The organism is Sphingomonas sp. PR090111-T3T-6A (genome assembly GCF_000383095.1).
Lineage (GTDB): Bacteria > Pseudomonadota > Alphaproteobacteria > Sphingomonadales > Sphingomonadaceae > Solisphingomonas.
Genome location: NZ_AORL01000010.1, coordinates 503807 through 676333, shown reverse-complemented (window position 1 = coordinate 676333; position 172527 = coordinate 503807). Strand labels below are relative to the sequence as shown.

The following is a 172527-nucleotide window of genomic DNA, read 5'->3' as shown; positions in this document are numbered from 1 at the left end:
GGCGCGACGCTTAACCCCTCCACCACCGCCTTCGGCGGCGGTCCCCCTCCCCAGCGCGCTGGGGAGGATGAGATTACCGCCCGATCATCGTCTCGGGCTTGACCACGCGATCGAAGGTCGCCTCGTCCACCAGCCCCAGCGCCAGCCCCGCTTCCTTGAGCGTCAGCCCTTCATGGTGCGCGTGCTTGGCGATCTTCGCAGCATTGTCGTAGCCGATCTCCGGCGCCAGCGCCGTCACCAGCATCAGCGAGCGGTCGCGAAGCTGCGCGATGCGCACCTCGTCCGCCTCCATCCCCTCGACACAGCGCTCGGCGAAGCTCTCCATCGCAGTGGCGAGCAGCTCGATCGAGCGGAGCACGTTCGAGCCGATCAGCGGCTTGAAGACGTTCAGCTCCATATGCCCCTGAAGCCCGCCGACGGTGATCGCGACATGGTTGCCCATCACCTGGGCTGCCACCATCGTCACCATCTCGCACTGCGTCGGGTTCACCTTACCCGGCATGATCGAGCTGCCCGGCTCATTCTCCGGCAGCTTCAGTTCACCCAGACCACAGCGCGGGCCCGAGCCCAGCAGGCGGATGTCGTTGGCGATCTTGCTGAGCGACACCGCCAGCGTGTTGAGCGTGCCCGACAGATGGACGATCGGATCGTTGGACGCGAGCGCCTCGAACTTGTTGTCGGCAGTGCGGAAGGGCAGCCCGGTGATGTCCGCGATCTCCTTCGCGATCGCCTCGCCGAAACCCTTGGGCGCGTTGAGCCCCGTGCCGACCGCCGTGCCGCCCTGCGCCAGCGCCATCATGCCGTGCATCACAGCGGGCTCGATCCGCTTGCGGTCGCGATAGAGCATGTGCGCGTAGCCGGAGAACTCGTCGCCCAGCGTCAGCGGCGTCGCGTCCTGGAGATGGGTGCGGCCGATCTTGACGATATGGTCCCACGCCTTCGCCTTGTGATCGAGCGCGGCGTGCAGGCGGTCGAGCGCCGGGAACAGCCGGTCCGTTACGGCGCGCGCGGCGGCGACGTGGAGCGCGGTCGGGAAGCTGTCGTTGGAGGACTGGCCCTTGTTCACATGGTCGTTCGGGTGGACGGGCGACTTGCCACCGCGCTGGCCCGTCAGCGCCTCGTTGGCGATGCCCGCAACCACCTCGTTGACGTTCATGTTGGACTGGGTGCCCGAGCCCGTCTGCCAGATGACCAGCGGGAAATGATCGTCATGCTCGCCTTTCGCGACCGCCGCCGCCGCCGCCTCGATCGCATCGGCGATTGTCGCGTCCAGCCCATGATGACGATTCACCCGCGCCGCCGCCTGCTTCACGATCGCCAGCGCGTGGACGATGCCGATCGGCATCCGCTCGCTCGCCCCGAACGGGAAGTTGTGGATCGAACGCTCGGTCTGCGCGCCCCAATAGGCGGAAGCGGGAACCTCGATCGGGCCGAAGCTGTCGGATTCGGTACGCGTGGCAGTCATGCAAGGGACTCCGTGATGGACGATCCCCAAACTGGCGCGCGATCGCGACAATTCAAGCTATGCCGCGGTATCGAAATCATTGTCTTTCGAGAGGCCATCCACGCTGGCGCGCACGGCCGACCTCTCCCGGATTACATCCGGACGAGGAAGGAAAACAGAAGCCCGTGAGCGAACCTCGCCGCTTACTTCTTCCGCGTGAAATCCACCGAGACGACGTTCGAGCCATCCTCGCGCGTCACGGCCGGCGCGTCATTCTCCGCCTCGGCCGTCTCGGGCTCGGGCTCGTCGGCCTGCGCCTGGAACTGGAGCGCGAAGTTCACCGCCGGATCGACGAAGCCCGTCACCGCCGCATAGGGCACGATCAGCTTGGCCGGCACCTGATTGAAGCTCAGGCCGACCTCGAACGCATCGGGGCGGACCTTCAGGTCCCAGAAGCGGTTCTGGATGACGATCGTCATCTCGTCGGGGAAGCGCTGGGTCAGGTGCGCGGGGATGTCCACGCCCGGCGCCTGCGTCTTGAAGGTGATGTAGAAATGATGCTCGCCCGGCAGCCCGCCGGCCTGCTCCACCTCGCCCAGCACCCGGCCGACGACGGCGCGCAACGCCTCCTGCACGATCTCGTCGTAGGGAATCAGGCTATCGGGGACGGCACCTTCAGTCATGCGCGCAGTCCTGAACGTGAGCGCCGCGACGGTCAAGCGCCCCGTTGCGATCACCCTCTTGCTTTCCGTTGCGTCGACGCCCAGCCACGCTATGAGGACCGCGCCCGACCGTTCGACCAGAAGGATAGGCCCATGCGCCAGGCCGCCGTGCGCCGCGAAACGACCGAAACCCAGATCGCCGTGGAGATCAATCTCGACGGCACCGGCCATTATGCGGTCGCCACCGGCATCGGTTTTCTCGACCATATGCTGGAGCAGCTTTCCCGCCATTCGCTGATCGACCTCAAGGTCGAAGCCAAGGGCGACCTGCATATCGACCAGCACCACACCACCGAGGATTCGGCGCTGGCGATCGGCGAGGCCTTCTCGAAGGCGCTGGGCGACCGCAAGGGCATCCAGCGCTTCGGCCACGCCTACGCCCCGATGGACGAGACGCTGACCCGCGTCGCGATCGACATTTCCGGCCGCCCCTATCTCGTGTGGCGCACCGAGTTCACGCAGGCCAAGCTCGGCGATTTCGACACCGAGCTGTTCGAGCACTGGTTCCAGAGCTTCGCGCAGGCGGCGGGCATCACGCTCCACGTCGAGACGCTCTACGGCCGCAACAACCACCACATCGTCGAGAGCGCGTTCAAGGCGCTGGCCCGCGCGCTGCGCGCGGCGATCGACACCGATCCGCGCAAGGCCGATCAGGTGCCCTCGACCAAGGGCACGCTGGGCGGGGCCTGATCCGATGCTCGCCCTGATCGACTATGGCGCCGGCAATCTCCGCTCCGTGGAGAATGCGCTCCGTGCCGCCGGTGCATCCGACGTGGAGGTCACCGCGAACCCCGACACGGTGCGCAAGGCGGATCGCATCGTGCTCCCCGGCGTCGGCGCGTTCGGCGCGGCGATGAACGCGCTCGCCAGCCTCGACGGCATGGTGGATGCCCTCAACGAGCGTGTCGTGACGGAGGCCGCGCCCTTCCTCGGCATCTGCGTGGGGATGCAGCTCATGGCCAATGCCGGCGAGGAGATGGGCATCTATCCCGGCCTCGGCTGGATCGGCGGCACGGTGCGCCTGATGCCCGACCGGCCGGGCCTCAAGGTGCCGCACATGGGCTGGAACGACGTGACGCCCACGGTCGGCCACCCGATGCTGGTGCCCGGCGAGGCCTATTTCCTGCACAGCTACGCCTTCGACGTGGACGACCCGGCCGAGCGGCTGGCCGAGACGGATCATGGCGGCCCCGTCACCGCCGCCGTCGGCCGCGCCAACATGCTGGGCGTCCAGTTCCACCCCGAGAAGAGCCAGGCTTACGGCCTCGCCCTCCTCGCCCGCTTCCTGGAGTGGCGGCCCTGATGTCCGAACCCCTGCCTAATCCCCTGATCGTCTTCCCCGCCATCGACCTCAAGGGCGGCAACGTCGTCCGTCTCGCCGAGGGCGATATGGACCGCGCCACCGTCTACGGCTCCGATCCGGCAGCCCAGGCCCGCGCCTTCGCCGAGGCCGGCGCGACGCATCTCCATGTCGTCGATCTGGACGGCGCCTTTGCGGGCCATGCGGTGAACGCGGCCGTGGTGGAGTCGATCGTGGCGGCCTTCCCCGGCAAGGTGCAGTTGGGCGGCGGCATTCGGAACCGCGCTTCGGTGGATCATTGGCTCTCGCTCGGCGTCGATCGCGTGGTGATCGGCACGGCCGCGCTCGACCATCCCGATTTCGTCCGCGAGGCAGCGCGCGACCTGCCCGGCCGCATCGTCGTGGCGGTGGACGCGCGCGACGGCTTCGTCGCCACGCAGGGCTGGGCCGACGTCTCCGAAGTCCGCGTCGTCGATCTCGCGGCGCAGTTCGCGGACGCGGGCGTCGCCGCCCTGCTCTTCACGGACGTGGGCCGCGACGGCCTGCTCAAGGGCTGCAATGTCGAGGCCACGCAGGCGCTGGCGCACGCCACCTGCATTCCGGTGATCGCGTCCGGCGGCGTCGCGGGCATCGAGGATATTGAGGCGCTGATGGTGGCCCGCTCGGGCATCGTCGAGGGTGGCATCGAAGGCGTCATCACCGGCCGCGCGCTCTATGACGGGCGGCTCGATCTCGCGCAGGCGCTGAAGGTCGCGCGCGGATGAGCGTCCGCGTTCGGGTCATCCCCTGCCTCGACGTCGCCAACGGGCGCGTCGTGAAGGGCGTCAATTTCGTCGATCTCGCCGATGCCGGCGATCCGGTCGAGCAGGCGCGCCTCTACGACGCGGCCGGCGCCGACGAACTCTGCTTCCTCGACATCACCGCCTCCCATGAAGAGCGCGGCACCATCCTCGACGTCGTGGCGCGGACCGCCTCGGTCTGCTTCATGCCGCTGACGGTCGGCGGCGGCGTGCGTTCGGTGGAGGATGCGCGCGCGCTGCTGCTCGCGGGGGCGGACAAGGTGGCGGTGAACTCGGCGGCGGTCGCGCGGCCGGCGCTGGTCGGCGACATGGCGGAGCGATTCGGCGCGCAATGCGTCGTCGGCGCGATCGACGCGCGGCAGGTCTCGCCCGGCCGCTGGGAGATCTTCACCCATGGCGGCCGCAAGCCCGCCGGCATCGACGCGGTCGCCCATGCGCAGGATCTCGCGGCGCGTGGTGCTGGCGAGCTGCTGGTCACCTCGATGGACCGCGACGGCACGCGCGACGGCTACGACCTCGCGCTCACCCGCGCCATTTCGGATGCGGTTCCCGTGCCCGTGATCGCGAGCGGAGGCGTCGGCAATCTCGACCATCTCGTCGACGGCGTGGTGGAGGGCCATGCCTCGGCCGTGCTCGCCGCCTCGATCTTCCATTTCGGCCAGCACAGCGTCGCGGAGGCCCATGCCGCGCTCGCCAAAGCGGGGCTGCCGGTCCGTCATTGACGTCCCGCTTCAGGACGGGCCGGGCGACATCGCCCTTCCCTCCGCCGCGTCAGCATCCATAGTTCCCTCTCTGTCGCACATGTTGCGTTGCCCTCGCGACACAGGGGAGATTCGACATGAAGGTTGCGCATTCGCTGTTCGCCGCCGGCGCCATCGCCGCCGCGACGCTGTTCGTGGCGCCCGCCAGCGCCGGCCACGGCCATGACGGCCCGCCGCCGTCGTCGAGCAGCGGTGGCTCGCACGATCCGGGCGGCCCGACCTCGGTTCCCGAGCCGGCCGACGCCGTGCTCCTGCTGATGGGCGTCACGGGCGTCGTGATCGGCCGGAAGCTTCACGCGCGCGCCCAGCGCAAGGGCTGAGACGCCCCGAGCGGTTGACCCGTCGGCCTGCCCGCCCCAAGAGAGCGGGCATGGCCGATACACTCGACAGGCTCGTCACCACCATCGCCGCCCGCCGCCAGGCGGAGCCCGGCTCCTCCTACGTCGCCTCGCTGTTCGCGAAGGGCTTGCCCAAGATCGCGCAGAAGGTGGGCGAGGAGGCCGTGGAAAGCGTCATCGCCGCGATGTCCGGGACGAAGAAGGATCTGACCGGCGAAGCGGCGGACCTGATCTTCCACCTGCTGGTGCTGCTCGAAGCGAGCGGCGTTCCCTTCTCCGACGTGCTCGCCGAGCTGGATCGCCGCGAAGGCGTCTCCGGCCTCGACGAGAAGGCCTCGCGCACGGCGACGCCTGCCTCCGAGCCTGCGCCACGCCCGCTCGGCGCGAAGCCCGCCTCGCCGGACGACGACGGCCCCAGCCTTTCCTTCGGGTCCAAGCCCGATACCCGCCCGCTGATCCGGAGGGGCTGATGCCCATCGACGCCACCCTGCCCTATGACGACGCCAACATCTTCGCCCGCATCCTGCGCGGCGAGATCCCGTCGAAGAAGGTCTATGAGGACGAGTTCGCCCTCGCCTTCCACGACATCAATCCGCAGGCGCCGACGCACATCCTGGTGATTCCCAAGGGGCGCTATGTCTCGTGGGACGATTTCTCCGCCCATGCGCCCGACGCGGAGATCGCGGGCTTCATCCGCGCCGTCGGCCATGTCGCGCGCGAACAGGGGCTGGTGGCGCCGGGCTATCGCCTGCTCGCCAATGTCGGGGCGCACGGGCATCAGGAAGTGCCGCATTTCCATGTGCATCTGTTCGGTGGGCGGCCGCTCGGCCCGATGCTGACGCGCCCCTGACGGACTGTCGCCAAAACGCCTCAAAACGTGCCTAAGGCCTTTCGGCTCCCGCATCGCCGCTTGCACACGACAGAATAGCGACTAGGCTCCCGGCCCCATAGTGCTCGGCCGCCCCAAGGCGGCCGACTGAGGGACCTGATTGCATGATCTTTGGCCGTGTGAAGCCGTTGGACGCGATCCTCGCGACGGCGGAAAAGAAATCGCTGCACCGATCGCTTGGTGCCTTCCAACTGACCATGCTGGGCATCGGCGCCGTGATCGGCACCGGCATTTTCGTGCTCACCTCCGAGGCCGCGCAAAAGGCCGGCCCGGGCATGCTGTTCAGCTTCATCATCGCGGGCTTCGTCTGCTGTGTGGCCGCGCTCTGCTATTCGGAGCTGGCCTCGATGGTGCCGGTGGCGGGCTCTGCCTACACCTACACCTATGCGGTCGTCGGCGAGGTGCTGGCGTGGATGGTCGGCTGGGCGCTGATCCTCGAATATGCGGTGGGCGCGAGCGCCGTCGCGGTCGGCTGGTCCAACCATGCGGTCGGATTGCTCGGGGCATCGGGATATCATTTCCCCGCCATTATCAGTAACGCCGACGCGCTCATGGCGCATGTGCAGCTGGCGTTCGGCGCCAAGCCGTCGGCGGACCTGATGACCGCGGCGCAGACCGGCGGCTGGATCAACGTGCCGGCGATCTTCATCTCGATCCTGGTGATGAGCCTGCTGGTGATCGGCACGACCGAGAGCGCGCGCGTCAATGCGCTGCTCGTCTGCATCAAGATCGCCGCGCTCTCGCTGTTCGTCGCGCTGACGCTGCCGGGCATGAACACCGCGCATTTCACGCCCTTCATGCCGACCGGCTCGGTGGGCGTGTTCGGCGCGGCCGCCTCGATCTTCTTCGCCTATGTGGGCTTCGACGCCGTCTCGACGGCGGCCGAGGAGACCAAGAACCCGCAGCGCAACGTGCCGATCGGCCTGATCGGTTCGCTCCTGATCTGCACCCTCTTCTACCTGCTCGTCGCCTCGGGCGCGATCGGCGCGATCGGCGCGCAGCCGGTCGTCGGCGCGGACGGCGCGGTGCTCCCGCCGGGCTCGGCCGAGATCGCCGGCCGCTGCGCCGCGATCGTCAGCGGCGGTTCGATCGAGCCGCTGGTCTGCTCGAAGGAAGCGCTCGTCCATGTGCTCCAGGTGATCGGCCATCCGATCTTCGGCTGGTTCGTGGGCCTCGCCGCCGTGCTGGCGCTGCCGTCGGTCGTGCTGATGATGATGTACGGCCAGACCCGCATCTTCTTCACCATGGCGCGCGACGGCCTGCTGCCCGCCAAGCTGGCGAGCGTGCACACCAAGTTCCGCACGCCGCACGTCGTCACCTTCGTGACCGGCGCCGGCGCCACGCTCGCGGCGGCCTTCCTGCCGGTGGGCAAGCTGGCCGACTATTCGAACTCGGGCACGCTCTTCGCCTTCTCGATGGTGGCGATCTCGGTGATGGTGTTGCGCAAGACTGATCCCGACCGCCCCCGCCCCTTCCGCACGCCGCTGGTGTGGATCGTGGCGCCGCTCGCGATCATCGGCTGCCTCGCCCTCTATGCCTCGCTGACGCTGTCGGCGATCCTCGTGCTTCCGGTGTGGGGCGCGGTGGGCCTGTGCGTCTATTTCTTCTACAGCCGCTCGCGCTCGCATGTCGGGCGCGGGACGGTCGAGGCCGACGGCGAGGCGGACATGACGGCCGTGAAGGCCTGATCCGCCGTCCGACGGACACGAAAAAGGGGCGGGAGGCTTGGGTAGCCTCCCGCCCCTTCTCTTTTGGGGTGAACCCGATCAGCCGAGGCGGGCGGCGATCAGCGCCTTGAGATCCTGCTCCGGGCGGGCACCGAAGTGCGAGATCACCTCGGCCGCCGCGATCGCGCCCATGGTGAGGCACTCCGCGACCGGACGACCCTGCACATGACCGACCAGATAGCCCGCCGAGAAGAGATCGCCCGCGCCGGTGGTGTCCACCACCCGCGCGACCGGCTCGGCGGCGACATGGAAGCGTTCGCCATTCTTGACCGCGGTCGCACCCTCGGCGCCGCGCGTCGCCACCAGCAGAGGCAGCTTCGGCGCCAGCGCGGCCACCGCCGCCTCGAAATCGCCCTCGCCGGTGAGCGCCAGCAGCTCTTCCTCGTTGGCGAACAGGATGTCGATGTCGCCGTCGTTCACCAGCGCGCGGAAATCCTCGAGGTGGTTCATGATGCAGAACACCGCCGAGACGCCCAGCGCCACCTCGCGGCCCGCCTTGCGCGCCATCCTGATCGCCGCCTTCATCGCCGCGCGCGGCTCGGCCGGGTCCCACAGATAGCCTTCGAGCAGCAACACCTTGGCCGACGCGACCTGCGCCTCGTCCACCGACGCCGGCGGCAGGAACTGCGCGGCGCCGAGATAGGTGTTCATCGTGCGCTCGCCGCCGGGCGAGACGAGGATGAGACAACGGCCGGTCGGGATGTCCGCCTCGCGCGCGGGCACGGTGAACTCGATGCCCTGCGATTCCAGATCGTGGACGAACACTTCGCCGAGCTGGTCCTTGGCGACCTGCCCGATGAAGGCGCAACGCGCGCCCATCATCGCCGCGCCTGCGACGGTGTTGCCGGCCGAGCCGCCCGAAATCTCGCGGCCCGGCCCCATGCGGCCGTAGAGCGCGGTCGCCTGGGTGGCATCGATGAGCTGCATCGCGCCGGCGGTGAGGCCCTCTTCGGCGAGGAAGGCGTCGGTGGTGGGCGAGAGCACGTCCACAAGGGCGTTGCCGATCGCGATGATGTCGAGCGTGGTGTCGGTCACGAAAATCTCCTGGAGAATTGGCGCGCGGTTAGCGGGCGACGAGCCGGCGCGCAATCTTTGCGACTCGCGGGCACCCGACAGCTCCCCGGTTTGCGCGCGCGATTTCCCGTGGCAGATCAGGCGCATGATTCGTCGCGGTCCTTTCCTGCTTCCGCTCGTGCCGGCGCTGTTGCTCGCCGGTTGCGCCACGCCCGCGCCCAAGCCGGCCACCGCGCCGCCGCCCGTCGCCCAGAAGCCCGCGAAGATCCACGAGGCCGGGCTGGAGCGCGTGATGGGCAAGACGAAGGCGCAACTGGTCGCCCTGTTCGGGGACGCCGACCTCGACGGACATGAAGGGCAGGCGCAGCGGCTCCAGTTCGTAGGCCCGGCCTGCGTGCTGGACGCCTATCTCTATCCGGCCAAGGCGGGGAGCGAGCCCGTCGTCACCTATGTCGATGCGCGCACGCCAGCGGGCGAAGACATGGACCGCGCCTCCTGCATCGCTTCGCTCAGCCGCCGCGCCGCGGCTCCCTGAGCGCCGCCGCCCACTCCTCGCGCACGCTCTCGTCGATCTCGGCGTCTGCGCGCGCCGCATGGGGCTCCAGCGCACCGAGCCGATCCAGCGCCCACACAGCCGCACCGCGCACCACAGGCGCCTCGTCGCCGAGCAACGCCGCGAGCGGAGCGGCAAGCGCCCTCTCCCCGCTGTTCCCCGCGACGATCGCGGCGTTCCTCACCATCCGGTCGCGCCCGATGCGCTTGATCGGCGAGCCGGAGAAAATCTGGCGGAAGCTCGCATCGTCGAGCGCCAGCAGGTCCGCGACATGCGGCGCCGCCAGCTCGGCGCGCGGCGCGAAGGCGAGATTCGCATGGGCCGAAGCCGCAAACTTGTTCCACGGGCAGACGGACAGGCAGTCGTCGCAGCCATAGACGTGGTTGCCGATGCCCGGCCGCAGATCGCGCGGGATGGGTCCGTGCAGCTCGATCGTGAGATAGGAGATGCAGCGCCGCGCATCGATCCGGTAGGGCGCGGGGAAAGCGCCGGTCGGGCAGACCTCCTGGCACGCGTTGCACGAACCGCAGGTGTCGCGCGAACGAGCGTCGGGCTCCAGCTCCAGCTCCGTGAAGAGCATCCCCAGCAGCAGCCAGCTCCCATGCTCCCGGCTGACGAGGTTGGTGTGCTTGCCCTGCCAGCCGAGCCCCGCCGCCATCGCCAGCGGCTTCTCCATCACGGGCGCGGTATCGACGAACACCTTGAGCTGCCCACCGCCTTCCGCCACCAGCCAGCGGGCGAGCGCCTTCAGCGCCTTCTTGACCGTGTCGTGATAGTCCTGCCCCTGCGCATAGACCGAGATGCGCGCCGTCTCGGGGCTGTCGGCCAGCCGAAGCGGATTCTCGGGCGGCGCGTAGCTCATGCCGAGCGCCACCACCGAGCGCACTTCCGGCCACAGCGCGGCGGGCGAACGCCGCCAGTCGGCGCGCGCCTCCATCCAGCCCATATCGCCATGCGCGCCCTCGCCCAGCCACTGGTGCAGCCGCTCGCCGGGCAGAGGGTCGTCCACCGTCCGCGTCACCCCGCACGCGACGAAGCCGAGGCGAGCGGCCTCCGCCTTCAGGCGTTCGGTGAGCGTGGAATCAGGCATCCCGCCCAGATAGCGTCACGAGCGCCGACGCCAAGGGGCGGCGATCAGCCCGCCGCCCCCGAGGCTCCCGTCATTCGCAGACGAGCTGGCCTTCGCGATTGCCCGCACGCCCGCTACGGCAGGAGCGCATGTCGAGGCGCGTATCCTGCCAGCGCTTCAGTCCCTTGCATTCGGCATACAGGGTGGAGCCGCGCATCCCGGAGTTCCGGCAGCTCCGCGCCCACGAGCCGCCCGGCTGCGAGACGTTGCCGCCCCAGCCATTGCCCGGCCGCCCGTCATTCCAGCCACCGCCATTGCCGGGGCGACCGTCGCCACCGCCCCAGCCGCCGCCATTGCCCGGACGTCCACCGGTGCAGACGAGCCGGCCGTCCTGATTGCTGATCTCGGCCTGGCAGTCGCGATAGCGCAGCGAACTGCTCCGATAGCGGCCGTCACGATCGCGGCACTGGGCGGTCAGCGTCCGGCCGTCATCGCGGACGTTCTGGCAACTCTGCATATAGCTGCCGCGCGGGGCGGCATTCGCCGGCATGGCAGGAAGCACGACCGCCATCGCAGCCGCGGCGAACCAGAGCGAAACACGCATTCGGACCCCTCCCCCTTGTCAGGTGCCGCACCGTCTCATGACGGGCGTGCAACGGCAAGGCCGGCGCTTGCCGACAGGCCTTCTCTGCTTCGGTGCCGAACGTCGCCTTCCCCGCCCTCGCTCAGGCGAATGGCAGCAACGCTTCATAGGCTTCCAGATCCGGCTTGCCCGCGATGCACGCGCCCTGCCGCATCAGGAAGGCGTGGCGGACGATCTCGGCCTGCTGCTCGATGCCATAGCGCCCGAACGATCGCCCCGGCACCAGCTCATAGCGATAGTGGCAGAAGGGATGGCGCGCGAGCGGCAGGAACCAGCGCCCACCCCGCTGCGCCTGCCAGACATGGGTCAGCTCGTGGATCAGCAGCCCTTGCGCGGAGAGCGCCGCATCCGCAAAATCCTCGCACCAGACGGGATCGGCGGGGTGGAACCAGATATCGCCGTCGGGCGCCATCACCACCCCGTTGGGCTGGAAAGGCCACCAGCAGGCGCGATGGAGCCGCACCGCCGAGCCGTCGATCGCATCCCCGAACATCGCGTCCGCCAGCGCCCTCTCGCCGGGGGTCAGCGGCCGTCCGGGATCGCGCGCCATCGGCTTAGTAAGGCGCGTCTTCGCCCGCGCCGACCACCTTGGCGTCGAGGGTGAGCGGCGGCCCCTTGGCGAAGCGAACCGTAAGGCCGACGCGACTGCCCGGCTTCACCTGCGGATTCACGCCGAACAGCATGACATGATAGCCGCCGGGCGCGAACTTCAGCTCTCCGCCCGCCGGCAGATCGACCCCGTCGAGCCGCTGCATCGACATCACGCCGCCTTTCATGGCCATGCTCTGGTGCAGCTCGCTGGAGCCGGCCTGCGCGCTCTCGACCGCGAGCAGCCGCGCCGGCTCCGCCCCGCCGTGGAGCGTCAGATAGGCCGCCGCCGGCCGCCCCGGCACGGCCGCCAGCCGCACCCAGCCATGATCCGCCCGCAGCGTCTCTCCCTTGCCGTGGCACGCCGCCAGCGCGAGCAGAAGGACGGGTGAAGCGCGAAGGACTTGGGAAAGGTGCATCGACAGATATGTCCCCAATCGTGGCAGTTTCGGGATTAGAACGGCCACCCGCTTGCAGCAAGCGCAGGCATTCTTATATCGCCGACCGGAGCATTCCGTCAGCCGCCTGCTTGACGAGGGGGGGCAGGCGGCTCGTCGAACGATTCGAGAGTTTGTGGGGATATTGAATGGCTAAAGTTATTGGTATCGATCTCGGCACCACCAACAGCTGCGTGGCTGTCATGGAGGGCGGCAAGCCCAAGGTGATCGAGAATGCGGAGGGCGCGCGCACGACCCCCTCCATCGTGGCGTTCACCAAGGATGGCGAGCGTCTCATCGGCCAGCCGGCCAAGCGCCAGGCGGTCACCAACCCGGCGAACACGGTCTTCGCGGTGAAGCGCCTCATCGGCCGCCGCTTCGACGACCCGATCACCCGGAAGGACACGGAGCTGGTCCCCTATCACATCGTGAAGGGCCCGAACGGCGACGCGTGGGTGCAGGCCGGCGGCGAGGATTATTCGCCCTCGCAGATCAGCGCCTTCACGCTTCAGAAGATGAAGGAAACCGCCGAGTCCTATCTGGGCGAGACGGTGACGCAGGCCGTCATCACGGTTCCGGCCTACTTCAACGACGCCCAGCGTCAGGCGACCAAGGACGCCGGCAAGATCGCGGGCCTCGAAGTCCTGCGCATCATCAACGAGCCGACCGCGGCCGCGCTCGCCTACGGCCTCGAGAAGGACAACAACAAGACGATCGCGGTCTATGACCTCGGCGGCGGCACCTTCGACATCTCCGTTCTGGAGATCGGCGACGGCGTCTTCGAGGTGAAGTCGACCAACGGCGACACCTTCCTCGGCGGCGAGGATTTCGACGCCAAGATCGTGTCCTACCTCGCGGAAGGCTTCCAGAAGGATGAGGGCATCGACCTCACCAAGGACCGCCTCGCGCTCCAGCGCCTGAAGGAAGCGGCCGAGAAGGCGAAGATCGAGCTGTCGTCGGCCCAGTCGACGGAAGTGAACCTTCCCTTCATCACCGCCGACCAGAACGGCCCGAAGCACCTCGTCAAGACGATCACCCGCGCCGATCTGGAAAAGCTCGTCGAGGATCTGATCCGTCGCACGATGGACCCGGTGAAGAAGGCGCTGGCCGACGCCGGCATGAAGGCCGACCAGATCGACGAGGTCGTCCTCGTCGGCGGCATGACCCGTATGCCGCGCGTCCGTCAGGCCGTGAAGGACTTCTTCGGCAAGGAGCCGCACACCGGCGTGAACCCCGATGAGGTGGTCGCGATCGGCGCCGCCGTGCAGGCGGGCGTGCTGCAGGGCGACGTGAAGGACGTTCTCCTCCTCGACGTCACCCCGCTGTCGCTGGGCATCGAGACGCTGGGTGGCGTGTTCACCCGCATGATCGATCGCAACACGACGATCCCGACGAAGAAGTCGCAGACCTACTCGACCGCCGAGGACAACCAGAACGCGGTGACGATCCGCGTTTTCCAGGGCGAGCGCGAGATGGCGGCCGACAACAAGATGCTCGGCCAGTTCGACCTGATCGGCATCCCGCCGGCCCCGCGCGGCGTGCCGCAGATCGAAGTCACCTTCGACATCGACGCCAACGGCATCGTCAATGTCCACGCCAAGGACAAGGGCACCGGCAAGGAGCAGCAGATCAAGATCCAGGCCTCGGGTGGCCTCTCGGATGCCGACATCGACACGATGGTGAAGGACGCCGAGAAGTTCGCCGAGGAGGACAAGAAGCGTCGCGAGGCGGCCGAGGCGAAGAACAACGCCGAAGGCCTGATCCACTCGACCGAGCGCCAGCTCGAAGAGCATGGCGACAAGGTCGATGCATCGCTCAAGTCCGAGATCGAGGCGGCCGTTGCCGAAGCCAAGGCGGCCGTCGAGGGTGGCGATGCCACCGCGATGTCGGAGAAGGCGCAGGCCCTCGCGCAGGTCGCGATGAAGCTCGGTCAGGCGATCTACGAGAAGGAGCAGCAGGCTCAGGCTTCGCCGGGTGCCGAGGCTCCGAAGGACGACGACGTCGTCGACGCCGAGTTCTCCGAAGTCGACGACAACAAGGCGTAAGAAGTTGGCGCGCCGCGTGCGCCCGGTTCCTCTCGGGGCCGGGCGCGCGCGGGCAGCCTCGGGGGCTTGAGCTTGGATATCGACTATTACGAACTGCTCGAATGCGAGCGTACTGCCGACGACAAGACGCTGAAGACGTCCTATCGCCGGCTCGCGATGCAGTTCCACCCGGATCGCAATCCGGGCGACCATGAGGCCGAGGCGAAGTTCAAGGCGATCAACGAAGCCTATGACTGCCTGAAGGACCCCCAGAAGCGCGCAGCCTATGACCGTTTCGGCAAGGCGGCCTTCCAGAGCGGCGGCGCCGGCGGCTTCGGCGGCGGACAGGGCTTCGAGGGTTTCTCGGATATCTTCGAGAGCGTCTTCGGCGAGTTCATGGGTGGCGGCGGTCGCCAGCGCAGCGGGCCGCGTCGCGGCGCCGATCTGCGCTACGATCTGGAAATCTCGCTCGAAGAGGCGTTCCACGGCAAGTCGGAGACGATCCGCTTCGACGTGGCCGCCAATTGCGAGCCGTGCGGCGGCTCCGGCGCCAAGCCCGGCACCGCAGCCCGCACCTGCCAGACCTGCGGCGGACGCGGACAGGTTCGCGCGCAGCAGGGCTTCTTCGTGGTCGAGCGCGCCTGCCCGTCCTGCCATGGCGCGGGCCAGGTGATCGCGGACCCCTGCCCCAATTGCCGGGGCGAGGGCCGAATCGACCGGGAGAAGTCGCTGGAGGTGAAGATTCCGGCCGGCGTTGACGAAGGCACGCGCATCCGCGTGACCGGCGAAGGCGAGGCCGGCGGGCGCGGCGCGCCTCCGGGCGACCTCTACATCTTCCTCCATGTGAAACGGCACGCCATCTTCGAGCGCGACGGCACGACGCTGGCGGCGCGCTGCCCGATCAGCTTCACGACGGCCGCGCTCGGCGGCGAGATCGAGGTGCCGGGGCTCGACGGCGAGATCATCCCGGTGAAGATTCCGGCGGGCATCCAGTCCGGCAAGCAGCTCCGCCATCGCGGCTCGGGCATGCCGGTGCTGAACAGCCGGGGCCGGGGCGATCTGGTGATCGAGATCGCGGTCGAAACGCCGACCCGGCTTTCCGCGCGCCAGAAGGAACTTCTCGCCGAGTTCCGCGAAACCGAGACCGGCGAGGAATGCCCCGCCTCCAGCGGCTTCTTCGCCAAGATCAAGGGCATGTTCGGGGAGTAGGCGACAAGCCGCTCCCCACCCATCAATCCCGCTTCTTCCCCACGTTCGTTGTCCCCCGGATCAACTCCGGGGCGATGATGACGATCAGCTCCGATCGTGCTCGCCGCGCGGGTAGAAGTCGAAGCGGATGCTCACCCATGCGCCGACCTGCGGCCTGCCCCCGATGCGGGGCGGGCGCACGAGGAACTGCCACGCCGCCTCCCGCAGTGCGCGGGCGAGGCCGGACCCCGGGCTCTCATCCAGTTCGTGGCAATTATCGACGTGATAATGCTCGATCGTGCGGCACGCGATGAGCGCCCAGCCCGTCCCCGTGCCATTCTTGGGCATGTAGAAAGCGAGCTCGGCGTCGGTCGGCCGGCGATACCATTCCGCCTTGTAGAGCTGTTCCCCGCCCGGCCCCGCGCCCGGCCCGTAGGCGGCGACGCTGTCTGGCCCGTTATCCCGGCCCTGCGCGCCCTGCGTCGCGGAGGCGTCGGCCGTCTGCTGGCGCATCGGCTTGTTGGAGATGTCGGCGGCGCTCATCTCCTCATGGCTGAGCGGGATGACGTTCCACGGCACCGGCGGCTTGGGCGTCTTGGCCTGCTCCTGCGGCTTGGGCTGCGGCGTCGGCGCGCGGGGCGAGGCACCGGCATGGGCATGGCTCGTCTTCGCCACCGAAGGCTTGGGCACGGTGGAGAAGGATTTGGGGAAGAGCGTCAGCGTGATCGCCTTGTGCGCATCCTTCAGCACAGGCGGCAGCGCGCCCATGGCGATCAGCATCCACACGATCAGCAGTGCAAAGCCGAACGACAGGATGAAGGAGATGGCCCGGCTCTGGACCGAGCCCCCGGGGCGGTACGACGAGGGCTGGTAGGACGCCGAACGCATGAGGCCCCCATCTACAGGCCGACATTACCGGCAGCAATCCGAATGGTGTCGCGCCGGTAATGTTCACGCCGTCCCGGCCGGAACCGGGGCGGCGGAGCGAAAAATCAGGCCTTGATGTCGATGCCGACGCCCTCGGGCGCCTTGGCGACGCCGACCATCGCGGGACGGAGCAAGCGATCCTTGATCATCCAGCCGGACTGCATCTCGTGGATCACGGTGCCCGGAGCGGCATCGGCCGATTCCATCTCCATGATCGCCTGATGCTTGTTGGGATCGAGCGCCTGCCCGATCGCCTCGATGCGGGTGATGCCGTTGCGCTGGAAGACGGTCTCCAGCTCCTTGCCGGTCATCTCGATGCCGGTGACGAGCGGCTTCAGCTTCTCGTCGGCGCGCAGATCGGACGGGATCGCCGCCAGCGCGCGGACGAGATTGTCCGCCACCGACAGCAGGTCGCGCGCGAAGCTGGTGGTGGCATAGGCCTTGGCGTCCGCCATCTCGCGCTCGGTGCGGCGGCGGAGATTCTGCATCTCGGCCTGCACATAGAGCACCTGGTTGCGGGTTTCCTCCAGCTCGGCCTTGAGCGCATCATGCTCGGCAAGTTCGGGTGCCTGGGCGGCCGTCTCGGCGCGGAGGGTTTCGTCGGTGTCGTTCGTCTTGTTTTCGTCAGTCATGCCATCAACCTGGAAAGCGCGTGCGCGGTGAAATCCACCATGGGAACCACGCGAGCATAGTTCAACCGGGTCGGGCCGATCACGCCGACCACGCCCACCACCCTGCCCTCGCGGGCCCTGTAGGGAGCGGCGATAATCGAGGAACCCGACAGCGAAAAGAGCTTGTTCTCCGATCCAATGAAGATCTTGGTGGCCGATCCGTTCCGCGCGCCGTCGAGCAGACGGGCGATTTCCTCCTTGCCCTCCAGCTCGTCGAGCAGCTGGCGGACGCGTTCCAGATCCTCGGCGGCGGCCGGATCGATCAGGTTCGCCTGGCCGCGCACGATCAGCACGGGCCGCTCCGCCCCATCGGTGGACCAGATGGCGAGGCCTCGTTCCACCAGATCGCGGCTCACCCGATCGAGCTGCGCGCGGCCGAGCCCGATCTCGGCGGAAAGCCGCGCCTGCGCCTCGCCCAGCGTCAGGCCGGTGAGCTCGGCGCTGATATAGTTGGCGGCCTCGACCAGCGCGGACGACGTCGTCCCCGGCGGCACCGCGACGACGCGGTTCTCGACCGATCCGTCCGCGCCGACCAGCACGGCGAGCGCCTGCGTCCGGCTCAAGGGCACGAAGGCGAACTGGCGCAGCACCGGCTCCTGCTTGGGCACCAGCACGAGGCCGGCGCATGCCGAGAGCCCGGAAAGCACCGCCGAGGCCGCCGCCAGCGCATCCTCGATCGGACCATTCGTGCCGATCCCGCGCTCGATCGCGGCGCGTTCCTCGTCGGAGGGCTCGTCCGCCTGCATCATGCCGTCGACGAACAGGCGCAGGCCTACCTCGGTCGGCATCCGCCCGGCGGAGATATGGGGGGCCGCGAGAAGGCCCGCCTCCTCCAGATCCTGCATCACGTTGCGAATCGAGGCGGGCGACAGGTTCAGGCCCGAAAGCTGCGAGATCGTCCGCGAGCCCACCGGCGCCCCCGATCGCAGATACGACTCGACCACCACACGGAACACGCTCCGCGCGCGGTCTGACAGTTCGGGGACGGCGGGGCCGGACATCACGGGGAATGTAGGGAGATCGGGCGCCATGCTCAACAAAATGGTGTCATTCCATCGCAATGGTGGCGCCGCGCGCCCTCTGCCGCTACAGCGCCACAACCGATTTCCATAGGCCATTCCACAGGAGCCTCCATGCGTCCCTCCGGCCGCGCGCCCGACCAGATGCGCACGATCACCATCGAGCCGAACGCCACCCGCCATGCGGAAGGGAGCTGCATCATCTCCTTCGGCGACACCAAGGTGCTCGTCACCGCCTCGGTCGAGGAGCGCGTGCCGCCCTTCCTGCGCGGCAAGGGCCAGGGCTGGGTGACGGCCGAATATGGCATGCTGCCGCGCGCCACCCACACCCGCGGCAGCCGCGAGGCGGCGAAGGGCAAGCAGTCCGGCCGCACGCAGGAGATCCAGCGCCTGATCGGCCGCTCGCTCCGCTCGATCATGGACCTGACGGCGCTCGGCGAGCGCCAGATCACCATCGACTGCGACGTCCTCCAGGCCGATGGCGGCACCCGCACCGCCTCGATCTCGGGCGCGTGGGTCGCGCTGCGCATCGCGGTCGACAAGCTGCTCGCCGAGGGCAAGCTCGCCGCCGACCCAATCAAGACGCAGGTCGCCGCCGTCTCCTGCGGCATCCACGAGGGCACGCCGGTGCTCGACCTCGATTATATCGAGGACTCGGCTGCCCATGTGGACGGCAATTTCGTGCTGCTCTCCAACGGCCACTTCGCCGAGGTGCAGGCAACCGCCGAGGGCGCGGCCTATGACGAGGAAGAGCTGCTCCGCATGCTCCGCCTTGCGCGCATCGGCTGCAACGAGATCTTCGCGCTCCAGTTGAAGGCCACCGAACGGTGAAGCGCAAGCTGGAGCCCGGCCGGCTGGTGATCGCCAGCCACAACAAGGGCAAGATCCGCGAGATCGCTGCCCTGCTCGGCCCTTATGGGATCGAGCCGGTCTCGGCGGGCGACCTCGACGTCCCCGAGCCCGAGGAGACGGGCACCAGCTTCGCCGCCAATGCGGAACTCAAGGCGCGCTTCTCCGCCGACATGACCGGCCTCCCCGCGCTCGCCGACGATAGCGGCCTGTGTGTGGAGGCCTTGGGCGGCGATCCGGGCATCTTCTCCGCCCGCTGGGCCGGGGAGACCAAGGATTTCGGCCTCGCCATGGAGCTGGTCGAGAAGAATATCGCCAAGCGGGGACCGAACGTCGGCCGCGACGCGCATTTCGTGTGCGCGCTGTCGCTGTGCTGGCCGGACGGGCATATCGTGACGGTCGAGGGCCGGGTCGACGGGCACCTTGTCTGGCCGCCGCGAGGCGACAAGGGCTTCGGCTATGACCCGATGTTCCGGCCCTGGCACCACGACATCACCTTCGGCGAGATGGACCCGGCGAAGAAGCACGAGATGAGCCACCGCGCGGATGCTTTCCGCAAGCTGGTGGCCTCCGTGTTCTGACCATGACCCCGAGCGGCCCGCTGGCGCTCTACGTCCACTGGCCGTTCTGCGTCTCCAAATGCCCCTATTGCGACTTCAACAGCCATGTCCGCGCCGAGATCGACGAGGCGGCGTGGCGGGATGCCTTGCTCGCCGATCTCGCGCATGAAGCGGCGCTGACACCGGGGCGGCCGCTCGGCTCGATCTTCTTCGGAGGCGGCACGCCCTCGCTGATGGCGCCCTCCACGGTCGCAGCAGTGCTCGACGCGGCCGAGCGCCACTGGGGCTTCACCGACGGCATCGAGATCACGCTGGAGGCCAACCCCTCCTCGGTCGAGGCGGCGAACTTCCATGCCCTCGCCAATGCCGGCGTGAACCGCGTCTCGCTGGGTTTACAGGCGCTCGACGACGAGGCGCTGCACTTCCTCGGCCGCGCGCACGGCGTGACGGAGAGCCTCGCCGCGCTCGATGTCGCGCAGGCGGCGTTCGGGCGGGTGAGCGTCGACCTGATCTATGCGCGGCCCTACCAGTCCGAGGCCGAGTGGCTGGCGGAACTGAACCGTGCCCTCTCCTTCGGCACCGAGCATCTGTCGCTCTACCAGCTCACCATCGAGCCCGGCACGCGCTTCGCGGCGCTGGCGGCCAAGGGCGAGCTGCCGACGCTCGACACCGACGAGGCGGCGCATCTCTTCGAGCTGACCCGGCAGGTGACGGCGGAAGCCGGCATCCCGGCCTACGAAATCTCCAACCACGCCCGGCCGGGTGCGGAGAGCCGGCACAACCTCGCTTACTGGCGCTATCAGGATTATCTCGGCGTCGGCCCCGGCGCGCATGGGCGGCGCGGGCAGCTCGCGAGCTTTCGGCGGAAGAAGCCGGAGAACTGGCTCTCGGCGGTCGCCCGCAACGGCCATGGCATCGAGAGCGAGGAACCGCTCGACGCCCCCACCCGCGCCGAAGAAGCGCTGCTGATGGGCCTGCGCCTCGACGCGGGGCTGGACCTCGCGGCCGTCTCCGCCGCCACCGGCATCGCCATCGACGCGATGGTCGACGCGGCGGCCATCGATCGCCTCGCCGGCCATGGCCTCGTCGCGCGCGAAGGGGATCGTCTCATCGTGAAGGAGGCGGGAATGCTCCTCCTCGACGGCATCCTCGCGGAGATCGTCCGCTAACGAGTCACCCTTCGTCGGTGTCGAAGATCGGCTCGAACCCGCCGAAGATCATGCGCTTGCCGTCGAAGGGGATCGGCCCTTTCGGCTCCATCCGGGGATCGGCGATCATTTTCGGATGAGCCGCTTCCTGAGTCGCCTTGTCGGGCCAGACGATCCACGAGAAGACGACCTCCTCGCCTTCCTGCGCCTGCACGGCCTTGCGGAAATCCGTCACCTTGCCGTCGGGCACCGCGTCGCCCCAGCATTCGACGATCCGCTCGGCGCCATAGTCCCGGAAGAGTGGCCAGACCTTGGCGCACATCTCCCGATACGCCTCCTTGTTCTCAGCGGGGACCGGGATCACGAAGCCCTGGATATAGCTCATCGCCTCACTCCTCTTGGCCCCCGCCCGGGATCAGTCGTCGAAGCCCCTCGCCGCCGGAGATACCACGGTGACGCCGCCCGTGCCGATCTGTTTCACCTCCAGCACGCGATCGGCGATGCCGTCGCGATCGAAGCGGAAGGCGCCGTCCACGCCCGAGAAGCCGCCCTTGTCGACCAGACGCCCCTCCGGGAAGGGCGTGCCCGGCTTCCAGTCCGCCGAGATGCGGACCGCCAGCAGCACCGAGTCGTAGCCGAGGCTCGACAGGCGGAACGGGCTCTTGCCGAAGCGGGCGCGGTATTTCGCCGCGAACTGCGTGTAGAGCCCGTCCGACACGGAGGCGAACCAGCTCCCGCCCAGCGCCTTGGCGGCGGCGAGCTGCGGTTCGGTGTTCCACAGCTCGGTGCCGAGCAGGCGCGCGCCGCTGCCCGACTTGCGCACCAGCGGCGCCGCCACCAGCGCGATGCGGCCGCTGTCCGCGATCAGCAGCGCGTCATAGCCCTTGGGATCGCCGAGCTTGCGGATCGCGGCCCCCAGCGAGGCGGCGCTGCGGTCATAGCCCTGCATCGAGACGACGGTGCCATGCGCCTCCTGCGCCGCCTTCAGCATCGCGGTGGAGGCGCGGCGGCCGTAAAGCCCGTTCGGCACCAGCGCCGCGAAGCGCGAGAGCCCGCGCGACTTGGCATATTCCACCACGCGCTCGATCGACTGGGTCGGCGTGAAGCCGAGCAGATAGACGCCATGCCCCGCCACATCGACATCGTTGGAGAAGGACAGCACCGGCACATGCGCCGCCTCGGCCACCGGCGCGACCTGCCGCACATCCTCGGACAGCAGCGGCCCGAGAATCAGCTTGTTGCCCTCCGCCAGCGCGGTGCGGGCGGCCTGCGCCGCGCCCGTGCCGGTGTCGTACATGGTGAGGCGCACGCCCGCGCCGCCAGAATCGATCAGCGCCATGTTGGCGGCATTGGCGATGGACTGGCCCACCGCCGCGTTCGGGCCGGAGAGCGGCACCAGCACGGCGACGCGGTCGCGCGCCTCTTCCGGCAGGCGGCCCTGCTGCGGCACGGGCTTCTGCGGCACAGGCTTGCCCGCCCCCGTATTGGGCTTGTGCGGCACCACGCCGGCGCAGCCCGCCAGCAGCATCGCCGCCATCAATCCACCAAAGCGCACCGTCTTCGAGGCGATCCCCGGTTGCGATGCGCGTAAGCCCTCTGCCATGAGATCCCCTATGACCGATCCTCTCCCTCCGGGGCTCTACATCGTCGCGACCCCGATCGGCAATCTTGGCGACCTGACGCCCCGTGCAGCGGACGTGTTGAGCCGTGCGAGCCTGATCGCCGCGGAAGATACGCGCGTGACCGCCAAATTGCTCCGTCATATCGGCACGGAAACGCCGATGACCCCCTATCATGACCATAATGCCGACCGGGTGCGCCCGGGCCTCGTCGCCCGACTCGGCGGCGAGGCGATCGCGCTGGTGTCGGACGCCGGCACGCCGATGATCTCGGACCCCGGCTTCAAGCTGGTGCGGGACGCGCGGGCGGCGGGGCATCGCATCGTCACGCTGCCCGGCCCAAGCGCCGCCATCGCCGCACTGACGCTTGCCGGGCTGCCGACCGACCGCTTCCTGTTCGCGGGCTTCCTGCCGCCCAAGGAGAAGGCGCGCGCCGATGCGCTGGCAGAACTCGCGAGGCTGCGCGCCAGCCTCGTCTTCTACGAGAGCGGCCCCCGCCTCGGCGCGACGCTCGCCTCCATGGCGGCGGTGCTGGGCCAGCGGGACGCGGCAGTGGCGCGCGAGATCAGCAAGGCGTTCGAGGAATGCGTGACGGGCACGCTCGACGAGCTGGCGGCCCGCTATGCCGAACATGCGCCGAAGGGCGAGATCGTGATCGTCGTCGGCCCGCCCGGCGAGGCGCCTCCGCCCGAGGCCGGGGACATCGATGCGATGCTCACCGACGCCCTCTCCCGCCTGCCCATCGCCAAGGCCGCGCGCGAAGTGGCCGACGCCACCGGCATCGCGCGCCACCAACTCTACGAGCGCGCGCTGGAACTCAAGGGGCAGGCGTGAAGCGTCAGGCGGCGGAAGCCCAAGGCCGGCAGGCCGAGGCGATCGCCGCCGCCTTCCTCCGCCAGAAGGGCTGGACCATCCTCGCCGAGCGCGTCCGTACGCCGCGTGGCGAGGTGGACCTCGTGGCGCGCCGGCCGGGCCTCGTCGCCTTTGTCGAGGTGAAAGCCCGGCGCGACGCGGCGGCGCTCGCCCTCGCGCTCGACCGGCAGAGGCTGGTCCGTGTCGCGGCGGCGGCCGAGATCCTCATCCCGCGCTATGCCGAACCCGGTGACGATATCCGCATCGACGCCGTGCTGATCGCGCCGGGTCGCCTGCCCGTTCATCTGGAGCATGTCTGGCAGGGGTGACGAACGCGCCTCCGCCCCCTATCTGCTGGCGGCACTTACTCAGGAGCGTAATGACATGGGCCTTCGCGTCGCCGTCCAGATGGACCCGATGGAGACGATCAACATCGCGGGGGACTCGACCTTCGCGCTGATGCTCTCGGCGCAGGCACGCGGGCACAAACTCTATCATTACGCGGCGGGCGACCTCAGCTATCGCGACGGGCGCGTCTATGCGCCGGTGCGGCCGGTGACGGTGCAGCGCGTGGCGGGCGCCCATTTCCAGTTCGGTGAGCCCGAAACCTTCGATCTCGGCGCCGACACCGACGTCGTGCTGATGCGGCAGGACCCGCCCTTCGACCTCGCCTACATCACCGCGACGCACCTACTAGAGCGCGTCCAGCACGAGACGCTGGTGGTGAACGACCCGGCCGCCGTCCGCAACGCGCCGGAAAAGCTGTTCGTGCTGGATTATGCCGAGTTCATGCCGCCGACGATGATCACCCGCCGGCTGGAGGACGCGCGCGCCTTCCATGCCGAGCATGGCGAGGTGGTGGTGAAGCCGCTCTACGGCAATGCCGGTTCGGCGGTGTTCCATGTCGGGCGCAAGGACGCCAACCTCGCCGCGCTGACCGAGCTGTTCGGGCAGGTCTGGCGCGAGCCGTTCATGGTGCAGGCCTTCCTCCCCGACGTGTCGAAGGGCGACAAGCGCATCGTGCTGGTCGACGGCAAGCCGGCAGGTGCGGTCAATCGCCTGCCCAAGGCGGGCGAAATCCGCTCCAACCTCGCGGTCGGCGGATCGGGCGCGCAGACCGAGCTGACGCCGCGCGAACTGGAGATCTGCGGCGCCCTAGGCCCAGAACTCGCCAAGCGGGGTCTGGTCTTCGTCGGGATCGACGTGATCGCCGGCTATCTGACCGAGATCAACGTCACCTCCCCCACGGGCATCGTCGCCATCGACAAGTTCAACGGCACCGACACCCCCACCCTGATATGGGAGGCGATTGAAGCGCGCGCGGCGGCGCGGGCCTGACGGCTTCGGTTTTCTGCGCCCCTCAGGCGTCGGCGTCTTCGCCGCGCCCGGGAAAGTCGAGGGCCAGCATCTTAGCCGCGATAGCGTGCTCGTCGATGGGATAGGCGCCCGACGCGATCAGCGAGCGGATGACCTCGACCTTCTTGGTGTCGATCGGCGGCGCGGAGCCGGCGAGGAGCGAGATGAGGTTCGCCACGTCGCTGGTCGTCACCGGCTTTTGCGGCGTGGCGGGCGCCACCGGGGTTGCCGGCGTCGTCGACGAAACAGGGCGAAGCCTGATCGGATCGACCCCTCCCGCCTTTTCGATGCCGTCCATAGTCTTGGCTCCAGTCCCGTGGGTGCTTCACGCCCGGTAACGGCAGCTTCCCGACAAACTTAAATCAGCTTCAGCAAATTTTTACGCTCGGGGGTGGGCGGCCCGGTAAACGTCCATCAGATGGGCCGCGTCGACGGCCGTGTAGATCTGCGTGGAGGAGAGGCTCGCATGGCCGAGCAGCTCCTGCAACTGGCGCAGATCCGCGCCTCTCGCCAGCAGATGCGTCGCGAAGCTGTGGCGAAGCGCGTGGGGCGTCGTCCGCTCCGGCAGGCCGAGGCGCACCCGCGCGGCGCGCACCGCCCGGCGGATAATCCCCGCATCGAGCCCGCCCCCCCGCGCGCCGCGGAACAGCGGTGTGCCGGCGCTCAAGGGATAGGGGCACTCCGCCGCATAATCCGCGATCGCCTGCCGCACGACGGGGAGCAGCGGAACGACGCGCTGCTTGGAGCCCTTGCCCGTCACCATGATCGTCTCGCCAAGCGGGAGCAGTCGCGCGTCGAGCGCCATCGCCTCGCCCACGCGCAGGCCGGCGCCATAGAGCAGCAGCAGCACCGCGAGGTCGCGCCTGGCGAGCCAGGGCTTGTCCTGCGCGTCGGCGGCGTCGTGCGCGAGGTCGGTGGCCTCGGCGGGCGCGACCGGGCGCGGCACGCCCTTCTTCACGCGCGGCGCGCGGATGCGGGGCGTGGCCGACGGGCCGCCATTGGCGAAATCGAGAAACGCCCGCACCGCCGATAGCTCGCGCGCGGCAGATGCGTTGGTGAGCCCGCCGGCATCGCGCCGCCGCGCGAGATAGGCGCGCAGGTCTGCCGCATCGAGCGCGGCGAGCATCCCCGCATCCACAGCCTCGCCGCGATGCTCGCCAAGGAAGGCGACCAACCGGTGCGCCGTCGCGACATAGGCGCGCACCGTATGCGCCGAGCGCAGCCGGGTGCGGGCGAGATGCTCTCCGAAGGAAGCGGCGATCAGGCGGGCCGGGTGGTCGGCAAGGGTCAGGGGAGGAGCCACCGCCCCACCATACGCGCCAGCGTCGCGCCGAGGAAGGCGAGCAGCTCGGACCCGTGGCGCGTCTCGAAACGCTGCTCCGCCCGCTGGCCGAGCGCGATCAGCCCGCAGGCGTGCGGCGCCGGATGATCGAGCCGCACCAGCGCCTCTGCGCGGATCAGCGGCGCGGCCGGGCCGAACAGCGGATGCCCCTGCTCGACGCCGCGCAGCACCACGCCCTCCAGCCCCCGCATGATCCGCCCGATCACGCGCCGGTCGACATAGTTGAGCCCGTTGGAATCGGCGCGCAGCCCCGTCTCGCCGACATGCAGCGCCAGCGCGACGGCATCGACGCCGAGGATGTCCGGCCAGTCCTGCGTGACGATGTGGACGAGATGCTCCAGGCTGTCCGCCTCGATCGCGGCGAGCACGGCCGCATGGATCGCCGCCACCGCGCCCGAATGGCCGCGCGCGAAGGCGATCAGGTCCTGATTGGCCTCCTCCACCTCCGCGACGCGCGCGCGAAGGGTCGCCACCGCCCGATCCTGGAAGTCGATAACCATGCCCATGGAACGGAGCTTACCGCAGGGGCATTAAAAGGAAATGGCGATGAGCCGGGCCGCGTTCGGGCGGAGCGAGCGCGCTACCATCCCTTCTGTTCGCGCATCTCGCGCCATTGCTTGATGGAACAGCCGGTCGCCCCGCTCGCGCCCACGCTGCTGCACGACCCGCGCGTGAGATCCGGCCCCGCGCCGTCCGCATCCAGCAATCGATGCCGTTCGCGCGAAACGCTGTCGACGGCGCCCAGCGGATCGAACCCGCGATCCGGATCGCGGGGCAGGCGATAGCGCCGCTGCTCCTGCTCCCTGTTGCGGCCGCACACCACGATGTCATTCGCCTGCCGGGCTGCCTTGCAGGGATCGATGCTCTGCCGGATCGCCTGCGGGAGGCTGGGCGCCGCCGCCATCAGCAGGAGCGCCGGCAACATCCGGTCAGCCTTCCACGAACAGGCGGCTTTCCCCGCCGTGCTGGGGCAGCGTCACCCGCCCCTCCTCGCGGAAGCCGAGCCGCAGGAGCAGCGCCGCCGACGCCGCGTTGTGGGGCGCCGTGATCGCCAGCAGCCGCCCGATGTGCAGCTCGCGCCGCGCCCACGCCATCAGCGCTACCGACGCCTCGCGGCCATAGCCCTTGCCGGTATGCGCGGCGAGGAAGGCGAAGCCGAGGTCCGGCCCGTCCAGCCCCTCGCGCCGCACGAAGCCGACCGTGCCGACCGGCTCGTCGTTCTCCTTCAGCGCGACGCGGAACATGCCGAAGCCATGCGCCTCGTAGGAGGCAAGCACCCGGACGCGGATATACTCCTCCGCCTCCTCTACGGTGCGGACGCCGCGATCGCCGATATTCGCGAGGAACCCCGGATCGTTCAGGATCGCGAGCATGAAAGGCGCATCCTCCAGCCCGATCCGCCTGATCGTCAACCGCTCCGTCTCGAACATTCGCCTCTCCCTGTCGCGCGGCAATGAAGCACCTCCGCGCGGGCGACGGAAGCCCTCCCCTGTTGCGCGGCCGCCTTCGATCCTAGATGGGAGGGAGCGATGTCCCGTGCCCGCGTCCTGCTCCTCAATTCGGCCCTCGGCCCGCTCGACTATCGCGTGCCGCACGGCATGGCGGTGGAGCCCGGCTCGATCGTGCTGGCCCCGCTCGGGCCGCGCCAGCTCGCCGGCGTGGTATGGGAGGCGGATCGGATGCCCTCCGATGCGGAGGTCGGCGACAACCGCCTGCGCAACCTCGTCGCCGTCTACGACCTGCCGCCGATCGCCGCGCCGCTCCGGCGGCTGATCGAGTGGACCGCGAGCTATTATCTCGCGCCGCCCGCGGCGGTGCTGCGCATGGCGCTGGCGTCGGCGAGCGCGCTGGAAGGCGGGCGCACCGTCGTCGAATATCGCGCGACCGGTGTGGTGCCGGACCGCCTCACCCCCCAGCGCGCGCAGGCGCTGGAGCGGATCGGCGAGCGTCAGGGGCTGATCCGCGAGCTGGCCGCCATCGCGGACGTGACCGACGCGGTGATCCGCGGCCTCGTGAAGACGGGCGCGATCGAGGCGGTGGAGGTGGCGATGGACGCCCCCTTCCTCGATCCCGACCCGAGCTTCGCCCCGCCCGAGCTTTCCGCCGATCAGTGCACAGTGGCGGACAGCATCGTCGAGGCGGTGGAGGCGCATCGCTTCGATCCGATGCTGCTCGACGGCGTGACCGGCTCCGGCAAGACCGAAGTCTATTTCGAGGCCGTCGCGGCGGCGATCCGGCAGGGGCGGCAATCGCTGATCCTGCTGCCCGAGATCGCGCTGACCGAACCCTTCCTCAAGCGTTTCGAGAAGCGCTTCGGCCATCTCCCCGTGGCGTGGCATTCGGACCTGCGCCAATCCCAGCGCCGCCGCGCATGGCGTGCGATCGCGACCGGCGAGGCGAAGGTGGTGATCGGCGCGCGCTCCTCGCTGTTCCTGCCCTATCGGAACCTCGGCCTGATCGTCGTCGACGAGGCGCATGAGACGAGCTTCAAGCAGGAAGAAGGCGTGATGTACCACGCCCGCGACGTCGCCGTGATGCGCGGGCATTTCGAGCAGATTCCCGTCCTGCTCGCTTCCGCCACCCCGGCGATCGAGACGCGGCAGATGGTCGCGGCGGGAAAGTATCGCGGGCTGAAGCTCCCCGGCCGCTACGGCCCGGCGCAGATGCCCGCCATCTCCATCATCAATCTCACGCAGGATGTGCCGCCCAAGCAGCGCTGGATCGCGCCCACGCTGGTCGCGGCGTTGCAGGAGACGATGGAGAAGGGCGAGCAGTCGCTCCTCTTCCTCAACCGGCGCGGCTATGCCCCGCTAACCTTGTGCCGGACCTGCGGACACCGCTTCCGCTGCCCGAACTGCACGGCATGGATGGTCGAGCACCGGCTGATGGCGCGGCTCGCCTGCCACCATTGCGGGCATGTGATGCCGCCGCCCGCCGCCTGCCCGGAATGCCATGAGGAGGACAGCCTCGTCGCCTGCGGCCCCGGCGTCGAGCGCATCGCCGATGAGGTGGCGGCCATCCTCCCTGACGCACGCACCGCCGTGGTAACGTCCGACACCATCTGGTCCCCCGCCAAGGCCGCCGAGTTCGTCAACCGCATGGAGGCGGGCGAGATCGACGTGGTGATCGGCACCCAGCTCATCACCAAGGGCTATCATTTCCCCAACCTCACGCTGGTCGGCGTGGTGGACGCGGACCTCGGCCTTTCGGGTGGAGACCTCCGCGCCGCCGAGCGGAGCTTCCAGCAGATCGCGCAGGTGGCGGGGCGCGCAGGCCGGGGCGCCAAGCCGGGCCGCGTCTTCCTCCAGACCCGCGAGCCGCAGGCGCCCGTCATCCAGGCGCTGGTGACGGGTGACGCCGACAGCTTCTACGAGGCCGAGACGGACAGCCGGCGCGAGGCGAACGCCCCGCCCTTCGGCCGCTACGCCGCGATCATCGTCTCGTCCGAGAAGCAGGACGAGGCCGTCGCCACCGCCCGCCTGATCGGCCGCTCGGCGCCAGAGGTGGAGGGGATGATGGTGTTCGGCCCCGCCCCCGCGCCGCTCGCCATGCTCCGGGGGCGGCATCGCCAGCGCCTGCTCGTCCATGCCCGCCGCGCGCTGGACGTGCAGGACGTGATCCGGGGATGGCTCGGCGCGCTGGAGTGGCCGCGCGGCGTGCGCGTCGCGGTGGATGTCGACCCCTACAGCTTCATGTGAGCCACCCAAGGCGCATTCCGCCTACCTCGCCGGGGCGGCATACCCCTTCGGCGACAAACCCATACGGTGAAATTCCACTGGCCTTGCAGGATTTCCCCTGCCAGCATCCGCCCCGATCCGTGGGGGAAAGCGACGATGGCGACGAAACACATTCACTCGTGTCAACTTCGTCAACGTCGCCGCTGGCGGATGCCGCTCGCCGCCGCACTGCTGCTCTCCACCGCGCCACTCTCGGCGGAACTTCCGATCGCCGAGACGCGCATGATCGTGACGCTCCCGGAGAGCTGGACGGGCGACGCCTCGGGCCGCCTGCTGGTCTTCGCCAAGCCGGTGAAGGCGGGCGAGCCCGATCAGGCGGATGTCGATACCTCCACCTTCGATCCGCAGGCCGTCTCGGTCGCCGCCCGCGACGTCACGACCTTCGGCGCGGCGCGCACCGTGCAGATCAACACGCAGGAGGTCGCGTTCCCCGCCGGTTTCGCGGCGCTCCCCGCCGGCGACTATCGCGTGCAGGCGGTACTCGATCGCAACGGGGATTATAATTATGGCGGGCGCGGCCCCGGCGATCTCGTCTCGAAGGTGGTGACGATCCACTGGCCCGAGCAGACCCCCGCCACGCTCCCCCTCGACCGAACGATCCCCGATCAGGCAATGTGGGATTTCTCAGACGCTCCCAAGGATGTGCAACAGGCCGTCACCGACGCCAAGCCGCACCTCCACGAGGAACTGTTCGAGAGCCCCGCACTCAGCGCCTTCTGGGGCCGCCCGATCACGATCAGGGCGTGGGTGCTGACCCCGCCCGGCTACAGCTCCGATGCGCGACAGACCTACCCCACCGTCTACGAGACCGGCGGCTTCGGATCGACCCACCGGCGCGACATCGCCATGGCCGGCCGCATCTGGGGGATGGAGGCGGCGAAGGACATCCCGCCGATGATCTGGGTGTTCCTCGATCACAGCTCGCTCGGCACGGGCACCACCGAGTTCGCGGACAGCGTCAACAACGGGCCGTGGGGCCATGCGCTCACCGCCGAGCTGATCCCCGCGCTGGAGAAGCAGTACCGGATGGACGCGAAGCCACAGGGTCGCTTCCTCACCGGACACAGCTCGGGCGGTTGGGCGACGCTGTGGTTGCAGGTGCGCTATCCCAAGATGTTCGGCGGCACATGGTCCACCTCACCCGATCCGAGCGACTTCCACGACTTCACCGGCGCCGACCTCTACGCCGCCAACACCAATTTCTACCGCGACGCCGCCGGCAAGCCGCGCCCGCTGATCCGCGATCACGACAAGCTGATCGCCACCATCCCCGATTTCGCGCGGCTGGAGGCGGTGCTGGGCCATGACGGCGGGCAGTTCCGCTCGTTCGAGTGGGTGTTCAGCCCGCGCGGCCCCGACGGCACGCCGATGGAGATGTATGACCGCACCACCGGCGCGGTGAACCCGGCGGTCGTCTCCTACTGGCGCGATCATTACGACATCGCCCACAGGATCGAGACGCGCTGGCCCGAGCTGAAGCCCGATCTCGACGGCAAGGTGCATCTGTTCGTGGGAACGGCAGACACCTTCTATCTCGACGGCGCGGCCCACCGGCTGGAGGCGGTGATGAAGAAGGCCGGCGCCCATGCGCAATTCACCTTCATCCCGAACAAGACGCATTTCGATCTCTACGAGCGCGACGGCGACAAGCGCGCGCTCACCAAGGATATCGCCAAGGCGATGTACGAAACGGCGCGGCCCGAAGCGGCGCCCGTGAAGAAGCGGCCGGCGCGGAAATCTTCCCGACGGCACTGATATAACCCCCGCTCCGGGGCTATATTCCCCGATCGTCGGTCTGGCGCTTCCGGGCGCGAGGATGAAAGATGCGCGATGCGAAAGCGTCGTGGGGGTCGACAATGCGCAAGTCGTTCATGGGGATGCTGCTGGGCGCGGCGGCCGCGCTCGGCACGCCGGCTCATGCCGCATGGTATGAAGCCAGCACCGATCATTTCATTATCGATGCGAACAGCAGCGAAGTCCGCATCCGGGATTTCGCGCGCAAGCTGGAACTCTTCGACGCGCAGTTGCGCGCGCTCTACGGCGTGCAGGACGATCCCAGCCGTCGCTCCAACCGCATCCGCCTGTTCGCGGCCGACACCGCCACCATCGTGCGGATGTGCGGCTCCAGCTGTTCCAGCGAGACGCGGGGCTTCTACAAACCCCGCGCGGGCGGCTCGGTGATCTTCACCTCCACCCTCACCACCGTGAGTAATCAGGACAGCTACGACCTCGATGCGCAGGAGGTGCTGCTGCACGAATATAGCCACCACTTCATGTTCTCGAACTTCCCGGCCGCCTATCCGATGTGGTTCACGGAAGGCTTTGCCGAGTTCAACGCCAACGTGCGCTTCTACCCGGACGGCTCGATGCTGATGGGGCGTCCGGCGAACTATCGGGCCTATGGGCTGTTCTCGCACAACCCCATCCCGATCCGCGAGCTGCTGGACCCGCCGCCGCGCGATCTCCGCGACAGCGCCACCGTGGACGGCATCTACGGCCGGGGCTGGCTGCTCGTGCACTATCTGATGACAAACAAGGATCGGCGCGGCCAGCTTGAGGCCTATTTGGCCGAGTTGGGCAAGGGGAAGTCCAGCATCGACGCCGCGACCATCGCGTTCGGCGATCTGCGCAAGCTGGACAAGGCGCTGAACGACTATCTCTCCAACAATCACTTCGTCGAGATACGGATGCCCCCGCCGGTTAAGGAGCCGGTGATCGACGTGAAGCCGCTCTCTCCGGGCGCGGCGGCGATGATGCCGGTCCATATGCGCTCGACCAACGGCATCAGCCCCCAGGAGGCCACGGCGCTTCTGCCGGATGCGGAGAAGCGCGCCGCGCCCTATCCGAACGATCCGCGCGTGCAGGTCGAGCTGGCGGAGGCCGAATATGACGCCGGCAATGACGACGCCGCCGATGCCGCGGCCGATCGCGCACTCGCCGCCGATCCGAACGAGCGGACGGCGATGCTCTACAAGGGCCGCGTGACGATCCGCCGGGCGTTGAAAGGCAACGTCACCGATGCGAAGGCCTGGTCGGAGGCGCGTGGCTGGTATGCCAGGGCCAACCATGCCGATCCCGAAGCCGCGCTGCCGCTGATGCTCTATTACGAGAGCTATCTGGCGCAGAAGGTCCGCGCGCCCGATCTCGCCGTGCAGGGGCTGCGAAAGGCGGTATCGCTCGCGCCGGAAGACCCGCGCCTCCATTTCCTGCTCGCCGGCCGGATGCTGGCCGACGGCGATGTCGCGACCGCGCGCAAGCTCCTCGCCCCCATCGCCTATTCGGCGCACAACCTTCCGGGCGCGGGGGCCGCGCGGACCGTGATCGACCTGATCGACAGCGGCAAGATCGGGGAAGCCAAGGCGGCGATGGCGAACGACAAGCCTGCCGAAAGCGACGCCGGGGACAAGAACGGCAAGGATCAGCCGAAAAGCTGAGTCTGCCGCCCCTCGCCCGCTTCGCGTTCCAGCAGCTCGGCCTTCATCGCCAGCCCCCAGGCATAGCCGCCGGGGCTGCCGTTGCCGCGCCGCGCCCGGTGGCAGGGGATCAGCACCGCGACCGGGTTGGCGCCACACGCCGTCCCCGCCGCACGCGCCGCGCCCGGCTTGCCGGCCCGCGCCGCCAGCGCGGCGTAGCTGACGCTCTCGCCGGCGGGAACGCGGGAAAGCTCGCGCCACACCGCCTCCTGGAAGGCCGTGCCGCGCACGTCGAGGGGGAGGTCGTGGGCACGGCCCGGCTCCTCCACCACGGCGACCGCGCTCGCCACCAGCACGGCCATCGCCTCGCCGCCGGGCTCGAGCGTCGCATGGGGGAAGTCGCGCGCCAGCACTTCGCGCGGATCGCCGAAGGTCAGCCGGCAGATGCCCCGCTCGGTCGCCGCGACGAGCATCCGGCCGAAGCTGGTCTGCGCGGTGGCCCAGCGAATCGTGGCGCCCCGGCCACCCTCCCGCCAGGCGGACGGCGCCATGCCGAGCCGCCCCTCCGCCTCCTCGTAGAAACGCCCCGGCCCCGAATAGCCCGCCTCGTAGATCGCGTCGGTCACCCTGTCCTCCTGTCGGAGCGCCTGCTCCATCCGCCGCGCACGGACGCCGCGGGCATAAGCGGCGGGTGTCACCCCGGTCCGCTTGCGGAACAGACGATGGAAGTGGTGCGGTGCATACCCCGCCTCGGCCGCCATCTCGTCGAGTGTCGGCGGCGCCTCGGCGCGCTCGATCAGCGCGACCGCGCGCGCCACGCCCTCGGCATCGCGGGCGACTTCGTCGGGCTTGCAGCGCAGGCAGGGGCGCAGGCCCGCCTCCCGTGCCGCCGCACCATCGGCGAAGAAACGCACATTCTCGCGCCTCGGATGCCGCGCCGCACAAGAGGGCCGGCAATAGATTCCGGTCGAGAGCACGCCCGTGACGAAGCGCCCGTCCATCGCCCGATCGCGGCGCAGCACGGCCGCCCAGCGTTCCTCGTCCCGTTCAGGCATCATCGCTCCGCTCCGCCCGCGCGAGGAAGCATCCCCAGGCGGCAGTATGGACATCAACATAGAGGATCTCCTCGTCATCCAGCAGCCCCCGAATGCCGGCATCCGCCCCGCCCGGCTCGGCCACCATCGCCGCGCGCATCATCCCCGCCGCATCGAAGCCGCGCAGGCTGAGCCGCCGCGTGTCGAGAAGCGGCGGCGGGGCATCGCGATGGGCTGGCGCCCGCGTGGCGCCCTCGCGCACGAAGATGGCGTGCGAGGCGCGAAACGGCGTCGCCACGTCGGCGGAGACATGGTTGAGAAGCAGCACGCTCTCGCCCGGCTCGGCATCTTCCAGCGTCACGCGGCACGGAAAGGCGCCCGGCTTGTCCGCCGTCATGCGAATCGCCCCGGCGGCCAGCAGCGCCTCCACGTCGGCGAAGCGGGCGGGGTCGAGGCCCTCTATGCGATAGGTCATGATCGTCGTTCCTCCGATGTCATGACTCCTTATTCCGCAGTTTCACGCTGCCCCGCGTCCCGCCGCTTGCTCTCAAACCCGCTTTCCGCTCGGAAGCCGGCGGCTGGCCGCGCTACCCTTGCATCATCCCCCCTCCCCTGCTAACCGGCCGGGCGACCCATGCGGGGACGCCTTTGGGCGCCCCCTTTTTTTACATGGGCTTTGCAGCTTCCGGGGGATTGAGCGCGCGTGGACATTTCCGGCGGTATTCAAGCCAGCCTCAGCGGCCGTTATGGAATGGCCCTGTTCGAGCTGGCGCGCGACGAGAAGGCGATCGACGCCGTCTCGGCGGATCTTGACCAGGTGAAGGCCGCTCTGGCCGAAAGCGCCGACTTCCGTGCCCTGACCCAGAGCCCCCTCATCGACCGCGTGGCCGCCGGCAAGGCGATCGCGGCGGTGGCCGAGGCGATGAAGCTCGGCAAGATCACCACCCATTTCCTCGGCGTGCTGGCGCACAATCGCCGCCTCGCCGAGCTGTCGGCCATGATCCGCGCCTTCAAGGCGCTGGTGGCCGCCCATCGCGGCGAGACGACCGCCGAAGTCACCTCCGCCCATCCGCTCGACGCCGAGCAGGTCGGCGCGCTGAAGGACAAGCTGCGCACCCGCTTCGGCCGCGATGTCGCGATCGAGGCGAAGGTCGACCCGGCCATCCTCGGCGGTCTGATCGTGAAGATGGGCTCGCAGCAGATCGACGGCTCGATCCGCACCAAATTGAACACTCTCGCGAACGCGATGAAAGGCTGAACATGGATATCCGCGCCGCAGAAATCTCGAAGGTCATCCGCGACCAGATCGCCAACTTCGGCACCGAGGCCGAGGTGTCCGAGGTCGGCCAGGTGCTGTCCGTCGGCGACGGCATCGCGCGCATCTTCGGCCTCGACAACGTCCAGGCGGGCGAGATGGTCGAGTTCGCCAACGGCACGCAGGGCATGGCGCTCAACCTCGAAGCCGATAACGTCGGCGTCGTGATCTTCGGCTCGGACGCCGAGATCAAGGAAGGCGACACCGTCAAGCGCACCGGCACCATCGTGGACGTGCCGGTCGGCAAGGGCCTGCTCGGCCGCGTGGTCGACGGCCTCGGCAACCCGATCGATGGCAAGGGCCCGATCCAGTACGAGACCCGTTCGCGCGTCGAAGTGAAGGCTCCGGGCATCATCCCGCGCAAGTCGGTGCATGAGCCGGTGCAGACCGGCCTCAAGGCGCTCGACGCGCTGGTGCCCGTCGGCCGTGGCCAGCGCGAGCTCATCATCGGCGATCGTCAGACCGGCAAGACCGCCGTCGCGATCGACACCTTCATCAACCAGAAGACCGCCAACGCCGGCACCGACGAGAAGCAGAAGCTCTACTGCATCTACGTCGCCGTCGGTCAGAAGCGTTCGACCGTCGCCCAGATCGTCCGCCAGCTCGAAGAGAATGGCGCGATGGAATATTCGATCGTGGTCGCCGCGACCGCGTCGGATCCGGCGCCGCTCCAGTTCCTCGCGCCCTACACCGGCTGCGCGATGGGCGAGTATTTCCGCGACAACGGCATGCACGCCGTGATCGTGTATGACGATCTCTCGAAGCAGGCCGTCGCCTATCGTCAGATGTCGCTCCTGCTGCGCCGTCCGCCGGGCCGCGAAGCCTATCCGGGCGACGTGTTCTACCTCCACTCGCGCCTTCTGGAGCGCGCCGCCAAGATGTCCGACGCCCACGGCGCCGGCTCGCTGACGGCTCTCCCGGTCATCGAGACGCAGGCGGGCGACGTGTCGGCCTACATCCCGACCAACGTGATCTCGATCACCGACGGCCAGATCTTCCTCGAGACGGACCTGTTCTATCAGGGCATCCGTCCGGCGATTAACGTCGGCCTGTCGGTGTCGCGCGTCGGCTCGGCCGCGCAGACCAAGGCGATGAAGAAGGTCGCGGGCTCGATCAAGCTCGAGCTGGCGCAGTACCGCGAAATGGCGGCGTTCGCGCAGTTCGGTTCGGACCTCGACGCCTCGACGCAGAAGCTGCTCAACCGCGGCGCTCGCCTCACCGAGCTGCTGAAGCAGGCGCAGTTCTCGCCGATGCCGTTCGAGGACCAGGTGGCGTCGATCTTCGCCGGCACCCAGGGCTATCTCGACAAGCTGCCCGTCAGCGACGTGACCCGCTTCGAGCAGGCCCTGCTGGCCGACCTCAAGGCGAACCACCCCGACGTGCTCAAGACCATCCGCGAGACCAAGGATCTCGGCGACGAGGTCAAGGGCAAGCTCAAGGCAGCGCTCGACGCGTTCGCCAAGACGTTCGGCTGATAGGTTCGAGCCCCCGCTTCGGCGGGGGCCAACGGGGAAGTAGATGGCCAACCTCAAGGCTCTCAAGATCCGCATCGGCTCGGTGAAGTCGACGCAGAAGATCACCAAGGCGATGAAGATGGTCGCCGCCGCCAAGCTGCGCCGCGCGCAGGACGCGGCCGAGGCCGGTCGCCCCTATGCCGAGGAGCTCACCAAGGTGATGGCCCGCCTCGCGTCGGGTGTCACCGTCGGCCCGGAAAGCCCGAAGCTGCTGGCCGGCACGGGCAAGGATCAGGTCCACTTCATGGTGGTCGCGACCTCCGAGCGTGGTCTGGCGGGTGCGTTCAACTCCAACATCGTGCGTGCGGCCGTCCGCAAGGCGCGCGAGCTGGAGGCCGAAGGCAAGACGCTGAAGTTCTACCTGATCGGCAAGAAGGGCCGCGCGGTCATCAACCGCCTGTTCCCGGGCAAGATCGTCCATCAGGTCGACCAGACCCACATCAAGACCGTGTCGTTCGACGACGCGCACGAAGTGGCCGAAGACATCATGGCGCGGTACGAGGCGGGCGAGTTCGATGTCGCGCACCTCTTCTTCGCCAAGTTCCAGTCGGCGCTGGTGCAGATCCCGACCGAGCTTCAGCTCATCCCGGTGCCGATCGCGGCCGCCGAGGAAGAGAAGCCGAACGGTCCGGTCGCCGCGTTCGAATATGAGCCCGACGAGGAGGAGATCCTCGCCGCGCTGCTGCCGCGCAACATTGCGGTCCAGCTCTTCCGCGCGTTCCAGGAGAATGCCGCGTCGGAGCAGGGCAGCCGCATGACCGCGATGGACAATGCGACGCGCAACGCCGGCGACATGATCAACCGGCTGACCATCCAGTATAACCGCAGCCGTCAGGCCGCGATCACCACCGAACTCGTCGAGATCATCTCGGGCGCTGAAGCGCTCTGATAGGCTAAGAAGGCAAGGAACCCGTCATGGCCACCGCCACCACCACCAACAATGTCGGCCGCATCAGCCAGGTGATCGGCGCCGTCGTCGACGTCACCTTCGAAGGCCCGCTGCCGGCGATCCTCTCGGCGCTCGAGACCGAGAACCAGGGCCACCGCCTCGTTCTCGAAGTCGCGCAGCACCTCGGCGAGAACACCGTCCGCACCATCGCGATGGACGCCACCGAAGGCCTCACCCGCGGCCAGGAAGTGCGTGACACCGGCGCGCAGATCCGCGTGCCCGTCGGCCCGAAGACGCTCGGCCGCATCATGAACGTCGTCGGCGAGCCGATCGACGAGCGCGGCCCGATCGGCGCCGACGTCACCGGCCCGATCCACGCCAAGGCCCCCGAGTTCGTCGATCAGGCGACCGAGACGAGCATCCTCGTCACCGGCATCAAGGTCATCGACCTTCTCGCTCCGTATGCGAAGGGCGGCAAGATCGGCCTGTTCGGCGGCGCGGGCGTCGGCAAGACCGTGCTCATCCAGGAGCTGATCAACAACATCGCCAAGGGCCATGGCGGCACCTCGGTGTTCGCCGGCGTCGGCGAGCGCACCCGTGAAGGCAACGACCTTTATCACGAGTTCCTCGACGCGGGCGTCATCGCCAAGGACGCCGATGGCAACGCCATCTCGGAAGGCTCCAAGGTCGCCCTTGTCTACGGCCAGATGAACGAGCCGCCGGGGGCCCGCGCCCGCGTCGCTCTCTCGGGCCTCGCGATCGCTGAATATTTCCGCGATCAGGAAGGGCAGGACGTGCTCTTCTTCGTCGACAACATCTTCCGCTTCACGCAGGCGGGCGCCGAGGTGTCGGCTCTGCTCGGCCGTATTCCGTCGGCCGTGGGCTATCAGCCGACGCTGTCGACCGACATGGGCGCCCTGCAGGAGCGCATCACGTCGACCAACAAGGGCTCGATCACCTCGGTGCAGGCGATCTACGTGCCCGCCGACGATCTTACCGATCCGGCGCCGGCCACGTCCTTCGCCCACCTCGACGCGACGACCGTGCTCAACCGCGCTATCTCGGAGCTGGGCATCTACCCGGCGGTCGATCCGCTCGACTCGACCTCGCGCGTGCTGACCCCGGCCGTCGTCGGCCAGGAGCATTACGAGACGGCCCGCGCCGTTCAGGAGACGCTCCAGAAGTACAAGTCGCTGCAGGACATCATCGCGATCCTCGGCATGGACGAGCTTTCCGAAGAGGATAAGCTCACCGTCAGCCGCGCCCGCAAGATCCAGCGCTTCCTGTCGCAGCCCTTCCACGTCGCCGAAGTGTTCACCGGCATCTCGGGCAAGTTCGTGCAGATCGAGGATACGGTCCGCTCGTTCAAGGCTGTGGTGAACGGCGAATATGACCACCTGCCGGAAGCAGCCTTCTACATGGTCGGCGGCATCGACGAGGCGGTCGAGAAGGCCCAGAAGCTGGCGGAAGCCGCCTAAGCCGTAACGACCCGGAACTTCCCCTCCCCCGCATCCCGTGCGGGGGAGGGTTCAGGACAAGACCATGGCCGATCTGAACTTCGAACTCGTCACCCCGGAAAAGCGCCTTCTGTCGGAGAGCGCGTACATGGTCGTGGTTCCCGGCTCCGAGGGCGACTTCGGCGTGCTGGCCGGCCACGCGCCCTTCATGACGACGGTGCGCGACGGCGAGATCCTCGTCTATTCCTCGGCGACCACCGTGACCCAGCGCGTCCGCGTGCAGGGTGGCTTCGCGGAAGTCACCGCCAAGGGGCTCACCGTGCTGGCGGAGCATGCATCGATCGTCGAGTGATCCCGATCATCGACTGACGTTGCCGGATCAAACGGCAGGCCCGAAGGCGTCGCTTCATCGCGGCGCCTTTATGCGTAACGGGCCATTAAGCAAAACCGCATAAGCCGAAGCCCTGTTCACCGGGGCGTCGATGACCTTTTTCTTCCAAGACATGGGCGGTCTTCTTCTGGGCACCCTGGCGACGCCGTTGCTCGGGGTGCTGCCGGGTTTCGCGCTGCTCGCCCTTCTGGAACGCTTCGGCGGCCTGCGGGCCGGGCAAGGCTGGGAGCGGGTCGGCTGGGCGCTGCTGCTCGCCTTTTCCGTGCTGCCGGCGATCGATGCGCTGGCCATTCGCTTCCTCGACGTCCCGGCGGCTTTCGCTTTCCGCATCGCGCTGGCGCTCGTCGCGCTCCGCCCGCTGACCGGAATCGTCCGGCGGCTCGATCGCATCCCGCGCCCGATGCTCCTGTTCGCCGGCCTGTGGTGGCTGGTCGTGGCGATCGCCTATGTCGATGTCGACTGGAACGGCCGGCTCTATCAGAGCCTCGTCGTCGTCGATCTCGTGAAGCATGCAGCGGTGGTGGAGTCCATCGCCGACTATGGCCTGCCGCTGCGCGACAGCTTCTTTGCCCGCGCCCAGCCGGCGGGTTATTATTACTATTTCTACTGCCTCCCCGCCGAAATCCGCTGGGTGGCCGGCAACCTCATCAGCGCCCGGATGGCCTTCGCGTCCACGCTGTTCTGGGCGGGCTTCGCGCTCCCCGCCATCCTCTGGCGCGTCGGCGCGGAGGCGGGGCTGATCGGCGAGGGACGCGAACGGCGCTTCCTGCTGGCAGCCATCTTCCTGTGCTTCATCGCGGGTGCGGACCTGCCGTTCATCCTGATCGAACATGCGCTCAATGGCTATACGTTGCCGCAGGTCGAACTCTGGAGCGAAGAGGTCCGCTTCGCGCTGACATCGATGCTCTGGGTGCCGCATCATATGGCCGCGCTGATCGCCTGCTGGACGGGCGCGGCGCTGCTCTGCCGCCGGGAGCCGGGATGGCGGCGCACGGACATCCTGCCGGTCGTCGCGACGGGACTGTGCTTCGGCTCGGCCTTCGGCATGTCGCTCTGGATGGCGCTGACCGCTGCGCCGATCCTCGCGATCTGGTGTCTTGCCCGCCTCTGGCGCGGGGATCGCGCGACGGCGACGGCGCTGATCCTCGCAGGTGTCGTGGCCGCTCTCGTCTGCCTGCCGCAGATCATCGACATCCTCCAGGGGCGGAGCGACCAGAGCTTCCCCATCGCGCCGACCGTGCGGAGCTTCGCCTTCTGGTGGCTCACGCCCGCCCACCCCGATGTGACGCTGGCGCTGATCCTGCTTCTGCTGCTGCCCGTCGGCTATGCCATCCAGTTCGGCGCCTTCACGATCGGGAGCCTCCTCTTCCTGCGCGCGCATCCGGGGGAGACCCGGCAGGCGAATGCCATGCGCTCGCTTCTCCTGATCGCAGCGATCGTCTCGCTGATCGTCGCCAGCTTCTTCCGCTCGACGATCATCAACAACGATCTCGGATGGCGATCGATCTGGTTCGCCCAGTTCCCGGCGATCGTCTGGACGGCGAGCCTCCTCCACACCCTGCCCGGCTTCTTCATGCGACGGGGCGGATTCCGCATCCTCCTGCTCCTCGGCATCGCCGGGAATCTGTGGGACATGGCCGGTTTCCGCTTCATCCGGCCGCCTCATTTCCGGACGCACGGCCCCATACCCGGAACCGAGCCCACCACGGATTTTAGCGAGCGCGAAGCCTATGAATGGGCCGGTCGCCACCTCGACGGCAATCTGGTGATCCAGCACAATGCCGGGCTGCATCCGCGCGTCTTCAATTTCGGCCTATATGGCCGGAACCGGCCCGGCATCGCCGACAAGGACGCCATCCTCTTCGGCGCATCGCGGCAACAGGTCGCCGACCGGCTCCGAGCCTTGCAGCCGATCTTCGACATCCCCATGCCGCTGACGGACATGCAGGCCCGGGCGAGGACGCAGGGGGTCGACTTCCTCCTGATGGCGGACAGCGACCCAAGCTGGAAACGGCAGGGCACGCCGCCCTTCCTCGGCAACTGCGTCTATCGGAACGCGCACGCCTGTCTGCTGCCCACGAAAGCGCCCACGCCATGAGCCCGCTCCTTCGCACCCTTGTGTTGCTGGTCGCCGCGCCCATCCTCGGCTTCGCGCTCTATCTGGGGCTCACTTGGACGCCATTGTTCGAGAATGTGCACATCCTCTTCTATCGTGGGCTGCTGTTGTGCGGATTGAGCGCGGTGTTGCTCGGCGTCTTCCTGGCGGTAGCCGGCCGATGGCGGCCGATCGAGCCCATCGCGATCATTGCGGCGGCTGCGCTCTCGCTCAGCGCCAACCTCATGTTCCTGATCGTGCTGCCGGTGACGATCGACCGGTCGATCAGCGTCTTCCTGCTGGCGGAGATCGATGCGCATCAGGCCTCCCCGCTCACCACGCGGCAGCTCGAAGCCGCCTTCGTCCAGCACTATGTCCACGACATGCGGCAGATCGACCGGCGCGTGGCCGAGCAGACGATCTCCGGCACCATCTCGGCCGAGGACGGGAAGATCCGCCTTACGCCGCGCGGGCAACGCTTCCTGCGGTTGGCGCGCTTCCTTGCGGAGCCGTTCCGCACGGACCCCCGCTTCGTCGGCCTCGCCCCGCCGGCGGATCAAGTGGTTAAGTAATTTTCAAGCCTTGCCGCCTAAGCCGGTCGACATCCGGCGACATCAAAAGAGCAGCCATCAGATGAACGCGTTCGGCAAGCGAAATGGTATCGGCGGCCCCGGCCAGCGGCCTGCCTTCGGCGTGGCCCGCCCGATGCAGAGCCCCGACGCCGCTGCCTCCGCATTCCCGGCCGAAGCGGCGCCGCCTCCGCCCGCTCCCGAGCCCGCCCCCACCGGCGATGCCATGGCGCGGCTCGCGAGCCGTCAGGCGGGCTCCGGCGAGGCCGCATCGCACAAGGCCGAGGGCTTCGACGCCTCGGTCCATAAGATCAAGGAGCAGGTGCTCCCCCGCCTGCTGGAGCGCGTCGACCCGGAAGCCGCCGCCACGCTCACCAAGGACGAGCTGGCCGAGGAATTCCGCCCGATCATCTCCGAGGTGCTCGCCGAGCTGAAGATCAACCTCAACCGCCGCGAGCAGTTCGCGCTGGAGAAGGTGCTGGTCGACGAGCTGCTCGGCTATGGCCCGCTCGAGGAGCTGCTGGCCGACCCGGACGTCAGCGACATCATGGTCAACGGCCCGGAGCAGACCTTCATCGAAAAGAAGGGCAAGCTCCAGATCGCGCCGATCCAGTTCCGCGACGAGCAACACCTGTTCCAGATCGCCCAGCGCATCGTGAACAAGGTCGGCCGCCGCGTCGACCAGACCACGCCGCTCGCCGACGCGCGCCTGCCCGACGGCTCTCGTGTGAACGTGATCGTGCCCCCGCTGTCGCTGCGCGGCACGGCCATCTCGATTCGTAAGTTTTCCGCCAAGCCGATCACGCTCGACATGATGGCGGGCTTCGGCTCGATGTCGGCCAAGATGGCGACGGCGCTCAAGATCGCGGGCGCGAGCCGCTTCAACATCGTCATCTCGGGCGGCACGGGCTCGGGCAAGACGACGATGCTGAACGCGCTCTCCAAGATGATCGACCCCGGCGAGCGCGTGCTGACGATCGAGGACGCGGCCGAACTCCGCCTCCAGCAGCCGCACTGGCTGCCGCTCGAAACCCGCCCGCCGAACCTCGAAGGCCAGGGCGAGGTCTCGATCCGCGATCTCGTCAAGAACGCGCTGCGTATGCGGCCTGATCGCATCATCCTCGGCGAGATTCGCGGCGCTGAATGTTTCGACATGCTCAGCGCCATGAACACCGGCCACGACGGCTCGATGTGCACGCTCCACTCCAACTCTCCGCGCGAGGCGCTGGCCCGCATGGAGAACATGGTGATGATGTCGGACATCAAGGTGCCCAAGGAAGCCATCAGCCGCCAGATCGCGGATTCGGTGGATCTCATCATCCAGGTGAAGCGCCTGCGCGACGGCTCGCGCCGCGTGACCAACATCACCGAGGTGATCGGCATGGAAGGCCCGGTGATCGTCACGCAGGAACTGTTCAAGTTCGAATATCTCGACGAGAGCGCGGACGGGAAGATCGTCGGCGAATATCGCTCGATGGGCCTGCGCCCCTACACGCTGGACAAGGCCAAGCAGTACGGCTTCGACCAGCCCTTCCTCGAAGCCTGCCTGTAACGCGAGACGGCTTGTCTTCGGATCATGGGCGCGCCAGCATCGGCGCATCCCGTTTCCGGAGACGAGCCACCATGCGTTCCGTCCTGATCCTATTCCCCGCCATCGCGCTCGCGACCTCACCCCTGCTGGCCGCCAAGGCGCCGGTGCGCCATGCCGCGCCGGTTGCGGCCACCCAGCACGCCACGGTCGATCCCGACATCGCCAAGGCCGTCGCCGACACCGGCCGCAAGGCGGAAAACCGCGCCCGCGACAAATATCGCCACCCCGCCCAGACGCTGAGCTTCTTCGGTTTGAAGCCCGACATGACGGTGGTGGAGATGCTGCCGGGCGGCGGCTGGTACAGCGAGATTCTCGCGCCCTACCTCGCGGCGAACGGCCATTTCGTCGCGGCGGTGCCGCCGGGCAAGTCGACCGACAAATATCAGGAACTGCTCGCCTCCGACGCCGCCCGCTACGGCAAGACGCAGGTGACGCCCTTTACCGAGGGCCAGCCCAACCAGCTCGTGCCGGACGGCACCGCCGACATGGTCGTGACCTTCCGCAACATCCACAACCTCCTCGGCTCGCCCGAGCAGGCCGGTGACGGCAACGCCCCGCAGGCCTTCGCGGACTGGTTCCGCGTGCTCAAGCCCGGCGGCGTGCTCGGCATCGAAGAGCATCGCCTTCCCGAGACGATGGACAGCGCGCGCGAGAAGACCACCGGCTATGTGAAGCGCTCCACCGTGATCCGGCTGGCGATGGCGGCGGGCTTCCAGTTCGCCGGAGCGAGCGACATCAACGCCAATCCCAAGGACGATCACGATCACCCCAAGGGCGTGTGGACGCTGCCGCCCACCTATGAGCTGGGCGATCAGGACAAGGCCAAATATGCGGCCATCGGCGAGAGCGACCGCATGACGCTCAAGTTCGTGAAGCCCGATCCCAACGCGCCCGCGCCGGCGCCAGCGGCCCCGGACGCGCACTGAGATGGCAACCGCCGTGGCCACCCCCGGCCACGGCGCCTCGTGCCGCAATGTTCGCGGCGCTTCTTCAGCCTGTAACAATCCGGCGTGATGAGAGGGGCCATGGCCCTCCCCTTCGACGATCGCGCTCAGTGGCTCGCTGACTGCATCTTGCCCCATGAGCGTGCGCTCCGGGATTGGCTGGCCCGATTCGCCTTCCTGAGCGGGGATCAGATCGACGATCTCGTGCAGGAAACCTACGCCGTCCTCGTCCAGCGCGCGGACGTGGCCTCGATCCGCAACCCGCGCAACTATGCCTTCCAGGTGGCCAAATCGATCCTGTTGCAGGATCTGCGCCGCTCGCGCGTGGTGGCGATCGGCTCGGTCACCGACCTGGAGACGCTGGACCAGCCCGCCGACATGCCGAGCCCCGAGCAGCAGGCCATCGGACGCGACGAACTGGCCCGCGTCGCCCACGCCATCGCCGCCATGCCGCGCCAGACGCGGCGGGCCTTCCAGCTCCGCCGCGTCGAGGGCCTTTCGCAGCGCGATGTCGCCGCCGCGCTCGGGCTTTCGGAAAGCACGGTGGAAAAACATATTGTGCGCGGCATAAAATTGCTGATGCAGCAGTTCGGCCGTGGCGGAAAAGCATCGTCCGATGCATCCATATCGAGTGATGAAGGACGAGCGTTTGCCGAAGACCGGGCGCGAAACCGCGCAGAGCATTGACGAGGCGGCCGCCGTCTGGACCGCGCGGCTCGATCGCGGCCTGACGGAAAGCGAACAGACCGAACTGCAAGAGTGGCTCGCCGGCGACAGCCGCCGCATGGGCTCGCTCGCCCGCGCCAAGGCGATCTGGGCCCATGCCGACCGTGCCCGGTCGCTCGGCGCTATCGCCATCGAGGCTCCGCCGCCCGAGCCGATCTGGCAACGGATCGACCGCCGCACCGTGATGATCGGCGGCGGGGCGCTGGCGGCGTCGATCGTCGCGGCCGTCTCGGTGCCTGCTTATCTGCACCGGCCGAAGCGTCTGGTGACGGCGATGGGCGAAATCCGCCGCGTGCCGCTCGGCGACGGTTCGGTGGTGACGCTCGACACGCATAGCGTCGTCGAGGCCGCGTTCAGCGAGCAAAGGCGCGCGATCCATCTCGTCTCGGGCGTCGCCTATTTCGAGGTGGCGCATGATCCCTCCCGCCCCTTCGTGGTGGAGGCGCGCGACGTCAGCGTGCGCGCGGTCGGCACCGCCTTCTCGGTCCGCAATATCGAGGGGTCGCCCGTGTCGGTGGTGGTGAGCGAGGGCAAGGTCGCGGTCGGCCGCCTCGCCGCACCCGGCGCGGACGAGGTGCAGCTCACCGCCAACATGCAGGCCGAGATGCCGGACATCGCGCCCATCGCGCCGGCCAATATCGCGCGGCCGCTCTCGCCGGACGATCTCAGCCGCGCGCTGTCGTGGCGCGACGGGATGCTGGCGTTCGAGGGCGATACGCTGGCTGAGGCCGCCCATCGCTTCGGCCGCTATGGCGGGCCGAAGATCGAGATCGACGGCGCGGCGCTGGCCCGCCAGCCCATCTCCGGCCTGTTCGCGGCAAGCGATCCGCGCGGCTTCGCGCGCGCCATCGCGGTCAGCCTCGACGCGACCGTGGACGACGAGGGCGACACCGTCCGCCTGCGCCCGGCCGGCCGCTCATAGAAAATTGATTAAAAAATTCACGGCGCGGGTGGAGGAGATCGTCCGCCGCCGCATCTACCCCATGAACGGCCCGGCAGCGGCGCCGCCAAAAAGAGTGGGAAAAAGACTCATGCGTTACAAGGGTTTGACTGCCGTTTCGGCGGTTGCGATCGCGTGCGCCGCGCAGGCGGCCTCCGCACAGGTGCGCAACTTCGATGTGCCGGCGCAATCCGCCGTCACCGCCATCCCCACCTTCGCGCGTCAGGCGGGTGTGCAGATCGTGGCGCCCGCCGCGCGCCTCAAGGGTCGCATGGCGCAAGCCGTGAAGGGCCAGATGGACGTCGACGCCGGCCTCGCCCAGCTCCTCGCCGGCACGGGCCTGAGCGTCGCGGCGCGCACCGGCCAGACGATCAGCCTTCGTGTTGCGGACGAGGCCCCAGCCACCACCGCCGATGCCAGTCCTGACAACAGCGAAGCCGGCTCGGCCGCGGACAACAGCATCATCGTCACCGGCCGCGCGGGCACGGGCGGGCGCACCAAGGCGCAGACCAGCTACGCCGTCTCCACGCTGAGCGCCGACTTCCTGCGCACCCGCGCGCCGTCGAGCGTCACCGAGGCGCTGAAGTCGGTCCCCGGCTTCTGGGTCGAGGCGTCGGGCGGCGAGGCTTCCGGCAACATCCGCGCGCGCGGCATCCCGGTGGACGGCTTCGGCTCGATCAACCTGCTCGAAGACGGCCTTCCCGTGCAGCATGATCCCGCGCTCGGCTATCTGAACGCCGACCAGACCTTCCGCGTCGACGAGTCCATCGATCGCGTCGAAGTGGTGCGCGGCGGCCCGTCGTCGATCTTCGCGTCGAACGCGCCGGGCGGCTCGGTCAACTTCATCATGCGCAAGCCGGGCGACGAGTTCTCGGGCCTTGCCAAGTACGAGTACGGCCCGACGGCCAACCTCAACCGCTTCGACGGCTGGTTCGGCGGCCCGATCGGCGACGGCTGGAAGTTCGACGTGGGCGGCTTCTACCGCACCGAGGACGGTGTGCGCGATCCGGGCTTCACCGGCAACCGCGGCGGCCAGATTCGCGCCGACCTCACCAAGGATTTCGCGCGCGGCCACGTGAGCCTGAGCTACAAGCGCCTCGACGACCACACCATCCTCTACACGGGCATCCCGCTCACCAAGGATGCCGATGGCGACATCGTGGCGGTCAACGGCTTCGGCGGCCATTACGGCACGCTCGCCAGCCCCGAGACGGCGCACCTGACGCTGCGCGACGGTCATGGCGGCTTCGTCAGCTACGACAACACCGACGGCACGCGGGTGAAGCTCAACCAATATTCGGCGATGGCCGATTATGAGATCTTCGACGGCTGGACGCTCTCGAACAAGGCGCGCTACCGGACCAGCGACACGGTGCGCAACGGCATCTATCCGTCGGCGCTCGCCAAGGCGACGGACTATGTGAGTTCGGTGCAGAACGCGCTGCTCGCCGCCTATCCCGGCGCCACCAGCGTGCAGCTCCGCTACACCGACACCGGCCAGGCGCTCGACATGGCCAACCAGAACGGCAACGGCCTGATCGTCCAGAACAGCGCCCGCCCGGTGACGATCAGCGAAAACGAGTTCGTCGACGACCTGCGCCTGACGCACGAGTTCGAGATGGGCTCGATGAAGCACAACTTCGCGATCGGCGGCTATTTCGCGCACATCAAGGAGCATTTCGGCCGCTACTCCGCCGCGACGCTCCAGGATGTCTCGGACAACTCCCGCCTGCTCGACCTCGTGGCGCTCAACGGCGCGGGCCAGGTGGTGGGCAGCCTCACCCAGAACGGCGTAACGCGCTATTCGTCCGAGTTCGCCAACGGCTCGGGCACCAGTGACACCTTCGCCTTCTACGCGTCGGACGAATGGCAGATCACCCGCCAGCTCCGCCTCGACGGCGGCCTGCGCTACGAGCATGTGAACCCCACCGGCGCGGCCGAGGGCTCCGCCACCGTCGATCTCGGCGATCCTTCCACGCTGGCCGACAACACCGCGCTGATCGGCAACGGCGTGTTCAGCCACTTCAACCGCAACTTCCACCATCTCGGCTGGACGGTGGGCCTCGATTATCAGTTCACCCCGCGCATGGGCGTGTTCGCGCGCTACACCTCGGCCTTCCGCCTGCCGGGCGTGGGCGACTTCATCACCAACGCCACCGCGACGCCCGTGGTGCAGAAGATCAAACTTTCGGAAGGCGGCTTCAAGCTCTCGTCGGACAAGATCAATCTCTACCTGACGGGCTTCAACACCGATTATTCGAGCTACGCGATCGGCAACTACACCTTCGATCCGGTCACCGGCATCATCACCCAGAGCACGCAGTACGCCGACACGCGCACCTACGGCGTCGAGGTGGAGACGGTGCTGCGCCCGGTCCATTGGTTCGACCTCGCGCTGGAGGGCACCTTCCAGCAGCCCAAGTTCCGCAACCTGAAATATTCGGAAGTCGTGAACGGCGCGCTCGTGGCGCGGGATTATGACGGACACCAGTTGCTTCGCGTACCCAAGGTCTCGCTCCGCGCGACGCCGGAAGTGAACCTGTTCAACGATCGCTTCCACGCGCAGATGGACGTCGAGCATTATGGCAGCCGCTATGCCGACGCCGCCAACACGCAGAAGCTGCCGGCCTACACGGTCATCAACGCGAGCGTCCGTTTCGCGCTGACGCCGAAGATCACGCTCTATGCCTATGGCGACAATCTCAACAACTCGCTGGGGCTGACCGAGGGCAATCCGCGCTCGGGCGAGCTGACGAGCGGGCAGGCGAGCGACCAGTTCTTCATCGGTCGCCCGATCCTCGGCCGGTCGTTCCGCTTCGCCGCCATGTACCAGTTCTAAGGATGGCGGCGGCATCCCCCCTGGCCGCCGCCCTGGTGGCGGCCACCGCCTTGGCCGCCACCCCGGCAGCCGCCACGCCCCAGGGCGTGGCGGCGCCGGATGTCGTCCTGACCGGCGACATCACCGGGCAGGATCATCAGACCTATCGGGAGGCGCCCTTCACGGTGCCGGCGGGCGTCACGCGCCTCACGCTGCGCTTCGACTATGACAAGGGCGCCCACACCGTCATCGACCTCGGCCTGCTCGATCCCGAGCGGTTCCGCGGCTGGAGCGGCGGGTCCAAGTCGCTGGTGACGATCGCGCCGAGCGACGCCACGCCCTCCTATCTCCCCGGCCCCGTCGTGGCCGGACGCTGGCGCCTCCTGATGGGCGTGCCCAACGCGCGGCCCGGCAGCAGCAGCCATTACACCGCGCGCATCTGGTTCGACCGGGGCGACGGCCATGCCGCCACCGATGCCGCCACTCCGCCGCCGCTCCGCACGGGGGAAGGTTGGTATCGCGGCGACCTCCACATGCACGGCGCGCACAGCGACGGGAGCTGCGCCAGCCAGTCCGGCGTCAAAGTCCCCTGCCCGACCTTCCGCACGGTCGAGGCTGCGGCGGCCGCCGGCCTCGATTTCATCGCGCTCAGCGATCACAACACCGCCTCGCAGATGGACGACATCCGCGAGCTTCAGCCGTGGTTCGACAAGCTGTTGCTGATGCCCGCGACTGAGATCACGACCTTCCACGGCCATATCCAGGCGATCGGCCTTCGTCGTTTCGTCGACTTCCGTCTCGGCACGCCGCATGTGCCGACGATGGGCGCCCTCGCCGACGATGCGGCCAAGGCCGGCGCGATCCTCTCGATCAACCATGCCGACCTGCCCTCGGGCGAGCTCTGCATGGGCTGCGGCTGGACGGCGCCCGGCACGCCCTATGATCGCTTGACCGCCATCGAGGTGGTGAACGCCAAGAATGCGGAAGGGCCGCTTTCCGGCTTCGCCTTCTGGTACGCGCGGCTGAACGAGGGCCATCACCTCACCGGCATAGGCGGCAGCGACAGCCACGATCCGGATGCGCCGGACGGCCGCGCACCCGTCGGCCGGCCGACGACGGTGGTCCACGCGCGCGAACTGTCGCAGGAGGCGATCCTCGACGGCATCCGCTCGGGCGACGTGTTCATCGATGTGGAGGGCAAGCCCGGCCGCCTGCTCGAAGTCGAGGCGGAGGCAGGCACGGCGCACGCCCCGATGGGTGGTACGCTCACGCTCAAGGAAGGCGCGCTGACGCTCGATATCCACGCAGCGGGCGTCGCGGGCGGCGTGGTGGAGGTGGTCCACAAGGGCCAGCCCCTCCCCGAAACCACCCCCATCGCCAGCGCCGACGCCCGCACCCGCGTGACGCTGCGCAGGGAGCAGGCTTGCGGGTGGGTCGCCGTGAACATCCGCGACGGCAAGGGCGCGCCGCTGCTGGTCGGCAATCCCGTCTATGTGGATTGCCGATAGGGTTCAGAGTTCCTGTGCGATGTGGCGGAGCTGGCGCTCGAACTCCTCGGGCGGCTGCCCGCCGGAGATGAGATAGCGGTTGTTGACGACGACCGCCGGCACGCTGTTGATGCCGCGTCCCTGCCAGAGGCTCTCCTCGGCGCGAACGGTGTCGGCATAGCGATCCGACTCCAGCACCGCGCGCGCCGCCTCGCCGTCGAGGCCCGCTTTCCCGGCCGCTGCGACCAGCACGGCATGGTCGCCCGGATCGTTCTGATCGGTGAAGTTGGCGGCGAACAGTGCCCGCTTCAGCTCGATCTGCCCGCCCTCTTCCGCCGCCCAGGCGAGCAGCCGGTGCGCGTCGAACGTGTTGTAGATGCGGCTGGCGTCCGACGTGTTCATCGCGAAGCCGACGGAAGCCGCCCGCGCCTTGATATTCTCGCGATTGGTGCGCGCCTGATCGGCGGAGATGCCGTATTTCTGGCCGACATGCTCGAGCATGTTCTGGCCGCCGGCCGGCATGTGCGGGTTCAGCTCGAAGGGATGGAAGCGGATGTCCGCCTCCACCGCATCCCGCGCATTATCAAGGGCCCGCTCCAGCCCGTTGAGCCCGATCACGCACCAGGGGCAGGCGATGTCGGAGACGAAATCGATCTTGATCTTCTTGGCATGAGGCGGCTCCTTCGCAGTCGATCATCCGTAAGGCCCCATTATGTAGGCCCGGCCAGCTCCCGCGCGAATAGCTGGCGACCGGCACCCACTCTTCCAGCCGGCGAAACGATCGGCAGGATGCAGCATAACCCCTTCCGATTTCATCGCATCCGATCTATATAGGACACCCCAGCCTATGAGGATGCCCATGGCCCCCACCGATCCCACCTCCCCCGCCAATTCGCGCAAGCTCGGCGATTTCCTGTGCTTCGCGACCTATTCCGCCAATCTCGCCTTCGGCCGCGCATACAAGCCGATCCTGGAGGAGCTGGGCATCACCTACACCCAGTGGATCACGATCGTGGCGCTGTGGGAGGAGGACGACATCACCGTCGGCGCTCTGGGGGAAAAGCTGTTTCTCGAATCCAACACGCTGACCCCGCTGCTGAAGAAGCTGGAATCGCTGGGCTATATCAGCCGCCGCCGCGATCCCGCCGACGAGCGGCAGGTTCGCATCCTGCTGACCGAGGCCGGCCGCCAGCTCCGCGAGAAGGGTGGGCAGACCTCGCTGGTCAAGCCCACCGGCCTCGCCCCCGACGAGTTCGCGCGGGTGCAGAAGGAGCTGGTGCGCGTGCGCGACAATCTGCTGAAGCACGTCAAGGAGACGAGCTGAGCCGCTTCATTCGTTCGCAAAGCGGAAGAGTATCTCCCGAATAGCGGATATTCGCACGACTCATGATCGAGCCTAGGTGAATCCCAAGCGGCGCACTCCGCGCCGATCTTGGAACATCGAGGACAGACATCATGGGTACCGAACAGAAGGTTGCCGTCATCACGGGCGCCTCGCAGGGCATCGGCGAGGCGCTGGTGAAGGCCTATCTCGACCGCAACTATCGCGTGGTCGCCACCTCGCGCTCGATCAAGCCGTCGACCAATCCCGACCTGCTCACCATCGCCGGCGACATCGGCGATCCCGAGACCGGCCCGCGCGTCATCAGGGAAGCGCTGGAGCGGTTCGGCCGCGTCGACACGCTGGTGAACAATGCCGGCATCTTCATCGCCAGCCCGTTCACCAAATACACCGCCGAGCAGTATCACCAGAAGCTCGCCACCAACCTCAACGGCTTCTTCTTCATCACGCAGGCAGCCATCGCGGCGATGGAGAGCCAGGGCCGCGGTCATGTCGTCAACATCACGACCAGCCTCGTCGATCAGGCGAACTCGAACGTGCCGTCGGTGCTGGCCTCGCTCACCAAGGGCGGGCTCAATGCGGCCACCAAGAGCCTCGCGATCGAATATGCCAAGCGCGGCATCCGCGTGAACGCGGTCTCGCCGGGCATCATCAAGACCCCGATGCACGCGCCCGAGACGCACGAGTTCCTCGCCGGCCTGCACCCGGTCGGCCGCATGGGCGAGCTGGCGGACATCGTCGGCGCCGTGCTCTATCTTGAGACCGCCTGCTTCGTGACGGGCGAAATCCTGCACGTCGACGGCGGCCAGAGCGCCGGCCACTGATCCTCCAGAGCCCCAGGAGACCCATCATGCCTATCGTCACCGTCCAACTCACCCGCGAGGGCACCGAGCCCGGCGTCGATCATGTCACGACCGAGCAGAAGGCCGCGATCTACAAGGGGATGAGCGAGGTTCTTCGCGACGTCCTCGGCAAGCCGCTCGACTGGACCTGGGTGATCTTCCAGGAAGTCGAGATGGAGAATTGGGGATGGGGCGGAATGCCCGTCGCGCAATACCGCGCGCAAATGGCGGAAAGGGCCGGCTGATCCCCTGAGCCCGCGAGGAGATATCCCATGACCACATCCCATCCCCTGCTCGACCGGCTCGGCATCCGCCTGCCGATCATCCAGGCGCCGATGGCGGGCATCTCCTCGCCGGCGATGGCGGCGGCGGTGAGCGAGGCCGGCGCGCTCGGCTCGCTCGGCGTCGGCGCCACCGACGCGGACGGCGCCCGCGCGATGATCCGGGCGGTGCGCGAGCGCTCGGCCGGGCCCCTCAACGTCAATCTCTTCACCCATCGCCCGGCGGTCGCGGATGTGGCCGTCGAGGCAGCGTGGATCGCGCGGCTGCGCCCCGCCTTCGAGGCGCTGGACGCTGCCCCGCCCACCGCGCTCCACGAGATCTACAGGAGCTTCGTCGAGGACGACGCCATGCTGGCGATGCTGCTCGAAGAGCGGCCGAGCGTGGTGAGCTTCCATTTCGGCCTCCCCCGGCCCCACGCGATCGCGGCATTGCGCGAGGCCGGCATCGCGCTGCTCGCCTCCGCGACCAGCCTCGCGGAGGCCCGGCAGGTCGCGGCGGCGGGCGTCGACGCGATCGTCGCGCAGGGCTGGGAAGCCGGCGGCCATCGCGGCAGCTTCGACCCCGACGCGCCCGACGACCGCCTCGGCACGCTGGCGCTCACCCGCCTCCTCTCCCGCGAGATCGACCTGCCTGTGATCGCGGCCGGCGGCATCATGGACGGCGCGGGCATCGCCGCCGCGCTGAAGCTCGGCGCATCGGCCGCGCAGATGGGCACCGCTTTCCTGCTCACCGACGAGAGCATGGCCGACACGGGCTACCGCGCCGCGCTCGGCAGCGAGGCCGCGCACCACACGAACATGACCCACGCTATCTCCGGTCGACCAGCACGCAGCCTTGCCAACCGCTTCACCGCCTTCGGGGCGGACATCGCGCCCGGCGACGTGCCCGCCTATCCGATCGCCTATGATCTCGGCAAAGCACTCCACGCCGCCGGCAAGGCGAAGGGCGAGTACGGCTATGGCGCGCAATGGGCGGGGCAAGGCGCTCCCCTTGTCCGCGCCATGCCCGCCGCCCGCCTGATCGAGACGCTGGCCGCCGAACTGGATGCGGCGTTGCGATAAACGGACCTCGCCAGCGCGGACCGCCCCGCGCTAGGAGGCCTTCTCCCTTCCCGCAGCCCGAGGTCTTCCGCATGACGCTCCCGCCGCTTCCCGAAGCGCTCCAGACGCTCCGCACCCGTCCGCTCTTCACGCTTCAGGTGGCGGTCGACCCGCCCTACACCCCCGGCGGCCCGGCCGGCGCGGAGACGCGGATCGGCGACATCCCCGGCGGCCGCTTCGAGGGCGAGCGCCTGTCCGGCACTGTGCTGCCCGGCGGCAGCGACTGGCAGACGCTGCGCAGCGACGGCTCGGTGCTGCTCGACGCGCGGATCGTGCTGCGCACCGTCGACGAGGCGCTGATCGCGATGAGCTACACCGGCTTCCGCCACGGCCCGGCCGAGGTGATGGCCAGCCTCGCTCGCGGCGAGGTGGTGGACCCCGCCGCTTATTATTTCCGCATCCTGCCCCGCTTCTCGACTTCGGCGCCGGGCTATGCCTGGCTGAACGGCATCGCGGCGGCCGGCATCGGGCATCGCCTGCCGTCGGGGCCGGTCTACAACGTCTTCGAGATTCTGTAACCGGCACGGCCCCCCGGCCGAGAACTTCCATCGGGGGTGCGCGTTCCGCCCCCACCCCTTCCTCGAGCAGTATGCTTGCCATCCGAAAGATCGCCGAATGAAAATCCTCGTCGCCGGCGCCGGCATCGCCGGCCTCGCCATGGCCCTCGCGCTGCGCGCCCGGAATATCGATTGCGACATCGTCGAGCGGGAAGCCGCCGTCACCGCGCGCGGCGCGGGCATGTATCTGCCCGGCAACGCCGTGCGCGCGCTGGGCCAGCTCGGCGCGCTCGACCATGTACGCGCCGTCGCCTCCCCGATCGACCGGCAGCGCATCTATGAGGGCAGCGGCCGCCTCCTCAACGAGATCGACCTCAAGGCCTTCTGGCAGGCGTGCGGCGGCTGCCTCTCGCTCTCGCGTGCGGGCTTGCAGGGCATTCTCAAGGACGCGCTGGGCGAGGCACCGATCCGCCATGGTCTCGCGGTCGCGGGCGTCCATTCGGATGGCGTGGGCGCGCACGCCACCTTCAGCGACGGCTCGACGCAGACCTATGATCTCGTGATCGGCGCGGACGGCATCCAGTCGACGATTCGCGATCTGGTCTTCGGGGCGGAGGCGCCGCGCGATCTCGGCATCGCCTGCTGGCGGACGATCGTGGACAACCGCTTCGGCCTCAGCGGCTGGACGGCGATGCTCGGCGCCAAGCGGACGTTGCTCGCGATCCCCGTCGAGGCGGGCAAGCTCTACGTCTATGGCGACGTAGCGGCGGCGGAAGGCGCGCATGATGGCGTGCCGCCGGCCCGCATCCTGCACGATCTCTTCTCCGGCTTTGCCGGGCCCCTGCGCCCGATCATCGAGAGCCTCGACGACGCCCAACCGATCCACGCCGCCCGCCTGCGCGAGATCCCGGCGCAGATCCGCCACCGGGGCCGCGTCGTGCTGATCGGCGACGCCGCCCACGCCACCTCGCCCAGCATGGCGCAGGGTGCGGGCATGGCGCTGGAGGACGCGCTGGTGCTGGCCGGGGCGCTGGCGGGCGCGGCATCGATCCCGGCCGCACTCGACGCCTTCTCCGCGCGCCGCATCGGCCGCGTCCAGTGGGTGCAGCAACAGAGCCGGAAGCGCGACAAGGTGCGCACCCTGCCGGGCTTCCTGCGCAACTTAGCGCTCTCGCGCGCCGGCACGCCGCTCTACGCCAAGGCCTTCTCGCCGCTGATCGAGGCGATCTAGAGCCCCTCGCCCTCGACCCAATGCGAATTGGCGAGGCGGCGGGCGATGCTCCAGGCCTGTCGGCGGATGTCCGGCACGGCCACGATCTCCCAGAAGGCGCCGCGCGTCATCGGCCCGATCACGAGCAGTTCGTCCGATGCCTTGCCGTCGCGGTCGATGGCGCGCGAGTCCTGATCGACGTCGAGGCCGATGCCGAGCGGGTCGGCACGCAGCCGCCCCCGGTCGCGCAGCGCGCGGAGCAGCGGCTCACGCGCACGGCCGAGATCGCCCTGCGGCCCGGTCGCGTTGACGAGCTTGGCGGCGACCAGCTCACGCACCTCCGTGCTTCCGCGCGGACGATAGCGGATGGTGAGCCCCGCCGCCCCCGGTTCCACCGAGACGAGGCGCCCGGCCTCGATGGCGAGCCGGTTCTCCTCTTCCATCCGCTCCAGCTTCTCGGCGACGGCCGGCGAGATGCGGTGGCGATGCACGTCCCACCACGGCCGGAGATGGCGCAGGAAGCGCGCGCGATCCGTCGTGGACATCGCCCGCCACAACCCCTGCGTATAGGGGCGCAGCTCGTCGACCGCGACGCGCCACGGCACCTCCCGCGCGCGCTGGCGGAGCGCCCGGAGCATCCCCACCGCGTCGGTCGGCGGCCGCTCGGTACGCGACGGCTCCACCACCTCGTGACGATGCGGCTGAGGCGTGAAGCCATGACGCGAGAGCGCCACCGCCCGCCCACGAAAGCCCTCGGCGTCGAGCAGCAGCGCCACGTCGACCATGGTGAGCCCCGTCCCGATCACCGCCACCGTGCCCTCCGGCGGCACGCCCTCCATCAGCGAGCCATGCCAGGGATCGGCGATATAGCGCTCGTCCGCCAGCGCCGCCTCGCCAATGCCGGGGGGCGTGGTGGGCGGCAGGTTGCCCACCGCCAGCGCCACCACATCGCCTTCGATCGACGAGCCGTCCGCCAGCAGCACGCGCTGGCCGTCGCCGGAGGGCTCGATATCCACCGCATCGCCATGGACCACCGCGAGACGCCCCGTGCTCCGCTCGATCGCCTCGCGAAGCATCTGCTCCAGATAATCGCCGTAGATCTGGCGCGGCACGAAATGGGAGCCGTCATAATCCGAGCAGCCCGCCAGCCAGCGCGTGAAATGATCGGGGTCGTCCGGGTAAGCGCTCATGTTCGCGGCGCGGACGTTGAGCAGGTGGCGGGGATGCGCCGTCGAGTAAGCGGTGCCGCGGCCCGGCACGGAGCGCCGCTCGATCAGCGTGGCGCACGGCCCATCATGGCGCACCAGATTGATGGCGAGCAACGCACCCGAGAAACCGCCACCGACAATCACGACATGAGACAAAACGCATCTCCCTTGCGGGCACCTGAGCGCCCCGGCCTGCCTGCATAGCGGCGGCGCGATGACAACGGAATGCGTGGCGGTTCCCGAGCGGGAACCGCCCTCTCAATCGGTCACTCGACCGTGACGCTCTTGGCGAGGTTGCGCGGCTGATCGACGTCGGTGCCCTTGGCCACCGCAACATGATAGGCGAGCAACTGCACCGGGATCGCGTAGACGATCGGCGCGATCAGCGGGTGGACCTTGGGCATGGTGATGGTGGCGATGCAGTTCTCGCCGGCCGCTTCCACGCCGTCATAGTCGGAGATCAGGATCACCTGACCGCCGCGCGCCTGCACCTCCTGCATGTTCGAGACGGTCTTCTCGAAGAGAGGGCCCGACGGCGCGATCACGATCACGGGGACATGCTCGTCGATGAGCGCGATCGGGCCGTGCTTCATCTCGCCGGCGGCATAGCCCTCGGCGTGGATGTAGCTGATCTCCTTGAGCTTCAGCGCGCCTTCCAGCGCCAGCGGATAGTCCGGGCCGCGGCCGAGATAGAGCACGTCGCGCGCCTTGGCGATGGCGCCGGCCATCGCCTCGATCGCCTCGTCATAGGCAAGCGCGCCGTTGATGGCGGCGGGGGCTTCGGAGAGGTGGCGGACGATGCGCTTCTCTTCCTCGCGGTCGATGCGGCCCTTGGCGCGCGCCAGATTGGCGGCGAAGGCGGCCAGCACCGCGAGCTGGCAGGTGAAGGCCTTGGTGGAGGCGACGCCGATCTCGGGGCCGGCGTGGGTCGGCAGCAGCAGGTCCGCCTCGCGCGCCATCGTCGAGGTGGGGACGTTCACCACCACCGCGATCTTCTGGCCACTGGCGCGCGCGTGGCGGAGCGCCGCCAGCGTGTCCGCCGTCTCACCCGACTGCGAGATGAAGAGCGCCAGGCCGCCTTCCTCCATCACCGGCTCGCGATAGCGGAACTCGCTCGCCACATCGATGTCGACGGGGACGCGGGCGAACTGCTCGAACCAGTATTTGGCCACCATGCCCGCATAGAAGCTGGTGCCGCACGCCACGATGGTGACGCGCTTGACGCCCGCGAGGTCGAAATCCTCGGTCGGCAGCGCCAGCTCGCCCTCGAAACGGCGCAGATAGGCGCGCAGCGTCTGGGCGACGACGGTCGGCTGCTCGTAGATCTCCTTGAGCATGAAGTGGCGGTAATTGCCTTTCGAGATCATCGCGCCGCTGGCGCCCGAGACGGTGACGGCGCGCTCGACCGGCTGGTCGTCGCGGTCGTAAACCTGCGTGCCCTCGCGCGTGATGACGACCCAGTCGCCTTCGTCGAGATAGGCGATCTGCTGGGTGAGCGGCGCCAGCGCCAGCGCGTCGGAGCCGAGATAGGCCTCGTGCTCGCCATAGCCCACCACCAGCGGCGAGCCGAGACGCGCGCCGATCAGCAGGTCCGGGTTCGAGCGGAACAGGATCGCCAGCGCGAAAGCGCCGTGGAGGCGCTTCAAGGTGAGGCGCACCGCCTCGACCGGATCGACGCCCGCCTCGATCTGCTCGGAGATCAGGTGGGCCACCACCTCGGTGTCGGTCTGCGACTTGAAGCTGCGGCCGCGGGCGATCAGCTCGTCGCGGAGCGGCTTGAAGTTCTCGATGATGCCGTTGTGGACGACGGCCACCTCGTCGGTGGCGTGCGGGTGGGCATTGTCCTCGGTCGGCGCGCCATGGGTCGCCCAGCGGGTGTGGGCGATGCCGACGACGCCGGGAAGCGGGTCCGCCTCCAGCACGTGGGCGAGATTGTCGAGCTTGCCGGCCGCGCGGCGGCGATCGATCGCGCCATCGTGGATGGTGGCGATGCCCGCCGAATCATAACCGCGATATTCGAGCCGCTTGAGCCCGTCGAGCAGACGCCCGCTGACCGCTTCGTTGCCCAGAATGCCGATGATGCCACACATGAACCGCAAACTCCCTGGCGCGTGGAAACCTCCTAACGCGCACCGCATCGCTCTCCTAGAGGCGTGACGCTGGCAGGAAAGTGAATGTTTCTCCACCCATAAGCGGGCGGTCAGCCGGCCTTGCGGATGATGATGCCGAAGCAGGTGGCGACGAAGCCGGAGATGCCGAGCTTCAGATGCATGGGCGTGCCGAGCCGGCGGGCATCGTCCTCCGGCATATCGTGATGCCAGGGCGGCAGATCGATGAACTGGTCCATCGGCTGCTGGCCCATGTCGAAATCGAACATGGCCACTTCATGGCCCTGCGCGCGCAAACGCTCGGCGACCGCTTCCAGATGCTTGCGCTGGAACAGCACCGTCATCCAATTGTCGACGGTCGGCCCTTCCGTCTCGATATTATACTCCATCGTGTGGACGGAGAGCCCGCCCGGCCGGAGCGGCTTCAGCGAATTTTCGAGGAAGTCGAGGCCTTGCCGAATGCTGCCGAGATGCTCCATCGCGCACATCGACCAGCAGAAATCATAATCCTGAAGCGTATCGGGAATGGCGTTCATGTCGGCCACGCGCTGGTCCACCAGCCGGTCGAACACCTCGCGATGGACGAGCCGGGGATGGAAGGCCTGCTCCAGCGAGTTGACATGCTGGTTCGTGTCGACCCAGCCCTTGGCCCGCGCCTCCTCATGATCGAGATCGGTGACGGTGACAGCCACGCCGTGCGACGCCAGATAGCTCGGCAGGGGCTCCACCCCGCACCCGAAGCCCAGCCCCCTCGCGCCGGGCACCATATGGCCATGCTCGTGGATAGCCTGGAGGACGTAAGCCAGTTCCCAGATCTTGCGGTGATAGACGACCGGAATCTTGAGCTGGGCCGCCCAGTGGGCAACCCAGTCGCTCTCGATATCCGCCTGCGTCGAGGCCTTGGAACAGAGACCGACATGGCGGGCGACACTATCCCGCGGCGGAGGTGGTAGCGCCTCGCCCAGTCGGCGGGCGAGATCATAGCCGAACGCCTTGATATTCAGCTCGATCAGCCGAACGTCATGGACGATATCATTCAGTGCATGGCGATTGGGGCGGCCCTTTTTGTCGATCAGCGCCAGAAGCCGCTTCATCTTCCAGCGGCGCCACTTCGACACACTCCACATACGCACCCCTTTTACTCGAACGGAGGGGTCTAGAGGCGTTTCATGACACTCGCCAGTCGCTTTCCCCTCCGCAGCGAGGGAATTCAGCCCGCCTTCTTCTCCGCCATGCGGGCGCGGAAGCGGGCGGCCCAGCCGGGCTTCTCCTCCTGTCCGGGGCGGACGAGGGCGAGCGCGTCGGCGGCGACATCCTTCGTCACCACCGAACCCGCCGCCACGATCGCGCCCTTGCCGATCGAGACCGGCGCCACCAGCGCGCTGTTCGAGCCGACAAACGCGCCCTCGCCCACCACGGTGCGATATTTGAAGAAGCCGTCATAATTGCAGAAGATCGTGCCTGCGCCGATGTTCGCGCCCGCGCCCACCTCGCCGTCGCCGATATAGGAGAGGTGGTTGGCCTTGGCGCCCGTCCCAAGCGTCGCCTTCTTCACCTCGACGAAATTGCCGACGCGCGCCTTCTCACCGATCACCGCGCCGGGGCGGAGGCGCGCGAAGGGGCCGATGTCGGCCCTGGTAGCGACGGTCGCGCCTTCGAGATGGCTGAAGGCGTGGATCACCGCGCCGTCCGCCACGCTCACGCCGGGGCCGAAAACGACATTGGGCTCGATCGTCACGTCGCGGCCGATCTGCGTGTCCCACGCGAACCACACCGTCTCGGGGGCGATCAGCGTGGCGCCGTCCGCCATCGCCTGCGCACGGCGGCGGGCCTGCCATGCGGCCTCCATGCCGGCCAGCTCGGCGCGGCTGTTGACGCCCGCCACTTCCCACGCCTCGGCCTCGATCACGGCGGAGGGGCGGCCATCCTCGGCCGCCAGCATCACGATGTCGGGGAGATAATATTCGGCGGCCGCATTGGCGTTGCCGACGCGCTTGAGCAGCGGCCACAGGTCCGCCCCGCGCACCGCCATCAGCCCCGAATTGCAGAGCGTCACCGCACGCTCAGCCTCGGTCGCATCCTTATATTCGACCATCTTGGCGATGGTGCCCGTCTCGTCGGCGATGACGCGGCCATAAGCGAGCGCGTCGTCCGGGCGGAAGCCGAGCACCACCACCGCAGGGCGATCCGCCTCGTGCAGGCGGGCGAGCATCCGCGCCATCGTCTCGGTGCGGACCATCGGCACGTCACCGTAGAGGATGAGGACATCGCCGTCGAAACCCTCCAGCGCCGCCTCGGCCTGCTGCACGGCATGGGCGGTGCCGAGCTGCGGCTCCTGAAGCGCCACGCGCGCGCCGCGCGGCTCGACCGCCTTCTCCACCTGCTCGCGGCCCGCGCCGACCACGACCACCTCGGCCACCGGCCCCAGCGCCTCGATCCCGGCGAGCAGGTGCATCAGCATCGGCCGCCCGGCGACCGGATGGAGCACCTTGTGCAGATCGGACTTCATGCGGGTGCCCTTGCCGGCGGCGAGGATCACGGCGGCGAACGGGCGGGGCGTGGCGGTCGGTTGGGTCATGGCCCGGCTGATGCCACGCCGCGCTTGCTTATTCCAGCACCCGCCGCCATTCGATCGACCCATGAGCGCCTTCCAAACCTCCCGCTTCCGCACCGTCGTGTTCGATCTCGACGGGACGCTGGCCGACACCGCGCCGGACCTCACCGCCTCGCTGAACCATACGCTGGGCAAGCTGGGTCGTCCGGCGGTGCCGGCCGAGGATGTCCGCCACATGGTCGGCCATGGCGTGCGGGCGCTGCTCCGCAACGGACTCACGGCCACGGGCGAGGTGTCGGAGGAGCTGATCGACGAAGGCTTCCCGATCTTCTTCAGCTATTACGAAGCGCACATCGCCGATCACACCCGCCCCTTTCCCGGCGTGGAGGAGGCGCTCGCCGCGCTGGAGGCGGACGGAGTGAAGATCGCCGTCTGCACCAATAAGCTGGAGGCGCTGACCTTCGACCTGCTGGCCGCGCTCGGCTGGAAGGATCGCTTCGCGGCGGTGGTCGGCGGCGACACGCTACCGGTGCGCAAGCCCGATCCGGCGCCGCTGTTCGAGGCGATCGCGCGGGCCGGCGGCGAAGGCCCGGCGGCGTTCGTCGGCGACTCGATCACCGACACCGACACCGCCAAGGCCGCCAACCTGCCCTGCGTCGCGCTGAGCTTCGGCTTCTCGGACCGGCCGCCGAGCGAACTCGGCGCCGACCGGCTCATCGATCACTGGGACGAGCTGATCCCGGCGCTCGCCAGCCTCTAATCCCGGCCCGCGACATGCTCCAGATCGAGCATGTCGGCCAGCGGACGGCCCGTCTCCAGCAGCGTCTTGAGGCCGGAGAGGATCACCGGCCAGCCTCTGGCGATGCCGGGCCGGATGACGCTGCCCTCGGGGAAACCGCTGTGCATGAGCGTCAGCCGCACGGTGCCATCCTCGACGGGCGTGATGTCGTAGGTGACGCGCGAACTGCCCTCGTCGCGCATCGGGCCGGGCGCGCCGTGCAGGAAGCCGTGGCTCAACCGATGGGGCGGATCGGATTCGGTGATCTCGCCGGTGAAGTCGATCTCGCCGCTCGGCGCGCGAAAGGTGACGATGTCGCCCTTCTTCCACGTCGATTCATTGGTGCGACCGTACCAGAAGGACGCGGTCGAGTGGCCGTCGGTCAGCGCATCCCACACCGCCTGCGCCGAGGCGCGGATGTAGATCACATAGACGAAATCGGGCTCGTTCATGGTCATTCCTCCGGCGGAGAGGGCGTGACGGGCGGCAGTGTGCGCCCGGTTTCGAGGATGGTCTTCAGCGAAGAGAGGATCAGCGACCAGCCTTCCCGGCCGGCCCGCTGCCACGCCTCGGGCACGGCGACATGGTGGAACTCGCAGACGCTGAGCTTCACCACGCCGGGCGCGGCATCCTCGATCCGATACTCGATCTCGTTGGCGCGGCCGGAGCCGAGCGGGTCGCCGGGCATGTCCCAGCGCACACGGAGCCGGCGCGGCGGATCGATCGCCAGCACGCCGCCGTCCACCACCGTTTCGCCACTCGCGCGGATGACGCGATAGGGCTCGCCCGGCGCCGAGCCCAGCTCGATCCGGTTGCCGAAGAACCATCCGGGGCTCTCCTCGGCGCTGGTCAGCAGCGACCAGAGCCGTTCGGCACTCGTCTCGATGAAGATCATGTAGACCAGGTCAGGCTTTTCCATCCTCGCCCTCCAGCTTGCTCTTCAGGTCGACCAGCGCCGCCACGCGCTCGCGCTCGAACGTGCCGATCCAGCGTGCCGCGATCTCCTGGATCGGCACGGGGTTCAGATAATGCAGCTTCTCCCGCCCCCGCCGCACCACCGCGACGAGGTTCGCCGCCTCCAACACCGCGAGATGCTTGGACACCGCCTGCCGCGACATCGGCACTCCCTCGACCAACGCACCGAGCGCCTGGCCGGGCTCGGCGCGAAGCCGGTCGAGCAACATGCGGCGGACGGGATCGGCCAGCGCGCGGAACAACAGGTCCTCATCCACGCTCCGACTCATAGGCAACCTTATGGTTGCATGTCAAGCCGGCTTGCGGGTGGCCTTGGTCCAGAGATGGCGGGCGAGCATCAGCGGCGGCATCCTGAGCCAGTGCGAGCGGATGTAGAAGCCGAAGCGCGTAAGGCTGTGCCCCTGCCGCCCCCAGCCGTCGCGGGCCAGCAGGCGTCTGACGAAGAGGAGATCCGCCACCGTCATATTCAGATCGATCCGGAGAGGCGTTCGATACGGAGGAACTGGAGTTCCATAGAGGTGATGCGTCAGGCGCAATGCCCGCATCAGATGAGGACCGAGCCGGTGGAAATAGGCCCGCTCGACAAGATGTAGGTAGAAGCCCTGACCGTCCTGCGAAAATTCTCGGCATAGCCGGTCGATATCCCACAGGTTGCGCAGCCCCCCCGCCAGATCACCATCCGCAAAGAGATGCGCCGCCGCGTGCACCACCATGTCCGCCGGAGACAGCACCGACAGCCCGTTGCCGAGCGGCACCGCGTCCGCCAGCAGCGCCCCGGCATCCGGCGTCGGGTGCGCCGTGGGCGGCAGGATGGTGTGGTGGACGTCGATCATCCGGTCCCGCTCGCGGTGGATCAGCGGGGGAAGCTCGTGCATCCAGCGGCGATAATAGGCGTCGTCATAGGCATCCTCCTTCACCGCCTCCCACCCTGCGGCACGGAGCGCCTGCTCCACGGCGTCGAGCGCGCCCTGCGGCACGAGGATGTCGAGATCGCCGATCGAGCGCCCTTGCCCCGCATCGAACCCCGCCGCCGCGAAGGCCGTGCCCTTGAGCAGCACCACCGGCACATCGAGCGACGCCAGCGCCCGGCGCGCCATCTCGGCCTCCCACAACGCGGCGCGGCGCTCCTGCTTTGCGCCCTCCCCGGCGTCGGCGAGGATACGGGCAACGCTCGCGGGTACGCTCCGCCGATCGAGCCGATGCGCCAGCGTGCCGATCAGACGCTCCGCCCGCGCGGCGGTGAGGAGCGCGGTCCACTCCGCCGCCGAGAGCCCCGCGACGCTCCCCGGATCGCGCAGCGCCGCGACCAGCAGGCGCGCCGCCGTCATGCCTCGCTCCACAGCCGCTCGACCAGTGCGAGGCCGGTCGCGCTGTCGGGATAGTCGATGGTCAGTGCCGGCACCGTCTGCACCAGCCGCGACAGGGCAGCGAAGCCCGCCTCCCCCAGCGCCACATAATTGGTCGAAGCCTGGGTGAGCCGCATGAAGGCCTCGCTCGGCGCCATCCGCTCGGCGGCTTGCGCGAAACCGAAGCGCGGGAAGAGCAGCAGCGCGGGCGGCGCCGTCTCCGCCATTCGCGCCAGTGCATCGGCAGGCGGCCGCCAATAGCCGATGCGTCCCTTGGGCGTATCCTCGATCACCGGGCCGACCGTGCCGCCCGCCTCGCGCACCGCCGCGATCGCCTGATTCTTCAGGCTGGCGGCGCGCGGGAAAGGATGGATGCGGCCGTCCTCCAGCGAGACGAAGGCGAACTCGTCACCGAGAAAGCGCCAGCCGTTCATCGCGAGCAAAGTCGCCAGCGTCGACTTGCCCGAGCCCGACGCGCCCGACATCAGCAGCACGCGCCCGTCCCGCTCCACCGCCGAGCAATGCAGCAGCAGATGCCGCCGCCAGCCCAACGCGACCTGGAGGTTCATCCCCATCTCGGCGGCCAGAAGCCCCTGCTCCAAAGGCAGCGGCGCCGCGTCGGGCAGCCAGTAATCCCCCGAGATCGCCACGGAAGGCCGCAGCCAGCGCCTCCACGGACGTTCGGGGTAGAGGCGGACGGTCAGGTCCGGGATCGCGCCCTCAGGCTCGGGATAGCCCTCGTAGAGCGCCGCCAGCGCCTCCACCGGCGCACGCCACGCGGCACCGACGCGGAAGCCCACCGGGCCGACCCTGACCGCGTGGACATGCCTCATGCCCGCCAGACGAGCCCGGCGGCGACCAGTTCCTCCATCCGCGCCTCGATGGCGTCGGTTTCCGAGCCGATCAGATCATATTGACGGGAGAGCCGCTCCAGCAGCGTCCGCACGTCGGCCGGCCCCTCAGCCAGCGCATCGAGCAGCTCCGGCGCAGGCGAGGCCAGCAGGTGCGTCGCACCCGAAGGACGATGGAGCACCGCCACCAGGGCGTCCAACACCGCCACCGCGCGAGCCGAAGGCGGATCGGCGGCATAGACGGGCATCGTCATCCCCGTATCAGGGGCGCGGCATCTGGAGCGAGGCGTAGCAGGTGAAGCCGCTCGTGCCATGCTGAAGCCGGCGGATATAGTTGACATAAGCCTGCCGCGCCGAGGGATCGAAGCCCGGCGGGGACATGCCGCTCATCATCTTCTTCGCCTCCTCGCCGGTCACCGCGCGGGGCGCGGGCGGAAAGGAGCCCTTCGTCTCCGGCGGCACGAGGCGGCCGTCCGACGCGACATATTCGCCGGCATGTCCCGGATCGGGAATGGGAATGCGGCAGTTCAGGACGGACGCCGCCGTCGACGCCAGAGCCGGCCGGATGGTGACGACCGACGATGCCGCCACCGCGCCGAGCATCAGCGCCGCGCGGCGCCCCGGCAACGCTGGAGAACCGTGGCTTTCCGCCTCCGGCAATTTCTCCGGCTTGTCATAATCCTCAGCCATCAAGCCCCCACATAGGTCGTCGGCCTTTCTTATCTGTAAACATCGGCCATCATAAGAGGGCCGACACGAAGGTGACAGGCAAAGCGACACAAAGCGGGACGAGGTGGAGTTGATGGAGCGTATCGGGCTGATTGCGATCATGGGAACGCTGGCCGTCATCTGCGGCCTGGCGCTGGCGATCGCGTCGGCCGGTGACGCCGTGGTGCTGCTGGCGGGCATCCTCGTCGGCGTGGGGCTCACCCTGCTGCTGACCGCCGCCCGCCGCTGGAGCCGCGGCGATCTGGAGCCCGAGGAAGAATCCGCGATCCAGCCCGCCCTCACGCCCACGCCGGGCGTCGAGGATCTGCTCGGCGCGCTCGACGAGCCGCTGCTGCTGGTCGAGGGGAAGATGGTGGTGCGCGCCAACGCCGCCGCCGTCGCCATGCTGGGCGATCATATGGTGGGCGAGGATGTCCGCGTCGCCGTCCGCTATCCCGCCGCGACCGAACTGCTCACCCGCGAGGGCAACACCGCCGGCAGCGTCGAGATCATCGGCATCGGCGATCCGGACCGGCACTGGACGCTCTCGGTCCAGCCGCTCGGCCCGGCCACGCGCGTCGTCCGCCTCACAGACCGCACCGCCACCCGCGCCACGGAGCGGATGCGTGTAGATTTCGTCGCCAACGCCAGCCACGAGCTGCGCACCCCGCTCGCCAGCCTGATCGGCTTCATCGAGACGCTGGAGGACGCGAACGGCCCCGACGACGCCCCCGTCCGCGAGCGTTTTCTCGGCATCATGGCGGGCGAGGCGCGGCGGATGCAGCGGCTGGTGGACGACCTGATCTCGCTTTCCCGCATCGAGGCGGACAAGCATCGCGCGCCTGCCGATGCCGTGTCGCTGGTCGCGCTGGCGCGGGAGACGGCGGACACGCTGCGCGGCGATCGCAGCGGCCGGTCGCGCGTCGAGCTTCAGGTTGAGGAAGGCCTGCCGCCGGTCGCGGGCGATCGCGCGCAGCTTTCGCAGCTTCTCCACAATCTGGTCAGCAACGCGCTGAAATATGGCGATCCGGTGCGCCCCGTGCGCGTCGTGGTGGCGCGCGGCGGGCCGACCATGCTCCGCCTCGCGGTGATCGACGAGGGCGAGGGCATCGCGCCGCAGCACCTCCCCCGCCTCACCGAGCGCTTCTATCGCGTCGACGCCGGGCGCAGCCGCGCGGTGGGCGGCACGGGGCTGGGCCTCGCTATCGTGAAGCATATCGTCGAGCGCCATCGCGGCCGGCTCGACATCGCCAGCACGCAGGGCGTGGGCACCACCATCACGGTGCTGCTGCCCATCCTGCTCGACAGCAAGGCGGCCGCCGCCGAATAGCTGGCGGGGCGATCGGCGGCGGGCTAGGCAAGGCGCATGTCGCGCACGCCGTCCCTGCTCGCCGCCGCCCTGCTTCTCCTTTCCGCCGGGTGCAGCCGCACGCCGAACGCCGGGCCTGCGCCGCACCAGATCCATGTCGTCGGATCGAGCGCGGCCTATCCCTTCTCCACCTACGCCGCCGAGCGGCTGATGCGCGAGGAGCCCGACGCCATCGCCCCGCTGGTCCGCGCGGGCGGCAGCGGCGAAGGCATCGCCCGCTTCTGCGACGGTCCGGGGCGGCTCCACCCCGACATCGTGGTCGCCACCCGCGATCTCACCTCCGAGGAGACGCGGCGCTGCGCCGCCAAGGGCGTGGTGCAGGTCGCGCGCGTGCCGCTGGGCTTCACCGCCTTCGTCATCGTGACATCCCGAAGCGCACCGGAATGGACGCCGACCCGCGCGCTCCTCACCCGCGCCATCACGGAAACCGCGCCACGGTGGAGCGATCTCGACCCCGCTCTGCCGGCTGCACCGATCAGGATCGAAGGCCCCGCCCCCGATCCGGCCATCGCGGATGGCTTGTTCGACCGCATCCTCCCGCCCAGGCACGGCGCGATCCGCCACGATGGCGGCTACAAGGGCCATGGCGCCGACGCCGAGCTGGTCGCGCAGGCCGTCGCCGCGACGCCAGGCGCGATCGGCATCCTCCCTTATGCGCAGGCCGTCGCCCATGCCGACACGCTGAAGATGCTCCCCCTCGACGGCATCATGCCGACGCCCGAGACCATCGTCTCCGGCCGCTACCCGGCGAGCGCGCCGCTGCTGCTGCTCGCCAAGGCCAGCGAGGCGCCCGCCGTGGCGCACCTGCCCCGCCTGCTCGGCTATTATGCGGATGCGCTGGCGCCCGGCGGCGCCTTCACCGCGCGCGGGCTGGTGCCGCTCCCCGCGCCGGCGGCGGAGGATGCGAAACATCGCCTGCTGTCACTGGAAGGTCACTGATTCGGGGCAGATCTTGTTGCAAATCCCGTGCTACTCGCAATTGTAACAATTGGCGTGCAGAGCGCTCGCGAAGCCATACGTCCAGCTTGACGCCCGCACCCTTTGCAGGCGGGCTGGGCGGTGCCGACTGGGGATATGAGATGGCGACCACCGGCCACACCGTCAAAGCGTTCGACAGCGATCTGGGTCAGATTCGCGGCCTCGTGTCCGAAATGGGCGGCCGCGCGGAAGCCGCGATCACCGAAAGCATCCAGGCGCTCTCGCGTCTCGATCTGGAAGCCTCGTCCGCCGTCGTGCAGGAAGATCGCAAGATCGACGAGCTGGAGGCCGAGATCGAGCGCCAGGTGATCCGCCTGATCGCGCTCCGCGCCCCGATGGCCGACGATTTGCGCGACGCGGTCGCCGCGCTCAAGATTTCCGGCGTGATCGAGCGCATCGGCGATTATGCGAAGAACATCGCCAAGCGCGTGCCGCTCCTCACCGACATGCGCAACAGCGAGCCGATGGCGATCCTGCCGGCGATGGCGCGCGCCGTTTCCGACATGGTGCGCGGCGCGCTCGACGCCTATGCGGCGCGCGACGCCGCCGCCGCGGTGGCGGTGCAGGAAGCCGATCGCCATGTCGACGATTTCTACAACAGCCTGTTCCGCACGCTGCTCACCTACATGATGGAGAACCCGACCAGCATCACGCAGTCGGCCCACCTCCTCTTCATCGCCAAGAATCTGGAGCGCATCGGCGATCACGCGACCAACATCTCCGAGATGGTGTTCTTCGCGGCGACCGGCGAGCAACTGATGGACCGCCCGCGCGGCCCCGATCCCTTCGCCGCCGCTGCCCAGCAGGGAGCCGAATAAGCGATGCCGGGCCGCGTTCTGCTCGTCGAGGACGATGCGGCGCTCGCCGAGCTGGTCTCCTGGCATCTCGAGCGCGAGGGTTTCGACGTCGAGCGCACGCCCGACGGCGAGGAGGCCCTGCTGCTCGCCACCGAGAACACGCCGGACCTTGTCCTGCTTGACTGGATGGTCGAGGGGCTGTCCGGTATCGAGGTGTGCCGCCGCCTGCGCCGCCGCGCCGAAACCGCCAACCTGCCGATCATCATGCTGACGGCGCGCGGCGAGGAGGAGGATCGCGTCCGCGGCCTCGAAACCGGCGCGGACGATTATATCACCAAGCCCTTCTCCCCGCGCGAGCTGCTTGCCCGGGTGTCGGCGGTGCTGCGCCGCGTGCGGCCGGCGCTGGCCGGCGAGCGGCTGGAATATGGCGGCATCGAGATGGACCTCGTCGGCCACAAGGTGCGCCGCGACGGCAGCCATATCGCGCTGGGGCCGACGGAATTCCGCCTGCTCCGCCATTTCCTGGAGCATCCGGGCCGCGTCTTCTCGCGCGAGCGGCTGCTCGACTCCGTGTGGGGCCGCGAGGCGGACATCGAGCCGCGCACCGTGGACGTCCACATCCGTCGTCTGCGCAAGGCGATCAACAATGACGGCGTGATGCCGGACATCATCCGCACCGTCCGCTCGGCCGGCTACGCGCTGGACGCCGACGGCCGCGCCTGACCGTCACGCGAGGGGCCTCGTGCCCCTCGCCTCTTCCCGCGCCGCGTCCTAGAAGACGGGCGGCAGGCCCTGGGGAGAGTGCGATGCGCTACGACATTTCCGGCACCGTCATGCAGACCGTCTCGATCGACCTCGATCGCGGCGAGCGCCTCTTCAGCCAGACGCACGCCATGGCCTGGATGTCGGACGGCATCGGCATGGACACGCACACCGGCGGCGGCCTCTTCGCCGGCCTGAAGCGCGCCATGGGCGGCGGCAGCCTGTTCATCACCGAATATAGCGCCGAGCAGGCCGGCCACATCGCCTTCGCCCCGCGCTTCCCCGGCAAGATCCTGCCCGTCCAGCTCGCGCCCGGCCAGTCGCTGATCTGCCGCAAGGAGACCTTCCTCTGCGCCGAAGCCTCGGTGACGCTCGACATCGCGCTCCAGCAGCGTCTCGGCGCGGGCGTGTTCGCGGGCGAGGGCTTCATCCTCCAGCGCGTCACCGGGCCGGGCACGGTGTTCCTCGATCTCTCGGGCGAGGTGGTGGAGAAGACCCTCGCGCCGGGCGAGCGGCTGCGCGTCCATGCCGGGCATATCGGCATCCAGGAGCCGAACGTCTCCACCGAAATCCAGATGGTGCGCGGCTTCCGCAACGTCCTGTTCGGCGGCGAGGGCCTGTTCCTCGCGACGCTGACGGGGCCGGGGCGCATCTGGCTCCAGTCGATGCCGATCCTCAATCTCGCCGAGGAGATCGCCCGCCACCTGCCCAACGGCGAAAGCGCGCGGGGCGGCGGCAATGTCGGCGCGGCGCTGGGCGGAGGCGCGGCGGGCGCCGCGATCGGTGGGCTGCTCGGGGGCATTTTCGGCAACGAATGACGGGCGCGCGCACGCGCCTCCGCAATATTTCTCCGGCATGTCCCGAAGGGGCTTGTCCCTGCAATCCCATGGAAGGAATGGGAGGCTAAGGGGCCGACAAGGCGTGTGCCTTTCGAGTGGGGGAAATTCGCGTGACGACGAGTGGGACGGCTTTCCGGCGCCGTCTATATGCTTCCGTGCCGCTGTTGCTCGGCATGGTTTCGGCCTTTCCCGCCCTCGCCTATCCGGCGGCACCCTCGACGGCCGGCAAGACCCCGCCCCCACCCGAAGCCTCCGCCGACGATGAGGAGATCGTCGTCAAGGGCCAGCGCCTGCCGGGTGCGGTGGTGGGCGACATCCCCGCCGAGCTGCAATACAGCCCCGCCGATATCCGTGCTTATGGCGTCAGCTCGGTCGCCGACCTGCTCAACGAACTCGGCCCCGAAGTCCGCAGCGATCGCGGCCGTGGCGGCGAGGCGCCGGCAGTGCTACTCAACGGCAAGCGCATCTCCAGCTTCAGCGAAATCCGCGACATCCCGACCGAGGCGATCCTGCGCGTCGACATCCTGCCCGAGGAGGTCGCGCTCAAATATGGCTATTCGGCCGACCAGCGGGTGGTGAACATCGTGCTGCGCCGCCGCTTCCGCGCGCTCACCGGCGAGGGCGGCGGCAGCACCACCACCGACGGCGGCGCGGAGAACGGCACGGCCAGCCTCGACCTGCTCCACATCCGGGGCGACAGCCGCGTCAACCTCGACTTCAAATATCAGGACACCGCCTCGCTGCTGGAAAGCGACCGGGGCCTGATGTCCGCCGCCACCGGCCGCCCCTATGACCTCACCGGCAACATCACCGGCCTCGGCGGCGCGGAGATCGATCCCGCGCTGAGCGCCGCCGTGGGGCATCCGGTCACGGTGGCGGGCGTCCCCGTCTCGGCGGCGAACGGCGCGCCGGGCCTCGATGATTTCGCCGGCACGGCGGGCACGCCCAACGTCACCGACATCTCGCCCTATCGCACGCTGGCACCGTCCAAGCGGGACTTCACCGTCAACTCGGTGCTGGCCCACCCGCTCACGCAGAAGATCAGCGCCACCGTCAACGGCACGTTCGACATCACCGACACTGACAGCCTCCGCGGGCTTCCGGGCAGCCAGTTCCTCGTGCCGTCGACCGATCCCTTCTCGCCGTTCGGGCAGGAGATCGCGCTCTATCGCTATCTCGACACCGATCCGCTCCGGCAGAGCACGCGGACGCTGACCGCACATGGCGGCTTCAGCCTCAACGGCGATTTCGCCAAGTGGCGCCTGTCCTTCACCGGCAATGTCGACCATGGCGACACGCGCACCATCACGCAGACGGGCGTGGACGTCTCCGCCGTGCAGGCCGCGCTCGATGCGGGCGACGCGAGCCTCAACCCCTTCGGCCCCATCCCGGCGAACCTGCTCGGCGCGATGCAGAAATCGCGGGCGCGGGCGATCTCCAACACCGGCAATATCCAGCTCGTCGCCAACGGGCCGCTGGTGCAGCTGCCGGCCGGGCCGCTCTCGTCCAGCGTGAAGGTCGGCTGGTCGGACAGCGGCTTCGATTCCACGTCGGTGCGCGGCGGGATCGTGCAGAGCGCCTCGCTGTCCCGGCGCGACGCCTCCGGCCAGCTCAACCTCGACTTGCCGCTCACCAGCCGCAAGAACCACATCCTCGGCGCGATCGGCGACCTCTCGGCCAATTTCAACGTCGCGGTCGATCATCTGTCGGACTTCGGCACGCTCACCACCTACGGCTACGGCGTGAACTGGAGCCCGCGCGACGGCATCAACCTGATCGCCTCCACCACGCATGACGAGGGCGCGCCGACGGTGCAGCAGCTCGGCAATCCGGTGATCGTCACGCCCGAGGTGCGCGTGTTCGACTATCGCACCGGGCAGACGGTGGACGTGTCGGAAACGGCGGGGGGCAACCCCGCGCTCCAGGCGGATCATCGCCATGTCGACAAGATCGGGCTGACGCTGAAGCCGATCAAGGGGACGGACTTCACCGTCACGGCCAACTATATCCACTCCAGCATCCGCAATGCGATCGCGGGCTTCCCCTCGCCGACGGCGGCGATCGAGGCGGCCTTCCCCGATCGCTTCACCCGCGATGAGGACGGCAATCTGGAGCGCATCGACGTCCGCCCGATCAACTTCGCGCGCGAAGATCGGCAGGAGCTGCGCTGGGGCTTCAACTTCACGAAGAAGCTCAAATCCTCGCAGAAGCTGATCGACGCCTATCGCGCGCTCAGGGCTGCGGGCGGCTTCGGCCGCTTTCCGGGCGGCGGCAATGCCAACGGCTCGACGACCAGCGAAGGCCCGCGCAGCGGCGGCGACGGCAATGGCTTCCGTGGAGGCGGCGGCGGCGGTCGCAGCGGCGGTTTCGGCGGCCGGGGCGGCGGCGGACAAGGGGGCGGCCGGCTCCAGGTCTCCTTCTACCACACCTGGTTCTTCCGCGATGACATCCTCATCAAGCAGGGCGGCCCGCGCCTCGACCTGCTCGACGGCGGCACCACCGGATCGGGCGGCGGCCAGCCCCGCCACGAGCTGGAGCTTCAGGTCGGCATGACCAACAACGGCATCGGCGCGCGCTTCAGCGGCCAGTGGGAGAGCGCGACCACCGTCACGGGCGGCGCCGGCACCGCGACGGGCGACCTGCACTTCTCCTCGCTCGCCACCGCGAACTTCCGCCTGTTCGCCGATCTCGGCCAGCAGCCCTCGCTGGTGAAGCATCGCTGGGCGCGCGGGATGCGCGTGACGCTCGCCGTCACCAACATCTTCGACAGCCGCCAGCACGTCCGCGACGCGAACGGGATGACGCCGCTCAGCTACCAGCCTGCCTATCTCGATCCGCTCGGCCGGACGGTGAAGATCAGCCTGCGCAAGCTGTTCTTCTAGCGACGGCGGCGCCCGAGCCGCCTCGCATTCGCAGTGGAGCGCCCATGCAGCGGCGCCCACCAGGCGAGCGAGGCGGCCAGCCCGCTCTCGAACAGCTCCAACATCCCGGCCCCCTCCATCGCGGCGAGATGACGCGCGGCGCCCCGCCCGGCCGCGTCGAACGCCGCCATCTTCTCGGGCACGAAGCGCGCCATCTCGGCGAAGGGGATGCGGCGCGGATCGCCGAGGCCCGCTCCCATCATCGCAATGCGCGTGGCGATCACGGATTGCGAGGCGAGCATCGTCTCCGCGACGCGCCATTGCAGTCGCCACAGGTCCAGCCCGGCGGTCATCATGCGGTTGAAGGGCATGGTGTCGGTCATCGCGCTCCCCCTTTGGGTCCGGCTGCAAAACGCTCCGTCGGGCGCTGCGTTGCGTTCGGCGCGCGGAGGGAACCAAGGCGGCCTCTCCCGCTTTGAATCAGCCTATGCTCCGCTACGGGACAGGGTCATGCGCCGGCTGCTCGGCCTATCGCTGCTGCTCTCAGCCAGTGCCGCTCAGGCGGCGCCGTGGGGCGGCGGCGGGCAGCCGGTCGCCAGTCACTTCGACCTGTCGCGCCTGTTCGGCGACCGCATCGCCTTCAACACCGCGCCTCGCGCGGCCAGCCTTACCGGGCGGTGGACCTTCCACGAGATCGAGGCTCCGCCCGGACCACCCCGCGATCCGCCGATGGTCCGCCTGCGCGGCAAGCATGTGAAGGTGCGGATTCCGCTCTAATCCTCGATCAGGCGGAGGAGCTTGCGCTCGACCGGCGCCAGCACCGGGCCCAGTTCGATACCGCGCTTCAGCACCACGCCATGCTCGCCGAGCAGCGCCCACATGCCCTGCCGATGACGGAGCGCCGGGCGCTTCTCGATGCGATATTCAGGCCGCTCGGCGGCGCGGCGGAAGGCGGAAAAGGTCGCGACGTCGCGCTCGAAATCGATCGCATAGTCCTTCCAGTGCCCCGCCGCGACCATCCGGCCATAGAGATCGAGGATGCGCATCAGCTCGATCCGCTCGAACCCGACCTGCCCGGCCGCGCGAACGGAGCCGCCCGGAAACGGCGTGACGATACCGCTCACGCGCTCTCCCGATCAGGATCGACGCGCCGAAGCGTCGCGCGGGCATCGTCGCGCTCGCGGATCACATCGTCGATGCGCTTGCGGAGCTGGTCGATCTCGCAGCGCATGATCTCCAGCTTCTGCGTCGCGGGGTCGAGTTGGTCCCCGCAGGGCGTGCCATAGGGCGTGAAGCGGTTGTAATCGGCGGCGTCGACCAGCGTCTGCTTGGCGGGGATGCCCACCATCGTGGCGCCTGCCGGCACATCGCGCGTGACGACGGCGTTGGCACCGACGCGCGCGCCCTCGCCCACCGTGATCGGCCCCAGCACCTGCGCGCCCGATCCGATCACCGCGCCGTCGAGCAACGTCGGATGGCGCTTGCCCGCCTTGCCGTTCACCGGATTGGTGCCGCCCAGCGTGACGCATTGGTAGATGGTGACGTTGTCGCCGATCACCGACGTCTCGCCGATCACGCTGAAGCCGTGATCGATGAAGAGATTGCGCCCGATGGTGGCGCCGGGATGGATGTCGATCGCCGTCCACATCCGCGACCAGTGATTGACCGCGCGGGCAAGAAAAAAGAAGCGCGCATTGAACAGCGCGTGCGCGATCCGGTGGAAACCGAGCGCCCATACGCCCGGATACAACAGAATTTCCCAACGCGATCGAGGCGCAGGATCGCGCGCCTTGATCGAATCCAGATAGGCGACCAGACGGCCGGGCATGGGCAGCTCCCCTTGACTTGCGGCCTATTTAGGACGCTCCTCCGGGGATTGCGAGAGGGCGGGCATGTCAGCCCTCGCCAGCCCCTCCCCGGGGCGCCCCGGTTTCAGAGCGTCGCGTGAACGGTGGCCACTGCCTTGACGATCGCGGCGATGCGCGCGCCGGCCTGCACCACATCGGCGCCGACGCCGTGCTGCTTCAGCACCTTTTCATGGGCATCGATACACAGGCCGCATCCGTTCATCACCGAGACGGCGAGGCTGAACAGCTCGAAATCCACCTTCGCGATGCCCGGATTGCCGACCACGTTCATGCGCAGCCTGGCGGGCAGCGTGCCATATTCCGGGTCCGACACGAGATGGACGAAGCGGAAATAGACGTTGTTCATCGCCATCACGGCGGCAGCGGCGCGGGCGGCATCGGCGGCTTCCGGCGAGAGCCTGCCCTCGCACTCGGCCTCGGCCGCCTCGACGATCGGCTTGTAGCCGGTGGCATGCGCGCAGGACAGCAGCAGGCCATATTTGCGCTGGTCGCCCAGCGTCTGATCCTTGAGCAGCACGCCGACGTTCAGCCGCAGATCCTTGGCATAGTCGGGCAGAGCATCGACAAAGGCTTCGAAGGACATGAGGGCTTCCTCTCTCGCAAAAAGGGGCGCGCAACGCTCCTCCTCGTGTGTGCGGATGCGAAAAGCCACCCCGCTGTGCAGCATTGCTATGCCGACGACAAATCGATTATTCCTAGCGTTATGATCGAAAAGTTCGCCGGATGAGCATCTACCTTCCGACGCTGAAGCAGCTCCAATATCTGGTGGCTTTGCAAGAGCATGGCCATTTCGGGAATGCCGCGGACGCCTGCTTCGTCACCCAGTCGACTCTGTCGGCGGGCTTACGCGAACTGGAGTCGCTGCTGGGCCTGACGCTGGTGGAGCGGACGCGGCGCGTGGTGCGCTTCACGCCCGTCGGCGAACGTATCGCGGCACAGGCGCGGCGCGTGCTGGCGGAAGCGGACACGCTCGCCGATCTGGCGCGCGCGGCGGGCAAGCCGCTCTCGGGCGAGCTGCGCATGGGCGTTATCCCCACCATCGCGCCTTTCCTGCTGCCGCGATTGCTGCCCCGGCTTCGTGCCGAATGGCCGGACCTCAAGCTCTATCTGCGCGAGGAAGTGACCTCGGCGGCGTGCGATTCGCTCCAGCGCGGGCGGCTCGACTGCGTGCTGCTCGCCCTTCCCTATCGCTGCGGCGAGGTGGAATCGCAGGACCTGTTCGAGGACCGGCTGCACTTCGCCTTCCCCGGCGGGCAGAGCGACACGGTTCCCGACCCGGTGCCGGCGGACGCGATCGACGAGCACAGCCTGCTGCTGCTCGAGGACGGGCATTGCCTGAAGGACCATGCGCTCGCCGCCTGCAACCGGCCGGAACTGGCCGCCGAGGCGTCGATGCTGGGCACCTCGCTCCACACGCTGGTGCAGATGGTGGACAACGGGCTGGGCGTGACCCTGCTGCCCGAGATGGCGATCGAGGCCGGCATCCTGAACGGCACGAGCGTCGTCACCCGCAAGCTGGATGCCGAGCGCCCTTCCCGCCGCATCGCGCTGGCCTGGCGCAAGGGGAGCCCCCGCGCCAAGGAATTCCGCCTGCTGGCCGATGCGCTGAAGAGCGCCGCCTAGGGGCGGCCATGCTCCGCGCTGGAGTCCCAGGCCGCGGCGGCGACATCGTCCTCCGGCCTGGGCTCCACCCAGCGCGTGGAGCCACCGGCGAACAGCTCCTGCTTCCACAAGGGCGCGCGCGTCTTGGTCCAGTCGATCAGGAAGGCGCAGGCCTCCAGCGCCGCCATGCGATGGCGCGAAGCCGCCCCCACCAGCACGATCCGCTCGCCGACGGGCAGCGTGCCATGACGATGGATTAGCGTGAGGCCGACGAGGGGCCAGCGCCGCTGCGCCTCCGCCGCGATCTCCTCCAGCGCGGCCTGCGTCATGCCGGGATAGGCCTCCAGCCGCAGCGCCTCCAGCCCGTCGCCGCCGCGCACCACGCCGGTGAAGCTCGCGACCCCGCCGCCGCCCAGCGCCTCCAGCCGGGCCAGTTCGGAGGCAACGTCGAAATCCGCCTCCTGCACGGATATGCGGGCGCTCATCCGCCCGTCACCGGCGGGAACAGCGCGATCTCCCGCGCCCCCGCGATCGGCGTAGCGAGCGAGGCGAAGCTCTGGTCCACCGCGCAGCGCAGCCGTGCCGGCTCGGCCAGCGCCTCGGCATAGCCGCCGCCGCGCGCCGCCAGCCAGCGGACCAGCGCCGCCACCGTATCCACCTTCCCCGGCAGGTCGATCGTCTCGCCGTCGCGTCCGATCGCCTCGCGCACCCAGGCGAAATAGAGCAGGTGGACGGCCATCGCTCAGTCCATGTGCCTCAGGCCGACGCGCAGATAGTCCCAACCCGTCACCAGCGTCAGCCCCGCCGCCAGCCACAGGCAGACGAGCCCGAGCGCGTGCACCCACGGCCATTCGGGCAGCGCGCCCGCGAGGATCAGCGCGCCGAGCGACACCATCTGGAAGGTCGTCTTCCACTTGGCGAGGCGGCTGACCGGCACCGACACCGAAAGCTGCGCCAGGAACTCGCGCAGGCCCGACACCGCGATCTCGCGCAGCAGGATCACCAGCGCCGCGATCACATGCCAGCCCGCGATCACCGGATGGCCGCCGATCGCCTGCTCGGTGGAAATCAGCATCACGATCACGGCGGCGACCATGATCTTGTCCGCGATGGGATCGAGGAAGATGCCGAGCTTCGACACGGTGCCCTGCGCGCGCGCCAGATAGCCGTCGAAATAATCGGTGATGCCGGCGAGGCAGTAGAGCAGGAAGGCCAGCACATAGCCGGCCCAGCCTGGGTGCCAGAGCAGCGCGACGAGGATCGGGACCGCGAAAATTCGCGACAGCGTCAGCAGGTTGGGAAGCGATAACATCGGGTGCGGCATATCCGATCGAGATGGCAGGCGCGAACAGCCTAGCCCATTGGAGGAACGGTTTGAACCACCTCGGCACAATGCTGTTAACGATGGGATTTGGTACTCGGGCCGTGCTGGGCTATGTGCTGCCCTCACCGTGGGGAAGGCGGGTCGTCGCGTTCATATATGCAAGCATCCTTGAAGCTCCTGACACGCAGGAAATTCCTGCCTCTGTTCTCCACTCAGTTCCTGGGTGCCTTTAACGACAACCTGTTCAAGACCGCGATGGTGATGCTCGTCACCTATCGGATCTTCTCGGACAATAGGCTCGAAGCGGCGTTCAACGCGGCCGCCAATGCGCTGTTCATCCTGCCTTTCTTCCTGTTCTCGGCGCTGGCCGGCCAGCTCGCCGATTGCCGGGACAAGGCGTGGATCATCCGCATCGTGAAGACGGTGGAGATCGGCATCATGCTGGTCGGCGCGGGCGGGCTGCTGCTGCAATCGGTGCCCCTGCTGCTGACCGCGCTGTTCGCGATGGGGGTGCATTCCACCTTCTTCGGCCCGATCAAATATGCGCTCCTGCCGCAGCATCTGGATTCGGACGAGGTGCTGGGCGGCACCGGCCTGATCGAGGCCGGCACCTATGGCGGCGTCCTGCTCGGCATCATCGTCGGCGGGATCATCCCGGCCGAGGCCGCCGCGGCGACCGTGCTGGCGGTGGCGCTCGTCGGCCGCATCGTCGGCCAGCAGGTGCCCCCCGCCCCGCCGGTCATCGAGGACGACAGCGTCGACCTCCACGTCGTGCGCGCGTCGATCCGGCTGGTGTCGGAGACGCTGCACGTGCCGCGCCTCTTCCTCGCCATCCTCGCGATCAGTTGCTTCTGGATGCAGGCGGCGATCCTCGGCACGCTGTTCGTGCCGCTGGTCAAGAATGTGCTGTACGCCGATCAGGAGGTGGCGACGCTGTTCCTCGCCGTCTTCTCGGTGGGCGTCGGCATCGGCTCGATCGCGATCAACCGGCTGCTCGGCGGCACCGTCTCGGCCCGTTACGCACCGGCCGCCGCGATCCTGATGGGCCTGTTCCTGCTCGATCTCCATCACGTCGCCGGGCATTGGGACGCGCCGGAGACGATGGTCGGCTGGAAGGCCTTCCTCGAACTGAGCGGCGCCAAGCATATCCTCGTGGACCTGTTCGGCGTGGCGGTATCCGGCGGCATGTTCGTGGTGCCGCTCTATGCCTTCCTGACGACGACGGTGGACAAGCTCCATACCGCGCGCACGGTGGCGGCGAACAACATCGTCAATTCGGGCGCGATGGTGATGGGCGCGTTGCTGTTCGCGGCGCTGATCCGCGTCGGTGTGCCGGTGACGGGAACGCTGCTGGTCGTGGTGGTGGGCAGCCTTCTGGCCGCGGCGATCGCCTGGCGGCTGCATCGCGCCGCCGACCGCGCGCTCAGCTCAGCATGATGAGGAAGAAGGCGAGCCCGGCCGCATAACAGGCGGCGAAGAAGACCATGTCCTCCCTCGCAAGGGTCCAGCGCACGCCTTTGGCGATGGCGGGGATGGAGGGCACGACTTCCGGCGGCACGAAGTAGCGCGCACGGGGGCGATGGGCGAACGCCGGACGAAGCGGCGTGGCGGACAAGGTGCGCGATGCCTGAATCATGGGCGCAGATTAATAATCTGTTTACTTTTGGCGCGAGTCCCTGGTGCGCTAATCCCAATGCGCCTGTGCCGAACCGAGACGATATGACCGGAACCCGGACATCAGGACATACGCTCCGCTCTGTCCATTCAGCGTCCGGCAAGCAGGGGGGAGCGGCAGGCGTCAGGAAGGCAGCCCGCGCTCCAGCGCCGCCAGCCACGGCGCGGCGGTGCCATCCGCAGGCGCGCGCCAGTCGCCGCGCGGGCTCAGCGCACCGCCGGTCGAGACCTTCGGGCCGTTCGGAATGGCCGTCCGCTTGAACTGGCTGATCTGGAAGAAGCGCCATAGGAAGCGCTCCAGCCAATGCCGGATGGTCGGCAGGTCATAGGCGACCCGCGCCGCCTCCGGCACACCGACCGGCCATTCGCCGGCCGCCGCGTCGCCCCACGCATGGAGCGCGAGAAAGGCGATCTTGGCCGGGTCCATCCCCCAGCGCACGATATGGTGCAGGAAGAAGTCGTTGAGCGCGTAGGGGCCGATCTTCGCCTCGGTCGACTGGATCGCGCCGTCCGCGCCCGCCGGCACCAGCTCCGGTGAGATCTCGGTGTTGAGGATCGCGTCCAGCACCCGATCGGTCGCGGGGTCGTACTGGTCCGTGCGGATGCACCAGCGGATCAGGAACTGGATCAGCGTCTTGGGCACGCCGGCGTTGACGGCGTAGTGGCTCATCTGGTCGCCGACGCCATAGGTGCACCAGCCCAGCGCCAGCTCCGACAGGTCGCCGGTGCCGACCACGATCCCCTCGCGCTGGTTGGCGAGGCGGAAGAGATAGTCGGTGCGCAGGCCCGCCTGCACATTCTCGAAGGTCACGTCATAGACCGGCTCGCCGCCCGCGAAGGGATGGGCCATGTCCTCCAGCATCCGCGTCGCGGCGGGGCGGATGTCGATCTCCGCGCCGGTGATGCCGAGCGCGTTCATCAGCGCCCAGGCGTTGGACTTGGTGCCGTCCCCCGTCGCGAAGCCGGGCATGGTGAAGCCGAGGATGTCCGAGCGCGGACGGCCCAGCCGGTCGAACGCCTTGGCCGCGACGATCAGCGCATGGGTCGAATCGAGGCCGCCCGACACGCCGATCACCAGCCGTTTCGCGCCCGACGCCGTGATCCGGCGCGACAGGCCCTCCACCTGGATGTTGAACGCCTCGTAGCAATCCTCGTCGAGCTGCGCAGGATTGGCGGGCACGAAGGGAAAGCGCGCGACCGGGCGCTTCAGGCCGATGTCCGCGGAATCGGGCCGATGCTCGAACGACACGCGGCGGGTGCGCGTCTCGGGATGGCCGGCGAAGGCCGCCGCATCGTTGAAGGTGCCGACCCGCATCCGCTCGGCACGCAGCCGCCCCACGTCGACGTCCGCCACCAGCAGCCCCGGCTCGGCCGCGAAGCGCTCCGAGGCGGCCAGCTCGAAGCCCAGCTCGTGGATCAGCGCCTGCCCGTCCCACGAGAGATCGGTGGTGCTCTCCCCCGGCCCGGAGGCGGCAAAGACATAGGCCGAGCATGTCCGCGCCGACTGGGCGGCGGCCAGCATCGAACGCTCGCGCGCCTTGCCGATGACGATGTTGGAGGCCGACAGGTTGCAGAGGATCAGCGCCCCCGCCAGCGCGGCCATGGTGGAAGGCGGCGTCGGCGCCCAGAAATCCTCGCAGACCTCGGCCGCGAAGGTGAGGTCCGGCAGATCGCGCGCGGTGAAGATCAGGTCCGCGCCGAAGGGCACCGTCTCGCCCGCCACATCGATGGTGAGGCCGGTGAGCCCCGCGCCGGAGGCGAACCAGCGCTTCTCATAATATTCGCGGTAATTGGGCAGGAACGTCTTGGGCACCACGCCCAGCACGCGCCCGCGCGCCACGATCACCGCGCAATTGTAGAGCCGCCCGTTACGCAGCAGCGGCGCGCCCAGCACCAGCACCGGGCGGAGCTTGCCCGTGCCGGCAACCACCGTGCCCAGTGCCCGCTCCACCGCATGGCGGAAGCCGTCCTGGAGGTGGAGGTCGTCCACCGCGTAGGAGGAAAGGTTCAGTTCGGGGAAGACGACCAGATCGACATGATCCTCGTGCGCGGCCCGCGCAAGCTGGAGCGCCGCCTCGGCATTGGCGGCGGGATCGCCCGCCGTCGCCGCCGGCGTCGCCGCCGCGACACGCACGAAGCCATGCGTGTGGATCGAGGAAAAATGCCTGGCCGCCTTGGTCACTCGCCGGTCCCCGGATGAATTGTCACATGCCTGCCTTAGCTCCTGTCAGGGGCCAGCACCACCGCTGGACAAGTCGCCCCCGATCGGGCGACCCTGCTTCGCCAGTGGGAGACTCGCGATGCCTGACGCCGACACGCATTCCCTCACCGAACGCCAGCGTGCCTGGTTCGCATCGCTCCGGGAGGGGCTGGAGCGGGACACAGGCCGCACGCTGGATCAATGGGTCGAGATCGCCCGCACCTGCCCGGAGACGAAGCACCGCGCCCGCCTCGCCTGGTTCAAGGCCGAGCATGGGCTGGCGCAGAACCGCGCCTCGCTGGTGCTCTCCACCGCCTTCCCGCCGGAGGTCGGCTGGAACGATCCCGAGGCGCTCGCCGACACGCTCTGGAAAAGCCCCGGAGCTCGCGCGCTGCTCGATGCGGTGAAGGAAGCCATGGCGACGCTCGACGATGTCGTGACGGGGCAGCGCAAGGCGTTCACCGCCTTCTCGCGCAATTATCAGTTCGCCGCCGCGCGGCCCGATGGCGACGCCCTGATCCTCGGCCTCGCCGTGCCGCCCGAGGCGGCCGCCCAGCTCGAACCGCCAACCCGCGCGAGCTGGTCCGAAAGGCTCAAGAGCCAGACCCGCATCACCACGCCCGACGAGATCGCGCCGCTGATCCCCGCCATCCGCCGCGCCTGGCAGGAGTCCTGACGCCGCTTTTTGTCGAGATGGTTCAATATTTCACGACATTCTTGGTGCTTTTTCCCGGCGCGTCAAACGCAGACAAGGCGCCATCCCCATTGAAAAGGACCGATCGATGTCGCAGCGCATGGACTACAACAAGGCTACCCCCGCCGGCATGAAGGCGCTGGGCGGCGTCTATGGCCATATCCTGCACAGCGGCCTGCCGGGCGCGCTCATCGATCTCGTCTATCTGCGCGTGAGCCAGATCAACGGCTGCGCCTTCTGCATCGACATGCACAGCCGCGACCTCCTCAAGGGCGGCATGGCGGTCGAGAAGATGGTGCTCGTCCCGGCATGGCGCGAGGGCGGCAAGCTGTTCGACGAGAAGGAGTGCGCCGCGCTCGCCTGGGCCGAGAGCGTCACCAACGTCTCGACCACCGGCGTGCCGGATGCCGACTATCAGGCGGCCGCCGCGGTGTTCAGCGAGACCGAGCTTGCCGACCTCACCATCGCGATCGGCCTGATGAATGCCTATAACCGCATGGCGATCAGCTTCCGTGCGACCCCGGCTGCTGCCGCCTGAGAAGATCGGCGCGGCGATTGTTGCGGCTCGCGCAACACTGATGTGTTCGCAATGACGCTAGTTGATCGCCGCGCTCTTCTTTAAGGGAGGCCGCACGCACCCGCCCGGCCCTGCCCCCCTCCCCGCCGGGCGGGTGCAACGCTTCCCGATCTCAGGCCTTCCAGCCGTTCAGCTTGAGCGGCAGACGCAGGATGCGATCCGACGACGCCATATAGAGCGTCGAGCCGTCGTCCCCGAACGCGCAGTTGGCGATGGGCATCCCGTCCTCGATCACGCCCAGTCGCTCGCCCTCGGGGGTGAGCACCCACATGCCGCCCGGTGACGAGCAGAAGAGCGTCCCGTCGGCCGCCACCTTCATCCCGTCCGGATTGCCCGGCCCCGGCATCGCGGACGCGTCGAGGAAGACGCGTGAACCAGTCGGCATTCCCCTGGCGTCGAGATCATAGACCATGATCCGGCGCGCCTTCTCGTCTGACACCGAGACGTAGAGCCTCTTTTCGTCCGGCGACATGGCGATGCCGTTGGGGCGCGTCAGGCTGCCGTCGAGCAGCACAGCCTCGCCGCCTTCGGTCCAGCGATAGACGCCGTTGTGGGGCAGCTCCTTGGCGGGCGAGTCGTCGCCATTGAGCAGGCCGTAAGGCGGATCGGTGAAGTAGATCGCGCCCGACTTCGCGACATGCATGTCGTTGGGGCTGTTGAAGCGCTTGCCCTTGTAGCGATCGACCAGCACCGTCCGCTTGCGCGTGGCCAGATCATAGCGATCGAGCGAGCGGCCGCCGGAATTGGCGATCAGCAGACGGCCCTGATGATCCATGGCCATGCCGTTGGAGCCCGCCTCACGGACGATCTTCGGGTCCGGGTTCGGCAGGCCCGACGGTTCCATGAACACCGACACGCCGCCCTTGCGCGACCATTTGCGCATGATGTTGGCCGGCGGATCGGAGAAGAGCAGATAGCCGCCCTGACGCACCCACACCGGGCCTTCGGCCCATTTGATGTTGGTGGCGATCACCTCCACCTTCGCATCCGGCGCGATGATGCGGTCGAGCTTCGGCGAGACGCGGCGAATGGAGGGCGCCACCGCTTGCGCCAAGGCAGGCGCCGCCAGAAGCGCGGCGCCAGAAGCGAGAAAAGCGCGACGGTCGAGGGAGAAGCTCACAGCTTCACCACCTGGCCGCTGGCCGCCGAACGATAGATCGCCTCGATGATCCGCAAATCCCGCAACCCTTCCTCGCCCGGCACGATCTGAGTCGCGCCCGTCGTCATGCAATCGGCCATATGGTCGAGCTGGGCCGCGAACATATTGGCGCCCGGCCCCGGCGGCGGCGTCACCTCATGCTCGTCGTCCTTGATGCGGACGCGCATCTTCTGGTCGCGATAGCTGGTCGCCGGCTCCAGATCGACCCAGCCCCTGGTGCCGGTCAGCCGGATATGATTGTGGCCCGAGCTGTAGGACGACATGCACGACGCCATCGCGCCCGACGGGAAGGTCAGCGTCCACTCGATGATGTCCTCCACCTCGTGGAAGCGTGGATCGCTGCGGTCGGTGCTCTCGCGCGCGAAGACCGAGGTCGGCTCCTCGCCCGTCATGTAGCGGGCGGCCTGAAGGCTGTAGATGCCCATGTCCATCAGCGAGCCGCCGCCCGACAGCGCCTTCTTCAGGCGCCACTTGGAGGGATCGCCCTGCACGAAGCCATGTTCGGAATTGACGTAGCGCGGCTTGCCGAGCGTGCCGTCCTTCACGAGCTTGATGGCCGCCAGATTGTGCGGCTCGAAGTGGCAGCGATAGCCGATCATCAGCTTCTTGCCCGCCGCCTTGCACGCCGCGATCATCGCCTCGCACTCGGCCGAGGAGATCGCCATCGGCTTCTCGCACAGCACATGCTTGCCGGCCCTGGCGGCGCGGATCGTGTATTCCGCGTGCATCGAGTTGGGCAGGATGACGTAGACGACGTCGATATCCGGGTTGCTGCGGATGCTGTCGTAATTCTGGTAGTTGTAGATGCCGTGGTCCGGCACGCCATATTGCTGGGCGACGCGCTTGGCCTTCGCGGGATCGCCGCTCACCAGCGCGACCACCTTGCTATGCTCGCAGTTCACGAACTGCGGCAGGATCACCTCCAGCGCATAATAGCCGAGGCCGACGATCGCATAGCCCACCTTGCGGCCGGGCGCGGCGCCCATCGCGCGCGCCTCCAGCGAAGCGGCGGCGAGGCCGCCCGCAGCGATCAGCACATCCCGACGGCTCAACTCGATCATGACGCATCCTCCCGCCGGGTCTGCTGCCCGACCGGATCATGATAACGCTGTCCAATGTTAGCGCAACCGTACTGGCGGTCGCCGCCCGCCATCGCCATATCTAATCTCTTTGGTTGGGGAGAGGGACCGTGAGTGTCGCGTTTCGTCGCGAGAGCGACGATGAACATATGGAGCCGAAATTCGAGCTGCCGCTGCCGCCGGGACCTAATCTGGTCACCGAACGCGGACTGGCGCTGATTCAGGCAAAGGTGGACGAGCTGGAAGCCGCCCCCACCGAGGGCCTCAGCGAAGAGGAACGGACCCGCCTGCGCCGCGAGCTGCGCTATTGGCGCACCCGTCAGGCGACCGCGCAGCTCATGCCCGCGCCCTCCGACGACGAGGTGGCGTTCGGCTCGCGCGTGACGTTCAAGCTCAACGGCCAGAAGCGCCAGATCGATATCGTCGGCGACGACGAGGCCGAGCCCACGGCGGGCCGCCTCGCCTTCTCCGCCCCGCTCGCCCGCGCGATGATGGGCGCCTATGACGGCGAGCGCGTCGATTTCGGCGGCAAGACGGGCGCGATCGAGGTGCTCAAGACCGGCCCGATCCCGGCCTAGTTCGACCAGGCGGCGATGTCGTCCTCCTGCCCCACGAGCGCGAGCCCGTGGGCGATGGAGGTCAGCTCGCCGCCGGTCGCGATGCGGTCCGCGCCGAAGCGATCGAGGAAGATGCGCCGGATCGCCGGGATCAGCGACGAGCCGCCGGTCAGGAACACGCGATCGATCTCGCCTTCCGCGACATTCGCCGCCGCCAGCGCCTGATCGACGGTGGCGGCGATGCGCGCGACATCCTCGGCGATCCAGCCCTCGAAGTCGGTGCGCGTCACCTCGGCGTCGATGGTGAGCCCCGCGCCCGAGAAATGGAACGCGGCCTGCTCCTGCGAGGACAACGCCTTCTTGAGCCCGCCCACCGCATCATAGAGCGGATAGCCGAGTTCGTTCTCGATCAACGCGATCATGCGGCCGATGGCTTGCGGATCGACAGCGGCCTTCTGGAGCCGCGCCAGTTCCTCCATCGTCCGCCGGTTGCGCATCAGCGCGAGGCGCGACCAGTCGGCGAAATCCGCGAACCAGCTCCGCGGAATCTCCAGCTCCTTGCCGAACGAGCGATAGGAGCCGCCCTTGCCCAGCATCGGCAGGATCAGCTTGTCGACGATGCGATAGTCGAATCGGTCGCCCGCGATGCCGATACCGGCATGGCCGAGCGGCTCGCAGCGCCGCTTCGCCCCCGGCGCTGCGACACGCACCACCGAGAAGTCGCTGGTGCCGCCGCCGAAGTCCGCGACGAGGATGGTCGCCGGCGCATCCAGCCGCGAGGCGTAGCTGAAGGCCGCGCCCAGAGGCTCATAGACATAATGGATCTCGGCGCCGAAGCCCTGGAACATCGCGTCGTAGCGCGTGCGCGCCAGCGCCGGATCGGGCCGCCCGCCGGCATATTCCACCGGCCGCCCGACGATCACGCGTTCGGGCCTTTTGTCGAGCCGGCCGCCGGCATGGTCGGTGAGCTTGGAGAGGAAGAAGCGCCCCAGCTCCTCGAAGCGATAGCGCTTGTCGAACACCGAGGCCGTCTCGAAGCTGGCGCTGGCCGCGACCGACTTGAACGACTGGATGAAGCGGCTGTCCTCGGGATATTCGAGATATTCCGCGATCGCGAACGGCCCCGCCTCGACCGCGAGCCCCCCCTTCACCGCATCGTCATGCCAGAAGCAGAGCGCGGAACGGAACACCGAGTCCATCCCGCCCTCAGGCGCCGCGAAAGAGAGGAGGTCGGATGTGCCGCCTGCTGCGCCCGCAAGCGCCGCGACGCTGTTGGTGGTGCCGAAATCGAGCCCAAGGGCGGCGTGCATCTCTATCTCCGGTGGCGCGAGGGCGGGCGGCTATGCCGGGGAAGCGCCGCCTTCGCAACCCACCATCACAGCGATATGCGACGCGTGATCTCGCTGCGGCGGGCGCTGATCTCGGTGCGGGCCCGCTCCATCGCCTCCAGCTCGGTGGCGGCGAGCACATCCTCGATCACGCGGCGCAAATGGCCGTGCATCGTGGCGCGCGCCGCATGCGCGTCGCCGCTCTTCAGCGCGTCGAGGATGGCGCGATGCTCGTCGATGCGCGGGTTGATGCCGCTGCGCGCCGCCTTGGCGAACATGTGGACGCAGAGCGGCGAGCGATAGCGCAGATCCCACAGCATCTCGATCACGCCGCGAATCGCGCTGTTGTCGGTGCAGGCGGCGATCTCGACATGGAAGCGGCGATCGGCCTGCTCGGTGCGCATGTCGGGGTTGGGGCCGGACATCTCGCGCATCAGCGCCTCGAGCCGGGCGAGCTTCTCCTCGGTCATCACCGTGGCGGCGAGCGCGGCCGTCTCGCCTTCGAACAGGATGCGCGCCTCGATCAGCTCGAAGGCGCCGATGTCGAGTTCGAGCGCGGCGACCTCGGCCGGCGCGGTGTTCGTCACATAGAGGCCTGACCCGTGGCGAGCCTCGACCAGCCCGCGAATCTCGAGCGCGATCATCGCCTCGCGGATGGTCGGGCGGCTGACCGAGAATTCCTCGGCGAGGTCCCGTTCGCCCGGAAGCCGCGCTCCGGGGGCATATTGGCCACTCTCGATGGCTTCGCTGATGGCGGCGGCAACGCGCTGGTAGAGCTTCTGTCCGATGGGAGGCATGGCCAAGCTCTCCCACAAAGCACCCGGCCGCACAAGGCGAACGGGGCGACAGGCCTGACCAATATCGCGGATGGCACGATGCCCGCCCCACGCGATAAGGCGGGTGGAAGAAGGAGGCCCCTCATGGACGATTTCCGCATGATGATCCGCCGCACCGGCGGCCCCGAGGTGATCGAGCGGGAGGCCGTCACCCCCTCCGCCCCCGGCGCGGGCGAGGTGCGCGTGCGCCATCGCGCGATCGGGCTCAACTTCATCGACACCTATCGGCGCTCGGGCCTCTATCCGGTCGACCTGCCGGCCGGGCTCGGATCGGAGGCGGCCGGCGTGATCGAGGCGGTCGGCGACGGAGTCGAGGGCTTCGCGGCGGGCGATCGGGTCGCCTATGCCACCGGGCCGGTCGGCGCCTATGCGACGGTCAGGACGATGCCGGCGAAGGAGCTGGCCCACCTCCCCGACGATATCGACGACGAGACGGCCGCCTCCGCGATGCTCAAGGGCATGACCGCCGCCTTCCTGATCGAGCAATGCGCGAAGGTGCGGCCCGGCGACGCGGTGCTGGTCCATGCGGCGGCGGGCGGCGTGGGATCGATTCTCGTCCAGTGGCTGAAGGCCATCGGCGCGACCGCCATCGCCCACGCCGGATCGGCGGAGAAGGCCTCCCAGGCCAGGGCGCTGGGCGCCGCGCACGCCCTCTCCTGCCCGATGGACGCGCTGGCCGCCGAAGTCCGTGCGCTGACCGGCGGGCGCGGCGTGCCAGTGGTGCTGGACGGCGTCGGCAAGGCGAGCTGGGAGGCCTCGCTCGGCTCGGTGGCGCGGCGCGGGCTGATCGTCACCTATGGCAATGCCAGCGGCCCGGTGCCGCCCTTCGACGCGCTGACGCTGATGAAGGCGGGCTCCATCTTCGTCACCCGGCCGACGATGGGGGACTATATGCAGACGCCCGATGAGGCCCGCGCGCTGGCCGATCGGCTGTTCGCAATGATCCGCGGCGGAATCGCCATTCCGGTCGGCCAGAGGCTCGCTTTGAGCGACGCGGCGGAGGCCCACAGACGCCTCGAAGCCCGCCAGACGACGGGCGCGACGGTCCTTCTGCCCCAGAATTCGTGAAAAAGCGCGGAAACGCTGGACCTTCTTCATTTTGAACGGCTATGACCCGCGTCTCGTAAAGGAGGAGACGAGTTCCATGAACAACACTGAGCTCGCCGAGCAGATCGCTGCCGGCCACGGCCTGTCGAAGGCGGACGCCCGCAAGGTCGTCGACGCCGTTTTCGCCGCCATCACCGACGCCGCCGCCAAGGGCACCGAAGTTTCGATCAGCGGCTTCGGCAAGTTCAAGGTCAAGGACAGCCCCGCCCGTGAAGGCCGCAACCCGGCGACCGGCGAAGCGATGACCATCGCGGCGTCCCGCAAGCTCGGCTTCGCCCCGGCGAAGGCCGTGAAGGACAAGCTCAACGCCTGATCGTGAGCCTTGATTCGGTCCGCGCCTTCCTTGCGGGGAAGGCGCCGGATATCGCGATCATCGATCAGGGCGCCAGCACCGCCACGGTTTCCGAGGCGGCGCAGGCGCTGGGAGTCGAGCCAGGGCAGATCGCCAAGACGCTGTCGATCCGCATCGGCGATGCCGTCATGCTGATCGTCGCGCGCGGCGATGCCCGGCTCGACAACCGCAAGACCAAGGATGTCCTCGGCGGTCGCCCCCGGATGCTGGGGGCCGAGGAAGTGGAAGCGCTGACAGGCCATCCCGTCGGCGGCGTATGCCCCTTCGGGCTCGCCACGCCGCTTCCCGTCTATTGCGACATCTCTCTCAAGGATTTCGGCGAGGTCTATCCCGCCGCCGGATCGCGCACCAGCTCGGTGCGCCTCACACCCGATCGCCTGGCCACGCTGGTGGACGCGACATGGGTGGATATCTGCTCGCTGCCGGTCGAGGCGCTGTAGAAAACCCAGCGCGAACGAAGCCGGTTTAACGCGCGAAGCTACTCGAACGGAAAGGTGCCCCTCCCCCGAAATCGAGGGAGGGGATCGAAAACATCAGGATGCCGGCTTCTCCGCCTTCGCCTGAGCCACCTGCGGCGCCTGCTGCCAGCCGCCACCCAGCGCCCGGAACAGATCGACCTGCGCGAAGGCGATGCGCGCATCCGACGCCGCCAGATCGGCCTGCGCGTCCGCCAGCGTGCGCTGGGCGTCGAGCACCGTCAGGAAGTCGGTCGTGCCCTCCTTCTGGCGGGCGAGGACGACGTTCGCCGCCCGCTGCGCCTCGTCGCGCGCCGCGACCAGCGCCTGATGGCGGTCGATCTCGTGCGCATAGCCCGAAAGCGCCGTCTCGGTTTCCTGCAACGCCGTCAGCACCGTGCCGTCGAAGGTGGCGAGCGAGGCCTTGGTGTCGGCCTTGGCGCCCGCGATCTTGGCGCGGGTGGCGGCGATGTTCGGGAAATTCCAGCTGATCAGCGGACCCGCCAGCCAGCGGAACGGGCCGCCGGTGAACACGTCCGAGAGGCCGGCGCTGGTCTGCCCGATCTGCCCGCCCAGCGAAATGTGCGGGTAGAGATCGGAGGTCGCGACGCCGATCCGCGCCGTATCCGCCGCGAGCCTGCGCTCGGCCGCGCGCACGTCGGGGCGGCGCGCGATCAGCGCCGCGCCGTCGCCAACCGGGATCGGCTGGGCGATCTTCGGCAGCACGGTCGCGTCGCGGATCGTCTGCGGGAGATCCTGCGGCGTGCGGCCGGTCAGCGTCGCCAGCCGGAACAGCGCGGCGTCACGCTCGGCCTCCAGCGGGGCGACGTCCGCCTTGCGCTGGTCGCGCAGCGCGGTGATGCGGATCAGGTCGAGCTTCTCCGACCGCCCGGCCTCGACCCTCGCCGCCGTGACGCGCGCCGACTTGTCGAGCAGCGTCACGGTGTCGTTGGCAACCGCGATCTGCTGGGCCGACGCGGTGGCATCGGCATAGGCACGCACGGTGTCGGCGACGACCGCCACCATCACCGCGTCGCGATCCGCCTCGGCCGCCTGCCAGTCGCCCCGCGCCGCCTCGACGCTGCGCTTCACGCGGCCGAACAGATCGACCTCGTAGGACACGTTGAGCCCGGTATCGAGGCTCCATTCCTCGCGCTTGGTGCCGGGGAAGACTTCATAGCCCGGCACGCGCTGATAGGTGGTGGACGCGCTGATCTGCGTCTGCGGCAGGCGATCCGACTTGGCGCCACGCAGGTTCGCCCGCGCCTTCTCCAGATGCGCCACCGCCACGCGAAGGTCCGTGTTGGCGGAGAGCGCATCGGCGATCAGGCCGTTGAGGACAGGATCATTGTAGAGATGCCACCACTGGTCATCGGCCCCGGCGGCGGCGTCCACCGCCACGTTGGCCCCGCCGATGAAGGGCTTGGCCGCGCTCGCCGCCGTCTGGGGCCGGTGATAATCCGGCCCCGCCGCGCAGGCGGTCAGCGTCGTGCTGGCGAGCAGCAGGGTGAGAAGAGTCTTCGTCATGGGTCGAAACCTCATTCGGCCGGCTGGAGGACGGGAGCGGCCTCGTCCCCGCCACGACGGCGGCGACGCGACAGCCGGTCACCCAGCGCACGGCACACGACATAGAAGGTCGGCGTGAAGAGCAGGCCGAAGCCGGTCACACCCGCCATCCCGAAGAACACCGCGGTGCCCAGCGCCTGCCGAAGCTCGGCGCCCGCCCCCTTCGCGATCACCAGCGGCACGGCGCCGAGGATGAAGGCGAAGCTGGTCATCAGGATCGGGCGCAGACGGGTCCGCGCCGCCTGAACGGCCGCATCGATCGGGGAGAGGCCGTCCCGCTCCTCCGCCTGCTTGGCGAACTCCACCACGAGGATCGAGTTCTTGGCGGCGAGCGCGATCAGCACCACGAGGCCGATCTGGGTCAGGACGTTATTGTCCATCCCCCGCAGGTTCACGCCGGCCATGGCAGCCAGCAGGCACATCGGCACGATCAGGATGATCGAGAGCGGCAGCGTCAGGCTCTCATACTGGGCAGCCAGCACGAGGAACACGAACAGCGTGCCCATGGCGAAGACGAGGCCCGCCGTGTTGCCGGCCGTCTTCTGCTGGTACGCGATGCCCGTCCACTCATGGTCGTAGCCTGCCGGGAGCGCGTCGCCGAGCTTCTCCATCACCTGGAGCGAGTGGCCCGTCGAGTAGCCCGGCGCGGTGTCGCCATCGACCTCGACCGCCGGCATCAGGTTGTAACGCACCACGCGATACGGCCCGTTCTTGTCCTTGAAGGTCGAGACGGCGCCGATCGGCACCATCGCACCCGAGTCCGAGCGGGTCTTGAGGTTGGCGATGTCCGCCACCGTGTTGCGGAAGGGCGCGTCAGCCTGTGCGGTCACATGGAAGGTGCGGCCGAGCAGGTTGAAGTCGTTGATGAACGCCGAGCCCAGATAATCCTGAAGCGTCTCGAACACGCGCTCCGGCGGCACGCCCAGCAGGGCGGCCTTGCGGCGATCCACGTCGGCGAAGATGCGTGGCGTGCCCGTCTCGAAGAAGGTGTAGATCTGCTTCAGGCCTTCGGTCTTGTTGGCCTTGCCGATGAGATCGGCCGAGACCTTGGCGAGATCGCCATAGGAGCGGCCTTCCCGGTCCTCGACCATCATGCGATAGCCGCCGGCCGAGCCGATGCCCTGCACGAGCGGCGGCGGCACCAGCAGCACGCGCGCCTTGTCATAGCCCGCAACCGCCTTGTTCGCCTGATCCATGATACCGGCGTAGGTGGCGCCTTCGGCCTTGCGTTCGTCGAACGTCTTGAAGGGGAAGTAGATGGCGGCCGAGTTGGGGGCGGCCGTCTGCGACGGGCCGTCGAAGCCGGCGAACATCACCGCGCCGCGCAGGCCCTTGATGGGCAGGATCTTCTGCGCGATCTCGCGCGTCACCGCGTCCGTCCGCTCGAGCGAGGAGCCCGAGGGAAGCTGCACGATGGCGAGGAAATAGCCCTGATCCTGCGCCGGGATGAAGCCGCCCGGCGTGATCCAGAACAGCCCCAGCGTCGCCGCGATCAGCGCGGCATAGGCGGCCAGCATCTTCTTCGGCTGCTGCACCAGGAAGTGCGTCAACCGCGCATAGCCGTCGCCCAGGCGATCGAAGCCGCGGTTGAACTTCTCCGCGAAGGTCCGCCCGGCGCGCTGGAAGACGTTGCCGCCTTCCGTGGCCCCGTGCTGGTTCTTGGCCTTGAGCAGCATCCCCGCCAGCGCCGGCGACAGCGTCAGCGACAGGATCAGCGAGAAGACGGTGGCCGACGAGATCGTCACCGCGAACTGCTTATAGAAGGCGCCCGAAAGGCCGGTGAGGAACAGCGTCGGCACGAACACGGCGCAGAGCACCAGCACGATGGCGACGAGCGCCGTCGACACCTCGTCCATGGAGACGCGGGACGCCTCCTTGGGCGAGAGCCCATGCTCGATGTTGCGTTCGACATTCTCGACCACGACGATCGCGTCGTCGACGACGATGCCGATGGCGAGGACGAGGCCGAACAGCGACAGCGTGTTGAGCGAATAGCCCACGCCCGCCAGCACCGCGAAGCTGCCGATCAGCGACACCGGGATGGCGATCACCGGGATCACCGCCGCACGCCAGTTCTGGAGGAAGACGAGGATCACGATCACCACGAGGATCACCGCCTCGCCGAGCGTGTGGTACACGGCATCGATCGACTGGCTGATGAACTCGGTCGGGTTGTAGATGACCTTGTATTCCAGGCCCTTGGGGAAGCGGGCACCGAGCTTCTTCATCTCGGCGCTGATCGCGATCGCGGACGAGAGCGCATTGCCGCCCGGCCGCTGCATCGCCGCGACGATCACCGACGGCTTGCCCGAAAGGTAAGCGTTGGTGCCGTAGTCGGCCGCGCCCAGCTCGACCCGGCCGATGTCGGAGACGCGCACCTGGCGGCCGTCCGGATCGGTGCGGATCACGATGTTGGCGAACTGCTGCGGATCGGTGAGGCGGCCCTGCGTCTCGATGCCGATCTGGAAGGCGTCATGCGTGTTGTAGGGCGGCGCGCCGATCGAGCCGGCGGCGACCTGCACGTTCTGCGCACGCAGCGCGGAGACGATCTCGTCCGCCGTCAGGTTGAGCGCGGCGGCGCGGCCCGGATCGATCCAGATGCGCATCGCATAGTCGCGCGCGCCGAAGATCGTCACGTCGCCGACGCCGTCGATACGCGACAGGCGGTCGCGCACCTGCGTGAGCGCATAGTTGGAGATGTAATCCGGCCCATAGGTGCCGTCCGGCGACTGGATGTTGATCGCCATCAGGAAGTTGGGCGAGGTCTTGCGCGTCACCACGCCCAGGCGCTGCACCTCTTCGGGCAGGCGCGGAAGCGCCACCGCGACGCGGTTCTGCACCAGCACCTGCGCGCTATCGAGGTTGGTGCCGATCTTAAAGGTGACGGTGATCGTCACCTTGCCGTCGCCGGTCGACTGCGACGACATGTAGAGCATGTCATCGACGCCGTTGATCTCCTGCTCGATCGGCGCGGCGATCGTCTCGGCGACCGTCTCGGCGGACGCGCCGGGATAGTTGGCGGCGACCGTCACGGTCGGCGGCACGATGTCGGGATATTGCGAAACGGGAAGCCCGAAATAGGCCAGCCCGCCGACCACCGTGATGAGCACGGCGATCACCGCCGCGAAGATCGGGCGATCGATGAAGAAGCGAGAGAGACGCATGACGTCATCCTTGCTGAAAGGGGGTGATCCCCGGCCGGAGGGGGGAAAAGGGGCCGGGGATCTTGGGGCAGCCTGGGAAAGCACCGCCCCAAAGCGAATGTCGGTTCGGCCTTACCGGGCGAAGGTCGCCTGCGCGGGGACGGGCGTCTCGGCATGGGGCGCATCGTCGGTGGCGTCGGGCGCGATCGTGCCGTTGTGCGGCGCGACCTTGGTGCCGGGGATCGCCCCCTGCATGCCCGCGATCACCACCCGGTCTCCGGGCGTCAGCCCCGAGCGGATGATGCGCAGCCCGTCGATCACCGCGCCGAGCGTCACCGGCTTGGCGACGACGCTGTCATCCTTGTCCACGACGAGCACGGTCTTGCGCGCCTGATCGGTCTGGATCGAGGCGTCGGGCACGAGCAGCGCGTGCGTCGTGCCGCCGGTGGCGAGACGCATGTTGCCGAACATGCCCGGCGTCAGGAACGAGCCCGGGTTGGCGAGCGTCGCGCGGCCGCGGATCGTGCCGGAGCGCGGATCGAGGCCGTTGTCCGTGAAGTCCAGCGTGCCGGTCCACTTGTAGGCCGCTTCGTCCTGAAGACGGATCTGCACGGCGGTGGCGGGCTTGCCTTCCCTCTTGGCGCGCTGCGTCTTGAGGAAGAGCGCTTCGGAAGCGTCGAACGAGAAATAGATCGGGTCGAGCGCGTTGATGGTGGTCAGCAGCGTGGCCGACGTCCCCTCCCCGCCGACGACGAGATTGCCGGTGTCGACGCGGCGATCGGAGATGCGGCCGGAGACCGGGGCCCGCACCTCAGTCCACTCCACATCCAGCGATCGCTCGCGCAGGCGCGCCTGCGCGCCGGCCAGCGCGGCTTCCGCCGACTGGACCTTCGAGCGCAGCGAGTCGATCTCACCCGCCGAGACCGCGTCGTCACCGCTCAGGCGGTTGGCGCGGGCGAGGTCCGAGCGGGCGAGCGTCAGCGCGCTCTGGGCGCTGGCGACGCTGGCGCGGGCCTCGGCCTGCGCAGCGAGGAAAGGACGCTGATCGATGGTGAAGAGGATCTGGCCCTGCTTCACGACGTCACCGTCCTTGAATTGGCGCTGCACCACCTGCCCCGAGACGCGCGGACGCACCTCGACCGACTGGCTGGCGACGAAGCGGCCGACATAATCGTCCCACTCGGTCACGTCGCGCGCGAGCGGGGTGGCGACCGTCACGTCGGCGGGCGGCATCGCGGCCGGCGCAGCCGCGCCGTGATGCATCACCTTGAAGCCGGCGAAGGCGATCAGCGCCAGCGGCACCGCCACAAGGGCGCGCCGCTGCCATCGGCCTTCGCTGGCGGGCGCGTCGATGCGCTCGTCCTGGTCTACGCGTGTAAGCATGTTCATGCCGAAGCCCTCCCGGTGCGGCTGGATCGGCCGGCGGCAATGCTCGCCAGCATCAGTTCAAGTTGATCGAGGTTGAAACCGGCGGCCTTGAAGGCGTGGATCGCGGAGTTGGGCACCGCATAGCCATTGTGCCACGCCTGCACAGCGAGCCGGCGAAGCGCCTCCAGCCGCGGATCGGCGAGCTGACGGGCCACGCCGCCGCCGAACAGCCACGCCGAGAGGCGCGCGAGCCGCGTTGGTTCATGCAGGCTGGACATCCGGTCGCGCCGAGCGAGCAGGATCACGTCCCACTCCTGCTCGGTGAAACCGACCATCTCGCCCGGAACCGGATCGGCGACGGGACGAGAACCGGTGAAGGACACCGGAAACAAAGGCTGGGCCGTCGCTGCGACCGGCTCCCGCATATCGAGAAATGCCATGACGTTTCCCTTTGGGCACATGGCCGCGCGCAAGGAATCGCAGCCGAAAGCCGCGCCTCGTCGTAGCCATGGGGATGCACGAAACCGCCCTGCGAACCGCGCGAAACGGCCCGCACCAAGCGGCTGTCAATCGGATTGGCGCGCGCCGAGCCGGCGGAGGCGCCCGATCAATCAGCGGACGAGATTCGCTCCGTCCACCCGATCAATCGAAGAAACGAAAGCGCGACACCAGTCCGCGCCACGCACAAATTATTTGCCGTAATGGAGCATACACCAAGCTCCCCATCTGCCTGCCGCTAATGGCCTGACGCCATTCCATACTGTTAGGTATATAATGCGGTGCAGCGAGAGTCGTCAACCTATTTCTATACCGCTTAGTAGATTTGGTCTAGCGGCTTGGCCACACCATCATCGCGGTATCGACCAGCTTGCCCAGATCCGCGCAGGAAACGCCGCCGCTGGCCTGCACCGTCATGCCCTGGATGACGGCGCTGAGATAACGGGCCAGCGCCGCCGGCTCGATATGATCGGGCAGCTCGCCTTCGTCGCGCGCGCGCTCGAATCGCTGGATCAGCGCTGCTTCGGACGAGGCCCGCCGCGCGATCACCTCGGCCTTGATCGACTCGGCCTCGGCCCCGCAGGCGACGCTGGAGATGACGCCCAGACAGCCCTTGGGATCATTGTTGTTCATCTGCATGGCGAGCGCGCCGCGCAGCAGCCGCTCAGCCACCTCGCGCGCGGTCGGCGCGTCGAGTGCGGTCGCCATATAAGCGAGCTTTTCCTGCTCGTAGAGGTCGAGCGCCTTGCGGAACAGGGATTCCTTGTTGCCATAGCAGGCGTAGAGGCTGGGGCGCGTGATGCCCATCGCCTCGGTCAGCTCGGTGAGCGAGGCGCCCTCATAGCCGCGCAGCCAGAAGACGCGCAGCGCGGCCGCAAGGGCCTCCCCCGCGTCGAATTCACGCGGCCGGCCCCGAGGCACAGCGGCGGTGACAGTGCTTTCCATACCGATCGATATAGTGAGTTACCACGGATTCGTCCACCTAGACTCTCGGTGGGGCTGCCGGCCGGGAGCCTCCGGTCATCGCCGAAAGCTCCCTGCCCTTACGGCATTCAGGCCTTCTCGATCGTCGAGGAGACCTTCCACAGGTCGATCTTGCCCTCGGTGGCGTGGGTATCGATCTCCGCCAGTTCCTCCGCCGTGAAGGCGAGGTTCTTCACCGCGTCGAGCGAGTCGTCGAGCTGGGCAACCGTGCGCGCGCCGATCAGCGCGGAGGTGACGCGCTTGTCGCGCAGCACCCAGGCGATCGCCATCTGGGCGAGCGTCTGGCCGCGCCGCTTCGCGATCTCGTTCAGCGCGCGGATGCGGGCGATATTGTCATCGCTCAGCAGCTTGCCGCCGAGCGAGGAGCCACCCTTGGCCGCGCGCGCATCCTCGGGCACGCCGTTGAGGTACTTGCTCGTCAGCATCCCCTGCGCCAGCGGCGAGAAGGCGATGCAGCCGGTGCCCAGCTCCTCCAGCGTGTCGAGCAGCCCTTCCTCGATCCAGCGGTTGAGCATCGAATAGCTCGGCTGGTGGATGAAGAGCGGCACGCGCTCCTCGGCGAGGATGGCGGCGGCCTTGCGGGTCAGCTCGGGCGAGTAGCTGGAGATGCCGACATAGAGCGCCTTGCCCTGCCGGTGGATCTGGGTGAGCGCGCGCATCGTCTCTTCGAGCGGCGTCTCGGGATCGACGCGGTGCGAGTAGAAGATGTCGACATAATCGACGCCCATCCGCTTCAGCGACTGGTCGAGGCTGGCGATGAGATATTTCCGGCTGCCGCCGATGCCGCCATAGGGCCCCGGCCACATGTCCCAGCCCGCCTTGGTCGAGATGATGAGTTCGTCGCGGTGGGCGGCGAAGTCGGTCGCCATCACGCGGCCGAAATTCTCCTCGGCCGAGCCGTAGGGCGGGCCGTAATTGTTGGCGAGGTCGAAATGGGTCACGCCCCGGTCGAAGGCGCGGCGCAGCATGGCGCGGCCGGTCTCGAACACGTCCGCCCCGCCGAAATTCTGCCAGAGGCCGAGCGAGATGGCGGGAAGGTCGATGCCGCTGCGGCCGGTGCGGCGATAGGGCATCTGGCCGTCATAGCGGTTGGCGGCGGCGGTGTAGGTCATCACGGCTCCTGATGCTCCGAGGGGGTGTTCGCGGCGCCTCTTGCCACCGCGCGGGCGCGAGTTCCAGCGCTGTCGGTCAGGCGGCGAGCGACAATGCCGCCCCCCCGATCAGCCCATCCGCAAGGAAGGCGGACAGCTCGCGGACCAGCGAACCGGCCGGCCCGTCCTCCCCCACCACCGTCATCTCGGCGACGGGCAGCGCAGGCCAACGATCGCCGCGTAAGGTGCGGACGCCCTCATGCAGGAAGGATTCGCCCAGCGCCGTCACACCCATCCCCGCCATGAGCGCCGCCTGGAGCCCGGCGAGGCTGCTCGCGGTGCAGGCCGTCACCCAGTCGCGCCGCACCCGGTCGAGCGCGTCGGTCATCGCCGCGCGATAGGTGCAGGGCGGCCGCATCACCACGAGGCGGAGCGGCTGGTTCGGGTCCGGCTCATGATCCGCCGCCGCGATCCAGACGAGCGGCTCGCGCCACAGCACCCGCCCGCCCCGCGCCGGGGCATCCGGCTGGCTCAGCGCCACCACCGCGTCGAGCTTGCCGTCCTTGTGGCGGGCAAGCAGCTCGGCGCTGAGCCCGGTCGACAGCTCCAGATGCACCGACGGATGCAACGCGAAGAAGCGCGAGAGCAGCCTCGGCAACTGCGTCGGCACCAGATTCTCGGAAATACCGAGCCGGAGCGTCCCGATCTCGCTCGGCCGGCGCAGGCTGCGCAGGAAGTCGTCGTTCAGCGCCAGCATCTGCCGCGCCACCACGAGCAGCCGCTCGCCGTCGGGCGTGAGGCGCAGCGACCGGCTGGTGCGCGCAAAGACGCTGCGCTCCAGCATCTCCTCCAGCCTTATCACCTTCTGGCTCACCGCCGATTGCGAGCGGCCGATCACCTCGGCGGCGGCGGTGAAACTGCCCGTCTCCGCCACCGCGACGAAGGCGCGCAGCAGATCGGTATCGAGGAGGGGCTCGGCCGGCATCCAGTTGCCTCGCAAATGGGTTGCCACCGATCTATGCCCCTCCCCGATCGATCGCAAGGATCAGGCCGCCTTGCCCACCGAAGCGCCGCCATCGACGAACAACGTCTGCCCGGTGGTGAAGCCCGCTTCCTCCGAGAGGAAATAGGCGATGGCGGCGGCCAGTTCGTCCGGCCGGCCGAGGCGGCCCATCGGCACCATCGAGAGGAAGCGCTTTTCCGCCTCGCTGCCCTGCGGCGTGTTCTGGCGGAACAGCTCGGTCTCCACCGGGCCGGGCGCGACGCCGTTGACGGTGACGCCGGTGCCCGCCAGCTCCAGCGCCCAGGTGCGCGTCATGCTGTTGATCGCGGCCTTGGCGGCGGCATAGGCGGTGCGGTCCCGCCAGCCGAGCGACACGAGGCTGGAGATGTTGACGATCCGCCCCCAGCCGCGCGCCTTCATGCCGGGCAGCAGCGCGTTCACGGTCTGCACGGTCGGGTGGATGTTGGTGCGGAAGATGTCGTCCACGTCGGCGAGGTCGATCGCGCCGACCTGATGCATCCGCGCGAGGCCGACATTGTTGACCACGCCGTCGAAGGCATGGTGCTCGGCGAGGTCGGTCAGCGCCTTGCCGGTCGCCTCGCGATCGCTGAGGTCGATCGAGACGAGCGTGCCGGGGAAGCTCGCGTCCGCGCCGCGCGCGATGCCGACGATGCTGTGGCCGGCCGCCGCCAGCCGCTCGGAAAGCGCGCGGCCGATGCCCTTGCTCGCGCCGGTGATGAGGAAAGTACGGGCCATGATTCCAGTCCTGCGTTGCCGCCGGACCAGCCCGGCTCAAGGGCAGGACATGCGTCCGCGGCCCGCAACAGGGAAACGCATAGTTCTTATATCATCCAGCAGCCATGCAACTGAATGGCTCAGCCCGGCATTGCCCGCTCGATGATCGCGCGGACATCCACCGGCGCGTCGAATGCTCCATAAGCCGTCCCCCGCTCCGCCAGCCGCAGTCGGCAGAAGGCTTCCGCCACCGGGCTATCCCAGTGGAGCAGCACCGCCGCCTGTGCCGCCAGCGCCAGCCGCTCGGCCAGCAGCCGGGCCCGCCCCTCGTCGGCGTTTCGCAGGTCGATGCCGTCGAGCCACGCATCATAAACCCGCCCCCGCCCCCGCGCGCCGTCGAGGAAGCTCCGCAGCGCCTCGACGCCCTCCGGCTCGCGGGCGATCGCGCGCAGCAGGTCGAGCGCGATGACATTGCCCGAGCCTTCCCAGATCGCGTTCAACGGCGACTGGCGGAACAGGCGCGGCATCGGCCCCGTCTCTATATAGCCGGCGCCGCCATGGCACTCCATCGCCTCGGTCACGAGGCCGGGCGCGCGCTTGCACACCCAATATTTGGCGAGCGGGGTCAGCAGTCGCGCCAGCGGATCGCCCTCGTCGAAGGCCTGCGCGATGCGCAGCCCGATCGCTGTCGCCGCCTCGCTCTCCACCGCCAGATCGGCGAGCACCGCCGCCATCGCCGGCTGATCGACAAGCCGCTTCTGGAAGGCCGATCGATGCGCCGTGTGCCACAGGGCCTGGGCCAGCGCCGCCCTCATCTGGCCAGCCGAACCCACCACGCAATCGAGCCGGGTATGCTGCACCATGCGCAGGATCGTCGCGACGCCACGCCCCTCCTCCCCGATCCGCCGGGCGAGCGCGCCATGATATTCGATCTCGGACGACGCATTGGAGCGGTCGCCCAGCTTGTCCTTGAGACGCATCACGCGAAAGCCGGCGTTGCGCTCCCCGTCCGGCAGCCAGCGCGGCACGAGGAAGCAGGTCAGCCCGCCCTCCGCATAGGCCAGCGTCAGGAAGGCATCGCACATCGGCGCCGAGCAGAACCATTTGTGACCGGTCAGCCGAGCCCAATCACGGTCGTCGGCGATGGCTTCCGCGCGCGTGGTGTTGGCGCGGACATCGGAGCCGCCCTGCTTCTCGGTCATCGCCATGCCGATGGTAACGCCCGCCTTCTCCCCCGCCGGACGGAAGGCCGGATCGTAGCGACCGCCGAGGATGCGAGGCACCCATTCCTCCGCCACCGCCGGCTCGGCACGGAGCGCGGGGACGGAGGCGTAGGTCATCGTCATCGGGCAGCTCGTGCCGGCGTCGGGCTGGCCGGCGAGGAAGAGGGTCGCGGCGTGGAGGACATGGCCGGCGGGCGTCCCGTCCCAGGCGACCGAGGCGAAACCCGCCTCCAGCCCCAGCGCCATCAGCCGGTGATAGGCGGGATGGAAGCGCACCTCGTCGATCCGCCGGCCATAGCGGTCATGCGTTTCCAGCACCGGCGGATTGCGATTGGCCTCGACGCCCCAGTCGATCACCTCCGCCGAGCCGACCCGCGCGCCGAGTGTCGTCAGCCGCTCCATCCCCCCGGCTCCGCCGGCCCGCGCCACCGCGTCGGAGAGCGCGCGGTCGGTGGCGAAGAGATTCACGTCCTCGAAGGGCGGCGGCTGGTTGAAGACCTCGTGCGTATCAAGCTCGACGATCGGCCGGACGCTGGACATGGCGACACACTCCCCTCGCTCAGGGGCATAGCATGTCATGTGGTGAGGGAAGAATCGCCGGCGCCGGATGAAGGCAAATGCGGGAGAAGCGATACGACGCTTCGGATTATATCCAGAACGTCCCTGCATCGGCTCCTGATTGTCATGTCGCCGGAAGCACTCGTTAATTTCTCACATGTGACGGGATCATGTTGGTGCGGCGCAGCGCCTTGAGACGGCATCGAGGCCTGATCGTTTGTCGAACCGGCCCGATGCTCCCGTCTTGTGATAGGTTCAGTGCGCCGCCGGGTGCTTGGCGGCGATCGAGGCCAGCAGCTCGTCGAACGATTTGGCGAATGCGATCACGCCTTCCTGGAGCAATGTCGCGGTCACATCGTCGAGGTCGAGGCCGAGCCGGTCGGCCTCCGCCAGCACGTGGCGCGCGCCCTCGACATCGTCGGCCAGCGTGACCCTGGGCGTGCCGTGGTCGCGGAAGGCGTCCATCGTCCCGGGCGGCATGGTGTTGATCGTATCGGGGCCGATCAGTGTGTCGACGTAGAGCACGTCCGGATAGGCCGGGTCCTTGGTTCCGGTCGACGCCCACAGCAGCCGCTGCGGCCGTGCGCCCCTGGCGGCGAGCGCCTGCCAGCGATCTGACTTGAGGAAGTCGAGATGCCACTGATAGGCCATCTTGGCGTTGGCGATCGCGACCTTGCCGCGCAGCGCCTTGGCCTCGTCGGTGCCGAGCGCGTCGATGGCCTTGTCGATCCTGGTGTCGATGCGGCTGACGAAGAAGCTCGCGACGCTGGAAATACGATCGATCGGCTCGCCCCGCGCCACGCGCTGCTCGAGCCCTGCGACATGGGCTTCCGCAACCTTGATATAGGCCGGGATCGAGAACAGCAGCGTCACGTTGATGTTGATGCCCGCCGCGACCGAGGCGGCGATCGCCGGCACGCCCGCATCGGTGCCCGGGATCTTGATCATCAGGTTGGGCCGGTCGACCGCCGCCCACAGCCGCGCCGCCTCGGCGATGGTCGCATCGGCATCGTCGGCGATATAAGGCGACACCTCGAGGCTGACGAAGCCATCCTTGCCATCCAGCCGGTCATAGGCCGGGCGCAGGATGTCGGCGGCGGCGCGAATATCCTCGATCGCCAGCGCCTCGTAGCGCTCGATCACATGCGCGTCGGGATGGCTGCTGTCGAAGGCAGCCAGGCTGTCGTCATAGCCGGTGCCATGCCCCATCGCCTTCTCGAAGATCGAGGGGTTGGAGGTGACGCCGGTCAGCCCGTCCTCCTCGACCAGCCGCTTGAGGCCGCCCTCCCTCACGAGCGCGCGATCGAGGAAATCGAGCCAGATCGCCTGGCCCAGCGCTTCGAGTTCCTGAAGCCGTCCCATCATCCTATCTCCAGCTTTCGTCCGGCCACCGCGACGAGGGTGTCGACGGTGCAATGTAATGTTTGGCGGCGCATCGTCAGCCTCGCTCGACGCGACCGTCGGCAGGGGTCCGAACAGTCGACCCGGCACGCCTATCGTTATGCCGCCGCCTCCCCGGAAACGAGGCGCATGGCCGGAAAGCCCATCCTGGCTGCGAATATCTCCTGAATCTGCACCGCGGCCGGCAGCGGTCGCCACGCGACTTCGATGGCGTCGATCAGGCCGGCATCGTCGACGTGGAGACGCTCGTTCCCTTTGACCGTAATCCCATCGCGCGAGAAGGTGAAGAACACGGCCACATCATGTCCCGACGACATCGTCAGGCCGACCTCAAGGCTGTCGATCGTCTCGATAAAGCCGGTGAGGATATTGATGACCGCGTCCTTTCCTTCGATGGGCTCGGCGTAGATGGGGCCGTGAAGGACGATGGCTTCCGAGAAATGCGGGACGATGCCGAGCTTGTCCCTGGCACTCAGAGCTTTGAAATAGGCGTCCACATGGGTGCTGTTCATCGGGATCTTGCTCCTGAAAGCGTTGTCGAAAGGGCTCCGCCCCAAAGCATCTTCGCGTTCACATTCCATCGGGCGCGCCTGTCACCCGGCCGGCGCCGATTGCTGGCGGCAGCGTGTCGAGCGTGGGAGGCGCCTTTTCCCAGCCGCCCCCGAGCGCCTTGAACAACGAGACCTGTAGATTGGCTACATTCGTGTCGGACTGCGCCAGCGCCTGTCGCGCCGCCGCACGGTTCTGTTCGGCGACGAGGAGATCGAGGAAATTGTCGCGTCCGGAATCGAAGCGTTGTTTGGTTTGATCCGCCGCATTCTCGGCCGACGACGCCGCCCTTGCCAGCGCAGCATTTTGCTCGATCGCCGCAGCATAGCGCGCAAGCGCCTGCTCGGTTTCGCGAAGAGCCGTCAGGATCGTGCCCTGGAACTCCGCCAGTGAGGCATCAGAGCCCGCGCGCGCCTGCCGGATCTTGGCTCGCGCCACCGCGAAATTCGGGAAGGTCCAGGAGATCAGCGGTCCGAACGAGTAGCCGAAAGACGCCGGCTTTCCGATATTGCCGATCTTGGGCGCGCCGAGGGACACGGACCCGAGCAGGGTGACCGACGGGAAGAGCGACGCTGTGGCGACACCGATCCGCGCCGTGTCAGCGGCGAGCCTGCGCTCGGCCGCGCGCACATCCGGCCGACGCGCGAGAAGCGCCGCGCCGTCTCCGACCGGAATCTGCGTCTTCACCTTCGGCACGACCCGGCAGGCCGCGGCCGCCGCATCGATATCGGCGGGCGGCCTGCCGGTCAGCGTCGCGAGCGCGTAGAGCTGGGCGCGCCGCTCGCCCTCGAAGCCCGGCACCTGGGCATTGGCCTGCTCCACGAGGACATTGGCCTGATCGACATCCCGTTGCGTGCCGCGACCCGCATCGAGCAGCCGTTGCGTCAGGTCGCGGGTCTCCGTTTCGAGCGACGCCGTTTCGCGAGCCACGTCGGCCTGCATGGCGGCACCGCATGCATCCGCATAGCTTTGGGCAACCTGGGCCGCGATCGAGATCCTGATGCCGTCGAGCGAGGCCTCGCTTGCCTGGGCGTCCGCGCGCGCGGCCTCGATCGAACGCGAGACCCGACCGAACACGTCGACCTCGTAACTCGCATCGAAGCCGGCCTGGAAGAAATCGAAATCACTATGGTCACGGCCCGGGGTCTCAGCGCCGCCGATCCCGGCCGGACCGAGCTGGTCGGCCCCCACCCGCTCACGCGAATAGGAAGCCGACAGGTCTGTCGCCGGCAGCCGGCCGGCACGGGCCTCGGAGAGCTGCGCCCGGGCGAGCCTCAGATTGGCCGCGGCCGCCCGGATGTCGGTGTTGTACCGGAATGCATCGTCGATCAGCCGGGAAAGGGCGGGATCGGAATAAAGCTCCCACCAGGTGGAAGAGGCCGGTGCTGCGGAGACGGTCTCGGTCGATGCCGCTTCCCTGAAAGGCCGCTTCTCGACCACCGGCACCGCCGGCGGGCGATAATCGGGTCCGACAGCGCAGGCGCCGAGCCCCAATGCGCCGGTGAGGAGAAGCGCCGTCGAGAAAGTGCGCGCAGCCGTCATGCAGCGTCTCCCGGCGTCGCCCCCGGATGGCCGACGGCATGACCGCCGAAACGCGACCGCAAGCGCTTCACCCGCCTGTCGATCCACTCGGCCATGATGCGGTTGATGACGTAGAAGCTCGGCGTGAAGATCAGGCCGAAGAAGGTGACGCCGATCATCCCGAAGAACACTGCGACGCCCAGTGCCTTGCGCATCTCCGACCCCGCGCCGTGCGCGACGATGAGCGGGAACACGCCGAGGATGAACGCGATGGAGGTCATCAGGATCGGGCGAAGGCGCTGATGCGCGGCGCGCGTCGCGGCTTCCCAATGGTTCAGGCCTTCGGCTTCGCCCTGCCTCGCGAACTCGACGATGAGGATCGCGTTCTTCGCCGCGAGGCCAATCAGCACCACGAGGCCGATCTGGGTGAGCACATTGTTGTCCATGCCGAGCAGGTTGATGCCGAGGATCGCCGCGAGGAGGCACATCGGGACGATGAGGATCACCGCCAGCGGCAGCACCACGCTCTCATATTGCGCGGCCAGCAGCAGGAAGACGAAGAGGACGGCGAGGCCGAAGACATAGATGCCGGTATTGCCGGCCTGCTTCTGCTGGAAGGACAGGTCGGTCCATTCGATGCCCATGCCCTTCGGCAGGACGCGCGCGGATATCCTCTCCATGGCTTCGAGAGCCTGCCCGGAGGAATATCCGGGCGCGGCTTCGCCCTGTATCTCGGCGGAAGGGAAGAGGTTGTAGCGCACGACGCGATAGGGGCCGGATTGCTTCTGGACGTCCGCGATGGCGCCAAGCGGCACCATCTTTCCGCTCTCCGAACGGGCACGCAGCTGGAGGATGTCGGCGGCCGATTGCCGATACGAGGTGTCCGCCTGGGCAACCACCTGCCAGGTGCGGCCGAGATAGTTGAAATCGTTGATATAGGCCGACCCCAGATAGGTGCTGAGGGTCGAGAATACGCGATCCACGGGCACGCCGAGCTGCTCGGCCTTCTCGCGATCGATCGAGACATGCAGGCGGGGCGTGCCGGTATTGTAGGTCGTGAAGACCCGTCGCAGCGCCGGATCCTTGTTCGCCTCGGCGATCACGTCCTGCGCGGCCTTTTCAAGCGCCGTATAGCCAAGGCCCGTCCGGTCCTCGAGTTCCATCTTGAACCCGCTGGCAAGGCCTATGCTTCGGACCGGCGGCGGCGAGATCACGAGGACGTTCGCGCCGGTGATGCCCGAATACGCCTTCCGAAGCTTGTCCGCGACCTCGTCGATCGTGGCGCTGCGCTTGGACTGCGGTTTCAGGTGGGTGGCGATCAGGGCCGTGTTCGAGGCGCTGGTGTAGGTGGCGCCGTCGAAGCCGGCGAAGGTCAGCGCGTGATCGACCTCAGGAACGGTTCTCGCGGCTGCCTGGACCTGCTTGGAGATCTCCGTCGTGCGTTGGAGCGACGAGCCGGGAGGCAGTTGCAGGACGTTAATCAACAAGTCCTGGTCCTGCGAAGGGATGAACCCCTGCGGCGTCACATAGAAGCGCCAGCCGGTGGTGAATATGAGCAGGCCATAGACCAGCGAGAGGATCACCAGGCGACGGACGAGCTTGCCGGTCAGGCGGCCGTAATGAACCGAGAGGCGATCGAACAGATGATTGAACCACCGCGCAAATCGGCTTGGGAAGCCGAGTATGCCGCGTTTGGGTTCCGGTCGCTGGCCGGCGGGCTTGAGCAGCAACGCCGCCAGTGCCGGCGATAGCGTCAGCGAAATGAAAGCCGAGACGACGGTCGCCGACACGATCGTCAACGCGAACTGCTTGTAGAACTCGCCCGAGAGACCGGGGATGAAGGCGGTCGGCAGGAAAACGCCGCACAGCACGAGCGCGATCGCCACGAGCGCGCCCGACACCTCGGTCATGGTTTGGTGGGCAGCGTCCTTCGGCGTGAGATTTTCCTCGGCGATCAGCCGCTCGATGTTCTCAACGACGACGATCGCGTCATCGACGACGATGCCGATGGCCAGCACCATTCCGAAGAGCGACAGGCTGTTCAGCGAGAAGCCGAACGCAGCCATTGTCGCGAATCCTCCGGTGAGCGAGATCGGGATGGCGATCAGCGGGATGATAGCGGCTCGCCAGCTTTGCAGGAAAAGCAGGACGATCGATGAGACAAGCAGCAGCGCGACGAAAAGCGTCTCCTTCACGTCCCGGATCGAGTCGGACACGAAGTCGAGCGGGTGATGCGCGACCGAGTAGGCCATCCCTTGCGGGAAGTCCTTCGACAGCTCGGCGACAAGCGCCTTGGCGCGTTCCGCGGTTGCGAGCGCGTTCGTTCCGGGCTGCTGCTTGAGAACCAGGCCGATCGCGTTGCGGTCGTTCAGGAACGCGTTGGTCGAATAGTCCTGCGCCCCCAGCTCAACCCGCGCAACGTCACGCAGGCGGGTCAGCCCGCCGTCGGTGCGGCGCTTGAGAATGATATTCCCGAATTGCTCCGGGGTGGCGAGGCGTCCCTCGGTATCCACGCCGAGCTGGAAGGCATTGGCTTTCACGCCATAGGGTGGTTGGCCGATGATGCCGGCAGCGACCTGCGCATTCTGCGCGCGAATGGCCGTGACGATCTCGTCGACGGTCAGGTTCCGGATCGCCGCGAGATCGGGATCGATCCAGATGCGCATCGCATAGTCGCGCCCGCCGAAACGCACCGTGTCGCCCACGCCGGGAAGCCGCTTGATGCGATCGTTGATCTGCAGGGTCACGTAATTCGAGATGAAGTCGGTATCGAGCGAGTTGTCGGGCGAATAGAAAGCGAAGCCCACGAGGTCTTCGGCGGAGACCTTGCGGACGGTGACGCCGATCTGCCGGGTTTCGTCGGGCAGTCGCGGAAGCGCCTCGTCGACACGGTTCTGGACGAGGACCTGCGCCTCGTTGACGTCCGTGCCGAGCGCGAAGGTGACGGTGATCGTCACCGAGCCTTCGCCGACCGAAGAGGTCGACATGTAGAGCATGTGCTCGACGCCGTTGATCTGCTGCTCAAGGGGAACGGCCACGGTCGACGCCATCGTCTCGGCGGTCGCACCGGGGAACCTGGCGGTGACGACGACCGTCGGTGGCGCCACCTCGGGATATTGGCCGACCGGCAGGGACGGATATGCCACGAGTCCGGCGACGGTGATCATGATCGCGAGCACCGCCGCGAAGATCGGCCGCTCGATGAAAAAGTGCGGAAAGCGCATCGGTCGCTCCTCAGCGCGCGTCGGACGCGGTCGCGGCCGATGGCTCCGGTACGGCAACGGGCGGCGCGGCCGGGCCGGCGTCAGCGTTCCGCGGCTTGATCGCGCTGCGGCGCGGATCGACCTTCACCCCCGGCTTGAGCTGGGCGATATGGTCCAGGATGACGAGATCGGTCGCGGCGAGGCCGCCCTTGATCGCGCGCAATCCGAGGACCTCCGGCCCGGTCTCGATCGTGCGCTTCGTGACCGTACCGTCGCGCGCAAGGACGAAGACCTCCTTCTGCGACTGGTCAGTGATGATCACCTCGTCGGGCACCAGCATCGCGCGATAGTTGCCCGAGCCGAGAAGGCGCGCCCGGCCGAACATGCCGGGGGTCAGGAAATGGTCGTGATTGTCGACGACCGCATGCGCCTGGATCGTTCCGGACTCGGTGTCGATCGCATTGTCGACGAAGACCATCTTGCCGCGATGGACAAAGCCGTTCTCGTCGGAGAGCCGGATGTCGATCGGATTGGCGAAATCCCGGGACGACTGGCGCTGTCCCTCCCGCGCCTGACGGAGATATTTCAGATAGAAGCTCTCCGCGCCGTCGAAGACGAACCAGATCGGATCGAGCGAGACGATCGTCGTGAGGAGCGTGTTGCCGGGCTGGATCTGGTCGCCGATCGACACCCGGCGGCTCGACACCCGTCCGGAGACGGGCGCGCGGACGGTGGTCCAGTTGTAGTTGAGCCGAGCCGTCTCGGTTGCCGCCTGCGCCGCATGGAGCGCGGCGGTCGCCGTGCGGACCTGGGCCTGATTGGTCTCCAGCTCCTCCTTGCTGACCGCGTGGGTCGTCTCGAGGGTTGCCGACCGCCGCTCGATCGAGACGGCGTTCTGAAGCGTCGCCCTCGCGCTTTCCACAGCCGCCCGCGCCTGGTCGAGCGCCGCCTTGTAGGGCTCAGGATCGATGATGAAGAGTGGCTGGCCTTCCCGGACATATTGTCCGTCGCGGAACAAGACCTGCGTGACCTGTCCGGTAATCCGGGCACGAAGCTCGACCGACTGCGGCGCCTCGAAGTGCCCGATATACTCGTCCCAATCGACCACGTCCTTCGACAGCGGGTTGGCGACGGAAACCTGCATCGGCGCGGGCGCCGGTGGCGCCTTTTGAGAGCAGGCGCCGACGGAAACCAGCAGACCAACCGCGACCGGAAGACGAAGCATAACCACCCCTTTTGAGGACGCTTCGTGCGCGTCGCTCTCAATTCGTCGTAACAATGCGGGCCCTGACCATTGGTCGAGGGCCGACCATCTTCACGATTGTCGGGCGGCGCCGGTTACAAGGGGAGGAGGCGATCGGGTTCGGATGAGGGGAGAGCCGCGTGTGCGGAAGCGGGTGTCGGGGCAACAGATCCGGGCAAGCTGCTCTATGCGACCAAAGACCTGCACCCCGCGCTGCGGCCATGAGTCCCAGTCGCTCGAAACACCGCCGTCGGTTCAGGCTCCAGACGAGGTTCCCCCAGGGCTTACCTGGTTGTGCCGAGCGATGAGATCTCGGCCGCAAACCGGGCCGGGTCGCCCTCGATCAGTTTGACGAAACGCCCGCGGGCGTCGATGATCGCGACAGCCGGAAAGCGCTTCACCCCGAACGTCCGGAACGCGGCCCCGGTCGAGTCCACCGTGAGCGGGATGCGCGGCTTCAATTTGGCCTGATAGTCGGTCAACTCCTTGGGGGTGGTCCACAGATGGGTCATCACGCCGAGCCATTCGACGGAGTTGCCGGCGGCCAGCCTGTCGACCTGTTCGCGCCCGGCCCTGCACTTCGCCGCCTCTTCCGGTTGCGTGGACTTCACATAATCTTCGCACCAGGTTGCCGAGAAATAGATCGCGCGCAGGCGCGGCGCCGAACCCGCCGGTAAGGCGACGTTCTTGCCATCCGGGGACAGAAGATCGATCGGCGGGATCGCGTCGCCGGGCTTCAGCGTCGCGACGTCCGCCAGCCTGTCCGTGGCGACGTCGCCCGGTGTCGCCTTGCTCGCCAGCGCCTGCTCGATCGCGGCGTCGAGCTTCGGCCCGTCCTGATGGCCTGCGAAAATGACGCGGCCGTCGCGACCGAACACCAGATGAACCGGCGTCGCCTGCAGGCCGATCCATTCGCCCAGCCGCCCATCGTCGATCGCGACCGGCATCTTCAGGTCGAACTCCCTGGCGAACTGCTTCACTTTCTCGATGTCGTCGCCAACCCCGGCGTTCACCGCGACCACCGCGATCTTGTCGCCGTGGTCGGCGTAGATCTTGTTGAGGCCGGGCATCTGCGCGCGGCAGGGAATGCAATAGGTTGCCCAGAGCTTCAGATAGACCGGCTGCTTCCCATACAGGTCCGCGAGATTGATCGACTTTCCATCGATCGTCTTGAGGGTGACCACCGGCCCCGGCTGCCCCACATGCTTCGCCAATGTCGGATCTTCGGCGATATACCCGGGATCGTTCGCTGGAAGAGCCGCGGTGGACTGGTTGGCATCGGCGGCATTGTCGGGCTGCGGTTGCGCCGAGCAAGCGCTCAAGAGCAGCACAAGGAGCGAAGCTTTGGACAGGCGCATAAAATCCTCTTTCTCTCGATAGTTGGACCTCCCGGGAAGCGAGGTCGGCAGGCCGTCCGTGAAGAAATCCGATGGTCGGCCCGGATCGGTCATCGTTGATGCTGAGCGGCGCTCGGTCAGCTCCGATCGCTGGCCCAGAGGAGCCGGCGTGGCCTGAAGCCGAGCTTCGCCCTGGCGCGAGCGTTGGACGCGCCCGTCAGCTTCATGTGGTAATAGACGGCTTCCTCGCCGAAGGACGCCCGCGCCTCCTCTACGCTCACCCGGTGCGGCTCGGGGGCGTCGACCCAGCGCGCGAATGCCGGCATCCATTCGGAGACGGGCAGAGGATCATCGTCCACGACATTGTAGGTTCCCGGTTCGGCGGTGAGCGCCGCGACGGTCGCCGCGACCGCATCGTCGATATGGACGAACGACCAGACCGCCGATCCGTCGCCGATGATCGTCATCTCGCCCTTGCGCGCCTGGTCCGCGACGGCGCCGTCCGGGCGATACCAGGTGCCGGGCCCGCAGAAGAAGCCGTAGCGCAGCAGCACGCCGTCGAGAACCGTCGAGCCCAGGACACAGTCTTCGTAAGCGCCGAGCACCCGCGTACCGTCGCCGACGGGTCCGGGCGCGTCATAGCGGAAGGGAGCCGTCTCGTCGCCGAGCCGGCCCGCCGCAGCGTCGAGAAAGAACCCGCGCGACTGCATGATGAAACGCGAAACGCCCAGCTCTTCGGCGGCGGCGAGCAGGTTGGCGCCTCCCTCCTTATGGAGCCGGGTGTCGTTCGGCATCGCCGAGATGATGTCCGCTGGACTGGCCGGAAGCCACGTGAGCTGATCGATCACGACATCCGGGGCCGCGGCTGCGATCGCATCGCGCACTGCCCGCGCGTCGAAGGCATCGGCGGTCGAGGCGGTGGCGCCGAGTTCCCGGAGACGGTCGACGCCGTTGCCGGATCGCGTCATCCCCACGACCTCGTGACCAAGGGTGCACAGGCTGCGGACCAGAGGGAGACCGACGGCTCCTGTGGCGCCGGCGACGAATATTCTCATAGCCAAGGTCTCTTTCGATGCGTGTGGGACGATGGCCGTCAGCGCTCGCCCAGCACAGCCTTGAATGCGATTTCGATGAGCTGCTCGGGAAAGGCGAGACGCGCGACGCCGATGAGATTGCTGGCGCACTGCGGACGATCCGTGCCGTAGGCTTCCTTCCGTACACTGCCCGCGACGGCGAATGCCGCGTCGACGTCCAGCACGAAAAGCGTTTCCTCCACCACATGATCGAGCGTCGCATCGAAGCGGGCCAGGATTTTCGTGGCGTTCTTGTAGGTAGCCCGCATCTGGGCCTCGATCTGCGAGAAGTCCCTGGGCTTTCCAGCATCGTCGAGCGCTGCCGGCGCGATCAGGTTTCCATCGGCGTCATGCGCGAGCTGGCCGGAGACATAGATGGTGTCGCCGACCCTGACCGCCTGCGCGTAGCCATAGGCTTCCTCCCACGGCACACCGAAATAGGCGGTGTCCTTGCTGGCTGCATCGGTTCCGTTCGCCATTTCATGTCCTGCCGCTTGACCGAGCCGGGAGATCGGCCTTGCCGCCAATCCTGAACCTCATCCTCTCAGGATCGATGCCTCTGTTCAAACGGCATTCTTGCCGGAGTGATCGCGCGCGAATGCCGCTGAACTGTCTGCTCGGTCATCATGATCGGGTACGGCGGACAAACCACCACATCCAGACGGGGCGGTATTCATTTTGCTGATTTTGCGGCGTGGGCGAAACTATAGCCTTCGCCGATCGCCGGGGATGTAACCCGGGAGGTATCAGCGCGTGTTTAGGAGTAGACACCGACGGCCACGATCCGCGATGCCCGACGACCTGTGCGGCGCGGACGCGGCCGGTTTCGATCGCGCCACCCGAGGAAGAGAGCCGCCATGCACCGTTTTCCGCACCCTGTCTTCGTCGCTGCCGGCCTGCGCACCCCCTTCGGACGCGGTGGGGGCACCCTCGCCAACTATGATGCGATCAGCCTCTCGGTGCCGGTCGCCCAGGCGATGGCGGCGCGCGCCGAGCCGGACCTGGTGGTATGGGGAAGCGTGATCCCCAACATCGGCTGGAGCAATATCGCACGCGAGATGTGGCTCGACGCGAAGCTCAACCCGAACGTCCCCGCCTTTTCGGTCGTGCTCGCCTGCTCGACCAGCATGACCGCCGCCTTCGCGGCCGCCGGCATGCTGGGTGGCGGGACGGACCTCGCCATGGTGGGCGGCGCGGAGGTGATGAGCCGTCCGCCGATCGCGTTGACCGCCGACGCCTCGAAGCGGCTGACCGATCTGTTCGGACGGGATCCGGCCGCCGCACTGGCCGCGCTGCAGGCGCTGACGCCGCAGGACTATCTTCTGCCGGTCAAGGGATGGTCCAACCGCATCACCGGGCGGACCATGGGCGATCATATGGAGGAGACCGCGAAGGCGTGGCACATCAGCCGCGAGGCGCAGGACGACTGGGCGCTCAAGAGCCACCAGCGCGCGGTCGCCGGGTGGAACAACGGGTTCTTCGACGATCTGGTCATCAAGCTGCCCGAGCTTGAGCGCGACGCCAACCCGCGCGCCGACACCTCGGCGGAGAAGCTCTCCGCGCTCAAGCCGGCCTTCGACAGGACCAGCGGCATGGGCACGATCACCGCCGGGAATTCGTCGCCGATCACCGACGGCGCCGCCGGCTGCTGGATCGCGAACGAGGCCGGCCTTGCGCGGCTCCCGGAGAACACCCCCTGCGCGCGCCTCATCGACTACGAGATCGCGGCCGTCGACCATCATGTCGAGGGGCTGCTGATGGCGCCTTCCTATGCCATTCCGCGCCTGCTCGCGCGTCATGGCCTGCGCTTCGAGGACATCGGCCTCTGGGAGTTGCACGAAGCCTTCGCCGCCCAGGTGCTGGCGAATGTCGCCGCCATCGAGCGCCCCGACTGGGTCCGCTCGAAGACCGGCGTCGCGATGGATTTCGGCCCGTTCCCCTGGGACCGGATCAATCCCAACGGCGGCTCGGTCGCGATCGGCCACCCGTTCGGCGCCACGGGCGCGCGCGACCTCAGCCAGGCGGTGAAAGAGCTCTGGACGCGGCCGGCGGGAACGCGGGCCATCATCAGCGTCTGTGCGGACGGCGGCCAGGGAACCGTCGCGCTGCTCGAGCGCGTCTGATCGATTTCGCACATGCCGGATCAGGTCCCCGCGTTGCAGGCCGAAGTGGCGGCCTGCACCTTCTGCGCGCCGCATCTCCCGCTCGGCCCCCGCCCGATCACGCAGTTCAGCGCTTCCGCGCGCATTCTCATCATCGGACAGGCACCCGGCACCAAGGTGCATGCGAGTGGCATCCCCTGGGCTGACGACAGCGGCGATCGGTTGCGCGCGTGGACCGGGATCGGCGCAGACCAGTTCTATGATCCGGCCAAGGTCGCACTAGTGCCGATGGGGTTCTGCTATCCGGGAAAAGCCGCCGGAGGCGACGCACCGCCCCGGCCGGAGTGCGCGCCAAGGTGGCACGCCCGCATTCTGGACCTGCTTCCCGCCGACCGGATCACGCTTCTCGTCGGATCCTACGCCCAGCAATATTATCTGCCCAAGGATGCGGGCTCCACTCTGGTCGATCGGGTGCGCGGCTTCGAGCGCTTCGCTCCGGCTATCTTCCCGACCCCCCATCCATCGTGGCGCAGTGTCGGGTGGATGAAGCGCAATCCCTGGTTCGAGATGGAGCTGCTTCCGCGGCTGCGCGCGGCGATCGCAGCGCATCTGGCGGACGGCTGAGGCCTTCCGCCGCATGGCGGCGGCACAAGTGCGGGCGACATCGCCGGGACGTCATCGGGCATCCGATTTACAGACTCGAGGATTTCTTATGATCGATTGGCACGAAATTGAGGGCATGCCGCGGGATCTCGCGGCCGGCAGCAGCTTCCTCTTCTGCACGCTCAGCAAGCACATCTTCCACGTCACGCTCGTCGTGCGCAACGACGACGCCTTGTGCTGGTCGATCGAAGGCCCCGACGCGAACGGCAAGCTCATGCTCGACCAGGACATGGCGCTCGTCACGCATTACGCCAACTACAACCTGCCCGAAGCGACCCAAAAGCAGATCGCCGCTGCCGCCGTGCGCGTCGCCAATCTCGACGGTCGCTACCTCGCCTATGAGCATGATCGCTACGGCCGATAGCCCTGCGCGGTCCATGGCGACCGGTCAGAGGTTGGTCACGCCCCTGTGGGACAGCGCCTTCTGCGCCCATGCGACGATCGCGGTCGTCGGCATCGCTCCTGACTGGCGCGCGATCACGCGGCTCTTGTGCAGGATCACCAGCGTCGGGATGGACTGGATGCCGAAGCGCTGCGCGAGCCCCTGCTCGGCCTCGGTGTTGAGCTTCGCCAGCCGCAGGGCCGGCTCCAGTTGCGCGGTGGCAGCGGAAAAGGCCGGCGCCATCTGCCGGCAAGGCCCGCACCAGGGCGCCCAGAAATCGACGAGCAGCGGAACGTCCGATCGTTCGGCAAGCGCGGCGAAATTCTCCATCGTGAGAACGGCGGGTTCTCCGTCGTGCAAGGCCTTGCCGCAGCGCCCGCATTTTCCGTCAGCCGACAATCGGCTCGCGGGCACGCGATTTATCGCTCCGCACGCCGCGCAGCCCACCATCTTGCCGTTCGAGTCCGCCATCGACACACCTCTTCATGATTGCCGGTAACTCGCGATACCACCCTTGTTGGTGACAGAGGTTCCCACCATTTTTTCGGCCTATGTCCGGCGCGTCGGCGGCGCCGGCCTGTAACTTCGCAACGGGCCATGCCGTGAGAAGAGCGACAACGCTCCGGTGCGACAACCCTTGCAAAGAAGCGGAGTTGGCGGGGCTGCCGACACGCCATCCGGCGCCTGCAGGAGGGGACCTGGCCGCAATGAGCACACCGGCACGCGAATTCGACGCGATCATCATTGGAGCGGGCCAGGCAGGCCCGTTTCTCGCCGCGCGCCTCACGGCCAGCGGCATGACGGTGGCGCTGATCGAGCGCAAGCATGTCGGGGGCACCTGCGTCAACACCGGCTGCATGCCGACCAAGACGCTGATCGCGAGCGCGCGCGCCGTCCACGTCGTGCGCCGGGCGGCCGACTATGGCGTGATCACGGGCGATGTGGGGTTCGACATGGACGTCGCGGCGGCCCGCGCGCGCCAGGTGATCGAAAACGCCCGCGCGAGCAACGAGACATGGCTCGGGACCATGAATGGTCTCACCTTCATCAGGGGCCATGCGCGCCTGACGGGTCCGACGACCCTCATGGTCGAGGGGCAGGAGCTGAGCGCGCCGAAGATCTTCCTTAACGTCGGCGGACGCGCACGCGTCCCGGAGATACCGGGAATCGAGGAGGTGCCCTATCTCGACAACACCGACATGGTCGGCTTGACCGAGGTGCCGGATCATCTGGTCATCATCGGCGGCGGCTATGTCGGCATCGAATATGCGCAGATGCATCGCCGCTTCGGCGCCCGGGTGACGATCGTCGAGCGCGGCGAGCGGCTGGCGGCGCACGAGGATCGGGACATCTCCGCGGCGATGACGGCGCTGCTCGAGCAGGAGGGCGTCGTCGTCCGGACCGGCGCCGACTGCATCTCGCTCACCGCGGAAGGAAGCGGGGTCGCCGTCGGCGTGGATTGCCGGGAGGGCGACCGCGTGGTGCGCGGCTCGCATGTGCTGATGGCGGTCGGCCGCAGGCCCAATACCGATGATATGGGCCTCGGCACGGCCGGCGTCGAGGTCGACGGGCAGGGCTATATCCGCGTCGACGACATGCTCCGCACCAACGTCGACGGGATCTGGGCGCTGGGCGAATGCAACGGCCGCGGCGCCTTCACGCATACGGCTTATAACGACTTCGAGGTCGTGGCCGCGAACCTGCTCGATGGCGATCGCCGTTCGCTGGACATGCGCGTGCCCGCTTATGCGGTCTATACCGACCCGCCGCTCGGCCGCGTCGGCATGACCGAGGCCGAGGCGATCGCCAAAGGCCACGCCATTCTCGTGTCCACGCGGCCGATGTCGCGCGTCAGCCGGGCCGTCGAAAAGGGCGAGACCACCGGAATGATGAAGCTCATCGCGGACGCGGCGACCCGCTGCATCCTGGGCGCCGCGATCTTCGGGATCGATGGAGACGAAGCCATTCACGCGGTGCTGAGCCTGATGAGCGCCGGCGAGACGGTCGACACATTGCGTTGGGCGGTTCCGATCCATACGACGACGGCGGAATTCTTCCCGACGCTCGCCGTCGAGCTCGCTCCGCCCGGCCGGGTGCCGCGATGAGCGCCGCGGCAGCGCGAGGCAGCCCGCATGGGCTGGAAGATTCCACCAACAGGGCAGAGTGACATGCACGAGACCAGAATTTCCTTTCGCGAGCATGCCGAGCTCGGCGACGTGGCGTGGCTGCGCGATCATGACGGCGGGCTGGCGCTTGCCGCGCAGCGGGACAAGCCCGTGCTGCTGCTGTTCCAGGAAGTGCCGGGATGCTCGACCTGCGTGCGGTTCGGCCAGGATGTGCTGACGCACCCGCTGATGGTCGAGCTGATCGCCGATCGGTTCGTGCCGGTGGCGATCTTCAACAACCATCGAGGCGCCGACGCCGAGATCCTGCATCGCTACGGCGAAGCCTCGTGGAATAACCCCGTCGTGCGGTTTCTCGCGCCCGATGGAGCCGAACTCCTGCCGAAGCTCGCGGATCGCTACGACGCGTTGGGGCTGCACGAGAAGATCGGCGCGGTGCTCGAGGCGCGCGGCGAGGAGGTGCCCGGCTATTTCCGCCTGTTGGGCCGCGATCTCCTCGTCGACTATGGCGTGAGCAGGTCCGCCACCTATGCGACGCCGTGCTTCTGGTCGGGCGAAACGAGCCTTGCCCAGCACCAGGCCATCATCACGACCGACCCGGGCTTCATCGCCGGCGAGGAGGCGGTACGGGTGCAGTATGACCCGCGTGCGGTCTCGCGCGCCGACCTCGACGCCTATGCGCTCGCCGAAGGGTTCGAACCCATCGATGGTCCCGGTTTCGCGCTCGACGACGAGCCGCAATTTTATCTGCGCAAGAGCCTGGGCCGCTTCCTGCCGCTAACGCCGGCCCAGCGCACGCAGCTCAACCTCGCCGTCCCGTACCGGTCTTCGCTCGCGGACCTGCTCAGCCCGCAACAGACGGCATGGCTCGCCGATCCGCGACTGGCGCAGGCCGGCACGGAGGACCTCTATCGGGCCGACATTCGCAAGAGCTGGCCAGATCTCGCCGCGCGGCTCGGCATCATCGGCAAGGAGGGCTGATCCTCTTCGGCCTCGGCCTCCTCTTTTTTCCTGACCAGCATGTCCGATCAGCTTCGCGCGTCCATGGGTGCGTTCTTCGCCATCCATCAGGGCAACAATCCCAAGGTGACCGGCTTCATCGCCTTCTGGCTCCTGATGGCGGGCTATGCCAGCAAGGAAGTCTGGGACGAACCGCGAAATCGGGCGGCGGAGTGGATGCAGGGGCTCCGTCCGAAGGCCGTGCCGGCGTGCCCGTCCGAAGCCGGCCCCGGACACGAGGTCATGATCGACATGAACACCGGCGCCCATAGTTGAGGGGCGAGCGCGCGCGGCCCGGCCGATGACGCGGAGAGTTATCCCTCGAACCTGACGAGATCCTTGAAGATCAGGTGGCCCCAGCGATTGCCGCGTGCGTGGACCAGCAGCCCGCCTTCGGAAAGCCCGCCGAGGTTGATCGGCGCGAAGCCGAGCTTTTCCGCAAGCGCACCAATCTCCGCCGCCGCGCCGTCATCGTCGCTCGCCAGGAACACGACTCTCCTGCCGCCATGCACGGCCGGATCCTGGCCGAGGACGGCCGCGGCCAAATGGTTGAAGCCTTTCACCAGCCTCGCCCCGGCGAACGCCTTCGCGACGACAGCAGAGGACGGGATACCGCCCAACTCCTCAAGCGGAGCCTGCGTGTTCATCGCATCGACGATGGTCTTTCCCGTCCAGTCGGACAGCGCCTTCGCGACCTCCGGGTGGGACTCGAAACGGACCGCCAGAAAGATGGTGCCCGCCTTGACCGCTTCCGCCAGCGTTGTGGGAATGATCCCGGGGCCGATCGCGGCGGCATCGGCCGCAAAGCTTGCCGGATCGCGCGTGGTCGCGACGGATACCTCGATGCCGCTGCGGGCAAACGCCCTGGCGAGAGCGTGGCCGATCTTGCCGAAACCGATGATTGCGTAGCTCACTATAATCTCCTTCGATTATTCGGCGCGTCAGAGCTTGTAGCCACCGCTTGCCTCGATCGTCTGACCGGTCACCCAATGGCCGTCGTCGGAGGCCAGGAACGCCACGACGGCGGCGATTTCCGACGGCTCGCCAAAGCGCCCCAGCGCGATTTCGGCCTCGACCGCTTTGACGAGTTCGGGATTCTCCCGGATGGCGGCGTTCACGTCGGTTCGCGTGTAGCCCGGCGCAACGGCATTCGCGGTGATACGGCGCGGCCCCAGTTCGGCCGCGAGCGCATGGGTCAGGTTATTGATGGCCGCCTTGGCCATCGAATAGACGGGCGCGGCCGTCACAGGCTTCGTGGCGGCGGCGGACGAGATGTTGATGATGCGTCCGCCATCGGCGAGCCGATCCAGAGCGGCCTGAACGATGAAGAAAGGCGCACGGGCATAGACCGCAATCAGCGTGTCCCAACTCTCCGGCGTCGCCTCCCTGAAGCCGACCCAGCCGGAATTGCCGGCGTTGTTGACCAGGATGTCGAGGGCCCTGCTTCCGTTCCGCCTGGTGAACTCCTCGTCCAATGTCTCGAACAAGGTCGGGACGGTGGCCGGGTCGATCAGGTCTGCATGGACCGCGAACGCGGTGCCTCCCGCCTTCTCGATCGCAGCGACCGCCTCGTCCGCGCCCGATTTGCTCGCGTTGTAGGTCAGCGCGACCGTTGCGCCATCCTTGGCAAGGCGTTCGGCGATGGCGCGGCCGATGCCACGCGACGCCCCGGTGATGAGAGCGGTTTTTCCAGTAAGCGCTTGTGCCATTATACTTTCTTTCCTGGATGGAGGGTTCGATCAGGCGCGACGCGTCAGATTTGCGCCAGCCCGCCGTCGACCGCGACCTCGCTGGCGGTCATGAAGCTGCTGTCCGGCGACGCGAGGAAGGCCGCCACCGCGCCGATCTCGGACGGATCGGCCATGCGCTGGAGCGGGTTCATCGAGGCGAAGACCTTCTGCCCCTCCTCCCCCAGCGCCGCCTTCGCGAGTTCGGTCGCCGTCGGTCCGGGCGACAGCACATTGACCCGGATGCCGGTGCCCTTCAGGTCCTCCGCCCAGGTTCGCGCGAGGTTGCGCACCGCCGCCTTGCTCGCGCTGTAGGCGCCGAACGCCGGGGCGCCCGTGGTGCCGGCGCTCGATCCGGTCAGGATGATCGAACCGCCCTCCCCCATCAGCGGCAGCGCCTTCTGGACCGTGAAGATCGTGCCCTTCACATTGGTGTCGAAGGTTTCGTCGATATGCTCGGCGGTGATCTGCCCCAGCGGAAGCGGGCTTCCCGTCCCGGCATTGGCCAGGACGATATCGAGGGTGCCGCGCTCGTCCTTCACCGCCGCGTAAAGCCGGTCGAGGTCGGCCTCGTCAGAGACCGAGCCCCGCACCGCGCGGGCATTCGACCCAAGCTCGACCAAGGCGGCGTCGAGCGCGTCCTGTCGGCGGCCGAAGAGGAAGACGAAGGCGCCCTCCTCGACGAACCGCTTTGCCGCGGCGAGGCCGATGCCGGTGGCGCCGCCGGTGATGACGGCAACCTTGCCCTCGAGCTTTCCCATGACTTTCCTTCCGTCGTGCCGGGCCGCGCTTGTTGCCATTTGCGAGCGCGCGCCCTATTTAGTGGATCAACGATCCGTTTATATGGATCACTGATCCACTTATCAAGGCAGTCCATGCGAGCCGACGCGGAAAAAAATCGCAGCCAGATTCTTAACGTCGCGCGGGACGTCGTCGCCGAGCATGGGGCCGACGCGTCGATGCGCGATATCGCCCGCCGGGCCGGGGTCGGTCTGGCCACGCTGCTTCGTCATTTCCCGACGCGGGAGGCTCTGTTCGAAGGATTGCTGTGCACCCACCTGGACGCGCTGACGCGGAAGGCCGACGAGCTTGAAACATCGACTTCGGCAGACGAAGCGCTGCTCACCTGGTTTCGAGACCTGGTGGCATTCACCCAAGGCTATAGAGGCGTTGTCGCCATGATGGCGGCCGCCCACACCGACCCGGACTCGGCTCTTTATGCTTCATGCGAAGCGGTGCACGCGGCAGGCGCGCGACTGCTGCTCCGTGCTCAGACTGAGGGAACAGCGCGCGCCGACATGAACGGGGACGACCTCTTCGCCCTGATCACGGCGCTCGGCTGGGCGGTCGACCAACCCTCATTCGCGCCGCGGGCGGATCAGCTCGTTCACCTCATGACGAACGCCATCCTGACACATCGGCCCGGCAACGGCGGCGCATAACATCCCCTCCCGATGTTCGAACGGGGCGCCTGAAGATGTAACCTTTCAGTCTCCCGCGCCGGGTAGCGGACTGCCGTGATCGGCAACGGGTCGGCGACGGCACCTGCGGGGCGCGACCAAATGGCCGATCGATAGGGACGTGAGCCGATGGCGGGATCAGCCGGCATGCGCCAGATAGCGTCAGACGGGGCGTCCGGCCCGCCGACGGGCAATGCGATGGCGCTCTGGGCGACGGTGCTCGGATCGAGCGTCGCGATGATCGACATGACGGTAATCAACGTCGCGCTCCCGGCGATCGCCAAGGGGCTCGGCGCGGATGCCGCCGGAGTCCAATGGACCGTCAACGCCTTCATGCTCCCGCTTTCGGCGCTCGTCCTGATTGGCGGCGCGCTCGCCGACGCTGCCGGACGCAAGCGCATCTTCCTGATCGGCCTCGCGCTGTTCACGCTCGCTTCGATCGCGTGCGCCCTGTCGCCGACGCTTGGATGGCTGATTGCCGCGCGCGTCGCGCAGGGCGTCGGAGCCGCCTTGCTGTCGCCTGCGAGCCTCGCGATCCTGGGCGCCGATTTCGATGGCGAAGCGCGGGCCAAGGCGATCGGCACATGGGCCGCGGCCAGCGCGATCGCGGTCGCCGCCGGTCCGATCGTCGGCGGCTGGCTGGTCGATGCCTTCGGCTGGCGATGGGTGTTCGCGCTGGTCGTGCCGCCGGCCGCCGCCGCCGGAGTCCTCGCCATGATCGGGATCCGGGGCGGTCGCGACGCGCGGGCGCCCGCCCCCGATTGGGCCGGCGGGGCGCTCGCGACCGTCGGCCTGGGGCTCCTGATCTGGGGGCTCACGATCGCGACGTCGGGCGGGCGGCACGCCTCCGCCTCCATCATGGGCGGCCTCGTCGCGGCGGCGATCTTCCTGTGGTGGGAAAGGCGGCGGGGCGACCGCGCGATGGTGCCCCTCGCCCTGTTCGGGACGGCTTGCTTCACCGCGCTCACCGCGCTCACTTTCCTGCTCTATGCCGCCCTGTCGGGTGTCCTGCTGCTGCTCCCCTATCTGCTGATCTCGAGCGGATGGCTCGCGAGTTCCGCAGGGATGGCGCTGCTGCCGCTCCCCGTGATCATGGCCGCCGGCTCCCGGTTGGCGGGCAGCCTCGCCGAGCGGATCGGCGCGCACTGGATGCTGACGATCGGCCCGGCCGTCGCCGGGGCCGGCTTCGCGCTGATGGGGACGATCCCGGCCCAGGAGATCGATTTCGTCGTCCATGTCCTGCCGGCGATGGTGCTGGTCGGGATCGGCATGACGATGGCGGTGGCGCCACTCACCACGGCGGTGATGGCGGCAGTCGACCAGCATCACGCCGGCGCCGCGTCGGGTTTCAACAGCGCCACCGCGCGGATCGGCGGGATGGTCGCTGTGTCGCTGCTCGGCCTGGTCCTGACCGGTGGCGGCCAGGGCGTGTCGATCGGCGCGTTCCATGCCGCGGCGCTGGCGGCCGGAGCCATCGCGATCATCGCGGGCGCAGCCGGCTGGTTCTCCGCCCCTCCGACGCGGGCCTGACGCACCCTTCGAAGCATGCCCGCGCTGTAACCATCGGCGGCGCGACCCGTGTATTCGGCTTGAGACGAGGGTCGCAGCGCAGGCGACGAAAATCTGAAGGGCGATCGAGGAGAGCGTTATGGATCGGACCACGGGGCATCTCTGGGAATCCGAGGCTGAAGCCGGCATCGCGCTCATCGGCAACAGCCCGCCCCGCCGCTGCGGCATCGCGACATTTACGGACGACTGTTTCCGGGCGATGCGAGACCGGTTCCCCGACATGCGGGTCGACTATTTCGCCATGGACGACGGCGCCGACCGTCTCGACTATCCGGACCATGTCCGCACGATCCTGGCCGACGATCTCGGGCACTATATCGGTGCCGGGCTCAGGATCGAACAGAGCGACGCGGCCGCCATCTGGCTGCAGCACGAGTTCGGGATCTTTGGCGGCGATGCGGGCGAATATATCCTCGAGCTGCTCGCGCAAACGGCCAAGCCCGTCATCGCGACGCTCCATACGGTTCTCGAACAGCCCAGCGCCGATCAGGAACGCGTCTTCCGGGCGCTCGTCGAGCGGGCGTCGCATCTGATCGTCATGGCGGAGCGCGGCAAGGCGATCCTGCAGGCGCGCTACGGCGTGCGCCCCTCGAAGGTCTCGGTCATCCCGCACGGCGTGCCGGATCGCCCGTTCAAGGCGACGGCCGAGCCCAAGGCGGCGCTGGGCCTGGACGGCCGCAAGCTCCTCCTGACCTTCGGACTGCTCGCCCCCGACAAGGGCATCGGCTCGATGATCGAGGCGATGCCGGCGATCATCGAGAAGCATCCCGACGCGCTTTACCTGGTGCTGGGAGCGACGCATCCCAATCTCGCGCGCCACGAGGGCGAACGGCTGCGCCACGGATTGATGCGGCGGGCGGACGAACTGGGCGTCGGCGCCCATGTCCGGTTCGCGGCCGATTATCTCGATCTCCCCGAACTGCTCGACCATGTCCAGGCGGCAGATATCTACGTGACGCCCTATCTCAATCCCGCGCAGGTCGTCTCTGGGACCCTGAGCTATGCGGTGGCGATGGGAAAGCCGGTGGTGTCCACCCCTTACGTCCACGCCCGCGAGATCCTCTCGGACGATCACGGCATTCTCGTGCCCTTCGCCGACAGCGCGGGCCTCGCAACCGCGATCACGGGCCTTTTCGACGACGAGACCGAGCGCGCCCGGCTCGCGCGCAGGGCCTATGCGAGAGGGCGGAGCATGCTGTGGTCGCTGTGCGCCGAACGCGTCGGCGCGTTGATCGGCCGGCTCTCCGGCGAGGCCCGCGCTCCCTCCCTCTCCATCACGTCGCCCGCGACGTTCGCCCGCTCCGGGGCGTTCACCCCGGGATATATCGGTGGCTGAGGCCTTGACCGGCGCGTTCGAAGCGATCGAACGGCGCAATCTCGCCGCAATCGCCTAGAGGCCCAGGACCACGCGAGCCGAACGCCCAGGGCGGCCCCGCCGATCGGCTCGCACGAGGTCGCCTTGAGGCCATGGCCGCGGCGTCAGGCCGGCTCCATGCTGGCGAGAAGCGCGTCGACGTCGATCGTGGCAAAGGTCGCGAAATTGTCGGCCACCCCATAGGGCAGCACCAGGACACGGCCGCAGATCATGCCGCCGCAGCTATAGACGACATTGGGCACATAGCCGTGGCGGTCATTTGGGCTCGGAGCGATGATCGGCTCCGCAGTGCGGCGCAGGACGCGGGAGGGATCGTTCCGGTCGAGCAGGCAGGCGCCGATCGCATAGTTTCGCACCATGCCGACGCCATGCGTGAGAACGAGCCAGCCCTCCTCGATCTCCAGCGGCGAGCCGCAATTCCCGAGCTGGACGAACTCCCAGCGATATTTCGGCGTGAGCAGCCGATGGCCGTTCGACCATTCGAGCGGGTTGTCGGACGTCATCAGCCAGATATTCTCGCCGTCCTGACGCGACAGCGCGAAATAGGCGCCGCCGATGCGGCGCGGGAAGATCGCGAGGCCCTTCGCGTCTCCCACCGAACCCAGGACGCGTCGCATCGTGAAGGTGAAGAAGTCCCGGGTCTCGATAAGCTCCTGCCGGACTTCGGCGCCGTTGAAGGCCGTATAGGTGCCGAAGTAGCGGACATCGCCATCATCGTCGGTGAACCGCACGAGCCGCAGGTCCTCGATGCCCTTGGTCTGGCTCGGCAGGATGGGGAACAGGACGGTGTCGGAAAGCCCGTTGCGCCCGTCGCAACGAAGCACCGCCAGCGCATCCGCGTCACGCGTCGCGGCCATGTCGATATGCGGCGCGACGGCGATCCTGTTCAGCGGGTCGAGCTCGAACCCGCCGGCCTCCGACCATCGCCCGGTCCGGAAGGTCACGGACGATCGGTGGCCTTCGCCGACGCCGCGCAGCGCCATGACAAATCGCTCGGTGCGCGGCGGCAACCCCGTCTGGTCCCAATGCGGCACCATGCTCGGATTGAACAGCGCCGCGGCCTCGAAGGCATATTCTTCGAGCAGATAGGCCGAAATCAGCGCCCGCTGCTTGTCGCTCACCGTCCGGCCCCGGAACAGGTCCGAGATCTCCTCATATCGCCGGGCCAGGATTCCGGGCACGTCGTCGTGGCGCCCCGAGAGCGATTGCATCAGCCTGTCGAGCTGATCGTGAAGCGTGTCGGGCGCCAGCGCCAGAACGCGCTCGGCGATGCGCAGGGCGCGCGGATGCTCGGGCGTGCCGAACGGCGCCGGGTCACCGGGCGAAAAAGGGCGGATCACGGTTCGCGTGGGATCCGGACGAAGAATGATCGGCGAGCGATCGATGATCCGTGACTGGCCTGTCATTTGGTTTTCCAGATGCCTCGATCTTCAAGGGGTTCCTCGCACTCTCGCCGCGTGCAGCGGCCCAGTTACATCGGCCAGCCACATCGGGCCGCCATTCGGGACGGCTCGCGGGCCCCGCATCCCGGCCCTGAAGTTTCGACGCGAAGCCTGATGCCGGCCACGGATGTAACCGCCACGACGGCGTCGACGAGATAATGAGAGGCCCCCCGAAGGGAATGCAGGTCTGGCCATGAGCAGGGCCTGGTCCGGGCCTCGCTCAGGCTCGAACAAGGATGATGCTATGGTTCAGGCACGATGGAACAATGCGGTCCTCGCCGACAGCGACGCGACGATCGTGATCGAGGGAAACCATTATTTCCCGCCGGATTCGATCAATCCCGACTATCTTGAGGCGACCGACCACACCACCGTCTGTCCCTGGAAGGGGACAGCCTCCTATTTCACGGTGAGCGTCAACGGCGCGCTCAACCCGAATGCCGCCTGGACCTACCGCGATCCGAGCCCCGAGGCGGCGCGCATTCGCGACTATGTCGCGTTCTGGAGAGGCGTGGATGTCGGTTGAGCCGGCGAGCCCCCTGTCTCCATCGATGCAGCGGGCAACGGCCCGGCGGTCGGTCGCGCCTCTGGCTGGCACGCGACCCAAGGCCCCCGTCAGAGCAGGCCGTGCAGCGCCATTTCGAGCCCCAGCAGCAGCAGGAACAGCAGGAAGAGACGGCGGAAAAGCGGCGGGCTGATCCGCGTGCGGATAGCCTGGCCCGCCGACATGCCGAGCAAGGCCGGGACGACGGCGAGCGTCGAAGTGAGCAGGTTTCCCGCCGGCACCGCCCCATGCCAGACCAGCCCGATCGCGAGCGCGATGGTGGAGACGGTGAAGGAGAGACCTAGCGCCTGCACCAGATCGTCGCGATCGAGGTCGAGCGACTGGATGTAGGGCACCGCCGGTATCACGAACACGCCCGTCACGCCGGTGACGAGGCCAGTCGCAAGGCCGATCAGCGGCGACAGCCACGGCTCCCGGCGCGCGGAGACGTGGAAGGGTCTGCCCAGCAGGGTGTAGGCCGCATAGGTCATCAGCGCGACGCCGAGGCCGACCGTCGTCAGATGGGTGCGGCTGCCGGTCAACAGCGCCGAGCCGATCATGGTCCCGAGGACGATCGTCACCATCATCGGCCACAACCGGCCAAGGAGCGCACCGAACCGGGGACCTGTGAAAAGCTGCCAGACATTGGTGACGAAGGACGGCACGAGCAGCAGCGAGGCCGCCGCGAGCGGCGAGAGCAGAGATCCCAGCACGCCCATGGCGACGGTGGGAAGCCCCATCCCGCTCACGCCCTTGACGACACCGGCTGCGAAGAAGGTCGCCACGATCGCGGCGATCAGCGAATAGGAATGTCCGAACATGGGGCCGAGGTAGCGACCGCGGCCCGGCCCACAATGCGGAAGGCCCGATCGCAGACTTCGGCTGGAGCGAAGGCTGGGCCTGCGCTATCCCGGCATCCATGCGCTTCGATCTGACCGACCTTCGCCTATTCCTGGCCGTTGTCGACGCCGGCAGCATCACGCACGGCGCGGCCGAGGCCGGCCTGTCGCTCGCCGCCGCCAGCGAGCGGCTGCGCGACATGGAGGCGACCGGCGAGGTCGTCCTGCTGAACCGTGGGCGGCGCGGCGTGGAGCCGACCGAAGCCGGCGAGATGCTGGCGCACCACGCCCGCACGATCCTGCACCAGATGGCGCAGATGCGCGGCGAGATCGGGCAATATGCCAAGGGGCTTCGCGCCTCGGTCCGCATCTTCGCCAACACCGCCGCGGCGACCGCCTTCCTTCCGTCGAGGCTGGCGCCATGGATGGCGGCCCATCCCCGGATCGACATCGACCTCAAGGAGCGCGAGAGCATCGAGATCGCGAGGAGCGTGGCGGCCGGCTTCGCCGAGATCGGTGTGCTGTCGAGCGCGCACGACACGGGATCGCTCGTCCTGCGCCCCTTCGCGGTCGATCGCCTCGTCGTGGTGGCCTCCAAGGACCATGCCGTCGCCGCCGAGCGGCAGGTCGGGTTCGCGGACCTGCTCGGCCATCCCTTCATCGGGCTGATGAGCGGCCCCCTGCAGGATCATATCGACGGGCAGGCGTCGCGTCTGGGGGCGCGTCTCAAGATGCGCGTCCGTCTTCATGGCTTCGAGGACATCTGCCGGATGGCCGGCGCCGGCGCGGGCATCGGCATCGTCCCCGAGACCGCCGCGCGCCGCGTCCGGCGCGCGACCGGGATCGTCACGATCGGGCTTCGCGACCCTTGGGCCACGCGACGCCTGTCGCTCTGCGTCCGAGACGAGGAGGAGCTTACCCCGCCCGCGCGGGCGCTGCTCGACCATCTCGCCGCGACGGCAACGCGCTAGGCCCGGAGGCGTCTCCTTGCCCCGTAGTCAGGCGCGGGCGACCGGCGGGCGCTTCATGACCAGAAGGTCGATCATCTCCTGCCGATCGTCGGCGGTGGCGATCGGGAGCGTGAGGAACATCCCGTCGGGATAGACCTTTGCCTGATCGTACCGCTCGACCAGCAGCGGACGCCAAGTGTAGCGACGCTCCTCGAACTTCTCCCGCTCCGCGCCGCCGAACACGATGGTGACCGAGAAGCGCCGATATTCGGGAATGAAGGTGCAGAACGCCTTGATCTTCTTGTAGCGGCGCGACCACCCTTTCTTCTTGCCGTTGAGCCATTCGGGGGCAAACACGCCGGAATAATTCTCCTCGATCCAGCTTTCGAGCGCGCGCCATTGCTCGAACGCCTCCGGTCCGAGCCAGTCGCGGATCCTGGCCGTATCGGGCGCGGCCGAAAGATCGATCAGCCGGTCGCCGATCTGGGGGGACTGTTCCATATCTTTTGCCTTCCACTATCATGCCGGCGCGTTCGCGCGCCGCGCGTCACGCCTTCGGGCGCCCTACCCACGCCTCGAGCCCGATGCGGCCGAGATGCGCCTCGCCTTGCGGGACGAGCGAGGTCTCCTCGATAACGCCCCCGAAATAACGCGCGTCCGCATCGCCCACGGCCTGCCTCGGATCGCCCACCGCCTTCAGGTAGCGCGCGACGATCTCGCTGAACGGCGCGCGATCGGGTCCCGCGATCTCTGCGGTTCCGTTGCGCGGCTCGCCGTGCGCCAACCCGGCCACGAACGCGGCGACCTCGTCGGCCGCAACCGGCTGGAACAGGCCCTGCGGGAGCCGGACGACGCCGTCCACGGCGTGCCCATCCGCGATCCCGCCGAGGAACTCCAGGAACTGGGTCGCGCGGACGATCGTGTAGGGAATGCCGGCGGCCTTGATCAGCGCCTCCTGGGCGACCTTGGCGCGAAAATAGCCCTGCCCCGGAGCCCGCTCGGCCCCGACGATGGAGAGCGCGACATGATGCCGGATGCCCGCTACGGCCTCGGCCGCCAGCAGGTTGCGCCCCGAGGTCTCGAAGAATTCCATCGCGGCCGCCCCGTCGTTCGAGGGCGAGTTGGAGACGTCGACCACCACCGCCGCACCCGCGAGAGCGGCTGCAAGCCCCTCCCCTGTGATGGTGTCGACGCCGCCCGCGGGCGACGCCGCGATCACCTCGTCGCCGCGCGCGCGCAGGATCGCGACGATCTTCGAGCCGATCAGGCCGGTGCCGCCTATGACGACGATCTTCATGGGCTCAATCACCGCCCTGCGCCGCGATGCGCGGGCTTTCGGCCACCACCGACAGGTCGATCGCCGCGAGCGCCTTTTCGCGCGCCGCCGCCGCTGCTTCGCCGACGAGGAAGGCGGTCGCCTGGATCGACAGGAACTGGATGCATTTCAGGCCCATGCTGCCGAGCACGGTCGACAGATAGGGCGTCAGGAAGTCGGGCTGATTGGCCAGCTCACCGGTGAAGGTGCCACCGGATGCGATGGCGATGTAGACCGGGCGGTCCGTGACCATTCCCGTCTTGCCCGTCGGCGTCGTCCTGAAGGTGCGGCCGGCGCGCATGATCTGGTCGATCCACGCCTTCAGGACCGAGGGGACGGTGAGGTTGTGCATCGGCGTCCCGATGACGATCGCGTCTGCCGCCTCCACCTCCTGGATGAGTTCCTCGGAGAGGTCGAGCGAGCCCGGGACGGGTGCTGCCAGCGTCGCGGGCGACGAAAGCGTCGTCGCATAGTCGGCCGTGGCGTGCGGCAACGGACTGGCGCCGAGATCGCGCCGGCTGACATGACCGCCGGGTGCCGCGTCGAGAAGCATCTCGACGATCGCGGCCGACAGCCCACGGCTGTGCGACTCCTCGCGCGGGCTGCAATCGATATGGAGGATGTTGAATGTCATGCTGTCGCTCCGTTGCGATTCCGCGATGGCCAGGGTCCGCCAACGGGCGTCGGGGGCGCGGTCGTGGCAGCGGCGCCTTGCAGCGCTCCGGTGACGACGACGATCTTCGAGCCCATCATGGCGCTGTTCCAGACAGTGGTGAGACAGACCTTGCCGGTCGCGGGAAAACCCAGGCGCATCCCGAACATCCTGCTCGGTGCGCCTGGGCTCCCGGTTACAATCGCCCCGCCTCAGGCGCCCAAGGAGCGGGAGAGCGCCGAAAGGACGATCGTCACGCTCAGATCGTGCCCGCCGCGGCGACCGCGGGGAAATCCTTGTCGGGGTCGAACACGTTGTTGAAGAAGTTGGTCAGCGAATACATCGCGACCAGCGCCACGATCTCGATGACGTTCGCCTCGGTGAAGCCGGCGGCGCGCACCGCCGCCAGATCGGCATCGCCGACCTTGCCGCGGGCCTCGATGACCTTGCGGGCGAACTGGACCGCCGCATCGCGCTTGGGGTCGTTCGCATGGCCCTTGCGGGCGAGCACGATCTCCTCCGGCGACATCTTCGCCATGTGTTCGGCGGTGAAGCTGTGCACGGTCAGGCAGTAATCGCAGCCGTTCACCTCGGAAACCGCGAGGCCGATGCTGTCGCGCGTCTTCACGTCGAGCGACTTGCTGAGCGAGCCGAGCAGGGTCGCCCAGGCGTTGAACGCGATCGGGCTCTGCGCGAAGGCCGCCATCATGTTCGGGGTGAACCCGATATTCTTGGTGAACGCATCGAGGGTTCCCTTGGAATCGGCCGGAACCTGATCGGGCGAGAGGACTTCACAACGTGCCATGGTCATTCTCCTTGTGGGACTGGTGAGCTTGGGCTGAAGGACGGTTGAGGGTCAGGCGAACTGAAGGACGTCGAGCACCGGGAGCCGCGGCTTCTGCGGCCAGTTCCCCGGGCGCTCCGGCCCGACAGAAAGGAGCATCACGGGGATTTCGTTGTCGGCGAGACCGAATTCGCGGGCGACCGCGTCGAAGTCGAAGCCGATCATCGGGGTCGAGCCCCAGCCAAGCGAGCGGGCCGCGTAGATGATCGTGGCGGCGCCGAAGGTGGCGGTGCGGATCGCCTCGTCGCGCTGGAGCTGGACATTGTCGTCGTAGAGACCGCGCGCCGGGTTCTCCCAATCCGGGATGATGGCGGCCGGCATGATCCCCGCTTCCACGGCCGGCGCGAGACAGGCCGGAACGGTGCTGGCATCCGCCATCTTGCCGACGATGATGAAGGTCACCGCAGCCTCGGAGGTCGCGGGCTGGTTCCACGCGATCGGGCGCAACCGGGCCTTGGCCTCGGGCGAACGCACGGCGATGAAACGCCAGTTCTGCAAGTGGAACGAGGTGGGAGCGGAGGTCCCTATCTTCACCAGTTCGCTGATTTGCTCGTCGCTGAGCGTCGCGTTCTGGTCATAATATTTGGTCGAACTGCGGCTCAGCATGGTGTCTATGACGACATTTTTCATGACTTGCTCCTTTGTCTGCGTCGTTGTTGAGGAGGTTCTACTGCGAGCGATTGCCTCTTTCGAGACGCACAAGGCTCAATTTGATGCCCGATATGCTCAAACTTGCCTCAATCGCGGGCGTGCGCCTTCGCTTGCGCGAACAGGCTCCGGCCGCGCAGGCTTCACATCAGGCTTTATTGAGGAAGAAAAACGGGTCGCCGGGGCGGACCGCGACAGCAGCGTCGGGGCCGGCGGTCTGAACAGTCGTTCGGTCTGCCGTGCTCCACCATGGGCGCTGCGCCTACTGGCTCTCGCGCGCCTGGCGGCGCCATTGTCCCGCGGTCATGCCCATCTTGTCGGCGAACACGCGGCGGAAGGCGGCGACGGACTGATACCCGACGAGGTCGGCGACCGCCTCGGTGCCCATCCCGGGCTTCTTCAGCTCGTTCGCGGCGAGGCCCATGCGGATGTCGGCCAGCAGGTCGAACGCCGATCGGCCGAGCCTGTCCTGGAAGTGGCGGCTGAAGGTCGCACGCGACATCCCGCACGATTCGGCAAGCTCGGGCAGGCTCCAGGCGCGCGCCGGATCGGCGAACATCGCCGAGATGGCGGGGCCGAGCCGCGCATGGCCGGCGAGCGCCAGCAGGCCCTCCGGCGCCTGGTCGGTTTCGCCGGCCGCGCGCAGCACGAGGGTGAACAGCGCCGAGGAGAGCGCGTTGAGGATGGCGTATCCGCCGGCCTTGTCGCCGGTGGACTCCATCCGCATCATGCCGATGAGGCTGGCCAGTTGCGCGGAGGCGGTGGACGCGACGCCGGCTTCCGGCTCGCCTCCGGCCGCGTGCATCACGAGGTTGGTGGGCAGGTAGTTGCGCATCAGCCGGTCATGCGGCGGCCCGATGAGGAAGCGGCCGCACAGCATGTCGAGCGGCTCGCCTTCGCTGTCGTTCTCGCTCACCACCCAACCGGCGGGTGCAAGATGCTCCTGCGTCGGCGCCGGTGGGGCTCCGCTGCCGTCGTGGAGCACATGGGGGCCGCCGCTCGGCAGCAGCACGATGTCTCCCCCGACCAGCTCCCGCACGGTCCCGGAATCCGGATCCTCGATGATGGCCCGGCCGCGGAGCACGACATGGTAGGGGATCTCGTGCACGGCGGACCGGTCCCACGCGACGCGCCATGGCGCGCCATAAGCGCAGCGTACCTCGAGCTGGCCCTTGACCGTGATCATCTCGAGGAGGCGGCTCAGCCAATCGATGTCGGACATGGGACCTCCCGACCCTGAATTGCCGAACGCCCCGCGCCCGCCACGCCGTCCTCGTGTCGGGGATCGCGCCGCACGGCCGGCGGCTCGGGCGCGCGGCGCCCCTTCACGCGAGGAGCTTCCGGTAGATGACGAAGCCCGAGCGCTCGGCGATGCGGTCGTAGAGCTGCATCGCGGTCTGGTTGGTTTCGTGCGTCGACCAGTAGAGGCGCGGCGCGCCCTCACCCTTCGCATGCGCGGTCACATGCTCGATCAGCGCGCGGCCGGCACCGCTTCCGCGCGCGTCCGGAGCCACGAACAGGTCCTGCAGATAGCAATAGTCGCCGGTCGTCCAGGTCGACCGATGGTAGAGCCAGTGCACCAGCCCCATTGCCCGCTCGCCGACCATGGCGAGCGCTGCGTGCATCGGCTCGGCCGGGTCGAGGAAGCGGGTCCAGGTCCCGCGCGTCACGTCCGCCGGGATGTCGACCGCATAGAAGCGCTGATAGGCTTCCCACAGGGGCAGCCAGGCCTCGAAATCGTCCTTCGTGACGGCCCTGATGACGGCGGCTTGCATCGGATACTCCCCGGAAAATGGATTGGCCTCCCCGCGCGACCGACCGGCCGGAAGGGAGGGCGATGCGCCGCCCTTCAAGGGCCGGGGACTGCGGCCTCCTGCATGGCGCTCAGCCCTTGAGCGGGGTGACGCCGTATTTTTCATAATAGCTGCTCCGGATTTCATCCTGGCTGCGCGGCGGCCGGGCGAAGACATGGGCGGGAGACAGCAACGGGGCGATCGCGCTGATCTCGACCTTCACGACATGGTCGACCGGATATTCCGGCCCGTTGGTGGCCCGGACCCAGTCGGCGATCGGCCGCGCTTCCGCGTCGTCGGGCGCGAGGACCGTGGCGCGCCCCGTGAAGCGATAGCCGCGCCTTGCGAAGATATCGACGACGTTGATCTCGATCGCCGGATTGCGCCTGAGGTTCGAGATCGTGCGGGGCGAGGCTATGTCGGCGAAGAACAGGCCGCCGTTCCTGACCGTCAGCGACGCCTTGGGTGAAAGGCTGGGCGTTCCGTCCGCATTGACCGTCGCGACGAACGACAGGATCGCGCGGGCGATCACGGCCTCGGCATCCTCGGGGATCTTGACCAGGGACATGTCCGTCCTCCCTTACCGCGCCGTCACGTCGAGGCCGCGCTGCACGCCGGGACGCGCGAGCCCGCGGTCGAGCCAGGCCTGGACGTTGGAGAAGCGATCGAAGCCGACGAGCGCGCGCGCCTCATAGAAGCCGATCAGGTTGCGCACCCAGCCGAGCAGCGAGATGTCAGCGATACTGTAGTCGCCGCCCATCACCCAGTCGCGGTCTTCGAGGCGCCGGTCGAGAACGCCGAGCAGGCGCGCGGATTCGGCCGCGTAGCGGTCGCGCGGGCGCTTGTCCTCATAGTCCTTGCCGGCGAACTTGTTGAAGAAGCCGACCTGCCCGAACATCGGGCCGACGCCGCCCATCTGCCACATCACCCACTGGATCGTCTCGTAGCGGGCGTTCGGATCGGTCGCGAGGAACCGCCCGGTCTTCTCGGCGAGATAGAGCAGGATCGCGCCCGACTCGAACAGCGCGAGCGGCGTGCCGCCCGGCCCGTCGGGGTCGTAGATCGCGGGGATCTTCCCGTTGGGGTTGAGCGCGAGAAAGGCTGGATCGTGGCTTTCGTCCGCAGTGATGTCGATCCGGTGCGGCTCGTAGGCGAGGCCCGTCTCCTCCAGCATGATCCCGACCTTCACGCCATTGGGCGTGGGCAGCGAGAAGAGCTGCAGCCGGTCGGGAAACTGCGCCGGCCAGCGGTCGAAAATGGGATGGTCGAGCGTCACCTGATACCTCCTGGACATACCTTACCCGGCCCTCCCCGCGCCGACGCGGGTCCGGCCATCATGCTTCACACGCCGCCCCTTCCGTGCTCCACCGGCAGGCATTGCCAGACATCGCCGCGTCGATCCGCTTGTCCGTCGGCTTCGGCGTCTTCCCGATCCCATCCTGCGCAAGCCTGAGCGAGCCCGCCCTTACGGACGAACGCGGATGACCGTCTTGCCCGGCCGGCGCTCGGTCGGGTTGAAGGCGGCGACGGCATCGTCGAGCGAGGCGATCGTGCCGATGTTTGTCCTGAGACGCCCGTCGCGCACGCGGTTGATGATCTCGGTCAGTTGCGCGCGATCAGCCTCGACGACGAAGTCGATCGCGACGCCGTCCTTCGGATGCTCCTCGATCGGCCCGACGATCGAGACCATCCGGCCGCCGGCCCGGACGAGCCTGGCGGACCGCTTGCCGATCTCGCCGCCGATCAGGTCGAGCACCAGATCGACCTCGCCGACGGCCTCGAGGGCCTCGTTGTCGAGATCGACGAACTCGTTCGCGCCGAAGCCCAGCGCCGCGTCGCGGTCGGCGGCGCGTCCGGTGCCGATGACGTAACCGCCCAGCTCGCGCGCGAGCTGGGTCACGATCGATCCGACCGCACCGGCGGCGCCGTGGGCGATGATCCGCTGGCCGGGCTCGAGGCGGCCGTGGATCACGAGACCCTGCCACGCCGTCAGGCCCGAGATCGGCAGGCTCGCGCCCGCGGTGAAGTCGACGTCACCGGGCAGCGGCGCGAGATTGCGCGCCTCGATCGCGATATATTCGGCGAGGCTTCCGTCCCGGTACCAGTCGGCGAGCCCGAACACCCGCTGTCCGATCGACAGGCCGGTCGTTCCATAGCCGAGCGCGGTGACGACGCCGGCGAGTTCATGGCCAGGGATCGAGGGCGTCCGGTCGCGGTCGAGGCGATCGGTCCAGGTCGAGGGCCAGTCAAGCTCGGTGTTGACGAAGCCCGAGGCGTGGATTCGCACGACGACGTCGTTGATGGAAGGCTGCGGATCGGGCCGCTCCATCAGCGTCATCCCCTTCATGCCCGCGGCCTGGTCGGTTACCACGATTGCCTTCATTGGAAGTCTCCTTGGGTCTTCTGATCGATCGAATAGCGGTGGCGATCGCGTGGCCGATCAGGGGCGAACGCGGATGATGGTCTTGCCGCTGACCCGCCCGGCCGGATTGAAGGCCGCGACCGCGTCGTCGAGGACCGCGATCGTGCCGATGTGGGGCCTGAGCCGGCCGTCGCGCACCCGGTCGATGATCTCGCCGAGCTGCGCGCGGTCGGGCAGGACGACATAATCGATCGTGACCCCGTCTTTGGGTCGCGCCTCGGTCGGCCCGGCGATCGTCACGAGCTTGCCTCCGGGCCGGACGATCCGTGCGGACCGCGTCGCGATCTCGCCGCCGATCACGTCGAAGACCATGTCGACGCCGCCTGCGTCCTCCAGGGCATCACTCTCGAGATCGATGAATTCGTGGGCGCCGAACTCGAGCGCCCGCTGGCGGTCGGCAGCGCGACCGGAGCCGAGGACATAGGCGCCAAGCTCACGCGCAAGCTGCGTGACCATCGAGCCGACGGCGCCGGCGGCGCCATGGACGAGCACCGCCTGCCCCGCCTCGAGGCGGCCATGCTCGACCAGCCCCTGCCAGGCGGTGAGGCCCGGCATCGCCACGGCGGCGGCTGTGGCGAAGTCGACATCACCCGGCAGCGGCGCGAGATTGCGCGTCTCGATGGCGATATATTCGGCGAGCGAGCCGCTGCGATAGGAGTCCGTGAGACCGAACACGCGCTGCCCGATCGACAGCCCTCTCGCACCATAGCCGAGCGCGGTGACGACGCCCGCCAGTTCCTGGCCCGGTATCACCGGCGTCCGGTCCCGGCCGAGGCGGTCGGTCCAGGTCGAGGGCCAGGTCAGCTCGCCCGAGGTGAAGCCCGAGGCATGGACCGCGACGACGACGTCGTTGATGCCCGCCTCCGGCAAGGGCCGGTCCGCAAGCGTCATCCCGCCCGTTCCGGCGGCCTCGTCCGTCACCACGATCGCTTTCATCTGCCACCTCCTTGGGCCGCGCCCCGGACGTTACGGTCAGCGGTCGGCGAAACGGCCTGCCGTGGCCGCACGAACGCGACGCCGTGCTCAGCGAACTAACCAGCCGCGGCATCTCTTCGGTTACACGCGCGCGCCGATTTTTTTGGGCACCCGCATCGTCGCGGGGCGCACCGCAAGGCCCCGGCGCCGCTGCCCGCGCAATCCGGCCATCCGCGCCGGAGACCGGCCTTCACCGCCGGCCGGGCGCCGGCATCATAGCATGATCGTCGATCGAGCGCGTCGCAGACCGGGCGATCCCCCGCGTCAAGGAGGCGGTGCTCGTGTGGTCACCGGGGGATAGGCGCCTCCCCCGGTTCCGTCGTTCGAGCGGATCAGGCGTGGATGGTCTCGCGACCCGCCGCATCCGGGTAATATTGCGGCGCCTCGCGACGGTCGAACATGGCATAGTCGCGCACGATCCGGGCGCCGCGGATGCGGCTGCCGTCCGGCACCATCGCGGACTTCGCGAATTCGATCGCCGACGCCTGATCCTTCCACGCGCAGAGCAGGAGGATGGCGCCCGGCTTGTACGCGCTCTCGAACACATCCCAGGAAACGCAGTCGCCATAGGAATTGAGGTCGAAGCCGAGAAAGAGCGCAATCTCCTGCGGATCCTGCGACGCGACCCATTGCGGGTCCTGCTCGGCGTCGATGAGGGTGACCGCGGTCCCGCCGCCCGTCTCGGTCTCGTCGAGCCGCTGCCCCCTGAGCGTGCAGCCTTCGGGGATCGCGGTGTCATGGGTGACCTCGCCGACGCGGAAACGATAATCCTCGAGGATCTCCGACCGCCCTTTTTCCTGCGCCTCTGCATGGATCCGGCGCGTCCGCCACCGGACCAGGGACTTCTCGTCGCGCCAGGTCGAGAGCGACATCAGCCAGCCCTTGCGCAACAGGCTCTTGTAGAGGGGGCCGTCGATATAGCCCGGCATGGTCCCAAGCTCGGGCATCAGGCTCGCCGCGAGCGCGGCATGGGCGTCGTGTTTCTCCGCCCGGGGCAGCATTTCGAAGAGCACCGAAAACATCAACCATCTCCTGATAGACCCGCAAAAGCAGCTCATCCGGAACACGGTTCGATCAGGTCTCCCGTTACAGGATGGCGCGCGATCGATATCGGTATCGAGCCGGACCGGCGGCATGCCACCGGCCGATCGCGCGCCGGGCCTGTCTCTCAGGCTGGCTTCAGCTCTTGGACTTCAGGTAGCGGACGAAGCCGAGCACATCGTCCGGGTTCAGCCGGCCGATCGCACGCGTCGAATAGACGGCGGTCACGATCCGGCCCTCGGCGTCGAGGATGAAGCCCGTCGCCTGGAGGCAATAGGGCTTCTCGTTGATCGCGGCGCCGGTGACGGCGGAAACCGCCTTCGGGTCCGCGCCGTACCCGACGGGGAAGCTGAGGTGGTGCTTTCCGACCAGCGTTTCGGAGGTTTCGCGGTCGTCGGCAGAGACCGAGATGACCTTGATATGCTCCCGCGCGAATTCGTGCTTGGCCGCCTCATACGCCGCGAGCTGCGCGTTGCAGTAGGGGCACCAGGCGCCGCGATGGAACAGGATCACGCCGAACCCGCCAGCCAGGTCGCCCGGCAGGTGAACCTCGCCGCCGCCGGCGCGCGCGAAGGTGAGCGTGGGAAAGACGTGTCCGTTTTGCAGCATGACGATGATACTCCAGGTGCGAAAGCGACGGCGCCGAGGGCGCCCGAGCAGGTCCGGCAGTGCCGGTCTTCAGCTCTTCGAGGATTTGACGTGCCGGACCAGCTCCAGGACGTCGCCGGGGTAGAGGCGCGTGATCGGGACGCTGGACGAGATCGCCGTCACGATGCGATCGTCGACGGCGTCATAGGTCGAATAGACCGCGAACTGGATCCGGCCCTCGGGATCGAGGACGAACCCGGTGGCCTCGAAATAGACGCCGTCCTCGTTGATCGGAACGCCGGTGACGGCGGACACCGCGCGCACGTCGGTGCAATAGGCCACCGGAAACGCGAGCTTGTGGCTCTCGACGAGCGCCTCCGAGGTCTCGCGCTTGTCGGCCGAGATCGAGACGACCTTGATGCCCTCGCTGAGGAGCTTGTCCGCGTCTCGCGAGAAATCGTCGAGCTGGGCCACGCAGACCTCGCTCCACGCCCCCCGATAGAACAGGACCACCCCGAAGCCGCCGGCAAGGTCTGCGGGCAGATGAATCTCGCCGCCGCCGGCGCGCGGGAAGTCGAGCGACGGGAAGATGTCATTGGCTTGCAGCATCATGGGTGCGCTCCTGGTTTCACGTCTCTCGCGGTCAAAGCGCCGAATGATCCCGGACGGCGTCTTCGAGCGCCGGCTTCAGGCCGGCAAAGCGTTCGTCGAGAGCCGTTGGATCCGCGCGGTTGAGCGCGATCATCTGGAGGCGGGCCTCGCCCCCTCGGACGACGTCGTGCCGGCCGGCCTCGATGGCCTCGACGATCGCCTCGGCGACGGCGGAGGCCGGCTCGCGCGAGAAGCCAAGCTCGGCCCCTGCCCGGTTCGTCCGCATCATCGGAGTGTCTGTCCCGCCGGGATAGACCGTCAGGACATGGACGCCCTCGCCTTTGAGCTCGCGCCGCAGCGCTTCGCCGAAATGGGCGAGTCCCGCCTTGACCGCGGCATAGGTCGCGTAGAACGGCGCGCCGACGAGCGCGATGCCGGAGGAGACGTTCACCACCACGGCGTCCCCGCTGGCGCGCAGCGCCGGCAAGGCGGCCCGCGTCAGCAGGATCGGGGCGATGAGGCCGACATCTATCATCGCGAGCAGCTCTGTCTCGTCGATCGTCTCCAGACGCCCGGCCCTGACGCCACCGGCATTGTTCACGAGCATATCGAGGCCGCCCAGCGCGGACAGGGCCAGATCGAGCGTAGCGGCGCGCCCCTCGTCCGTGGCGACATCGGCCGCGATCCCGTGAACCGCGGCGCTGATCGGATGCAGCGTCCGGACCGCTTCGGCGACCACATCCGGGCGCCGGCCGCTGATCGCGACATGAGCGCCCTTCAGCAGCAGGGCGCGCGCAAGCGCGAGGCCGATGCCGCTCGACCCGCCGGTGATGAGGACGCGCTTGCCGTTGATCTTCATGCCTCGTCCCCCTCCACACCCGCCGGATGCTGGTGACGGAGATGGATCGCGGCGACGTGCCGCTCGTGGAGCACGGTCGAAGGCGTTTCGCCCGGCGGATAGTTTGACGGGAAGGGCGCGCGCCCGGTCTCTTCGAGCAGGAGCGCCACCTTCATCGGATTGGGTGTCGGGTGAAAATGGAAGCGGATCATGAGGCTCTCCATTCGGCGCCGGGCCGGTCGAGGCTGGTCTGCGGATAGGCCCGCGGATGCAGGAGGAGATTGGCCTCGCGCGGCGCGGCCGGGGGCCGTGCGACGCGCCCGTCCGCCGGGAGACCAGCATAGGCGCGCGCCAGGCGGCAGACCGTCAGCCAGCGGTCGCGTTCTAGCTCGGCATCCGCGAGCGCGCGGTGCGCGCGCCTGCGCCCGGCGAAGCGGTCGCCCGCGGACGCCATGATCTGGCGGCTCGCGCGGTGGACTTGCGATGAGGACAGCGCCGGCGCGAGAAGCGCCGTGGCAAGTTCGAGGAGGGCCGCATCGGTATCGGTGACGCGGATGGCGTGGCGCGGCAGCCCGCCCGCGCGCAGGAGCCGGCTCATCCACCTGGCATCCCAGGAAGGCGCGCTCGCCAGGACCTGATGGCCGGCGAGTTCATCGACGAGGTGCCGTGCGACGAGGGGCGCCGCCACGCCTTCGCGGGCCAGTTGGGCGCGCGAGATGCCATGGATTTCCTCGGCGGCCGGGTTCCAATCCGTCCACCCGTCGATCGGCGCGATGAGGAAGGAGGCCGACCGGCCGTCCTCGAAGACCCAGGCAACCTCGATCGGATAGCCATGCCGTCCGAGCGAGGATGCCTCGAAATCGATGAACGCTCGCATGATATACAACCTTCTTCCGTCTCGGATCACGCCGCCATGACCTGGCCGCACGCCATCCGGCTTGCGCACTCGCCGGTGGGCAACCCTCTTACCGCTCGACGGCGCGCTATGGTTACAGTCCGCCTCCGAAACGCCTCGACGCCAGGCCTCTCGAAGCATCGGGAATCCGCGTCCGTGATGCCCCCATTGTAACCGATGCCGCGCCAGCCCGTGTGTGGAGGGAGGGCGGTGCAAGGACGGCGGGCGACACCATGGTCCGATTGACCCGGGACGAGGAGAATTTGACATCATCATGGACGTTGCGGCCCATCCGAGACCTGTAGCCACCGACACGTCCACCGAGGACCAGCGCTTGCGCTATGCGGGCGTGCGGGCGCTCAGCGTGGACCTCGTGGCGCCGCTCTCCGATGCGGACGCAAGCGCGCAATCCATGCCCGACGCATCGCCGGCCAAATGGCATCTCGCGCACACGAGCTGGTTCTTCGAGACCTTCATCCTTCGCGGACATGTGCCCGGCTACAGGCTGTTCGACGAGCGCTGGGCCTATCTCTTCAACAGCTATTACGAAGCCGAGGGCGCGCGCCATCCGCGCGAGCGGCGGGGATTGCTCACCCGCCCCAGCCTGCCCGAGATCCTGTCCTATCGGCGCCGGGTTGACGAGGCGATCCTCGAAGCGATGCCGCTGATCCTCGAGCGCTGCCCGGACCTGCTCGAACTTGGGTTGAACCACGAGCAGCAGCACCAGGAATTGCTGCTCACCGACGTAAAGCACCTCTTCGCGCAAAATCCGCTCGGCCCGGCCATGTGGCCGGGAGCGCCGTTCGGGAAGTCGCATCACGTCAGCACGGACATCGTCTGGCACGCCGGCCGGACGGGGCCGGTGGACATCGGCTTTGCGGATTCGGATTTCGCGTTCGATTGCGAAGGGCCGGCGCATCGTCACTATCTCGCCCGTCATGCGCTCGCCGATCGGCCGATCATCAACGCAGACTGGCTGCGCTTCATCGAAGACGACGGCTATGCGACAGCCTCGCTCTGGCTGTCCGACGGCTGGGCATGGCTGAAGAGAGAGGCCATCGCCGCCCCGCTCTACTGGCGGCGCACGCCCGACGGGTGGGAGAATTTCACGTTGGCCGGCTGGCATCCGGTCGATCCGTCGGCCCCGGTCACGCATGTGAGCTTCTACGAGGCGGATGCGTTCGCCGCCTGGGCCGGCGCGCGCCTGCCGACCGAGCAGGAATGGGAATCGGCGGCCCTCCCCCACAATCCGCTGCTCGGCATCCAGCTCGACGAGGCGGGCGCCGTCCATCCCGAGTTCGTGCCCGGAACCGACGGGATCAGCTCGCTGTTCGGCAATGTCTGGGAATGGACCTCGTCGGCCTATCGGCCCTATCCGGGCTACCGCGCGGCGCCGGGCGCCGTCGGCGAATATAACGGCAAGTTCATGAGCGGGCAGCTTGTCCTCAAGGGCGGCAGCTGCGCCAGCCCGCGCGGCCATCTGCGCGCCTCCTACCGCAATTTCTTTTACCCTCATCAGCGCTGGCAGTTCACTGGCGTGCGCCTGGCAAAGGACCTCTGACATGGCGATGCATGCCGATCTCAAGCTCGTGGAACAGGATGAAGGCGGGGTCGATCTCGCCTTCCGGGCCGAGGTGCTCCAGGGCCTGTCGGAGCGGCAAAAGGCGATCCCGGCGCGCTGGTTCTACGACATGACGGGATCGGAGCTGTTCGAAGAGATCACGCGGCTGCCCGAATATTACCCCTCCCGCGTGGAGACCCGGCTTCTCGAAACCCATGGAGGCGAGATCGCGGAGCTCGTCGGTCCGGGCGTCGTGGTCGTGGAGTTCGGTTCCGGAAGCTCGGTCAAGACGCCGTTGCTCCTGCGCGAGCTGACGTGCACCGCCTATGTGCCGCTCGACATCTCCGGCGAATTCCTTCGCCAGTCGAGCCGGCAGCTTGCCGCGAAATTCCCCGAGCTTGCGATCCTTCCGATCGAGGCGAATTTCATGCAGCCGGTCCGGCTTCCGGGCTCGGTCCCCGACGTGGCGAGGCTCGGCTTCTTCCCCGGCTCGACGATCGGCAACATGGTCCCCCAGACCGCGATCGACCTCTTGCGCTCGATGCGGGACACGCTGGGCGACCGCTCGCAAATCCTCATCGGGATCGACCGCCACAAGGACGTCGATCGCCTCGTCGCCGCCTATGACGATGCCCAGGGCGTCACCGCGAGGTTCAATCTCAATCTACTCGACCGGATCAACCGCGAGCTCGAAGGCACGATCCCCTGCGAGCGGTTTCGCCATGCCGCGCGGTGGAACCCCGAATGGTCGCGCATCGAGATGCACCTCGAGGCGCTCGACGATCTGAGCTTCACGGTCTGCGGCCGGGCGGTCCGGATGCGCCGGGGCGAGACCATCCATACCGAGAACAGCCACAAATACACGCCCGACCAGGCTCGATTGCTGTTGCAGGCGAGCGGATGGACCCCGATCGAAACCTGGTCCGATCCGGCGGACGATTTCATGCTGGTCCTCGCCGACGCGACGCTGCATCGTTCGGCGCCCTGACCGGAGCGTCGTCGTCCCCATCCAGCCACTTCGACACGAGGACATCATGGACAAGCAACGCGTGAAGCAGACGATGCTCGACCTCGAGCAGCAGCAGTTCAACGCCTCCCGCGAGGAATATCTCGCATTCGTCTCGTCCGCTCGCCTCGACCGGACCGAGCCGATCGAGAATGACGAGCAGGCGCAGGCCGAGTTCGCGAGCGACCTGTCGGAAGCGTTCGACCAGCCGGTCCACGCGCACGCGGACAAGATCGCGAAGCTTCGGAAGATCGATTTCGGTCCGAAGCGCACCGTCGAGGAAGGCGCGATCGTGAAGATCAGGGACCGGTGGTTCGTCATCGCGGTCGCGACGGACCGGTTCGACTGCGACGGGATCGAACTTATGGGCGTGTCGGTCGAGGCGCCGCTCTTCGAGGCCATCGAAGGCAAGTCCGCGGGCGATGGCTGTTCGTTCAACGGCCGCGACTTCGTCATCGACCTCGTCGAATAGTGCCACGCGGGCGAGCGCACCCGGACCGGCATTTCGCGCGATCGGCGGCCTGCCATGCGATGGCCGCTCACGGCCGGGGATGGCACGGGAGGTGAGGATGATCGATGCGCTCGGATCGAAACTGGGAGCGTTGACGGCCGCGTCGCTGACGGACGCGTGTGGCCGCCTGTTCCGGCACAGGATGCACATCCTCGGCCTCGTCTCGCCGACGCCCGGTCGGGTGCTGTTCGGCCGCGCCGCCACCATCCGCTACATGCCGTACCGGCAGGATTTCGCCGAGGCGGAGAAGCCCGGTTTCGCGCGCTTCTTCTACGAGGCGATAGCAGACGCCTCCGAGGAAACCGTGCTCGTGCTCGACAATCCGGGGCTCCCCGACACGTCGATCGGCGGTGGCGTCAAATTCTCGCGATTGCACAATCACGGGGTGGCAGGCCTCATCACCGACGGGAGGCTCCGGGATTTTGCCGAGCTGGCCACCTATGGCCCCGCCTTCTATTGCGGTGGCGAGGCCGTCCAGGCCGGATCGGAGACGCTGATGCCGGTCGCCGCGAACGTGCCCGTCAGCCTGCGCGGAACGACGATATTCCCCGGCGACTATATCTACGCGAACGCGGTGGCGGCGATCGTCATCCCCGCTGCCTCGATCGATCGGGTCATCGAGCTCGCGAGCGAGATCGAGCAGGAGGACAAGGCGTTCGTCGAAGCGATCCGCGCCGAGGATCCCCGCACGATCCTGCGGCGCGGCAGCGAGGAACGATGATGCCCGTGCCCGGCTCCTATTCGGCGTCCGCCTTGGAGCGCCGGTAGGTCGAGGGATCGCTGCCATAATGCTCGCGGAAAAGCCGGCTGAAATGGCTGCGGCTGCTGAAGCCCACCGCGACGGCGATGCGCTCGACCCGGATGCCGGTGGTGAGCAGAAGCCGGTGGGCAAGGTTCAGACGGACCCGCGCGACGAAATCCATCGGCGTCACGTCGAGCGCGTTCTTGAACTCGCGCGCGAAGGCGGAGCGGCTCATGCCGGCTTCCTTCGCCAGGCTCGTGACGGAATGCGCCGCCGCGGGCCGGTCGAGCACGGCGGCGATCGCACGGCTCACGCGCGCATCGTGGAACATGGCGGGCGCGGTGCCCGCCATGCGGCTCGTCTGGAAATGCCGGCGCAGGAGCACGACGAGGCAGGCCTTCATGAGCGCGCTGGTGAGCGCGCGCGTGCCTTCGGTCGGCGCCGCGACCTCCTCGAGCAGCGTGGCGAACGCCGCCGAGACGACGGTGACGTCCGAGAGATTTTCCGACACCGGGCGCGTCAGGCTCTGCAGCGGGCCATAGGATCCGCTCGGATCGGGCACGACGGCCCCGCATGCGATCCGCAGGGTGGCTTCCTTGCCGTCCGTCACATCGACGAAGAGCATGCCGTCGCGAACGGGCGTGCAGGCGTCCGCCGCCATCCGGCTCTCGCGGGTGTTCCTCGATGTCGCCAGATGCTGCATCACGCCCGGCGGCACGATCAGCATCGAGCCGGGGCCGGCCTCGACGGGTTCGCTGTCCCCGATCGTGAGATGAAGCGTCCCCTCGAGAATATGGTGGACCTCGATCGCGTCGATGGGCGGAAATATGAGCGCGACTTCGTCCCCGATTTCGCAGATCGCGAAGGCCTCGATCTCGACCGCAAGCGCACCGAGCAGCGCATCGAGTGTCGACGTTGCCATTGATTTATCCTTTCACCCCGAAGTCTTTGTTCAATTTCGCAATTCCAGACGCTCCGTTGCCCGCCGAAATCTTACCACTCGCGGTCCGGCATTGTCTTGCCGGCCGATTGATGGATCCTCGATTGTCGGTTGAGCGGCGCCTGCGCGCGCCGGATCGGCCGGCGATCGGATCAGGATCGCGCCCGATCCCGCGCGATCCTCGCCCCCGCCCCTTTCGGCCCCCTTCCGCCTGCGCTCATCCTTTCGCGTAAGGATAGGGGCCGCCACGCGCGATGGCGGCTTTGTAGGCCGGGCGCGCCTGGAAGCGGCCGACCCATGCTGCGAGGTTGGGCAAGGCCGAGACGTCGGCGAAGTTCACGGCAAGCTCGCCGACGAAGCTCATCTGCACGTCGGCGGCCGTGAGCGCATCGCCCAACAGATAGTCCCGCCCCTCGAGCCGGCCGTTGATGTAGCCGAGATTGAGATCGAGTTCATAGTCGACCCGCCGGCGCAGCGGCGTCGCCATCTTGCCGAAGCTGTTGGCGATCGGCAGCATCACGAACGGGAGAGATGCGGACCCTTCGGCATAGTGCAGCCAGTGCACATAGTCGTCATAGTCGCTGCTGCCGGCCTTGGGGCACAGCCGCCCGCCGCCGTAATGGCGCACGACATAGTCGACGATGGCTCCCGATTCCGCGATCGCGCGGCCATCGTCGGTGATGACCGGCGACTTCCCGAGCGGATGGACGCCGCGAAGCTCGGCCGGCGCCATCTTGTGCGCATCGCGCCAGTAGAACTGGATCTCGTAAGGCACCGCGAGTTCCTCGAGCAGCCAGAGTATCCGCTGCGATCGGGATTCGTTCAGGTGATGGACCGTGATCATGGCAGCCGCCGGCTCTGCGTGAAGGCGTGTCAGAAGACGTCGTGCCAGACGCACCGGACCCCGGCGTCGCGTTCGGCCACCCGGTCGACATGCCGCGCGACCGAAGCCTTGGCCGCTTCGAACCCGTCCTCGCCGGCGCCGACCAGCCGCAATGTCAGGCTGTCGCCGTCGGCGGTCATGACGAGCTGCGCGCCCGGCAGCTCGACCTCGGCCGTCAGCGTGTCAAAGCGAACGGGATAGGTGTGCTTCCACGCCCTTGCCAGCTCCGTCAGATAGCGACTGGATTCGAGGGTCGCGATGCGCGCTTGGGCTTCGGGCAATGCATGTCTCCGGATTAGGACGCTTTTGCCCCTACTCGGGCCAGGTCCCTCCGGAGTTACATCAATGGCGCGTCCCGTCGGGCGCCGCGGACCAATCCGGCGAAATGATCTCGACGTACGTCCTGCGCCGCCGCCCGAGCAATGCCAGCACGCGCTCCGACGCCCGTTCGAGCTGCTTGCGATCGTCGAAGAGCTCGATCGTGTAGGCGCCGCGCGCGAATATCCGCAATTCCTCGGGCGCCGCCGCGGCGAGGTCGGCCGGCCAGCGGCACAGGAGGACATAGGGCCAGTCGACTGCCGGCGGAGCGTAATGCGCGATCGCGACCTGCTCGACCTGGAGCGTGGATGGGCGCGTATCGAGCAGATCCGGCGCGCACGGCGCGTCGCGCTCCTGGTCGAGGAACAGCTCCAGCTCGTGCTGTTCCTCGATGGTTTCGACCAGGATCGCATGATAGCGGCCCGGCACCAGCTCGGGCCTGCGGAATTCGGACGGTATCCTGAGCATCACGATGTCGGGCATGGCGCTGATCGGACGCGGATAGATGGCGCGGTCGCGGGCGACGGTGCCGCTCAGTGAGACCATATTCGCTCCAGCCCCTCTCTCCGTCGCGACGATCTGCCCATCGGCTTCCAGAGCGCGGATAGCTGAAAGGGCGCTCGCCGTCCCGACGTCACCTGCCGCTCGCCACGCAGCACGCGCCTCCGATCTCTCGACCGAATGGGCGCCACGCTTCAATGGCCGCACAACCTTCACGCGCGCTCCCCCCTTTTCGTTACGTCGCCCGCGCAAAGCGGGGGCGCGGCAGCCACCCTATCCGCTCCGAAACGGAACACACTGCCCTAATGCTGTGGTATATCCACACCGTTACCGGCCACGAGCGGGCCTGAGCAAAGATGGACGCGACGGCACGGCAAGGGAGCGCGGGCGACCCGCTCGGGGTTCCCGCCGGCCGTTTGCCGATCGAGCCGGGCTGTAACGCGCGGGCGACCTTCGTCGTGTTGTCCATTGCGACATGGCCTTGTCGCCGATTGCGCCACCGATTGCTCGGCGGTTCGGTGCCGGGCCGTGGGACGCGCCGATCCGACGGTCCGCGAGATCGTCGAACCAGAGATTGCGAGAGTGGCAGGCGATGACCGACGAATATCAACTCCAGCGCTTCGTCGATGCCCAGTCGGGCGTCTATGACACGGCGATCCGGCAGCTGCACAAGCGGGTGCTCGATCCGGCCTGGATGGCGTTCGTGTTTCCGCGGTTCGTGAACTGCTACCACGATCCGTCTACCGAAGCCTTCACCATCCGGTCGCTCGACGAAGCGCGCGCCTATCTCCTGCATCCCGTGCTGGGTCCGCGGCTGCGCGAGAGCCTCGGCGCGCTCTCGTGGCTCCACGATCTGGATCCCTACGAGGTGCTCACCGAACAGGATCGCCAATATCTCCATTCGTCGCTCACGCTCTTCGCAGAGGCCACGATCGAGCCGCTCATGCGCGAGATGCTCGAAATCTGGTTCGGCTGCCGGGCGGAAGAGGTGACGATCACCCAATTGAACCTCCACGCATGACCGGGATCGACCCCGTTCGCCGGCGGGGGCGCTTCATGACGGGCCCGTGCCGAACCGGGCCGGTGCGAACCGAGGAGGGCGTATGGTCGTAACCCGAGGCTTCAGAGGCCGGCCGAGAGCGGACGACACGACACGGTCGCGGGTTCCGCCGGGACAATATGTCACGACGGACTTTCCCGTCCTGACGGCGGGACCGACGCAGCACACCGCGCTCGACGACTGGACCCTGTCGATGCAGCTGGCCGGCCGCCTGCTGGCGCAATGGTCGTGGCGCGAGTTCGAGGCGCTGCCGCAGACGGACATCACGACCGACATCCATTGCGTCACGAAATGGACGAAGTTCGACACGCGCTGGCGGGGCGTCAGCTTCGACGACCTGCTGCGCGCCGCGGGCCTCGATCGGGCGCCGACGGGCTTCGTGATGGTCCATGGCGACGGCGGCTATTCGGCGAACCTGCCGATCGCGGACCTGATCGACGGCAAGGCGATGGTCGCCACGCATTTCGACGGTCTGCCGATCAGCCCGTCGCACGGCGGCCCGGCTCGCCTGCTGGTGCCGCATCTCTATTTCTGGAAGAGCGCGAAATGGGTCCGGCGCATCGCGTTCCGTGAGCAGGACAGTCCCGGCTTCTGGGAGTCGCTCGGCTACCATATCCGTGGCGATCCCTGGCGCGAGCAGCGCTATGACGGAGATTCCTGATGCCGGAACCCGGAACCGGACTCCCGTGGCTCATCGCCACCGTCAGCGATCTTCGATCCGAAACAGCCACCGCCAAGACCATCCTGTTCAACGTGCCCGACTGGCCCGGCCATCTGGCGGGCCAGCACCTCGATATACGGCTGACCGCGGAAGATGGTTACGTCGCGCAGCGCAGCTTTTCGCTCGCGTCGCCGGCGGGAAATAGCCCGACGGTCGAGATCACCGTGCAATATGTCCGGGACGGCGAAGTCTCGCCCTTCCTGCTGGAGGAACTGCGTGTCGGCGACCAGATCGAGCTGCGCGGGCCGATCGGCGGCTATTTCGTCTGGTCGCCGGCCAGCAGGCGGCCGCTGATGCTGATCGCCGGCGGGTCGGGGGTGGTGCCGTTGATGTCGATCCTGCGCACCCGCCGCATCGCCGGAAACGACGCCGAGGCGCGCCTTCTCTATTCCTCAAGGTCGGTCGATCAGATCCTGTATGCGCGCGAGCTGGATCAGATGTCGGCGGCGCCCGGCGGGCCGGCGATCGTCCACACGCTGACCCGCACGACGCCCCCCGGCTGGACCGGCGAGCATGGCCGCGTGGAAAGGGACATGCTGGCCCGCCACGCGATCGACGCTCGGGAGGAGCCCGACATCTTCGTGTGCGGCCCTACCCCGTTCGTGGAGTCGGTCGCGGACCACCTCTTGTCGCTCGGCCATGCGGAGCCTCGAATCCGCACCGAGCGCTTCGGGCCCACAGGAGACGCCGCATGATCGACGAGTCCATGGTCCTCGACGGGAACGCCGCCGCCGGCGCGCTCGAAGCCCTGTTCGCCTTCGACGTCACGACGGCGATCGTCCATTGCGGCCATTGCCGCGTATCGGGGCCGCTCGCCGAACTCCGCTTCTACGGATCGCCGCGAGCAATGGTGCTCCGGTGCAAGACCTGCGGCGAGGTCAACGTCCGGCTTCTCGAAACGGATCGCACGATCAACCTCGACCTGAGCGGCGCGGTCCGGATCGAGGTCCGTCGCCCGACCTGACAATCGCCAAGGAATTCGCCGCACACGTAGCTTTCCGCGCGCTCCGCGCGGATGTCCCAGGCCCGGAGCGGCGTGGCCGGCGCGCCACGTCGATGCGGCGCCACGCCGGAGGATGATATGCCCAGCCAGAATTTCATGTTTGCCGGTTCCGATGGACGCGAGGTCGCGGGAACGCTGGAACCGCCGGCGACGACGCCGCGCGGCTGGGCGATCTTCGCCCATTGCTTTACCTGCGGAAAGGATAGTCTCGCCGCGACCCGCATTGCGCGCGCGCTGGCGCGTGAGGGCATCGGCGTGCTTCGCTTCGATTTCGCGGGCAGCGGAGGACCCAAATCGGCACCGGCGCACCCGCTGTACGCCACGAACGTCGGCGACCTCGTCGACGCCGCCCGGGCGATGGCGGCCGCGGGCATGCCGCCGTCGCTCCTCATCGGTCACAGCCTTGGCGGCACCGCCGCGATCGAGGCGGCTGGCGCGCTGCCCGGGATTGCGGCGGTGGCGGCCATCTCGGCGCCGGCCGACGTCGAGCATGTGCTCACGCAATTCGCGGCCGCGGATCTCGAACGCATCGAGGCCCAGGGCGAGGCCGAGGTGGAGATCGCAGGCCGCCCCTTCGCCATCCGCCGCGCCTTTCTGGACGACGTCAAGGCGCGCGACGTCGAAGCGCATGTGGCGACGCTCCGCCGCCCGCTGCTCCTTCTCCACGCTCCGCTCGATAACGTCGTCGGGATCGAGCATGCGTCGCGGCTCTTTGTTGCCGCCAAGCATCCAAAGACCTTCGTGTCGCTGGACCTGGCGGACCATCTCCTGACCCGGGTCGAGGATGCGAACTACGCGGCGAGCATGATCGCGGCATGGGCGAGCCGCTATCTTCCGAAGCTGGCCGCCGATCTCCCGCAGTTGGAGGTCGCGCAGGGCGTTACGGCGAGCGAGACCGGCGCCGGCAAGCTGCAGGTGGAGATCCGCAGCGGCGGGCATCGGGTGCTGGCCGATGAGCCCGCCCCGGTCGGAGGCCTGGGGAGCGGCCTGTCGCCCTATGAACTGGTGGCAGCCGGGCTCGCGGCCTGCACCGTCATGACGATGCGGCTCTACGCGAACCTGAAAGGTTTCCCGCTCGAGCGCGCCCATGCGCTCGTCGACCATCAGAAGATGCCCGACATGAAGCCGGCGGACCGCTTCACGCGGACGATCACGCTCGAGGGGCCGCTCGACGAGGAGCAGCGCCGGAAGATCCTGGCGATCGGCGACCGGTGTCCGGTGGACCTGACCCTGATGCGCGGTTCGGACGTGCAGACGCGGCTGGTCGAAAACGCGCACGCGGCGTCCCCCGATCGGTAGCCGATCGGTCGTCCCATTCCACACCGGGCGATAGGTGACGGCGGGGCGAGTCGCTCGCCCGGCCGCGCTTTGCAGGTGCGCCCGCATTGGCTCGTGTGCGGTATTATCCACCCCCCGTGCGCTCCCGTCCAAACTTGCCCCTCGCGCCCGCAAAGCAATGGAAACGACTTCATTCACTGGCCATTGTCATCTCAGGACGAACGCGCACGACAAGTTCCTGCGCGCTCCATCCTGTTGGGAAATAAGGTCGTTTTCGGCGACGCTTAGTGTTGGATGCGGTTACGGATCGGAGCAGCCGGCTCAGCTACTGGGCGCGGATTGCCGGGTCTCGTCCAACTGACTCCGACCGGCGCTTTGCTGTTCGGCCGAAGGACGAGGGGTTCGAATGGCCGGACTGTATAAGGGTGCTGCGCCGCGTTCTCCGAGCGGGGCCGATCAGCAAAAGCCGGGAAATTCCATCGACGATCGGTGGAATGGACTGATGATCGCGGCCCAGGGCGGCGACGAGCGCGCCTATGCCCAGCTGATGGGCGAGGTGAGCCAGTGGCTCTCCCGATATTTCCACAAGAGGCTTCCGCCGGCCGCCGCCGAGGACGCCACGCAGGAAGCGCTTCTCGCGATCCACGTCCACAAGCTGAAATACGAAGCCAATGCGCCGATGACGCCGTGGCTGAAGACGATCGCCCGGTTCAAGTGGATCGACCAGCTGCGCGGCCATCTGCGCAGCCCGGACAGCCTCGGCGAAATCGAGGTTCCGGTCCCCGATCACGGTCCCGCGGCGCGGGCGGCAATCCTGCTCGACGCTCTCCTGTCCGAGGTGAAGCCGGCGCAGGCGCAGGTCATCAAACTGGTGAAGCTCGACGGCGCCACCGTCGAGGAAGCCGCGAGCCTGTCCGGCCAGTCGACATCGCTGGTCAAGGTGAACATTCACCGCGGCCTGAAGCGCCTTGGGCAGGTCATTTCCGACTGAATGAAAGCATTTTTACGGCTTCGCGTCTGTAACCGCCTCCCTCCAACCGACGAGTGTTGAATCCGGAAGCGGTGAACATGGAGATTGTCGCGCGAGCGTCGATCCTTCCGTTCACCGCATACTTCGGAGACGAGACAATGGACTTGATCCAGCGCGTAGCTGTCAGCGATCGTCGTAACTTCCTTGCCGGTGCCGGCGTGGTGACGCTCGGCGTCGGCGCGATCGGCATGATGACCGCGCGGGCGGATGCCGCGGGTCGCCCCTCGGACGATGTGGGCGTCATCCAGACCGCGCTCGCCATCGAGCATGAGGGGATCGCCGCCTACCGGATCGCAGGCAAGAGCGGCCTGCTCTCCGCAGGCACGCTCAAGGTCGCGCTCACCTTCATGGGCCATCACCAGCAGCATCGGGACTCGCTCGCCAAGCTCGTCACGCAACTGGGCGGCCATCCGGTCGAGCCGAAGACGGATGCGGATTATATCGCCGACCTGAAGCTCGGAACGCTCAAGTCGGAAGGCGATATCGTGGCGCTCGCAACCACGCTCGAGCGGGGCGCCGCCAGCGCCTATATCGGCCAGATCAACGCGCTGAAGGACCCCCAGATCGCCAAGCTGTTCGGCTCGATCTCGGCGGACGAAGCCGTCCACTGGACGACGCTCAACAACGCCGCCGGAACGCCCATTCCGACCGCCGCCTACCTCTTCGCCTGAGGAGAATCGTGATGCGTCCTTCGCTGTCCCTGGCGCTCCGCCTCAGCACGGCGGCGGCGGCCGGCGTTCTCGCGCTCGTCATCGCCGCGCGCCCGGGCATCGCCGCCGATGACGCGGCGGCAGGCCAGGCGCTGTTCAAGACCAAATGCACCGCCTGTCACTCGGTGGATGCCGATCGGATCGGGCCGCGGCTGCAGAACGTGGTCGGGCGGCCCGTCGCCAGCGTGCCCACCTACAGCTATTCCCCGGCGCTGAAGAAGCTCGGGGGCGCCTGGACTCCGGCCCGCCTCGACCAATGGCTCTCCGGCACCCAGAAGATGGCGCCCGGCAGCAAGATGTATCTGCAGGTCGACGATCCGGCGCAGCGCCGGCTCATCATCGCCTATCTCCAATCAGTGTCCGAACCTTCGGCTCCGGCGGCGAAGAAATAGGCCGGGAAAGGGCGGTGCCGGCGCGTAACGCCGGGATGTGACCACCGCCTCCGCCTTCAGGGATCAAGCCTCCGGTGCCGGATGCGCCGGACCGATGGACTGCGCGTCCGCCCGGTCGTGCCGTCGAAGGACAGAAACGGCGCGCGCATGGAATTCCAGCAGGTCCGGCACTTCCTAAACCTGGCGGATACCCTCAATTTCACCGAGGCGGCCATGCGCAGCGGCGTGTCCCAGCCCACCCTCTCCCGCTCCATCCAGCGTCTCGAGGAAGAGCTGGGCGCCACCCTCCTCTACCGCGACGGGAAGGATACGCGGCTGACGGCGCTGGGGCGCGACATCCAGGCCGAATTCGCGGCGATCGACGAAAGCGAGCGGCGCGTTCTCGCCCTCTCGCAAAACCGCATCCGGGGCCGGCGCGAAACCGTCACGCTGGGCGTCGTCCATACGGTCGCGCCCGCCTTGATCACCGGCTTCCTCTCGCACGCGCTGCGCCAGCTTCCGATGCTCGAGCTGATCCTGCGGCCGGTCGTTCGCGACGAGGCGTCCGAATTGCTGCTCGCCGGCAAGATCGACGGCTGCTTCACCACGGACGCCCCGCCCCGTAATGCGAAGCTCGCCGCGGTGGAGATGCTCGAGGAACGCCTGCTGCTGGCGATGGCCGACCGGCACCCCCTGGCCCAAAGTGCGCAGGTATCGCTCGATGAGCTGGCTGAGCAGCCCTATCTCGATCGGCTTCACTGCGAGTTTCGCGCGCGCGTGAACGGCGCGCTCCAGGAGCGCGCCATCGTGATGATCCCCCGGCTCCGGTCCGAGCGGGAGGATCTGATCCAGCGGGCGGTCGCGGACGGCATCGGCGTGTGCATGCTGCCGGAATTTTCGGCCATCGTCGGCGGCCTCGTGCTGCGCCCCGTCGAGGGGATCGCTCTTACGCGCACCGTCTCCTTCCAGTCGATCGCGGGCTCCGCGACCGCGATGGCGCTCAGGCAGGTCCGGCTGCTGGTCGAACGATACACATGGCACGAACGAGGAACTCAGTGATGACCACGGAAACATTTGACGTTGTGATCGTCGGCGCCGGCTCCGCGGGTTGCGTGGTCGCGAGCTATCTTGCCGAGCATACCGACAAGTCGATCGCGCTGATCGAGGCGGGCAGCACGGATTGGGATCCGTTCGTGCATATTCCGGCCGGTTTCGCGATCATGCTCGCCCATGACCGGAATGTCTGGAAATATGATACGGTGCCCCAGCACGGCACGGTGCGCGCCTATCGCTCGGGCAAGGTGCTCGGCGGCGGCTCGTCGGTCAACGCGATGGCCTATGTCCGTGGCCAGCCGCGCGACTATGCCGGCTGGCAGGCGGCGGTCGGCGATACCGGGAAATGGTCCTACGAGGATCTTCTGCCGGTCTTCATCGCGCAGGAGAACAACGATACCTTCCACGATCCATATCATGGCATCGGCGGCGGCCTGTCCGTCGAGCAGCCGAAGGGGATCAATCCGCTCAACCAATATTGCCTGAAGGCATTCCAGGAATATGGGCTGCCCTTCAACGCCGACTATAACGGCAAGAGCCAGATCGGTGCCTCGCCTGTGCAGTCCACGGTCGGCGATCACCGCCGGTGCAGCGCGGCCGACGCCTATCTGCGTCCCCATCTCGCATCCGGCCGCGTGGCTCTTCTCACCGGCAAGACGGCCGTTCGCGTCCTGATCAAGGACAAGCAGGCGATCGGCGTCGAGCTGGACGGCGATGGCCCCAACACGATCATGGGCAGCGAGATCATCCTGTCGGCGGGCGCGGTCCATAGTCCGACCATCCTGATGCATTCCGGGATCGGACCCGCTGAGCATCTGCTTTCGCACGGCATTGACGTCGTCGTCGATTCTCCCGAAGTGGGCGAGAACCTGCACGATCATCCGATGGTGCCGGTGCGCGCCTATGTTAAGGGCGATCTCGGCTATCAGATGACGGCGATGGGGTTCGGTACGGTCAAGGCGGGCCTTCGCTATCTCGTTACCAAGGATGGCCCGGCGGCCGGCACCGGCATCGAATCGGTGAGCCACTGGAACCCGGCGGACTTCAACGCCGAACCGACGATCCAGTGCTACCATGCCCCGATCATCGCGACGGAAGGCCTGGCGCCCACGGGGCACCGGTCGGGGATCACGCTCGAGACCGTCGTGCTGCAGCCCAAGAGCCGCGGCTCGATCCGGCTCGCGGACCGCTTCCCGACCTCGATGCCGCTGATCGACCCCAACTTCGTCGGGCACGAGGACGATCTCAAGGCCGCCGTCGAAGCGGTCCGCGCCGTGCGCAAGGTCATGACGCAGCCATCGCTGGCCGCGGTGATCGAGGAAGAGCTGGACCCGGACCCACGCCTCCAGTCCGACGCCGAGATCGGCGAATGGGTGAAGCAGGTCGTGACGACGATGTGGCATCCCGTGGGGACCTGCCGGATGGGCCAGGACGAGCGCGCCGTGGTCGACGCGCGGCTCAGGGTCCGCGGCGTCGGCGGGCTGCGCGTGATCGACGCGTCGATCATGCCGAACATCACCAGCGGCAACACCAATGCGCCGACCCAGGCGCTCGCGCGCCACGCCGCGGCGATGCTGGTCGAGGATCTGAAATAGTCCCGGCCTCCGGCGGTGCCACCCGCATGCCGCTTCCCGATGCACGGCTGCATCGAAACTATAGCGAGCGTGCATTGGACACCGTCGGACCCGATCCCCATCTTCGCATCAAGGAATTTGAAGGAGGATAGCATGGCCAAATATGAGAAAAGCGAGGCGGCGATCGCGCAGCTGACGCCCGAGCAATATCGCGTCACGCAGCAGAGCGGGACCGAGCGTCCGGGGACCGGCGAGTATGTGAACAACAAGCAGGCCGGGATCTATGTCGACATCGTCTCGGGTGAGCCCTTGTTCGCGAGCAGCGACAAATATGAGTCCGGGTGCGGCTGGCCGAGCTTCACCAAGCCGATCGAGCCGGCGAACGTCGCGGAGTTGCGCGACACGAGCCACGGCATGATTCGCACCGAGGTCCGCTCGACGCATGGCGACAGCCACCTCGGGCATGTGTTCACGGACGGCCCGCGCGACCGCGGGGGCCTGCGCTACTGCATCAACTCGGCGTCGCTGCGGTTCGTGCCGAAGGCCGAGATGGAGGCCCAGGGCTACGGCGATTATCTGAACCAGGTGGAGGACATTCAATGAGCACCGAACGCGCAGTGCTGGCCGGTGGCTGCTTCTGGGGCATGCAGGATCTGATCCGCAAGATGCGGGGCGTCGTCTCGACCCGCGTCGGTTATACCGGCGGCGACGTGCCCAACGCGACCTATCGCAACCACGGCAGCCACGCCGAGGCGATCGAGATCATCTTCGATCCCGAGCAGACCTCGTACCGCAAGCTGCTCGAATTCTTCTTCCAGATCCACGATCCGACCACGCGCGACCGTCAGGGAAATGATCGCGGATCGAGCTATCGCTCCGCCATCTATTACACGAGCAACGCGCAGAAGGCCGTTGCCGAGGACACGATCGCCGACGTCAACGCGTCCGGGCTGTGGCCGGGCAAGGTCGTGACCGAGGTGGAGCCCGTCGGGCCGTTCTGGGAGGCGGAGCCCGAGCATCAGGATTATCTGGAGCGGATTCCGAACGGCTATAGCTGCCACTTCCCGCGCCCCAACTGGGTGCTGCCGCATCGTTCCGGCGCGGCCGCCTGATCCATGATGTTGCCCGCGGTCCGATGGGCCGCGGGCGTCGGCAGGAGATCGATATGGAGACGGGTCTTGCAGGTCTGCCGGCACCGGCGCTGCGCGACGTGCGGTGGATCGATGAAGACGGCGAGGGAAGCGCGCCCCTCTCGCTCGACGATCTCGGTCACCGGCACCGGATTCTCTATTTCTTCCAGGATTGGTGCCCGGGCTGTCACGCCCACGGCTTTCCGACCCTCGTGAAGCTCGTCGAGGCGCTCGCCGACAGGGATGTCGGCTTCGCCGCGATCCAGACGGTGTTCGAGGGATTCGACGTCAATACGTTCGAGCGCATCCGCGACAACCAGCGTCGTTACGCCTTGCGCATTCCGTTCGGCCATGCCGCGCCCGGGAGCGGCTCGTCCCTGCCTCCCGTCATGGAGGCGTACCGGACCGGCGGGACCCCGTGGTTCGTGGTCATCGCGCCCGACGGCACGGTGGTCGTCGACGGCTTCCAGCTCGACCCGGACGCCTTGGTTCGGGCGCTGCGGTCCATGGCGGCATAGATCGTCACGCCGACGCCGGTGGCAAGCGAGCGCGCTTCGGCCCCGCTTCTCCCCGCGCCACGCGCTTCTTCAGGACGACCGTCGCCTCGCGACGAGGTGATCGATCGAGAGCACGCCCGGTCCGCGCAGCAGCAGGAAGAGCATGAAGCCGGTCCATTGGATATGGTCGGGCCAGGCCGTCGGATAGACGAAGATCTGGATCGTCGCGATCATCCCGAAGAGCCCCAGCACGGAAATCCGGGTCAGGAGGCCGAGGAGGATCAGCGTCGAGCAGCCAAGCTCCATCCCGGCCGCCATATAGGCCGCAAGCTCGGGTGGAAGGACGGGAACCTTATATTCGTCCCGGAACAGCATCAACGTCCCCTGCCAGTCGGACAGCTTCACCAGTCCGGAGCGCAGGAACACGCTGAACGTCGCGATGCGGGCCACCAGCAGCGGAACGCTGAGCGGCACACGGTCGAGCGTGGCGTAGGCGCGATCGACAAGCTTGAGCAGCGAGCTGCCGGTCATGGATCTCCCTTTCAATTCTGGGGTCGGACGCGCGCGAACCGCGACGCGAAAACATGATTGCGGATAACCGACAGGATGTCGGGACCATGCTCCCCGACGGTCGACGCGAACGCATCGTCCGCCGTGGCCCCGTCCATCAGCGCCGTGACGAAGCCCGCCGCCGCGGGCGGGATCGCGTCGACGAGCACGGCGCGCGCCGACCTCCACACGGCGATGGCGCGCGCGGCCGGAGTCATGTCGAGTTCGGCCAGCGCGTGATCGTCGCCCGCGAATATCGCCCATCGGATCTTCTCGACCGGGAAGTCCGAGACCAGGAAGGCCAGCGACGACGGCAGCTCGAGCGATACCACCGGATCGATCGCAAAGGATTCGGTGCCATCGCACGCGCCCTGACAGCGCTCGATCGCGAGGTCGAGGCGCGCCGTATCGGGCAGATAGGCCAGCTCGCGAACCGGATCATAATCCGCGAGAAAGTCCGCGAAGCCGAGGCCATAGCGGCCGAGCGTCGGCTCGGTCTCGGGTCCGGACAGATGATAGTCGAACGCGATGACCCGGAAGAGCTCCGGCCCGACCAGCGCCTCGACGGTGGGGAAGGCCAGCGCCAGAGCCCGCGCGAAGCCGCCCTCGATCGTCGCGCGGTGCACCTCGAGCGCGCGCTCGATCGGCACCGGCACCGCGGCGAACATCGCGGGATCGCCACCGTCCCCGGTGACGATCGCGGCGAAGCGGCTTTGCAGCTCAGCAAGCCGCACGGGCATGTTCCGGAACCGCGGAGACGATATGCCGCGCCCTCAAGGCCTCCGCGCACAGCGTCTCGAAGGCGGGAAGGTTCGTGTCCCACTCCACCAGCACCGGGCGGGCGCCGATCGTCCGCGTCGTCGTGTCGAGCATGTGCCAGACATCGGCCGAAACCGCGGAGCCATGATCGTCGATGCGAAGCGTGCCGCCGCCGGCGATCGGCTCGATCGCGTGGCCCGCGACGTGCAATTCGCCGATCGCCTCGGCCGGGATCGCGGACAGGATCTGCCGGAGTTCGGACGCCGGCGACAGGCCAAGGTTCGAGGCCGAGACCAGGATGTTGTTGAGGTCGAGAAGCACGCCGCAGCCGGTCCGATCGACAAGCTCGGCGAGAAACTGGGCCTCGGAGAAGTCGGCCTCGGCATAGGCCAGATAGCGCGACGGGTTCTCGACGAGGATCCGGCGCCGAAGCCCGTCCTGCACCTGCTGGATGGCGACGGCGCAGACGTCCAGGGCTTCTTCGGTATAGGGCAGCGGCAGGAGGTCCGGCACATGACCGCCGCCGGTGCTGCTCCATGAGATATGATCGGAGACCTGCGCCGGCTCCAGCAGCGCGCACAGCCGCGCGATCCGTTCGACATGCTCCCGGCTGACGCCGTGGGCCGAGCCGAGCGACAGCCCGGTCGCATGGATCGAGAGCGGGGTGCTCCGCCGGATCTCGAGGGCATCGTCGAGCGCGATGCCGCTCAGATAGTTCTCGGCGTGAATCTCGAAGAAATCGACCGCTCCGGGCGACGCGAGCACCTGCTCGTGATGGGGATAGCGCAGGCCCACTCCGGCACCCTGCAACGGCCCGGAGGCTGCGGCCGCATGGCCGTCGGCGAAAACCGATCGCGCCATGCGGCCGCGATCCATTACTTGCCCGCCGTCGTGCTGCCGTTGGCGATCTTGGCGCAGGCGCCCTTCGGCAGATAGACGAACGACGCCTTGTCCATCGGCCGGGTCGCCTGCCCGGCGCAGCTGTGGACGCCGGCGGCGCAGTCGTTCTTGCCGGCGTTCGCGATCCCGTAGCATTTCTCCGAGCCGGCGGGCTGGGCGACCGGGCCGGCATGCGCGGCGGTCGAAAGGGCGATCGCGCCGAGCAGCGAGGTGGCGAGGATGCCGGTTCCGGCGGCCATCGAGACGGGCTTGTTCATATGCGTTCCTTCCACGGTGAGCGACCGATCCGGTCGCGGCTGGTGGACGATCGACCGGCCGGGGTTTGGGAGGGGGCGTTGGGCCGGTCGACCGTCCAATGCGAAACACGCCGCGATCGGGATCCGGTTACGAACGGGCCGCACAATGGCCTGTGGAAACGGAAGGAAGCGAGATTCAGCGCCGGTTCTTCACCAGAGTCTCCGGTCACGGGACGGAGGCGGAGATAAGGACCTCCCGAGGCGGCCCGGCGCGCGTCGGGCTGCCTCGGGCAAGGGCATCAACCGGTTGGGCGGCTCAACCCTCGAACAGATGCGCGGCGTGCGTGATCGCCCCGCCCGCCCGGATCGCGGCGGCCACCGTCGCGGCTTCGGCCAGCTCCGCGTTGGTCGCGCCGGCCTTCTTCGCGGCCGTGGTATGAAGCTCGATGCAATAGGGGCACTGCGTCGTCAGCGCGACGGCCACCGCGATCAGCTGCTTGTTAAGCTCGGAAATCGCTCCGTCCTTGAAGACGGCTTTGTCGAAGGCCCAGAAAGCCTTCATCGCTTCGGGCGCACCCTGATCGAGGTGCTTGAGGTTCTTCAGCTTGCTCATATCGTGCATGGGGTATATCTCCTATATATGCATGACGCATACATTCATACAAACATGGGCACGGGTTGGCAATGGCGTTGAACGCATCGGATCGATTGGTGAATCTTCTGGGCGCGCTGGCGCTCGGCGTGTCCGACCAGATACGCTCCGCGATCGCCGAGGGCATGCCGCTCGGCGGAGAGACGGCGGCGGCGCTGACCGTGATCGGTCATGCGCCGGCCCTGTCGATCGATCAGCTCAGCCGTGTCCTGCGGCTGTCGCATGCCGGCACGGTCCGCCTCGTCGAGCGCCTCGTCGAGCGCAACCTCGTGGAGAAGCGGCCCTCGCCCGCGGATCGCAGGGTGATGAGCCTGACATTGACGCCGGACGGCAGCGAGCAGCGTGACAGGCTGCTTGCGCTTCGGCGCGCCGCGCTCACACCCCTGCTCGATCGGATCGCGCCTGAGGATTGCGCCGCGCTCGAGCGGGCGGCCGAAGCGATTGTGGCGGCGCTGCCCGAAGACGCGCTGTCCGCGCTCACGACATGCCGTTTCTGTGACGAGCGTCGCTGCGCCGGTTGTCCGATGGAGATCTTCGGGCTGCTGGCGCCCGCGGGCAATCCCTGATGAACGGCCGCCGCCGGGCGCTTCGATAGCTGGTGGCCCTGCCCCGCCGTTGCGCTTCGGAGCCCGCCGCCGCGAGACGGCGCGCGCGTCACCGATACCAGCGGCGATATTCCGTGGGCGTCATGCCGAAGTGCCTGAGGAATGCGCGCGAGAGCCGTCCCGCCTGCCCGAGACCGGACGCGGCGGCGGCTTCCCCGACGGAGGCGCCGCGCTCGAGCAGCGTCCGGGCCCGCCTGACCCTCAGCCGGTCGAGATATTTGCCCGGAGGCAGTCCCGTCGCGTCTCGAAACGACCGGAACAGGTGGGAGCGGCTGCAGCCGGCGAGCCGGGCGAGTTCGTCATAGCCGGGATCGTCCAGGATATGATCCTCGAGATAGTCCAGCACCTGCTTGAGCCGCCAGGGCGCGATCCCGCCCGACGGCCCCGCGCGTCCTGGTGAACCGCCGGCACGCTCCGCGTCCGACCTCGATCGGAAGAGCGCGATGATGAAGCTCGTGAGCAGGGCGTCCGTGAAGAGCCGGCCCGGATTTGCGCCCGCGGCGGCGAGCCCGCACAGCGCGGACGCGGTGGAACTCAGGAGAGGATCGGTGAAGCCGACATCGTCGCGCAGCTCGATCTGATCGCGGTGGAGCGAGAATTCGCTCTCGAGAATCTCGCCCATCCGGCACGGCGATATGACGAGATGGGTGTAGCGGATCGGCCCTTCGGTCGCCCAGCGATTATGCTGGTATCTCGGCAGGATCGTGAGCGCCAGGTCGGGCATCTCATGGACGCTCGTCCGGGACGCCCGGTGGCGCTTGATCCGCTTGGGACCGCCCCTGTGGATGCACAGGACGTCCTCGAGCAGTGGCGGCTGCTCGACCTCGGGTGGCGTCGCGTCGAATGTGATGGCGCGATAGAGGCGCTCCTTCGCCGCCAGGACACCGGCCGGACGAAGCGACGCATGCCAGGTGGCGGCGGGGCGCATGGCGGGATTCACAGGCCGGTTCTCACGCCAGATCGTTTCAGGATCAGCGGATGATGCACGATGTCCCTCCCGGCGCAGCCAATATGCCTTCGCTCGCGGAACTCGAGCGCGGGGTTACAGGCTCGCCGGCCGCACCGCTTGTCCGGGTGCGCGGCCCCTCACGCGGCGAGGGGACTCGCAATCCGCGCGCGCTGCCGGTCCGTCCAGGCCGACGCCGCCTCCGGCGATATCCCGAACGCCATGAGCAGCGCCTGGGCCGCCTCGAGACCGTGCGAATCTTCAGGCGACACCACCGCCTCGATCCCCAGCTCGTTGAGCTGTTCGGCCTCGTCGTCCGTCTCGGTCACCCAGAGCCGGTGGAGATTGGGAAACAGCGCGAGGGAAGACGGCATCCAATCGCGCGCCGCCTCGATCGAGGCGTCCGTCATCACGCTGAATTGCCGCCCGCCGAGGTCGAGCGCGCGCCAGAGCCTCGCGTCCGCCGCATCGCCGAAGGACGCATTATAGCCGTCCGCGACCGCGCTCCTGAGGCGTGCCCCGTCGCGCTCGATCGCGTCATAGCCGATGTCGAACGCCTCGAGCGCATCCGCGATCGTGCGCCCGACCTCGCCCATGCCGACGATGAGGACCGGGTTGGTCTTTCCGCGCGGCACCAATTCCGTCCGCATCTTGAGCGTCGCGCGCATCCGCAGGCGGCCCGCAACATTGCGGCCGATAAAGCCCAGGGCCGGCGTGAGCGCGAGCGTCAGCGCGACCGCGGCGATGAGGTCCGCCACGACGGCATCGCCCACGGCGTCGCGAACGCCCGGCATGGCGAGCACGATGAAGGCGAATTCCGAGCCGCCCGCCAAGAGGACGCCGAGCTGCACCGAGCCCGGCACCGACCAGCGGAAGGTCAGGCTCGAGACGATGTTCGCGATCGACTTCAGCAGGATCATGGCGAGGGAGATGGCGATGATCGCGGGCCAGGCTCTCGCGATGACCGCCATGTCGAGCGACGCGCCGACCGACAGGAAGAAGAAGCTCACCAGCAGGCCGCGGAACGGCCCGATCTCGGACCGGACGCTTGCCTTGAATGGGCTCTCGGCGACCATCATGCCGCCGAGGAAGGCGCCCAATGTCATCGACAATCCGGCCATGGCGGCGGACCAGCCCGCGGCGAGCGCGATCAGGAGGGCGGTCGCCGTGAAGACCTCCTCCCCGCCGTGGCGGGACAGGATCACGAACAGCGGCCGGACGATGAAGCGCGCGGCGAGCAGCGCCACGGCGACCGCTACGATCGTCTTGACGAGCGCGGCGAACATGGCCGGCACGGCGGCGCCGCTTTCGAGCGACGTCGTCAGGATTAGAAGGAAGATCGCCGCGACATCCTGGAAGATCAGGATCGCCGTCGCGGTGAGCGCGACCGGACAATTCTGCTGGCGACGCTCGGCGATCACGCCGGCGACGATCGCGGTCGAGGAGAGCGAGAGGGTGGCCCCGACGATGAACGCTCCGACCGGCGGGAGGCCGAGCGCCCACGCGCAGAGCCCGATGACGATGGTCGAGGCGCTGACCTGGAGGGGGCCGAACCCGAAGATGTTGCCGGCCTCGTGCCGGACGTGCGCGGTCGAGAAATGGAGGCCGATGTCGAAGAGGAGGAAGACGACGCCCAGCTCGGCGAGCAGGTGCACCGTTCCACCGGCCGAGAGCAGCTCGGGGCGGACCGCCGACACGAGAACGCCCAGCACGAGATAGCCGACGATCGGATTGACCTTCGCCATCCGCGACAGGACGGCGGCCATGATGCCGAGCGCCAGGATGACCAGGATCGGAAAAACGGTCTCGGCGATGTCCACCCACCCTACCCCACTTGTTCGCCGGCGCCCGGCGGTTTCCACACGCGATCGATATGCTTACCGGCCCGAGCGAGCGCTCGGTTACGAGGAGGCGCGGTCCGGGATCGGTGTGTAACCGTTCCCCGAACCGTATCGAGCAACCGGTGGGGCCGGTGCGTTCGCGGTGGATCTGCCATGATGGTGGATGCCGGCGCCCGGCAGGCGACCACGCCGGGGACACGGAAGGAACGCAGGATGGCGGACGAGATCATCAACAATGTTGCGATGAAACGCTACGAGCTTCCGATCGCGGACGATGCGGTCGCGGTGACCTACTACGGCATCGAGGACGGCCGGGTCGTGCTCCGGCATACCGAGGTGCCGAGCGAATATGGCGGCCAGGGGATCGGCAAGCGGCTGGCGCACGCCGTGTTCGAGACGCTCCGGGCAGACGGCAAGCGGGTGATCGCCAAATGCCCGTTCATGGCATCCTACGCCGCGCAGCATCCCGAATATGCTGCGATGCTCGATGGCTGAGCGCGCGCAGGACGGCGCCCGGCCGGCGGGGACGAGATGAGCATCGTCGCGGCCGTCCACGGCGGGGACCAGCCGCCGCGCTGGTCCGATTGGGACGGCGCGGCGCTGATCGCACCCGAGCACGGCTTCGCCTGGATCGACGTGGTCGACGTCGAGGGAGACGACATCGGCAAGCTGCAAGCCGCCTACGGCCTGCATGAGCTTGCGGTCGAGGACTCGATGAGCCTCTCCCAGCTCGCGAAGGTCGACCTCTACCCCGACCATGTCTTCGTGGTCGCGAAGGCCGCAGAACTCGGCGCCAGCAGAATCGAATATACCGACGTCAGCATCTTCCTCTCCGAGCAGCGCGTCATCACGGTCTGCCGGATGGAAACCGACTTCGGCCGCCGGCTGAGGGGGCGGATCGACAGGATCGCGGCGCGGAACGTGAAGGGCCCGGAATATGTGATCCACGAGGTGCTCGACCTGATCGTCGACGATTATTTTCCGATCGTGCAGATGATCGCGGACGAGGTGCTGTTGATGGAGAAGCGCCTCCTCGACGATTCCCTCGATCGCGACGAGATCGGCCGGATCTTCCAGCTCCGCCGCGAGACGATCCACTTCAAGCATGTGCTCACGCGGATGAGCGAGGTCTGCAACAAGCTCGCCAGCCTCGACGTCCCCTGCGTCTCCAACGAGGCGAAACCCTATTTCCGGGACGTGCTCGACCATCTGGCGCGCATCGACGCGATGAGCGACGGCCTGATCGACGTCATCCGCACGGCGCTCGAGGCCAGCAGCCTGCTCGAGCAGCAGCGTCAGTCCGCCATCACCCGCCAGCTCGCCGCCTGGGCGGGCATCCTCGCCATCCCGACCGCGATCGCGGGCATCTACGGCATGAATTTCGCCTATATGCCCGAGACCCGGCTCCGGTTCGGCTATTTCATCGTGCTGGGCGTGATGATCGCGATCTGCGGCATCCTCTACTGGCGCTTCCGCCGGCTGGGCTGGCTTCAATCCGGCCGCGCCGATCCCGCGCGCAAGCCTCGGCCGGCGCGCTTCCACGGGATGCCCGGCGCCGGCTGATGTAACCTTGATCGTCGGGCGGGCGAGTGAATGGGGCCACGGGGTGCAGAGGCCTCCGACGGGCCCCGAATATCCCCTTACCGGGGCACCCCTGGGCCGAGGCAATCCATGGAGGATCAGATGGCGGGATTTGAAGCGGTGAAGGAAAAGATGGAAGTGATCGGCGCGGACGGCGCGCACGTCGGAACCGTGGACCGGGTGGTCGGCGATCGCATCAAGCTGATGCGCAGCGACAGCGGCGAAGGCCAGCACAAGGGCCATCACCATTTCATCTCGCGCGGGCTCGTCGCCGAGGTCGAGGGCGACAAGGTCCGCCTCAGCGCGAACGGCGATGTCGCCGTCACGTTCGAGGAAGAAGAGTGAACACCGGCACGATGCCGCGGCGGCGCCTTGCCGTCCGGTATGAAGGAGAAGATCGCATGACGACGGCCAGTCCGGAGCAGCTCAATACACCCTCGGATCTCGGCACCGAAGCGACCGTTGCCCTGGCGGACCGGCTGAACGCGACGCTCGCGGACAGCTTCGCGCTCTACCTCAAGACCAAGAATTTCCACTGGCACGTGTCGGGTCCCAATTTCCGCGACTATCATCTGCTGTTCGACGAGCAGGCGGGGCAGATCCTGCTCAGCACGGATGCGATCGCGGAGCGGGTCCGCAAGATCGGGAAGACCACCGTGCGCTCGATCAGCGACATCGCCCGGCGCCAGACGCTGCCTGAGAACAACGCCGGGTTCGTCGGCGCGCGCGACATGCTTGCCGAACTCGCCAACGACAATCTCCACCTCGTCCAGTCCCTGCGGGCGGCCAAGGCCGTCGCCGACGAGGCCCGCGACAACGCGACATCGGGGCTGATCGACGCCTGGACGGACGAGGCCGAGCAGCGCGCCTGGTTCCTCTTCGAGACCGGCCGCCACGGGTAATCCAACTGGATTTTCCGTGATTGTACGGAGGTGCGGCCGGGGTTGTAACCTTTGCCGCATCTCGTTCGTGAACCTCCTCGGAACCAAGGGCATGGAGGAGGTTGGGATGCGCAAGTCTTTGACGGTTTTGATGCTCAGCGCGGCTGCCGCGGTGACGGTTGCCAGCTATGCTCAATCACGCACGGGAGCGAAGGCTCCGGCCGAAGCGCAAGCCGGACGGTATCTGCCGGAATATGCGCCCGACGGCTCGCTCCTCCTGCCGAAGAACTGGCGCACCTGGGTGTATCTCGGATCACCGCTCACGCCCAACGCGCTGAACGACGGGAAGGCCAATTTCCCCGAGTTCCATAACGTCTATATCGAGCCCGGATCCTACGCGATCTACAAGAAGACCGGCCAGTTTCCGGAAGGGACGATCTTCTTCAAGGAGCTGCAGCTCACCCTGCCGGCGGAGAATCCCGACGGCTCGCGAACCGAACCCTCGGGGCGCGGCTATTTCCCCGGTCCTTACAACGGCGCGGACGTCACCGTGAAGGACAGCAAGCGCTACGCCGCCACCGGCGGCTGGGGATATTATAATTTCAACCACCACGAACCGAAGGCCGCGATGGCCATGCCGAAGTCGAAGGAGGAATGCGCTTCCTGCCACATGGCGAGCGCCAAGAAAGACGATGTCTGGACGCAGTTCTACCCGCTGCTCGACAATCTTTCGCTGAAATGACCGGCCCTGTCCGGGATCAATCCTTCAGGAGGCTCGACATGAGCATGAAACGACTGGCGGTTGCCGCGAACCATACTCTTCTGATCGGGTCGGCCGCGCTTTTCGTGGCCGGGTGTACCCAGAACTCGGCGACGGGCGCGGACAAGTCGGTCGCCGGAACCGCGGCCGCGGATACGAACGTGGTCGATGCCGGCGCGAATTTGCGCGTCCCCAATGACTATCGGTCGACCTATCAGACGCTCGGCACCTGGGCGATCGCGGCGGACTCCGGCAAGGGCTCGAAGGAGATGCATATCGTCTATGCATCTCCGGGCGCTGCCGACGCCTACCGGAAGACGAAGCAATTCCCCGATGGAACGGTGCTGGTGAAAGAGGTTTACCAGACCGCGACCAGCGACATGACGACGGGCACCGTCAGCCATCCCGACAAGCTCAAGGGCTGGTTCGTCATGGTCAAGGACAGCAGGAACTCCCATCCGGGCAAGCCGCTCTGGGGCGACGGCTGGGGATGGTCCTGGTTCGACGCCGGCAATCCGACGCATACCACGTCGACCGACTACAAGAACGACTGCCAGAGCTGCCACGTCCCGGCGCAGGCGACCGACTGGATCTACGTGAACGGCTATCCGGTGCTGAAGCAGTGACCGCATGGGCGATCCGGGCGGGTTGAGGGAGCGGAGCTTCCGCTCGGTGACGATCTTCCCGGTTGGCGACAGCACCTGGCGCCGATCTTCGAAGGCGAGCGGCTGCGCGCCCAGCAAGGCCGGACCGAGCCAGCCGGCTTATTCGAGGAGATTGGCGAGGTTCTTGAGCGCCGACTCCATACCGGCGACGTGGTCGGCCTCGCTGATGCCGGCCGGCACGTCCTCCGCCAGGAAGGTGACCTTGGTGCCGCCCGTCACCGGCTTCAGCGTGGTGGTCAGCCGCATCGTGCCGCTGAAGGCCGGATCGCTGCTCTCGAAGACGATCGTCTCGATGATCCGCTCTTCGGCATCGAGCGCTTCGAAACGCGCGAGCACGATGTCGCTGTCGTCCGACGATTTCCCGCGGCCGCCACCGCTCTTGTAGCGCAGGATCATTTTGTAGCCGCCGCCGAGACGCGGATCGAAGGCGAGCAGCTCGACGCTCATGCCGGCCGGCGCCCGCCACTTCGCCAACACCTCGGGATCGACGAACGCCCGGAAGATCGCGCGCGGTGTGGCGATGATGATGCGGGACGCGGAATGACGCTGGCTGCTGCTCATGGTCTGGCAGATCGTAAACGGCGCAGCCCGAGGCGCCAACGATTCTCGAATGCCAGAGCGGGTGCTCGATCGCATCGGCCTGTCGACCGGCACGAAACGCGCTCGCCCGAGGCGGGTCGATGCCCCGGGCGAGTGCCTTTTTCAGCGCTTGCGCGGTTCCGGGCCGCTCGCGAGCGAGTTCAGCAGCAGATTGAGGGACGCCGCCAGGAGCACGACATCCTTCAACAGGAACTGGCCCGGCAGTGCCGAGATTGCGGGAAACCCGCCCGCGGCCGGCTCGAACACGCCCGGCGTGGTCACGAAGAAAGTGAGCGTGATCGCGAAGGTGCAGCATGACATCGCGGCACCGATCGCGGATGCCACGGGCACGAAAGCGCCGAGGAACAGCATCGCGGCGGTCGTGAGTTCGATGACGCCTATCACGTCGCTCGCCCCCTGGATGCCGAAGGCGGTGTTCATCCACGACATGAACGGGCTGTTGGCGATCAGGCCTGAATTACCGGTGGCTTCATAGTGGGTGAATTTCATGCACCCGAACCAGAGGAACACGATGACGAGCGCGATCCGAAGAAGGAGCAGGGTATTCCGCGGGCCAACGGTTTGTTCCGCCACTCTGAAGTTTTGAAGCATCGGAATCCTTTCGCTTGAACTCAGCGCGCGACAAGGCCCAAGCCGATCGATCATCGCCTCCCCGGGCGCGCGATCACTTAGCTCGGTGGAAGCGGAGCATCCGTTACAAGCGGATCGCCGATGTGGCGACATGGGCGGGGTTCATCCACGTCTCCTTCGCAAGCGACACCTGCGCCCGGCGGATCGTAGGCTGGCGGACCAGCCCGCCAAAATAACGCTAGGAGCAAATTGTGGGGACTTCCTCGGGCTGGAAGTATTTCGGCTCGGATGATGGACCGCGCCTCGATGGCGTCGTTGCGGCACAATCCGGAACGCTCCCGGCCAGCGCGCGGGCCGCGAGAAGGTAGCCGACGACGACGAACAGCGCGCCTCCTGCGACATTGCCGGCTGTCACCAGAACGAGGTTACGAACCACGCCAGCGAGATCGATGGAGGGCTGATCGACGAGAAGGCCGAGCGAGAACGCGGTCATGTTGGCGACCGAATGCTCGAAGCCGGCCGTCACGAAGGCCATCAGGGTCCAGCTGAGGGCAATGCATTTGGCGGTGTCGCCCTGCACGCGCGCAGCCGTCCAGATCGCGAGGCAAACGAGCCAGTTGCAGAGAATCGCGCGCGACAGCAGCGCGATCGCACTCGAATCCACCTTGTGCAGCACATAAGCGTGCAGCACCGCGCCGTCGCCCGCGAAGACGGAGCCCCCTCCTCCGAGAGAGAAGAGGCCCGAGAGGATCAAGGCGCCGGCGAGATTGCCGAGCCAGACCACGGCCAGCAGCACCAGGGTATCGCGCAGGCCGATGGTCCGCCGCGCGAGGCCGAATCCCAGATACATCACGTAGCCCGTGAAGAGCTCGGCCCCTGCGAAGACGGTCAGAATGAGACCGATCCCGAAGGTCGCACCCATGACGAGCGGGCGCACGCCGGCAGGCAGGCCGGCGGCCGCGCTCAGCGCGAGGATCATCGCGATCCCGATATAGGCGCCCGCCAGCATCGCCGCGACGAACATGCCCACCACCGACTTGTGAAGGGCCGACGCCTTCTCACCCGCCAATTCTGCGAAATGGCTGATCGTCGCTTCGTACATGGTCTCAGCTCCTGATGGACGGACGTTGCCGACGATGCCGGCACGCGTGACAGCGAGCGCGATCAGGGGCTGCATCTCCGGATAATAGGAGGCGCAGCAGCCCGGCGGCGGCGCATGGCGTACCAGCGTCAGGCCACGCACCACGCGATCGGCGCGGGCATGCTCCCCCGCCGCCTCTGCTCACATCTGCGCTGCTCGCGCCGGAACGCCGGCTGCCCGAAGGCCGCGGAGATGGAATGCGAGGAAGATCATGAACGCGCCGAATATCAGTGCGTAGGCCCCAAGCCACAGCGCGAATACGATTGCGCCGGAGATTGGCGACACCAGCAGGAGCGCGCCCCAGAGGATGGATACCAGGCCCGAGAGCACCATCAGCCAGCGGCCATGCCGGCTTTCCATCCGGAACGCACCGGCCACCAGCGCGCCTCCCGAGACCAATCCCCAGACCGCGGCGAGCGTGATGAGACCTATGATGGCGGCGCCCGGAAGCAGGGCGATCCCGATGCCGGCAAAGATGCCGAGCGCGCCTTCGACGATGAGCCAGCCCCAGCGGCCATGCGCCTGGGCGGCCTTGACGCCGCACTGGACGGCCGCGATGCCATCGACCAGCAGATAGACGCCGAAGACCAGTGCCAGCGAACTGAGCGCCACGGCGGGCATCAGAATAGCGGCGAGTCCGAACAATACGGCGAAGATGCCGCGGAAAAGCAGCCATCCCCAATCCAGTGCGAGCTGCTCG

Annotated in this window: 187 protein-coding genes and 2 pseudogenes (1 of these 189 running past the window's edge); 90 read left to right on the top strand and 99 right to left on the bottom strand. The window is 67.9% G+C overall.

From position 1 onward, the window contains the following. Positions 1 to 73: 73 nt before the first annotated feature. Together fumC and ST3T6A_RS0106130 are read right to left on the bottom strand one after the other, a co-directional pair. A complete protein-coding gene (gene fumC / locus ST3T6A_RS0106135) occupies positions 74 to 1465 on the bottom strand; it encodes a class II fumarate hydratase (protein ID WP_019832026.1) in 1392 nt (463 codons plus the stop codon). 182 nt (positions 1466 to 1647) lie between these two features. Further along, on the bottom strand, positions 1648 to 2127 hold the full coding sequence (locus ST3T6A_RS0106130) for an SspB family protein (protein WP_026359475.1): 480 nt from the start codon (positions 2125 to 2127) through the stop codon (positions 1648 to 1650). Positions 2128 to 2259: 132 nt separating this feature from the next. Here ST3T6A_RS0106130 and hisB point away from each other — a divergent pair, with 132 nt between their 5' ends. The 8 genes and pseudogenes from hisB (at position 2260) to ST3T6A_RS0106090 (ending at position 7942) form a co-directional block, all read left to right on the top strand. Beyond that, the gene (hisB, locus tag ST3T6A_RS0106125) at positions 2260 to 2856 is read left to right on the top strand and encodes an imidazoleglycerol-phosphate dehydratase HisB (protein WP_019832024.1); all 597 of its coding nucleotides are present in this window, start codon (positions 2260 to 2262) and stop codon (positions 2854 to 2856) included. Positions 2857 to 2860: 4 nt separating this feature from the next. Next, a complete protein-coding gene (hisH, locus tag ST3T6A_RS0106120; protein ID WP_019832023.1) occupies positions 2861 to 3469 on the top strand; it encodes an imidazole glycerol phosphate synthase subunit HisH in 609 nt (202 codons plus the stop codon). Further along, a complete protein-coding gene (hisA, locus tag ST3T6A_RS0106115; RefSeq protein ID WP_019832022.1) occupies positions 3469 to 4230 on the top strand; it encodes a 1-(5-phosphoribosyl)-5-[(5-phosphoribosylamino)methylideneamino]imidazole-4-carboxamide isomerase in 762 nt (253 codons plus the stop codon). Before hisH ends, hisA begins: the two co-directional genes overlap by 1 nt. Next, positions 4227 to 4988 carry an imidazole glycerol phosphate synthase subunit HisF gene (gene hisF, locus ST3T6A_RS0106110; protein ID WP_019832021.1) on the top strand — a complete coding sequence of 254 codons (762 nt, stop codon included), beginning with the start codon at positions 4227 to 4229 and terminating at the stop codon, positions 4986 to 4988. Before hisA ends, hisF begins: the two co-directional genes overlap by 4 nt. A gap of 116 nt (positions 4989 to 5104) precedes the next feature. Then, a complete protein-coding gene (locus tag ST3T6A_RS0106105) occupies positions 5105 to 5347 on the top strand; it encodes a hypothetical protein (protein ID WP_019832020.1) in 243 nt (80 codons plus the stop codon). 50 nt (positions 5348 to 5397) lie between these two features. Continuing rightward, a pseudogene (locus tag ST3T6A_RS19435) lies at positions 5398 to 5706 on the top strand (phosphoribosyl-ATP diphosphatase); the annotation flags it as partial. A 128-nt stretch (positions 5707 to 5834) separates the two neighbouring features. After that, the gene (locus tag ST3T6A_RS0106095) at positions 5835 to 6215 is read left to right on the top strand and encodes a histidine triad nucleotide-binding protein (RefSeq protein WP_019832018.1); all 381 of its coding nucleotides are present in this window, start codon (positions 5835 to 5837) and stop codon (positions 6213 to 6215) included. 143 nt (positions 6216 to 6358) lie between these two features. Continuing rightward, positions 6359 to 7942, top strand: a complete 1584-nt coding sequence (locus ST3T6A_RS0106090; RefSeq protein ID WP_019832017.1) for an amino acid permease — start codon at positions 6359 to 6361, stop codon at positions 7940 to 7942. A 78-nt stretch (positions 7943 to 8020) separates the two neighbouring features. On the opposite strand, the gene ST3T6A_RS0106085 is transcribed toward ST3T6A_RS0106090, so the two are convergent. Then, on the bottom strand, positions 8021 to 9016 hold the full coding sequence (locus tag ST3T6A_RS0106085) for an adenosine kinase (RefSeq protein WP_019832016.1): 996 nt from the start codon (positions 9014 to 9016) through the stop codon (positions 8021 to 8023). 124 nt (positions 9017 to 9140) lie between these two features. Here ST3T6A_RS0106085 and ST3T6A_RS0106080 point away from each other — a divergent pair, with 124 nt between their 5' ends. Continuing rightward, the gene (locus ST3T6A_RS0106080; protein WP_019832015.1) at positions 9141 to 9530 is read left to right on the top strand and encodes a hypothetical protein; all 390 of its coding nucleotides are present in this window, start codon (positions 9141 to 9143) and stop codon (positions 9528 to 9530) included. Here the strand turns inward: ST3T6A_RS0106080 and queG are convergent. The 4 genes from queG to ST3T6A_RS0106060 all read right to left on the bottom strand — a co-directional run bounded on the left by queG (position 9505) and on the right by ST3T6A_RS0106060 (position 12267). Further along, entirely contained in the window at positions 9505 to 10638 is a 1134-nt protein-coding gene (gene queG / locus ST3T6A_RS0106075) for a tRNA epoxyqueuosine(34) reductase QueG (RefSeq protein WP_019832014.1), read from the bottom strand. The two genes, ST3T6A_RS0106080 and queG, sit on opposite strands and share 26 nt — an antisense overlap. A gap of 70 nt (positions 10639 to 10708) precedes the next feature. Further along, complete coding sequence (locus ST3T6A_RS20765; protein WP_019832013.1) at positions 10709 to 11221, bottom strand: CVNH domain-containing protein; 513 nt, start codon at positions 11219 to 11221, stop codon at positions 10709 to 10711. 121 nt (positions 11222 to 11342) lie between these two features. Continuing rightward, positions 11343 to 11810 (bottom strand): hypothetical protein, encoded by a 468-nt coding sequence (locus ST3T6A_RS0106065; RefSeq protein WP_019832012.1) that lies wholly within the window; start codon positions 11808 to 11810, stop codon positions 11343 to 11345. Positions 11811 to 11814: 4 nt separating this feature from the next. Continuing rightward, a complete protein-coding gene (locus ST3T6A_RS0106060; RefSeq protein ID WP_019832011.1) occupies positions 11815 to 12267 on the bottom strand; it encodes a copper chaperone PCu(A)C in 453 nt (150 codons plus the stop codon). A 167-nt stretch (positions 12268 to 12434) separates the two neighbouring features. On the opposite strand from ST3T6A_RS0106060, the gene dnaK reads away from it, so the two are divergent. Then, entirely contained in the window at positions 12435 to 14330 is a 1896-nt protein-coding gene (dnaK, locus tag ST3T6A_RS0106055) for a molecular chaperone DnaK (RefSeq protein WP_026359474.1), read from the top strand. A 66-nt stretch (positions 14331 to 14396) separates the two neighbouring features. Further along, positions 14397 to 15518 carry a molecular chaperone DnaJ gene (gene dnaJ, locus ST3T6A_RS0106050; protein ID WP_026359473.1) on the top strand — a complete coding sequence of 374 codons (1122 nt, stop codon included), beginning with the start codon at positions 14397 to 14399 and terminating at the stop codon, positions 15516 to 15518. Between the two features lie 84 nt (positions 15519 to 15602). On the opposite strand, the gene ST3T6A_RS0106045 is transcribed toward dnaJ, so the two are convergent. From ST3T6A_RS0106045 to hrcA, 3 genes are all read right to left on the bottom strand, one after another. Next, the gene (locus tag ST3T6A_RS0106045) at positions 15603 to 16385 is read right to left on the bottom strand and encodes a hypothetical protein (protein ID WP_019832008.1); all 783 of its coding nucleotides are present in this window, start codon (positions 16383 to 16385) and stop codon (positions 15603 to 15605) included. A gap of 104 nt (positions 16386 to 16489) precedes the next feature. Beyond that, positions 16490 to 17056: a nucleotide exchange factor GrpE gene (grpE, locus tag ST3T6A_RS0106040; protein ID WP_019832007.1), complete on the bottom strand. Its 567-nt coding sequence runs from the start codon at positions 17054 to 17056 to the stop codon at positions 16490 to 16492. Then, positions 17053 to 18096, bottom strand: a complete 1044-nt coding sequence (hrcA, locus tag ST3T6A_RS0106035; protein WP_026359472.1) for a heat-inducible transcriptional repressor HrcA — start codon at positions 18094 to 18096, stop codon at positions 17053 to 17055. Before hrcA ends, grpE begins: the two co-directional genes overlap by 4 nt. A gap of 132 nt (positions 18097 to 18228) precedes the next feature. On the opposite strand from hrcA, the gene rph reads away from it, so the two are divergent. Genes rph through hemW form a run of 3 tightly spaced genes read left to right on the top strand, consistent with a single transcriptional unit; the run spans position 18229 to position 20692 of the window. Continuing rightward, positions 18229 to 18945 (top strand): ribonuclease PH, encoded by a 717-nt coding sequence (gene rph, locus ST3T6A_RS0106030; protein ID WP_019832005.1) that lies wholly within the window; start codon positions 18229 to 18231, stop codon positions 18943 to 18945. After that, positions 18942 to 19544 (top strand): RdgB/HAM1 family non-canonical purine NTP pyrophosphatase, encoded by a 603-nt coding sequence (rdgB, locus tag ST3T6A_RS0106025; protein ID WP_019832004.1) that lies wholly within the window; start codon positions 18942 to 18944, stop codon positions 19542 to 19544. The genes rph and rdgB overlap by 4 nt, the downstream gene beginning before the upstream one ends. A 2-nt stretch (positions 19545 to 19546) precedes the next feature. Next, positions 19547 to 20692 carry a radical SAM family heme chaperone HemW gene (gene hemW, locus ST3T6A_RS0106020; protein ID WP_019832003.1) on the top strand — a complete coding sequence of 382 codons (1146 nt, stop codon included), beginning with the start codon at positions 19547 to 19549 and terminating at the stop codon, positions 20690 to 20692. 4 nt (positions 20693 to 20696) lie between these two features. Here hemW and ST3T6A_RS0106015 read toward each other — a convergent pair whose 3' ends face one another. Then, on the bottom strand, positions 20697 to 21056 hold the full coding sequence (locus ST3T6A_RS0106015) for a DUF1428 domain-containing protein (RefSeq protein WP_019832002.1): 360 nt from the start codon (positions 21054 to 21056) through the stop codon (positions 20697 to 20699). Between the two features lie 30 nt (positions 21057 to 21086). Beyond that, positions 21087 to 22274 (bottom strand): penicillin-binding protein activator, encoded by a 1188-nt coding sequence (locus tag ST3T6A_RS0106010; protein WP_051103385.1) that lies wholly within the window; start codon positions 22272 to 22274, stop codon positions 21087 to 21089. Positions 22275 to 22284: 10 nt separating this feature from the next. Between ST3T6A_RS0106010 and rsmI the strand changes: the two genes are divergently transcribed. From rsmI to gshB, 3 genes are read left to right on the top strand one after another with little or no spacing between them, the layout of a single operon-like run. Beyond that, the gene (gene rsmI, locus ST3T6A_RS0106005) at positions 22285 to 23124 is read left to right on the top strand and encodes a 16S rRNA (cytidine(1402)-2'-O)-methyltransferase (RefSeq protein WP_019832000.1); all 840 of its coding nucleotides are present in this window, start codon (positions 22285 to 22287) and stop codon (positions 23122 to 23124) included. Then, the gene (locus ST3T6A_RS0106000) at positions 23121 to 23471 is read left to right on the top strand and encodes a YraN family protein (protein ID WP_019831999.1); all 351 of its coding nucleotides are present in this window, start codon (positions 23121 to 23123) and stop codon (positions 23469 to 23471) included. The genes rsmI and ST3T6A_RS0106000 overlap by 4 nt, the downstream gene beginning before the upstream one ends. A gap of 55 nt (positions 23472 to 23526) precedes the next feature. Further along, a complete protein-coding gene (gshB, locus tag ST3T6A_RS0105995; RefSeq protein ID WP_019831998.1) occupies positions 23527 to 24480 on the top strand; it encodes a glutathione synthase in 954 nt (317 codons plus the stop codon). 22 nt (positions 24481 to 24502) lie between these two features. Here gshB and flgM read toward each other — a convergent pair whose 3' ends face one another. The 5 genes from flgM to ST3T6A_RS19420 all read right to left on the bottom strand — a co-directional run bounded on the left by flgM (position 24503) and on the right by ST3T6A_RS19420 (position 27270). Next, a complete protein-coding gene (gene flgM, locus ST3T6A_RS19425; protein ID WP_019831997.1) occupies positions 24503 to 24796 on the bottom strand; it encodes a flagellar biosynthesis anti-sigma factor FlgM in 294 nt (97 codons plus the stop codon). 81 nt (positions 24797 to 24877) lie between these two features. Next, complete coding sequence (locus ST3T6A_RS0105985) at positions 24878 to 25801, bottom strand: tyrosine-type recombinase/integrase (RefSeq protein ID WP_019831996.1); 924 nt, start codon at positions 25799 to 25801, stop codon at positions 24878 to 24880. Then, positions 25786 to 26340: a DUF484 family protein gene (locus tag ST3T6A_RS0105980; protein WP_235785732.1), complete on the bottom strand. Its 555-nt coding sequence runs from the start codon at positions 26338 to 26340 to the stop codon at positions 25786 to 25788. The genes ST3T6A_RS0105985 and ST3T6A_RS0105980 overlap by 16 nt, the downstream gene beginning before the upstream one ends. An 80-nt stretch (positions 26341 to 26420) precedes the next feature. Then, the gene (locus tag ST3T6A_RS0105975) at positions 26421 to 26765 is read right to left on the bottom strand and encodes a hypothetical protein (RefSeq protein WP_019831994.1); all 345 of its coding nucleotides are present in this window, start codon (positions 26763 to 26765) and stop codon (positions 26421 to 26423) included. Between the two features lie 4 nt (positions 26766 to 26769). After that, positions 26770 to 27270, bottom strand: coding sequence for a GNAT family N-acetyltransferase (locus tag ST3T6A_RS19420; protein WP_019831993.1), 501 nt, complete (start codon positions 27268 to 27270; stop codon positions 26770 to 26772). A 99-nt stretch (positions 27271 to 27369) separates the two neighbouring features. Between ST3T6A_RS19420 and ST3T6A_RS0105965 the strand changes: the two genes are divergently transcribed. The 3 genes from ST3T6A_RS0105965 to ST3T6A_RS0105955 all read left to right on the top strand — a co-directional run bounded on the left by ST3T6A_RS0105965 (position 27370) and on the right by ST3T6A_RS0105955 (position 33011). Beyond that, positions 27370 to 29538, top strand: coding sequence for a primosomal protein N' (locus ST3T6A_RS0105965; RefSeq protein WP_019831992.1), 2169 nt, complete (start codon positions 27370 to 27372; stop codon positions 29536 to 29538). A gap of 135 nt (positions 29539 to 29673) precedes the next feature. Beyond that, positions 29674 to 31332 carry an alpha/beta hydrolase gene (locus ST3T6A_RS0105960; RefSeq protein WP_235785731.1) on the top strand — a complete coding sequence of 553 codons (1659 nt, stop codon included), beginning with the start codon at positions 29674 to 29676 and terminating at the stop codon, positions 31330 to 31332. Positions 31333 to 31433: 101 nt separating this feature from the next. Continuing rightward, positions 31434 to 33011 carry a hypothetical protein gene (locus tag ST3T6A_RS0105955; protein ID WP_019831990.1) on the top strand — a complete coding sequence of 526 codons (1578 nt, stop codon included), beginning with the start codon at positions 31434 to 31436 and terminating at the stop codon, positions 33009 to 33011. On the opposite strand, the gene ada is transcribed toward ST3T6A_RS0105955, so the two are convergent. Next, the gene (gene ada, locus ST3T6A_RS0105950; RefSeq protein WP_019831989.1) at positions 32996 to 34048 is read right to left on the bottom strand and encodes a bifunctional DNA-binding transcriptional regulator/O6-methylguanine-DNA methyltransferase Ada; all 1053 of its coding nucleotides are present in this window, start codon (positions 34046 to 34048) and stop codon (positions 32996 to 32998) included. The genes ST3T6A_RS0105955 and ada overlap by 16 nt on opposite strands. Next, positions 34038 to 34499, bottom strand: coding sequence for a DUF1203 domain-containing protein (locus ST3T6A_RS0105945; protein WP_019831988.1), 462 nt, complete (start codon positions 34497 to 34499; stop codon positions 34038 to 34040). The genes ada and ST3T6A_RS0105945 overlap by 11 nt, the downstream gene beginning before the upstream one ends. Positions 34500 to 34727: 228 nt before the next feature. Between ST3T6A_RS0105945 and ST3T6A_RS0105940 the strand changes: the two genes are divergently transcribed. From ST3T6A_RS0105940 to ST3T6A_RS0105880, 13 genes are all read left to right on the top strand, one after another. Further along, the gene (locus ST3T6A_RS0105940) at positions 34728 to 35282 is read left to right on the top strand and encodes a F0F1 ATP synthase subunit delta (RefSeq protein ID WP_026359467.1); all 555 of its coding nucleotides are present in this window, start codon (positions 34728 to 34730) and stop codon (positions 35280 to 35282) included. Positions 35283 to 35284: 2 nt separating this feature from the next. Continuing rightward, the gene (gene atpA / locus ST3T6A_RS0105935) at positions 35285 to 36814 is read left to right on the top strand and encodes a F0F1 ATP synthase subunit alpha (RefSeq protein WP_019831986.1); all 1530 of its coding nucleotides are present in this window, start codon (positions 35285 to 35287) and stop codon (positions 36812 to 36814) included. A 43-nt stretch (positions 36815 to 36857) separates the two neighbouring features. Then, entirely contained in the window at positions 36858 to 37742 is an 885-nt protein-coding gene (locus ST3T6A_RS0105930; RefSeq protein WP_019831985.1) for a F0F1 ATP synthase subunit gamma, read from the top strand. A 26-nt stretch (positions 37743 to 37768) separates the two neighbouring features. After that, positions 37769 to 39220 (top strand): F0F1 ATP synthase subunit beta, encoded by a 1452-nt coding sequence (atpD, locus tag ST3T6A_RS0105925; protein WP_019831984.1) that lies wholly within the window; start codon positions 37769 to 37771, stop codon positions 39218 to 39220. 64 nt (positions 39221 to 39284) lie between these two features. Next, positions 39285 to 39551 carry an ATP synthase F1 subunit epsilon gene (locus ST3T6A_RS0105920; RefSeq protein ID WP_019831983.1) on the top strand — a complete coding sequence of 89 codons (267 nt, stop codon included), beginning with the start codon at positions 39285 to 39287 and terminating at the stop codon, positions 39549 to 39551. Between the two features lie 151 nt (positions 39552 to 39702). Beyond that, positions 39703 to 41688: a hypothetical protein gene (locus ST3T6A_RS0105915; RefSeq protein WP_157602455.1), complete on the top strand. Its 1986-nt coding sequence runs from the start codon at positions 39703 to 39705 to the stop codon at positions 41686 to 41688. Next, positions 41685 to 42257 carry a hypothetical protein gene (locus ST3T6A_RS0105910; protein WP_019831981.1) on the top strand — a complete coding sequence of 191 codons (573 nt, stop codon included), beginning with the start codon at positions 41685 to 41687 and terminating at the stop codon, positions 42255 to 42257. Before ST3T6A_RS0105915 ends, ST3T6A_RS0105910 begins: the two co-directional genes overlap by 4 nt. 61 nt (positions 42258 to 42318) lie before the next feature. After that, positions 42319 to 43806 carry a CpaF family protein gene (locus ST3T6A_RS0105905; RefSeq protein WP_019831980.1) on the top strand — a complete coding sequence of 496 codons (1488 nt, stop codon included), beginning with the start codon at positions 42319 to 42321 and terminating at the stop codon, positions 43804 to 43806. Between the two features lie 71 nt (positions 43807 to 43877). After that, the gene (locus ST3T6A_RS0105900) at positions 43878 to 44771 is read left to right on the top strand and encodes a class I SAM-dependent methyltransferase (RefSeq protein ID WP_019831979.1); all 894 of its coding nucleotides are present in this window, start codon (positions 43878 to 43880) and stop codon (positions 44769 to 44771) included. A gap of 87 nt (positions 44772 to 44858) precedes the next feature. Beyond that, positions 44859 to 45476 (top strand): RNA polymerase sigma factor, encoded by a 618-nt coding sequence (locus tag ST3T6A_RS0105895; protein WP_026359465.1) that lies wholly within the window; start codon positions 44859 to 44861, stop codon positions 45474 to 45476. Next, on the top strand, positions 45424 to 46437 hold the full coding sequence (locus ST3T6A_RS0105890; protein ID WP_037537654.1) for a FecR family protein: 1014 nt from the start codon (positions 45424 to 45426) through the stop codon (positions 46435 to 46437). Before ST3T6A_RS0105895 ends, ST3T6A_RS0105890 begins: the two co-directional genes overlap by 53 nt. Positions 46438 to 46546: 109 nt before the next feature. After that, positions 46547 to 49294 (top strand): TonB-dependent receptor domain-containing protein, encoded by a 2748-nt coding sequence (locus ST3T6A_RS0105885; RefSeq protein WP_019831976.1) that lies wholly within the window; start codon positions 46547 to 46549, stop codon positions 49292 to 49294. A 2-nt stretch (positions 49295 to 49296) separates the two neighbouring features. Continuing rightward, the gene (locus ST3T6A_RS0105880) at positions 49297 to 50781 is read left to right on the top strand and encodes a CehA/McbA family metallohydrolase (RefSeq protein ID WP_037537651.1); all 1485 of its coding nucleotides are present in this window, start codon (positions 49297 to 49299) and stop codon (positions 50779 to 50781) included. A gap of 3 nt (positions 50782 to 50784) precedes the next feature. Here ST3T6A_RS0105880 and ST3T6A_RS0105875 read toward each other — a convergent pair whose 3' ends face one another. Continuing rightward, positions 50785 to 51420 carry a DsbA family oxidoreductase gene (locus ST3T6A_RS0105875; RefSeq protein ID WP_026359464.1) on the bottom strand — a complete coding sequence of 212 codons (636 nt, stop codon included), beginning with the start codon at positions 51418 to 51420 and terminating at the stop codon, positions 50785 to 50787. A 187-nt stretch (positions 51421 to 51607) separates the two neighbouring features. Between ST3T6A_RS0105875 and ST3T6A_RS0105870 the strand changes: the two genes are divergently transcribed. The 6 genes from ST3T6A_RS0105870 to ST3T6A_RS0105845 all read left to right on the top strand — a co-directional run bounded on the left by ST3T6A_RS0105870 (position 51608) and on the right by ST3T6A_RS0105845 (position 56054). Next, on the top strand, positions 51608 to 52084 hold the full coding sequence (locus tag ST3T6A_RS0105870; RefSeq protein ID WP_235785730.1) for a MarR family winged helix-turn-helix transcriptional regulator: 477 nt from the start codon (positions 51608 to 51610) through the stop codon (positions 52082 to 52084). A 131-nt stretch (positions 52085 to 52215) separates the two neighbouring features. Then, positions 52216 to 52926, top strand: coding sequence for an SDR family NAD(P)-dependent oxidoreductase (locus tag ST3T6A_RS0105865; RefSeq protein ID WP_019831972.1), 711 nt, complete (start codon positions 52216 to 52218; stop codon positions 52924 to 52926). A 26-nt stretch (positions 52927 to 52952) separates the two neighbouring features. After that, a complete protein-coding gene (locus ST3T6A_RS0105860) occupies positions 52953 to 53189 on the top strand; it encodes a tautomerase family protein (protein WP_019831971.1) in 237 nt (78 codons plus the stop codon). A 27-nt stretch (positions 53190 to 53216) separates the two neighbouring features. Then, positions 53217 to 54287, top strand: a complete 1071-nt coding sequence (locus ST3T6A_RS0105855) for an NAD(P)H-dependent flavin oxidoreductase (RefSeq protein WP_019831970.1) — start codon at positions 53217 to 53219, stop codon at positions 54285 to 54287. Positions 54288 to 54358: 71 nt separating this feature from the next. Next, positions 54359 to 54844 carry a DUF3237 domain-containing protein gene (locus ST3T6A_RS0105850; RefSeq protein ID WP_019831969.1) on the top strand — a complete coding sequence of 162 codons (486 nt, stop codon included), beginning with the start codon at positions 54359 to 54361 and terminating at the stop codon, positions 54842 to 54844. Positions 54845 to 54941: 97 nt separating this feature from the next. Further along, positions 54942 to 56054 carry an FAD-dependent monooxygenase gene (locus ST3T6A_RS0105845; RefSeq protein ID WP_019831968.1) on the top strand — a complete coding sequence of 371 codons (1113 nt, stop codon included), beginning with the start codon at positions 54942 to 54944 and terminating at the stop codon, positions 56052 to 56054. Here ST3T6A_RS0105845 and ST3T6A_RS0105840 read toward each other — a convergent pair. The 4 genes from ST3T6A_RS0105840 to glmU all read right to left on the bottom strand — a co-directional run bounded on the left by ST3T6A_RS0105840 (position 56051) and on the right by glmU (position 61927). Continuing rightward, positions 56051 to 57397, bottom strand: coding sequence for an FAD/NAD(P)-binding protein (locus ST3T6A_RS0105840; RefSeq protein ID WP_019831967.1), 1347 nt, complete (start codon positions 57395 to 57397; stop codon positions 56051 to 56053). The genes ST3T6A_RS0105845 and ST3T6A_RS0105840 overlap by 4 nt on opposite strands. 110 nt (positions 57398 to 57507) lie before the next feature. Further along, positions 57508 to 59331, bottom strand: coding sequence for a glutamine--fructose-6-phosphate transaminase (isomerizing) (gene glmS / locus ST3T6A_RS0105835; RefSeq protein WP_019831966.1), 1824 nt, complete (start codon positions 59329 to 59331; stop codon positions 57508 to 57510). A gap of 110 nt (positions 59332 to 59441) precedes the next feature. After that, positions 59442 to 60476, bottom strand: coding sequence for a hypothetical protein (locus ST3T6A_RS0105830; RefSeq protein ID WP_019831965.1), 1035 nt, complete (start codon positions 60474 to 60476; stop codon positions 59442 to 59444). An 83-nt stretch (positions 60477 to 60559) separates the two neighbouring features. After that, positions 60560 to 61927, bottom strand: a complete 1368-nt coding sequence (gene glmU / locus ST3T6A_RS0105825; protein ID WP_019831964.1) for a bifunctional UDP-N-acetylglucosamine diphosphorylase/glucosamine-1-phosphate N-acetyltransferase GlmU — start codon at positions 61925 to 61927, stop codon at positions 60560 to 60562. A gap of 61 nt (positions 61928 to 61988) precedes the next feature. Here glmU and gph point away from each other — a divergent pair, with 61 nt between their 5' ends. Beyond that, entirely contained in the window at positions 61989 to 62663 is a 675-nt protein-coding gene (gene gph / locus ST3T6A_RS0105820) for a phosphoglycolate phosphatase (protein WP_019831963.1), read from the top strand. On the opposite strand, the gene ST3T6A_RS19415 is transcribed toward gph, so the two are convergent. Genes ST3T6A_RS19415 through ST3T6A_RS0105785 form a run of 7 tightly spaced genes read right to left on the bottom strand, consistent with a single transcriptional unit; the run spans position 62660 to position 66543 of the window. Then, positions 62660 to 63133 carry an SRPBCC family protein gene (locus ST3T6A_RS19415; protein WP_019831962.1) on the bottom strand — a complete coding sequence of 158 codons (474 nt, stop codon included), beginning with the start codon at positions 63131 to 63133 and terminating at the stop codon, positions 62660 to 62662. The genes gph and ST3T6A_RS19415 overlap by 4 nt on opposite strands. Positions 63134 to 63135: 2 nt before the next feature. Next, a complete protein-coding gene (locus ST3T6A_RS0105810; RefSeq protein WP_019831961.1) occupies positions 63136 to 63600 on the bottom strand; it encodes an SRPBCC domain-containing protein in 465 nt (154 codons plus the stop codon). Then, the gene (locus tag ST3T6A_RS0105805) at positions 63587 to 63913 is read right to left on the bottom strand and encodes an ArsR/SmtB family transcription factor (RefSeq protein ID WP_026359463.1); all 327 of its coding nucleotides are present in this window, start codon (positions 63911 to 63913) and stop codon (positions 63587 to 63589) included. The genes ST3T6A_RS0105810 and ST3T6A_RS0105805 overlap by 14 nt, the downstream gene beginning before the upstream one ends. A gap of 33 nt (positions 63914 to 63946) precedes the next feature. Next, complete coding sequence (locus ST3T6A_RS0105800) at positions 63947 to 64984, bottom strand: nucleotidyltransferase domain-containing protein (protein ID WP_019831959.1); 1038 nt, start codon at positions 64982 to 64984, stop codon at positions 63947 to 63949. Continuing rightward, on the bottom strand, positions 64981 to 65835 hold the full coding sequence (locus tag ST3T6A_RS0105795) for an HprK-related kinase A (RefSeq protein WP_019831958.1): 855 nt from the start codon (positions 65833 to 65835) through the stop codon (positions 64981 to 64983). The genes ST3T6A_RS0105800 and ST3T6A_RS0105795 overlap by 4 nt, the downstream gene beginning before the upstream one ends. After that, the gene (locus ST3T6A_RS0105790) at positions 65832 to 66107 is read right to left on the bottom strand and encodes an HPr-rel-A system PqqD family peptide chaperone (protein ID WP_019831957.1); all 276 of its coding nucleotides are present in this window, start codon (positions 66105 to 66107) and stop codon (positions 65832 to 65834) included. The genes ST3T6A_RS0105795 and ST3T6A_RS0105790 overlap by 4 nt, the downstream gene beginning before the upstream one ends. Positions 66108 to 66114: 7 nt before the next feature. Next, positions 66115 to 66543 carry a hypothetical protein gene (locus ST3T6A_RS0105785; protein WP_026359462.1) on the bottom strand — a complete coding sequence of 143 codons (429 nt, stop codon included), beginning with the start codon at positions 66541 to 66543 and terminating at the stop codon, positions 66115 to 66117. A gap of 112 nt (positions 66544 to 66655) precedes the next feature. Here ST3T6A_RS0105785 and ST3T6A_RS0105780 point away from each other — a divergent pair, with 112 nt between their 5' ends. The 6 genes from ST3T6A_RS0105780 (at position 66656) to ST3T6A_RS21775 (ending at position 74188) form a co-directional block, all read left to right on the top strand. Continuing rightward, positions 66656 to 67891 (top strand): ATP-binding protein, encoded by a 1236-nt coding sequence (locus ST3T6A_RS0105780; RefSeq protein ID WP_019831955.1) that lies wholly within the window; start codon positions 66656 to 66658, stop codon positions 67889 to 67891. Between the two features lie 36 nt (positions 67892 to 67927). Further along, positions 67928 to 68869: a PstS family phosphate ABC transporter substrate-binding protein gene (locus ST3T6A_RS0105775; protein ID WP_019831954.1), complete on the top strand. Its 942-nt coding sequence runs from the start codon at positions 67928 to 67930 to the stop codon at positions 68867 to 68869. A gap of 140 nt (positions 68870 to 69009) precedes the next feature. Continuing rightward, on the top strand, positions 69010 to 69726 hold the full coding sequence (gene phoU / locus ST3T6A_RS0105770) for a phosphate signaling complex protein PhoU (RefSeq protein ID WP_019831953.1): 717 nt from the start codon (positions 69010 to 69012) through the stop codon (positions 69724 to 69726). Between the two features lie 3 nt (positions 69727 to 69729). Then, on the top strand, positions 69730 to 70428 hold the full coding sequence (gene phoB, locus ST3T6A_RS0105765; protein ID WP_019831952.1) for a phosphate regulon transcriptional regulator PhoB: 699 nt from the start codon (positions 69730 to 69732) through the stop codon (positions 70426 to 70428). A gap of 83 nt (positions 70429 to 70511) precedes the next feature. Continuing rightward, entirely contained in the window at positions 70512 to 71285 is a 774-nt protein-coding gene (locus ST3T6A_RS0105760) for a TIGR00266 family protein (protein ID WP_019831951.1), read from the top strand. A 176-nt stretch (positions 71286 to 71461) separates the two neighbouring features. Next, a complete protein-coding gene (locus tag ST3T6A_RS21775; protein WP_019831950.1) occupies positions 71462 to 74188 on the top strand; it encodes a hypothetical protein in 2727 nt (908 codons plus the stop codon). Here the strand turns inward: ST3T6A_RS21775 and ST3T6A_RS20760 are convergent. Further along, complete coding sequence (locus ST3T6A_RS20760; RefSeq protein WP_019831949.1) at positions 74185 to 74550, bottom strand: hypothetical protein; 366 nt, start codon at positions 74548 to 74550, stop codon at positions 74185 to 74187. The two genes, ST3T6A_RS21775 and ST3T6A_RS20760, sit on opposite strands and share 4 nt — an antisense overlap. Positions 74551 to 74677: 127 nt before the next feature. Here ST3T6A_RS20760 and ST3T6A_RS0105745 point away from each other — a divergent pair, with 127 nt between their 5' ends. Then, a complete protein-coding gene (locus tag ST3T6A_RS0105745) occupies positions 74678 to 74944 on the top strand; it encodes a hypothetical protein (protein ID WP_019831948.1) in 267 nt (88 codons plus the stop codon). Here the strand turns inward: ST3T6A_RS0105745 and ST3T6A_RS0105740 are convergent. The 3 genes from ST3T6A_RS0105740 to ST3T6A_RS0105730 all read right to left on the bottom strand — a co-directional run bounded on the left by ST3T6A_RS0105740 (position 74941) and on the right by ST3T6A_RS0105730 (position 76618). Continuing rightward, on the bottom strand, positions 74941 to 75291 hold the full coding sequence (locus ST3T6A_RS0105740) for a DUF2794 domain-containing protein (RefSeq protein WP_019831947.1): 351 nt from the start codon (positions 75289 to 75291) through the stop codon (positions 74941 to 74943). The genes ST3T6A_RS0105745 and ST3T6A_RS0105740 overlap by 4 nt on opposite strands. Next, on the bottom strand, positions 75288 to 75995 hold the full coding sequence (gene epsC / locus ST3T6A_RS0105735) for a serine O-acetyltransferase EpsC (protein ID WP_019831946.1): 708 nt from the start codon (positions 75993 to 75995) through the stop codon (positions 75288 to 75290). The genes ST3T6A_RS0105740 and epsC overlap by 4 nt, the downstream gene beginning before the upstream one ends. Before the next feature lie 104 nt (positions 75996 to 76099). Next, positions 76100 to 76618: a carboxymuconolactone decarboxylase family protein gene (locus ST3T6A_RS0105730; RefSeq protein WP_019831945.1), complete on the bottom strand. Its 519-nt coding sequence runs from the start codon at positions 76616 to 76618 to the stop codon at positions 76100 to 76102. A gap of 140 nt (positions 76619 to 76758) precedes the next feature. Between ST3T6A_RS0105730 and ST3T6A_RS0105725 the strand changes: the two genes are divergently transcribed. Next, complete coding sequence (locus tag ST3T6A_RS0105725) at positions 76759 to 77658, top strand: hydrogen peroxide-inducible genes activator (RefSeq protein WP_019831944.1); 900 nt, start codon at positions 76759 to 76761, stop codon at positions 77656 to 77658. Here the strand turns inward: ST3T6A_RS0105725 and ST3T6A_RS0105720 are convergent. Genes ST3T6A_RS0105720 through pgsA form a run of 3 tightly spaced genes read right to left on the bottom strand, consistent with a single transcriptional unit; the run spans position 77655 to position 78949 of the window. After that, on the bottom strand, positions 77655 to 78122 hold the full coding sequence (locus ST3T6A_RS0105720) for a molybdenum cofactor biosynthesis protein MoaE (protein ID WP_019831943.1): 468 nt from the start codon (positions 78120 to 78122) through the stop codon (positions 77655 to 77657). The two genes, ST3T6A_RS0105725 and ST3T6A_RS0105720, sit on opposite strands and share 4 nt — an antisense overlap. Beyond that, entirely contained in the window at positions 78119 to 78376 is a 258-nt protein-coding gene (moaD, locus tag ST3T6A_RS0105715) for a molybdopterin converting factor subunit 1 (RefSeq protein ID WP_019831942.1), read from the bottom strand. The genes ST3T6A_RS0105720 and moaD overlap by 4 nt, the downstream gene beginning before the upstream one ends. A 3-nt stretch (positions 78377 to 78379) precedes the next feature. After that, a complete protein-coding gene (gene pgsA / locus ST3T6A_RS0105710; RefSeq protein ID WP_026359461.1) occupies positions 78380 to 78949 on the bottom strand; it encodes a CDP-diacylglycerol--glycerol-3-phosphate 3-phosphatidyltransferase in 570 nt (189 codons plus the stop codon). Between the two features lie 168 nt (positions 78950 to 79117). Here pgsA and ST3T6A_RS0105705 point away from each other — a divergent pair, with 168 nt between their 5' ends. Next, positions 79118 to 80398 (top strand): MFS transporter, encoded by a 1281-nt coding sequence (locus tag ST3T6A_RS0105705; protein WP_026359460.1) that lies wholly within the window; start codon positions 79118 to 79120, stop codon positions 80396 to 80398. On the opposite strand, the gene ST3T6A_RS0105700 is transcribed toward ST3T6A_RS0105705, so the two are convergent. Together ST3T6A_RS0105700 and ST3T6A_RS0105695 are read right to left on the bottom strand one after the other, a co-directional pair. After that, entirely contained in the window at positions 80385 to 80597 is a 213-nt protein-coding gene (locus tag ST3T6A_RS0105700) for a hypothetical protein (protein ID WP_019831939.1), read from the bottom strand. The genes ST3T6A_RS0105705 and ST3T6A_RS0105700 overlap by 14 nt on opposite strands. 162 nt (positions 80598 to 80759) lie before the next feature. Further along, on the bottom strand, positions 80760 to 82817 hold the full coding sequence (locus ST3T6A_RS0105695) for an NAD(+) synthase (protein WP_019831938.1): 2058 nt from the start codon (positions 82815 to 82817) through the stop codon (positions 80760 to 80762). Between the two features lie 118 nt (positions 82818 to 82935). Here ST3T6A_RS0105695 and ST3T6A_RS0105690 point away from each other — a divergent pair, with 118 nt between their 5' ends. Together ST3T6A_RS0105690 and ST3T6A_RS0105685 are read left to right on the top strand one after the other, a co-directional pair. After that, on the top strand, positions 82936 to 83511 hold the full coding sequence (locus tag ST3T6A_RS0105690; RefSeq protein ID WP_019831937.1) for a DUF4287 domain-containing protein: 576 nt from the start codon (positions 82936 to 82938) through the stop codon (positions 83509 to 83511). Between the two features lie 106 nt (positions 83512 to 83617). Further along, positions 83618 to 84067, top strand: coding sequence for a carboxymuconolactone decarboxylase family protein (locus ST3T6A_RS0105685; protein WP_019831936.1), 450 nt, complete (start codon positions 83618 to 83620; stop codon positions 84065 to 84067). A gap of 151 nt (positions 84068 to 84218) precedes the next feature. Here ST3T6A_RS0105685 and ST3T6A_RS0105680 read toward each other — a convergent pair whose 3' ends face one another. Both ST3T6A_RS0105680 and ST3T6A_RS0105675 read right to left on the bottom strand, forming a co-directional pair. Beyond that, positions 84219 to 85226: an SMP-30/gluconolactonase/LRE family protein gene (locus ST3T6A_RS0105680; RefSeq protein WP_019831935.1), complete on the bottom strand. Its 1008-nt coding sequence runs from the start codon at positions 85224 to 85226 to the stop codon at positions 84219 to 84221. Next, on the bottom strand, positions 85223 to 86326 hold the full coding sequence (locus ST3T6A_RS0105675; RefSeq protein ID WP_019831934.1) for a Gfo/Idh/MocA family protein: 1104 nt from the start codon (positions 86324 to 86326) through the stop codon (positions 85223 to 85225). The genes ST3T6A_RS0105680 and ST3T6A_RS0105675 overlap by 4 nt, the downstream gene beginning before the upstream one ends. 128 nt (positions 86327 to 86454) lie before the next feature. Here ST3T6A_RS0105675 and ST3T6A_RS0105670 point away from each other — a divergent pair, with 128 nt between their 5' ends. Further along, positions 86455 to 86922 (top strand): GreA/GreB family elongation factor, encoded by a 468-nt coding sequence (locus tag ST3T6A_RS0105670; protein ID WP_026359459.1) that lies wholly within the window; start codon positions 86455 to 86457, stop codon positions 86920 to 86922. On the opposite strand, the gene ST3T6A_RS0105665 is transcribed toward ST3T6A_RS0105670, so the two are convergent. Both ST3T6A_RS0105665 and ST3T6A_RS0105660 read right to left on the bottom strand, forming a co-directional pair. Continuing rightward, positions 86919 to 88211 (bottom strand): Hsp70 family protein, encoded by a 1293-nt coding sequence (locus tag ST3T6A_RS0105665; protein ID WP_019831932.1) that lies wholly within the window; start codon positions 88209 to 88211, stop codon positions 86919 to 86921. The genes ST3T6A_RS0105670 and ST3T6A_RS0105665 overlap by 4 nt on opposite strands. 65 nt (positions 88212 to 88276) lie before the next feature. Continuing rightward, complete coding sequence (locus ST3T6A_RS0105660; RefSeq protein ID WP_019831931.1) at positions 88277 to 89026, bottom strand: FadR/GntR family transcriptional regulator; 750 nt, start codon at positions 89024 to 89026, stop codon at positions 88277 to 88279. A 123-nt stretch (positions 89027 to 89149) separates the two neighbouring features. Between ST3T6A_RS0105660 and ST3T6A_RS0105655 the strand changes: the two genes are divergently transcribed. The 3 genes from ST3T6A_RS0105655 (at position 89150) to ST3T6A_RS0105645 (ending at position 90964) form a co-directional block, all read left to right on the top strand. Beyond that, positions 89150 to 90133 (top strand): quinone oxidoreductase family protein, encoded by a 984-nt coding sequence (locus ST3T6A_RS0105655; RefSeq protein ID WP_019831930.1) that lies wholly within the window; start codon positions 89150 to 89152, stop codon positions 90131 to 90133. Between the two features lie 76 nt (positions 90134 to 90209). After that, complete coding sequence (locus ST3T6A_RS0105650; protein WP_019831929.1) at positions 90210 to 90485, top strand: HU family DNA-binding protein; 276 nt, start codon at positions 90210 to 90212, stop codon at positions 90483 to 90485. Between the two features lie 2 nt (positions 90486 to 90487). After that, the gene (locus ST3T6A_RS0105645; RefSeq protein WP_019831928.1) at positions 90488 to 90964 is read left to right on the top strand and encodes a YbaK/EbsC family protein; all 477 of its coding nucleotides are present in this window, start codon (positions 90488 to 90490) and stop codon (positions 90962 to 90964) included. Positions 90965 to 91057: 93 nt separating this feature from the next. On the opposite strand, the gene ST3T6A_RS19405 is transcribed toward ST3T6A_RS0105645, so the two are convergent. The 17 genes and pseudogenes from ST3T6A_RS19405 to ST3T6A_RS0105560 form a co-directional block, all read right to left on the bottom strand. Then, positions 91058 to 92506 (bottom strand): efflux transporter outer membrane subunit, encoded by a 1449-nt coding sequence (locus ST3T6A_RS19405; RefSeq protein WP_019831927.1) that lies wholly within the window; start codon positions 92504 to 92506, stop codon positions 91058 to 91060. An 11-nt stretch (positions 92507 to 92517) separates the two neighbouring features. Beyond that, positions 92518 to 95709 (bottom strand): efflux RND transporter permease subunit, encoded by a 3192-nt coding sequence (locus ST3T6A_RS0105635; RefSeq protein WP_019831926.1) that lies wholly within the window; start codon positions 95707 to 95709, stop codon positions 92518 to 92520. A gap of 111 nt (positions 95710 to 95820) precedes the next feature. Then, a complete protein-coding gene (locus tag ST3T6A_RS0105630) occupies positions 95821 to 97077 on the bottom strand; it encodes an efflux RND transporter periplasmic adaptor subunit (RefSeq protein WP_019831925.1) in 1257 nt (418 codons plus the stop codon). Further along, positions 97074 to 97496, bottom strand: coding sequence for a hypothetical protein (locus ST3T6A_RS0105625; protein ID WP_019831924.1), 423 nt, complete (start codon positions 97494 to 97496; stop codon positions 97074 to 97076). The genes ST3T6A_RS0105630 and ST3T6A_RS0105625 overlap by 4 nt, the downstream gene beginning before the upstream one ends. Before the next feature lie 388 nt (positions 97497 to 97884). Further along, entirely contained in the window at positions 97885 to 98499 is a 615-nt protein-coding gene (locus ST3T6A_RS0105620; RefSeq protein WP_019831923.1) for a TetR/AcrR family transcriptional regulator, read from the bottom strand. A 107-nt stretch (positions 98500 to 98606) separates the two neighbouring features. Then, positions 98607 to 99650, bottom strand: coding sequence for an L-glyceraldehyde 3-phosphate reductase (gene mgrA, locus ST3T6A_RS0105615; RefSeq protein WP_019831922.1), 1044 nt, complete (start codon positions 99648 to 99650; stop codon positions 98607 to 98609). Between the two features lie 76 nt (positions 99651 to 99726). Next, positions 99727 to 100614 (bottom strand): LysR substrate-binding domain-containing protein, encoded by an 888-nt coding sequence (locus ST3T6A_RS0105610; protein ID WP_019831921.1) that lies wholly within the window; start codon positions 100612 to 100614, stop codon positions 99727 to 99729. Between the two features lie 60 nt (positions 100615 to 100674). After that, positions 100675 to 101388, bottom strand: a complete 714-nt coding sequence (locus tag ST3T6A_RS0105605) for an SDR family oxidoreductase (protein WP_019831920.1) — start codon at positions 101386 to 101388, stop codon at positions 100675 to 100677. Between the two features lie 119 nt (positions 101389 to 101507). Then, positions 101508 to 103130: an acyl-CoA dehydrogenase family protein gene (locus tag ST3T6A_RS0105600; protein ID WP_019831919.1), complete on the bottom strand. Its 1623-nt coding sequence runs from the start codon at positions 103128 to 103130 to the stop codon at positions 101508 to 101510. Between the two features lie 273 nt (positions 103131 to 103403). Next, the gene (tal, locus tag ST3T6A_RS0105595) at positions 103404 to 104510 is read right to left on the bottom strand and encodes a transaldolase (RefSeq protein WP_026359457.1); all 1107 of its coding nucleotides are present in this window, start codon (positions 104508 to 104510) and stop codon (positions 103404 to 103406) included. A 137-nt stretch (positions 104511 to 104647) separates the two neighbouring features. Continuing rightward, entirely contained in the window at positions 104648 to 105061 is a 414-nt protein-coding gene (locus ST3T6A_RS0105590; protein WP_037537640.1) for a nuclear transport factor 2 family protein, read from the bottom strand. A 58-nt stretch (positions 105062 to 105119) separates the two neighbouring features. After that, complete coding sequence (locus ST3T6A_RS0105585) at positions 105120 to 106640, bottom strand: efflux transporter outer membrane subunit (RefSeq protein WP_019831916.1); 1521 nt, start codon at positions 106638 to 106640, stop codon at positions 105120 to 105122. Continuing rightward, entirely contained in the window at positions 106637 to 109843 is a 3207-nt protein-coding gene (locus tag ST3T6A_RS0105580) for an efflux RND transporter permease subunit (protein WP_019831915.1), read from the bottom strand. The genes ST3T6A_RS0105585 and ST3T6A_RS0105580 overlap by 4 nt, the downstream gene beginning before the upstream one ends. A 10-nt stretch (positions 109844 to 109853) precedes the next feature. Continuing rightward, positions 109854 to 111047, bottom strand: coding sequence for an efflux RND transporter periplasmic adaptor subunit (locus tag ST3T6A_RS0105575; RefSeq protein WP_051103384.1), 1194 nt, complete (start codon positions 111045 to 111047; stop codon positions 109854 to 109856). A 302-nt stretch (positions 111048 to 111349) separates the two neighbouring features. Next, positions 111350 to 112732 carry a TlpA family protein disulfide reductase gene (locus ST3T6A_RS21945; protein WP_157602452.1) on the bottom strand — a complete coding sequence of 461 codons (1383 nt, stop codon included), beginning with the start codon at positions 112730 to 112732 and terminating at the stop codon, positions 111350 to 111352. Positions 112733 to 112773: 41 nt separating this feature from the next. Further along, a pseudogene (locus tag ST3T6A_RS0105565) lies at positions 112774 to 113457 on the bottom strand (NAD-dependent epimerase/dehydratase family protein); the annotation flags it as partial. A 38-nt stretch (positions 113458 to 113495) separates the two neighbouring features. After that, positions 113496 to 113954 (bottom strand): Rid family hydrolase, encoded by a 459-nt coding sequence (locus ST3T6A_RS0105560; protein WP_019831911.1) that lies wholly within the window; start codon positions 113952 to 113954, stop codon positions 113496 to 113498. A gap of 378 nt (positions 113955 to 114332) precedes the next feature. On the opposite strand from ST3T6A_RS0105560, the gene ST3T6A_RS0105555 reads away from it, so the two are divergent. The 3 genes from ST3T6A_RS0105555 to ST3T6A_RS0105545 all read left to right on the top strand — a co-directional run bounded on the left by ST3T6A_RS0105555 (position 114333) and on the right by ST3T6A_RS0105545 (position 116604). After that, positions 114333 to 115598 (top strand): thiolase family protein, encoded by a 1266-nt coding sequence (locus ST3T6A_RS0105555; RefSeq protein ID WP_019831910.1) that lies wholly within the window; start codon positions 114333 to 114335, stop codon positions 115596 to 115598. Between the two features lie 12 nt (positions 115599 to 115610). Continuing rightward, positions 115611 to 116201 (top strand): uracil-DNA glycosylase family protein, encoded by a 591-nt coding sequence (locus tag ST3T6A_RS0105550; RefSeq protein WP_019831909.1) that lies wholly within the window; start codon positions 115611 to 115613, stop codon positions 116199 to 116201. Positions 116202 to 116289: 88 nt separating this feature from the next. Then, positions 116290 to 116604, top strand: a complete 315-nt coding sequence (locus ST3T6A_RS0105545) for a hypothetical protein (RefSeq protein ID WP_019831908.1) — start codon at positions 116290 to 116292, stop codon at positions 116602 to 116604. A gap of 24 nt (positions 116605 to 116628) precedes the next feature. Here the strand turns inward: ST3T6A_RS0105545 and trxC are convergent, their stop codons facing one another. Further along, entirely contained in the window at positions 116629 to 117072 is a 444-nt protein-coding gene (gene trxC / locus ST3T6A_RS0105540) for a thioredoxin TrxC (RefSeq protein ID WP_235785739.1), read from the bottom strand. A gap of 101 nt (positions 117073 to 117173) precedes the next feature. Here trxC and ST3T6A_RS0105535 point away from each other — a divergent pair, with 101 nt between their 5' ends. The 3 genes from ST3T6A_RS0105535 to ST3T6A_RS0105525 are packed head-to-tail and all read left to right on the top strand — an operon-like array spanning position 117174 to position 120020. Further along, positions 117174 to 118727 (top strand): FAD-containing oxidoreductase, encoded by a 1554-nt coding sequence (locus ST3T6A_RS0105535; RefSeq protein WP_235785728.1) that lies wholly within the window; start codon positions 117174 to 117176, stop codon positions 118725 to 118727. Between the two features lie 27 nt (positions 118728 to 118754). After that, the gene (locus ST3T6A_RS0105530) at positions 118755 to 119726 is read left to right on the top strand and encodes a VPGUxxT family thioredoxin-like (seleno)protein, type 2 (RefSeq protein WP_235785727.1); all 972 of its coding nucleotides are present in this window, start codon (positions 118755 to 118757) and stop codon (positions 119724 to 119726) included. 39 nt (positions 119727 to 119765) lie between these two features. Next, entirely contained in the window at positions 119766 to 120020 is a 255-nt protein-coding gene (locus tag ST3T6A_RS0105525; protein WP_162140509.1) for a hypothetical protein, read from the top strand. Positions 120021 to 120058: 38 nt separating this feature from the next. Here ST3T6A_RS0105525 and ST3T6A_RS0105520 read toward each other — a convergent pair whose 3' ends face one another. The 3 genes from ST3T6A_RS0105520 to ST3T6A_RS0105510 are packed head-to-tail and all read right to left on the bottom strand — an operon-like array spanning position 120059 to position 122232. After that, entirely contained in the window at positions 120059 to 120658 is a 600-nt protein-coding gene (locus ST3T6A_RS0105520) for an NADPH-dependent F420 reductase (protein WP_019831903.1), read from the bottom strand. A gap of 27 nt (positions 120659 to 120685) precedes the next feature. Beyond that, on the bottom strand, positions 120686 to 121453 hold the full coding sequence (locus ST3T6A_RS0105515) for an SDR family NAD(P)-dependent oxidoreductase (RefSeq protein ID WP_019831902.1): 768 nt from the start codon (positions 121451 to 121453) through the stop codon (positions 120686 to 120688). Between the two features lie 44 nt (positions 121454 to 121497). Next, positions 121498 to 122232 (bottom strand): SDR family NAD(P)-dependent oxidoreductase, encoded by a 735-nt coding sequence (locus ST3T6A_RS0105510; protein ID WP_019831901.1) that lies wholly within the window; start codon positions 122230 to 122232, stop codon positions 121498 to 121500. A gap of 114 nt (positions 122233 to 122346) precedes the next feature. On the opposite strand from ST3T6A_RS0105510, the gene ST3T6A_RS0105505 reads away from it, so the two are divergent. From ST3T6A_RS0105505 to ST3T6A_RS19395, 3 genes are all read left to right on the top strand, one after another. Continuing rightward, positions 122347 to 122913, top strand: coding sequence for a TetR/AcrR family transcriptional regulator (locus ST3T6A_RS0105505; protein WP_019831900.1), 567 nt, complete (start codon positions 122347 to 122349; stop codon positions 122911 to 122913). Positions 122914 to 123078: 165 nt separating this feature from the next. Next, on the top strand, positions 123079 to 124461 hold the full coding sequence (locus ST3T6A_RS19400) for an MFS transporter (RefSeq protein WP_019831899.1): 1383 nt from the start codon (positions 123079 to 123081) through the stop codon (positions 124459 to 124461). A 118-nt stretch (positions 124462 to 124579) separates the two neighbouring features. After that, positions 124580 to 125836, top strand: a complete 1257-nt coding sequence (locus ST3T6A_RS19395; RefSeq protein ID WP_051103383.1) for a glycosyltransferase family 4 protein — start codon at positions 124580 to 124582, stop codon at positions 125834 to 125836. 143 nt (positions 125837 to 125979) lie between these two features. Here the strand turns inward: ST3T6A_RS19395 and ST3T6A_RS0105490 are convergent, their stop codons facing one another. Then, complete coding sequence (locus ST3T6A_RS0105490) at positions 125980 to 127281, bottom strand: glycoside hydrolase family 130 protein (protein WP_019831898.1); 1302 nt, start codon at positions 127279 to 127281, stop codon at positions 125980 to 125982. A gap of 280 nt (positions 127282 to 127561) precedes the next feature. Here ST3T6A_RS0105490 and ST3T6A_RS0105485 point away from each other — a divergent pair, with 280 nt between their 5' ends. Beyond that, positions 127562 to 127843: a DUF427 domain-containing protein gene (locus ST3T6A_RS0105485; RefSeq protein ID WP_019831897.1), complete on the top strand. Its 282-nt coding sequence runs from the start codon at positions 127562 to 127564 to the stop codon at positions 127841 to 127843. An 89-nt stretch (positions 127844 to 127932) separates the two neighbouring features. Here the strand turns inward: ST3T6A_RS0105485 and ST3T6A_RS0105480 are convergent, their stop codons facing one another. Next, positions 127933 to 128682, bottom strand: a complete 750-nt coding sequence (locus tag ST3T6A_RS0105480) for a sulfite exporter TauE/SafE family protein (protein WP_019831896.1) — start codon at positions 128680 to 128682, stop codon at positions 127933 to 127935. A 98-nt stretch (positions 128683 to 128780) separates the two neighbouring features. On the opposite strand from ST3T6A_RS0105480, the gene ST3T6A_RS0105475 reads away from it, so the two are divergent. After that, positions 128781 to 129671 (top strand): LysR family transcriptional regulator, encoded by an 891-nt coding sequence (locus ST3T6A_RS0105475; protein WP_019831895.1) that lies wholly within the window; start codon positions 128781 to 128783, stop codon positions 129669 to 129671. 27 nt (positions 129672 to 129698) lie between these two features. Here ST3T6A_RS0105475 and ST3T6A_RS0105470 read toward each other — a convergent pair whose 3' ends face one another. The 17 genes from ST3T6A_RS0105470 to ST3T6A_RS19390 form a co-directional block, all read right to left on the bottom strand. Beyond that, complete coding sequence (locus tag ST3T6A_RS0105470) at positions 129699 to 130151, bottom strand: DUF3788 domain-containing protein (protein ID WP_019831894.1); 453 nt, start codon at positions 130149 to 130151, stop codon at positions 129699 to 129701. Between the two features lie 46 nt (positions 130152 to 130197). Beyond that, positions 130198 to 130947 carry an SDR family oxidoreductase gene (locus ST3T6A_RS0105465; protein WP_019831893.1) on the bottom strand — a complete coding sequence of 250 codons (750 nt, stop codon included), beginning with the start codon at positions 130945 to 130947 and terminating at the stop codon, positions 130198 to 130200. A gap of 4 nt (positions 130948 to 130951) precedes the next feature. Continuing rightward, on the bottom strand, positions 130952 to 131599 hold the full coding sequence (locus tag ST3T6A_RS0105460; RefSeq protein WP_019831892.1) for an FMN-dependent NADH-azoreductase: 648 nt from the start codon (positions 131597 to 131599) through the stop codon (positions 130952 to 130954). 277 nt (positions 131600 to 131876) lie between these two features. Continuing rightward, positions 131877 to 132422 carry a carboxymuconolactone decarboxylase family protein gene (locus ST3T6A_RS0105450; protein ID WP_019831890.1) on the bottom strand — a complete coding sequence of 182 codons (546 nt, stop codon included), beginning with the start codon at positions 132420 to 132422 and terminating at the stop codon, positions 131877 to 131879. A gap of 51 nt (positions 132423 to 132473) precedes the next feature. After that, the gene (locus ST3T6A_RS0105445) at positions 132474 to 133091 is read right to left on the bottom strand and encodes a nitroreductase family protein (protein ID WP_019831889.1); all 618 of its coding nucleotides are present in this window, start codon (positions 133089 to 133091) and stop codon (positions 132474 to 132476) included. A 280-nt stretch (positions 133092 to 133371) separates the two neighbouring features. Continuing rightward, positions 133372 to 134331, bottom strand: a complete 960-nt coding sequence (locus tag ST3T6A_RS0105440; RefSeq protein WP_019831888.1) for an AraC family transcriptional regulator — start codon at positions 134329 to 134331, stop codon at positions 133372 to 133374. Between the two features lie 103 nt (positions 134332 to 134434). Then, positions 134435 to 134884: a GNAT family N-acetyltransferase gene (locus tag ST3T6A_RS0105435; protein ID WP_019831887.1), complete on the bottom strand. Its 450-nt coding sequence runs from the start codon at positions 134882 to 134884 to the stop codon at positions 134435 to 134437. Between the two features lie 109 nt (positions 134885 to 134993). Then, positions 134994 to 135470 carry a pyridoxamine 5'-phosphate oxidase family protein gene (locus tag ST3T6A_RS0105430; protein WP_019831886.1) on the bottom strand — a complete coding sequence of 159 codons (477 nt, stop codon included), beginning with the start codon at positions 135468 to 135470 and terminating at the stop codon, positions 134994 to 134996. A 12-nt stretch (positions 135471 to 135482) separates the two neighbouring features. Further along, on the bottom strand, positions 135483 to 136196 hold the full coding sequence (locus ST3T6A_RS0105425) for a glutathione S-transferase N-terminal domain-containing protein (protein WP_202804562.1): 714 nt from the start codon (positions 136194 to 136196) through the stop codon (positions 135483 to 135485). Between the two features lie 171 nt (positions 136197 to 136367). Next, on the bottom strand, positions 136368 to 137285 hold the full coding sequence (locus tag ST3T6A_RS0105420; RefSeq protein ID WP_019831884.1) for an NADP-dependent oxidoreductase: 918 nt from the start codon (positions 137283 to 137285) through the stop codon (positions 136368 to 136370). Positions 137286 to 137342: 57 nt separating this feature from the next. Beyond that, the gene (locus tag ST3T6A_RS0105415; RefSeq protein WP_019831883.1) at positions 137343 to 138260 is read right to left on the bottom strand and encodes an NADP-dependent oxidoreductase; all 918 of its coding nucleotides are present in this window, start codon (positions 138258 to 138260) and stop codon (positions 137343 to 137345) included. Between the two features lie 371 nt (positions 138261 to 138631). After that, on the bottom strand, positions 138632 to 139435 hold the full coding sequence (locus ST3T6A_RS0105410; protein ID WP_202804561.1) for an antibiotic biosynthesis monooxygenase family protein: 804 nt from the start codon (positions 139433 to 139435) through the stop codon (positions 138632 to 138634). Positions 139436 to 139478: 43 nt separating this feature from the next. Continuing rightward, the gene (locus ST3T6A_RS0105405; RefSeq protein WP_019831881.1) at positions 139479 to 139949 is read right to left on the bottom strand and encodes a redoxin domain-containing protein; all 471 of its coding nucleotides are present in this window, start codon (positions 139947 to 139949) and stop codon (positions 139479 to 139481) included. 69 nt (positions 139950 to 140018) lie between these two features. Further along, a complete protein-coding gene (locus ST3T6A_RS0105400; protein WP_019831880.1) occupies positions 140019 to 140540 on the bottom strand; it encodes a redoxin domain-containing protein in 522 nt (173 codons plus the stop codon). 31 nt (positions 140541 to 140571) lie between these two features. Then, positions 140572 to 141378, bottom strand: coding sequence for an SDR family NAD(P)-dependent oxidoreductase (locus ST3T6A_RS0105395; protein WP_019831879.1), 807 nt, complete (start codon positions 141376 to 141378; stop codon positions 140572 to 140574). After that, positions 141375 to 141569 (bottom strand): hypothetical protein, encoded by a 195-nt coding sequence (locus ST3T6A_RS21940; RefSeq protein ID WP_019831878.1) that lies wholly within the window; start codon positions 141567 to 141569, stop codon positions 141375 to 141377. Before ST3T6A_RS21940 ends, ST3T6A_RS0105395 begins: the two co-directional genes overlap by 4 nt. Further along, complete coding sequence (locus ST3T6A_RS19390; protein ID WP_037537830.1) at positions 141566 to 142234, bottom strand: 3'-5' exonuclease; 669 nt, start codon at positions 142232 to 142234, stop codon at positions 141566 to 141568. Before ST3T6A_RS19390 ends, ST3T6A_RS21940 begins: the two co-directional genes overlap by 4 nt. A gap of 292 nt (positions 142235 to 142526) precedes the next feature. Here ST3T6A_RS19390 and egtB point away from each other — a divergent pair, with 292 nt between their 5' ends. The 4 genes from egtB to ST3T6A_RS0105365 all read left to right on the top strand — a co-directional run bounded on the left by egtB (position 142527) and on the right by ST3T6A_RS0105365 (position 146051). Beyond that, positions 142527 to 143813 (top strand): ergothioneine biosynthesis protein EgtB, encoded by a 1287-nt coding sequence (gene egtB, locus ST3T6A_RS0105380; RefSeq protein ID WP_019831876.1) that lies wholly within the window; start codon positions 142527 to 142529, stop codon positions 143811 to 143813. 1 nt (position 143814) lies between these two features. Then, complete coding sequence (gene egtD / locus ST3T6A_RS0105375; RefSeq protein WP_019831875.1) at positions 143815 to 144801, top strand: L-histidine N(alpha)-methyltransferase; 987 nt, start codon at positions 143815 to 143817, stop codon at positions 144799 to 144801. A gap of 46 nt (positions 144802 to 144847) precedes the next feature. Further along, a complete protein-coding gene (locus ST3T6A_RS0105370; protein ID WP_019831874.1) occupies positions 144848 to 145291 on the top strand; it encodes a hypothetical protein in 444 nt (147 codons plus the stop codon). 97 nt (positions 145292 to 145388) lie between these two features. Beyond that, positions 145389 to 146051 (top strand): RraA family protein, encoded by a 663-nt coding sequence (locus tag ST3T6A_RS0105365; protein ID WP_019831873.1) that lies wholly within the window; start codon positions 145389 to 145391, stop codon positions 146049 to 146051. Positions 146052 to 146067: 16 nt separating this feature from the next. On the opposite strand, the gene ST3T6A_RS0105360 is transcribed toward ST3T6A_RS0105365, so the two are convergent. The 4 genes from ST3T6A_RS0105360 to ST3T6A_RS19385 form a co-directional block, all read right to left on the bottom strand. After that, the gene (locus ST3T6A_RS0105360; RefSeq protein ID WP_019831872.1) at positions 146068 to 146994 is read right to left on the bottom strand and encodes a helix-turn-helix domain-containing protein; all 927 of its coding nucleotides are present in this window, start codon (positions 146992 to 146994) and stop codon (positions 146068 to 146070) included. 235 nt (positions 146995 to 147229) lie between these two features. After that, entirely contained in the window at positions 147230 to 147856 is a 627-nt protein-coding gene (locus ST3T6A_RS0105355; protein ID WP_019831871.1) for a glutathione S-transferase family protein, read from the bottom strand. A 29-nt stretch (positions 147857 to 147885) separates the two neighbouring features. Beyond that, a complete protein-coding gene (locus ST3T6A_RS0105350; RefSeq protein ID WP_019831870.1) occupies positions 147886 to 148176 on the bottom strand; it encodes a DUF2218 domain-containing protein in 291 nt (96 codons plus the stop codon). Between the two features lie 61 nt (positions 148177 to 148237). Beyond that, positions 148238 to 148759 (bottom strand): hypothetical protein, encoded by a 522-nt coding sequence (locus ST3T6A_RS19385; protein WP_019831869.1) that lies wholly within the window; start codon positions 148757 to 148759, stop codon positions 148238 to 148240. A gap of 547 nt (positions 148760 to 149306) precedes the next feature. On the opposite strand from ST3T6A_RS19385, the gene ST3T6A_RS0105340 reads away from it, so the two are divergent. The 13 genes from ST3T6A_RS0105340 (at position 149307) to ST3T6A_RS0105280 (ending at position 159162) form a co-directional block, all read left to right on the top strand. Then, on the top strand, positions 149307 to 149735 hold the full coding sequence (locus tag ST3T6A_RS0105340; RefSeq protein WP_019831868.1) for a DUF1810 family protein: 429 nt from the start codon (positions 149307 to 149309) through the stop codon (positions 149733 to 149735). Positions 149736 to 149817: 82 nt separating this feature from the next. Further along, entirely contained in the window at positions 149818 to 150435 is a 618-nt protein-coding gene (locus tag ST3T6A_RS0105335) for a sulfite oxidase-like oxidoreductase (RefSeq protein ID WP_026359451.1), read from the top strand. Next, on the top strand, positions 150435 to 151190 hold the full coding sequence (locus ST3T6A_RS0105330; protein ID WP_019831866.1) for a ferredoxin reductase: 756 nt from the start codon (positions 150435 to 150437) through the stop codon (positions 151188 to 151190). Before ST3T6A_RS0105335 ends, ST3T6A_RS0105330 begins: the two co-directional genes overlap by 1 nt. Continuing rightward, on the top strand, positions 151187 to 151459 hold the full coding sequence (locus tag ST3T6A_RS0105325) for a DUF6510 family protein (RefSeq protein WP_019831865.1): 273 nt from the start codon (positions 151187 to 151189) through the stop codon (positions 151457 to 151459). The genes ST3T6A_RS0105330 and ST3T6A_RS0105325 overlap by 4 nt, the downstream gene beginning before the upstream one ends. A gap of 117 nt (positions 151460 to 151576) precedes the next feature. After that, on the top strand, positions 151577 to 152797 hold the full coding sequence (locus ST3T6A_RS0105320) for a bifunctional alpha/beta hydrolase/OsmC family protein (RefSeq protein ID WP_019831864.1): 1221 nt from the start codon (positions 151577 to 151579) through the stop codon (positions 152795 to 152797). 481 nt (positions 152798 to 153278) lie between these two features. Beyond that, positions 153279 to 153767, top strand: coding sequence for a sigma-70 family RNA polymerase sigma factor (locus ST3T6A_RS0105315; RefSeq protein ID WP_019831863.1), 489 nt, complete (start codon positions 153279 to 153281; stop codon positions 153765 to 153767). 137 nt (positions 153768 to 153904) lie between these two features. Next, positions 153905 to 154477: a ferritin-like domain-containing protein gene (locus tag ST3T6A_RS0105310; RefSeq protein ID WP_026359450.1), complete on the top strand. Its 573-nt coding sequence runs from the start codon at positions 153905 to 153907 to the stop codon at positions 154475 to 154477. 11 nt (positions 154478 to 154488) lie between these two features. Beyond that, entirely contained in the window at positions 154489 to 154908 is a 420-nt protein-coding gene (locus ST3T6A_RS0105305; RefSeq protein WP_019831861.1) for a c-type cytochrome, read from the top strand. An 81-nt stretch (positions 154909 to 154989) separates the two neighbouring features. After that, the gene (locus ST3T6A_RS19380) at positions 154990 to 155946 is read left to right on the top strand and encodes a LysR family transcriptional regulator (protein WP_019831860.1); all 957 of its coding nucleotides are present in this window, start codon (positions 154990 to 154992) and stop codon (positions 155944 to 155946) included. Next, the gene (locus tag ST3T6A_RS0105295) at positions 155946 to 157535 is read left to right on the top strand and encodes a GMC family oxidoreductase (protein ID WP_019831859.1); all 1590 of its coding nucleotides are present in this window, start codon (positions 155946 to 155948) and stop codon (positions 157533 to 157535) included. The genes ST3T6A_RS19380 and ST3T6A_RS0105295 overlap by 1 nt, the downstream gene beginning before the upstream one ends. A gap of 132 nt (positions 157536 to 157667) precedes the next feature. Beyond that, positions 157668 to 158117, top strand: a complete 450-nt coding sequence (gene msrB / locus ST3T6A_RS0105290; protein ID WP_019831858.1) for a peptide-methionine (R)-S-oxide reductase MsrB — start codon at positions 157668 to 157670, stop codon at positions 158115 to 158117. Further along, positions 158114 to 158626, top strand: coding sequence for a peptide-methionine (S)-S-oxide reductase MsrA (gene msrA, locus ST3T6A_RS0105285; RefSeq protein WP_019831857.1), 513 nt, complete (start codon positions 158114 to 158116; stop codon positions 158624 to 158626). Before msrB ends, msrA begins: the two co-directional genes overlap by 4 nt. 53 nt (positions 158627 to 158679) lie before the next feature. Further along, positions 158680 to 159162: a peroxiredoxin family protein gene (locus ST3T6A_RS0105280; protein WP_019831856.1), complete on the top strand. Its 483-nt coding sequence runs from the start codon at positions 158680 to 158682 to the stop codon at positions 159160 to 159162. Between the two features lie 69 nt (positions 159163 to 159231). Here ST3T6A_RS0105280 and ST3T6A_RS0105275 read toward each other — a convergent pair whose 3' ends face one another. The 5 genes from ST3T6A_RS0105275 to ST3T6A_RS0105255 form a co-directional block, all read right to left on the bottom strand. Further along, entirely contained in the window at positions 159232 to 159672 is a 441-nt protein-coding gene (locus tag ST3T6A_RS0105275) for a DoxX family protein (protein ID WP_019831855.1), read from the bottom strand. Positions 159673 to 159683: 11 nt separating this feature from the next. Further along, a complete protein-coding gene (locus ST3T6A_RS0105270; protein WP_019831854.1) occupies positions 159684 to 160430 on the bottom strand; it encodes an HvfC/BufC N-terminal domain-containing protein in 747 nt (248 codons plus the stop codon). Further along, positions 160411 to 161310 carry a DUF692 domain-containing protein gene (locus tag ST3T6A_RS0105265; RefSeq protein WP_026359447.1) on the bottom strand — a complete coding sequence of 300 codons (900 nt, stop codon included), beginning with the start codon at positions 161308 to 161310 and terminating at the stop codon, positions 160411 to 160413. Before ST3T6A_RS0105265 ends, ST3T6A_RS0105270 begins: the two co-directional genes overlap by 20 nt. Positions 161311 to 161324: 14 nt before the next feature. Further along, complete coding sequence (locus ST3T6A_RS0105260; protein WP_019831852.1) at positions 161325 to 161606, bottom strand: BufA1 family periplasmic bufferin-type metallophore; 282 nt, start codon at positions 161604 to 161606, stop codon at positions 161325 to 161327. A 295-nt stretch (positions 161607 to 161901) separates the two neighbouring features. Next, positions 161902 to 162207: a carboxymuconolactone decarboxylase family protein gene (locus ST3T6A_RS0105255; RefSeq protein ID WP_019831851.1), complete on the bottom strand. Its 306-nt coding sequence runs from the start codon at positions 162205 to 162207 to the stop codon at positions 161902 to 161904. A gap of 89 nt (positions 162208 to 162296) precedes the next feature. Here ST3T6A_RS0105255 and ST3T6A_RS0105250 point away from each other — a divergent pair, with 89 nt between their 5' ends. Continuing rightward, positions 162297 to 162803: a MarR family winged helix-turn-helix transcriptional regulator gene (locus ST3T6A_RS0105250; protein WP_235785726.1), complete on the top strand. Its 507-nt coding sequence runs from the start codon at positions 162297 to 162299 to the stop codon at positions 162801 to 162803. Between the two features lie 88 nt (positions 162804 to 162891). On the opposite strand, the gene ST3T6A_RS20755 is transcribed toward ST3T6A_RS0105250, so the two are convergent. Together ST3T6A_RS20755 and ST3T6A_RS0105240 are read right to left on the bottom strand one after the other, a co-directional pair. Further along, complete coding sequence (locus ST3T6A_RS20755) at positions 162892 to 163770, bottom strand: helix-turn-helix domain-containing protein (protein ID WP_019831849.1); 879 nt, start codon at positions 163768 to 163770, stop codon at positions 162892 to 162894. A 158-nt stretch (positions 163771 to 163928) separates the two neighbouring features. After that, positions 163929 to 165608: a cation:proton antiporter domain-containing protein gene (locus ST3T6A_RS0105240; protein ID WP_019831848.1), complete on the bottom strand. Its 1680-nt coding sequence runs from the start codon at positions 165606 to 165608 to the stop codon at positions 163929 to 163931. 234 nt (positions 165609 to 165842) lie between these two features. Between ST3T6A_RS0105240 and ST3T6A_RS0105235 the strand changes: the two genes are divergently transcribed. The 6 genes from ST3T6A_RS0105235 to ST3T6A_RS0105210 all read left to right on the top strand — a co-directional run bounded on the left by ST3T6A_RS0105235 (position 165843) and on the right by ST3T6A_RS0105210 (position 169477). Continuing rightward, positions 165843 to 166124: a GNAT family N-acetyltransferase gene (locus tag ST3T6A_RS0105235; protein ID WP_019831847.1), complete on the top strand. Its 282-nt coding sequence runs from the start codon at positions 165843 to 165845 to the stop codon at positions 166122 to 166124. Between the two features lie 36 nt (positions 166125 to 166160). Beyond that, positions 166161 to 167192: a magnesium and cobalt transport protein CorA gene (locus ST3T6A_RS0105230; protein WP_019831846.1), complete on the top strand. Its 1032-nt coding sequence runs from the start codon at positions 166161 to 166163 to the stop codon at positions 167190 to 167192. Positions 167193 to 167312: 120 nt separating this feature from the next. Next, positions 167313 to 167555, top strand: coding sequence for a DUF2171 domain-containing protein (locus tag ST3T6A_RS0105225; protein WP_026359444.1), 243 nt, complete (start codon positions 167313 to 167315; stop codon positions 167553 to 167555). A 56-nt stretch (positions 167556 to 167611) separates the two neighbouring features. Further along, positions 167612 to 168112 (top strand): Dps family protein, encoded by a 501-nt coding sequence (locus ST3T6A_RS0105220; protein ID WP_026359443.1) that lies wholly within the window; start codon positions 167612 to 167614, stop codon positions 168110 to 168112. A gap of 106 nt (positions 168113 to 168218) precedes the next feature. Then, complete coding sequence (locus tag ST3T6A_RS0105215; RefSeq protein WP_026359442.1) at positions 168219 to 168833, top strand: cytochrome P460 family protein; 615 nt, start codon at positions 168219 to 168221, stop codon at positions 168831 to 168833. A 38-nt stretch (positions 168834 to 168871) separates the two neighbouring features. Next, on the top strand, positions 168872 to 169477 hold the full coding sequence (locus ST3T6A_RS0105210; protein ID WP_019831842.1) for a cytochrome P460 family protein: 606 nt from the start codon (positions 168872 to 168874) through the stop codon (positions 169475 to 169477). A 138-nt stretch (positions 169478 to 169615) separates the two neighbouring features. Here the strand turns inward: ST3T6A_RS0105210 and ST3T6A_RS0105205 are convergent, their stop codons facing one another. From ST3T6A_RS0105205 to ST3T6A_RS19365, 4 genes are all read right to left on the bottom strand, one after another. Then, positions 169616 to 170077: an SRPBCC domain-containing protein gene (locus ST3T6A_RS0105205; protein ID WP_019831841.1), complete on the bottom strand. Its 462-nt coding sequence runs from the start codon at positions 170075 to 170077 to the stop codon at positions 169616 to 169618. Positions 170078 to 170218: 141 nt separating this feature from the next. Further along, positions 170219 to 170761, bottom strand: coding sequence for a YkgB family protein (locus ST3T6A_RS0105200; protein ID WP_235785725.1), 543 nt, complete (start codon positions 170759 to 170761; stop codon positions 170219 to 170221). Positions 170762 to 170924: 163 nt separating this feature from the next. Beyond that, positions 170925 to 171932 carry a formate/nitrite transporter family protein gene (locus tag ST3T6A_RS19370; protein ID WP_019831839.1) on the bottom strand — a complete coding sequence of 336 codons (1008 nt, stop codon included), beginning with the start codon at positions 171930 to 171932 and terminating at the stop codon, positions 170925 to 170927. Positions 171933 to 171968: 36 nt separating this feature from the next. Then, a protein-coding gene (locus ST3T6A_RS19365; RefSeq protein WP_019831838.1) for an HdeD family acid-resistance protein crosses the window boundary here: on the bottom strand, positions 171969 to 172527 show its 3' portion. Its footprint extends 53 nt past the window's final position; only the last 559 of its 612 coding nucleotides appear in the window; its start codon lies off the right edge, out of view; its stop codon occupies positions 171969 to 171971.

Bases quoted from the DNA above. Each gene is read 5' to 3' on its own strand.
- ST3T6A_RS0105920 (WP_019831983.1), top strand. From the start codon at position 39,285: ATGGCCGATCTGAACTTCGAACTCGTCACCCCGGAAAAGCGCCTTCTG.
- ST3T6A_RS0105400 (WP_019831880.1), bottom strand. From the start codon at position 140,540: ATGATGCTGCAAGCCAATGACATCTTCCCGTCGCTCGACTTCCCGCGC.
- ST3T6A_RS0105420 (WP_019831884.1), bottom strand. From the start codon at position 137,285: ATGAAGGCAATCGTGGTAACCGACCAGGCCGCGGGCATGAAGGGGATG.
- grpE (WP_019832007.1), bottom strand. From the start codon at position 17,056: ATGACTGACGAAAACAAGACGAACGACACCGACGAAACCCTCCGCGCC.
- ST3T6A_RS0105370 (WP_019831874.1), top strand. From the start codon at position 144,848: ATGGACAAGCAACGCGTGAAGCAGACGATGCTCGACCTCGAGCAGCAG.
- ST3T6A_RS0105515 (WP_019831902.1), bottom strand. From the start codon at position 121,453: ATGGCACAAGCGCTTACTGGAAAAACCGCTCTCATCACCGGGGCGTCG.
- ST3T6A_RS0105585 (WP_019831916.1), bottom strand. From the start codon at position 106,640: ATGACGGCTGCGCGCACTTTCTCGACGGCGCTTCTCCTCACCGGCGCA.
- ST3T6A_RS0105900 (WP_019831979.1), top strand. From the start codon at position 43,878: ATGCGTTCCGTCCTGATCCTATTCCCCGCCATCGCGCTCGCGACCTCA.
- ST3T6A_RS0105600 (WP_019831919.1), bottom strand. From the start codon at position 103,130: ATGTCCAGCGTCCGGCCGATCGTCGAGCTTGATACGCACGAGGTCTTC.
- egtD (WP_019831875.1), top strand. From the start codon at position 143,815: ATGGCGATGCATGCCGATCTCAAGCTCGTGGAACAGGATGAAGGCGGG.
- ST3T6A_RS0105555 (WP_019831910.1), top strand. From the start codon at position 114,333: ATGCACCGTTTTCCGCACCCTGTCTTCGTCGCTGCCGGCCTGCGCACC.
- ST3T6A_RS0105650 (WP_019831929.1), top strand. From the start codon at position 90,210: ATGAACAACACTGAGCTCGCCGAGCAGATCGCTGCCGGCCACGGCCTG.
- ST3T6A_RS0105445 (WP_019831889.1), bottom strand. From the start codon at position 133,091: ATGAAAAATGTCGTCATAGACACCATGCTGAGCCGCAGTTCGACCAAA.
- ST3T6A_RS0105475 (WP_019831895.1), top strand. From the start codon at position 128,781: ATGCGCTTCGATCTGACCGACCTTCGCCTATTCCTGGCCGTTGTCGAC.
- ST3T6A_RS0105355 (WP_019831871.1), bottom strand. From the start codon at position 147,856: ATGATCACGGTCCATCACCTGAACGAATCCCGATCGCAGCGGATACTC.
- ST3T6A_RS0105525 (WP_162140509.1), top strand. From the start codon at position 119,766: ATGTCCGATCAGCTTCGCGCGTCCATGGGTGCGTTCTTCGCCATCCAT.
- trxC (WP_235785739.1), bottom strand. From the start codon at position 117,072: ATGGTGGGCTGCGCGGCGTGCGGAGCGATAAATCGCGTGCCCGCGAGC.
- egtB (WP_019831876.1), top strand. From the start codon at position 142,527: ATGGACGTTGCGGCCCATCCGAGACCTGTAGCCACCGACACGTCCACC.
- ST3T6A_RS0105415 (WP_019831883.1), bottom strand. From the start codon at position 138,260: ATGAAAGCGATCGTGGTGACGGACGAGGCCGCCGGAACGGGCGGGATG.
- ST3T6A_RS19385 (WP_019831869.1), bottom strand. From the start codon at position 148,759: ATGGTCTCACTGAGCGGCACCGTCGCCCGCGACCGCGCCATCTATCCG.
- ST3T6A_RS0105790 (WP_019831957.1), bottom strand. From the start codon at position 66,107: ATGACGATGCCCGTCTATGCCGCCGATCCGCCTTCGGCTCGCGCGGTG.
- ST3T6A_RS19395 (WP_051103383.1), top strand. From the start codon at position 124,580: ATGGATCGGACCACGGGGCATCTCTGGGAATCCGAGGCTGAAGCCGGC.
- ST3T6A_RS0105310 (WP_026359450.1), top strand. From the start codon at position 153,905: ATGGACTTGATCCAGCGCGTAGCTGTCAGCGATCGTCGTAACTTCCTT.
- ST3T6A_RS0105265 (WP_026359447.1), bottom strand. From the start codon at position 161,310: ATGGCGCGATCGGTTTTCGCCGACGGCCATGCGGCCGCAGCCTCCGGG.
- mgrA (WP_019831922.1), bottom strand. From the start codon at position 99,650: ATGACCTACACCGCCGCCGCCAACCGCTATGACGGCCAGATGCCCTAT.
- ST3T6A_RS0105930 (WP_019831985.1), top strand. From the start codon at position 36,858: ATGGCCAACCTCAAGGCTCTCAAGATCCGCATCGGCTCGGTGAAGTCG.
- ST3T6A_RS0105430 (WP_019831886.1), bottom strand. From the start codon at position 135,470: ATGTCCCTGGTCAAGATCCCCGAGGATGCCGAGGCCGTGATCGCCCGC.
- ST3T6A_RS0105235 (WP_019831847.1), top strand. From the start codon at position 165,843: ATGGCGGACGAGATCATCAACAATGTTGCGATGAAACGCTACGAGCTT.
- ST3T6A_RS0105335 (WP_026359451.1), top strand. From the start codon at position 149,818: ATGGTCGTAACCCGAGGCTTCAGAGGCCGGCCGAGAGCGGACGACACG.
- ST3T6A_RS0105855 (WP_019831970.1), top strand. From the start codon at position 53,217: ATGACCACATCCCATCCCCTGCTCGACCGGCTCGGCATCCGCCTGCCG.
- ST3T6A_RS0105915 (WP_157602455.1), top strand. From the start codon at position 39,703: ATGGGCGGTCTTCTTCTGGGCACCCTGGCGACGCCGTTGCTCGGGGTG.
- ST3T6A_RS0105850 (WP_019831969.1), top strand. From the start codon at position 54,359: ATGACGCTCCCGCCGCTTCCCGAAGCGCTCCAGACGCTCCGCACCCGT.
- moaD (WP_019831942.1), bottom strand. From the start codon at position 78,376: ATGGCCGTCCACCTGCTCTATTTCGCCTGGGTGCGCGAGGCGATCGGA.
- ST3T6A_RS0105685 (WP_019831936.1), top strand. From the start codon at position 83,618: ATGTCGCAGCGCATGGACTACAACAAGGCTACCCCCGCCGGCATGAAG.
- ST3T6A_RS0105700 (WP_019831939.1), bottom strand. From the start codon at position 80,597: ATGATTCAGGCATCGCGCACCTTGTCCGCCACGCCGCTTCGTCCGGCG.
- gph (WP_019831963.1), top strand. From the start codon at position 61,989: ATGAGCGCCTTCCAAACCTCCCGCTTCCGCACCGTCGTGTTCGATCTC.
- ST3T6A_RS0105775 (WP_019831954.1), top strand. From the start codon at position 67,928: ATGTCGCGCACGCCGTCCCTGCTCGCCGCCGCCCTGCTTCTCCTTTCC.
- ST3T6A_RS0105845 (WP_019831968.1), top strand. From the start codon at position 54,942: ATGAAAATCCTCGTCGCCGGCGCCGGCATCGCCGGCCTCGCCATGGCC.
- ST3T6A_RS0105295 (WP_019831859.1), top strand. From the start codon at position 155,946: ATGACCACGGAAACATTTGACGTTGTGATCGTCGGCGCCGGCTCCGCG.
- ST3T6A_RS0105965 (WP_019831992.1), top strand. From the start codon at position 27,370: ATGTCCCGTGCCCGCGTCCTGCTCCTCAATTCGGCCCTCGGCCCGCTC.
- ST3T6A_RS0105880 (WP_037537651.1), top strand. From the start codon at position 49,297: ATGGCGGCGGCATCCCCCCTGGCCGCCGCCCTGGTGGCGGCCACCGCC.
- ST3T6A_RS0105870 (WP_235785730.1), top strand. From the start codon at position 51,608: ATGAGGATGCCCATGGCCCCCACCGATCCCACCTCCCCCGCCAATTCG.
- queG (WP_019832014.1), bottom strand. From the start codon at position 10,638: ATGCCTGATTCCACGCTCACCGAACGCCTGAAGGCGGAGGCCGCTCGC.
- flgM (WP_019831997.1), bottom strand. From the start codon at position 24,796: ATGGACGGCATCGAAAAGGCGGGAGGGGTCGATCCGATCAGGCTTCGC.
- ST3T6A_RS0105960 (WP_235785731.1), top strand. From the start codon at position 29,674: ATGGCGACGAAACACATTCACTCGTGTCAACTTCGTCAACGTCGCCGC.
- ST3T6A_RS0105830 (WP_019831965.1), bottom strand. From the start codon at position 60,476: ATGTGGAGTGTGTCGAAGTGGCGCCGCTGGAAGATGAAGCGGCTTCTG.
- hemW (WP_019832003.1), top strand. From the start codon at position 19,547: ATGACCCCGAGCGGCCCGCTGGCGCTCTACGTCCACTGGCCGTTCTGC.
- ST3T6A_RS0106090 (WP_019832017.1), top strand. From the start codon at position 6,359: ATGATCTTTGGCCGTGTGAAGCCGTTGGACGCGATCCTCGCGACGGCG.
- ST3T6A_RS0105405 (WP_019831881.1), bottom strand. From the start codon at position 139,949: ATGCTGCAAAACGGACACGTCTTTCCCACGCTCACCTTCGCGCGCGCC.
- ST3T6A_RS19390 (WP_037537830.1), bottom strand. From the start codon at position 142,234: ATGCGAGCGTTCATCGATTTCGAGGCATCCTCGCTCGGACGGCATGGC.
- ST3T6A_RS0105910 (WP_019831981.1), top strand. From the start codon at position 41,685: ATGAGCCCGCTCCTTCGCACCCTTGTGTTGCTGGTCGCCGCGCCCATC.
- ST3T6A_RS0105945 (WP_019831988.1), bottom strand. From the start codon at position 34,499: ATGACCTATCGCATAGAGGGCCTCGACCCCGCCCGCTTCGCCGACGTG.
- ST3T6A_RS21940 (WP_019831878.1), bottom strand. From the start codon at position 141,569: ATGATCCGCTTCCATTTTCACCCGACACCCAATCCGATGAAGGTGGCG.
- msrB (WP_019831858.1), top strand. From the start codon at position 157,668: ATGGCCAAATATGAGAAAAGCGAGGCGGCGATCGCGCAGCTGACGCCC.
- ST3T6A_RS0105975 (WP_019831994.1), bottom strand. From the start codon at position 26,765: ATGTTGCCGGCGCTCCTGCTGATGGCGGCGGCGCCCAGCCTCCCGCAG.
- ST3T6A_RS0105810 (WP_019831961.1), bottom strand. From the start codon at position 63,600: ATGGAAAAGCCTGACCTGGTCTACATGATCTTCATCGAGACGAGTGCC.
- ST3T6A_RS0105230 (WP_019831846.1), top strand. From the start codon at position 166,161: ATGAGCATCGTCGCGGCCGTCCACGGCGGGGACCAGCCGCCGCGCTGG.
- ST3T6A_RS0105785 (WP_026359462.1), bottom strand. From the start codon at position 66,543: ATGGCTGAGGATTATGACAAGCCGGAGAAATTGCCGGAGGCGGAAAGC.
- ST3T6A_RS0105490 (WP_019831898.1), bottom strand. From the start codon at position 127,281: ATGACAGGCCAGTCACGGATCATCGATCGCTCGCCGATCATTCTTCGT.
- ST3T6A_RS0105605 (WP_019831920.1), bottom strand. From the start codon at position 101,388: ATGGCCCGTACTTTCCTCATCACCGGCGCGAGCAAGGGCATCGGCCGC.
- ST3T6A_RS0105395 (WP_019831879.1), bottom strand. From the start codon at position 141,378: ATGAAGATCAACGGCAAGCGCGTCCTCATCACCGGCGGGTCGAGCGGC.
- msrA (WP_019831857.1), top strand. From the start codon at position 158,114: ATGAGCACCGAACGCGCAGTGCTGGCCGGTGGCTGCTTCTGGGGCATG.
- ST3T6A_RS0105530 (WP_235785727.1), top strand. From the start codon at position 118,755: ATGGGCTGGAAGATTCCACCAACAGGGCAGAGTGACATGCACGAGACC.
- ST3T6A_RS0105560 (WP_019831911.1), bottom strand. From the start codon at position 113,954: ATGGCGAACGGAACCGATGCAGCCAGCAAGGACACCGCCTATTTCGGT.
- ST3T6A_RS0106080 (WP_019832015.1), top strand. From the start codon at position 9,141: ATGATTCGTCGCGGTCCTTTCCTGCTTCCGCTCGTGCCGGCGCTGTTG.
- ST3T6A_RS20765 (WP_019832013.1), bottom strand. From the start codon at position 11,221: ATGCGTGTTTCGCTCTGGTTCGCCGCGGCTGCGATGGCGGTCGTGCTT.
- ST3T6A_RS0105220 (WP_026359443.1), top strand. From the start codon at position 167,612: ATGACGACGGCCAGTCCGGAGCAGCTCAATACACCCTCGGATCTCGGC.
- ST3T6A_RS0105780 (WP_019831955.1), top strand. From the start codon at position 66,656: ATGGAGCGTATCGGGCTGATTGCGATCATGGGAACGCTGGCCGTCATC.
- ST3T6A_RS0105800 (WP_019831959.1), bottom strand. From the start codon at position 64,984: ATGACGGCGGCGCGCCTGCTGGTCGCGGCGCTGCGCGATCCGGGGAGC.
- ST3T6A_RS0105260 (WP_019831852.1), bottom strand. From the start codon at position 161,606: ATGAACAAGCCCGTCTCGATGGCCGCCGGAACCGGCATCCTCGCCACC.
- ST3T6A_RS0105675 (WP_019831934.1), bottom strand. From the start codon at position 86,326: ATGATCGAGTTGAGCCGTCGGGATGTGCTGATCGCTGCGGGCGGCCTC.
- ada (WP_019831989.1), bottom strand. From the start codon at position 34,048: ATGATGCCTGAACGGGACGAGGAACGCTGGGCGGCCGTGCTGCGCCGC.
- dnaK (WP_026359474.1), top strand. From the start codon at position 12,435: ATGGCTAAAGTTATTGGTATCGATCTCGGCACCACCAACAGCTGCGTG.
- ST3T6A_RS0106015 (WP_019832002.1), bottom strand. From the start codon at position 21,056: ATGAGCTATATCCAGGGCTTCGTGATCCCGGTCCCCGCTGAGAACAAG.
- ST3T6A_RS0105895 (WP_026359465.1), top strand. From the start codon at position 44,859: ATGAGAGGGGCCATGGCCCTCCCCTTCGACGATCGCGCTCAGTGGCTC.
- hisB (WP_019832024.1), top strand. From the start codon at position 2,260: ATGCGCCAGGCCGCCGTGCGCCGCGAAACGACCGAAACCCAGATCGCC.
- ST3T6A_RS20755 (WP_019831849.1), bottom strand. From the start codon at position 163,770: ATGCGCCCCGCCGCCACCTGGCATGCGTCGCTTCGTCCGGCCGGTGTC.
- ST3T6A_RS0106130 (WP_026359475.1), bottom strand. From the start codon at position 2,127: ATGACTGAAGGTGCCGTCCCCGATAGCCTGATTCCCTACGACGAGATC.
- ST3T6A_RS0105590 (WP_037537640.1), bottom strand. From the start codon at position 105,061: ATGAACAGCACCCATGTGGACGCCTATTTCAAAGCTCTGAGTGCCAGG.
- ST3T6A_RS0105510 (WP_019831901.1), bottom strand. From the start codon at position 122,232: ATGGGAAAGCTCGAGGGCAAGGTTGCCGTCATCACCGGCGGCGCCACC.
- hisH (WP_019832023.1), top strand. From the start codon at position 2,861: ATGCTCGCCCTGATCGACTATGGCGCCGGCAATCTCCGCTCCGTGGAG.
- ST3T6A_RS0105470 (WP_019831894.1), bottom strand. From the start codon at position 130,151: ATGGAACAGTCCCCCCAGATCGGCGACCGGCTGATCGATCTTTCGGCC.
- ST3T6A_RS19400 (WP_019831899.1), top strand. From the start codon at position 123,079: ATGCGCCAGATAGCGTCAGACGGGGCGTCCGGCCCGCCGACGGGCAAT.
- hrcA (WP_026359472.1), bottom strand. From the start codon at position 18,096: ATGTCCGGCCCCGCCGTCCCCGAACTGTCAGACCGCGCGCGGAGCGTG.
- ST3T6A_RS0105545 (WP_019831908.1), top strand. From the start codon at position 116,290: ATGATCGATTGGCACGAAATTGAGGGCATGCCGCGGGATCTCGCGGCC.
- ST3T6A_RS0106060 (WP_019832011.1), bottom strand. From the start codon at position 12,267: ATGCACCTTTCCCAAGTCCTTCGCGCTTCACCCGTCCTTCTGCTCGCG.
- ST3T6A_RS0105865 (WP_019831972.1), top strand. From the start codon at position 52,216: ATGGGTACCGAACAGAAGGTTGCCGTCATCACGGGCGCCTCGCAGGGC.
- rph (WP_019832005.1), top strand. From the start codon at position 18,229: ATGCGTCCCTCCGGCCGCGCGCCCGACCAGATGCGCACGATCACCATC.
- ST3T6A_RS19380 (WP_019831860.1), top strand. From the start codon at position 154,990: ATGCGCCGGACCGATGGACTGCGCGTCCGCCCGGTCGTGCCGTCGAAG.
- ST3T6A_RS0105210 (WP_019831842.1), top strand. From the start codon at position 168,872: ATGAGCATGAAACGACTGGCGGTTGCCGCGAACCATACTCTTCTGATC.
- ST3T6A_RS20760 (WP_019831949.1), bottom strand. From the start codon at position 74,550: ATGACCGACACCATGCCCTTCAACCGCATGATGACCGCCGGGCTGGAC.
- ST3T6A_RS0105760 (WP_019831951.1), top strand. From the start codon at position 70,512: ATGCGCTACGACATTTCCGGCACCGTCATGCAGACCGTCTCGATCGAC.
- ST3T6A_RS0105690 (WP_019831937.1), top strand. From the start codon at position 82,936: ATGCCTGACGCCGACACGCATTCCCTCACCGAACGCCAGCGTGCCTGG.
- ST3T6A_RS0105410 (WP_202804561.1), bottom strand. From the start codon at position 139,435: ATGCCGCCGGTCCGGCTCGATACCGATATCGATCGCGCGCCATCCTGT.
- ST3T6A_RS0105325 (WP_019831865.1), top strand. From the start codon at position 151,187: ATGATCGACGAGTCCATGGTCCTCGACGGGAACGCCGCCGCCGGCGCG.
- rsmI (WP_019832000.1), top strand. From the start codon at position 22,285: ATGACCGATCCTCTCCCTCCGGGGCTCTACATCGTCGCGACCCCGATC.
- ST3T6A_RS0105205 (WP_019831841.1), bottom strand. From the start codon at position 170,077: ATGAGCAGCAGCCAGCGTCATTCCGCGTCCCGCATCATCATCGCCACA.
- ST3T6A_RS0106065 (WP_019832012.1), bottom strand. From the start codon at position 11,810: ATGGCGCGCGATCCCGGACGGCCGCTGACCCCCGGCGAGAGGGCGCTG.
- ST3T6A_RS0105435 (WP_019831887.1), bottom strand. From the start codon at position 134,884: ATGCAAGCCGCCGTCATCAGGGCCGTCACGAAGGACGATTTCGAGGCC.
- ST3T6A_RS19415 (WP_019831962.1), bottom strand. From the start codon at position 63,133: ATGAACGAGCCCGATTTCGTCTATGTGATCTACATCCGCGCCTCGGCG.
- ST3T6A_RS0105730 (WP_019831945.1), bottom strand. From the start codon at position 76,618: ATGTCCTTCGAAGCCTTTGTCGATGCTCTGCCCGACTATGCCAAGGAT.
- ST3T6A_RS0105425 (WP_202804562.1), bottom strand. From the start codon at position 136,196: ATGTCCAGGAGGTATCAGGTGACGCTCGACCATCCCATTTTCGACCGC.
- ST3T6A_RS19420 (WP_019831993.1), bottom strand. From the start codon at position 27,270: ATGTTCGAGACGGAGCGGTTGACGATCAGGCGGATCGGGCTGGAGGAT.
- ST3T6A_RS0106095 (WP_019832018.1), top strand. From the start codon at position 5,835: ATGCCCATCGACGCCACCCTGCCCTATGACGACGCCAACATCTTCGCC.
- ST3T6A_RS0105580 (WP_019831915.1), bottom strand. From the start codon at position 109,843: ATGCGCTTTCCGCACTTTTTCATCGAGCGGCCGATCTTCGCGGCGGTG.
- ST3T6A_RS0105620 (WP_019831923.1), bottom strand. From the start codon at position 98,499: ATGGAAAGCACTGTCACCGCCGCTGTGCCTCGGGGCCGGCCGCGTGAA.
- ST3T6A_RS19405 (WP_019831927.1), bottom strand. From the start codon at position 92,506: ATGACGAAGACTCTTCTCACCCTGCTGCTCGCCAGCACGACGCTGACC.
- ST3T6A_RS0106045 (WP_019832008.1), bottom strand. From the start codon at position 16,385: ATGCGTTCGGCGTCCTACCAGCCCTCGTCGTACCGCCCCGGGGGCTCG.
- ST3T6A_RS0105225 (WP_026359444.1), top strand. From the start codon at position 167,313: ATGGCGGGATTTGAAGCGGTGAAGGAAAAGATGGAAGTGATCGGCGCG.
- ST3T6A_RS0105450 (WP_019831890.1), bottom strand. From the start codon at position 132,422: ATGGCACGTTGTGAAGTCCTCTCGCCCGATCAGGTTCCGGCCGATTCC.
- ST3T6A_RS0105610 (WP_019831921.1), bottom strand. From the start codon at position 100,614: ATGCCGGCCGAGCCCCTCCTCGATACCGATCTGCTGCGCGCCTTCGTC.
- phoB (WP_019831952.1), top strand. From the start codon at position 69,730: ATGCCGGGCCGCGTTCTGCTCGTCGAGGACGATGCGGCGCTCGCCGAG.
- glmU (WP_019831964.1), bottom strand. From the start codon at position 61,927: ATGACCCAACCGACCGCCACGCCCCGCCCGTTCGCCGCCGTGATCCTC.
- ST3T6A_RS0105550 (WP_019831909.1), top strand. From the start codon at position 115,611: ATGCCGGATCAGGTCCCCGCGTTGCAGGCCGAAGTGGCGGCCTGCACC.
- ST3T6A_RS21945 (WP_157602452.1), bottom strand. From the start codon at position 112,732: ATGGATGCCGGCATTCGCGCGCTGGGTCGACGCCCCCGAGCCGCACCG.
- ST3T6A_RS0105720 (WP_019831943.1), bottom strand. From the start codon at position 78,122: ATGAGCGCCCGCATATCCGTGCAGGAGGCGGATTTCGACGTTGCCTCC.
- epsC (WP_019831946.1), bottom strand. From the start codon at position 75,995: ATGCCCGGCCGTCTGGTCGCCTATCTGGATTCGATCAAGGCGCGCGAT.
- ST3T6A_RS0105360 (WP_019831872.1), bottom strand. From the start codon at position 146,994: ATGGCAACGTCGACACTCGATGCGCTGCTCGGTGCGCTTGCGGTCGAG.
- ST3T6A_RS0105275 (WP_019831855.1), bottom strand. From the start codon at position 159,672: ATGACCGGCAGCTCGCTGCTCAAGCTTGTCGATCGCGCCTACGCCACG.
- ST3T6A_RS0105660 (WP_019831931.1), bottom strand. From the start codon at position 89,026: ATGCCTCCCATCGGACAGAAGCTCTACCAGCGCGTTGCCGCCGCCATC.
- ST3T6A_RS0105485 (WP_019831897.1), top strand. From the start codon at position 127,562: ATGGTTCAGGCACGATGGAACAATGCGGTCCTCGCCGACAGCGACGCG.
- ST3T6A_RS0105955 (WP_019831990.1), top strand. From the start codon at position 31,434: ATGCGCAAGTCGTTCATGGGGATGCTGCTGGGCGCGGCGGCCGCGCTC.
- ST3T6A_RS0105440 (WP_019831888.1), bottom strand. From the start codon at position 134,331: ATGTCCGACATCGATTGGCTGAGCCGCCTCCTCGAGATGATCACGGTC.
- ST3T6A_RS0106105 (WP_019832020.1), top strand. From the start codon at position 5,105: ATGAAGGTTGCGCATTCGCTGTTCGCCGCCGGCGCCATCGCCGCCGCG.
- ST3T6A_RS0105745 (WP_019831948.1), top strand. From the start codon at position 74,678: ATGCGCCGGCTGCTCGGCCTATCGCTGCTGCTCTCAGCCAGTGCCGCT.
- phoU (WP_019831953.1), top strand. From the start codon at position 69,010: ATGGCGACCACCGGCCACACCGTCAAAGCGTTCGACAGCGATCTGGGT.
- ST3T6A_RS0105255 (WP_019831851.1), bottom strand. From the start codon at position 162,207: ATGCACGATATGAGCAAGCTGAAGAACCTCAAGCACCTCGATCAGGGT.
- ST3T6A_RS0105705 (WP_026359460.1), top strand. From the start codon at position 79,118: ATGCAAGCATCCTTGAAGCTCCTGACACGCAGGAAATTCCTGCCTCTG.
- gshB (WP_019831998.1), top strand. From the start codon at position 23,527: ATGGGCCTTCGCGTCGCCGTCCAGATGGACCCGATGGAGACGATCAAC.
- ST3T6A_RS0105665 (WP_019831932.1), bottom strand. From the start codon at position 88,211: ATGCACGCCGCCCTTGGGCTCGATTTCGGCACCACCAACAGCGTCGCG.
- tal (WP_026359457.1), bottom strand. From the start codon at position 104,510: ATGGGACGGCTTCAGGAACTCGAAGCGCTGGGCCAGGCGATCTGGCTC.
- ST3T6A_RS0106010 (WP_051103385.1), bottom strand. From the start codon at position 22,274: ATGGCAGAGGGCTTACGCGCATCGCAACCGGGGATCGCCTCGAAGACG.
- ST3T6A_RS0105365 (WP_019831873.1), top strand. From the start codon at position 145,389: ATGATCGATGCGCTCGGATCGAAACTGGGAGCGTTGACGGCCGCGTCG.
- ST3T6A_RS0105630 (WP_019831925.1), bottom strand. From the start codon at position 97,077: ATGAACATGCTTACACGCGTAGACCAGGACGAGCGCATCGACGCGCCC.
- ST3T6A_RS0105270 (WP_019831854.1), bottom strand. From the start codon at position 160,430: ATGCCCGTGCGGCTTGCTGAGCTGCAAAGCCGCTTCGCCGCGATCGTC.
- ST3T6A_RS0105635 (WP_019831926.1), bottom strand. From the start codon at position 95,709: ATGCGTCTCTCTCGCTTCTTCATCGATCGCCCGATCTTCGCGGCGGTG.
- ST3T6A_RS0105330 (WP_019831866.1), top strand. From the start codon at position 150,435: ATGCCGGAACCCGGAACCGGACTCCCGTGGCTCATCGCCACCGTCAGC.
- ST3T6A_RS0105655 (WP_019831930.1), top strand. From the start codon at position 89,150: ATGGACGATTTCCGCATGATGATCCGCCGCACCGGCGGCCCCGAGGTG.
- atpA (WP_019831986.1), top strand. From the start codon at position 35,285: ATGGATATCCGCGCCGCAGAAATCTCGAAGGTCATCCGCGACCAGATC.
- ST3T6A_RS0105465 (WP_019831893.1), bottom strand. From the start codon at position 130,947: ATGAAGATCGTCGTCATAGGCGGCACCGGCCTGATCGGCTCGAAGATC.
- ST3T6A_RS0105890 (WP_037537654.1), top strand. From the start codon at position 45,424: ATGAAGGACGAGCGTTTGCCGAAGACCGGGCGCGAAACCGCGCAGAGC.
- ST3T6A_RS0105860 (WP_019831971.1), top strand. From the start codon at position 52,953: ATGCCTATCGTCACCGTCCAACTCACCCGCGAGGGCACCGAGCCCGGC.
- ST3T6A_RS0105280 (WP_019831856.1), top strand. From the start codon at position 158,680: ATGGAGACGGGTCTTGCAGGTCTGCCGGCACCGGCGCTGCGCGACGTG.
- ST3T6A_RS0105305 (WP_019831861.1), top strand. From the start codon at position 154,489: ATGCGTCCTTCGCTGTCCCTGGCGCTCCGCCTCAGCACGGCGGCGGCG.
- hisA (WP_019832022.1), top strand. From the start codon at position 3,469: ATGTCCGAACCCCTGCCTAATCCCCTGATCGTCTTCCCCGCCATCGAC.
- ST3T6A_RS0105575 (WP_051103384.1), bottom strand. From the start codon at position 111,047: ATGCTTCGTCTTCCGGTCGCGGTTGGTCTGCTGGTTTCCGTCGGCGCC.
- ST3T6A_RS0105315 (WP_019831863.1), top strand. From the start codon at position 153,279: ATGATCGCGGCCCAGGGCGGCGACGAGCGCGCCTATGCCCAGCTGATG.
- ST3T6A_RS0105340 (WP_019831868.1), top strand. From the start codon at position 149,307: ATGACCGACGAATATCAACTCCAGCGCTTCGTCGATGCCCAGTCGGGC.
- ST3T6A_RS0105625 (WP_019831924.1), bottom strand. From the start codon at position 97,496: ATGGCATTTCTCGATATGCGGGAGCCGGTCGCAGCGACGGCCCAGCCT.
- glmS (WP_019831966.1), bottom strand. From the start codon at position 59,331: ATGTGTGGCATCATCGGCATTCTGGGCAACGAAGCGGTCAGCGGGCGT.
- ST3T6A_RS0105795 (WP_019831958.1), bottom strand. From the start codon at position 65,835: ATGAGGCATGTCCACGCGGTCAGGGTCGGCCCGGTGGGCTTCCGCGTC.
- fumC (WP_019832026.1), bottom strand. From the start codon at position 1,465: ATGACTGCCACGCGTACCGAATCCGACAGCTTCGGCCCGATCGAGGTT.
- atpD (WP_019831984.1), top strand. From the start codon at position 37,769: ATGGCCACCGCCACCACCACCAACAATGTCGGCCGCATCAGCCAGGTG.
- ST3T6A_RS0105200 (WP_235785725.1), bottom strand. From the start codon at position 170,761: ATGATCGATCGGCTTGGGCCTTGTCGCGCGCTGAGTTCAAGCGAAAGG.
- pgsA (WP_026359461.1), bottom strand. From the start codon at position 78,949: ATGTTATCGCTTCCCAACCTGCTGACGCTGTCGCGAATTTTCGCGGTC.
- ST3T6A_RS0105480 (WP_019831896.1), bottom strand. From the start codon at position 128,682: ATGTTCGGACATTCCTATTCGCTGATCGCCGCGATCGTGGCGACCTTC.
- hisF (WP_019832021.1), top strand. From the start codon at position 4,227: ATGAGCGTCCGCGTTCGGGTCATCCCCTGCCTCGACGTCGCCAACGGG.
- ST3T6A_RS0105505 (WP_019831900.1), top strand. From the start codon at position 122,347: ATGCGAGCCGACGCGGAAAAAAATCGCAGCCAGATTCTTAACGTCGCG.
- ST3T6A_RS0105725 (WP_019831944.1), top strand. From the start codon at position 76,759: ATGAGCATCTACCTTCCGACGCTGAAGCAGCTCCAATATCTGGTGGCT.
- ST3T6A_RS0105885 (WP_019831976.1), top strand. From the start codon at position 46,547: ATGCGTTACAAGGGTTTGACTGCCGTTTCGGCGGTTGCGATCGCGTGC.
- ST3T6A_RS0105535 (WP_235785728.1), top strand. From the start codon at position 117,174: ATGTCCGGCGCGTCGGCGGCGCCGGCCTGTAACTTCGCAACGGGCCAT.
- ST3T6A_RS0105320 (WP_019831864.1), top strand. From the start codon at position 151,577: ATGCCCAGCCAGAATTTCATGTTTGCCGGTTCCGATGGACGCGAGGTC.
- ST3T6A_RS0105460 (WP_019831892.1), bottom strand. From the start codon at position 131,599: ATGACATTCAACATCCTCCATATCGATTGCAGCCCGCGCGAGGAGTCG.
- ST3T6A_RS0105905 (WP_019831980.1), top strand. From the start codon at position 42,319: ATGAACGCGTTCGGCAAGCGAAATGGTATCGGCGGCCCCGGCCAGCGG.
- ST3T6A_RS0105215 (WP_026359442.1), top strand. From the start codon at position 168,219: ATGCGCAAGTCTTTGACGGTTTTGATGCTCAGCGCGGCTGCCGCGGTG.
- ST3T6A_RS0105980 (WP_235785732.1), bottom strand. From the start codon at position 26,340: ATGGTTATCGACTTCCAGGATCGGGCGGTGGCGACCCTTCGCGCGCGC.